The organism is Haloarchaeobius marinus (assembly GCF_051207415.1).
In the GTDB taxonomy this organism is placed as follows: domain Archaea; phylum Halobacteriota; class Halobacteria; order Halobacteriales; family Natrialbaceae; genus Haloarchaeobius.
In genome coordinates this window covers 52,741-271,652 of sequence record NZ_JBPKGD010000001.1, presented here as the reverse complement: position 1 = coordinate 271,652, position 218,912 = coordinate 52,741, and the positions used below count along the sequence as shown (strand labels likewise).

At 68.1% G+C, this 218,912-nt stretch carries 228 protein-coding genes, 4 tRNA genes and 1 other RNA gene (2 of these 233 only partly in view); 110 read left to right on the top strand and 123 right to left on the bottom strand.

Annotation, left to right across the window (positions count from 1 at the left end):
- Positions 1–395 carry the 3' end of a M20 family metallopeptidase gene (locus ACSC1W_RS01475; protein ID WP_435344771.1) on the top strand. The gene continues 706 nt to the left of window position 1, outside the view, so 395 of the gene's 1,101 nt are visible here — the last part of the coding sequence; its start codon lies beyond the left edge, outside the window; the stop codon is at positions 393–395.
- Positions 396–442: 47 nt separating this feature from the next.
- Here ACSC1W_RS01475 and ACSC1W_RS01470 read toward each other — a convergent pair whose 3' ends face one another.
- Positions 443–1,699 carry a PKD domain-containing protein gene (locus ACSC1W_RS01470; RefSeq protein WP_435344769.1) on the bottom strand — a complete coding sequence of 419 codons (1,257 nt, stop codon included), beginning with the start codon at positions 1,697–1,699 and terminating at the stop codon, positions 443–445.
- A 300-nt stretch (positions 1,700–1,999) separates the two neighbouring features.
- On the opposite strand from ACSC1W_RS01470, the gene ACSC1W_RS01465 reads away from it, so the two are divergent.
- Genes ACSC1W_RS01465 through ACSC1W_RS01455 form a run of 3 tightly spaced genes read left to right on the top strand, consistent with a single transcriptional unit; the run spans position 2,000 to position 4,386 of the window.
- On the top strand, positions 2,000–2,968 hold the full coding sequence (locus ACSC1W_RS01465) for an ABC transporter ATP-binding protein (RefSeq protein ID WP_435344768.1): 969 nt from the start codon (positions 2,000–2,002) through the stop codon (positions 2,966–2,968).
- Complete coding sequence (locus ACSC1W_RS01460) at positions 2,961–3,749, top strand: ABC transporter permease subunit (protein ID WP_435344767.1); 789 nt, start codon at positions 2,961–2,963, stop codon at positions 3,747–3,749. The genes ACSC1W_RS01465 and ACSC1W_RS01460 overlap by 8 nt, the downstream gene beginning before the upstream one ends.
- A 37-nt stretch (positions 3,750–3,786) precedes the next feature.
- The gene (locus ACSC1W_RS01455; RefSeq protein ID WP_435344766.1) at positions 3,787–4,386 is read left to right on the top strand and encodes a TetR/AcrR family transcriptional regulator; all 600 of its coding nucleotides are present in this window, start codon (positions 3,787–3,789) and stop codon (positions 4,384–4,386) included.
- A 75-nt stretch (positions 4,387–4,461) separates the two neighbouring features.
- Here the strand turns inward: ACSC1W_RS01455 and ACSC1W_RS01450 are convergent, their stop codons facing one another.
- Positions 4,462–5,616 (bottom strand): outer membrane protein assembly factor BamB family protein, encoded by a 1,155-nt coding sequence (locus tag ACSC1W_RS01450; RefSeq protein ID WP_435344764.1) that lies wholly within the window; start codon positions 5,614–5,616, stop codon positions 4,462–4,464.
- Between the two features lie 60 nt (positions 5,617–5,676).
- The gene (gene purB / locus ACSC1W_RS01445) at positions 5,677–7,056 is read right to left on the bottom strand and encodes an adenylosuccinate lyase (RefSeq protein WP_435344763.1); all 1,380 of its coding nucleotides are present in this window, start codon (positions 7,054–7,056) and stop codon (positions 5,677–5,679) included.
- A gap of 164 nt (positions 7,057–7,220) precedes the next feature.
- On the opposite strand from purB, the gene purH reads away from it, so the two are divergent.
- Positions 7,221–8,849 carry a bifunctional phosphoribosylaminoimidazolecarboxamide formyltransferase/IMP cyclohydrolase gene (gene purH / locus ACSC1W_RS01440; protein WP_435344761.1) on the top strand — a complete coding sequence of 543 codons (1,629 nt, stop codon included), beginning with the start codon at positions 7,221–7,223 and terminating at the stop codon, positions 8,847–8,849.
- 191 nt (positions 8,850–9,040) lie between these two features.
- Entirely contained in the window at positions 9,041–9,634 is a 594-nt protein-coding gene (locus tag ACSC1W_RS01435; RefSeq protein WP_435344759.1) for a hypothetical protein, read from the top strand.
- Here ACSC1W_RS01435 and ACSC1W_RS01430 read toward each other — a convergent pair.
- From ACSC1W_RS01430 to ACSC1W_RS01400, 7 genes are all read right to left on the bottom strand, one after another.
- Positions 9,631–10,344: an adenosylcobinamide amidohydrolase gene (locus tag ACSC1W_RS01430; protein WP_435344758.1), complete on the bottom strand. Its 714-nt coding sequence runs from the start codon at positions 10,342–10,344 to the stop codon at positions 9,631–9,633. The genes ACSC1W_RS01435 and ACSC1W_RS01430 overlap by 4 nt on opposite strands.
- Positions 10,322–11,353, bottom strand: coding sequence for an aminotransferase class I/II-fold pyridoxal phosphate-dependent enzyme (locus ACSC1W_RS01425; RefSeq protein WP_435344756.1), 1,032 nt, complete (start codon positions 11,351–11,353; stop codon positions 10,322–10,324). The genes ACSC1W_RS01430 and ACSC1W_RS01425 overlap by 23 nt, the downstream gene beginning before the upstream one ends.
- Entirely contained in the window at positions 11,343–11,915 is a 573-nt protein-coding gene (locus ACSC1W_RS01420) for an NTP transferase domain-containing protein (RefSeq protein ID WP_435345990.1), read from the bottom strand. The genes ACSC1W_RS01425 and ACSC1W_RS01420 overlap by 11 nt, the downstream gene beginning before the upstream one ends.
- 26 nt (positions 11,916–11,941) lie before the next feature.
- A complete protein-coding gene (cobS, locus tag ACSC1W_RS01415) occupies positions 11,942–12,700 on the bottom strand; it encodes an adenosylcobinamide-GDP ribazoletransferase (protein ID WP_435344754.1) in 759 nt (252 codons plus the stop codon).
- Positions 12,691–13,593: an adenosylcobinamide-phosphate synthase CbiB gene (cbiB, locus tag ACSC1W_RS01410; RefSeq protein WP_435345989.1), complete on the bottom strand. Its 903-nt coding sequence runs from the start codon at positions 13,591–13,593 to the stop codon at positions 12,691–12,693. The genes cobS and cbiB overlap by 10 nt, the downstream gene beginning before the upstream one ends.
- Positions 13,594–13,624: 31 nt before the next feature.
- Positions 13,625–14,254: an HAD family hydrolase gene (locus ACSC1W_RS01405; RefSeq protein ID WP_435344752.1), complete on the bottom strand. Its 630-nt coding sequence runs from the start codon at positions 14,252–14,254 to the stop codon at positions 13,625–13,627.
- Positions 14,255–14,323: 69 nt separating this feature from the next.
- Entirely contained in the window at positions 14,324–14,761 is a 438-nt protein-coding gene (locus ACSC1W_RS01400) for a Rieske (2Fe-2S) protein (protein WP_435344750.1), read from the bottom strand.
- Between the two features lie 239 nt (positions 14,762–15,000).
- On the opposite strand from ACSC1W_RS01400, the gene ACSC1W_RS01395 reads away from it, so the two are divergent.
- On the top strand, positions 15,001–15,162 hold the full coding sequence (locus ACSC1W_RS01395; RefSeq protein WP_435344748.1) for a hypothetical protein: 162 nt from the start codon (positions 15,001–15,003) through the stop codon (positions 15,160–15,162).
- A gap of 75 nt (positions 15,163–15,237) precedes the next feature.
- On the opposite strand, the gene ACSC1W_RS01390 is transcribed toward ACSC1W_RS01395, so the two are convergent.
- The 3 genes from ACSC1W_RS01390 to ACSC1W_RS01380 form a co-directional block, all read right to left on the bottom strand.
- Positions 15,238–15,594, bottom strand: coding sequence for a VOC family protein (locus ACSC1W_RS01390; RefSeq protein ID WP_435344747.1), 357 nt, complete (start codon positions 15,592–15,594; stop codon positions 15,238–15,240).
- 370 nt (positions 15,595–15,964) lie between these two features.
- Positions 15,965–16,390 carry a hypothetical protein gene (locus ACSC1W_RS01385; RefSeq protein ID WP_435344745.1) on the bottom strand — a complete coding sequence of 142 codons (426 nt, stop codon included), beginning with the start codon at positions 16,388–16,390 and terminating at the stop codon, positions 15,965–15,967.
- A 416-nt stretch (positions 16,391–16,806) separates the two neighbouring features.
- On the bottom strand, positions 16,807–17,235 hold the full coding sequence (locus tag ACSC1W_RS01380; RefSeq protein WP_435344743.1) for an ester cyclase: 429 nt from the start codon (positions 17,233–17,235) through the stop codon (positions 16,807–16,809).
- Between the two features lie 321 nt (positions 17,236–17,556).
- Between ACSC1W_RS01380 and ACSC1W_RS01375 the strand changes: the two genes are divergently transcribed.
- Together ACSC1W_RS01375 and ACSC1W_RS01370 are read left to right on the top strand one after the other, a co-directional pair.
- Positions 17,557–17,748, top strand: coding sequence for a DUF1059 domain-containing protein (locus ACSC1W_RS01375; protein WP_435344741.1), 192 nt, complete (start codon positions 17,557–17,559; stop codon positions 17,746–17,748).
- Between the two features lie 303 nt (positions 17,749–18,051).
- Positions 18,052–18,492 carry a hypothetical protein gene (locus ACSC1W_RS01370; protein WP_435344740.1) on the top strand — a complete coding sequence of 147 codons (441 nt, stop codon included), beginning with the start codon at positions 18,052–18,054 and terminating at the stop codon, positions 18,490–18,492.
- Positions 18,493–18,871: 379 nt separating this feature from the next.
- Here ACSC1W_RS01370 and ACSC1W_RS01365 read toward each other — a convergent pair.
- Positions 18,872–18,945, bottom strand: a tRNA-Tyr gene (locus ACSC1W_RS01365).
- A 162-nt stretch (positions 18,946–19,107) separates the two neighbouring features.
- Between ACSC1W_RS01365 and ACSC1W_RS01360 the strand changes: the two genes are divergently transcribed.
- From ACSC1W_RS01360 to ftsZ, 3 genes are all read left to right on the top strand, one after another.
- A complete protein-coding gene (locus tag ACSC1W_RS01360) occupies positions 19,108–19,689 on the top strand; it encodes a double zinc ribbon domain-containing protein (protein WP_435344738.1) in 582 nt (193 codons plus the stop codon).
- Positions 19,690–19,910: 221 nt separating this feature from the next.
- On the top strand, positions 19,911–20,084 hold the full coding sequence (gene cdrS, locus ACSC1W_RS01355; protein ID WP_435344736.1) for a transcriptional regulator CdrS: 174 nt from the start codon (positions 19,911–19,913) through the stop codon (positions 20,082–20,084).
- A 2-nt stretch (positions 20,085–20,086) separates the two neighbouring features.
- Positions 20,087–21,280 (top strand): cell division protein FtsZ, encoded by a 1,194-nt coding sequence (gene ftsZ / locus ACSC1W_RS01350; protein ID WP_435344734.1) that lies wholly within the window; start codon positions 20,087–20,089, stop codon positions 21,278–21,280.
- Positions 21,281–21,331: 51 nt separating this feature from the next.
- On the opposite strand, the gene ACSC1W_RS01345 is transcribed toward ftsZ, so the two are convergent.
- From ACSC1W_RS01345 to ACSC1W_RS01335, 3 genes are all read right to left on the bottom strand, one after another.
- Positions 21,332–21,883 carry a hypothetical protein gene (locus tag ACSC1W_RS01345; protein WP_435344732.1) on the bottom strand — a complete coding sequence of 184 codons (552 nt, stop codon included), beginning with the start codon at positions 21,881–21,883 and terminating at the stop codon, positions 21,332–21,334.
- 74 nt (positions 21,884–21,957) lie between these two features.
- Positions 21,958–22,947, bottom strand: coding sequence for a tRNA 2-thiolation protein NcsA (gene ncsA / locus ACSC1W_RS01340; RefSeq protein WP_435344730.1), 990 nt, complete (start codon positions 22,945–22,947; stop codon positions 21,958–21,960).
- 53 nt (positions 22,948–23,000) lie between these two features.
- On the bottom strand, positions 23,001–23,696 hold the full coding sequence (locus ACSC1W_RS01335; protein WP_435344728.1) for an alpha/beta fold hydrolase: 696 nt from the start codon (positions 23,694–23,696) through the stop codon (positions 23,001–23,003).
- A 242-nt stretch (positions 23,697–23,938) separates the two neighbouring features.
- Between ACSC1W_RS01335 and ACSC1W_RS01330 the strand changes: the two genes are divergently transcribed.
- The 3 genes from ACSC1W_RS01330 to ACSC1W_RS01320 all read left to right on the top strand — a co-directional run bounded on the left by ACSC1W_RS01330 (position 23,939) and on the right by ACSC1W_RS01320 (position 25,719).
- Complete coding sequence (locus ACSC1W_RS01330) at positions 23,939–24,373, top strand: lamin tail domain-containing protein (protein ID WP_435344726.1); 435 nt, start codon at positions 23,939–23,941, stop codon at positions 24,371–24,373.
- Positions 24,374–24,509: 136 nt separating this feature from the next.
- The gene (locus ACSC1W_RS01325) at positions 24,510–24,977 is read left to right on the top strand and encodes a DUF4442 domain-containing protein (protein WP_435344725.1); all 468 of its coding nucleotides are present in this window, start codon (positions 24,510–24,512) and stop codon (positions 24,975–24,977) included.
- 88 nt (positions 24,978–25,065) lie between these two features.
- Positions 25,066–25,719, top strand: coding sequence for a DUF7095 family protein (locus tag ACSC1W_RS01320; protein WP_435344723.1), 654 nt, complete (start codon positions 25,066–25,068; stop codon positions 25,717–25,719).
- Positions 25,720–25,849: 130 nt separating this feature from the next.
- Here the strand turns inward: ACSC1W_RS01320 and ACSC1W_RS01315 are convergent, their stop codons facing one another.
- The 6 genes from ACSC1W_RS01315 to ACSC1W_RS01290 form a co-directional block, all read right to left on the bottom strand.
- Positions 25,850–26,950, bottom strand: a complete 1,101-nt coding sequence (locus ACSC1W_RS01315; RefSeq protein WP_435344722.1) for an aminopeptidase — start codon at positions 26,948–26,950, stop codon at positions 25,850–25,852.
- Between the two features lie 178 nt (positions 26,951–27,128).
- Positions 27,129–28,001 carry a DUF7351 domain-containing protein gene (locus ACSC1W_RS01310; RefSeq protein ID WP_435344720.1) on the bottom strand — a complete coding sequence of 291 codons (873 nt, stop codon included), beginning with the start codon at positions 27,999–28,001 and terminating at the stop codon, positions 27,129–27,131.
- A 46-nt stretch (positions 28,002–28,047) separates the two neighbouring features.
- A complete protein-coding gene (locus tag ACSC1W_RS01305) occupies positions 28,048–28,839 on the bottom strand; it encodes a class I SAM-dependent methyltransferase (protein WP_435344718.1) in 792 nt (263 codons plus the stop codon).
- Positions 28,840–29,002: 163 nt separating this feature from the next.
- Positions 29,003–29,833: a deoxyribonuclease IV gene (locus ACSC1W_RS01300; RefSeq protein ID WP_435344716.1), complete on the bottom strand. Its 831-nt coding sequence runs from the start codon at positions 29,831–29,833 to the stop codon at positions 29,003–29,005.
- Between the two features lie 92 nt (positions 29,834–29,925).
- Complete coding sequence (locus tag ACSC1W_RS01295) at positions 29,926–30,111, bottom strand: hypothetical protein (protein ID WP_435344714.1); 186 nt, start codon at positions 30,109–30,111, stop codon at positions 29,926–29,928.
- Between the two features lie 43 nt (positions 30,112–30,154).
- Positions 30,155–30,961 carry a lipoate--protein ligase family protein gene (locus tag ACSC1W_RS01290; RefSeq protein WP_435344712.1) on the bottom strand — a complete coding sequence of 269 codons (807 nt, stop codon included), beginning with the start codon at positions 30,959–30,961 and terminating at the stop codon, positions 30,155–30,157.
- An 80-nt stretch (positions 30,962–31,041) separates the two neighbouring features.
- On the opposite strand from ACSC1W_RS01290, the gene ACSC1W_RS01285 reads away from it, so the two are divergent.
- The 4 genes from ACSC1W_RS01285 (at position 31,042) to ACSC1W_RS01270 (ending at position 35,218) form a co-directional block, all read left to right on the top strand.
- Positions 31,042–31,473: a methylated-DNA--[protein]-cysteine S-methyltransferase gene (locus ACSC1W_RS01285; RefSeq protein ID WP_435344711.1), complete on the top strand. Its 432-nt coding sequence runs from the start codon at positions 31,042–31,044 to the stop codon at positions 31,471–31,473.
- Between the two features lie 127 nt (positions 31,474–31,600).
- A complete protein-coding gene (locus ACSC1W_RS01280) occupies positions 31,601–32,509 on the top strand; it encodes a serine/threonine-protein kinase RIO2 (protein WP_435344709.1) in 909 nt (302 codons plus the stop codon).
- 156 nt (positions 32,510–32,665) lie between these two features.
- A complete protein-coding gene (locus ACSC1W_RS01275) occupies positions 32,666–33,901 on the top strand; it encodes a trans-sulfuration enzyme family protein (protein WP_435344707.1) in 1,236 nt (411 codons plus the stop codon).
- Between the two features lie 60 nt (positions 33,902–33,961).
- Positions 33,962–35,218 (top strand): MFS transporter, encoded by a 1,257-nt coding sequence (locus tag ACSC1W_RS01270; protein WP_435344706.1) that lies wholly within the window; start codon positions 33,962–33,964, stop codon positions 35,216–35,218.
- A 9-nt stretch (positions 35,219–35,227) separates the two neighbouring features.
- On the opposite strand, the gene ACSC1W_RS01265 is transcribed toward ACSC1W_RS01270, so the two are convergent.
- Complete coding sequence (locus tag ACSC1W_RS01265) at positions 35,228–35,806, bottom strand: DJ-1/PfpI family protein (protein WP_435344704.1); 579 nt, start codon at positions 35,804–35,806, stop codon at positions 35,228–35,230.
- Positions 35,807–35,857: 51 nt separating this feature from the next.
- Between ACSC1W_RS01265 and ACSC1W_RS01260 the strand changes: the two genes are divergently transcribed.
- Positions 35,858–36,874, top strand: a complete 1,017-nt coding sequence (locus ACSC1W_RS01260; RefSeq protein WP_435344702.1) for a deoxyhypusine synthase — start codon at positions 35,858–35,860, stop codon at positions 36,872–36,874.
- 1 nt (position 36,875) lies between these two features.
- On the opposite strand, the gene pdhA is transcribed toward ACSC1W_RS01260, so the two are convergent.
- A complete protein-coding gene (gene pdhA, locus ACSC1W_RS01255; RefSeq protein WP_435344700.1) occupies positions 36,876–37,982 on the bottom strand; it encodes a pyruvate dehydrogenase (acetyl-transferring) E1 component subunit alpha in 1,107 nt (368 codons plus the stop codon).
- A gap of 156 nt (positions 37,983–38,138) precedes the next feature.
- Here pdhA and ACSC1W_RS01250 point away from each other — a divergent pair, with 156 nt between their 5' ends.
- From ACSC1W_RS01250 to ACSC1W_RS01240, 3 genes are all read left to right on the top strand, one after another.
- The gene (locus ACSC1W_RS01250) at positions 38,139–39,062 is read left to right on the top strand and encodes an alpha/beta hydrolase (RefSeq protein ID WP_435344698.1); all 924 of its coding nucleotides are present in this window, start codon (positions 38,139–38,141) and stop codon (positions 39,060–39,062) included.
- A 67-nt stretch (positions 39,063–39,129) separates the two neighbouring features.
- On the top strand, positions 39,130–39,468 hold the full coding sequence (locus tag ACSC1W_RS01245; protein WP_435344696.1) for a thioredoxin family protein: 339 nt from the start codon (positions 39,130–39,132) through the stop codon (positions 39,466–39,468).
- 134 nt (positions 39,469–39,602) lie between these two features.
- Complete coding sequence (locus ACSC1W_RS01240; RefSeq protein ID WP_435344694.1) at positions 39,603–40,256, top strand: lactate utilization protein; 654 nt, start codon at positions 39,603–39,605, stop codon at positions 40,254–40,256.
- 7 nt (positions 40,257–40,263) lie between these two features.
- Here ACSC1W_RS01240 and ACSC1W_RS01235 read toward each other — a convergent pair whose 3' ends face one another.
- The 6 genes from ACSC1W_RS01235 to ACSC1W_RS01210 all read right to left on the bottom strand — a co-directional run bounded on the left by ACSC1W_RS01235 (position 40,264) and on the right by ACSC1W_RS01210 (position 46,702).
- On the bottom strand, positions 40,264–41,034 hold the full coding sequence (locus tag ACSC1W_RS01235) for an HAD-IIA family hydrolase (RefSeq protein WP_435344693.1): 771 nt from the start codon (positions 41,032–41,034) through the stop codon (positions 40,264–40,266).
- A gap of 66 nt (positions 41,035–41,100) precedes the next feature.
- Positions 41,101–42,015 (bottom strand): ABC transporter substrate-binding protein, encoded by a 915-nt coding sequence (locus ACSC1W_RS01230; protein WP_435344691.1) that lies wholly within the window; start codon positions 42,013–42,015, stop codon positions 41,101–41,103.
- Between the two features lie 51 nt (positions 42,016–42,066).
- Complete coding sequence (locus tag ACSC1W_RS01225) at positions 42,067–42,414, bottom strand: hypothetical protein (RefSeq protein ID WP_435344690.1); 348 nt, start codon at positions 42,412–42,414, stop codon at positions 42,067–42,069.
- 57 nt (positions 42,415–42,471) lie between these two features.
- Positions 42,472–43,848: an NAD-dependent succinate-semialdehyde dehydrogenase gene (locus ACSC1W_RS01220; protein ID WP_435344689.1), complete on the bottom strand. Its 1,377-nt coding sequence runs from the start codon at positions 43,846–43,848 to the stop codon at positions 42,472–42,474.
- A 91-nt stretch (positions 43,849–43,939) separates the two neighbouring features.
- Positions 43,940–45,499 carry a carboxypeptidase M32 gene (locus ACSC1W_RS01215; protein WP_435344687.1) on the bottom strand — a complete coding sequence of 520 codons (1,560 nt, stop codon included), beginning with the start codon at positions 45,497–45,499 and terminating at the stop codon, positions 43,940–43,942.
- A gap of 66 nt (positions 45,500–45,565) precedes the next feature.
- Positions 45,566–46,702, bottom strand: a complete 1,137-nt coding sequence (locus tag ACSC1W_RS01210) for a M20 family metallopeptidase (protein WP_435344685.1) — start codon at positions 46,700–46,702, stop codon at positions 45,566–45,568.
- 165 nt (positions 46,703–46,867) lie between these two features.
- Here ACSC1W_RS01210 and ACSC1W_RS01205 point away from each other — a divergent pair, with 165 nt between their 5' ends.
- The gene (locus tag ACSC1W_RS01205; protein WP_435344684.1) at positions 46,868–48,730 is read left to right on the top strand and encodes a PINc/VapC family ATPase; all 1,863 of its coding nucleotides are present in this window, start codon (positions 46,868–46,870) and stop codon (positions 48,728–48,730) included.
- A 12-nt stretch (positions 48,731–48,742) separates the two neighbouring features.
- Here ACSC1W_RS01205 and ACSC1W_RS01200 read toward each other — a convergent pair whose 3' ends face one another.
- The 3 genes from ACSC1W_RS01200 to ACSC1W_RS01190 all read right to left on the bottom strand — a co-directional run bounded on the left by ACSC1W_RS01200 (position 48,743) and on the right by ACSC1W_RS01190 (position 50,225).
- Positions 48,743–49,270, bottom strand: a complete 528-nt coding sequence (locus ACSC1W_RS01200) for a hypothetical protein (protein WP_435344682.1) — start codon at positions 49,268–49,270, stop codon at positions 48,743–48,745.
- A gap of 56 nt (positions 49,271–49,326) precedes the next feature.
- Positions 49,327–49,731 (bottom strand): hypothetical protein, encoded by a 405-nt coding sequence (locus ACSC1W_RS01195; protein ID WP_435344680.1) that lies wholly within the window; start codon positions 49,729–49,731, stop codon positions 49,327–49,329.
- 221 nt (positions 49,732–49,952) lie between these two features.
- A complete protein-coding gene (locus ACSC1W_RS01190; protein ID WP_435344679.1) occupies positions 49,953–50,225 on the bottom strand; it encodes a winged helix-turn-helix transcriptional regulator in 273 nt (90 codons plus the stop codon).
- Between the two features lie 137 nt (positions 50,226–50,362).
- Between ACSC1W_RS01190 and ACSC1W_RS01185 the strand changes: the two genes are divergently transcribed.
- The 3 genes from ACSC1W_RS01185 to ACSC1W_RS01175 are packed head-to-tail and all read left to right on the top strand — an operon-like array spanning position 50,363 to position 53,878.
- On the top strand, positions 50,363–50,701 hold the full coding sequence (locus tag ACSC1W_RS01185; protein WP_435344677.1) for an EMC6-like membrane protein: 339 nt from the start codon (positions 50,363–50,365) through the stop codon (positions 50,699–50,701).
- A 3-nt stretch (positions 50,702–50,704) separates the two neighbouring features.
- Entirely contained in the window at positions 50,705–52,519 is a 1,815-nt protein-coding gene (locus tag ACSC1W_RS01180) for a ribosome biogenesis/translation initiation ATPase RLI (RefSeq protein WP_435344675.1), read from the top strand.
- A 54-nt stretch (positions 52,520–52,573) separates the two neighbouring features.
- Positions 52,574–53,878, top strand: coding sequence for a hypothetical protein (locus ACSC1W_RS01175; RefSeq protein WP_435344673.1), 1,305 nt, complete (start codon positions 52,574–52,576; stop codon positions 53,876–53,878).
- Between the two features lie 40 nt (positions 53,879–53,918).
- Here the strand turns inward: ACSC1W_RS01175 and ACSC1W_RS01170 are convergent, their stop codons facing one another.
- A complete protein-coding gene (locus tag ACSC1W_RS01170; protein ID WP_435344671.1) occupies positions 53,919–54,440 on the bottom strand; it encodes an archaemetzincin family Zn-dependent metalloprotease in 522 nt (173 codons plus the stop codon).
- A gap of 39 nt (positions 54,441–54,479) precedes the next feature.
- On the opposite strand from ACSC1W_RS01170, the gene ACSC1W_RS01165 reads away from it, so the two are divergent.
- The 4 genes from ACSC1W_RS01165 to npdG all read left to right on the top strand — a co-directional run bounded on the left by ACSC1W_RS01165 (position 54,480) and on the right by npdG (position 56,980).
- Positions 54,480–54,884 carry a UPF0146 family protein gene (locus tag ACSC1W_RS01165; protein ID WP_435344669.1) on the top strand — a complete coding sequence of 135 codons (405 nt, stop codon included), beginning with the start codon at positions 54,480–54,482 and terminating at the stop codon, positions 54,882–54,884.
- Between the two features lie 59 nt (positions 54,885–54,943).
- The gene (locus ACSC1W_RS01160) at positions 54,944–55,816 is read left to right on the top strand and encodes a TIGR01548 family HAD-type hydrolase (RefSeq protein ID WP_435344667.1); all 873 of its coding nucleotides are present in this window, start codon (positions 54,944–54,946) and stop codon (positions 55,814–55,816) included.
- Positions 55,817–55,883: 67 nt separating this feature from the next.
- The gene (locus ACSC1W_RS01155) at positions 55,884–56,252 is read left to right on the top strand and encodes a DUF7534 family protein (protein ID WP_435344665.1); all 369 of its coding nucleotides are present in this window, start codon (positions 55,884–55,886) and stop codon (positions 56,250–56,252) included.
- 59 nt (positions 56,253–56,311) lie between these two features.
- Positions 56,312–56,980: an NADPH-dependent F420 reductase gene (gene npdG / locus ACSC1W_RS01150; protein WP_435344663.1), complete on the top strand. Its 669-nt coding sequence runs from the start codon at positions 56,312–56,314 to the stop codon at positions 56,978–56,980.
- 79 nt (positions 56,981–57,059) lie between these two features.
- Here npdG and ACSC1W_RS01145 read toward each other — a convergent pair whose 3' ends face one another.
- Complete coding sequence (locus ACSC1W_RS01145; protein ID WP_435344661.1) at positions 57,060–57,329, bottom strand: thioredoxin family protein; 270 nt, start codon at positions 57,327–57,329, stop codon at positions 57,060–57,062.
- Positions 57,330–57,520: 191 nt separating this feature from the next.
- Here ACSC1W_RS01145 and ACSC1W_RS01140 point away from each other — a divergent pair, with 191 nt between their 5' ends.
- The 5 genes from ACSC1W_RS01140 (at position 57,521) to ACSC1W_RS01120 (ending at position 60,213) form a co-directional block, all read left to right on the top strand.
- The gene (locus ACSC1W_RS01140; protein WP_435344659.1) at positions 57,521–57,682 is read left to right on the top strand and encodes a preprotein translocase subunit Sec61beta; all 162 of its coding nucleotides are present in this window, start codon (positions 57,521–57,523) and stop codon (positions 57,680–57,682) included.
- A 66-nt stretch (positions 57,683–57,748) separates the two neighbouring features.
- Positions 57,749–58,366: a pyridoxal 5'-phosphate synthase glutaminase subunit PdxT gene (gene pdxT, locus ACSC1W_RS01135; protein ID WP_435344657.1), complete on the top strand. Its 618-nt coding sequence runs from the start codon at positions 57,749–57,751 to the stop codon at positions 58,364–58,366.
- Positions 58,367–58,404: 38 nt separating this feature from the next.
- Positions 58,405–58,860, top strand: coding sequence for a bifunctional nuclease family protein (locus tag ACSC1W_RS01130; RefSeq protein WP_435344655.1), 456 nt, complete (start codon positions 58,405–58,407; stop codon positions 58,858–58,860).
- Complete coding sequence (gene hisE / locus ACSC1W_RS01125) at positions 58,857–59,153, top strand: phosphoribosyl-ATP diphosphatase (protein WP_435344653.1); 297 nt, start codon at positions 58,857–58,859, stop codon at positions 59,151–59,153. Before ACSC1W_RS01130 ends, hisE begins: the two co-directional genes overlap by 4 nt.
- A gap of 91 nt (positions 59,154–59,244) precedes the next feature.
- Positions 59,245–60,213, top strand: a complete 969-nt coding sequence (locus ACSC1W_RS01120; protein WP_435344651.1) for an NOG1 family protein — start codon at positions 59,245–59,247, stop codon at positions 60,211–60,213.
- On the opposite strand, the gene ACSC1W_RS01115 is transcribed toward ACSC1W_RS01120, so the two are convergent.
- Both ACSC1W_RS01115 and ACSC1W_RS01110 read right to left on the bottom strand, forming a co-directional pair.
- Positions 60,185–61,591, bottom strand: a complete 1,407-nt coding sequence (locus ACSC1W_RS01115) for a TIGR00341 family protein (protein WP_435344649.1) — start codon at positions 61,589–61,591, stop codon at positions 60,185–60,187. The genes ACSC1W_RS01120 and ACSC1W_RS01115 overlap by 29 nt on opposite strands.
- A 132-nt stretch (positions 61,592–61,723) precedes the next feature.
- Complete coding sequence (locus ACSC1W_RS01110; RefSeq protein WP_435344647.1) at positions 61,724–61,954, bottom strand: hypothetical protein; 231 nt, start codon at positions 61,952–61,954, stop codon at positions 61,724–61,726.
- 63 nt (positions 61,955–62,017) lie between these two features.
- Between ACSC1W_RS01110 and engB the strand changes: the two genes are divergently transcribed.
- Together engB and ACSC1W_RS01100 are read left to right on the top strand one after the other, a co-directional pair.
- A complete protein-coding gene (engB, locus tag ACSC1W_RS01105) occupies positions 62,018–62,635 on the top strand; it encodes a GTP-binding protein EngB (protein WP_435344646.1) in 618 nt (205 codons plus the stop codon).
- 50 nt (positions 62,636–62,685) lie between these two features.
- Positions 62,686–63,132: an NUDIX domain-containing protein gene (locus ACSC1W_RS01100; protein ID WP_435344644.1), complete on the top strand. Its 447-nt coding sequence runs from the start codon at positions 62,686–62,688 to the stop codon at positions 63,130–63,132.
- A 138-nt stretch (positions 63,133–63,270) separates the two neighbouring features.
- Here ACSC1W_RS01100 and ACSC1W_RS01095 read toward each other — a convergent pair whose 3' ends face one another.
- From ACSC1W_RS01095 to ACSC1W_RS01080, 4 genes are all read right to left on the bottom strand, one after another.
- A complete protein-coding gene (locus ACSC1W_RS01095) occupies positions 63,271–64,818 on the bottom strand; it encodes an FHA domain-containing protein (protein WP_435344642.1) in 1,548 nt (515 codons plus the stop codon).
- Between the two features lie 6 nt (positions 64,819–64,824).
- A complete protein-coding gene (locus ACSC1W_RS01090) occupies positions 64,825–66,066 on the bottom strand; it encodes a protein kinase domain-containing protein (protein WP_435344640.1) in 1,242 nt (413 codons plus the stop codon).
- An 89-nt stretch (positions 66,067–66,155) separates the two neighbouring features.
- Positions 66,156–67,235 (bottom strand): vWA domain-containing protein, encoded by a 1,080-nt coding sequence (locus tag ACSC1W_RS01085; RefSeq protein WP_435344638.1) that lies wholly within the window; start codon positions 67,233–67,235, stop codon positions 66,156–66,158.
- Between the two features lie 277 nt (positions 67,236–67,512).
- The gene (locus tag ACSC1W_RS01080) at positions 67,513–68,298 is read right to left on the bottom strand and encodes a double zinc ribbon and FHA domain-containing protein (RefSeq protein WP_435344636.1); all 786 of its coding nucleotides are present in this window, start codon (positions 68,296–68,298) and stop codon (positions 67,513–67,515) included.
- Between the two features lie 269 nt (positions 68,299–68,567).
- Here ACSC1W_RS01080 and ACSC1W_RS01075 point away from each other — a divergent pair, with 269 nt between their 5' ends.
- Entirely contained in the window at positions 68,568–69,695 is a 1,128-nt protein-coding gene (locus ACSC1W_RS01075) for a zinc ribbon domain-containing protein (RefSeq protein WP_435344635.1), read from the top strand.
- Positions 69,696–70,125: 430 nt separating this feature from the next.
- Here ACSC1W_RS01075 and ACSC1W_RS01070 read toward each other — a convergent pair whose 3' ends face one another.
- Entirely contained in the window at positions 70,126–72,924 is a 2,799-nt protein-coding gene (locus ACSC1W_RS01070; protein ID WP_435344633.1) for a DUF1508 domain-containing protein, read from the bottom strand.
- 614 nt (positions 72,925–73,538) lie between these two features.
- Positions 73,539–74,087 carry a heme NO-binding domain-containing protein gene (locus ACSC1W_RS01065; protein WP_435344632.1) on the bottom strand — a complete coding sequence of 183 codons (549 nt, stop codon included), beginning with the start codon at positions 74,085–74,087 and terminating at the stop codon, positions 73,539–73,541.
- A 554-nt stretch (positions 74,088–74,641) separates the two neighbouring features.
- On the opposite strand from ACSC1W_RS01065, the gene ACSC1W_RS01060 reads away from it, so the two are divergent.
- Positions 74,642–75,022, top strand: a complete 381-nt coding sequence (locus tag ACSC1W_RS01060) for a group I truncated hemoglobin (RefSeq protein ID WP_435344631.1) — start codon at positions 74,642–74,644, stop codon at positions 75,020–75,022.
- A 513-nt stretch (positions 75,023–75,535) separates the two neighbouring features.
- On the opposite strand, the gene ACSC1W_RS01055 is transcribed toward ACSC1W_RS01060, so the two are convergent.
- A complete protein-coding gene (locus ACSC1W_RS01055) occupies positions 75,536–76,798 on the bottom strand; it encodes an eIF2B alpha/beta/delta subunit family protein (protein ID WP_435344629.1) in 1,263 nt (420 codons plus the stop codon).
- A gap of 90 nt (positions 76,799–76,888) precedes the next feature.
- Here ACSC1W_RS01055 and ACSC1W_RS01050 point away from each other — a divergent pair, with 90 nt between their 5' ends.
- From ACSC1W_RS01050 to ACSC1W_RS01040, 3 genes are all read left to right on the top strand, one after another.
- Complete coding sequence (locus ACSC1W_RS01050; protein ID WP_435344627.1) at positions 76,889–77,377, top strand: metallophosphoesterase family protein; 489 nt, start codon at positions 76,889–76,891, stop codon at positions 77,375–77,377.
- 67 nt (positions 77,378–77,444) lie between these two features.
- On the top strand, positions 77,445–78,206 hold the full coding sequence (locus tag ACSC1W_RS01045) for a coenzyme F420-0:L-glutamate ligase (protein ID WP_435344625.1): 762 nt from the start codon (positions 77,445–77,447) through the stop codon (positions 78,204–78,206).
- Positions 78,199–79,170, top strand: a complete 972-nt coding sequence (locus ACSC1W_RS01040) for a 5,10-methylenetetrahydromethanopterin reductase (RefSeq protein ID WP_435344623.1) — start codon at positions 78,199–78,201, stop codon at positions 79,168–79,170. The genes ACSC1W_RS01045 and ACSC1W_RS01040 overlap by 8 nt, the downstream gene beginning before the upstream one ends.
- On the opposite strand, the gene ACSC1W_RS01035 is transcribed toward ACSC1W_RS01040, so the two are convergent.
- The gene (locus tag ACSC1W_RS01035; protein WP_435344622.1) at positions 79,130–79,381 is read right to left on the bottom strand and encodes a DUF8024 family protein; all 252 of its coding nucleotides are present in this window, start codon (positions 79,379–79,381) and stop codon (positions 79,130–79,132) included. The two genes, ACSC1W_RS01040 and ACSC1W_RS01035, sit on opposite strands and share 41 nt — an antisense overlap.
- A 72-nt stretch (positions 79,382–79,453) precedes the next feature.
- Between ACSC1W_RS01035 and ACSC1W_RS01030 the strand changes: the two genes are divergently transcribed.
- From ACSC1W_RS01030 to yciH, 5 genes are all read left to right on the top strand, one after another.
- Positions 79,454–79,732, top strand: coding sequence for a DUF7573 domain-containing protein (locus ACSC1W_RS01030; RefSeq protein ID WP_435344620.1), 279 nt, complete (start codon positions 79,454–79,456; stop codon positions 79,730–79,732).
- 212 nt (positions 79,733–79,944) lie between these two features.
- Complete coding sequence (locus ACSC1W_RS01025; RefSeq protein ID WP_435344619.1) at positions 79,945–80,937, top strand: AAA family ATPase; 993 nt, start codon at positions 79,945–79,947, stop codon at positions 80,935–80,937.
- Positions 80,937–81,941, top strand: coding sequence for a DUF58 domain-containing protein (locus ACSC1W_RS01020; RefSeq protein WP_435344617.1), 1,005 nt, complete (start codon positions 80,937–80,939; stop codon positions 81,939–81,941). Before ACSC1W_RS01025 ends, ACSC1W_RS01020 begins: the two co-directional genes overlap by 1 nt.
- A gap of 31 nt (positions 81,942–81,972) precedes the next feature.
- A complete protein-coding gene (locus ACSC1W_RS01015; RefSeq protein WP_435344615.1) occupies positions 81,973–84,255 on the top strand; it encodes a transglutaminase TgpA family protein in 2,283 nt (760 codons plus the stop codon).
- A 74-nt stretch (positions 84,256–84,329) separates the two neighbouring features.
- Positions 84,330–84,623, top strand: coding sequence for a stress response translation initiation inhibitor YciH (gene yciH / locus ACSC1W_RS01010; RefSeq protein WP_089733931.1), 294 nt, complete (start codon positions 84,330–84,332; stop codon positions 84,621–84,623).
- Between the two features lie 71 nt (positions 84,624–84,694).
- On the opposite strand, the gene ACSC1W_RS01005 is transcribed toward yciH, so the two are convergent.
- The 8 genes from ACSC1W_RS01005 to ACSC1W_RS00970 form a co-directional block, all read right to left on the bottom strand.
- Complete coding sequence (locus ACSC1W_RS01005; RefSeq protein ID WP_435344613.1) at positions 84,695–85,072, bottom strand: rhodanese-like domain-containing protein; 378 nt, start codon at positions 85,070–85,072, stop codon at positions 84,695–84,697.
- Between the two features lie 168 nt (positions 85,073–85,240).
- A complete protein-coding gene (locus tag ACSC1W_RS01000) occupies positions 85,241–85,783 on the bottom strand; it encodes an NUDIX hydrolase (RefSeq protein WP_435344611.1) in 543 nt (180 codons plus the stop codon).
- Positions 85,776–86,156 (bottom strand): hypothetical protein, encoded by a 381-nt coding sequence (locus ACSC1W_RS00995; protein WP_435344609.1) that lies wholly within the window; start codon positions 86,154–86,156, stop codon positions 85,776–85,778. The genes ACSC1W_RS01000 and ACSC1W_RS00995 overlap by 8 nt, the downstream gene beginning before the upstream one ends.
- A 36-nt stretch (positions 86,157–86,192) precedes the next feature.
- Positions 86,193–86,606, bottom strand: coding sequence for a DUF5809 family protein (locus ACSC1W_RS00990; protein ID WP_435344607.1), 414 nt, complete (start codon positions 86,604–86,606; stop codon positions 86,193–86,195).
- A gap of 24 nt (positions 86,607–86,630) precedes the next feature.
- On the bottom strand, positions 86,631–87,053 hold the full coding sequence (locus tag ACSC1W_RS00985) for a DUF5810 domain-containing protein (RefSeq protein ID WP_435344606.1): 423 nt from the start codon (positions 87,051–87,053) through the stop codon (positions 86,631–86,633).
- Positions 87,054–87,094: 41 nt separating this feature from the next.
- The gene (gene rimI / locus ACSC1W_RS00980) at positions 87,095–87,565 is read right to left on the bottom strand and encodes a ribosomal protein S18-alanine N-acetyltransferase (RefSeq protein WP_435344604.1); all 471 of its coding nucleotides are present in this window, start codon (positions 87,563–87,565) and stop codon (positions 87,095–87,097) included.
- Positions 87,562–88,053 carry an HPP family protein gene (locus tag ACSC1W_RS00975; RefSeq protein ID WP_435344602.1) on the bottom strand — a complete coding sequence of 164 codons (492 nt, stop codon included), beginning with the start codon at positions 88,051–88,053 and terminating at the stop codon, positions 87,562–87,564. Before ACSC1W_RS00975 ends, rimI begins: the two co-directional genes overlap by 4 nt.
- Before the next feature lie 65 nt (positions 88,054–88,118).
- Positions 88,119–90,092, bottom strand: a complete 1,974-nt coding sequence (locus ACSC1W_RS00970) for an aconitate hydratase (RefSeq protein ID WP_435344600.1) — start codon at positions 90,090–90,092, stop codon at positions 88,119–88,121.
- 268 nt (positions 90,093–90,360) lie between these two features.
- On the opposite strand from ACSC1W_RS00970, the gene ACSC1W_RS00965 reads away from it, so the two are divergent.
- A complete protein-coding gene (locus tag ACSC1W_RS00965; RefSeq protein WP_435344598.1) occupies positions 90,361–90,840 on the top strand; it encodes a deoxyuridine 5'-triphosphate nucleotidohydrolase in 480 nt (159 codons plus the stop codon).
- On the opposite strand, the gene ACSC1W_RS00960 is transcribed toward ACSC1W_RS00965, so the two are convergent.
- The 7 genes from ACSC1W_RS00960 to ACSC1W_RS00930 all read right to left on the bottom strand — a co-directional run bounded on the left by ACSC1W_RS00960 (position 90,835) and on the right by ACSC1W_RS00930 (position 101,703).
- Entirely contained in the window at positions 90,835–91,656 is an 822-nt protein-coding gene (locus ACSC1W_RS00960; protein WP_435344596.1) for a LolA-like protein, read from the bottom strand. The genes ACSC1W_RS00965 and ACSC1W_RS00960 overlap by 6 nt on opposite strands.
- Positions 91,657–91,770: 114 nt before the next feature.
- On the bottom strand, positions 91,771–92,427 hold the full coding sequence (locus ACSC1W_RS00955) for a helix-turn-helix domain-containing protein (protein ID WP_435344594.1): 657 nt from the start codon (positions 92,425–92,427) through the stop codon (positions 91,771–91,773).
- A 455-nt stretch (positions 92,428–92,882) separates the two neighbouring features.
- Positions 92,883–92,955, bottom strand: a tRNA-Arg gene (locus tag ACSC1W_RS00950).
- 45 nt (positions 92,956–93,000) lie between these two features.
- The gene (locus ACSC1W_RS00945) at positions 93,001–94,404 is read right to left on the bottom strand and encodes an MATE family efflux transporter (protein ID WP_435345988.1); all 1,404 of its coding nucleotides are present in this window, start codon (positions 94,402–94,404) and stop codon (positions 93,001–93,003) included.
- A gap of 117 nt (positions 94,405–94,521) precedes the next feature.
- Positions 94,522–96,987: an efflux RND transporter permease subunit gene (locus ACSC1W_RS00940; RefSeq protein ID WP_435344593.1), complete on the bottom strand. Its 2,466-nt coding sequence runs from the start codon at positions 96,985–96,987 to the stop codon at positions 94,522–94,524.
- 2 nt (positions 96,988–96,989) lie between these two features.
- Positions 96,990–100,874, bottom strand: coding sequence for a COG1361 S-layer family protein (locus ACSC1W_RS00935; RefSeq protein WP_435344591.1), 3,885 nt, complete (start codon positions 100,872–100,874; stop codon positions 96,990–96,992).
- Positions 100,875–101,121: 247 nt separating this feature from the next.
- Positions 101,122–101,703, bottom strand: a complete 582-nt coding sequence (locus tag ACSC1W_RS00930; RefSeq protein ID WP_435344589.1) for a 2Fe-2S iron-sulfur cluster-binding protein — start codon at positions 101,701–101,703, stop codon at positions 101,122–101,124.
- Between the two features lie 276 nt (positions 101,704–101,979).
- Here ACSC1W_RS00930 and ACSC1W_RS00925 point away from each other — a divergent pair, with 276 nt between their 5' ends.
- Both ACSC1W_RS00925 and ACSC1W_RS00920 read left to right on the top strand, forming a co-directional pair.
- Entirely contained in the window at positions 101,980–103,311 is a 1,332-nt protein-coding gene (locus tag ACSC1W_RS00925) for an APC family permease (protein WP_435344587.1), read from the top strand.
- Positions 103,312–103,399: 88 nt separating this feature from the next.
- Positions 103,400–104,524, top strand: a complete 1,125-nt coding sequence (locus ACSC1W_RS00920) for a 3-hydroxyacyl-CoA dehydrogenase (RefSeq protein ID WP_435344586.1) — start codon at positions 103,400–103,402, stop codon at positions 104,522–104,524.
- Positions 104,525–104,530: 6 nt separating this feature from the next.
- On the opposite strand, the gene ACSC1W_RS00915 is transcribed toward ACSC1W_RS00920, so the two are convergent.
- The 4 genes from ACSC1W_RS00915 to ACSC1W_RS00900 all read right to left on the bottom strand — a co-directional run bounded on the left by ACSC1W_RS00915 (position 104,531) and on the right by ACSC1W_RS00900 (position 107,824).
- Positions 104,531–106,183: a thiamine pyrophosphate-binding protein gene (locus ACSC1W_RS00915; protein ID WP_435344584.1), complete on the bottom strand. Its 1,653-nt coding sequence runs from the start codon at positions 106,181–106,183 to the stop codon at positions 104,531–104,533.
- Positions 106,184–106,293: 110 nt separating this feature from the next.
- Positions 106,294–106,518, bottom strand: coding sequence for a hypothetical protein (locus ACSC1W_RS00910; RefSeq protein ID WP_435344582.1), 225 nt, complete (start codon positions 106,516–106,518; stop codon positions 106,294–106,296).
- Positions 106,519–106,584: 66 nt separating this feature from the next.
- Positions 106,585–107,487: a phosphogluconate dehydrogenase (NAD(+)-dependent, decarboxylating) gene (gnd, locus tag ACSC1W_RS00905; protein WP_435344580.1), complete on the bottom strand. Its 903-nt coding sequence runs from the start codon at positions 107,485–107,487 to the stop codon at positions 106,585–106,587.
- Between the two features lie 154 nt (positions 107,488–107,641).
- A complete protein-coding gene (locus ACSC1W_RS00900; RefSeq protein WP_435344579.1) occupies positions 107,642–107,824 on the bottom strand; it encodes a hypothetical protein in 183 nt (60 codons plus the stop codon).
- 179 nt (positions 107,825–108,003) lie between these two features.
- Here ACSC1W_RS00900 and ACSC1W_RS00895 point away from each other — a divergent pair, with 179 nt between their 5' ends.
- From ACSC1W_RS00895 to ACSC1W_RS00885, 3 genes are all read left to right on the top strand, one after another.
- On the top strand, positions 108,004–108,444 hold the full coding sequence (locus tag ACSC1W_RS00895; protein WP_435344577.1) for a PaaI family thioesterase: 441 nt from the start codon (positions 108,004–108,006) through the stop codon (positions 108,442–108,444).
- A 51-nt stretch (positions 108,445–108,495) separates the two neighbouring features.
- Positions 108,496–108,849 carry a DUF6199 family natural product biosynthesis protein gene (locus ACSC1W_RS00890; RefSeq protein WP_435344575.1) on the top strand — a complete coding sequence of 118 codons (354 nt, stop codon included), beginning with the start codon at positions 108,496–108,498 and terminating at the stop codon, positions 108,847–108,849.
- A gap of 723 nt (positions 108,850–109,572) precedes the next feature.
- Positions 109,573–109,764: a DUF7535 family protein gene (locus tag ACSC1W_RS00885; protein WP_435344573.1), complete on the top strand. Its 192-nt coding sequence runs from the start codon at positions 109,573–109,575 to the stop codon at positions 109,762–109,764.
- Positions 109,765–109,766: 2 nt separating this feature from the next.
- Here ACSC1W_RS00885 and kynU read toward each other — a convergent pair whose 3' ends face one another.
- On the bottom strand, positions 109,767–111,065 hold the full coding sequence (gene kynU / locus ACSC1W_RS00880; RefSeq protein ID WP_435344571.1) for a kynureninase: 1,299 nt from the start codon (positions 111,063–111,065) through the stop codon (positions 109,767–109,769).
- A 516-nt stretch (positions 111,066–111,581) separates the two neighbouring features.
- On the opposite strand from kynU, the gene mutL reads away from it, so the two are divergent.
- From mutL to ACSC1W_RS00855, 5 genes are all read left to right on the top strand, one after another.
- Positions 111,582–113,789 carry a DNA mismatch repair endonuclease MutL gene (gene mutL / locus ACSC1W_RS00875; RefSeq protein ID WP_435344569.1) on the top strand — a complete coding sequence of 736 codons (2,208 nt, stop codon included), beginning with the start codon at positions 111,582–111,584 and terminating at the stop codon, positions 113,787–113,789.
- A gap of 56 nt (positions 113,790–113,845) precedes the next feature.
- Entirely contained in the window at positions 113,846–114,865 is a 1,020-nt protein-coding gene (gene rtcA, locus ACSC1W_RS00870; RefSeq protein ID WP_435344567.1) for an RNA 3'-terminal phosphate cyclase, read from the top strand.
- A 183-nt stretch (positions 114,866–115,048) separates the two neighbouring features.
- Positions 115,049–116,005 carry a bifunctional 2-dehydro-3-deoxygluconokinase/2-dehydro-3-deoxygalactonokinase gene (kdgK1, locus tag ACSC1W_RS00865; protein ID WP_435344565.1) on the top strand — a complete coding sequence of 319 codons (957 nt, stop codon included), beginning with the start codon at positions 115,049–115,051 and terminating at the stop codon, positions 116,003–116,005.
- 179 nt (positions 116,006–116,184) lie between these two features.
- Positions 116,185–116,637 carry an Hsp20/alpha crystallin family protein gene (locus tag ACSC1W_RS00860; RefSeq protein ID WP_435344563.1) on the top strand — a complete coding sequence of 151 codons (453 nt, stop codon included), beginning with the start codon at positions 116,185–116,187 and terminating at the stop codon, positions 116,635–116,637.
- Between the two features lie 108 nt (positions 116,638–116,745).
- Positions 116,746–116,982 (top strand): DUF8132 family protein, encoded by a 237-nt coding sequence (locus tag ACSC1W_RS00855; RefSeq protein WP_435344561.1) that lies wholly within the window; start codon positions 116,746–116,748, stop codon positions 116,980–116,982.
- On the opposite strand, the gene ACSC1W_RS00850 is transcribed toward ACSC1W_RS00855, so the two are convergent.
- Positions 116,979–118,724: a MutS-related protein gene (locus tag ACSC1W_RS00850; protein ID WP_435344559.1), complete on the bottom strand. Its 1,746-nt coding sequence runs from the start codon at positions 118,722–118,724 to the stop codon at positions 116,979–116,981. The genes ACSC1W_RS00855 and ACSC1W_RS00850 overlap by 4 nt on opposite strands.
- Before the next feature lie 121 nt (positions 118,725–118,845).
- Here ACSC1W_RS00850 and ACSC1W_RS00845 point away from each other — a divergent pair, with 121 nt between their 5' ends.
- Positions 118,846–119,742, top strand: coding sequence for a ribonucleotide-diphosphate reductase subunit beta (locus ACSC1W_RS00845; RefSeq protein ID WP_435344557.1), 897 nt, complete (start codon positions 118,846–118,848; stop codon positions 119,740–119,742).
- A gap of 4 nt (positions 119,743–119,746) precedes the next feature.
- Here ACSC1W_RS00845 and ACSC1W_RS00840 read toward each other — a convergent pair whose 3' ends face one another.
- The gene (locus ACSC1W_RS00840; RefSeq protein WP_435344555.1) at positions 119,747–119,989 is read right to left on the bottom strand and encodes a glutathione S-transferase N-terminal domain-containing protein; all 243 of its coding nucleotides are present in this window, start codon (positions 119,987–119,989) and stop codon (positions 119,747–119,749) included.
- 126 nt (positions 119,990–120,115) lie between these two features.
- Between ACSC1W_RS00840 and ACSC1W_RS00835 the strand changes: the two genes are divergently transcribed.
- Positions 120,116–121,771 (top strand): alpha-amylase family protein, encoded by a 1,656-nt coding sequence (locus tag ACSC1W_RS00835; protein WP_435344553.1) that lies wholly within the window; start codon positions 120,116–120,118, stop codon positions 121,769–121,771.
- A 57-nt stretch (positions 121,772–121,828) separates the two neighbouring features.
- The gene (locus tag ACSC1W_RS00830) at positions 121,829–122,383 is read left to right on the top strand and encodes a metal-dependent hydrolase (protein WP_435344551.1); all 555 of its coding nucleotides are present in this window, start codon (positions 121,829–121,831) and stop codon (positions 122,381–122,383) included.
- Position 122,384: 1 nt separating this feature from the next.
- Here the strand turns inward: ACSC1W_RS00830 and ACSC1W_RS00825 are convergent, their stop codons facing one another.
- Positions 122,385–124,085: a hypothetical protein gene (locus ACSC1W_RS00825; protein ID WP_435344549.1), complete on the bottom strand. Its 1,701-nt coding sequence runs from the start codon at positions 124,083–124,085 to the stop codon at positions 122,385–122,387.
- Between the two features lie 114 nt (positions 124,086–124,199).
- Positions 124,200–125,402 carry a hypothetical protein gene (locus ACSC1W_RS00820; protein WP_435344548.1) on the bottom strand — a complete coding sequence of 401 codons (1,203 nt, stop codon included), beginning with the start codon at positions 125,400–125,402 and terminating at the stop codon, positions 124,200–124,202.
- A gap of 162 nt (positions 125,403–125,564) precedes the next feature.
- Between ACSC1W_RS00820 and ACSC1W_RS00815 the strand changes: the two genes are divergently transcribed.
- The 5 genes from ACSC1W_RS00815 (at position 125,565) to chrA (ending at position 131,788) form a co-directional block, all read left to right on the top strand.
- Positions 125,565–126,392 carry a hypothetical protein gene (locus ACSC1W_RS00815; RefSeq protein ID WP_435344546.1) on the top strand — a complete coding sequence of 276 codons (828 nt, stop codon included), beginning with the start codon at positions 125,565–125,567 and terminating at the stop codon, positions 126,390–126,392.
- A gap of 80 nt (positions 126,393–126,472) precedes the next feature.
- Positions 126,473–126,934 (top strand): CopD family protein, encoded by a 462-nt coding sequence (locus ACSC1W_RS00810; RefSeq protein WP_435344544.1) that lies wholly within the window; start codon positions 126,473–126,475, stop codon positions 126,932–126,934.
- Between the two features lie 98 nt (positions 126,935–127,032).
- Complete coding sequence (locus tag ACSC1W_RS00805) at positions 127,033–127,623, top strand: AsnC family transcriptional regulator (RefSeq protein ID WP_435344542.1); 591 nt, start codon at positions 127,033–127,035, stop codon at positions 127,621–127,623.
- Positions 127,624–127,746: 123 nt separating this feature from the next.
- Positions 127,747–130,329 carry a heavy metal translocating P-type ATPase gene (locus tag ACSC1W_RS00800; protein ID WP_435344540.1) on the top strand — a complete coding sequence of 861 codons (2,583 nt, stop codon included), beginning with the start codon at positions 127,747–127,749 and terminating at the stop codon, positions 130,327–130,329.
- A gap of 109 nt (positions 130,330–130,438) precedes the next feature.
- On the top strand, positions 130,439–131,788 hold the full coding sequence (gene chrA / locus ACSC1W_RS00795) for a chromate efflux transporter (protein WP_435344538.1): 1,350 nt from the start codon (positions 130,439–130,441) through the stop codon (positions 131,786–131,788).
- 12 nt (positions 131,789–131,800) lie between these two features.
- On the opposite strand, the gene ACSC1W_RS00790 is transcribed toward chrA, so the two are convergent.
- The 3 genes from ACSC1W_RS00790 to mutS all read right to left on the bottom strand — a co-directional run bounded on the left by ACSC1W_RS00790 (position 131,801) and on the right by mutS (position 136,622).
- A complete protein-coding gene (locus ACSC1W_RS00790) occupies positions 131,801–132,688 on the bottom strand; it encodes a winged helix-turn-helix domain-containing protein (protein WP_435344537.1) in 888 nt (295 codons plus the stop codon).
- A 56-nt stretch (positions 132,689–132,744) separates the two neighbouring features.
- The gene (locus ACSC1W_RS00785) at positions 132,745–133,815 is read right to left on the bottom strand and encodes a guanosine monophosphate reductase (protein WP_435344535.1); all 1,071 of its coding nucleotides are present in this window, start codon (positions 133,813–133,815) and stop codon (positions 132,745–132,747) included.
- 116 nt (positions 133,816–133,931) lie between these two features.
- The gene (gene mutS / locus ACSC1W_RS00780) at positions 133,932–136,622 is read right to left on the bottom strand and encodes a DNA mismatch repair protein MutS (protein WP_435344533.1); all 2,691 of its coding nucleotides are present in this window, start codon (positions 136,620–136,622) and stop codon (positions 133,932–133,934) included.
- A gap of 146 nt (positions 136,623–136,768) precedes the next feature.
- Here mutS and ACSC1W_RS00775 point away from each other — a divergent pair, with 146 nt between their 5' ends.
- Positions 136,769–137,524: a DUF5806 family protein gene (locus tag ACSC1W_RS00775; RefSeq protein WP_435344532.1), complete on the top strand. Its 756-nt coding sequence runs from the start codon at positions 136,769–136,771 to the stop codon at positions 137,522–137,524.
- A gap of 4 nt (positions 137,525–137,528) precedes the next feature.
- Here ACSC1W_RS00775 and ACSC1W_RS00770 read toward each other — a convergent pair whose 3' ends face one another.
- On the bottom strand, positions 137,529–138,041 hold the full coding sequence (locus ACSC1W_RS00770) for a DUF7529 family protein (protein WP_435344530.1): 513 nt from the start codon (positions 138,039–138,041) through the stop codon (positions 137,529–137,531).
- Between the two features lie 106 nt (positions 138,042–138,147).
- Here ACSC1W_RS00770 and ACSC1W_RS00765 point away from each other — a divergent pair, with 106 nt between their 5' ends.
- The 5 genes from ACSC1W_RS00765 (at position 138,148) to ACSC1W_RS00745 (ending at position 144,760) form a co-directional block, all read left to right on the top strand.
- Positions 138,148–140,607, top strand: coding sequence for a dipeptide ABC transporter ATP-binding protein (locus ACSC1W_RS00765; RefSeq protein WP_435344528.1), 2,460 nt, complete (start codon positions 138,148–138,150; stop codon positions 140,605–140,607).
- A 106-nt stretch (positions 140,608–140,713) separates the two neighbouring features.
- Positions 140,714–142,372, top strand: coding sequence for an ABC transporter substrate-binding protein (locus tag ACSC1W_RS00760; RefSeq protein WP_435344526.1), 1,659 nt, complete (start codon positions 140,714–140,716; stop codon positions 142,370–142,372).
- Positions 142,373–142,443: 71 nt separating this feature from the next.
- Complete coding sequence (locus tag ACSC1W_RS00755; protein WP_435344524.1) at positions 142,444–143,487, top strand: ABC transporter permease; 1,044 nt, start codon at positions 142,444–142,446, stop codon at positions 143,485–143,487.
- 2 nt (positions 143,488–143,489) lie between these two features.
- On the top strand, positions 143,490–144,425 hold the full coding sequence (locus tag ACSC1W_RS00750) for an ABC transporter permease (protein WP_435344522.1): 936 nt from the start codon (positions 143,490–143,492) through the stop codon (positions 144,423–144,425).
- Positions 144,425–144,760, top strand: a complete 336-nt coding sequence (locus ACSC1W_RS00745; protein WP_435344520.1) for a DUF7268 family protein — start codon at positions 144,425–144,427, stop codon at positions 144,758–144,760. Before ACSC1W_RS00750 ends, ACSC1W_RS00745 begins: the two co-directional genes overlap by 1 nt.
- Before the next feature lie 9 nt (positions 144,761–144,769).
- Here ACSC1W_RS00745 and ACSC1W_RS00740 read toward each other — a convergent pair whose 3' ends face one another.
- Entirely contained in the window at positions 144,770–146,053 is a 1,284-nt protein-coding gene (locus tag ACSC1W_RS00740) for a dihydroorotase (RefSeq protein ID WP_435344518.1), read from the bottom strand.
- 24 nt (positions 146,054–146,077) lie between these two features.
- Positions 146,078–146,761, bottom strand: coding sequence for a lipoate--protein ligase family protein (locus ACSC1W_RS00735; protein ID WP_435344516.1), 684 nt, complete (start codon positions 146,759–146,761; stop codon positions 146,078–146,080).
- Between the two features lie 54 nt (positions 146,762–146,815).
- On the opposite strand from ACSC1W_RS00735, the gene ACSC1W_RS00730 reads away from it, so the two are divergent.
- Complete coding sequence (locus ACSC1W_RS00730) at positions 146,816–147,685, top strand: DUF8155 domain-containing protein (protein ID WP_435344514.1); 870 nt, start codon at positions 146,816–146,818, stop codon at positions 147,683–147,685.
- A gap of 163 nt (positions 147,686–147,848) precedes the next feature.
- Here ACSC1W_RS00730 and ACSC1W_RS00725 read toward each other — a convergent pair whose 3' ends face one another.
- Complete coding sequence (locus ACSC1W_RS00725) at positions 147,849–148,430, bottom strand: cysteine hydrolase family protein (RefSeq protein WP_435344512.1); 582 nt, start codon at positions 148,428–148,430, stop codon at positions 147,849–147,851.
- Between the two features lie 84 nt (positions 148,431–148,514).
- Here ACSC1W_RS00725 and ACSC1W_RS00720 point away from each other — a divergent pair, with 84 nt between their 5' ends.
- The 3 genes from ACSC1W_RS00720 to ACSC1W_RS00710 are packed head-to-tail and all read left to right on the top strand — an operon-like array spanning position 148,515 to position 152,718.
- Positions 148,515–150,074 carry an Hvo_1808 family surface protein gene (locus ACSC1W_RS00720; protein WP_435344510.1) on the top strand — a complete coding sequence of 520 codons (1,560 nt, stop codon included), beginning with the start codon at positions 148,515–148,517 and terminating at the stop codon, positions 150,072–150,074.
- A 43-nt stretch (positions 150,075–150,117) separates the two neighbouring features.
- A complete protein-coding gene (locus ACSC1W_RS00715; protein ID WP_435344509.1) occupies positions 150,118–151,539 on the top strand; it encodes an Hvo_1808 family surface protein in 1,422 nt (473 codons plus the stop codon).
- Between the two features lie 30 nt (positions 151,540–151,569).
- Positions 151,570–152,718 (top strand): nicotinate phosphoribosyltransferase, encoded by a 1,149-nt coding sequence (locus tag ACSC1W_RS00710; RefSeq protein ID WP_435344507.1) that lies wholly within the window; start codon positions 151,570–151,572, stop codon positions 152,716–152,718.
- 68 nt (positions 152,719–152,786) lie between these two features.
- On the opposite strand, the gene ACSC1W_RS00705 is transcribed toward ACSC1W_RS00710, so the two are convergent.
- Positions 152,787–153,395, bottom strand: a complete 609-nt coding sequence (locus tag ACSC1W_RS00705) for a TIGR00296 family protein (protein WP_435344505.1) — start codon at positions 153,393–153,395, stop codon at positions 152,787–152,789.
- 252 nt (positions 153,396–153,647) lie between these two features.
- Between ACSC1W_RS00705 and rnpB the strand changes: the two genes are divergently transcribed.
- Positions 153,648–154,053, top strand: an RNA gene (gene rnpB / locus ACSC1W_RS00700) — RNase P RNA component.
- A gap of 28 nt (positions 154,054–154,081) precedes the next feature.
- Here rnpB and ACSC1W_RS00695 read toward each other — a convergent pair.
- The 3 genes from ACSC1W_RS00695 to ACSC1W_RS00685 all read right to left on the bottom strand — a co-directional run bounded on the left by ACSC1W_RS00695 (position 154,082) and on the right by ACSC1W_RS00685 (position 155,513).
- Positions 154,082–155,182 carry an aminopeptidase gene (locus ACSC1W_RS00695; protein WP_435344503.1) on the bottom strand — a complete coding sequence of 367 codons (1,101 nt, stop codon included), beginning with the start codon at positions 155,180–155,182 and terminating at the stop codon, positions 154,082–154,084.
- Positions 155,183–155,228: 46 nt separating this feature from the next.
- Positions 155,229–155,363 (bottom strand): hypothetical protein, encoded by a 135-nt coding sequence (locus ACSC1W_RS00690; RefSeq protein WP_435344502.1) that lies wholly within the window; start codon positions 155,361–155,363, stop codon positions 155,229–155,231.
- 76 nt (positions 155,364–155,439) lie between these two features.
- Positions 155,440–155,513 (bottom strand) — tRNA-Val (locus tag ACSC1W_RS00685).
- Positions 155,514–155,581: 68 nt separating this feature from the next.
- Between ACSC1W_RS00685 and ACSC1W_RS00680 the strand changes: the two genes are divergently transcribed.
- Both ACSC1W_RS00680 and ACSC1W_RS00675 read left to right on the top strand, forming a co-directional pair.
- Positions 155,582–156,088 carry a DUF192 domain-containing protein gene (locus ACSC1W_RS00680; protein ID WP_435344500.1) on the top strand — a complete coding sequence of 169 codons (507 nt, stop codon included), beginning with the start codon at positions 155,582–155,584 and terminating at the stop codon, positions 156,086–156,088.
- A gap of 56 nt (positions 156,089–156,144) precedes the next feature.
- Positions 156,145–156,417, top strand: a complete 273-nt coding sequence (locus ACSC1W_RS00675) for a DUF7538 family protein (RefSeq protein ID WP_435344498.1) — start codon at positions 156,145–156,147, stop codon at positions 156,415–156,417.
- A gap of 78 nt (positions 156,418–156,495) precedes the next feature.
- On the opposite strand, the gene ACSC1W_RS00670 is transcribed toward ACSC1W_RS00675, so the two are convergent.
- Positions 156,496–156,750: a hypothetical protein gene (locus tag ACSC1W_RS00670; protein WP_435344497.1), complete on the bottom strand. Its 255-nt coding sequence runs from the start codon at positions 156,748–156,750 to the stop codon at positions 156,496–156,498.
- Between the two features lie 307 nt (positions 156,751–157,057).
- Between ACSC1W_RS00670 and ACSC1W_RS00665 the strand changes: the two genes are divergently transcribed.
- From ACSC1W_RS00665 to ACSC1W_RS00655, 3 genes are all read left to right on the top strand, one after another.
- On the top strand, positions 157,058–158,992 hold the full coding sequence (locus tag ACSC1W_RS00665; RefSeq protein WP_435344495.1) for an ABC transporter ATP-binding protein: 1,935 nt from the start codon (positions 157,058–157,060) through the stop codon (positions 158,990–158,992).
- Positions 158,993–159,153: 161 nt separating this feature from the next.
- Positions 159,154–159,330, top strand: a complete 177-nt coding sequence (locus ACSC1W_RS00660; RefSeq protein WP_435344493.1) for a DUF7501 family protein — start codon at positions 159,154–159,156, stop codon at positions 159,328–159,330.
- Between the two features lie 184 nt (positions 159,331–159,514).
- Positions 159,515–160,231: a creatininase family protein gene (locus ACSC1W_RS00655; RefSeq protein WP_435344491.1), complete on the top strand. Its 717-nt coding sequence runs from the start codon at positions 159,515–159,517 to the stop codon at positions 160,229–160,231.
- Between the two features lie 42 nt (positions 160,232–160,273).
- On the opposite strand, the gene ACSC1W_RS00650 is transcribed toward ACSC1W_RS00655, so the two are convergent.
- The 7 genes from ACSC1W_RS00650 to ubaA form a co-directional block, all read right to left on the bottom strand.
- Positions 160,274–160,687 (bottom strand): DUF5790 family protein, encoded by a 414-nt coding sequence (locus ACSC1W_RS00650; RefSeq protein ID WP_435344489.1) that lies wholly within the window; start codon positions 160,685–160,687, stop codon positions 160,274–160,276.
- Between the two features lie 117 nt (positions 160,688–160,804).
- Positions 160,805–161,236, bottom strand: a complete 432-nt coding sequence (locus ACSC1W_RS00645) for a MaoC/PaaZ C-terminal domain-containing protein (protein ID WP_435344487.1) — start codon at positions 161,234–161,236, stop codon at positions 160,805–160,807.
- Positions 161,233–161,577 carry a dihydroneopterin aldolase family protein gene (locus tag ACSC1W_RS00640; RefSeq protein WP_435344485.1) on the bottom strand — a complete coding sequence of 115 codons (345 nt, stop codon included), beginning with the start codon at positions 161,575–161,577 and terminating at the stop codon, positions 161,233–161,235. The genes ACSC1W_RS00645 and ACSC1W_RS00640 overlap by 4 nt, the downstream gene beginning before the upstream one ends.
- Positions 161,578–161,653: 76 nt before the next feature.
- Positions 161,654–162,304, bottom strand: coding sequence for an alpha/beta hydrolase (locus tag ACSC1W_RS00635; RefSeq protein WP_435344484.1), 651 nt, complete (start codon positions 162,302–162,304; stop codon positions 161,654–161,656).
- Positions 162,301–163,296 (bottom strand): ring-cleaving dioxygenase, encoded by a 996-nt coding sequence (locus tag ACSC1W_RS00630; RefSeq protein ID WP_435344482.1) that lies wholly within the window; start codon positions 163,294–163,296, stop codon positions 162,301–162,303. Before ACSC1W_RS00630 ends, ACSC1W_RS00635 begins: the two co-directional genes overlap by 4 nt.
- Positions 163,297–163,388: 92 nt before the next feature.
- Positions 163,389–163,904 carry a GNAT family N-acetyltransferase gene (locus ACSC1W_RS00625; protein WP_435344480.1) on the bottom strand — a complete coding sequence of 172 codons (516 nt, stop codon included), beginning with the start codon at positions 163,902–163,904 and terminating at the stop codon, positions 163,389–163,391.
- 63 nt (positions 163,905–163,967) lie between these two features.
- Positions 163,968–164,780, bottom strand: a complete 813-nt coding sequence (gene ubaA / locus ACSC1W_RS00620; RefSeq protein WP_435344478.1) for an SAMP-activating enzyme E1 — start codon at positions 164,778–164,780, stop codon at positions 163,968–163,970.
- 147 nt (positions 164,781–164,927) lie between these two features.
- Between ubaA and ACSC1W_RS00615 the strand changes: the two genes are divergently transcribed.
- The 4 genes from ACSC1W_RS00615 to ACSC1W_RS00600 all read left to right on the top strand — a co-directional run bounded on the left by ACSC1W_RS00615 (position 164,928) and on the right by ACSC1W_RS00600 (position 168,471).
- On the top strand, positions 164,928–165,113 hold the full coding sequence (locus ACSC1W_RS00615; RefSeq protein ID WP_435344476.1) for an HVO_0416 family zinc finger protein: 186 nt from the start codon (positions 164,928–164,930) through the stop codon (positions 165,111–165,113).
- Positions 165,114–165,243: 130 nt separating this feature from the next.
- On the top strand, positions 165,244–165,402 hold the full coding sequence (locus ACSC1W_RS00610; protein ID WP_435344474.1) for a DUF7563 family protein: 159 nt from the start codon (positions 165,244–165,246) through the stop codon (positions 165,400–165,402).
- Positions 165,403–165,522: 120 nt separating this feature from the next.
- Complete coding sequence (locus ACSC1W_RS00605; protein ID WP_435344472.1) at positions 165,523–167,364, top strand: UvrD-helicase domain-containing protein; 1,842 nt, start codon at positions 165,523–165,525, stop codon at positions 167,362–167,364.
- A 3-nt stretch (positions 167,365–167,367) separates the two neighbouring features.
- Positions 167,368–168,471 (top strand): M24 family metallopeptidase, encoded by a 1,104-nt coding sequence (locus tag ACSC1W_RS00600; RefSeq protein ID WP_435344470.1) that lies wholly within the window; start codon positions 167,368–167,370, stop codon positions 168,469–168,471.
- On the opposite strand, the gene ACSC1W_RS00595 is transcribed toward ACSC1W_RS00600, so the two are convergent.
- Complete coding sequence (locus ACSC1W_RS00595) at positions 168,445–168,705, bottom strand: DUF7533 family protein (protein WP_435344469.1); 261 nt, start codon at positions 168,703–168,705, stop codon at positions 168,445–168,447. The two genes, ACSC1W_RS00600 and ACSC1W_RS00595, sit on opposite strands and share 27 nt — an antisense overlap.
- A gap of 113 nt (positions 168,706–168,818) precedes the next feature.
- Here ACSC1W_RS00595 and ACSC1W_RS00590 point away from each other — a divergent pair, with 113 nt between their 5' ends.
- On the top strand, positions 168,819–169,415 hold the full coding sequence (locus ACSC1W_RS00590; protein ID WP_435344467.1) for a riboflavin synthase: 597 nt from the start codon (positions 168,819–168,821) through the stop codon (positions 169,413–169,415).
- Here ACSC1W_RS00590 and ACSC1W_RS00585 read toward each other — a convergent pair.
- Positions 169,412–170,446, bottom strand: coding sequence for a PrsW family intramembrane metalloprotease (locus ACSC1W_RS00585; protein WP_435344465.1), 1,035 nt, complete (start codon positions 170,444–170,446; stop codon positions 169,412–169,414). The two genes, ACSC1W_RS00590 and ACSC1W_RS00585, sit on opposite strands and share 4 nt — an antisense overlap.
- Before the next feature lie 424 nt (positions 170,447–170,870).
- On the opposite strand from ACSC1W_RS00585, the gene ACSC1W_RS00580 reads away from it, so the two are divergent.
- The gene (locus ACSC1W_RS00580; protein WP_435344463.1) at positions 170,871–171,245 is read left to right on the top strand and encodes a DUF7532 family protein; all 375 of its coding nucleotides are present in this window, start codon (positions 170,871–170,873) and stop codon (positions 171,243–171,245) included.
- On the top strand, positions 171,242–172,669 hold the full coding sequence (locus tag ACSC1W_RS00575) for a DUF402 domain-containing protein (protein WP_435344462.1): 1,428 nt from the start codon (positions 171,242–171,244) through the stop codon (positions 172,667–172,669). Before ACSC1W_RS00580 ends, ACSC1W_RS00575 begins: the two co-directional genes overlap by 4 nt.
- Positions 172,670–172,674: 5 nt before the next feature.
- Here the strand turns inward: ACSC1W_RS00575 and ACSC1W_RS00570 are convergent, their stop codons facing one another.
- On the bottom strand, positions 172,675–172,971 hold the full coding sequence (locus tag ACSC1W_RS00570; RefSeq protein ID WP_435344460.1) for a DUF6432 family protein: 297 nt from the start codon (positions 172,969–172,971) through the stop codon (positions 172,675–172,677).
- A 134-nt stretch (positions 172,972–173,105) separates the two neighbouring features.
- Here ACSC1W_RS00570 and ACSC1W_RS00565 point away from each other — a divergent pair, with 134 nt between their 5' ends.
- From ACSC1W_RS00565 to ygfZ, 3 genes are all read left to right on the top strand, one after another.
- Positions 173,106–174,029, top strand: a complete 924-nt coding sequence (locus tag ACSC1W_RS00565; RefSeq protein ID WP_435344458.1) for a DUF7093 family protein — start codon at positions 173,106–173,108, stop codon at positions 174,027–174,029.
- A gap of 37 nt (positions 174,030–174,066) precedes the next feature.
- Positions 174,067–174,456, top strand: coding sequence for a DUF5611 family protein (locus ACSC1W_RS00560; protein ID WP_435344457.1), 390 nt, complete (start codon positions 174,067–174,069; stop codon positions 174,454–174,456).
- 121 nt (positions 174,457–174,577) lie between these two features.
- The gene (ygfZ, locus tag ACSC1W_RS00555) at positions 174,578–175,678 is read left to right on the top strand and encodes a CAF17-like 4Fe-4S cluster assembly/insertion protein YgfZ (RefSeq protein ID WP_435344455.1); all 1,101 of its coding nucleotides are present in this window, start codon (positions 174,578–174,580) and stop codon (positions 175,676–175,678) included.
- Here ygfZ and ACSC1W_RS00550 read toward each other — a convergent pair.
- The 6 genes from ACSC1W_RS00550 to uvrA form a co-directional block, all read right to left on the bottom strand.
- Positions 175,660–176,568 carry a metallophosphoesterase gene (locus ACSC1W_RS00550; RefSeq protein WP_435344453.1) on the bottom strand — a complete coding sequence of 303 codons (909 nt, stop codon included), beginning with the start codon at positions 176,566–176,568 and terminating at the stop codon, positions 175,660–175,662. The two genes, ygfZ and ACSC1W_RS00550, sit on opposite strands and share 19 nt — an antisense overlap.
- A gap of 40 nt (positions 176,569–176,608) precedes the next feature.
- Positions 176,609–177,691 carry a geranylgeranyl reductase family protein gene (locus tag ACSC1W_RS00545; protein WP_435344452.1) on the bottom strand — a complete coding sequence of 361 codons (1,083 nt, stop codon included), beginning with the start codon at positions 177,689–177,691 and terminating at the stop codon, positions 176,609–176,611.
- A gap of 42 nt (positions 177,692–177,733) precedes the next feature.
- On the bottom strand, positions 177,734–178,678 hold the full coding sequence (locus tag ACSC1W_RS00540; RefSeq protein ID WP_435344450.1) for a WD40/YVTN/BNR-like repeat-containing protein: 945 nt from the start codon (positions 178,676–178,678) through the stop codon (positions 177,734–177,736).
- A gap of 44 nt (positions 178,679–178,722) precedes the next feature.
- Positions 178,723–180,141 (bottom strand): sulfatase, encoded by a 1,419-nt coding sequence (locus ACSC1W_RS00535; protein WP_435344448.1) that lies wholly within the window; start codon positions 180,139–180,141, stop codon positions 178,723–178,725.
- A 248-nt stretch (positions 180,142–180,389) separates the two neighbouring features.
- Positions 180,390–180,800 (bottom strand): GNAT family N-acetyltransferase, encoded by a 411-nt coding sequence (locus tag ACSC1W_RS00530; RefSeq protein ID WP_435344446.1) that lies wholly within the window; start codon positions 180,798–180,800, stop codon positions 180,390–180,392.
- A 41-nt stretch (positions 180,801–180,841) separates the two neighbouring features.
- Positions 180,842–183,838, bottom strand: coding sequence for an excinuclease ABC subunit UvrA (uvrA, locus tag ACSC1W_RS00525; RefSeq protein ID WP_435344444.1), 2,997 nt, complete (start codon positions 183,836–183,838; stop codon positions 180,842–180,844).
- A gap of 125 nt (positions 183,839–183,963) precedes the next feature.
- On the opposite strand from uvrA, the gene ACSC1W_RS00520 reads away from it, so the two are divergent.
- Positions 183,964–184,545 carry an LURP-one-related/scramblase family protein gene (locus tag ACSC1W_RS00520; RefSeq protein ID WP_435344442.1) on the top strand — a complete coding sequence of 194 codons (582 nt, stop codon included), beginning with the start codon at positions 183,964–183,966 and terminating at the stop codon, positions 184,543–184,545.
- 79 nt (positions 184,546–184,624) lie between these two features.
- Here ACSC1W_RS00520 and ACSC1W_RS00515 read toward each other — a convergent pair whose 3' ends face one another.
- Complete coding sequence (locus ACSC1W_RS00515) at positions 184,625–185,374, bottom strand: SDR family NAD(P)-dependent oxidoreductase (protein WP_435344440.1); 750 nt, start codon at positions 185,372–185,374, stop codon at positions 184,625–184,627.
- Between the two features lie 117 nt (positions 185,375–185,491).
- Between ACSC1W_RS00515 and ACSC1W_RS00510 the strand changes: the two genes are divergently transcribed.
- The 3 genes from ACSC1W_RS00510 to ACSC1W_RS00500 all read left to right on the top strand — a co-directional run bounded on the left by ACSC1W_RS00510 (position 185,492) and on the right by ACSC1W_RS00500 (position 188,596).
- Positions 185,492–186,469: an ROK family protein gene (locus ACSC1W_RS00510; RefSeq protein ID WP_435344438.1), complete on the top strand. Its 978-nt coding sequence runs from the start codon at positions 185,492–185,494 to the stop codon at positions 186,467–186,469.
- Between the two features lie 107 nt (positions 186,470–186,576).
- Positions 186,577–188,127, top strand: a complete 1,551-nt coding sequence (locus tag ACSC1W_RS00505) for an LVIVD repeat-containing protein (RefSeq protein WP_435344436.1) — start codon at positions 186,577–186,579, stop codon at positions 188,125–188,127.
- A gap of 100 nt (positions 188,128–188,227) precedes the next feature.
- Positions 188,228–188,596, top strand: coding sequence for a NifU family protein (locus ACSC1W_RS00500; RefSeq protein WP_435344435.1), 369 nt, complete (start codon positions 188,228–188,230; stop codon positions 188,594–188,596).
- A gap of 256 nt (positions 188,597–188,852) precedes the next feature.
- Here ACSC1W_RS00500 and ACSC1W_RS00495 read toward each other — a convergent pair whose 3' ends face one another.
- Positions 188,853–189,212 carry a cell division protein SepF gene (locus tag ACSC1W_RS00495; protein WP_435344433.1) on the bottom strand — a complete coding sequence of 120 codons (360 nt, stop codon included), beginning with the start codon at positions 189,210–189,212 and terminating at the stop codon, positions 188,853–188,855.
- A gap of 231 nt (positions 189,213–189,443) precedes the next feature.
- Here ACSC1W_RS00495 and ACSC1W_RS00490 point away from each other — a divergent pair, with 231 nt between their 5' ends.
- Positions 189,444–191,228 (top strand): S8 family serine peptidase, encoded by a 1,785-nt coding sequence (locus ACSC1W_RS00490; protein ID WP_435344431.1) that lies wholly within the window; start codon positions 189,444–189,446, stop codon positions 191,226–191,228.
- A gap of 89 nt (positions 191,229–191,317) precedes the next feature.
- Here the strand turns inward: ACSC1W_RS00490 and ACSC1W_RS00485 are convergent, their stop codons facing one another.
- Positions 191,318–191,797: an RNA-binding protein gene (locus ACSC1W_RS00485; RefSeq protein WP_435344429.1), complete on the bottom strand. Its 480-nt coding sequence runs from the start codon at positions 191,795–191,797 to the stop codon at positions 191,318–191,320.
- Positions 191,798–191,905: 108 nt separating this feature from the next.
- Here ACSC1W_RS00485 and ACSC1W_RS00480 point away from each other — a divergent pair, with 108 nt between their 5' ends.
- From ACSC1W_RS00480 to ACSC1W_RS00470, 3 genes are all read left to right on the top strand, one after another.
- Positions 191,906–192,196, top strand: a complete 291-nt coding sequence (locus ACSC1W_RS00480) for a DUF7562 family protein (protein ID WP_435344428.1) — start codon at positions 191,906–191,908, stop codon at positions 192,194–192,196.
- A gap of 94 nt (positions 192,197–192,290) precedes the next feature.
- Positions 192,291–193,583, top strand: a complete 1,293-nt coding sequence (locus ACSC1W_RS00475; RefSeq protein ID WP_435344426.1) for an RNB domain-containing ribonuclease — start codon at positions 192,291–192,293, stop codon at positions 193,581–193,583.
- A 79-nt stretch (positions 193,584–193,662) separates the two neighbouring features.
- On the top strand, positions 193,663–193,836 hold the full coding sequence (locus ACSC1W_RS00470) for a hypothetical protein (protein WP_435344424.1): 174 nt from the start codon (positions 193,663–193,665) through the stop codon (positions 193,834–193,836).
- Between the two features lie 13 nt (positions 193,837–193,849).
- Here the strand turns inward: ACSC1W_RS00470 and ACSC1W_RS00465 are convergent, their stop codons facing one another.
- On the bottom strand, positions 193,850–194,278 hold the full coding sequence (locus tag ACSC1W_RS00465; protein ID WP_435344423.1) for a DUF8147 domain-containing protein: 429 nt from the start codon (positions 194,276–194,278) through the stop codon (positions 193,850–193,852).
- A gap of 114 nt (positions 194,279–194,392) precedes the next feature.
- Between ACSC1W_RS00465 and ACSC1W_RS00460 the strand changes: the two genes are divergently transcribed.
- On the top strand, positions 194,393–194,626 hold the full coding sequence (locus ACSC1W_RS00460) for a DUF2061 domain-containing protein (protein ID WP_435344421.1): 234 nt from the start codon (positions 194,393–194,395) through the stop codon (positions 194,624–194,626).
- 163 nt (positions 194,627–194,789) lie between these two features.
- Here the strand turns inward: ACSC1W_RS00460 and ACSC1W_RS00455 are convergent.
- From ACSC1W_RS00455 to ACSC1W_RS00430, 6 genes are all read right to left on the bottom strand, one after another.
- Positions 194,790–194,861: transfer RNA gene (locus tag ACSC1W_RS00455), tRNA-Ala, on the bottom strand.
- Positions 194,862–194,894: 33 nt separating this feature from the next.
- Positions 194,895–195,518: a rhomboid family intramembrane serine protease gene (locus ACSC1W_RS00450; protein WP_435344419.1), complete on the bottom strand. Its 624-nt coding sequence runs from the start codon at positions 195,516–195,518 to the stop codon at positions 194,895–194,897.
- 92 nt (positions 195,519–195,610) lie between these two features.
- On the bottom strand, positions 195,611–195,919 hold the full coding sequence (gene rpsJ, locus ACSC1W_RS00445; protein ID WP_261649817.1) for a 30S ribosomal protein S10: 309 nt from the start codon (positions 195,917–195,919) through the stop codon (positions 195,611–195,613).
- A gap of 4 nt (positions 195,920–195,923) precedes the next feature.
- Positions 195,924–197,189 carry a translation elongation factor EF-1 subunit alpha gene (gene tuf, locus ACSC1W_RS00440; RefSeq protein ID WP_435344417.1) on the bottom strand — a complete coding sequence of 422 codons (1,266 nt, stop codon included), beginning with the start codon at positions 197,187–197,189 and terminating at the stop codon, positions 195,924–195,926.
- Positions 197,190–197,414: 225 nt separating this feature from the next.
- Positions 197,415–198,362, bottom strand: coding sequence for a homoserine dehydrogenase (locus ACSC1W_RS00435; protein WP_435344415.1), 948 nt, complete (start codon positions 198,360–198,362; stop codon positions 197,415–197,417).
- A complete protein-coding gene (locus ACSC1W_RS00430) occupies positions 198,359–198,889 on the bottom strand; it encodes an amino acid-binding protein (protein ID WP_435344413.1) in 531 nt (176 codons plus the stop codon). The genes ACSC1W_RS00435 and ACSC1W_RS00430 overlap by 4 nt, the downstream gene beginning before the upstream one ends.
- A gap of 152 nt (positions 198,890–199,041) precedes the next feature.
- Between ACSC1W_RS00430 and ACSC1W_RS00425 the strand changes: the two genes are divergently transcribed.
- Positions 199,042–199,260 carry a hypothetical protein gene (locus ACSC1W_RS00425; protein ID WP_435344411.1) on the top strand — a complete coding sequence of 73 codons (219 nt, stop codon included), beginning with the start codon at positions 199,042–199,044 and terminating at the stop codon, positions 199,258–199,260.
- Between the two features lie 103 nt (positions 199,261–199,363).
- Here ACSC1W_RS00425 and ACSC1W_RS00420 read toward each other — a convergent pair whose 3' ends face one another.
- Positions 199,364–201,550 carry an elongation factor EF-2 gene (locus ACSC1W_RS00420; protein ID WP_435344409.1) on the bottom strand — a complete coding sequence of 729 codons (2,187 nt, stop codon included), beginning with the start codon at positions 201,548–201,550 and terminating at the stop codon, positions 199,364–199,366.
- A gap of 258 nt (positions 201,551–201,808) precedes the next feature.
- Here ACSC1W_RS00420 and ACSC1W_RS00415 point away from each other — a divergent pair, with 258 nt between their 5' ends.
- Both ACSC1W_RS00415 and fer read left to right on the top strand, forming a co-directional pair.
- Positions 201,809–202,561: a DUF5781 family protein gene (locus ACSC1W_RS00415; RefSeq protein ID WP_435344407.1), complete on the top strand. Its 753-nt coding sequence runs from the start codon at positions 201,809–201,811 to the stop codon at positions 202,559–202,561.
- An 81-nt stretch (positions 202,562–202,642) separates the two neighbouring features.
- Positions 202,643–203,281 (top strand): ferredoxin Fer, encoded by a 639-nt coding sequence (gene fer / locus ACSC1W_RS00410; RefSeq protein WP_435344406.1) that lies wholly within the window; start codon positions 202,643–202,645, stop codon positions 203,279–203,281.
- Between the two features lie 12 nt (positions 203,282–203,293).
- Here fer and ACSC1W_RS00405 read toward each other — a convergent pair whose 3' ends face one another.
- The 9 genes from ACSC1W_RS00405 to ACSC1W_RS00365 form a co-directional block, all read right to left on the bottom strand.
- Positions 203,294–204,025, bottom strand: a complete 732-nt coding sequence (locus tag ACSC1W_RS00405; protein WP_435345987.1) for an energy-coupling factor transporter transmembrane component T family protein — start codon at positions 204,023–204,025, stop codon at positions 203,294–203,296.
- 2 nt (positions 204,026–204,027) lie between these two features.
- A complete protein-coding gene (locus tag ACSC1W_RS00400; RefSeq protein ID WP_435344404.1) occupies positions 204,028–204,732 on the bottom strand; it encodes an energy-coupling factor ABC transporter ATP-binding protein in 705 nt (234 codons plus the stop codon).
- The gene (locus ACSC1W_RS00395) at positions 204,729–205,313 is read right to left on the bottom strand and encodes a biotin transporter BioY (protein ID WP_435344402.1); all 585 of its coding nucleotides are present in this window, start codon (positions 205,311–205,313) and stop codon (positions 204,729–204,731) included. The genes ACSC1W_RS00400 and ACSC1W_RS00395 overlap by 4 nt, the downstream gene beginning before the upstream one ends.
- Before the next feature lie 73 nt (positions 205,314–205,386).
- The gene (locus tag ACSC1W_RS00390; RefSeq protein WP_435344400.1) at positions 205,387–206,703 is read right to left on the bottom strand and encodes a PQQ-dependent sugar dehydrogenase; all 1,317 of its coding nucleotides are present in this window, start codon (positions 206,701–206,703) and stop codon (positions 205,387–205,389) included.
- Between the two features lie 85 nt (positions 206,704–206,788).
- Positions 206,789–207,403, bottom strand: coding sequence for a 30S ribosomal protein S7 (locus ACSC1W_RS00385; RefSeq protein ID WP_435344398.1), 615 nt, complete (start codon positions 207,401–207,403; stop codon positions 206,789–206,791).
- A 2-nt stretch (positions 207,404–207,405) separates the two neighbouring features.
- Positions 207,406–207,834: a 30S ribosomal protein S12 gene (locus ACSC1W_RS00380; protein WP_089733776.1), complete on the bottom strand. Its 429-nt coding sequence runs from the start codon at positions 207,832–207,834 to the stop codon at positions 207,406–207,408.
- 246 nt (positions 207,835–208,080) lie between these two features.
- Positions 208,081–208,395, bottom strand: a complete 315-nt coding sequence (locus ACSC1W_RS00375) for a DUF8106 domain-containing protein (RefSeq protein WP_435344395.1) — start codon at positions 208,393–208,395, stop codon at positions 208,081–208,083.
- Positions 208,396–208,564: 169 nt separating this feature from the next.
- Positions 208,565–209,425 (bottom strand): aldo/keto reductase, encoded by an 861-nt coding sequence (locus tag ACSC1W_RS00370; RefSeq protein WP_435344394.1) that lies wholly within the window; start codon positions 209,423–209,425, stop codon positions 208,565–208,567.
- Between the two features lie 101 nt (positions 209,426–209,526).
- The gene (locus ACSC1W_RS00365) at positions 209,527–211,605 is read right to left on the bottom strand and encodes a beta-propeller domain-containing protein (RefSeq protein ID WP_435344392.1); all 2,079 of its coding nucleotides are present in this window, start codon (positions 211,603–211,605) and stop codon (positions 209,527–209,529) included.
- 105 nt (positions 211,606–211,710) lie between these two features.
- Here ACSC1W_RS00365 and ACSC1W_RS00360 point away from each other — a divergent pair, with 105 nt between their 5' ends.
- Positions 211,711–212,079 carry a universal stress protein gene (locus ACSC1W_RS00360; protein WP_435344390.1) on the top strand — a complete coding sequence of 123 codons (369 nt, stop codon included), beginning with the start codon at positions 211,711–211,713 and terminating at the stop codon, positions 212,077–212,079.
- Positions 212,076–212,627 (top strand): GNAT family N-acetyltransferase, encoded by a 552-nt coding sequence (locus ACSC1W_RS00355; protein WP_435344388.1) that lies wholly within the window; start codon positions 212,076–212,078, stop codon positions 212,625–212,627. The genes ACSC1W_RS00360 and ACSC1W_RS00355 overlap by 4 nt, the downstream gene beginning before the upstream one ends.
- Here ACSC1W_RS00355 and ACSC1W_RS00350 read toward each other — a convergent pair.
- A complete protein-coding gene (locus tag ACSC1W_RS00350; protein ID WP_435344386.1) occupies positions 212,613–213,065 on the bottom strand; it encodes a universal stress protein in 453 nt (150 codons plus the stop codon). The two genes, ACSC1W_RS00355 and ACSC1W_RS00350, sit on opposite strands and share 15 nt — an antisense overlap.
- Positions 213,066–213,329: 264 nt before the next feature.
- Between ACSC1W_RS00350 and ACSC1W_RS00345 the strand changes: the two genes are divergently transcribed.
- Complete coding sequence (locus tag ACSC1W_RS00345) at positions 213,330–213,920, top strand: 50S ribosomal protein L15e (RefSeq protein ID WP_435345985.1); 591 nt, start codon at positions 213,330–213,332, stop codon at positions 213,918–213,920.
- A gap of 102 nt (positions 213,921–214,022) precedes the next feature.
- Complete coding sequence (locus ACSC1W_RS00340) at positions 214,023–214,889, top strand: EamA family transporter (RefSeq protein WP_435344384.1); 867 nt, start codon at positions 214,023–214,025, stop codon at positions 214,887–214,889.
- Here ACSC1W_RS00340 and ACSC1W_RS00335 read toward each other — a convergent pair.
- The 3 genes from ACSC1W_RS00335 to psmA all read right to left on the bottom strand — a co-directional run bounded on the left by ACSC1W_RS00335 (position 214,876) and on the right by psmA (position 216,884).
- A complete protein-coding gene (locus ACSC1W_RS00335; RefSeq protein WP_435344382.1) occupies positions 214,876–215,346 on the bottom strand; it encodes a luciferase domain-containing protein in 471 nt (156 codons plus the stop codon). The genes ACSC1W_RS00340 and ACSC1W_RS00335 overlap by 14 nt on opposite strands.
- Before the next feature lie 102 nt (positions 215,347–215,448).
- Positions 215,449–216,138 carry an archaeal proteasome endopeptidase complex subunit beta gene (gene psmB / locus ACSC1W_RS00330; protein WP_435344380.1) on the bottom strand — a complete coding sequence of 230 codons (690 nt, stop codon included), beginning with the start codon at positions 216,136–216,138 and terminating at the stop codon, positions 215,449–215,451.
- Positions 216,135–216,884 carry an archaeal proteasome endopeptidase complex subunit alpha gene (gene psmA / locus ACSC1W_RS00325; RefSeq protein WP_435344378.1) on the bottom strand — a complete coding sequence of 250 codons (750 nt, stop codon included), beginning with the start codon at positions 216,882–216,884 and terminating at the stop codon, positions 216,135–216,137. Before psmA ends, psmB begins: the two co-directional genes overlap by 4 nt.
- Positions 216,885–217,324: 440 nt before the next feature.
- On the opposite strand from psmA, the gene ACSC1W_RS00320 reads away from it, so the two are divergent.
- Positions 217,325–218,332 carry an AIR synthase-related protein gene (locus ACSC1W_RS00320; RefSeq protein ID WP_435344376.1) on the top strand — a complete coding sequence of 336 codons (1,008 nt, stop codon included), beginning with the start codon at positions 217,325–217,327 and terminating at the stop codon, positions 218,330–218,332.
- A gap of 4 nt (positions 218,333–218,336) precedes the next feature.
- Here the strand turns inward: ACSC1W_RS00320 and ACSC1W_RS00315 are convergent, their stop codons facing one another.
- On the bottom strand, positions 218,337–218,912 hold the 3' portion of the coding sequence (locus ACSC1W_RS00315) for a mechanosensitive ion channel family protein (RefSeq protein WP_435344374.1). The gene runs 312 nt beyond the window's last position; only the last 576 of its 888 coding nucleotides appear in the window; the start codon falls outside the window, past its right edge — the gene reads right to left on this strand; its stop codon occupies positions 218,337–218,339.

Genomic DNA, 218,912 nt, shown 5'->3' with positions numbered 1-218,912 from the left:
TCGTCGTCGACCGGCGGTCGGTGCCGCCGGAGACGGCCGAAAGCTTCCACGCCGCGCTGACCGACCAGCTACGGACCTACGTCGCCGACGAGGTGGGCGTCGCGTTCGAGTTCACCGAGCGCGAGACGCCGTTCCTCGAGGCGTGGGCGACGGACGAGGACGCCGCCGTGGTCCGGGCGATGCTGGAGGCCGGTGCGGGTGCGGTCCGTCCCTTCACCGCAGCGACGGAGGCGTCGTACTTCGCCGACGACGCCCCGACGGTCATGTTCGGTCCGGGCGTCCTCGCCGACGACGAGGGTGCCGTCGCACACGCGCCGCGGGAGTACGTCGACCTCGCACAGGTCCGGCGTGCGGCGGACGTGGTGACCTCTGCACTGGCGTCGCTCCTCGGCTGAGTGCGCGAAAGAAGTCGGAACCGTCCGTCCGCGGGGACCGCAGGTGGTTACTGCTCGATAGACCGGAGGGCGAACAACGCCGCCGCGACGAGGGCGACGAGCGCGGCGCCGACGCCGAAGCCGGGCGTCGGGCCACCGTCGGTGGGCGTTCCGGTCCCGTCACCGGGGCCGGTCGTCTCGTCCGTCATCGGCTGGTCGTCCGTGCCGTCGTCGGTCACCGGCCCGGCCGTCGTTCCGTCGGTCGTTCCGTTACCCGGGTTGGAGGGGTTGTCGCCCGGTTGCGACTGGTTCATCACGCTGATTATCTCGCTGAAGGACGCCTCGTCACCGCTGTCGCTGATGGCCGTGACTGTCACCCCCTTGAGACCGGTACTCTCGAACTCGTGGGTTATCGACCCCTCGGAGGTCGTATCGTCGACCTGGCCGTCACCGTTCCAGTCCCACTCGTAGGAGGTGATGGACCCGTTCGGGGCCGTCGCGTTCACCTGGAAGCGCACGCTCGTGCCCTCCTGGAGGCGCTCGTGCTCCATCGTCATGAGCATCGAGGTGCCGTCGTCGGGACAGCCACCGGGGAGGATCTGGATGGGTTCGCTCATGTCGAGTTGCTGCATCCCACCGGCACCGGACCGGACGTACCAGCCCTTGGTGCGGTTCTCTCCGCGGGCGTACCCCCAGGAGTTCCACTTGTCGGCCGCCTCGTTGAACCCTGCCTCGATGGTGATGGCGGACTGCTCGTCCGGCATCTCTGCGCTGGTCGAGTCGTTCGTCGTGGTCCCGTCGGTCGTCGTGTCCGTCGACGTGTCGGTCACGCCGGTGCCGACGTCGATACCGCGGAACGCACCTCCGTCACCGCGTCCGTCGGACCACTTCCAGTCGATGCTGGCCACGGTGCCGTTCTCGAAGTAGTCGAAGTTGTCGTCGCGGGCCGCGTACGCCTCGTCCTCGACGACCCACTCCCCGCTCTCGGGGAGGCCGGAGATGTCGTAGGTGACGGTGCCACCGTGTGGCTCGCCGAGCTTGTCCTGCAGGAAGACGATGCTCGTTCCCTCCGCACCGTCGTAGAACAGGATGACCGAGCCCTGGTTCACCTGCAGGTCGCGGGTGCCGTAGGACCCCCACAGCTCACCCGACGGGGTGGTGTTCGGGGTCCGGTAGTCGTAGAACTCGGAGACGTTCGTCGTTCCGTCACCGTACGGGGTCACCTCCCAGCACTGGTCGCCCTGGGCGACGCCGATGGTGGACCCTGGAGGGGCACTGCTGGTCGCGGCACCGGCCGTCCCGGCGGTCGCGACAGAGAGTATCATCAGACACACTAGTCCAAGCGACACGAACCGACGTGTCGCCGTGAGGCTTCTCGGGAACATCTGAATCTGGTTACTGTGACCGGTGGGTTTGTTATCACCACGTTACTGCAGTAGGACGTTCGTAAACGGGGGGTGTGACGGGGCGTGCGCTCGGTCCTTGGGCGGTCGAAGATGGCTCGAAAACGCCGGGAGAGACGCCGAACGGTTCGAAGTAAGCCGTACCGTGAGTCGCATCGTCCGCGATTACTCGTGAATCGATGATGGAAACGTTCATGAGTTCACGGTTCGTCGGTCGGGACGATGAGCACCGCCATCGAGGTCGACGGACTGACGAAGAATTACGGTGAAGTCCTCGCCAACGACGACGTGACGTTCGCCGTCGACGAGGGCGAGGTGTTCGGCTACCTGGGGCCGAACGGGGCCGGGAAGACGACCACCATCCGGACGCTGATGGGGTTCCAGTCGCCGACGGCCGGGACCGCCACGCTCCTCGACGCGGACGTCCGCGACGAGGACGCGCTGGTCGAGGCGAAGCGACGGATCGGCTACCTCCCCGCGAACCCCGGGTTCGACGAGCAGGTGACCGGGGACGAGGTCCTCGACCTCCACGCCGCCGTCAAGGGCCAGTCCCGCCGGGCGGAGCTACTGGACCTGTTCGACGTCCCCGTCGAGCGCACGATACGGGGCTACTCGACCGGTCAGAAGCAAAAGCTCGGACTCGTCCAGGCGTTCATGCACGACCCGGACCTCGTCGTGATGGACGAACCCACGTCGGGGCTGGACCCCCTCGTCCAGCAGCGGTTCAACGACTTCGTCAGGAACGAGAAAGAGCGCGGCACGACCGTCTTCCTCTCCTCGCACGTCCTGAGCGAGGTCCGACAGATCTGCGACCGGGTCGGCATCATCCGGGACGGCGAGATAGTCACCGTCGAGCGCGTCTCGGACCTCCTCGGGCGGTCCGGCAAGTCCGTCCTCGTCCGCGTCGCCGACGAGGTCGAGGCGTCCGCGGTGACGCTCGACGGCGTCCACGACCTCTCCGTGCGAGCCGTCGAGGGAAGGTCGAGCGAGTCCCTCGTCGGCGCCGGCGGTGGCGGTGGCGGTACCAGAGACGGCGCCACCGCGAGTGCGACGGAACTCGCGTTCACCTACACCGGCGACGTGAACGACCTCGTCGCGTTCGTCTCGGGACTCGACCTGCTCGAACTCGAATTGGAGGAGGCACCCCTCGAAGACGTGTTCATGCGGTTCTACGGTGACGACGATGTTTGAGATAGCACGCTACGACGGTCGGAAACGGGTCAGGGGAGCGCTCGCCATGTCGGTCGGCATCTCCCTGTTGACTGCACTGTACGTCGTGATGTTCCCCTCCATCACGGAGTCCGCGAACCTCGACGAACTGATCGCGAGTTACCCGCCAGCGCTGCGGGAGGCCTTCGGCATCCGGACGATGAACACCATCGAGGGCTTCCTCGCGACCGAACTCTACGCGTTCGCGTGGGTCATCCTGCTCGGCCTGTACTTCGCGTACGCGGCAGCGAGCCTCGTCGCGGCCGAGGTCGAGACCGGCCACATGGACATGACCCTCTCGATGCCGGTCTCCCGGCGCACGGTGCTGCTGGAGAAGTTCGCGTCGCTCGGGGTCCCCCTGGTCGTCGCGAACGTCGTCCTGCCCGTCGTCGTCTTCGTGACGACGTTCCTCGTCGGCGAGGACGTCTCGATGGCCAACGTCGTCGCGGCCCACCTGCTGTCGATACCGTACCTGCTGACGTGTGCCGGCGTCGGCGTGGTCGCCTCCGTCGTGTTCGACCGTGCCTCGGTCGCCCAGCGCGTCGCCGTCGGCGTCCTCTTCGGCCTGTTCCTCGTGGACTCGGTGGTCGCGACGACCGACTTCTCCGCGCTGGGCCTGCTCGCACCGATGCACTACTACGAACCGAGCGCGATCCTCGTCGACGGCATCTACGACGTCGAGGCCGCCGGCATCCTGCTCGCCGCGAGCGCCGTCCTCGTCGGGGGCAGCATGGAGTACTTCCGACGGAAGGACATCTCGTGAGCGCACCACTCCAGTCGACGGCCGGAGGGCCGGGTCGATGAGCGGTGGATTCAGCGACGAGGAGCGCGAGCGAATCCGCGAGCGACTGGTCGCCGAGGGCCGCGACCTGTTCGCACGCTACGGCATGCAGAAGACGACCATCGCCGACCTCACGGACCCGGTCGGCATCGCCGACGGCACGTTCTACCGCTTCTTCGACTCGAAGGAGGCCCTCTACGTCGAGATACTCGAACGCGAGGGCGAGGCGATGCTCCCCGACCTCCTCGAACCCTTCGAGGAGCACGACGACCCGGAGACGACCATCGTCGCCTTCCTCACCCGGTTGATGGACGAGATAGAGACGAACCCGCTGGTGCGGCGACTGCTGGTCGACCCGTCGGAGTTGCAGCGCCTCCGGGACCACCACACCGAGGAGGAACTCCGGGCGGACCGCGAGGAGTCGCTCGCGTACTTCCTGCCCTACGTCGAGGCGTGGTACGAGGCCGGCGAGGTCGACGGACCGAACCCGAAGGTCGTCGCCAGCGCCATCCGGGCGGTCTCGTTCCTCACGCTCCACCGGGAGGACATCGGGGAGGACCTCTACCCCGAGACCCGGGACCTCGTCGTCCGGGCGGTGGCGAGGGGGCTGACCACGTAACGGTCCTACCAGCGTTCACAGAGGTCGAAGAACGTCGACGAGTTCGATAGCGACTCGGTCTTGTTTTTCGAGAGGTCACCGCGAGACTGCCGCGACCGCAGCGGACCCGTCGGAGTCGACGACGCCGACGAACCGACCGGACAGTCCGACCAGGGGCGCAGTGTTCACCCGCGATCCGATCGACCGGTTCCAGCGTCGTGCCCCACTCTCGGCGTCGAGACCGTTCAACGTACCCTCGACAGTGCCGACGAGTACCTCCTGTCCGTCGACCGCTGGCGGGGTCGCCCCGACCGGCAACTGCGTTCGCCAGCGTTCGGTTCCGTCGGCGACATCGTACGCCAGCACGCCTCCGGCCGCATCCCACGAGTCTACTTTCGGGGTCTGGTTGTCGACGGTCACGTACGCAGTCCCGTCGGTGACCGTGACGCCGGATGCCCAGCCCGGGAGGACGTGTCGCCAGCGTCGGTCGCCAGTCGTGGGGTCGACCCCCACGACCGCGCCGCTCGCCGCGACGACTGTGTCTCCGCCCCCTGCGAGTGTCGGTCGTCCTGGTCCGTGTGCGTCCCAGTCGTCGTCGACCGTCCACTGGACAGACCCGTCCGTCGAAAGTCCGACGAGTGGTTCGTCGGAGGCGGACGCAACGACGCCCGACCCTGCCGCGACAGCGTCGGACACCAGGTAGTTACCGCTGGTGTTCGCCCCGTCGTCGGGTGTCGCCGTCCACAGGACGTCTCCGTTCGTCGCGTCGACCGTTCCAATCGCCCGGGGTCGTTCAGCGGCGTTCACGCTCCCGACGACGGTCCTGTCGTCCACGGCCGCGAACGGGTTGAACTCGAACTCGTCGTCACGCGTCCAGACCTCGGTCCCATCGGAGCGGTATGCCCCTCGCCGGAATTTGGCGACTACCGCGGTATCGTCTGCGAGTACGGGACCCTGCAGCATGTGGTCGAAATGCAACCCGGCAGTCCACCACCGTTCGCCGGTGTGGGCGTCGAACGCAGCGAGGGAGTAGTCGTCTGTTGCCAGTATGCGGCCGTCGAGGAGGGTCAGCGGGGAGTTCACCCAGCGACCCGACCCGAACGGGGTCCGCCAGTCGAGAGACGGTGCGTCGAGGAGACGTCTGACGCTGGCACAGCCAGCAGTTGCGACACTCCCACCCAGTGTGGCCCCGGCCACCGTGAGGAAGCGTCGCCTGCCTGTGAGCGTCTGCGGAGTGCGATCGGAGGGCACGGGAAGGTGGTCCCGCGCAGACAGGAAAAGTCTTGTCCAGACCGTCCCAGCGCCGACCGTTTACTCCAGTTCGTCCACCAGGTCGCTCCCCACGCCGACGTAGCCCTCGGGCGTGAGCGCCTTCAGTTCCTCGCGCACCTCGTCGTCGACGTCGAGGTCGTCGAACAGGTCGTGGAAGTCGTCGACGGTGACGCGCTTGCCCCGGGTCAGTGCCTTCACGCGCTCGTAGGCCCCGGTGTCGCCCTCGCGCCGGAGGATGGTCTGGATGGCCTCGCCGAGTATCTCCGGCGTCTCGCGCAGGTCCTCGCGCATGACCTGCTCGTTCGGGACGACCTTCGCCAGGCCGGCGGCGGTCTTGCCGTAGCCGACGAGGCAGTGGGCGAACGCCGCACCGATGTTGCGCTTGACGGTCGAGTCCGAGAGGTCGCGCTGGAGTCGTGAGGTGGTCACGTAGTCGGCGAGGAACGTCAGGTCGGAGTTGGCCTTCGAGAGGTTGCCCTCGCTGTTCTCGAAGTCGATGGGGTTGACCTTGTGGGGCATCGTCGACGACCCCGTCTCGCCCTCGGTGGCCTCCTGACCGAGGTAGCGCATGGAGACGTAGAGCCAGACGTCGCGGTCCAGGTCGACGACGACGTTGTTCGCGCCCCGGAACGCGTCGAACAGCGCCGCGAGGTCGTCGCAGGGGTTGACCTGCGTCGTCACCGGGTCGTGGCCGAGGCCGAGACCGGTGACGAACTCGCGGCTGAACGCCCGCCAGTCCACGTCGGGGTAGGCCGCGACGTGGGCCGCGAGCGTGCCGGAGGCACCGCCGAGTTTCCCCGAGAGGTCGTCGGTGGCGGCGCGGACCCGGGCCGTCGTCCGGCCGAGGCGGGCGGCGTACACCGCCAGTTCCTTGCCGAACGTCGTCGGCGTCGCCGGTTGGCCGTGGGTGTGTGCCAGCATCGGCAGGTCGCGGTACTCGCGGGCCATCCCGGTCAGCGTCTCCCGGAGGGCGTCGAGTTCCGGCAGGAGGACCTCCCGGACCGCGTCGCGGACGAGCAGGCGGTGTGCGAGGTTGTTCACGTCCTCGCTGGTCAGTCCGAAGTGGATCCACTGGGCCGCGTCGAGTCCCTCGGGCAGGTGCAGGCGGACGAAGTACTCGACGGCCTTCACGTCGTGGTTCGTCGCGGGGAGGTCCTCGTACCCCTCCGTCTCGATGGTCTTGACGAGGTCGGCGTCGTCGGCCGACCAGTCCTCGTACAGCGACCGGAGCGCGGCGCGCTGGTCCTCGTCGACCGAGAGCGGCGTCGCGTCGAGGTCGGCGAGTGCGAGCAGGTACTCGACCTCCACGTGGACGCGGGCACGCATGAGCGCGGACTCGCTGGCGTACGGCGCGAGCGGGCGGGTGCGACCGGCGTAGCGCCCGTCCAGCGGCGAGACGGCGTCGAGGGGATTGGGCATGGGCGAGAGTGCCGGGGCGGCGCGCAAAAGCCTGTCGGAAACATCCGCGTTCGTGCACAGGTGAACCTTCAGATTGGCCCGCAGGCGCCAATTATTGCAAGAACGTGGATAGAACGTGGCTCTCGACCGCAACTACTTTTGCCGACGCCCGACCCACTGAACACATGACACGCATCGCTGGTCTCGCCGGGAACCGCGGTCGGAACCTCCTGCACGTCGACGACCTCCGCCCGGGTGGAGCGGAACTCGCCGTCGTGCTCACGAACAACCCCGACGCACCCGTCCTCGACGCGGCCCAGGCGCGCGACGTTCCGACGGAGGTCGTCCCGCTGGCCGACGACGAGTCCCGCAGCGACCACGAGGAGCGCGTGGTCGACGCCCTCGACGCCTACGACGTGGACCTCGTCTGCCTCGACGGCTACATGCGAATCCTCTCGGAGACGTTCCTCGACGCGATGCCGACGACGCTGAACGTCCACCCGAGTCTCCTGCCGTCGTTCCCCGGCATGGACGCCTGGGGCGACGCGCTCGATGCGGGCGTCAGGACCACCGGGTGCACCGTCCACGTCGTCACCGACGCCACCGACGACGAGGGCACCGTCGTCGAGTCCGAGGTCGACGGCGGCCCCATCGTCACGCAGGAACCCGTCCCCGTCTACGAGGGCGACGACAGCGACTCGCTCAAGGACCGCGTCCTCTACGAGGGCGAGTTCAAGGCCTACCCCCGCGCTGTCAGGTGGTTCGCCGAGGGGCGCGCGACCGTCGACGAGGACGCCCACGCGGTCACCGTCGAGGGCGACGAGGGCGGCGACTTCCCCGCACGCCGTGTCGCCACCGCCGACCGTCACGCCGACCTGCGCTACGGCGAGAACCCCCACCAGGACGCCGCGCTCTACGCCGACTACACCTGCGAGGAACCCAGCGTCGTCCACGCCGACCAGGTCAACGAGGGTGCGAAGGCCCTCTCGTACAACAACTACAACGACGCCGACGGCGCGCTCGACCTCATCAAGGAGTTCGACGACCCGGCCGCCGCCGTCATCAAGCACACCAACCCGGCCGGCTGTGCGACCGCCGACACGCTCGCCGGGGCCTACGAGGACGCCCTCGCCACCGACCCGATGTCGGCCTTCGGCGGCATCGTCGCCCTGAACCGCGAGTGCGACGCCGAGACCGCCGAACTCGTCACCGACTCGTTCAAGGAGGTCGTCGTCGCCCCCGGCTATACCGACGACGCCCTCGACGTCCTCTCCGAGAAGACGAACCTCCGCGTGCTCGACCTCGGCTGCGACCCCGCCGACCTCCGGACCGTCACCGAGACCCTGACCACGAAGGACCTCGTCGGCGGTACGCTCGTCCAGGAGCGCGACAGACAGGACGTGACCGTCGACGACCTTGAGGTCGTCACCGAACGCGAACCGACCGACGAGGAACTCGAGACGATGGTGTTTGCCTGGAAGACGCTGAAGCACGTCAAGTCCAACGGAATCCTCTTCGCGAAGGGTACCGAGACGGTCGGTCTCGGCGTCGGCCAGGTCTCCCGCGTCGACGCCGTCACCCTCGCCGGCATGAAGGTCGAGAAGGACGCCGAGGGCAAGACCGCCGAGGGCGCCGTGATGGCCTCCGACGCGTTCTTCCCGTTCCCGGACGGCATCGAGGAGGCCGCGAAGGTCGGCATCGAGGCCGTCGTCCAGCCCGGCGGCTCGAAGAACGATCAGTCGGTCATCGACGCCGCGAACGAACACGGCATGGCGATGGTCTTCACCGGGAGCCGGTCGTTCCGCCACGACTGAGCCCCCCAGCCCTTCCGCCACGACTGAGGCCCTCGGCCGTTGCGTCGACGGCCAGGCCCGGTCTTCGAGTTCTTCCGGCTCTGGGGGCACCCGGCGGCGATGCGTGCCCGACGAGGAATCGCCATCGGTGAGCGTCGTCCCCGGACCCGTCACCGTCCAGTTGAAGTGAGACGACGCCGTATCGTACAGCCATGGGACGATTCGGCGATACCAGGGTCAAGGCGCTGTTCGCCGGCCTGGTGCTGACGCTGTTCACCCTCGTCGGAACGACCGTCTGGGGTGCCCTCCAGGTCCTCGCCGCACTGCTCGACCCCGGCGCGCAGCCACTGCTGGTCGCGCTGGTCACCGCGGCCGCGCCGTGGCTGGTCGCCTCCGTGTTGCTCACGCTGCTCGCCGGTGGGCTGTTGTTGTGGCTCGGCATCGTACTGGCGAGTCGCATCAGCCTCCCGAAACTGGAGAGCCACCGCCTCTCACGCATGGCCGCGGTCGTCGAGCACTACGTCCCGGCGGCGCGCACCGCCGACCTCTCCGGGTGGCTCGCGCCGACGGAACCGACGGCGGAAGAGAAACTGGAAGCCGTCAAGCAGGCCTACGTCGACGGCGACCTCTCGGGCCGCGAGTTCGAGCGCGAACTCGAACGACTCTACGAGGCCGAAGCGGCCCTCGACCGCGAGGACGTCTCCTCGCGCCTCGACGAGTTGCTGGACGACGAATCGGTCGACGTCGCCGTCACCCGCGAGACGTACGACGAGGCCGACTGGGCGAGCGACGGCGAGTCCGCCTAGAGTCGGAACACGTCGGCCCGGGCGTCGGTGCTGACGCCGTACGGAGCGTCTGCGACGCCCGTCGGCGGCCCCGAGTCGGCGTATCGCGCGTCGAGCGACGCGGTCACCGCCTCGCGGACGCAGGCGCGTGCCGCCGCGCCGACGCGCGTCGCGCTGCCGGAGAACTCGGCCGGGTCGCCGGTCGGGTCGCTGGCGACGACGACGGCGTCGCTGGTCGTCCCCGGGGCGCCGACCGACTCGAGCAACGTCGCGGCCTTCGCCTCGGCGGCGACTGCGACGAGGTTCGCCAGCGCACCGTCGGACAGTGCCCGGGTCGTGGCGACCACGACGTTGACCGTCCCCACGTCCTCCACGAGGTCGCCGGTCGGGAGCGACCCGCCCGACGGTTCCATCGGCAGTTCGGCCGGGTTGGAGACGCCGGCGGTGGCGACGGCCGTCACCGGCCCGAGGCGCGCCCCCCGGGCGTGCCGGGCGTCGACGCCGGTGAGCAGGACCGGTGCGTCGGGGAGCGAGTTCTCGCCACCGAAGCCTGCCGCCGCGACCCGCTCTGCGACGTCGGCACCGACGTCGTCGGGGTGCCAGCCGTCGGGGACGGTCACGCTGTAGGCCGCATCGGCGCGGGACCGGCCGCCCCGCCAGCCGGTCGAGAGCCACTCCGTGCCGGGGTTGCGGAGTCGGACGACGCCGTCACCGACGGTCGCGTCGAGCATCGAACACCTCCAGTGCGCGGTCGGTCGCCGGCGCGTCCTCGACGGCCACCCTGACGTGCGAGTCCAGCCCCCGGAACGTCCGGGCGTCGCGCAGCACGACGCCCTGCTCGCGTGCGTCGTCGAGCAGGGCGTCCACGTCGCGGTCGCCGCAGTCGACGAGGACGTAGGGCGCGTCGGAGGGGAGCGCCTCGACGGCCGGGTCCGCTCCGGCCAGGCCGTCGCACAGGCGGCGGCGCTCACGGACGACCGTCTCGCGGGTGTCCTCGACGAAGTCGGTCTGGCGGAGGCAGTGCGCACCGACGGCCGCCGCCGGGGCACCGAGGGTCCACGCCCGCCGTGCGGTCGCGAGGTCGTCGCGCCGGTCGCCGGTCGCGACCGCGTAACCCGCCCGCAGACCCGGGAGTCCGTAGAGCTTCGTGAGCGAGCGCGCCGCGACGACGGCCTCGTGTCCGGCCAGCGACGACTGGTCGGTGTACCCGAGGAACGCCTCGTCGGCGAGCAGTCCGGTGCCCGCGTCGGCACAGCGGTCGGCGAGACCGACGAGCGCCTCCCGGTCCGGCAACGTCCCGGTCGGGTTGTTCGGCGTGCAGACGACCACGACGGCGACCCCCGTCGGGTCGACGTCGACGACGTCCGCCTCGGGAACGAACACCGGTTCGCCGCCCTGGAGGCGGACCTCGCGGGCGTACTCGCCGAAACTCGGGTACGGGACCACCACCCGGTCGCCGGGGTCGACCGCCGTCGCCAGCGCGAGTCGGATCGCCGCGAGGCCGCCGGGCGTCGGCACGACGCATTCGGGGTCGCAATCGACGACCGACGCCGCCGCGTCGCGGAACTCCGGGTAGTCGTCGTCGGGGTAGCGCCGGGCCTCGGCGAGGGCGGCCTCGTAGACCGCCGCGGTCCCCGGCGGCGACCGTGGGTTGGTGTTCGCGCTCAGGTCGAGCACGTCCCGGTCGGTCGTCCCGCCGTGGGGTACCCGGTCGGCCTCCCCGACTGACTCACGGTCCATCGCGGACCACCTCGGGTGCGAGTGCGTCGGCGACGGCGACGTCGCCCGGCCTGTTCACGTTCACCGCCAGTCTGGCGTCGTAGCTCAGGTACCGGTCACGCTCTTGCTCCCGTCCGACCACGTTCAGTCCCGTCGGTGCGAGGCCGCCGGTCGCCGCGTCGACGCTCAGGCCGAGGCGCTCCTTCAGCGCCGCCGGGACGCAGACGGCGACGCTCGCGCCGTCACCGGCCTCGGCCGCCCGGTCGAGCGCCCGGTCGACCACCACGGCCGAGAGCAGGGGCAGGTCGGCGGCCACCGTCAGCACGGGCGTCCCGACCGCGTCGACGGCGGTCCCGAGGTCCTCGACGTAGCCCTCGCCGGGCGTGTCGACCTGGGTCACGTCAGACCGGCCCGCGAGGTGCTCGCGGGTGTCGGGCGCGTTCGGGGAGACGGCGGCGTGGACGTGCTCGACCCGACTGGCCGCCAGCGCGTCGCAGACCCGGTCGACCATGAGGACGCCGGCGACCGGGACCAGCGGTTTCTCCACGTCGGCGTCGAGGCGGGTCCCCTCGCCACCGCACATCACCACGGCGTCCATCCGTCGCCCGTTCACCACGCCGTCCACGCGATCACCCCCGCGTGTACCGCGACGACCCGTGCGAGTTCGTTCGTCGCGCCGAAGACGTCCCCGGTGACGCCACCGAGTCGGCGGCGTGCCCAGACGACGGCGACCGCGGCGACGAGGAGACTCGCGACGAGCGAGGCCGCACCGGCCGGCGTCGGCCAGCCTATGACCGCCGCCGGAAACGCGAGTACGGCCGCCAGCAGGGCGGTCCCGGCGTCGGCGCCGTCGGCCAGCGAACGGCCGAGCCCGTCGTGTGGCGGGTCGGCGACGCCCGCGAGCACCGCGAGTCCGGCCTTGGCCCCGACCTCGCTGGCGACGACGACCGCCACAGCGGGACCGAGGGGGAGGCCGGCGAGCGCGAGCGCACCGAGCGCGAGACCCGCGACGACGAGCGAGACGGCGGAGAGCGCGCCCACGCCGGTCGTCGTGTCCTTCAGCACCTCGCGTCTGCGGTCGGCGTCGCCGTGGACGACCGCCGCGTCGCCGCAGTCGGCGACGCCGTCGAGGTGTGCGATGCCCGTGACGGCGTACAGGCCGACGAGGTACGCGAACGCGACCGCCGGGGCGGGGACGGGGAGCGCCGCCCCGACGAGGAACGGGAGCGCGACGAGGCCGCCGACGAGGTAGCCCACGGGCACCGCCGCCACGGGGGCGTCGCGGTAGGCCGTCCAGGCGCGTTCGTCGTGGCCGACGGGGAGTCTGGTGAGGAAGCCGACCGCGCCGGCGAGCGCGCTCAGAACCACGCGACCACCCCCGCGAGCACGACGGCGACGACGCCCGCCGCGGCCACGTACTGCACGCCTCGACGGGCCGTCCGGACGTCGGGGAACGGCGCGCCGGCGTTGAGGACGTACACGCCGGGTTTCTCCAGTCGGACGTCGAGTGCGGCCGCGACGGTCCCCATCGGCCACCCCGAGTTCGGCGACGGTACCTCGTCCAGCCAGTAGCGGGCCCGAAGCACGGCCGCCGGTCGGCGGGCGGTCTGGGCGAGCAACGCGGCCGAGAGCCGGGCCGGAATCCACATCACGAGGTCGTCCAGTCGTGCGCTCGCGCGTCCGACGGGTTTCGAGCGATACCCCAGCATCGAGTCCAGCGTGTTCACCGCCTTGACCCAGGTCGCACCCGCCGCCGCCAGCGAGAGCGAGACCGGTGCCAGGACGGCGAACGCGAGCAGGGGCGCGACGAGGCCGTCGGCGAGGTTCTCGGCGGCGCTCTCGACGGCGGCGCTCCTGAGCTCCCCGGGCGAGAGCGCGCTCGCGTCCCGGCCGGCGAGGGCGGGCAGCGACTCCCGGGCCGCCTCGACGTCGCGCTCCGAGCGCCCGACGACGCCCAGCGCCTCGGACACGAGCATCCGGAGACTCGTCGTGACGTAGAGGACGAGTCCGGCGGCGACGGCCCCGGCCCAGGGACCGACCTGCGTCGCCGTCCAGACGACGCCGCCGGTGACGACCGCGGCCAGCACCGGGAGGCAGAGGGCAGCGAGGACGCCGACGAGGTCGGGCCGTCGCCACTCCCGGTCGAGGGGCCCGACGAGGCGACCGAACCACGCCACCGGGTGTACCGCGGTCGGCAGTTCGGCCAGTGCCACGTCGAGCGCGAAACCGAGGCCCACCGCCACGCTCGCGGTCAGGGGCACCTGGCCCACCTCCCCTGCCACGTACACCCCCTCAGTCGCACGTCGACCACCCCAGTTCCGTGGGGAGTTCGACGAGGGGGACGTCCCCGACGTCGACGAACCGACCGCCGACAGCGGTCACGCCGCCGTCGGCGTCTGCGTCGTCGCCGACGTGGACCAGGTCGGCCGGGTCGACGCCGAGTTTCGCCGCCGTCGTCTCGAAGACCTCCGGGTGGGGCTTGCGCCAGCCACACCCGACGCTGGTCACGACGGCGTCGAAGTCGTCACGGGAGAGGTCGGCGCGGACGAGCGTCCGACCGACGAGTTCGGGGACCGAACAGTTCGAACAGAGTGCGACCGGGCCCTCCCGGCGGGCCGCCGAAACCGCCTCGACCGCACCGGGACGGGTCCGCACCTCGGGGTCGAACGCCGCGACGACGGCACGACGGGCCGCGTTGCCCGGGGCCGAGACGCCACGACTGGCGAGTGCCGCCGAGACGTGCGCCGGCAGGGGGACCTCCGCACCCTCGGGTGCGTCGACGTGGCCCGTCCGGTAGGCGTCGGCCCAGTCGTCCGGGACCGCCACGTCGCGGGCGCGCAGCTCGCGACCGACCGCAGCCGCCGGGTCGTGCGGGCGGTCGGCGTCGACGAGCGTCCCGAAGAGGTCGAACGAGACTGCCACTATCGTAGGACTAGCCCAAGTCTACTTGAACGCCCCGGTCCCGGCGGTTCGAGTGCGCCGTCACCGCGGTCAGAACCCGATGTGCGAGGTGGAACTCGGGACCCCGCCGTCGTCGTCGTCCTCGTCGTCGGGGGCGTCGTCGACGCCGCCCTCGTGGCTGAACTCGTAGTCGCCGTCCTCGAGAACCACGACCCCGTCGTCGGTCGTCACCGAGACGTCCACGAGGGTCGTCTCGGCGGCGTCGCCGTTGTCGCAGTAGCCCGAGCAGGTGTCGAACATCGACCCGTGCTTCGGACAGACGACCTGGCCGTTCCGGACCGCCGCGCCGAACCCCCGGTCGAGCCTCTGTGCCTCGTGCGTGCACCGGTTCACCCACGCCTCGACGCCGTCGTCGCAGGGCAACAGGAGTACCTCCTCCGGTTCGCCGTACCGGTCCGTCGCCGTGAACAGCCACGAGCGCTCGTCGTGGACCGTCTCGACCGTCGTGAGTTCCGTCCGCGTGGTCATGGCTGGGCATACGACCGGCGCGGGATAACTCCTGTCCTCGCGAGCGCAGGTCGTGACCCCTGGTCGGAAGCCGCCGTCCCGTCGGTCCGAAAGCCGAGGTTACCACCTCCCGTCGGGCCATTCGACCACGCCGGGTGTGCGTCGCGTTCGTCGCGGGAGCAGTCGAAACCCCGTTCTAGCAGGCCGATAGTACGCAGTTCCTGTGCATAACAAAGCGACGCCTGTCCGTCCTGTAGCCCATGCCCAAGAACCGTCACAATCGCTGTAACCTCTGCGGGAAGGACTTCGAGACCGGCGCGGAACTGGAGGAGCACGTCGAGCGACGCCACCCCAAGGAGGACTTCCACTGGTGGGTCGTCGTCGAGGACCCGGCGAAGGACCTGCAGTTCAGCGGGCGGTGAGGAAGCCGTCGACGCCCTCGGCGGGCAGTCGACGGGGCCGCGGCCGAGCAGGGGTGGGTCCCCCGGGCGACGTCGCTACCCGGAATCGATGCTGAAGACCTCGATCTCGTTCCCCTCGGTGTCGAGGAAGTGGAACGTCCGGTACTCGCCGAATTCGAGGACGTCCTCGTGGACCATCTCCGGTGCGAGCTCCTCGACCCGGCGATAGGCGGCCTCGACGTCGTCCACCTCGAAGTTCGGGACGCAGTTGTTCCCGAATTCGACGTCGTACCCGTCGTATCCGGCATTGTACAGCCCGAAGTCGCCGGTATCGAAGGCGAACGTGGAGAACCGTTCCGTCTCCTGTTTCGGTTCCACGTCGAACAGCTCCCGGTAGAAGTCGAGCGCTCGCTCCATGTCCTCGACGCCGACGTAGACCGAACTCAGCTCCATCCTGCGACCACCTCACACCGTCGGTGTACCTTCGATGTCATCCGGTCCCCTGTTCAGCGGGACCGTCCATAAAAGACCTCTCCGTACCGGAACTGGTCTGCGGGTACCGGTCGACTGGTGGAAACCAGTCGACCTCGAGGGACGTGCCGTTCACGATGCCATCAGGTACACGAACTCGCCGTCGATGCGGTGAGTCGCCACCCCGGTCTCGGAGTCGTTCAGGGCGGAGACCGACTCGCCGTTCGCGAGTTGCCAGTGTCCCCCCGGAAAGTCGTCAGAAATAGTGCGCCGACTGGAGTGGGCGTGTCCAGCACGCGAATCCCCCCGTCGGTCGGATGCCTAACTGTGCCTTACCGCGTCCGGGTGCCGGTCAGTGGTGGCCGCCCTCGTCCTCGCACCACTCGGGGTGCGTGAACTGTCGACGCGGGTTCACCGGGTGGAAGACGCCCTCTGGGTTGGGTGTGTGGACCCACGCGTGCAGCGCGTAGAGCGGGCCGCCGAAGGGTTGCCAGTCGTCGTCCTCGGTCTCGGTGAAGAGGTCGGTCGAGTCGTCGAGCGTGAGGTACTCGACCGCGCCGAGGACGAGGCCGTCGTCGGTCTCGCCGTAGGCGATGACCGGCGGTTCCGTGCGGTCGAGCGAGGAGAGGTACTGGGCGAGTGCCTCCGGTCCCGTTCGGAACGCCCCGACGAGGTCTTCGTGCGGGTAGTGATAACCCATGCCACAGACCGGTTCGGCTTCGGGGATGTAGCCGTCTGCAATGGCGTTCTCGGGGTCGCTATACCTGGCGGTGGCCATTCGGACATCGGCGAGTTCCCGTTCCAGACCACCGTTGCCCTGGGCAGATGTGCTACCAGTGAGGGCGAGCCCGCCCACCATACCGGTGCCGACCGCTTTCAGTACTGTTCGTCGCGTCCGTGTCTCGTTTTGTTTCATCTGTTTGACGTCGTAGCTAGCAAGTATCCTGTGCGTCCCGCTACTGCGTTGGTTCCCCCCTGGTATCGTCCTCACCCCGTGTTACGAAACTAACAGACTCGGGAGTCGGCAATAAGTGTTCGCTGTATGAAATTACAAAAAGCGGGCTGACATGTTCTAGGCCGGTAGACGTCCACTCGCGATTCTGGGCCGGGTCGAGAGCGGTTGGTTCGCACGACTTCGAGACGGAGAGCGAGTACGACGGGAGCGACCGGAAACGCATCACCCGCCCGTCCTACCTATCCCGTCGGCGGTTCGATTACGCCGAGTTGCTGCAATAGACCGAGTGTGTCCGGTTGGACCCACCGCTCGGCGATCTTCCCGTCCCGGAGACGGGTGAAGACCATGTTCTGGATTTCGAACGATTGCCCCGTTGGCTCGATGTCCATGAACGTGCCCTCGTGAGTCCCGCGAAGCGTGACGCGCATGGCGACGGTATCGCCTTCGGCGACGATATCCTCGACGGTGGCCTCGAAGTCGGGGAACGCAGCGAGGAATTCCTGCATCCATTCTCTGTCCGCTTCCGGCCCGTGGGTTTCTTGCCCGAACGGACCGTGTTCGACGAAATCTTCGGTTTCCAACTCGTCGATGAGGTCGAGGTTTCGCTTCGTGGCGACTTCCTCGGGGTACTGACGCACTATCCGCTTGTTTTCTTCAAGGCTTGTCATAGGAATTGTTTCCTCCTTCGCGCCCGCCGCAACCGCTCCTCTGTTTCCTCCCCGCCACCTCGGTGAGCGCTGTCGATATATACACCACGGGCCACGTTAACTGTTGTCGTGGGTGGGCGGCCTGGAGTTTCGGTCCAACCGACCGACGGGTAATCGGAACGCGCGCTGTTTCGTTGCACGCTCCGACTCATCTACTGCGGGTTTGTCAGAACTTGGCTGTTGCATACAGAGAGTAAGTTCGCCGTATCCGCTACCTCCTGCCCCAACGGGTTTATAACTAAAGCTCCAGCGAACGGTTCATCTACCGAGGTGTACATGTAGATGGCAATCCAGACCAGCTGTGACACAGCCGTTTCGGGGTGTGTATTCATGATGCGGACCGAAGAGGACGACAAAGACCGACTCCTCCGAATCACACAGGAACACGTCAAAGAGCAACACGGGAAGGACTTCTCGCTCGACGAGATCGAGGAACAGCACATGAAGAGGGTCGAAGTGGCGGCCGACGATTGAACGGTCACGAGCAGCACACGCTATCGTGGCGCATTTTTCGAACTGGAGGTGACCATAGGGAAGGCGTATCGAGGGGACACCTTCAAAGGGGACTACCTCTAACAGAGGCACCCACCCTCCCGTGTCCTTCCGGCGGCCACCTGTCGATTCAATCCTCCTCATCTGATGCTACGACAATCGGGCGAATATCACGGCGTAGGTACTGTGAGGAGGGGCCCGTCTCGTGACTCAGACGCCGGTTCGAGATTGCCAGAAAGTATTCACTACGAGCCACAGTACCAGCGTGTGAATGGTGGAGTCATTGTGAACCGACGCGAGCTTCTCTCGGGTATGGGGATCGCGCTGACGACGTCGTTCGCTGGGTGTCTCTCAACAATCGGCACTGACGACTCCTCACAGGGAACGTCAACAATCGGTAGCGATGACTCCTCACAGGGAACGGTAGACCTACCACCGGTCCGATTCTGGCTCGAAGAAGTCTCACTGACGGAATCTGAGCAAGAATCCATCGATTCGCTTGTGTTCAGTGACCTCTCCACGGAAGCCCAAGAAATCGTCCGAACAGCGATTTCGGAGGAAGAGTACACAGTGCAACAAGGGTCCAAACCGCCGGCTCTCGAGACCATTCGAGACCGCATCGAACAGCGAACCGGCAATGGGGAAACCTTGGAAGTGTTTCTTCGCCGTGAAGATACGTACTATCGTGTCGGGTACGTCGATGGAGACCACATCATCGCGCAATAAGACCACTAGCCTATGACAAGCGGGCGGCCTTCACGGGGAGTTTCCAAGATCGCGTATCTGGCCGATGTTGGGTCTTGCACCCACGTTGGTCGCATTTGTCTGGGCTCTCAGTAGACCGATTTTCGGGTCGGGGTGGCCTCTCTCTATGGCACCGGATTCTACGCGCTGTATAAAAACACGCCGCCCAAGACTTGTGGGTCCGACTGACAGCAGTACGCGCTTTCAGGCCGAAAGACTCCAGGTTCCCCGATACATTCGGCTATACGCGAACGCACGACGACGGTCACCCGAGTCAGGTGACCTGTTCGACCCAAACACGCCGAGATGGAATCGCACGATGGCGCGGCACCGCTCGGCTCTGAATCGTTCGGTGAGAAAGTCCGCCCTCCCCGATTTGAACGGGGGACAAGTCGATCTACAGTCGACTGCTCTACCAGTCTGAGCTAAGGGCGGGCGCACTCTGACGTAGACGCTGAATCCGACATAAGGGTTGTCATTCGTGGGGGGTGCGCCACCTCGTACCAATCGAGGTTGCGACGGGCGACGGTGCGAGGGGCGTCGGACACACCAGTTAGATTGAAATAGCTGGCTGCCTGTATATTAGCCGAACCGGCCATGAGCAAGATCACCGTGCGTGCGGACGAGGACCTGGTCGAACGCCTCGACGCCCGCGAGGAGTCGAAGAGCCAGCTCGTCCGCGAGGCGCTGCGCGCGTACCTCGACGAGGAGCCACCGGTCGCGAGTAGCGTCACGGTCGGGCGGGACGCGGACGTCGACGACGCGGGAGACGCGCCGACCGCCGGGGCCGTCGAGGAGGACGTGGCCGACGGGACGCTGGATGCGGTCCTCGAGGACCGGGTGATGGACCTCGTCGACCGGCGCGTCGAGAGCTACCTGCAAACGCGCCAGCAGGACGTCAACGTCAACGTCAACGTCGAAGGTGGGACCACAGAGCCCACGGACTCGTCGGACGAACCGGTGGCGACGTCGCCCGTGTCGGACGACGGTGTCACCGCGCGGACGTGCAACCAGTGCGGTGACGCCCTGGACGGCGACCACGTATACTGCCCGAACTGCGGCGAGAAGGCCTCTCGACGGGTCTTCTGCGACTGTGGCGACGAGATTCGCTCCGACTGGGCGTTCTGTCCGGGGTGTGGTCGTCGAACGCCGGCTGCCGACGTACTCGACTCCACGTAGAACGCCCCGAGATGGTGTAAAACGCACGTATACGCCGCGACGGGTCGATCGGGCGGTACTTTTATTACGTATGACATAGTCCATACAGTCGCGTAAGACGATTGTCTTACACACCCAAGTTCGAGAGAATACGGGGCTCTCGGCTACGAAAACGGTGTGTACGACATTTCGCGTGCTACCGGTTCGCACGCAACGCGTCTTACCAAAGGGGAATCTGAACCATGGAGCGTGTGACACTGCGAATACCGAAGCAGCAGATAGAAGAAGTCGAACAGATGGTCGAGACGGGCGAGTTTCCGAACCGGAGCGAAGCGATCCGGTCGGCCGTCCGAGAGATGCTCAACGAGCAAGGAGACCGACAGAACGAAACCCAGCGTAGCTGGGCCAAGGTCTAACGATGCAGGACATCGTTCAAGAAGCCCTCGAACACGAAGAACGAGAGCAGAAACAGCAGGCGGCGTCGACGGGCGAGGAGTTCGGCGACCCGCGGATCGTCATCGTCGGCTGTGGCGGCGCCGGTAACAACACGGTCAACCGCCTGTACAACATCGGCGTCGAAGGCGCCGACACCGTCGCCATCAACACGGACAAGCAGCACCTCAAGATGATCGAGGCCGACACGAAGATACTCGTCGGCAAGTCCCTGACCAACGGTCTCGGCGCGGGCGGCGACCCCTCGATGGGCGAGCGCGCGACCGAGATGGCCCAGGGAACGGTCAAGGAGGTCCTCGGCGACGCCGACCTCGTGTTCGTGACAGCCGGCATGGGCGGCGGTACCGGGACCGGTGCCGCCCCGGTCGTCTCCAGCATCGCCAAGGAGCAGGGCGCTATCGTCGTCGGCATGGTGTCGACGCCGTTCAACGTAGAGCGTGCACGGACGGTCAAGGCCGAGGAGGGACTGGAGAAGCTCCGCGAAGAAGCGGACTCCATCATCGTCCTCGACAACAACCGCCTGCTCGACTACGTGCCCAACCTGCCGATCGGCAAGGCGTTCTCCGTGATGGACCAGATCATCGCCGAGACCGTCAAGGGCATCTCCGAGACCATCACGCAACCGAGTCTCATCAATCTCGACTACGCCGACATGACCTCGATCATGAACCAGGGTGGGGTCGCGGTCATGCTCGTCGGCGAGACACAGGACAAGAACAAGACCCGCGAGGTGGTGAACGACGCCATGAACCACCCCCTGCTGGACGTGGACTACCGTGGTGCATCCGGTGGACTCGTCCACATCACGGGTGGCCCCGACCTCACGCTGAAAGAGGCCGAGGGCATCGCGAACAACATCACCGAGCGACTGGAAGCGAGCGCGAACGTCATCTGGGGCGCACGCATCCAGGAGAGCTACAAGGGCAAGGTCCGCGTCATGGCCATCATGACCGGCGTCCAGAGCGCACAGGTGCTCGGGCCGTCGACCCAGAAGCAGGCGGACAAGTCCCGGAAGGCCCTCGACGGCGGCAGCACCGACTTCGACGCGGAACCTGTGAGTGGGACGCCCGCCGGTGGTAGTCAGAGTTCCGGAAGCACCTGGGGCGACGGCGGCCAGGAGGCGACGGAGCAGAACAACGGTCTCGACGTCATCCGCTGACGTCGAGCGGCAGGTCGTCCATCGACTTCTCGGCCGAACGTCAGTCACCGGTCAGCCGTCAGCTCCGGACTCGGTGACCGACGTAAACGTGGCCTCCGTCCTGAACGCGTCGGTAGCGACGGCGAACGGGTCGACAGGGTCACGGTCCGACGAATCGTCGACGACCACCCAGCCACCGCGGTCGCGCCACTCGTCGCCAGCGTCGCGGACCAGCGTCTCGCCGAGGTAACTGCCGAACGAACGGACGACGCGGTCGAACGACCGGGCGTCGGCGTCCCCGTTCGGGTCCGGTTCGACGCCCGCGAACTGGTCGCCGAAGCGTTCGGCGACGTCGTCGAGTCTCGAGAGCGAGTCGACCGTGAAGTCGAGGTCGTACTCGGCCCAGAGGTCGGCACACTCCTCCGCCTCGTACGCGAACCGCTCCGGTGGGTCGGTCGGCGGGTCGTCCCGGTCTGTCCGTCCGTCGGCCGACCCGTCGGACCCGGGCGACGTCCCGTACATGCGCTCGGGGTCGGACCCGGGCGTCGCCCGCTCGGCCGGGTCCGACGGCGCGTCGTCGGACGCAGACCGGAGCAGCGCCCGGAGGCTGTCGAACAGTCCCATGGACGCCGTTCCGGGCCGTGGCAGAAATCCGTTTCGGGCCTGTCGGCCGTGTATTACACTCGCGACGGGGAGAGTCAGGCCGCAGAGAGTGCGTCGAGGAGGCTGCACTTCCGGCAGACCTCGCGTGTGGTCGTCGACCCGCACTCGACGCACTCGTTCAGGTCGACCGTCTCGCCGGAGTCGTCGCGGCGCTCCTCCGCGACGATGCTCGCCAGTTCCTCGTAGCCGGCCATGATGGAGTGGCGGGTCCCCGGGTGGTTCTCCTCCAGGTCGTACAGCAGTTGCTGTATCTCCCCGCGGTAGGCCTCGCTGGCGTGCGGGCACTCGGTGATGTGGGCGGGCAGGTCCTGGAGGTGGCAGTAGAGCGCCACCTCCTTCTCGGGGACGTCTCGCAAGGGCTTGGCCCGGGGGACGAAGTGGTCCTGGTCGGTGCGGGCCGACGGGTCGTCCTCGGCGAACCCGCCGAGGGAGGCGTCGAAGTGCTTGGCCATCTGCCCGACGTCGCCCTCGAGGAAGTTCATCATCGCGGTCTGGGCCTCGTCGTCGAGGTTGTGACCCGTCAGGAGTTTGTCCGCGCCGAACTCCTCGGCGTAGCCGTCGAGGAGGTCACGGCGGAACACGCCGCAGTACGCACAGGCGGCCATGTTCTCCGGGTCGTCCTCGACGACGTCGTCCATCCGGACGCCGAACTCGTCCTCGTAGCTGACGAGTTCGTGGCGCATCGAGAGGTCAGCGGCCAGTTCGACGCAGGCGTCGACGCTCTCGTCTCGGTAGCCCTCGATGCCCTCGTGGATGGTGAGTGCGACGAGTTCGATGCGGGGGTCCTCGGCGAACGTCTGGTCGAGGATAGACGTGAGCACGACGCTGTCCTTCCCGCCGGAGAGACCGACGACCCACGTCTCGGGGTCCTCGGGCGTCGCGTCGCGTGGCACCAGTCCGTCCTCGCGGATGCGACGGCGCACCCGCTTCTCGACGGACGCACAGAAGTGTGCCTCACAGAGGTGCGACCCGGAGTAGGCGGCGTGCATGACCGCCTCGCGGTCGCACTTGGTGCACTCGGTCATGGATGACGGCTAGGCCCCGGCGGGGAAACCGGTTTCGTCTTCGACGCTCGGGGTCAGACCGCGTCGACGTCGCCGTCGACCGCCGCGAGCAGGTCGTCGAGGCAGTCCTCGCGCCCGTGCGAGGAGAACAGTTCGTGCCCGCCGTCGTACAGTCTCACCTGCTCGGCGGCGACGGCATCGCCGATGGCGCGGACGCTGACCACCCGGTCGCGCAGGGTGGCGAACACGACGGCGTCGTCGTCGACCGGCGGGCGTTCGCGATGCCCCCTGCTCGCCTCGCGGAGGAACCGCGGCGAGACGCGAGACGGGACGTCCGACAGCTGCCGGTCGGTCGCGAGTGCGCCGATAGCCGACCGGTCGTCGACGCTCGACGGGACGACCTTCGCCCGGACGCCGAGTCGGGCGAGCAACGAGACGACCACCGCAGGCGTGTCGGGCGGGAAGTCCCACCAGGGACTCAGGTACGTCGTCGTCTCGGCTCCGTCGAGGTACGCCGCGATGAGGCCGCCAGTGCTGTGGCCGACGACGCGGTACTCGTCGAGGTCCGCGACGTACGTCCGGACCGGGTCGACGTAGTCCCGGTAGAAGTCACCGGGGAAGTCGGGAATCTGGAGCGCGTGGACGCGGTAGCCGGCGGCGACGAACCGGTCGACCTGCCACGCAACGTTCTCGTGGTCCACCCGGTTCCCCCATCCGAGGACGAAGACGAGGTCGCGCTCCCCGTCGTCGTTCGTGACGCGATAGCGCATACCGTTCTCCACGGCGGGCGACGACATAAACGCCGGAGAACCGCGAGTGCATCGTCCGGGGTTTCCGACCCGCGATACCGGACAACAGGACGTGTGACGACACAGTGCGGTACACTCACCGACCATGGACTGACGGTGGTGGCCGGGGAGCGCGACGGGGCGACGCGTCGGCACGGGGCGACGCGTCGGCACGGGACGCCACGTCGGACACGTATTAGTACCGTGCCCGGCAACGCCAGGGTATGCCTTCGGTCTCCCGGCGTGCCGTCCTGACCGCGGCCGTCGCCGGACTCGCCGGTTGCACCGGCACGTTCGACACCGTCGAACCGCCCGGTACGCACCCGCCCGACGCCGTCCTCCGCCTGGAGGTCGTCCGTCCCGGCCGACGCGGGGAGCGCGTCTACGTCCACAACGACGGCGAGGTCGAAGTCGAGATGCGGGGGTACGTCCTCGAGTACGACGACGGGTTCGTCCACGAGTTCGACCGCCTCACGCTCTCGCCGGGTGGCTGGGTCGCCGTCGAGTCCACGAGCGTCGTCGAGGCGGTCCAGCGGTCCGAACCGAAGAAGTACCTCAGGGGCGCGAACCGCGACGAGCGACTCTGTCCTGGCGGCCGCGTCACGCTGGTCGGCCCCGGGGGGACGCTGGTCGACAGCACGACCTGCGGACAGGGATGACGGCGAGCAGCGGAACTGGCTGCTCGTCAGAACCGCGCTGACGCGACGGCGTCCGCGTTCGCACCGCCGGGACAACCCGGGACGACGCGTCTCCCGTTCCACAGAACTGAGGTAGCCCACCGACGTCCATCCAGCAATGACCGAGTCGTGGCGGACGAAGGTGCAACGCTGGGGATTCAACCTGTGGCCGTCGTACCGCGGAACCGGTGGCCGGGTCCGGTACATCGCCGCGGACTGGCAGGAGGTCCGGGTCGAGATCCCCCGGAACCTCCGGACGCGCAACTACATGGGCACGACGTTCGGCGGGAGCATCTACGGGGCCTGCGACCCCATCTACGCGATGATGCTCATCCAGGCGCTCCCCGACGAGTACGTCGTCTGGGACAAGGCCGCCTCGATTCGCTTCAGACGCCCGGGCACGGAGGACCTCTACGCCCAGTTCCGACTCCCCGACAGGGAACTCCACTCCATCCAGCGCACACTCGAGACGCGGGACGCCGTGGACCGGGAGTACGAGGTCGACGTCGTCGCCGCCGACGGCACCGTCCACGCCACCGTCGAGAAGACGGTCCACGTCTCGACGGACCAGGCGAAACGCGCCTGAGTCGGTCACGTCGCTCGGTTCCTGCACGCGACGGCGACGCGACGGCGGACCGCGGACGTTTTTCCCGTTCGCCTCCAACCCGCCGGTGATGAGTCTCTCACGCGACGACGCACTCGACCGCGTCGAGTCGATACTCGCGACGGTCGAGACCGAGACGATGCCCGTCCCCGTCCGGGAGGTCTGGGTGTACGGCGACGTCGCCCTCGGACTGGACCCGGTCGACCGACTCGACGTCTACCTCACCAAGGACATCCTGCTCGGTGGCGACGCCGACCGGGCCGAGGAGTTCGAAGCCGAGTACGGCGTCGAGGGCGTCGGCCAGACCGTCCGGACTGAGTGGGCCGACGCACACCCCGAGCACCTCCGCGCCAACTCGAACGGCCACGCCGCGCCCGAGAAGTGCCTCGCGGCGCACCTCGTCGGCGACGACGACGTTCCCATCCACCTCGAGGTCTGCAACGCTAGCTTCGACGACAACGTCACCCAGCGCCTCGTCGGCGCGAAGCGCCGCGAGGACTGGTCGACCCTGCTCGACCCTCGCGGGGTGTGCCTCTGGGTCGACGGCCAGCGCAGCGACGAGGCGATGCGGAAGCTACGGGAGTCGGAACTCGCCCTCCCGACCCTCTCGCGGGCGCTCGAGATGCTCGGACTGGAGGAGGGCCAGGCCGAAGACGCGGCGGCTGAACTGCACGAGTGGCGGGAACAGCAAGAGGGAGCGACGGTCCGTGGCGACGTCGTGTGACCGACTCGCGCGCCGGGGTGGAGGTCCAGGGTCGGACGTTGCCTGATGGACGCGTCGACCCCGTCTCTACGGCACGGCTCACTTCGTTCGCCGTTCCGATTGGAGGTTCCTCGCTTCGCTCGGAACCTCCCTACCTCTCGAACCCGTCTTCGAACCAGAAGGTGCCGTCTCGCTGGACGACCTCGCCGTCGATGGTGATGCTGGAGTCCTCGCTCATGTCGACGATCATGTCCATGTGGATGGCGGACTCGTTGCGCTCGACGTCACTGTCCTCGGGGACGTTCTCCTCGTAGGCGCGGCCCAGCGCCATGTGGACGGTATCGCCCATCTTCTCGTCGAACAGCATGTTGTACGTGAACCGGTCGATGTCCCGGTTCATCCCGATGCCCAGTTCGCCGACGCGGTTCGCGCCCTCGTCGGTCTCGAGCACCGCCGCCAGGACCTCCTCGTTCTTCGCCGCGCCGAAGTCGACGACCTCGCCGTCCTCGAACTGCAGGTACACGTCCTGTACCTCGCGACCGTGCGCCATCAGCGGCATGTCGAACAGCACCTCGCCCTCGACGCTGTCGGGGACGGGCGCGGTGAACACCTCGCCGCCGGGCAGGTTGTTCTCGGCGTAGTCGTTCTTGCCGACGGTCCCCTCGATGCTCATCACGACGTCGGTCGTGTCCCCGGAGACGATGTGGACCTCGCTGCCCTCGTCGAGCCTGTCCGCCATCGGCTGCTGGAACTCGCGCTGTTCCTCCCAATCCTTGTTGATGGCGTTCCAGACGAACTCCTCGTACGCTTCGGTGCTCATCTCGGCGTCCTGGGCGTTCCCCGACGCGGGGTACTGTGTCCCGACCCAGCGTTTCGCCATCATCTTCGACTGGATGGGCTGGAACAGCGTCGCCATCGCCGTGTTCTTCTCCGGCGGGACGTCGCCCTGCTCGTGGGTGTTCTTCGCCGCGCGGATGCCGATGGCGGCGTCGACGTTCTCGACCATCGAAGCGAGCGTATCCGGTACGTCGTCGTAGTTCTCGGGGTCCATCGCGTGCATGAACGCCCGGTGTGCTCGCGAGGGGCGGCCCCAGACGACCGGGAACGCCCCACGCTTCCCGATCTCCTCGTGAAGCGCGACGACGAGGTCTTCGGCGAGGGTGCCGCCCGAGAGGAGGACCTCGTCGCCCTCCTGGAGGTCGATGGAGTGGTCGACGATGATACGTGCGTGTTCGCGGACTCGCTCGTCCATACAGCCACCGTGACCTGCGCGGAGGATAACGGTTTTCAGAACGACTTTTCTGCATAGAATCTGATAATTTATCCGCGAGGTGGCCCGACTATTCGAACCCGGGTTCGAACCTGAACGTGCCGTTGCGCTGGACCAGTTCGCCGGGTCGGTGTCGTACCTCGGTCGGACGGCCGACCAGTCACTCGGTCGCCTGTCCGTCGCGCCGCCGCGTCTCCAGCACGTTGCCCTCGCTGTCGAGCGTCGCCCCGAACGTCTCGCCGTCGACGGTCGTCTCGAGTCGGTACCGTGGCGGGTCGTCCGACACCTGCTCGGCCGGTTCCTGTAGCACGTCGAGCAACCACAGGTGGGTCTCGCGCACGTCGACGCCGTGGTCGCGGTAGAAGGTGACGAGGTCGGGTTCGTGGAGGAGACAGACGCCCAGCGACGACTGCATCGTCGTTCCACAGCGCTCGCACGCCGAGAGCAGCGCGTGAAACTCCGCGTCGTTGTACTCGACGAACGACACCTCGTTCTCGACGGGGCCGTAACAGTCCGGACAGACGCCACGAGCGTTGAGCAGGAGTCTGCTGTGTGTCAGGTCCAGCGTGAACTCGAGCAGTTCCTCGACGGTCCGACCGGCCACCGCCGCCGGTGGCGCCGGCGTCTGGTAGAGTCGGTGGTCTGCTTCGCACCGGACAGTCATCTTCCCCGCGTCGTACCCCGCCGACACCTGCCCCTCGCAGATGGGACACTCCTGGTCGAGCGAGACGGGGGACAGCGAGACGTCCTCGTCCAGCACGCCCGCCAGGATGGCCGCCGCGACCTGTTTGCCCGCGTAGTTCAGTTCGTAGCCGGCGTCGGACTTCTCGACGAAGCGGTCCCGTAGCTTCTGGAGGTGGTAGTTGAACCGCCCCGAGTCGTCGACGTCGACCCGGTCACGGAGGTCGGAGAAGGAGAGCGCCGGTTCCCCGGGGTCCTCGCGACGGGCCGTCACGAGCGCCTCGACGATGGCCACCCTCGTCGGGTCGCTCAGGGCGTCGAACGCGTCGGAGTGTTCGAACGAATCGTCCACGGGGACCCGTGGCGTGCGGAGGCGAAAAAGCCTGTCGACCCCCCGGTCACACCGACCCGACCGTCACGAAGAACGGGACCGTCTCGACGCGACGGTAGTCCGCCGCCTGCATCTGTTCGACCACCGACCGGCCCATCTCGCGCCAGTCCGCCCGAAGTTCGTCGTACTCCCCGGTCGAGAGCGACCGACGGATCTCTGTCGCGTCGCTCGCCAGTCCCGCACCGCTGGCCTTCCGGGTCGCCGCCTCCAGTTCGGGTTGCTCGTACGGCGGTTCGACGACGCGCGTGTGGTCGTATCGTCGCGTCTCCACGTCTCGCAGGCCGACGGACGCGAACACCTCGCTCGCGTCCGCACCGAGGGCGACGTCGGTCCCGACGCCGTCGACGTACGCCTCGCGTGCACGACGGGCCAGTCTCGCCTCGGCGTCGACCGTCGACCGGACCGTCACCGCAGCGTTGTCCGGTTCGACCGCCGCCACCGCGTCGCGTGCGACCCGGGCGAACTCCCGGACGGCGGCCGCGGGGTCGGGCAGGTTGATGAGCAAGGCCTGGCAGACCACGAGGTCGAAGCTGTCGTCGGGGAACGGCAGTCGCGTCGCGTCACCGGCGACGACCGGCGCGACCTCGCGGGCGTGAGCGAGCAGGGACCGGTCGGCGTCGACGCCGACCACGGTCCCGTCGGTCTCCTCGGCGAGCACCCCCGTCAACTCGCCGGTACCACAGCCCACGTCGAGGACGCTGTCCCGGTCGGCCAGCGAGAGCGGTGCCAGCGCCTCCCGGGAGTCGGCCCACATCCCCTCGCGTGTCGTCTCGAGGTACTCTGCGTCGAAGCGTCGCACGCCCGTCCTTCGGGGTCCCGGCAAAAAAGCCGGTCGGTCGGCGACGTGGGGGAAAAGGCGTCGCAGCGCTCCCCGTTCGCAATCCGAGGTTCTTCGCTACCCCTCACGGCTCACCTCCGTTCCCCGTTCGGATAACGGAGATTCTCGCTTCGCTCGAATCTCCCTACTCCCGCAGGTCCTTCACACGCTGGATGTTCCAGGCGAAGCTCTTGCCGTCCTCCGTCGGCGTCTCCAGTACGAGCGGGACCTCCCGGACGGCCTCGTGGTTGACGAACGCCCGCATGCCGTCCTCGCCGATGTAGCCCTCGCCGACGTGTGCGTGTTCGTCCTTGTTCGTCCCGCACTCGTGCTTCGAGTCGTTGAGGTGGACGCACGACAGTTTCTCGAAGCCGACGACGTCGTCGAACTCGGCCAGCGTCTCCGCGACGGCCTCGGGCGAGGAGAGGTCGTACCCCGCGGCGAACATGTGTGCCGTGTCGAGACAGACCTCGAGGTCCTGCGCCGACCGGTCGAGCACCTCGGCGAGGTGGTCGAAGTCGCCGCCGAGTTTCGTCCCCGACCCGGCGTCGGACTCGACGAGGACGGTGACGCCGTCGGGCACGTCGAGTTCGTCCAGCGCGCTGGCGGCGTTGTCGAGTCCGCCGTCGACGCCGGCCCCGGTGTGTGCGCCGAGGTGGACGTTGACGTACGGGACGTCGAGTTTGGCCGCGGCGTCGACCTCCTTCTGCATGGAGTCGATGGACTTCTCGCGCAGGCCGTCCTTCGGCGTGCAGAGGTTGACGAGGTACGACGAGTGGATGACCCACGGACCGACGTCGTTGTCGGTCGACTTCGCGCGGAACTGCTCCGCCTCGTCGTCGTCGATGTTCGGGTCTTGCCACACCTGCGGCGAGTGCGTGAATATCTGCCCGCAGTTACCGCCGTCGTCGAGCTGGCTATCGACCGCGTTGTAGACGCCCCCTGCAATCGACTCGTGCGCACCGACTCTGAGCATGTCCGAGCGCAAGGAGTCAGACAGGAAATGTGTATCGAAGCGTCGTAGTCAGGACCGCAGAGAAGCCGACCGGAGTGGGTGTGAACCGGTCGTCAGTCGACGTCGGGTTCGGCGACTGCGTCGTCCAACCCGTCCTCTCTGGCCTCGTCGTAGTACGCCTCGTCCTCGTCCGTCGCCGCGTCGTGGCTGACCGTCTCCTCCTGCTCGTCGACGACCTCGGTCTCGCCGGTGACCTTCTCGAACAGGGATGCAACGTCGCTGTCAGGTTTGATGGACATACACACGGTCTATTCCGACCAGACGAATGAGAGCTACCCCTAATCAGCTAGGAACGGTCCGGTCCTTGGTCCAGGCGTCGGACCGGTACTTGCTGTCTGCAAGGTCCGCGGCGGCCGCGAGTTCGTCGACCGACCACCCGCCCTCGTCGGCGTCGGCCCAGTCGGCGAGCGCGGACTCGACGGCGCCGACGGCCTCGTCGCGGTCGATGCCCGCCTCGTCGCGGACGCTCGTCACGCGTCCCTCGAACGCGTCGGTGTCGGGTTTCCCGTCGAAGACCCCGCAGTGACGGTCGCTCGCCAGCGAGTACGACAGCGACCCGTGCTGGATGACCGCCTCGCGCTGGCGGTACTGGGCGTTGCCGGATATCTTCCGCCCGGACGCGAGCACGTCGTGGGCCGGGTGGACGTCCCGGAGGTAACAGGCCGGTTCGTGGATGGCGGGGTGCTCGTCGTCGGCGAAGTCAGCGTCGACGCCCATCCGGTCGAACGCGTCGAGGACCGGCGTACAGAGCAGGTCGTAACACTCCATCAGGTCGCCCGGGAGTTCGTCGGCGGGCGCGACGATGGAGTAGGAGATGTCCGCGTACTCGTCGTGGTAGATGCCGCCGCCGCCGGTCGGTCGCCGGGTCACGTCGATGCCCTCGCGCTCGCAGTACTCCCAGTCGACGCTCCCGGGCGACTGCCGGTAGCCCAGCGAGAGGCAACTCGGCTCCCACCGGTAGACCCGGAGGGTCCTGACGCCGTCCTCGGTGGCCGACTTCGCGGCGATCTCGTCGAGCGCCATGTTCGTCGGGCCGTCCCGCGACTCCTCGCGGATCAAGCGCCACTCGCGCGTCTCGACCTCGGTCATGTACCGAGGTTGGCGCCCCCGGACCATGGGGGTTGCGGACCGTCGACAGCGTTAGGGTCCCGTCGGTCCCATGCCGAGACATGCACGTGTCGGTCCTCGGCGGGTCGTTCGACCTCGACGACAGCCTGCTGGACGCCTCCCCGGAAGCGATTCGAGAACAGGTCCGCGAGTACGAGCGCGGCGACCGGACGGCGTTCGACGTGGCGGTCACGTTCCCGGACACCTTCACCGGACGGGTTATGCGTGCGATGGCCGAGATTCCGCCGGGCGAGACCCGGACCTACGGCGAGCTGGCGGCGGACCTCGACACCAGCGCCGTCGCCGTCGGGCAGGCATGCGGCCGGAACCCGGTCCCGCTCGTCGTCCCCTGTCACCGGGTCGTCGGGACGAACTGGCTCGGCGGGTTCTCGGGCGAGACGGCGGGCGACCGGGTCGACCTGAAGCGTCGCCTGCTCGAACACGAGTCGGCGCTCCCGGGCGACCGACAGGCGACGCTGGCGGACGAGTTCTGAACGCACGTCGTCCCCGGGGACGCTCCAGGGCCCCGCCCCGACCGTTCCGTGACGCGGGACGGTCTCCACCCCGGGAACAGACCCCGGACACATCGGGCTTTTACGCTGTGACCGGTTACGGGTCGCCATGGTGCAGAACGTCGCCCCGCTGATGGCGGACCTCGAACCCGAGGACTTCCACCTCCTCTCGGGCGTCGAGCAGGGGATGCGCTTTTCGGAGTGGGTCCAGCTCTCCAAGATTCCGAAGTTCTCGCGACTCACCGCGGAGGAGGTCGACTACCGACTGGACCGGTGTCTCGACCGGGGGTTGCTCGAACGGAAGACCATCCAGTACGAGGGGTACAAACTCCAGTTCGAGGGGTACGACGCGCTCGCGCTCCACACCTTCGCGGAGCGCGATACCATCCAGGGCGTCGGGTCCTCGCTGGGGGTCGGCAAGGAGTCCGACGTGTACGAGGTGCAGTCCTACCAGCCGATGGCGCTGAAGTACCACCGGGAGGGGTACACCAACTTCCGCGAGGTGATGAAAGAACGCGACTACACCTCCGACCGGGACCACGTCTCCTGGCTGTACACCGCCCGCAAGGCGGCAGAACGCGAGTACGAACGCCTCGAAGAACTCTACCCGCAGGTGTCGGTCCCCCGACCTGTCGACCACAACCGCCACGCCATCGTGATGGAGAAGATGACCGGCGTCGAACTCTCGCGTGCGAAACTGGAGGACGCACAGGTCGTCGGCGTCCTCGACCTCGTCCTCTCCGAGATGGCCGAGGCGTACCGGCAGGGGTACGTCCACGCCGACATGAGCGAGTACAACGTGTTCGTCGACAGCGACGGGGTCACGGTCTTCGACTGGCCCCAGGCCGTCCCGAGCGACCACGAGAACGCCGACGAGTTCCTCGAACGCGACGTCGGGAACGTCGTCGGCTACTTCGGCCGCAAGTACCCGAGCACGGTCCCCGAGGTGGACGCCGCGGCGGTCGTGGACGCCATCGCGTCGGGCGACTTCGAGTCTGTCCGGCGCTGCACCGCCTGAGCCACTCCGTCTCCGCAGTCAGCGCCGTCCAGGCGACCCGTCGTTCGCACGCAGATGTCGGCGAACCGACGGGGATACGCTCGAATAATAAACCAAATCGTGAAAATTACTAACGTTTGAAAAGTTATTAGCCGATTTGGTGCATTCCTGTAGACGATGGACGACAAGGAACTCGAGAAGCGATTCGAGACGCTGGCAGTTTCTCGCGGCGAAGAACCCACGCCCGGAGCGAAGCAGGTCGGCGACGTCGTCTCGCCGATACACCTGGCGTCGACGTTCGCCCTCGAGGGACTCGACACCGAGATGCGCCTCGAGGACGTCGACCCGAGCGCGGGCGAGTTCGTCTACTCCCGGCTCTCGAACCCGACGCGCCACGCCGTCGAGGAGCGCCTGGCCGCACTCGAGGGCGGCGAGCACGCGATGGCCTTCTCCTCCGGGACGGCGGCGATCTTCACGACCGTCCTCGGCACGGTCGAACCGGGCGACCACGTCGTCGCCTTCGACGACCTCTACGCGGGGACCCGGCGGATGTTCGAGGGCGTCTTCGAGTCGCGCCTCGGCGTCGACGTGACGTTCGTCGACGCGACCGACACCGGGAACGTCGCGGCGGCGATGACCGACGGGACGCGACTCGTCTGGATGGAGACGCCGACGAACCCGCGGATGAACCTCTGTGACGTCGCCGCCATCGCGGACCTGGCCGACGAGTACGGCGCGACGTTCGGCGTCGACAACACGTTCATGAGCCCGTTCTTCCAGCAACCCCTGGAACTCGGCGCCGACGTGGTGGCGCACTCCACGACGAAGTACCTCAACGGCCACTCGGACTCCGTCGGCGGCGCCGTCGTCACGAACGACGACGACCTCGCCGAGGAGGTCGGCTTCCTCCAGCAGGTCGGCGTCGGCGACATGCTCGCACCGTTCGACAGTTACCTCCTCCTGCGCGGGATGAAGACGCTCCCGATGCGGATGCGCCAGCACGAGGCCAACGCCGGCGCCATCGCGACGTACCTCGAGGACCACGACCTCGTCGAGTCGGTGTACTACCCCGGCCTGGAGAGCCACCCCCAGCACGACCTCGCCAGCGAGCAGATGTCGGGCTACGGCGGCGTCCTCAGCTTCGAACTCGCGGGCGACATGGCCGACGCGAAGGCGTTCCTCGAGGAACTCGAGGAGTTCAGCCTCGCCGTCTCGCTCGGCGGGGTCGAGTCGCTCATCGAACTCCCGGCGGGCATGACCCACGAACCGCTCCCGCGCGAGGAGCGCGAGGCTCTCGGTATCACCGACACGCTCGTCCGCGTCTCCGTCGGCGTCGAGAGCCTCGAGGACCTGCTCGACGACCTCGACCGCGGCTTCGCCGTCCTCGATGACCGACTCGCGGTGACGAACTGACCGGGACGGCCCCCGCGTCGAATCGCAACACCTTCGGACCAGACCCCCGGAGTGGGTCGCGTGTCCGACGACGAGACGCAGTTCTACGCACTCTACCTCACTCGCTTCGGGAGCGGCTTCGGCTTCACGACGCTGCTGACGCTGCTGCCGACCTACATCGACCTCTGGAACCCCTCGGGACTGGTGGTCGGCCTGTTCACCACGTCGTTCACCCTCGCCCAGACGGCCGCCGTGGTCCCGCTGGCGTGGGGTGGCGACCGGTACGACAAGCGGACGATGCTCGTGCTCAGCCTCGGCATCGGTATCGTCGCCTACGCCGGGTTCGCCGCCATCTCCGTCTTCGAGGGTGCGAGCCTGGAGTTCGTCGTCGCCCGGGGCGTCCAGGGCGTCGCCCTCACCGGGTCCGGCCTGATGACGCTCTCGCTGGTCGGGGAGCGGTCGGCCCACGACGAATGGGCGAGTCGCATCGGGACGGCGAACGCCTGGCGGTTCGCGGCCGCAATCGTCGGGGCGCTCTCGGCCGGGTACCTCTACGACCGGTTCGGGTTCACCACTATCTACGCCGTCATCGTCGTGTTGCTCGCCACGGTGTCGGTCTGGCTGTGGGTCACACTCGACCCCGACGAGACGTGCATCGAGGGCTTTCCCTTCTCGGACCTGGCGGTGAACGGGCGCATCCTCACCCTGACCAGCTTTCGCGCCCAGTACGCCGTCGCCGTGACGCTCGTCCGGACGTGGATACTCATCTACGCCGGCGTCGCGGCGGCGAGGGGCGGACTGGACTACGGCGAACTCGCGGTCGGGTTCGTCCTCGTCTCCGAGAAGACGACCAACATGCTCCTCCAGCCGTACACCGGCCGGCTCTCGGACCGGTTCGGGCGGTCCTTCTTCGTCTTCTTCGGCGGGTCGATGTACGCCGCCGTCGCGGTGCTGGTGCCGTTCTCCCCGTACCTCGGGGCGTGGCTCGGACTCCCGGCCAGCTATCCCGTCTTCGGGACGCTGTCGGCGGCGTTCCCCGTCCTCGTCGGCCTGAACCTGCTGCTGGGCGTCGCCGACTCGTTCCGCGAACCGGCGAGCATGGCCCTGTTCGCCGACGAGGGCAGCGACGGTGCGGGCGTCGCCTCCAGTTTCGGCGTGCGGGAACTCGTCTGGCGGCCCGGGAGCGTGCTCGCACCACTGCTCGGCGGGTACCTCATGGCCGGCCCCGGGATGCACTGGGTGTTCTTCGTCGGCGGTGCCTCGGCGATGACGGGCGTCCTCGCGTTCCTCGTCTCGCTCCGGCGGATGCAGGGGCCGGGCGCGCTGACGGAGTGGTAGCCGGGCGACTCAGACCCGGGGGACGTACTCCATCTCCGTGGCGACGGCGTCGCCCACGTCGTCGCCGCACTCCTGCCGGACGATGTACAGTGCGAGGTCCAGTCCCGCGGTGACGCCACCACAGGTGACGACGTCGCCCTCGTCGACGATACGCGACTCCTGCACGTCGGCGAACACGGAGAGGTCGTCCATGGCGGTGTGGTGCGTCGTCGCCGGGCGGTTCGTCAGGAGGCCGGCGGCCGCGAGCAACATCGCGCCGGTGCAGACGCTCGCGATGCGCGTCTCCGGCGCGAGCGTCCGCAACACGTCCGGTATCGTCCCGTCGTCGAACTCGCGGCGCACACCCGGTGACTCTCGGTCGTTCCAGCCCCCGCCCGGGACGAGGACGAGGTCCGGGTCCACGTCCTCGAGTGCGCCATCCGGTTCAAGCCGGAGGCCGTGACTGGCCGTCACGGTCACCGGTTCGGTGACCGTCACCAGTTCGGCACCGAGGTCGCCCCCGAGTTCCCCCGCCGTCTGGAACACCTCGTACGGCCCGATGGCGTCCAGTTCGTCGAACCCGTCGTACACCACGATAGCGACGTCCATAGGCCGAGTACAAGTGTAAGGCTCTTATCTGTCGGGGACGATTCCTGCCACATGACCGACGACACGAAGGACAACGTGATTCCGGGGTCCGACGAGGAACTCGACACGCCGGACGTCCGGGGCTACGACTTCACCGGGGAGTTCGACCTCGGCGACATGCTCGCCAGTTACGAGACGACCGGCTTCCAGGCGACACACCTCGCCGAGGCCATCGACATCGTGAAACGGATGCGCGACGAGGGCGCGACCATCTACTGCACGTACACGTCGAACATCGTCTCCTCGGGCCTGCGGGAGACGCTCGCGTACCTCTGCCGGGAGGACCTCGTCGACGTGATGATCACCACCTCCGGGTCCATCACCGAGGACGTCATCAAGACCGAGAAGCCGTTCAAGATGGGCCAGTGGGACGTCGACGAGGCGAAGATGCGAGAACGGGGCATCAACCGCCTGGGCAACATCTTCGTGCCGTCGGACCGGTACGTCTGGCTAGAGGAGTACCTCAACGACTTCTTCGAGGACTTCTTCGCCGAGGAGAAACTGCGGACGCCCGTCGAGTTCTCCCGCGAACTCGGCGCGACGCTCGACGACGAGCACTCCATCCTGAAGAACGCCGCCGACAACGACATCCCCATCTTCTGTCCTGCGCTGACCGACGCCGAGGTCGGCAACTTCCTCTACTACTACAGGCAGGGCTACGACAGCGAGGTCGGCATCGAGATACTCCAGGACTACGACGACCTCATCGAGGAGGGACTGCTCGCGGACGAGACGGGACTCGTCGTCCTCGGCGGCGGCATCCCCAAGCACCACGCCATCATGACCAACCTGTTCCGCGGCGGCGCCGACTACGCCGTGTACGTCTCGACCGGCGTCGAGGGCGACGGGTCGCTGTCGGGCGCGCCGCCGGACGAGGCCGTCTCCTGGGGGAAGATAAAGGAGGAGGCCACGAACCACGTCGAGGTGAAGGCCGAGGCGACCCTCGTCGTCCCGTTGCTCGTCGCGTCCGCGTTCAAGGAGTACGAACCGGAGACGGACGCGGTCGAGGCGACCGCCGCGGACGACTGAGTCAGTCCTCCAGCAGTTCGTCGTCGCCGAACGCCGACCGGAGGTGCCGGAGGTACTCGCGCTGTCGGTCCAGTTTCCCCGGGCGGTCCGCGTACGTGTACTCGAAGATGTTGTCCGGGTCGGGTTCGAACGACTCTGCCGTCTCGATCGCTGCGTCGATTCGGTCGTCGACGTCGGCCTCGACGACTTCGACGTCCGCCTCGTCGATACGACCGGTCTCGAGCAGGAACGACTCCAGTCGCGGCACCGGGTCGTACCGCTTCCACTCCTCGGTGCGTCGCTCGTCCCGGTAGACGCCGGGGTCGTCGGAGGTCGAGTGCGCGCCGAGGCGGTACTGGACGGCCTCGACGAGCGTCGGGGCCGGGGCGTCGCCCGGGGACCGGGCCCGTTCGACCGCGTCGCGCGTGACCTGGTAGACCGCAAGCGGGTCCATCCCGTCGACGCGGACACCCTCGAACCCGTAGGCGTTCGCCTTCTGTGCGATGGTCGCACTCGCGGTCTGGCGCTCGCGCGGGACCGAGATGGCCCACTGGTTGTTGTTGCAGAAGAAGACGACGGGCGCGTCGAAGACGCCGGCGAAGTTCAGCCCCTCGTGGAAGTCGCCCTCCGAGGTCGCGCCGTCGCCGAAGTGGACGAGCGAGACGCGCCGGTCGCCGTCGAGCGACGACGCCCAGCCGTGCCCGACGGCGTGGGGCACCTGCGTGGCGATGGGGTTCGCGACGGGGAAGACGTTCCAGCCCCCCAGGGCGGCGTTGCCGGCCTCGGAGCCCATCCAGTACTCCAGGCTCGCCGCCATCGGGACGCCGCGGGCGAGGATGGCACCCGTCTCGCGATAGCTGGGGAACAGCCAGTCGGCGTCGTCGAGCGCGTGGACGCTCGCGACCTGCGCCCCCTCCTGCCCGTAGATGGGTGGGTACGTCCCCATCCGACCCTGGCGCTGGAGCGAGACGGCCTTCCGGTCGAACGCACGCGCCAGTTTCAGGTCCTCGTAGAGGTCGAACAGGCCGTCGTCCGACAACGGGACCGACGCCCCCTCGACGAGCGACCCGTCGACGTCGAGCACGCGATGGACGTCGTCGCCGTCGTCCGGTGTGACGAGATGAGACATACGGAGCTGTCTGGAACGAAGGCAGTTGATGCGATAAAACTGCCGCCACGCACCCGCAGTCACCGGCCGGGGAGTCGCGGACGTCACCGCGAGACGGCGCTCCCGAGCAGGGCATCGACACCTACCCTTAACCCGCCACTGTCCGAAGCACCGGTGGTGAACGCGCTCGACCCGGAACTCCGGCAGGCGGTGGCGGACTTCCCGGACCACCCTCGCTGGCACGAACTCGGCGTCGCCGAGGCCCGACGGCTGGAGGACGACCGCTTCTCCAGCGACGCGGTGCCGGGCGTCGAGACGGTCGACCGGCGCGTCCCCCGCGACGGCGACTCCCACGTGCCGGTCCGGACGTACCGGCCGCCGGCCCTCGACCGGCCCGCACCCGCGCTGGTGTTCGCACACGGGGGCGGGTTCGTCCTCGGGACGCTCGACTCGGCCGACGACCTGGCGCGTCGACTCGCGGCCAGGACCGGGAGCGTCGTGGTCTCCGTCGACTACCGGCTCGCCCCGGAGCACCCGTGTCCGGCCGCCGTCGCAGACGTGGCCGCCGTCGTCGAGTGGGTGCTGGAGGGGACGGCCGACCTCGGCGTCGACCCGGGGCGCGTCGGCGTGGCTGGGTCGAGCGCCGGTGCGAACCTCGCCGCGATGGCACGCCGGCGGGTCGACGCCCCCGGTCGAACGCTCGCTCCACAGGTGCTCCTGTACCCGATGCTCGACCCGGACCTCGGCCTGCCGGCCCACGAGGAGCACGCCGGCGCTCCGTTGTTGACCCGTGCCGACCTCGAGTGGTTCTGGCGGCGATACCGCGACGGCGGGTCGATACCGGCCGACGACGGGCGACTCTCCCCCCTGACGGCGGGGGTGGACGGGGACGCCCCGCCGACCGTCGTCGTGACGGCCGGCGTCGACCCCCTCCGTGACGACGGGACGACGTACGCACGGGCGCTCTCGGACGCCGGGGTACCCGTCGAGCGTCTCCACTACCCGGCGGCCTGTCACGGCTTCCTGTCGATGGCCGGCGACTCGACGCTCGCGACTGCGGCGTGGGCCGACCTCGCGGCCGCAGTGCTGGCGTATCGTTGACCCGGCCGGGTCGGCCGCCGCCGCCCGACGGAAAGGATATACGGTCGTCGGGCACCCACCCGTGGACATGGCTGCACAGAGCGACGCGAAACCGGTCCGACTGGCCGACGGCGCGGAACTCGACGACCTCCTCGCCGAGGAACCCCTCGTCCTCCTCGAACTGTACACGTCCGGGTGCAGCGCCTGCGCGGCGATGGAACCGGTGCTCGGGACCGTCGCCAGGGTGACCGACGCCACGGTGGCGATGGTCAACCCGGGCGACGACATCTCGCTGGTCGACCGCTTCGACGTCCGGAGCGTCCCGACCCTCGTGCTGTTCCGCGACGGCGAGCAGGTCGCGACCCTCGCGGAGGGCTTCGTCGGCGTCGAACGGGTCGTCGAGTTCGTCGAGGACCACGGTGTGTGACCCGGTGTCGTGACGTCGCCGTAACCTGCTGACGTCGACGTCCGAGAGCAGTTATACCTGGCCGGCCACAAGTACCGGGTGCGAGGCGGCGGCGGTTCGCGCCGCCGCGATTCCACCATCCGACAGCGACAGCCATGTCAGAGAAAGCAGAGTACCTCACGACGGTATCGGCGGACGAATCGTACGACCGACTCCCCGACGAGGAGACGGTACGGGAGACGGTCGAGAACCTCGAATCCCGCGGGTTCGACGTGGTCGTGGTCGACACGGCCGAGGAGGCCCTCGACGCGGTCGTCTCGGAGATTCCCGACGACGTCTCGGTGATGAACGGCCACTCCACGACGCTGGAGGAGATCGGCTTCGTCGAGTACCTGGACGACGGCGACCACGACTGGGAGAACCTCGCCGGGCAGGTCTGGGAGATAGACGACGACGACGAGCGACAGCAGTTCCGCCGCGAGGCCCAGACCGCGGACTACTTCCTCGGGAGCGTCAACGCCATCGCCGAGACGGGCGAACTCGTGGCGGCCGACGCCTCGGGGAGTCGGGTCGGCGCGTACCCCTTCGCCGCCGGCAACCTCGTGCTCGTCTCCGGCGTGAACAAGATAGTCGCGGACCTCGACGCCGCGTTCGAGCGCCTCGACGAGTTCGCGTACCCCCTCGAAGACGCCCGTGCGCAGGACGCCTACGGCGTCGGTTCCGCGGTCGCCAAGCAGTTCGTCTACCGCCGCGAGAACGAGGCGGGGCGGACGACGCTCGTGCTCGTCCGGGACAACCTCGGCTACTGACCCCGGCTCACAGTATCGACGCCACGTCGCCCAGCGACTGGAGGACGTGGTCCGGGTCGATGCCAGACCCACCGATCTCTTCGCGACTCGTCGCACCCGAGAGCACCAGCGCCGACTCCATGCCGGCGCGTTCGGCCATCAGGATGTCCGTTCTGAGGTTGTCGCCGACGACGAGACACTCCCCCGGGTCGACGCCCAGGCGCGTGGTCACCGCATCGGCCATGTGCTCCGAGGGCTTGCCGACGACGAGGGGGTCGCGCCCGGTCATCCCCGTTATCGCGCCGATGGTCGACCCGGCACCGGGTTTCAGTCCGTCCTCGGTCGGAATCGTCCGGTCGGTGTTCGTGGCGACGAACAGCGTCCCGGGTTCGAACGCCCGGAGCGTCTCCGTCAGGAGGTCGTAGTCGATGTCCAGCGCCTTGCCGGCGGCGACCACGTCGGCCGGTCCCGACTCGACGACGGCCAGCCCCGCCCGTCGCACCTCGCCGCGGAGCACGTCCGACCCGACGACGAACACCGTCGCGTTCGGGTGGTGTTCGGCGAGGTACGTCGCCGTGGCGGAGGCGGAGGTCGAGAGACCGCCCACGTCGCCCGGGATGCCGAGCGACTCCAGAGTCCGGGGGAACGTCTCCCGGTCGACGCCGGTGCTGTTGGTGACGAAGTGAATCCGGAGGCCGGCGTCCTCGAGTGCTGCGATGCCCTCGTCCGCGCCGGGTATCAGCTGGTGACCGCGCCAGACGGTGCCGTCGAGGTCGAGGATGGCCGCGCGTCGTGTCATCGGTCGGTGGTTCGTGACGGACGACGGTAACTCTGGTTCCCGCCGGATGGACGGCGTGGCCGACCGTCACCGGACGGCCGCCAGTTCCGAGAGGTTCGTCGCCACGTCCGGCGGCGGCGTCTCGAACTCGTCGTGGAGGACGCCGGCCAGGTGCTCCAGCGAGTCCACGACGCGTGGACCCGGGCGGTTGAGGTAGTGGTTGCCGTCGACGGCCCACACCTCGTCGTCCTGCACGGCTGTCAACGCCGCCCAGCCGGGTCGGTCGGTCAGGTCCGACAGGTTCGCCCGGGTCTGGGCGAGGTCGAAGCCACAGGGTGCCACGACGAGCGCGTCGGGGTCGTAGGCACGGACGTCGTCCCACTCGCGGGGACGGGAGGGGTCGCCCGGCGCGGCCATGCCGTACTCGCAGTTGGCGTGGTGGACGAGTTCGGGCACCCAGTGACCGGCGACCATCACGGGGTCGGTCCAGTCGAGCACGGCGACGCGCCGGTGCTCGCACGCCCGGGCACGGTCGGCGACGGCGTCGACGCGGGTCTGCAGCGACTCGACGAGGCGTTCGGCCTCGTCGTCGCGGTCGAGGAGGGAACCCAGGGTCAGCACGTCGTCGAGGACGTCCGAGACGCTGTGGGGGTCCGTCGTGACGACGTCGGGGTTCGCGTCGATGCGGTCGACGGCCGCCTCGACCAGCGCCTCGTCGACGGCGCAGACGTCACACACGCCCTGCGTGACGACGAGGTCCGGGTCGAGGTCGTCGAGCAGGTCCACGTCGACGCCGTAGACGCTCCCGTGCTCCGTCTGGGCGGTCTGGACCTGCCGGTCTATCTCGGCGGTCGCCGCCGTCGCGTCGACGTGGCTGTACTCGACCGACGGGACGTCCAGGGCTGCGGCGGGGTGGTCGCACTCGTGGGAGACGCCCACGGGTTCGACGCCGAGCGCGAAGACGATCTCCGTCGCCGACGGGAGCAGCGTGACGACGTTCATACCATCTGTAGGGAGCGGCACCGAAATAAATCGACTGTCCTCGGCAGGTCCCTACACGAACGCGAAGACGAAGACCACGAGTCCGCCGAAAACCATCAACAGTGCACCACGGCGGCGCTGGGCGACGTCCTCGCTCGCGACCTCGACCGCGTCGAGGTCGTCGACGCCCTCCACCCGCGCCGCCAGCCAGACGGTGTACGCCTCGGCGAAGGTCGCGTAGACCGTCCCGACGGCGACGAGGAACGCGCCGATGACCGCGATGCGGGTGTCCCCGGCGTCGAGTCCGAGCGCCGGGACCGACGCGCCGGTGACGACGACCGCGACGATGGCCGCCGCGAAGACGAGGCCCGTCGCTGCGAGCGCCCAGTTCGCACGAGTGATGTCGCGTTGTCTGCTCATGGCCGTCACGTGACACCAGTCGGGTTTATCGGTGCCGAATCGCCGCGACCGGTTCGGTCACTCGGCGTCGGCGCTCTGGACCCACACCGTCTTGCGGTTGGTGAACTCGCGGATGCCGTCGCGTGCGAGTTCGCGGCCGTAGCCCGAGATGCCGACGCCGCCGAAGGGCAGGCGTGGGTCCGACTTCGTCATCTCGTTGACGAACGTCGCACCGGCCTCGATATGGTGGGCGACGCGCTCGCCCCGGTCGAGGTCCGCCGTCCACACCGACGCGCCCAGTCCGTACGGCGAGTCGTTCGCCACCTCGACGGCCTCGTCCTCGCTGTCGACGCGGAAGACGGCCGCGACGGGACCGAACGTCTCCTCGCAGGCCGCCGGCGCGTCGGCCGGCAGGTCGGTCAACACCGTCGGCGGGTAGAAGTAGCCCTCGCGGTCCATCGGTTCGCCGCCGACGAGACACTCGGCCCCGGCCTCGACGCTCTCCGTGACCTGCTCGTGGAGGTCCTGCAGCAGGTCCTCGCGGGCCTGTGGGCCGAGGTCCGTCGACTCGTCCATCGGGTCGCCGACGGTCCACGACTCCATCTCGTCGACGAACGCCGACAGGAACTCGTCGTACACGTCGTCGTGGACGACGAAGCGCTTGGCCGCGATGCAGGACTGCCCGCTGTTCTGCAGGCGGGCCGACGCCGCCGTCTCTGCCGCCGCCTCGACGTCGGCGTCGTCGAGCACGACGAACGGGTCAGAGCCACCGAGTTCCAGCACCGTCTTCTTCAGTTCCTCGCCCGCCGTCGACGCCACCTGCTTGCCCGCGAACTCGCTCCCGGTCAGGGTCACCGCCCGGACCCGGTCGTCGCGGATGACGTCGTTGGCCTTCGAGCCGCCGACGAGCAGCGTCTGGAACGCCCCGTCGGGGAAGCCGGCCTCCTCGAACACCTCCTCGATGGCCAGCGCGGACTTCGGGACGTTCGAGGCGTGTTTCAGCAGGCCGACGTTCCCCGCGACCAGGTTCGGCGCGGCGAACCGGAACACCTGCCAGAACGGGAAGTTCCACGGCATCACCGCCAGCACCGGCCCGATGGGTTCGTGGTGGACGTACGTCGTCGCGTGCTCTGCACCGCCGACGACCTCGTCCTGCAAGTACTCCGGCGCCTTCTCTGCGTAGTGCTCGCACACCCAGGCACACTTGCGAACCTCGCCTCTCGCCTGCGAGATGGGTTTCCCCATCTCGACGGTCATCAGTTCCGCGTACCGGTCGACGTTCTCCCGCAGGACGTCCGCCGCGTCGCGCATGAGCTGCCGACGGTCGTTCATCGGCACCTCGCGCCATGACTCGTAGGTGTCCGCCGCCTGGGCGAGCAGTTCGTCCACCTCGTCGTCGGTGTGCTCTTCGACCGTCTCGACGTGTTCCCCCGTCGCCGGGTTGATTCGGTCCATGTCTCTGGGTTTGCGTAGCTGGCACTACTAACTTTGTCCCCGACGACGAGGGGTCGCCCGCCCGGGCAGAAAAGCGAGGTCGGAGTCTGACCTACAGGTCGTAGAGGTCGCCGTACTTCTCGGTCACGTAGTCGACGAAGTGGTCGGCGGTGAACGACTCGCCGGTCGCCTCGCGGACGAGGTCGTCCGTCGTGTACAGACAGCCGTGCTGGTGGACGTTCTCGGTGAGCCACTCGTGCAGGTCGTCGAACTCGCCCTCGCGGATGCGGTCGTCGAGGTCGCCGAGGTCGTCCTCGGCGGCGTCGTAGAGCTGTGCGGCGAGGACGGACCCAAGCGAGTACGTCGGGAAGTAGCCGAAGCTCCCGTGGCTCCAGTGGATGTCCTGCAGACAGCCCTCGGCGTCGGTGTCTGGACGGATGCCGAGGTACTCCTCGTACTTGTCGTTCCAGACCTCGGGGACGTCCTCGACGTCGAGGTCACCGGCGATGAGTTCGCGCTCGACCTCGAAGCGGACGACGATGTGCATGTGGTAGGTGAGTTCGTCCGCCTCGACGCGGATGAGGTTGTCCTCCTTGACGGTGTTGGCGGCCTCGTAGACGTCCCGCGGGGTCGCGTCGTCGAGTTGCGGGAAGCGCTCCTGCATGACGGGGAGGAACCGTTCCCAGAAGGGGAGCGACCGGCCGACGTGGTTCTCCCAGAGGCGGCTCTGGCTCTCGTGGACGGTCAGGTCGCGGGACTCGCCCAGCGGCGTGGCGTAGTGCTCGTCCGGGAGGCCCAGCGTGTACGTCGCGTGGCCGAACTCGTGGATGGTCGAGGTGAGCGCGCCCAGCGGGTCGGCGGGGTTGAACCGGGTGGTCACGCGTGCGTCGAACTGCGTGCCGGTCGAGAAGGGATGCGGCGCAGTGTCGAGGCGGCCGCGGTCCCAGTCGTACCCGAGCGTGTCGAGCACGTCGCGGGCGAGTTCCTCCTGCGTGTCGGGGTCGAACTCGCCACCGGAAGACGTGACGTCTTCCGAGCCTCCGCTCGCTTCGCTCGCGGAGACCTCGAAGGGCGTCGCGAGGTCGACGTCGGACTCGCGCACCGCCTCGACGAGGGGGACGAGTTCCTCGCGGAGCCGTTCCAGCGTCTCCTCGGCGGTGTCCAGCCCGAGGTACGGTTCGTAGTCCTCGAACAGCACCTCGTAGGGGTCGGCGTCGGGGTCGATGTGCTCGGCGTACTGGCGCTTGAGGTCGACCAGTTTCTCCAGGGTCGGTGCGAAGGTGGAGAAGTCGTCCTCCTCTCGTGCCTCCTTCCACGTCGGATGCGCCTCGGCGGCGGTCTGGGAGATCTCCTCGACCAGTTCCGTCGGCACGCGAGTCGCGCGCTCGTGCTTGCGTCGGACCTCGCGGACGACGGCCTGCTGGCCCGCGTCGAGGTCGGCGTCCTCGAGGTCGTCGAGGTACTGGGCCATCTCGTCGCTGGTGAGCAGTTCGTGGCTGAGGGCCGAGAGCGCCGAGAGTTGCTGTGACCGGGCGGGCGTCCCCTCCTCGGGCATCATCACTTCCTGGTCCCAGTTGAGCAGACCCTGCGCGCTCCCCACGTTCGAGATGCGCTTGACGGTCGCGAGAAACTCCTGGTAGGTGTCCGATTGCGAGGCGGCTTCCGTTGCCATGCGAGAGTGTTTCGAATCGGAACACATGAACTTCCCCATTCCGTGTCGACGGTCCACACGGTGGGGTCACCCGTGGTTCGACTGCGGCCACGTCTCGGCCAGCCCACGGTACGTCTCGTAACACGTCGAGAGCACGTCGAGACGAACGCTCTCGTCGGCCGTGTGTGCCTCGCCCTGCTCGGCCGGACCGCAGACGACGCAGGCGGTCCCGGCCGCCGCGAGCCAGCCAGCGTCGGTCGCGTGGGGCTTCACCACGAACTCGCCGGCCCCGTCCTGTGCCCCCCGGGCGGCTTCGAGGACGGCGTCGGCGAAGGCGTCGTCCGAACAGCGCATCGGCGGGAGGTCCTGGTCGACGTTCCAGGTGACCCCCTCGACGGCCTCGACAGCCCCGAGGTCTGCGCGTTCACCGGGAACCGTGCGCTCGTCGACCGTCACGTCACAGCGCTCGGGGATGACGTTCAGCGCCGTGCCGCCGGCGATCTCGGTGACGACGACGCTCCCCGAGAGTTCCTCGCCGGCGACGGTGACCGTCGGCCAGTCGACGCCCCGGAGCACGTCGACGGCGTCCGTGGCGCGGTAGATGGCGTTCTCGCCAGCATCGGGTTCGCTGGCGTGTGCAGCGCTCCCCCGGGCGGTGACGGTGCTCCCCCGGCGACCCTTGTGCGCGACCACCACGTCGAGGACGCCGGGTTCGGAGTAGCCCGTCGACCCCTCGGCGACGAGCGCCCAGTCCGGAGCGAAGCCGTCCGCGATGGCGGCGCGTGCGCCGACGCCCCCGACCTCCTCGCCGACGAAGGAGGCGAAGACGAGTTCGCAGGACGGGTCGGCCGGCAGTTCGGCGTCGCGGAACGCGAGCAGCATCGCCGCGTCTGCCCCCTTCATGTCGGCGGTTCCACGGCCGTAGAGGCGGCCGCCCCGTTCGGCGACGACGTACCCGCCGTCGTCGTCGACCTGCGACTCGTCCGGCGGCACCACGTCGTGGTGGCCGACGAGGGCTAGCGTCCGGTCGGCGTCCGCCGCACCGTCACCGCCCCGCCGGGCGACGACGTTGCCGCCACGGGACCCGTCGCCCGCGCCGTCCCTGGTCACGTCGGCGTCGGTGTGCTCACGGAGCCATCGTTCGAGGAAGTCCCCGGCGGCGGCCTCCCCGTCGTGGCTCGGAATCGAGACGAGGTCGCGGGTGAGCGAGGTGAGTTCGTCCATGGTCGGTTCACTCGCTCGCCGGGCAAGAAGGTTAGCAACGGACGAGTACCTGACCAGTACCCGGCGGTACCCGACGGAACCGTTGCCCGCCCGGCCTGCCGGAGTCCGGGACGGGACGCCCGTGGGTCCGTGCCCTTATGAACCGTGACGGCCGTAGATAGGAGTATGAACGTCGTACCGGACACGAGCGTGGTCATCGACGGCCGCGTGTCCGAGAAAGTCGACGACGGCGAGTACGAGGGGGCCACGATACAGGTCCCCGAAGCCGTCGTCGCAGAGCTGGAATCGCAGGCGAACGAGGGGCTCGATACGGGCTGGCAGGGGCTGGAGGAACTCCAGCGTCTCGCCGCCCTGGCCGACGAGGGCGTCATCGAACTGGAGTACGTCGGGGAGCGCCCCGACGCCGTCGAGCGTGGTCACGCCGCGGAAGGCGAGATAGACGCGCTCATCAGGGACCTCGCGGCCGACCTCGGTGCGACGTTCCTCACGAGCGACGTCGTCCAGGCCGAGGTCGCGAAAGCGAAGGGGCTCGACGTCGACGTGCTCTCGCCCGAGGCGCGGGAGATAGAGCGACTGCAGATACAGAACTACTTCGACGACCAGACGATGAGCGTCCACCTCCGGTCCGACGCGGTGCCGATGGCGAAGCGCGGCGCACTCGGCGACATGCACTACCAGAACATCGCCGACGAACCGCTCTCGGACGAGACGATGGAGGAGTACGCGGCCGAGGTCATCAACGCCGCCAAGGAGTCCTCCGACGGCTTCCTCGAACTCTCGCGGACCGGCATGGACATCGTCCAGTTCCGCGACTTCCGCATCGCGGTCGCTCGACCCCCGTTCGCCGACGGCATCGAGATAACGGCGGTGCGACCCATCGCCCAGACCGACATGGACGACTACGAGCACGCCGACGAACTCAGAGAGCGCCTGCTCGAACACCAGCGAGGCGTCCTCATCTCGGGTGCGCCCGGCGCCGGGAAGTCCACGTTCGCACAGGCCGTCGCCCGGTTCATCGCGCACAACGACTACTCCGTCAAGACGATGGAGAAACCGCGCGACCTCCACGTCGGCCCCGAGATAACGCAGTACACCGAACTCGACGGCGACATGGCGAACACGGCCGACGCCCTCCTGATGGTCCGGCCCGACTACACCATCTACGACGAGGTCCGCAAGACCAACGACTTCGAGGTGTTCGCCGACATGCGCCTCGCCGGCGTCGGCATGATCGGCGTCGTCCACGCGACGCGGGCCATCGACGCGCTCCAGCGCCTCGTCGGTCGCGTCGAACTCGGGATGATACCCCAGGTCGTCGACACCGTCGTCTACATCGAGGCCGGCCAGATAGCCAAGGTGTACGACGTCCGCACCGAGGTCAAGGTGCCCCACGGACTCACCGCCGAGGACCTCGCCCGCCCCGTCATCATCATCGAGGACTTCGAGACGGGCAAGCCGGAGTACGAGATTTACACGTTCAACCGGCAGGTCGTCACCGTCCCCCTCACCGACGACGGCGACGAGGACACCGGCGTCGGCCGCATCGCGAAGAAGGAGATCGAACGCGAGATACGCTCCATCGCCCGCGGGCACGTCTCGGTCGACCTCAAGGGGCAGAACACCGCCGTCGTCTACGTCGACGACGACGACATCTCCGCGGTCATCGGCAAGGGCGGCGGGCGCATCACCGACATCGAGAACCGCCTCGGCATCGACATCGACGTCCGCACCCACGACGAGAACCCGGACTACCGGACCGGTGGCTCGGGTGGTGGGGACGGCGGAGGCGGCGACACGGCCGAGGACGCCGGCCAGCTCGTCACGCCCGAGATAACGTCCCGGCACGTCATCGTCCCGGTCGACGGCCACACCGGCGAGACCGTCGAGGTCCGCGCCGGCGGCGACTACCTCTTCACCGCCACCGTTGGACGGGGCGGCGAGGTGCAGGTCTCCCGTGGGTCCGCCATCGCCGAGGAACTGGAGCGCGCCATCGACCGGAAGCAGACCATCACGGTTCACACGGCCTGAAGACGCCCGACGTCAGTCACACGCGACGACCTCCCAGCCGAACGTCGGTCGCGTGCCGTCGGCGTTGGGCGCACGCGCGGCGAAGGAGGTCGAGACGTAGTACCAGCCCGTGGAGACGGTACTCCCCGCGAACGTTCGAGTACCGTAGCCGTCTTCCGTGAAGTCGAGAGAGACCTCGGCCCGGACGACGAACCCCGAATCGAGTCGGTCGCCGACGGACGTGTGCGACCCGTCGAACCCGGAGACGTCGACGTCGGGGTCCGTCTGCAGGTCGTCTCGGCCGTACGCTTTCTCGTACTGCACCGCGAATCCTGTCGCGCTCGACTCGGTCAGCGACGACGGGAGCGTCGGGTACACCTCACCGGGCACCGTGACCGTACAGTCCTCGGACGGCGTCGGGACGCCCTGGGGGAGGGTCGAGACTGGTGATGTGTCCGTCGCACTCGCCGTCGTGTCCGACGCGGCCGGGTCTGACGACCCGCCACCGAGGCAGCCACCGGCGAGACAGACACCGAGCGAGAGGAGTGCACGTCGTTCCATACGTCTCCGGCTTCCGGCACCGGAATGAGCTTTCGGGTCGGGCCTGCCTGCCCGCCCTACTCCTCGTCGTCCGGCCGGACCACGTAGTCGTTCGCCCGCCAGAGGAACGTGAAGAACGCGCCGAAGTAGCCGACGCCAGCGCCACCCCAGCCGGCGATGCTCGGCGAGAACCCCTCCAGCGCCGTCGCCGTCGCCAGCGCGACGATGATGGCGGCGAGTTCGACGAACACGAGGTCGCCGAACTTCGCCGCAAGCGAGCGCTCTTCGAGGTACCTGTCCACGTCGAACGTCTCGCCGACGAGGGCGAAGACGGCGATGCCGACCGGCGTCGAGAAGGCGATGCCGAGGGCGGTCCGCTGGGCCTCCGACATCCCCGGAATCTCCGTCGCCTGGAACGTCCCGGCGACGACGCTCCCGACGACGAGGAACGCGAGCACCGCCGCGATTCGCTTGTAGTTCATGCGCCGACAAGCGGGCCGGGAGGGCAAAGGCGGTTCGACTCGGGTCGACTCCCCGGTCGAACGCGTCGCCGCCCGAGTCCCGTCGGTCATCCCTGGCCAGTGTCCGGCCGAGGGAAGACGCGCGTGGCCGTCGCTCCGGTGCTATCGGGTGAACGGAGCCGCCGCGGTCGAGGCTGTGTTCAGTCGCTAGCGACCACGGCAGCCCAGAACTGTCCGGCCGGTCACTCCGCGCAGCAGGGTTCGGCGTCGCCGCCGTCCGCCGCGACCGCTTCCTCTATCTCGTAGAGACTCTGTCGAGCGTCGGCAAAGTAGACGTCCTGGTTGACAAGGTCGATGTCCTGCAACCGTTCGAGCGCGTAGCGAACGGTGCGCGCGGAGAGCATCGACTCCTCGACGATCTGTTTCTGCGTGAGTGGCCCGTCGTATTCGAGTACCTTGTACACGAGCTTCGCGCTGGGCGGTAGCTCCTCGAGTTCCTCCCCGGATGTACTCATCGTTACGAATCGAAAACTGCCACGCCCATAAAGATTGACCCCAACGGCTGGGTGCTTGAAGTGCGTCGACCCGGGGAACCTGTCTCCGACGAGCGACAAGCGAACGCCTTTTTACCGGCGCTCACGGACCCACGAACATGGTTACCGATACAGCTGACTCCGACACCGGTAGTGCGGAGAGTCAGCACTTCGAGACGGTGACGCGGACTGCCCTGTCGGCAGGGGCCGGCGTCGCGGCGGCGTTCGTCTCGGCGATGCTCACCGCGGGGGCGGAGACGGCCGCAGCGGCGGCGTCAGACCAGACGGCACAGCTCGTCGTCGTCGTCGCTATCGCGATACAACCACTCCTGCAACGACTCCTCGGCGTCTACAAGGACGACTTCGGCGCGAAGGACTTCCTGTTCATCGCGTTCATGACCTTCTCCTTCTGGTTCGTGACGTGGGGCATCATGCTCACGGCACAGCACACAGGATAACCCATGGCCGAGGATAGCATCGCGGTGGTCGACCTGGAGCGCTGCCAGCCAGACCGCTGTAACTACGAGTGCAAGAACTTCTGCCCGCCGAACCGCACGGGCAAGGAGTGCATCACCCTCCGGGGCGAGGACGCCATGGAGGGAAAGCCCGACCAGGTGCGCATCTCCGAGGAGATCTGCCTGGGCGAGACCTGTGGCATCTGCGTCGAGAAGTGCCCGTTCGACGCCATCGAGATAATCAACCTGCCACAGGAACTCGAGGACGAACCGGCCCACCGCTACGGCGAGAACGCCTTCTCGCTGTACGGCCTGCCCGCGCCCCAGGAGGGCCGGGTGACCGGTATCCTCGGGCCGAACGGCATCGGGAAGACGACGGCGGTCCGCATCCTCGCGGGCGAGATGCGCGCCAACCTCGGCGAGTACGGCACCGAACCCGACTGGGAGACGATACTCGACCGCTACCGCGGCACGGAACTCCAGGAGTACCTGCGCGACCTCCGCGACGGCGACGTGACCGTCGCGCGAAAGCCCCAGTACGTCGACCAGATTCCCCGGCAGTTCGACGGGACGACCAGCGACCTGCTCGCTTCGACCGACGAACGGGGTGCGCTCGACGACGTCGTCGAGCGACTCGACATCGGACCGGTGCTCGACCAGCACATCGACAACCTCTCCGGCGGCGAACTCCAGCGCGTCGCCATCGCCGCGACGCTCGCGCGCGACGCCGACTTCTACTTCCTCGACGAGATAACGCCGTACCTCGACATCGGCCAGCGCGTCACCGCCGCACGACTCATCCGGGACCTGGCGTCCGACGGCGACCGGTCGATGCTCGTCGTCGAGCACGACCTGGCCATCCTCGACCTGCTCGCGGACAACCTCCACGTCGCCTACGGTGAACCCGGCGCGTACGGTGTCGTAACCACGCCGAAGTCGGTTCGCAACGGCATCAACGAGTACCTCGCGGGCTACCTCGACAACGAGAACATGCGCATCCGGCCGAACGCCATCGAGTTCGAGGAGCACGCGCCCCGGACCGTCGAGCGCGGCGAGGTGCTCGTCGAGTACCCCGACCTCGAACTCAGCTACGGCGAGGGCGAGTTCTCGCTGGCCGTCGACGGCGGCACCGTCCACGAGAACGAGGTGCTGGGCATCGTCGGGCCGAACGGCATCGGGAAGTCCACGTTCGCCAAACTGCTCAACGGGTCGCTCTCCCCGACCGCGGGCGAGCTGGACTTCGAACTCGACATCTCCTACAAGCCCCAGTACGTCGAGATAGACCAGCCGATGCGCGTCGACGTGTTCCTGCAGTCCATCACCGACCAGTTCGGCTCCTCGTACTGGAACACCGAGATCGCCCAGCCGCTCCAGCTCGAACGCATCATGGAGCAGAACCTGGAGGACCTCTCCGGCGGCGAGCGCCAGCGCGTCGCCATCGCGGCCTGTCTCTCCGAGTCGGCCGACCTCTACCTGCTGGACGAACCGTCGGCACACCTCGACGTCGAACAGCGCGTCCAGGCCACCCGGGCCATCCGGCGCTACGCCGAGGCCCAGGACGCGACGGTCATGGTCATCGACCACGACATCTACATGATAGACCTGCTCGCCGACCGGCTACTGGTCTTCGACGGCGAACCCGCCGAGCACGGGCACGCGGGCACGCCCCAGGGGATGCGGTCCGGTATGAACGAGTTCCTCGCCAACCTCGACGTGACCTTCCGCCGCGACGAGCGGACGAAGCGCCCGCGCGTGAACAAACCCGGGTCGCAACTCGACAAACAGCAGAAGGAGCAGGGCGAGTACTACTACGCGCCGTAGGACCGGTCGAGCCGAATCGAAGCCCTAAGGTGCGCCATCGCAGTAGGGAGGAGCGTGCAAGGTCTTCGTTCAGCAGCCGCCGCCCTCGGTACGACCGGCGGACGCGCCCGATTGTTCGCGCTTCTGGCGGTCCTCTGTCTCGCGGTCGCCGTCGCGGGGTACGTCGTGACGCCGACCGAACCGCGGGTCGCCGTCCAGACGGAGTCGCCCAGGTCGAACACGCTCGTCGGCGTGCAGGGTTACCAGGACGACGGTCGGGCCATCGAGGTGACGCCCGACGGGGAGGTCGTCTGGGAGTACGACGCCCCCGACGACGTGTTCGACGTCGAGGCGGTGAACGACTCGACGATTCAGGTCTCGACGGCGACGACGGTACCCGACGCCGAGTGTCCCGACCCGTACGCGACCGACGGCTACGACGGTTGCGTCCGGAACGCCCTCCAGCACGTCGACCAGGAGACGAACGAGGTGGTCTGGGAGTACGCCTGGTACGACGTCGAGAAACACGAACACGAACTCCACGACGCCGACCGGTACGTCGTCGACGGCCAGTCGCGCTACGTGCTGGTCGACATGGGCAACGACCGCGTGTTCGCGGTCGACAACGCCGGCGAGACGCTCTGGGAGTGGAACGCGACCGACGACTACGAGCGCCCCGACGGGATGGGCCCCGAAGGCGACTGGACCCACGTCAACGACGTGGACCGGATCGAACCCGGCGTCTTCCAGATCAGCCTGCGGAACTTCGACACCGTCGCCGAACTCCACGTCGAGGACGGCGACGTCCGCGTCGAACCCGTCGTCGGTCCGAACGCCTACCACGCCGACGAGGCGGGGCCGCTGTACGAACAGCACAACCCGGACCGACTCGGTGACGACTCGCTGCTCGTCGCCGACAGCGAACACGACCGCATCGTCGAGTTCGGACCGAACGGCTCGGTGACGTGGACCGCCGGCGGCAGCGACGTGTTCGACTGGCCCCGCGACGGCGACCGCCTCTCGAACGGACACACGCTCGTCACGGACTCGTACAACGACCGCGTCGTCGAGGTGGACGAGCAGGGGACCGTCGTCTGGGAGGTCCAGTTGCGCACGCTTCCCTACGAGGCCGACCGCATCGAACCGTCCGAGCCGAGCGCGTCCGACGGGAGCGACGCCGGCCCGTCGGCGGTCGAATCGGAGTTCTCGACCGCGGTCGACGACGCGACCGTCGTCGAACGCTGGACGAAGTTCGCCGTCTCCATCGCCAAGTACGTCCTGCCGAACCGCATCGCAGAACAACTGTTCCCGCTCGTCGGCGCGCTGGTGTTCCTCCTGCTGGCCGGCGTCGAACGGTATCGGGCCACGCGTTCGGCCTGACGGCGGCCGAGGCGGTCACTCGTATCCGGACGACGCCCGGTCAGAGGACGTGGCGCTGGCAGGTGCCACAGAGGTTCTCCTCCTTCACGTCGACCTCGCGGACCGTCGGGGAGAAGTTCATCACGCATCGCTTGTTGTCGCAGTGCTCCAGTCCGAGCGTGTGGCCGATCTCGTGGACGATCTCCTTGCGGATCCGGTCCTCGAAGATGGCGTCGGAACTCTTGTTCGAGAAGCCCCCGTCGCTCGAGGTCTGGAGGCGGTAGGTCGAGACCACGCTCCCGCTCCCGTCGAGGTAGGCGAGACCGAAGACGTAGTTTCGCCGCCGGTAGAACAGGTCCTTCGGCGTGACGGCGATGTTCTTCTCACCGGAGCCGATTCGTTCCGCGAGCTGGATGAACTCCTCGGCCGAGTACTGGTTTCGCTTCGGGTCGTACGCACCGCCCGGGACGGACTGTGGCTCGTGAACCGACACGTCACAGTTGTACACCGACCGAAGTCCCTCGGACGCCGCTCGCTTCACTGCGGCAGAGACGTCCCCCACGGGGACGATGTCGACGAGCATGAGAAACCGTTAGGTAGCCCCCTGCATAAATATCCCGCCGTGGCAGTCGAATCGACCCACGCACTGGTGGACCGCCTCGGCGAGTTCGACCGCCTCGTCGAGGTCGGAATCGGTCGTCGAACCGACGTCGCGGCCGGCCTCGCGCGCCGTGGCGTCGACGTGACGGCGACCGACGTCCACGAGTTCGTGGTTCCCGACGGGGTGGGCTTCGTCCGCGACGACGTGACCCGACCGGAGGCCGACGTCTACGCCGACGCGGACGCGCTGTACGCGCTGAACTGCCCGCCGGAACTCCAGCGGCCCGTCCACGAACTCGCCCGCCGGCACGACGCCGCGTTCTACTTCACGACGCTCGGGGGCGACCCGGCGACGGTCCCGGCGGCACCCGAGACCATCCCCGGCGAGACGCTGTTCGTGGCGACGACCCGTCCCGACGTGCGGTAGGCCGGAACTCGGCACCGTCCTCCGATAGGCCCATTACCCGCCGGGACGGAATGCGTTCCATGCAGGTGGACACGGTCGTCCTCGACGTCGACGGGGTGCTCGTGGACGTGGCGGACTCCTACAGGCGAGCCATCGTCGACTCCGTCGAACGCGTCTACGGCGAGACCATCGACCGTGAGGACGTGCAGGCGTTCAAGAACGCCGGCGGGTTCAACAACGACTGGGAGCTCACCTACGCCGCGGCGCTCTACGTGCTGGCGACGCGGGAGGGTCTCTCGCTGTCTATCTCGGCGTTCACCGACGCGATACGCGACCACGGCGGCGGGCTTGAGTCGGCCGAACTCGTCGTCGGAAGCCGGCTCGGGGCCGGCGCACTGGAGGCGGTCCGCGAGGCGTGGGACACCGAGCGACTCCGGGCGGTCTTCCAGCAACTCTACCTCGGGAGCGACCGCTACCGGGAACTCGAGGGGGCAGAGCCGGACCTCGACTGCGAGGGCTACATCGAGGACGAACCGGTGCTCGTCGACCCCGAGACGGTCACGGCGCTCACCGAGAACTGGAACGTCGGCGTCGTCACGGGCCGCCCGAACGCCGAGGCCGACATCGCGCTCGAACGGGTCGGACTCGACGTCCCCGACGAGCACCGGTTCACCATGGACCACTGGGAGGAGGGGAAACCGCACCCCCACGCGCTCGTGACGCTCGCGGAGCGCTTCGACGCCGACGCCGTCGCGTTCGTCGGCGACACCGTAGACGACGTCAAGACCGCACGCAACGCGGCCGAGGAGGACCCGAGCAGGACCTACCGCGGCATCGGCGTCCTCACCGGGGGTCTCACGGGCGTCTCGGGCAAGGAGAAGTTCGTCGCCTACGGCGCAGAGGCCATCCTCGACGACGTGAACCTGCTGCCGGCGCTGCTGGAGTCCGACTGAGCGGTGCGCTGGGCGACGACCACCTTTCGGGGAAAGGTTCACCCCGGTCCCGCCTGAACGTCGTCGCATGTCCGAGTCACCCTCCGTCCAGCAGTCCGTCTGGCCCCCGGTCGTCCTCGGCTTCGTCCTCGTCGCCTGGTTCGCGCCGCCGGACCCGATGACGCAACTGCGGTGGGCCGCGCCGGGACTGGTCGTCGCCGTACTTCTCGGCTCCTGGTTCGCCCACGACGGCTACCGCGTCCTCGACGCCACCGTCTCGGACTGCTGGACGTTCGTCGTCACGTTCCTCGGTGGACTCGTCCTGGGAGGGCTGCTGGTCCCGAACCCGGTGCTGTCGACGCTCCAGCAGGCCCTCCTCGTGACGGCCTCGGCCCTCGTCGCCGTGGCGGTCGTCTACTACGGCGTGTTCGACCGGGTCCACGGCCTGTTCGCCTGACGCCGGACCGGCCTGCCGACTCCGAACCATTATTCACCGTCCGGGACGACGGTGCCCGTATGCGAATCGCACTGCTCGGTGGCACGGGCGACATCGGCCAGGGGCTCGCGCTCCGCTGGGCGTACGACACGAATCACGAGGTACTCGTCGGCTCTCGCGACGCCGAGCGGGCGCGGACCGCGGCCGAGGAGTACGAGACCGAACTCGACAGCCGTGGCGTCGACTGCACGGTCAAGGGGTTCGCGAACGAGATGGCGGCCGACAGGGCCGACGTGGTCGTGCTCGCGGTGCCGCCGTACCACGTCGGCGACACTGTCGAGTCCGTCGCGGACAGACTCGACGACGAGACCATCCTCGTCTCGCCGGCGGTCGGCATGAAAGGCGACGAAGACGGGATGCACTACCACCCCCCCAGCGCGGGGAGCGTCACCGCCATCGCGGCCACGGCCGCCCCGGACGACGTGTCCGTCGTCGGCGCGTTCCACAACCTCTCTGCCGGTCGACTGGCCAACCTCGACGCCGAACTCGACCTCGACACGCTCGTCGTCGGCGACGACGACGACGCGAAGGACATCGTCACGCGACTCGCCGCCGACATCGAGGGGCTTCGACCGCTCGACGCCGGCCCGCTGGCGAACGCACCCGAGGTCGAGAGCGTGACGCCGCTGGTCATCAACGTCGCCCGCTACAACGACGGGATGCACGACGTCGGCGTCACGTTCCACTAGCCGGGTTCGGGTCTCGGACGAAGGGAACGTATCTGGCGTGCCCGGCGGACCACCCCGGGCCGCGCCACTCTCACCGCGCTTACGCGCCGGCCTTCTCGAGTGCGTCTTCGATGTCCTCGCGCTGGGTGACCCCGACGAAGCGTTCGACGACGCCGTCGTCGTTCTCGATGATGAGCGTCGGAAGCGAGCGGACCTGGTACTCGTTGGCGACGTCCTGTTCCTCGTCGACGTTCACCTTCTCTACCTCGAAGCGTCCATCCCAGTCCTCCTCGAGTTCGTCGAGGATGGGGTCCTGCGTCTTGCAGGGCCCACACCAGTCGGCGTAGAAGTCCTTGAGCGTGACAGCCATAATCGATGCGGAAGTTCCGACGCTGCGCGCATAAGGGTTTGGTTCGACGCGCCGGACACACGACCGCGGTTCGGGGAAGACAGGTGCGCCAGCGCCGCGTTTCGGCCGTCAGGCCGGGAACCCGGGCGTCGGGAGGTCGCCGTCGGGGACGGGTCGAAAGCTTTAGACGGTCTCGGTCAGGAGGACCACGTATGAGCAAGGGAGAGAACTCCGGCGGGCTGATGTCCAGTGCCGGACTCGTCCGCTACTTCGACGCCGAAGACCGCAACGCAATCCACATCGACCCCAAGACGGTCGTCGCGTTCGGGGTCTTCTTCGGCGCGCTCGTGATGGTCATGCGCGTCGCCCTCTGAGGCCGAGTCCGACCGCGAGCGAGCGTTTTAGCGAGACTTTTGAATCGTGGGTGGCTACACTCCGGTATGACACTGACTGCTGGCGTCGTCGCCGTCCAGGGCGACGTCTCCGAGCACGCCGACGCGATCCGTCGGGCCGCCAGCGCCCACGGCGAGGACGTCGTCGTCCGCGAGATACGCGATTCTGGCATCGTCCCCGAGTGCGACCTGCTCTTGCTCCCCGGTGGCGAGTCGACGACCATCTCGCGACTCCTCCACGAGGAGGGCATCGCAGCCGAGGTCGTCGCCCACGTCGAGGCCGGGAAACCGATGCTGGCGACCTGTGCCGGCCTCATCGTCGCCTCCCGCGACGCCAAGGACGACCGGGTCGAGACGCTCGGACTGGTCGACGTGAGCGTCGACCGCAACGCCTTCGGCCGCCAGAGAGACAGCTTCGAGGCACCGCTGGACGTCGAGGGACTTGACGAACCGTTCCCCGCCGTGTTCATCCGCGCACCGGCCATCGACGAGGTCGGTCCCGACGTCGAGGTGCTGGCCGAGTGGGACGGCCGCCCGGTCGCGGTGCGGGACGGGGCGGTCGTCGGCACGTCGTTCCACCCCGAACTGACGCCGGACGTTCGCATCCACCGGCTCGCGTTCTTCGCCGACCGGTCGGCCGAGGGTGCCGAACCGCTGACCCGGTGAGGCGCAGGCTTTTCTTTCTCGCACTCGTCCGTCCGGCCATGGACGCTACCATCGACGCCGTGCGCGTCGCCGGGACCCGCGACGGGCCGGTCCCGGTCGTCGTTCTGGCGGTCGAGAACGGCGACGACGACGACGTGTTGCCCATCTTCATCGGCTTCGACGAGGCCATCTCTATCGCGCGTGGACTGGACGCCGAGGACATCGGTCGACCGCTCACGCACGACCTCCTGCTCGACGTCGTCGAGGAACTGGGTGGACGGATCACCCGCGTCGTCGTCAGTTCGGTCGAGGACGGCACCTACATCGCCGACCTGCACGTCGCCACGCCGCGGGACGACGTCGTCGTCGACGCACGACCGTCGGACTCGCTGGCGCTCGCGGCGCGGACGAACGCACCCGTCGAGGTGGACGAGGCGGTCTACGAGGACGGCCGCCGGCCGGCCGATGAGTTCGCGGTGCTGGACGACATCCGCGAGGTGGCCGAGTTCGCATGACCGGGGCGACGGACGACGTCCTCGACGACCTGTTCGCGGTCATCGAGGACCGCAAGGAGACGCTCCCCGAGGACTCCTACACCGCCAGCCTGTTCACCCACGAGAAGGGTGAGAACGCGGTACTGGAGAAGCTCGGCGAGGAGGCGACCGAACTCATCCTGGCCGCGAAGGACGACGACCTCGACGAACTGGCCCACGAGAGCGCCGACATCGTCTACCACCTGCTGGTCCTGCTGGCGATGAAGGACATGGACGTCGCCGACCTGCGCGACGAACTGGCACGTCGCCGGTGAGACAGCCGAGACTGTACGAGTACACTCGCTCGTGCCTCTACAGCCGTCGAACAAGGAACGGCTTATACGTCCCGGAAAACTAGGAATAGCCATGATTTTCGAGAACCTTCCGACGACGCCACGGTCGGAGGAGCTCATCGACAAGGCGTTCTCGCGGGCGGCGCGGTCCGGCAGGGCCAAATCCGGCCACGAGGCGCAGACGTCGATGCTACAGACGGCGTCGAACATCCTCTCGGACAACCTGGAGAACGTAGTCACCGCGTGGCCCGACTTCGAGACGGTCGACCCGTTCTACTACGAACTCGCCGACGCCATCGTGGACGTCGACGAACTCCGCAAGGCACTCAGCGAGATCAGCTGGGCGTCCCGCAAGACCGCCGAGATTCGAGAGGAGTACGAGGGCCGGATGCGGCGCAACGACGTCGACACCGCCCGCAAACTCCGCAAGCAGGCGTTCGCCCGACTGGCCGACGTCGTCGAGGAGATAGAGGACGACCTCCTGCTCGTCGGCGAAGCCCGGGACGACCTGAAGAACCTGCCCGAGATACACGCCGACGAACCGGCCATCGTCGTCGCTGGCTACCCCAACGTCGGCAAGTCGTCGTTCGTCAACGCCGTCACCCGGGCGCGAGGCGAGACCGCCTCCTACCCGTTCACGACGAAGGGAATCGGTGTGGGCCACTTCGAGCGCGACCACGTCCGCTACCAGGTCGTCGACACGCCCGGCCTGCTCGACCGGCCGGCCGAGGACCGAAACGACATCGAACAGCAGGCCGTCTCGGCGCTGACCCACCTCGCGGACTGCGTCCTGTTCGTGGTCGACGCCAGCGGGGACTGTGGCTACCCGCTGTCGGCCCAGCTCGAACTCCGGGACGCCGTCGCCGAAGAGTTCTCGGACGTCCCCCTGCTCACCGTCTGCAACAAGGTCGACCGGTCCCGGGACGTGGCGGCGGACGAGTACATGAGCGTCACCGAGGACGAGAACGTCGACGGCGTCCTGGACGCCGCCGTCGAGGCCATCGGCTACGAGGTCAGACTCCCGTTCGAGGAGTCGAACTGACCGTCGCCGTCGGTCCGGCGACCGACGCGAACCGGTCCAACCCGCCGCGTCTCACCTCCCGTCCGGCCGTCGCGTTCGTCGTGGTCTCGTCGCCGGCCGTCTCGTAGTCGACGAACCGCACCTCGACGACCGTCCCCCGCTCGCCGTCGATACGTTCGCGGAGTCGCTCTGAGAGACCGGGGTACTGCTGGTCCGACGGTTTCGCCACCGTGACGACGACGCGTTCGGGGTCGGGGTCGGAGATGCGTTGGAAGAGGTCCTGCGTGTGGACGAACTCCACGCCGACGAGCGACGCCCCCGGGTACTCCGTGAGGGTGTCTTCGATCTCTGCCGTCATCTGGTCCTCGATGACCGCGGTGGTGTAGGTCATGTAGGTGACCCCGCCGAGGAAGACGGAGAGGACGAGGATGGCCGTCACGAGGATACTGGCCCGCTTGATGGTCGCCGACCGGGCCTCGCCACTGCGGAACCAGTTGTCGGGGCGATAGCCGGCGTACCACAGCGTCGCCGTCGCCGCGAGGTTGATAGAGAGGACGTTGACGAGGACGAGGACGGTCGACCCCAGGACCATGAACGGTTGCCAGTAGGCGATACCGATGCCGATGACGGCCATCGGTGGAACCAGCGCGACGGCGATCATGACGCCGACCAGCGATTCCGAGACGCCCGTCCGGAGCGACGTCGCACCCGCGATACCAGCCCCCAGTGCGACCACGAGCGAGAGGACGTCCGGCCGCAGTCGCTCCTGGACCTGCCCGATGGTGGTCACGTCCATCGGCGGGATGAGGTGTGCCCCCTTGAGAGTGGCCGTGAACACGGCGGCGGCGAGGATGCCGACGCCGATGCCGAGGAGTTGCAGGCGGGCCCCACGTCTGAACAGGTCGCCCTCGTCGAGGACGGTGCCGACGCTGGTCGACATCGCCGGACCGATGAGCGGGGCGATGACCATCGACCCGACGACGACGGCGGCCGAGTCGAGCAACACGCCGGCCGTCGCGATGACGACGCTGATGACGGTCAACAGCAGGTAGGCAGACAGGTCCGGGGCCATCTCCTCGGCCCTCGTCTGCAGCTCCTCGCGGGAGATGCGCTCGGCGACCGTCTCGTCCTCGTACTCCTCCCTGAGATGTTCGAACTTGCGCGAGACGACCGTCTCGGCGTCCAGGATGACGGTGTAGGACTCACGTTCGATGCCGGCCTCTCGGAGTCGCTCCAGCACCGGTTCGACGGCCTCCGTCGGGAGTGGAAACGAGACGATGGCGGTGTACTCCTTGTGGCTCACCTCGTCGGTGAGCGCGTACTCGACGTCCAGGTCGTCGAGCGCGTCGAGGACGGTCTGTCGCTTCCCCGCCGGAATCATGACCTCTACGAGTCGCACGTCTCTTTCGAGGCGGAACGCGCAAAAAAAGACACGGGGTCGAACCCTCGACGCCGGACCGGTTACACCAACCAGGGAATCCACCGCCTCCAGCCCCGCCAGAGCACCCGCATCGACGGGAACGCCTGTCCGTCACGCCGGAACCGGGACGCGCTGTAGGCCGTCACCGGGACGCCGACGACCGCCCCGACCACGGTCAGTGCGAGTAAGGCCCGGACCGACAACGGGACGACGTAACACGGTGAGAACGCCGATGACGCCGAACGCGACGACGAACACGAGCGCGTCGAGGACGCCGAACGCGAGTGCGAACATCGAGTCGACGACCGACGACGTGGCCGAATCGTGTTCCGCGTCCGACATCACTCTGTCGGGCGACGCGACCGACCAGACACCCTTTTCCCCGTCGCCCGGCTACGGCCGTCCATGTTCGACACCCGTCCGAACCGCGAGAGCGAGGTCGTCTTCGTCGGGCGGTCCAACGTCGGCAAGTCGACGCTCATGCGCGAGATCACCGGGCACACCTTCGAGACCGGCGGCAAGCCCGGTGTGACCCGCGAACCCAACCACTTCGACTGGGCCGCCGCCGACTTCGTCGTCACGGACCTGCCCGGTTTCGGCTTCATGTCCGGCGTCCCGACGGAGCGACGCGAAGCCATCAAGGACGGCATCGTGGCGTACCTGGAGACCCACGCCGACTCCTTCCTCGCGGCCGTCCTCGTCGTGGACGGCAAGAGCGCCGTCGACATCATCGACCGTCACTCCGACGAGGACGAGATTCCCTACGACGTGGAGATGTTCCACTTCCTGCAGGACCTCGGCGTCCCGACGGTCGTCGCCGTCAACAAGATGGACAAGGTCGACGACCGGGACCAGCGCCTGGACGAACTCTGTGACCGGCTCGGCCTCTACCCGCCGTGGCAACAGTGGCAGGACACCATCGCCCCGATAACGGCGAAGAAGGGCCAGATAGACGCGCTGAACGAGTCGATGCGGAACGTCCTGCACGACCAGCACCGGGACGACCTCTTCCAGTTCTTCTGAGTCGCGACGGCCGACGGCACTAAATACCGACAGCGGGCATCGGGTATACGATGACCGACCGGACGAGATACACCGTCAACGCGGAGGCGGCGATCTACCGCGACGGCGAGTACCTGCTCGTCGAACGAGCGCCCGAGGAGGACCACGCTGCCGGCCTGCTCGGCCTCGTCGGCGGAACCGTCGACGGGGCCGGCCACGACACCGGTGCGCTGGAGGGGACCGTCCACCGCGAGGTCCGCGAGGAGGTCGACGTGTCCGTCACCGACCTCCACTACGTCCAGAGCAACGCGTTCGTCGCCGACGACGGTACGGAGTGTCTGAACGTCGTGTTCCTCGCCCGCCACGACGGGGGCGAACCGACCGTCGCCGACCCCGAGGAGGTCGCCGCGACGCACTGGCTCAGGCCCGAGGCCGTCGAGACGCACCCGAAGGCGCCCGAGTGGACCGCCGCGTTCACCGCCCTCGCCGAAGAACGGCGACAGTCGCTCGGCTGGTGAACGCTCCGGGGCGTCTCGGAGGCGTGGCTCGGGACGAAGTTCTCGTACACGTCGAGGTATCCGGGAGCGCCCAGTGCAGACGGTACCGACTACGACGCCAGGAGGTTCTTCACGACCACCGGAAGAATACGTCCTCCGCTACAGGTCCAGTGCGTCTGCAGCAGCGTCTGCCGAGGAGAAGAAGTCTATCGTGATCGCCCGCTGGTCCTGTGGGTGGTGGAGGGTGATCTCCGAGCCATCGCCGAGCCTGCAGGAATCGTCCGGGAGTCCCTCCGGGTCCGCCTCGGGGTCGAATCCGCGTTCCTGGCTCTTCTCGATTCCGTCCGGCGAGAGGAAGTACTGCCATTCGTCACCGTCTTTGACGAAGGTGCCGGACGCGCTGATGTCGCGGATGAGCCAGCCACTGTCGTCGTGTTCGAACCGGGCGTGGTGGGATTCGATGTTCGCGTCCTCGGAGACGACGATGCCGACGTCGGGGTTGTCCGACCCCTCGACCTCCCCACGGCCGATGGTGAAGTCGGGCGCGACCTCGTAGACGTTCTCCGAACCTCCGATAGCGATGGTCGCGGTCGGTTCGCCGTCGCCCGACGCCGACCCGGAGCCGCCATCCTGGTCCTCCTCTTTCTCGATGACCGTCTCCTTGTCGGCGAGTTGTGACGAACCCTTCGACCGGGTACTGGTCGACACCGATTCGACGGCGTTGCCACGGTCGGTGAGCGAGTTCGGGGTCGGTTCCGCCCGCCGGTCCCGGAGCAGCGATATCGAGAGGTTGTCCTTGCCACCACGGTCGTTGGCTAGGTCGATGAGAGTCTCGACGCCGTCTCGCAACGCGTCCGCTTCGAGCACGGCGTCCCGTATCTCGTCGTCGGTGACGAGGACGTCCAGTAACTCCTTGCGGGCTTCGTCCTTGTCGCTCGCCTGTCGATACTTCCGCCTGAGTGGACCGATGTCGGGGTATGCGTCGACCAGACCGTCGCTCGTGAAGAGCACGATGTCGTCTTCGTAGAGGTCGACCCACCCGAAGTCGACGTCGACCGTCGGGTTCCCGTAGGCCGACCCGCCGAGCGCGTTCGTGATCGCCGTCGTGTCTTCGTGCACACGGGCGAACACGTCGTCCTCGATCTCGCCGCGGTCCAGCAACTCGTTCGTCACGGCGTGGTCCCGGGTGAGCTGGTCTATCTGGTCGTGTTTCGTGTTGATGACGTAGACGCGACTGTCACCGGCCCAGCCGTAGTGGAGTCGGCCGTCGAGGTAGACGCCGGCGACGGCGGTCGTCGCCGGTCGGCCGTCGATCTCGTCGGCGTACTCCTGGATGCGCTGGTGGGCGGCGTCGATCGCCTCCTGTATCCTGGCACGTATCCAGTCGTCCGAAACGCCCCCGTCCGGGTCGGACGCTATCGAGGGTGCCTGACCCTCACCGCCCTCGATGCCGAACCGTTCGGGCCTGTTGGCTCCAGAACCGAGTATCGCGTCCACGAGACGATTCCGAATCGTACTCGCAGCCAGGTAGGACGCGACGTCGCCGCTCGCTTCGCCACCGACGCCATCGCAGAGCGCGAATACGCCCATGGGATGTGTCGACTGGCGGTGATGGTTCTCGAAGAGAGCCATCGCGATGCTGTCCTCGTTGATTCCGTTCTTGCGCCTCTTGCGCGCGCCTACGTCTATCGTGCTCGCATGTTCCATGGTCGCTCAGTTGGCCTCGTTTCTGAACTGGAAGTAGAATCGCTCGGGATACTCTGGGCTGACCAGCGCGATGGTGTCGCCGTCCTCGAGTAGCATTCCAGTTTCGGGTTCGCCGGGTATCGTCTCGCCTTCTCGCTCCTGGCGTCGTCGTCCGGCGGGTGAGAGCAAGAGGTGCCATTCTCGCTCTTCGCGTTTGCTGATGTACGTGCCGTTCAGGCTGGTGTCGGTCACCGTCCAGTTGCCCTGCGTGTCGATGTCGAATCGACAGTGGGCCGCCGAGAGTGCCCGGTGGCGACTGTCGTCGAGGACGATCGACGGCCGTGGGCCGTCCGGGACGTGCCTGCCGATGGTATCCCCGGGACTGATCGTCCACGTCTCGTCGCGGCCGAGCCACTCGAGCGCCGCCTGAACCGGCATCGTCGGGTCGCGCTCTTCCAGTGCCGTCTCGAGCACAGACGCGTTCGGGTAGCGACTCGTGCGCTCGTGCTGCGTCGCCGTCTCGATTATCTCGTTGAGGTACGGTTCCGTATCGACGCCGAAGTCGCTCGGCGAGACGCCGTCGTCGTCGGGGACCCATCCGACCATCAGGAAGCACAACAGTTTGCCGACCGAGTACACGTCGCTCCAGGGTCCCTGTCGCTGGGTCGCACCACTGTTCAGTTCCGGTGGGTTGAACGCGCCGGGAACCGTCGAGTCCCGCCGCGACCCGGACGAGCCGTCCGCCGGATGCGAGGTCGTGAACGTCTGGTCCTCCTTCTCCGAGACGTACCCCCTGGCGGTCGTGAAGTCGATTATCTTGGGGGTCCTGTCCCGCCCGACCATGATGTTGTCGGGTTTGAGGTCTCGGTAGATGATGTCGTGGTCGTGGAGGAACGAGAGCGCGTCACAGATACCGATGCCGATACGGCGCACCTCCTCGGGGTCGGTGATGGGGTCCTCGTTCCTGACCACCTCGCCGATCTCCTCGGCCTCGATCAGTTCGAGGACGAGGAAGTCCATCCCGAACTCGCTCACTTTCCGGTGGAAGCTCATTATGTTCGGGTGGCCACCGGCTTTCTGGATGTCCTCGAGGACGTCGAACTCCCGTCTGAAGTACTTGTCCACGAGGTCGTCGTCGGCCCGGCCGTCGTAGTTGGGGTACTTCAGCGCGACGTCCATATTGCGCTCCGTGTCCCGGGCGCTCCAGACGACGCCGAACCCCCCGCGGCCGACCTCCTCCTTGAGTCTGTAGCGACCAGCGACGAGCACACCCTCTGTCGGTCCTGACGTAGTGTGTGTGATAGTAGTCCCTCCGGGTTACCCCTGGCGTAGTCGGTCGAGAGTACTGTTCACGTTCCTCATTCGAACTGGTTCCCTTCGTAGACGACGGTCGTCTGCTCCTGGACCTCTCGAACCTGCTCCTCGTCGCCGCTTTCGATCCGAGTCACGTCGTCCCGGAGCGTGTCGATGATCTGGGTCTCGCCGGTGATGACCTCGGTCTCGTCGATCAGGGATTCGACGTCCTCCAGGTCGTCCTCGGAGTCCGCCTGGGCGATGCTGGAGCGGATGGCGGTGTCCCTGTGGGCGAGGAAGACGTTCTCGTCCTGCTGGGCGAGTTTGTCCGGGTCGTCGGTGTACTCGACGGACACCTCCGTCGACGCCGACCGTGAGCCGGCCTCGAGACCGACGGTCGCCAGCGCGTGCTCGCTTCCGACGTCCCGTCCGGGGGCGTCCATCTTCAGCACCACCGTCTGCTGCTGGTCCTCCTGGAGGTCCGGCAACCCGATGATGATGTCGCCGTCTTCGTACTCCGGGGTGACCTCCTGGACCTGCGGGCTCCGGCGGTAGACCTCCGCGATCTCGGTGCCGGGGGCGGGGTCGATGACCAGCTGTGGGCTGTTCGCGACGACCGACGAGGCCGCCTGGACCACGTCGCCGAAGAACGAACGGATGTCGGTCGGGCGATTGACGTGGGTCCACTGCCCCTGGGTATCCTCGCCGAGCAGTCGGATGACCTCCTTGTCGTAGTAGGTTCCGATACCGGCGGAGTAGATGGAGATGCCCTCTTCGGCGACGCTCCTGGCCAGTTCGTTGAACTCCGACACGTCCCGCTCGGTGTCGCGACCGTCGGATAGCAGCAGGATACGTTTGGTGACCTCTTCGTCCTCTCCACCGAGTCCCTTCAGCGTGTCCCGTGCCTCCTCGACACCGGAGTAGAGGTCGGTGCCGCCACGGGCCTCGAGTTCCTCCAGCAACCGTTCTGCCATTTCGCGGTCGACGTCGCCCCATCTCTTGGCGTCCATTATCACGTCGATCTCGTTGTCGAAGGAGACGATGCTCAGGTAATCGTCCTCGCCAAGGAGACCGAATACCAGAAAGATGGAGTCGCGGACCTGGTCGAGTTTCCCCTGGAAGTCCATCGAGCCGCTCGTGTCCACACAGATTGAGATGTGCCGATCGGCGACCTGCTCCTGGGGGCCCGGGTCGACGCTGAGCTCACACGAAATCCCACCACCCCGCTCGGGGAGGTATGGCCGGTTGATCGTTGCTTCGATATTAGTCGTCATGACGGTGACGGACGTAAGGTCACAAGAGAATGGGATAACTTTTTTGGGTACCTGCCAAAAATTCAAGAAAATTACGTTTCAAAGTGTCGACTCGACCAGCCGACTGCAGTGGATGGCCCGTTCGCCGACGACGATTGCGTAATCCAGATTACAGCTCTACGTCGACCGTCGCTCTGTCGGCCAGTTCGAGCGTGTCGCCGTCTTCGAGTTCCGTCCGCCCACCGTCCAGGTCGTCGCCGTTGTGGCTGGTGCCGTTCGTGCTGAGGTCGGTCACGAAGACGCCGTCGTCGCCGATTTCGAACTCGAGGTGTTCACCCGAGATGTAGGACGCCTCGTCTCGTCCGCCGCTGGCCGACACCAGGTCGTCCAGCCAGGCCTCGTCCTGCCGGCCGAAGGTCTCGCCGTCGCCGAGCGAGTAGGACTCGCCGTCGATTACCAGCGTGACCGAATCCGGCGTGTCGTCTGCGTCCGCTTCGTCGTCCGACCCGGCGTCGGCATCGTCGCCCGCCCGAATCGCGTCGAGGTCCGTGCCGCAATTGGCGCAGAACGCCTCGTCCCCGACGCTGTTCGAGCAGTTGGGACACTCCGTGAGTTCGTCCTCGTCGCTCGATTCGGGTTCGTCCTCGGCTCCGAGTTCCGCCCCGCAGTTCGCACAGAACGCCGCGTCCGGATCGACCGTGGACCCGCAGGACGAGCACTCCTCGTCGGTCGACTCGTCCGCTTCCCCCGGGTCTTCGGACGGTTCCGCGTCGCTCTCCACCGACTGTTCGTCGGCGTCACTCTCTGATTCACCACTCTCGGATGCGCCGTCGTCGACGGCGGACATCTCGAAATCCGGGTGGGGAGTATCACAATCGGGACAGAAGCCACCGGTCGGCCCTGGGTCGAACGTGTTCTCACACGAAACGCACTCGAGTTCATCCTGGACTGCCATGAGGTTCAGGCTTGTTTCTCGGTCATCATAGAAAAACTTGGTGGCATCAATGCTCTAACTGACTTATCTGCAACCCATCATTATATGATGAGTACGTGTGTTTGCACGAAACGAATCGTGGTTCGCTAGGTCGAACCGTCCGGCGTCCCGCCGAACTGGTCGAACGGTTCGATAGCTCCACACCAATCATGACAATCGTCAAATACGTACCGTCCCGATTTTTTAAGTACCCACCTGTCCATCAGGATACCACTGCACACTGAAACCCTATGGATTACTCTGACAGGCGGTTCCGACACGTCCTGCTTCCCGTGGCCGAACTGGTCGCGCTCCCCGCGTCCATCGTCGCCACGGCTGTCGTACTATTCGCCGGAGCGGTCGCGCTACATCTGGTCCGGTTCGTCGGCGCGCTCGTCCTGGTGGGGAGTGGCGTCTCCCACTTCCTGTTCGGCGTCTCGTTCCCCGTCGTCACCGTCTGGAACGACTTCGTGGAGTGGGCGGTCGTACTCGCCACCCTCGTCGCGCTCCTGTCGTTGGGCGCGCTCGTCGTCGTCCTGTACTGGCGTGCGTTCGAATCGTGGGGGACCTTCCGGCCAGAGGTCGCGGTGCTGGTACCCGTACTCGGTCTCGTACCAGCCGTCTACGGCCTGCTGACGACGGGGACGGTCTCGCTCCCGTGGTGGCCCTTCGCGCTCACGGCGCTCTGGGTCCACGCACTCGCCTACCGGACGCTCGCCGTCGAAGGTTTGCTCTCCGTGGACAGGCGGGTCAGCATGGCCGTCGGCAGCGTGGTCGCGATTCCTGCCATCGGAGCCGAGGCACTCTTCATCGGCGACACGGTCGCCCCGCTGGGGGTCCTCTCGGTCCCCGGCCACACCGGCACTCACGAAGTCGTACAGGAGACCGTCACCGCGGTATCGACGGCCGGAATCGCGCTCGACCGCCCGCTCCTCGTCGTCGCACCGCTGACAGTCACGCTGGTGTTCGGCCTTCGACGGGCGTACTACGCGCGAGAGACGGTGCGTCGTCGCGTACGGGTCGTTTCTGCCAGGGCACGAGGGCTCCTGCGCCGCCCCTCGTTCGGCGGACTCCCGTCGCTGCCGTTCAGGTCGAAGAGTTCGAGCGATTCGTCCGAGCCGTGGATTCCGACGAGTCCCTCGCCCGGCGCGGGGCCGAAACGGAGGCCCGACCGGAGAGGCGCCTCGATGGACGACTCTGGCGACGGTGACTCATCGCGCGCACGCGATGAGGATACCGACGAACCCTTCAGTAATACCCAGATATTCACCGGCAGCTTCGACGGCGACGACGCCGGCGATACGTGTCCGAACTGTGGCGGCACCATCGACACGTCGGACCGCGTCGGGTTCTGCCCGCACTGCGGGGCCGAGCGCTGACGGCCTCCAGGTGCCGTCCGTTCGGGACGTGACGAGCGACCGTTCTCAGGGAATCCAGGCTGGCAGGCGTGGGACCCCCTTCATCGGGCACCAGTCGCCAGTCGCCACGTGAACTTACCTGCGTGGCCGTCGTCCGAACGCACTGCGCACTGCTCCGTCTTCGACGACCGCTGGCCGGCGAGACGTTCCACCGGCGTCCGTCGCTGATACACGAAGCCGTCTCGATTCTCCGGACCCAGATGCCCCGTGAGCCGTCGGGAGGGGCCCCGGCGAGAACTGGGTCGTGACTGACGTGCGTCCCGGTCCAGCACCCAGCGGGTGCGTTCCACTCGACGGCGAGCACGTGACCCGCCCGGTGCATACCTCCGGGTAGTCACGAAGAGAGCGCCGAAATCGGCCACGCAACGCAGAAAAGAGAACTGCCGTTCCGTTACTCGGCGACCTGGACCACGGCGTCGCTACCGAACTCCTTGACGAGCCCAGTCGCCTCGCGGGCGTCCTGGTGGCTCGAATACGTGGCCAGGCTCTGTACGAGCGTCCTGCCGTTCTCGTCGATGAGCCGCCATCGCCAGCCGTCGTCGTCCTTGTGGAGTTCGAAGGCTGCCGAATCGATCTCCAGGATGGACGCGTCCGCCGTCTCGTCGGTCAGGGTGTCGATGGCGTCCTCGACCTCGGTACGGGTGTCGTACTGCTCCGTGCCACCCGCGATGATCTCCTCGTCGGCGTTGAGGAACCGCCAGCTCCACGAGCCCTCGGACTGGGTAATCTCGAAGACGGCATCTTCGTCGTCGAGCACGTCCGCGTTCGGGAGGTGCCGGCGTGCGGTCTCGACGGCCGACTGGGCGGCCTCCTTCGTCTCGGCCACCTCCTCGCCGTCCGCGAGCGTCTTCCGGTCGACGTCGACGAGCGTCCAGTGCCAGCCGTCGGACTCCTCGGTCAGGACGTAGCTCGGGCTATGGAACTCGAAGACAGGTGCATCGGTCGCGTGCTCGCCGAGTGCCTGGATGGTCGCCTCGGCAGTTGCGCGCTCGGCGGTCCTGGCGCTCTCGGCCACCACACCGCCCTCGGCGTCGATGAGTTCCCACCGCCACTCGTTGCCGGCCGACGGGACGAGTCGCACGGCGAGCGAGTCGACCTCGTGGACCGGCGACGTGCCGGCGGCGTCCCGGATACGGGACTCGATGGCCGTCTCGGCCTCGTTGCGCGTCGCGAACTCCCGGGTCCCTTCGGCAGCGACGGACCCGTCGGGGTTGACGAGCCGCCACCGCCAGCCGTCGCCCTCGGTGAAGACCTCGAAGACCGGAACGGGCATCTCCCGGGACTCCGTTCCCTTGCAGTGTTCGAGCAGTTCGTCCATCGCTGCTTTCGCCTCGTCGCGGGAGGACTTCATGCTGGGACCCTCACCGATGGTCTCGCCGCCTTCGTTGACGAGCCGCCAGTTCCAGCGGTCCTGGTCGTCGTGGAACAGCTCGAACGCCGACGTCTCGATCTCCAGGAGGTCGGCGTCGGGAGCGTTCTCCTTGAGCGTCAGCATCGACTCCGCCGCAGCGTCCCTGGTGCCGTGTTCCTCCCCGCTGTCGGCCATCACGTTGCCGTCCTCGTCGATGAGCCGCCAGCGCCACTCGCCGTTGGTCTCGTAGAGCTGGAAGGCGGAGTTCTCGAAGTCGATGAGTTCGGCCGCGAGCGCCTGTTCCTTGGTCGTTTCGACCGCCTTGGCTGCTTCGTCGCGGGAAGCGAACGACCCCGTGCTCTCTGCGATCGGCTCACGGTCGCCCGAGACGAGTCGCCAGCGCCAGCGACCGTCGACGCGGTAGTACTCGAAGGCGCCCGACTCGAGGTGGACGAGGGGCGCGTTCGGCGCGGCGGTCTTGACGTTCTGGGCGCTGTCGGATGCATCGGCGGCCGACTCGACGTCGTCCTTGCTGCGAGCGAGGGCGGTCCCGTCCTCGTCGACCAGTTCCCAGCGCCACATGTCGTCGTCCGTGGGCGACACCTCGTAGGCGGGTTCGCTCGAGTCGACGATGGGCGCGCCGGCGACACCCTCGAGGATGTCGTACGCCGACGACTCGGCCGAGCGCCGGGAGTCGTAGTCGGACGAACCGGTGGCGACGACGTCGAGTTCCGTGTCGAGCAGCCGCCACTGCCAGTCGCCGGATTCGTCGAAGAGTTCGACGCCGAACCGTTCGACGGTCAGAACCTCGGCATCTCCGGCGCGGACGCGTACGGAGTCGACGTTCTCCACTGCAGACGGGCGGTCCCCGTAGGCGTTGGGGCCGCTCGCGAGGACGTTCCGGTCCTCGTCGATGAGCCGCCAGTACCAGTCACCTTTGTCCTCGTAACAGTCGTAGGCCGCGCCCTCGATGGTGACGATCGGCGCGTCCGGACCGAACTCCTTGAGGATGCTGACCGACTCGGCCGCCTCGTCACGCGTCGGGAACCCGTCGTTGCTGTTGGCGACGACGCTGCCGTTCTCCCGCATGAGGATCCAGCTCCACCAGCCGTCCACGGATTCGGTGAGCCGGAACGCGGCGTGGTTGATCTCCATGAGACCAGCCTGGGCGATGCGCTCCTGGACGTGTTCGACTCGTTCCTCGGTTTCGAGCCGGGAGGTGTAACTATCCACGTCGGTGGCGAGTGCGTCCTGTTCGATGAGCCGCCAGGTCCAGTCTTCCTCCCCACGGTAGACGGCGACCGACGCGCCGTGGTTCTCTTTGCCCACCATCACGTCTGGATACTCCTGGCTCCGGGTGCGGTCGAGGCCGAAGTAGAAACTTTGCTCGCCTGTGATCACTGGAACGAGCGCTGCGACGAGCGTGACTATCGCGACCCCGGCCGTGTACACGGTGATGACGGTCGAACTGTAGTCCGGCTCGGTGACGACCCAGTAAGACGGGTAGACCTCCGTGAACGCGGCGACGCCGGCCAGCGAGACGAGCGCGCCCAGTATGCCCGTGAACATCGCGATTCGCTTGACCGGCAGCATGAGCACGATGCCGAGCAGGCCGACCGGGAGGCCGATGCCGGCGAGCGTCGCCGATATCTCTCGGACCAGGAGTACATTCTCGGCCGCTGGGTCGGTCGGTCCGACCTGGTAGATGGCTACCCCGATGAAAGAGACGGTGCAGCCGATCACGAACAACCAGTAGCCGTACACGTCCTTCCTCGATTCCGGTTCGCTGACGTACCGCGCGTACAGCGAGAGCAGTCGTCTGTTTTCTGTGTTAATCATAGCAGCGATGGGAAGTGATTTCGTCAAAGCACATGTTAGTATTAAGTCTACGGGTAAATGAGTGGGAATAGTAAATTACGGTATCTCGACACCGTCTGTATACCACCCCGTTAGCGTTCGGACGCCAACGGAATCGACGTGGTCACCAACCGTCGTGACAGTTCACCAACATAGCACGTGACGGTGTTCCCGACCCCGTCAGTAGAGGAACGCAGTCGCCGGGTCAGTGCCGTACTTGTCGAACGACGGTGCGCCGAAACGGCCTCGTACCGCCCGGTGAGAGGTGTACGGGGTCGCGACTACGGACGGTCGGAAGGACGGTGGCTCAGTCGTTGAACTCTCATCACGAGGGGCGAGTGGGAGCAAGACAGTTTCTGCTATTCTCCGTAGTAGTCCCTCGAATCCACAGAACGAGCTATCGTAGCCGGGATTCGCGAATCCAAATTTGACTGAAAGCTACTGCTTCAGTTCCACGGGGGTCCATCTGGAACTGGGGCTCGTCCTGGTTTCACGCCCCGCTCGACGCACTTCGACCGTTCGGCGAGTCCATCTGTAACTAGCTGTCGCAGTTCCCGGGTTCGGACGCTGAAGTCTCCGACAATTCGCCCGGGGACTCAGCTCACGGCGGATTCGAGCGTAGTACGTCGGACGACGAGGTCACAATGTGGGTCGCCGACGTGCTGGCACGTACCGTGTGCGATGTCGTAGGACTCGCCGTAGTGCTCGCCGACGCCATCGATGATGCCCTCCGCCAGCTTACACAGTTCGCGGTCAGACCCGTATCTGATGACGACGGTTCGACCGTCGATGCGTTTTGCCTGGAGCGCGGGCGGCGTGAACTCAGACAGGTCCTTCGCGCGGAGTGCCTCGTGGATATACGTCTCGACGTTCGCAAGAAGATCGAGCCCCGACCACTCACGATCGACGTGTACGCCGTACGTCTGCACGAGCGGTTCTACGATGTACCGCCCGAAGGCGTACAGTAAATCCGCCTCGTCTTCTCCGGAGAGTTCCGACGCCGCCCCCACGAGTGCGATCGCTTCCTCGTCATCGTACTCCGACACCGGAACGTAGATCTTTCCGTCGAGGCCCGCTTCTTCCTGGATGGCCCGCCACGTCGCCGCATCGTACTCCCCGACGACGAAATCCTTCAGGGACTTCATCACAATTCCATGCATTTAGAACGGTGTCCTCTTTGTCTTCGATGGGAAGACCTCACTGAAATAAATTCCTAAACCGAATATCATCTTGACGTGCATGTTCGGCACGTCGTACAGTACAGGGTGGGCCTCCTCGAAGCCATGATTCGTGCCCTCGGCGGACCTCACAACCGGTGACAGTGTGTTCTGTCGCTCACGGCATCGGCCTCCGAGCAGGTCTCGGTTGGCACTGCTTCGGCGAATGGCAGCAGGCCGGACGCATCGGTGCCGTCTCACCGGGCCAGTGTGTCACTGTTTGTGGGCGCTCACTCCACGGAACGCGGAACCTGGCGCATCGATTCGGACAGGTACGTGATTGACCTTCCGAATCGAGCGGCTACTTGGGCAGCGACCAGTGGTCGGTCGCGGTCGACGCGAGACGCGAACGGCGGTGGCTGCGAGTGGGGCGGGCCGCAACCGACCATCTACCGTCATCGACCACCCCTCCACCTTCAATCTATATACTTCTGATATGTCTGGACGGAGTTTATATACACCAGGCTACAAGACGGGGACGCATGTCCGACGACGTTGACGATGGAGCCGAGACATTGTACGATCGACTGGGTGGCGAGGAGGCGGTCGCAGCCGTGGTGGACGACTTCTACGACCGGGTCCTGGCCGACGAGTGGGTGAATCACCACTTCGAGGGGACCGACATGGAGGACCTCCACTCCCACCAGCGGCAGTTCGTCGCCGCGGCGGCCGGCGGGCCCGTCGACTACGACGGCCGCGATATGGCAGCGGCCCACGACGGACTGGACATCACCGACGAGGAGTTCGACGTCGTCGCCGACCACCTCGCGACGGCGCTCGCAACGAACGGGGTCGCAGAGGCGGACCGCGAGACGCTCATGGACGAAGTGGCGGCGCTCCGACCTGCAATCGTCTCCGACTGAAGCCGAGGCGGACTTCCCAGGTAGATCCGTAGCCACCGGGGAGCTTGAACCGCCTCACTGACACCGAATTCAACAGAACCATCTGTTCCACGATGTTCCGGTTGTCGACTCACCTATCACCGGATTCGAAGTCGGTCAGGGACCCGTCAAACCGGTTCGAAGAGCCAGAATCCGAGATGAAACGAAGTGCCCTATGGCAAGGATGGTGGCTCAGTGTTAATTTTTCATCACAAGGGGCTGAGTGGGGGTAACCGTCATCATAGCCACCACCTGTTCGTCGTCCTTCGAGGCGTATAAACGCTCTTTTCTCCACTGCGTCCAGGTTCGGAGGCTCCGTCTCCAGTGAGTGCCTGCTGGCCAGACTCGGTCGGTTCGTGTGTCTTCAGACGACCCCACGCGAGGGTTCAAGTACGAACCCGCGACCAGACCCGGCATCACCTGACGAGCAGTGGCGCGACAGTCGAGGCGGGTGTGCGACGCGCTGTCGTGCCGGACGACCGAACGCGTCGCCTGTCAGCAATCCCACTCCGAGAGCGCCGCCAGTTCGTCCGCCACCTCACGGACCTCCCGGGGGTCGAGTTCACCGCGTTCGGTGACGACGGCGTCGACGAGGTGTCCAGGCGTCTCGTCGAACACCGGGTTCAGCACCGACAGCGGTGCGTCTCCCTCGTAGACCGCCGACCGGCGCCCGGTCTCCATGTTGATCGACTCCTCGGTGTGGACCTTGTCCGTCGAGGCGACGACGTAGTACGGGACCTCCTCGTGTGCGGCGGCGACGGCCGCCGTGCGGGTCCCGACCTTGTTGACGACGGTGCCGTCGGGGAGAACGGTGTCGGCACCGACGAGCACCGCGTCGACCTCGCCGACGACCAGTGCGTACGCGACCGCGGCGTCGGGGACGAGCGTCACGGGGAGGTCACCGACCAGCGATTCGGCGACGTCGACGCCTTCGCCACCCGGCTCGGACGTCGTGACGTACACCTCCTCGGGTTCGGCCTCCGTCAGCGCACGGAGGACCGTCTCGGACCGCGACAGCGTCAGCACCGTCCGGTCGCTGACGAGTGCACCGGCCCGCACCGCGGCGTCGGTGTCGGTCGTCGCGGCCCGGTGGATGCCGTCGCTGGCGTGCCGTTCGACGCTCTCGGCCGTGGGTGACGCGCTCGCGAGGACGCGGTTCACCCGGTTCCGCAGGACGGCCATGCTCGGCCGTGCGTTGCGGAGGCGGCGGCCGAGGTCGGTCAGTTCGTCCCACGCCTCGTCGTCGGGGGCGTCCTCGGCGACGAGCAGGGCCGCCCGGTCGCGGAGCACCTCCAGTGCGCGAATGGAGAGGTACGACGCGCCGTGTTCGCCGTCGGCGGTGACGCTCCGGACCGACGGCGCGACACGCTCGTAGGTCACCCACAGGTCCGGAACGGTTGGCAGGTCGAGTATCTCGGTCGGTGAGCACCACTCGTAGTCGTCGTGTTCCTCGCTGAGGGCCACCTCCCGCGTCTCGACGTCGAACAGGAACGGATGGACGACCCACGTCCGCCCCAGGTCGTCGTCCGGCGTCCGAACGGGGCCGCCACTCCGGACGAGCGAGAGGTCGGCGTCGTCGATGCCGGTCTCCTCCTCGATCTCGATCCGAGCCTGCCGTTCCTCGTCGGCGTCCTCTACGAACCCGGAGACGCCGCCCCAGCGCCCGCCGTAGGTTCCGACCGCGTCGCTCCGGTGGAGCAACAGCACCTCGCCGTCGTTCCGGAGGAACGCGGTCACGACGTGGGTCTCCTCGCTCATGCCGGGAGCAACGACAGCCAGCGGTGTGAGTGTTATCATCGGTTTCGGAGGTATCGTGGCTTTTTGCCGCTCCGGTGTCGACGTAGAGGTATGCCACGAATCGCCATCCTCAGCGACACACACGTCCCCTCCAGGGCCACGGCCATCCCCGACTGGGTGCTCGACGTGGTCGCGGACGCGGACCACGTCGTCCACGCCGGTGACTTCGACTCGCCGGAGGCCTACGAGACGGTCCAGTCCCACGCCACTGACCTCACCGCGGTCGTCGGGAACGTCGACCCGCAGTCCATCGACCTGCCGGCGGTCGCCACGCTCGACGTCGGTGGCGTCCGCTTCGTCGTCACGCACGGAACGGGACCGAAGACGGGGTACCGCGAGCGCGTTCTCGGAGCGGGGCGCGACCACGATGGGGACGTGGTCGTCTCCGGCCACACGCACGAGGTGGTCGACCAGGACCACGACGGCCTGCGGTTGCTGAACCCGGGGAGCGCGACCGGCGCACGGCCGGCGACGCAGACGACGATGTACGAGGCGACCGTCGAGGACGGCACCGTCGACGTGACCCTGCGAACGACGTAGCGACCGACTGGCGGGGCGATTTTCCACCACCGGCGCGCTTTTATCCGGCGCACCGGAACGGCAGAGCATGGAGCTACTGCCGGTCCCCGAGGTCCCCGAGATACGCGAGGGAGACGACCTCGCACGGGTCGTCACCGAACGGTTCGACCTCCGCCCGGACGACGTGGTGGTCGTCGCCTCGACCGTCGTCTCGAAGACCGAAGGCCGGTTCGCGGACCTCGCCGACTTCCCGGCGGGCCCGCGGGCCCGCGAGATCGCGTCGCGACTGGCGTCGATCTCCGGCGAGGAGAAGGATCCCAGGTTCGCCCAGGCCGTCCTCGAGGAGTCGACGGAACTGCTGCTGGAGGCACCGTTCCTGCTCACCGAGACGAAGTTCGGACACGTCGGCGTCAACGCCGGCATCGACCGGTCGAACGTCCCCGACAGCGACGTTCTGCTGCTGCCCGAACGGCCCAGCGAGAGCGCCGCCCGGATACGGGACGGGTTACCCCACGGGAATCCGGTGGTCGTCACCGACACGTCGGGTCGCCCGTTCCGGCACGGGCAGACCGCCGTCGCCATCGGCTGGGACGGGATGTACGCCAACCGCGACTGGCGGGGAGAACGCGACCGCGACGGCCGCGAACTCGGCGTGACCGTCCAGTGCGTCGTCGACGAACTCGCCGCCGCGGCGAACCTCGTCGCCGGCGAGGGTGCCGGCGGGACGCCGGTCGTCGTCGTGCGCGACTGGTCGTTCGGCGACCACGACGGACACGACTCCGTGTTCCGGGGCGTCGACTCGGACCTCGTCCGTCAGGCGCTCAGGGGGTGGACCTTCGACGATGCGTAGGTTCGGCGTCGAACTCACGCCCGAACATCCGGTGACCGAACTCGTCGAGACGGCCCGGGCAGCCGAGGACGCCGGGTTCGACACCGCCTTCGTCTCGTCGCACCACTTCAACCGGGACCCGTTCGTCGTCTGTGACCGCATCGCCCGAGAGACCGACCTCGACGTGGGCCCCGGCGTGGTGAACCCCTACGAGACACACCCCGTGTCGCTCGCGTCTCGCGTCGGCACGCTCGACGAGACGACCGACGGTCGGGCCGTGTTCGGCGTCGGTGCCGGCGACCGGTCGGCGCTGTCGAACCTCGGCTACGAGCACGACCGACCGCTCCGGCGAGTGCTGGAGACGTTCCAGGTGGCTCGACGACTCTGGGCCGGCGAGCGCGTCGACCACGAGGGGACGTTCACCGCACGGAGCGCGGAGTTGAACTTCCCCGTCGGCGAGGTGCCGGTGTACGTCGGGGCACAGGGACCCCACATGATTCGGATGGCCGCGAAACACGCCGACGGCGTCCTCTTGAACGCCTCACACCCGCGCGACTTCGAGTGGGCTGCCGGTCGCGTCCGGGAGGGACTCGACGAGCGTCCGGCCGAGCGTGGCGAGTTCGACGTCGCGGCCTTCGCGAGCGTGAGCGTCGCCGAGGACGCTGACGCCGCCCGCGCGGCCGCACGGCCACCGGTGGCGTTCATCGCGGCGGGGGCTGCCGACCCCGTGCTTGCCCGTCACGACGTCGACCCCGACGCGGCGGCGGCCGTCGGGGCAGCCCTCGGCGAGGGCGACTTCGACTCGGCGTTCGACGGCGTGACGGACGCGATGCTCGACGCGTTCTGCATCGCCGGAACGCCGTCGGAGGTCGCCGAGAGGGTAGAGACGGTGCTCTCCTACGCGGATAGCTTCGTCGCAGGAACGCCGCTCGGACCGGACCCGGTCAGTGCGCCCGGCCTTCTCGCGGCGGCTCTTGGGAGATGAGACGGCCGATACCACTCAAGACGGCACCGATGGTGAGGGCACCGAAGGCGCCGAGTGCGGCGGCGGTCAGGAGTCCACCGACGACGAGCAGGAGTATCGAAAGCGGGTCCCCGTTGCTGACGACCTGACCGAACGCTTCGACCACGTCGGTGACGTTCGAGACGGGGTCGGTCGCTTGCAAGACGATAGACGGTATCTCGACACTGGTCATATCCGAAGGTTCGAGTGCTGCTACTTGGGTCTGTCCGTTGCTCTCAAGAGGGTCCCCACCGTCCACACGAGCATGGCACGGGACGCTTCGTTGACGGAGTTCACCGGTGGCAGTTCGCCGGCCGAGACCGGGGGCGACGGTTCACCGGACGAAACCGAATCGGCCGACGACGAGACGGCCGACGACGAGACCGTCCCGGAGGAGGCGGAGTCGAAGGAAGGGGCGTCGACGGTGGTGTCCACGTCGCGTCTCGTCGTCGACGGCGCGTCGTGTACCGCCTGCGGGTCGACCGTCCAGCGGACCTGGCGGGACGGGTCGGACCTCGTCTGCATCGACTGCAAGGACTGGTGACGAGACCTGTCGTGGGTCCCACGGCAACGTTACAAGCCTAGACACGGTACAGAGACGCACGGACGAACGAACCTCGGTGGCGGCGGCCGGTTTACAGAGACTCAAATAGCTGTTATGGGCAACACAAAAACTATCCCACTACCTCGCACAGTTCGGTACAGTAGTCCTCCGGTCGAATACGACCCGACGGATCCCGGTCGCCAGCACTCATCATGACGGACGCCAACACTCCAGACGCTTCGCACCAGTCGAGTCGACCCGAAACTACCCCATCAGCGATACCGGTCGACGACGCCGCCCAGGTATGTCGAGACGTCATCGCGAACGTCGAGGACGTCATCGTCGGCCACCCGGACGAGATCGAACACGTCGTCACGACCGTCCTCGCACGGGGCCACGTCCTGCTCGAGGACGTTCCCGGCGTCGGGAAGACGATGCTCGCCAGGGCCATCGCCGCTTCCATCGACTGTTCGTTCAAACGAGTCCAGTTCACGCCGGACCTGCTCCCCTCCGACATCACCGGCGTGAACGTGTTCAACCAGAAGACCCGCGAGTTCGACTTCCAGGAGGGGCCAGTGTTCGCGAACATGGTCCTCGGCGACGAGATAAACCGCGCGCCGCCGAAGACGCAGTCGGCACTGCTGGAAGCGATGGAGGAGGAACAGGTCACCGTCGACGGGACGACCCGTCAGCTCCCCCAGCCCTTCACGGTCATCGCGACCCAGAACTCGGTCGAACCGAACCGCACCTACGAACTCCCGCTCGCGGAGGTCGACCGCTTCATGAAGAAACTGCACCTGGGATACCCCTCGCAGTCCGAGGAGTCCGAGATGCTGTCCCGGGTCGTCGGTGACCACCCGATAGAGTCCCTCCAGTCGGTGACCGACGTCGAGACCATCCGGCAGGCCCGCCGGACCGTCTCGGAGGTGACCGTCAAACGACCCGTCCGCGACTACGCGACACGGCTCGCGGAGTACACCCGCGACCACGCGAAACTGGGGGTCTCCCCCCGTGGGACGATAGCGCTCTTGCGCGCCTCCCAGGCCCGGGCCGTCCTGAACGGCCGGGGGTACGTCGTCCCCGACGACGTCCAGACGGAGGCCGCCCGCGTGATGAGCCACCGCATCCGACTCTCGGCGAGCGGGCCGCGTGACCAGGGCATCCAGGTCGTAGAGGAGGCACTGGAGACGGTCCCGGTCGAATAATGCTGACGAAACGTGGGCTCGGTACGGTCGCCGTCGTCGTCGTCCTCGTCGCGATGGCCGTCCAGTTCGGGGCGCGCCAGCTCGGCGCGATAGTCCTCCCGCTGTTCATCGCGCTGCTCGGTGCCGTCATCCAGATGGTGCTCACCGGCCGCCCCGACGTGGAGCGCGTCCTCCCCGATGCGGGCCACATCGGCGAACGCAAGCGCGTCGGCCTCACGTTCGACGTCGCCTCGCCCGTCGCGGCGTCGGTACACGACGAACTCCCGCCCGCCGTCGACGGCGAGGGGAACGAGTTCGAGACGACCATCGGACGGACCGAACACGACTACGGCGTCGAGTACCGTGTCCGTGGCGAACACGAACTCGGCCCACTCACGGTCACGGTGACCGACGTCCTCGGTCTTGCCGAACGAAGTTACACCTACAGTATGCCCGACACCGTCCTCGTCTACCCCCGCGTGTACACCCTGACCGGGTCGACCCGGCACGAACTGAACCTCCTCCCCGAAGGCGCGTTCGACACCAACCGCGAAGAGTTCGACCGGCTCCGGGAGTACGACCGGAGCGACTCCCTGCGAGACGTCCACTGGAAGTCCAGCGCCAAGCGCCCGGCGGACGACCTCGTCGTCAAGGAGTTCCTCGCGGAGAACGACCTCGGCGACGTCCGCATCGCCGCCGAGGCGGCCGAGGGCTGGGACGACGAGATGGCCGAGGCCGCCGCGAGCATCGCGCTCTACCTGCTCGACAACGGCATCGCGGTCGGTCTCGCATCGCCGAACGGCGAACTCGACGTCGCTGCAGGGGCGGACCAGCGCGAACGGTTGCTCAGACAGCTCGCGACGGTAGGTCCCGGGCAGGTGCCGGACCACTACCGCGAGAATGCGGACGTAGTCATCACCGCCAGCGACGAGGCCCGGGTGAGCGTCCGGTTGCCGGGACACGAGGTTCCGTTCGAGACCTTCGTCGGCGACGACGTCCCGCCGGGCGGCGAGGTGGCGGCATGACGGCCCACCGAAACCGCCGGGAGGTGGGTCGATGAGCACCGGCACGCCCACCGCCTACCGGGCGACGAACGAGGCAGAGACACGGGGGACCGTCGAGTGGTTCCGCCTGTTCGCCCTGGCCGGACTGGCGATGCTGACCGCCACCTGGGTCACCGTCCTGTACAAACTGACGCTGACGCTCGGCGGGTCGACGACGCTCCTGGTGCTCGTCACGGGCTCCATCGCGCTCGCGGCCGTCCTCTCCAGGCTCATCTCGACCCGGACCGCCGCCCTCCTCACGGCGGGGTTACTGGTCGTCTCCTACGGGACGTACATCCTCTCGACGCCGAACGGACTGCAGCTACTCGTCCAGGCGTGGGACAAGATACTCGCCGACTCCATCGCCCTGTTGACCGGGTTGACCATCCTCCGGTTGAAGGAGGCCCACCTCTGGGTGCTCGGGTTCGCTCCCGCCCCGGCGTTCTTCTCGTGGTACCTAGCGTTCCGTCGCCGGTACATCTGGGCGGCGGTCGTCGGTGGACTGGCGTTCCTCGTCCTCGTCCTGACCGGCGACGCCACGACCGTTCTCGGGAGTCAGGGCTGGCTCCAGCGCGGGATGCTCTTCGGCGCGACGCTCGGGGGCATCGCGATGGTCGGCTTCGGCGAACTCGAACACCGCGACGGGTCGATCATGCAGGCCGACGTGCTCGTGGTCCTGTTCACGCTGATGCTCATCGCGTCGGCCATCCAGTTGCCGTTCACGGGGTCGGCGCTCCGGCTCGTCGAGGGGAGTCCGTCGACCGTCGAGGGGAGCCTGACGAACTCGCCCGGCGAGACGACCATCCAGGGCTCCATCGAACTCTCCCCCGAGGTTCGATTCACCGTGACGGCCGACGACCCGCAGTACTGGCGCGTCGGCATCTACGACCGCTTCACGGGCGGGTCGTGGACGCGGACGGGGGGTGCCGTCGCCTACTCGGGGCGACTCGATTCGCCACCCGGCGAGACGGAACGCGTCTCACAGCTCGTCCGGATGCACTCGCGGATGCGGGTGATGCCCGCCGCGAACCAGCCCGTCCGCGTCGAGGGACAGGTGCAGGAGTACACCGAGGTCAACGGCCACGGCGGCCTCCAGCCGACGGTGTCGTTCCAGCCGAACGACACCTATCGGGTCATCAGTGAGGTGCCGACGGCCGACGAGGACGACCTCCGGGCCGCCGGCACGGACTATCCGACGCGGGTCGAGGAGATCTACCTCGCCGACGACAAGCAACCCGACTTCTCGGACGAGTTCGAGTCGCGAACGCAGTCCATCGTCGACGAGGCGGGGGCAGAGGACCCCTACGAGACGGCCGTCGCCATCGAGGAGTACCTCGAATCGAACAAGGGCTACTCGCTCGACGTGACCAGGCCGAACGGCAACGTCGCCGAGTCGTTCCTGTTCGAGATGGAGGAGGGGTACTGCGTCTACTTCGCGTCGACCATGACGATGATGCTCCGTTCCCAGGGCATCCCGGCGCGCTACGTCGTCGGCTACACGCCCGGCCAGCAGGTCGACGAGAACCAGTGGGTCGTCCGCGGGCTCGACTCGCACGCCTGGGTCGAGGTGTACTTCCCTGACGTCGGCTGGGTCCGCTTCGACCCGACGCCGGGCGGACCACGGACCGAAGCCGAGATACAGAGCATCGAAGATGCCCGCAACAGTGGGGACAGCGGACAGGTCGACGTCGACGGGAGCGCGGACGCGCCCCTGACGACCACGACGCAGATTCCGACCAATCGACGGACGTCCGACCCCGTAGACCCCATCCGGACGTTCCGCAACCCGAACATCGGTCTCACCACCGGGAACCGCGGAACGTACAACGGGACCGCTCCCGGGGTGACCGCCGGCGGACCGGGCACCGGCGGAACCGGCGGTACCGGATTCACGCCGGAACAACAGCGGTACGTCGCCTTCGGCTTCGTCGCCATGGTCGGTCTGGTCGCCAGCGCCCACCGTGCCGGTGCGACACGGGCGGTCCACCGGGCCGCGAAGATGCGCTGGCAAGGGACCCAGCGCGACCCGGAGACGGACGTCGTACGGGCCGTCGAGCGCCTCGAACTCCTGCTCGAACGGCGCTATCGCGAGCGGGAACCGAGCGAGTCACCACAGAAGTACGTCGGGCGGTTGTCGGTGTCCGGCGTCGACAGGCGCGCCGACCGGGTGGTCGCCCTCCACGAGAAGGCGGTGTACGGACCCGGCGTGAGCAGGGCCGAGGCCGACGAAGCGGTCGACCTCGTCGACGCCATCGTGCGCGCGAACACACCGCTACTCCGTCGGCTCGGTTCCTGAGCCCGTCGCGGTTTGATTTGTTGCGCGCACACCCGATAGTGTTTAATATGGCGATTTCGTATGTCCGACTTGTAATGTCGGAAGTCTGCTCGACGTGTGGATTGCCCGAGGAACTCTGCGTCTGCGAGGACGTTGCCAAGGGAGATACCGAGATAACAATCCGCATTGACGAGCGAAGATACGGTAAGGAAGTAACGGTAATCGAAGGCTTCGACGCGAAAGACGTCGACCTCGATAGCCTCTCGTCGGACCTCAAGTCGAAGTTCGCCTGTGGGGGGACCGTCGAAGACAACCACATCGAACTGCAGGGTAATCACTCGGGCCGCATCGAGGACTTCCTCCGCGAGCGCGGGTTCAACGTCGCCTGAGCGACGGCTGGACCGACGCCTTCTCTACGGACCGGTCACCGAGCGACAGCCACTCGACTCCACCGCAGAAGCTAGAAGGGTGCGTCAGAGCCAGACCCCGCACCCGCGGTCGGGCCCTCGTCGGGGTCGCCGGTCGAGTCGGCACGGTCCAGTTCCCACTCCCACTCCGTGAGGCCGCCGGCCATGCTCTCGACGGTGCCGTCGAACCCCTCGTAGGACGCGATGAGTCGGGCCGCCTGCACGCTCGCCTTGCCGTGGGGACAGACCGTCACGACGTGGTCGTGGCCGGCGACCCGCTCCACCTCGACCGCCAGGCGCTGGAACGGGAGGTTCGTCGACCCCGGGATGTGTCCGCTGTCGAACGCCTTCGGCGGCCGGATGTCGACGACGAGCAGGTCGCCGTCGTCGAGTCGCTCCTTGACCGTCGCGGGTCGGATCTCGCCGTCCATCGTTCCCTAGCAACGCCTCGGCGAACGTAAGGGTGCTGGACCGCGCCGGGGCGAGGGTTCAAGTACGAGGCGGCGGCCAGCGTCGGCGATGACGTGACGACCGCCCCGCGTCGAACTCGGCGGGTGTGTGGCGCACCGGCGCGGGCGACACAGCGCCGCCTGTCCGCCCTACGCACGAAGCAAGCCGTCTTCCGACGCGAGCAATAGCCCCTCGATGGTCGCGTCGTTCGTCGGTTGCGCCCGGGCCGTCTCGACGGCGTCCTCCACGGGCACCGCCGTCACGGTGAGGAACTCGTTGGTGTCGAGTTCGCGCTCGCAGGGTTCCAGGCCCTCCGCGAAGACGATGCCTCGCCGGTGCCGGAGGACGCCGGTCGAACACCAGTACTCCTGCAGGAGAGAGACGCCCGCCGGGTCGAAGCCCGTCTCCTCGCGGAGTTCTCGTGCGCCGGCCGTCGTGAACGATTCGCCGTCCTCGACGACACCGGCTGGAAGTTCCAGTTGCGTCTCGCGGATGGTCGGCCGGTACTGCTCGACGAACAGCACCTCGTCGTCGGTGCGTGCGACGATCACGGCGGCGGGCGGGAGTTCCGCCCAGTAGTAGCGCTTCTCGCTACCGTCGGGTTGCCGGACCAGGTCGTACCCGCCCGTGTACCACCCGGTCTCGTACTCGGCGACCGATTCGAGCACCTCCCAGTCGGCTCGGTCACTCATCGGGTGCCTGTGTGAGTTCCAGTCGGTAAACCGTACCGTTTCGACTGACGTACGCCACGTCGTCACCGTCGACTGCGTCGGGTGTGCGCGTCTCGAACGCCCCGAACTCGTCGAACGGCGAGTGGGTGAACGCACCCTTGAACCCGACCGGCCCCTCGTAGTAACTCGACGACCGACCGTCCTCCAGCGCCTCGAACGTGTACGGATACCGACGCTCGGAGAAGTTCGTCACGTCGACCGCCGCGTGGTCGGTGTCGACCTCTGTCGCGGTCACGTAGTACGGGTCACCGCTCGCCAGCAGCGACGGCAACGCGCCGAGCGCGAGTAACGCGACGACGATGCCGACCAGAACCAGCAGATAGCGCTGTCGCATGGTCGCGCTTGGGACCGACCGAGTAAGGGGGTTTCGTCACAGGTGTTCGCGGTAGATGCGACCGAAGGCCTGCCGTCGAAGGGTGCCGACGGCCGCGTCCTCCTCGTTCTGGAACGTCGCCGCGACGGCCTCGCCGGCGAAGGGCGCCTCGTGCCAGACGACGTTGTCCACGTTCTCGCTCCCGGTCTCGTACACGTCGCCGTCGAAACCGGCCCGCCACTCGTCGTACTCCTCGCGCGTCCCGACGTCGACCGCCAGTTTCGCGGCGAAGAGGACGTCTCTCGCCGTCTCGACGACGTCGGCGTCGACGCGGCCGCGGTACTCCTCGCGGTCGAACCCCATCGACTTCGCGACCTCCTTCACGACCAGTTGTGCGGTCGGTCCGGCCGACTCGTACGCCTCGTTCGCCGTCGCCTGCGTCTCCGGACGAAGGTGTCCGACGGTGTGCATGGCTGTATCCCGGGGCGCCGACCGTTACTCGTTTTCGGTGTCGGACGCCGCCTCACCGTCCTCGCTCTCGCCACTGCGTTCGGCTTCCTCGTGCATCTGCCGGGTGAGTTCGCGAGCCTCCTCCAGAACGTCCTCGTGACCGGTGGCGGTGCTGGCCCCACGGCCGCGGTGGCTCGCCTGCTCGGCGACGGCGTCCTCGAACCGCTGCTGGTCGTGGTCGTGACCGCCGGCCGTATCATCGAAGACCTGCTCGAACTCGGTCTCGGGGACGGCCGCTGCGACGGTGGGGCCGAGTTCTGCCGGGTTGGAGGACTCCCACCCGGGTGCGTACTCGTTCAACCACGCCTCGTGCTCGTCGCCGTGGAGCATCGCGGTGAACGCGAGGTGGTTCGCCAGGTGCTCGGCGTCGGCGTGGGGGACGGAACAGACCGGACACGCGTATCCCATGGTCGAGACCAGGCGCTCGCCCGGAAAGGCCCTTGCGCTTCTCAGAGGTCCCGGACCATGACGAGTGCGTCCTCGCCGTCGTCGTAGTACCGTGGGACGCGACGGAGTGCCTCGAAACCGAAGTCCCGGTACAGCGAGAGCGCCGGCTCGTTGCTCTCTCTGACCTCGAGTTTGACCGACGTCGCGTTCATCGACGTGAGGGTCGCGATGGCGCGCGCGAGCAGTCGGCTTCCGATGCCCCGGCCGCGACACTTCTCGTGGACGGCGAGGTCCTTGACGTGGCCGAGCGGGCGGCCGTGGTTCGGGATGCAGTCGGCGACGACGTACCCGGTCACCTTCCCGTCCTCCGTCGCGACCAGAAAGCCCGGTTCGCCGAGGAACCGCTGGAAGGCGTCGAACGGCCACGGCTGCTGGAAGACGGCCTTCTCGATGCGAAAGACCGCGAGCAGGTCGGCCTGCTCGGCCTGCCGAATCGTCAGGTCGTCGGCCGCGTCTGGGGCCACGGTCGTCACGTCCAGTGAGTTGGGCTGGCGTGACTATCAATCACGTGGGTGCCAGCACGGAACGTCCCGTAGAGCAGGCCGACGCTGGCGACGAGGACGGCGACGTTCCAGACCGACGCGAGCAGTCCCAGCGAGACGATGAGGGTGGTCGCACAGGCCGGCGGATGGACGGTCCGGGTCGTCGTCATCCCGACGGCGGTGCCCGCGACGGCGAGGACGCCAGCGAGCGCGATGCGTCCCTGCCCCACGGCGAACGGCGCTGCAGCGGTCTGGACGACGAGTCCGGGCGCGACTGCCCAGTACGCGAGCAGGCCGGCGACGGCCCCGACGACGTGGCCACCGACCACCCGTCGCGGCCCGGGGTCGTCCCCGCTGGCGAGGACGAACGCCGTCGGGCCGAGGCTGGGAAAGACGAACGCCGCGCCCGACGCCCAGGCGAGGACCGCGGGGACGGCGAGCAGGACCCCCGCGAACGAGTGCTTCCAGTGTGCAACCATCAGGGACGTGCTTTCCGCTCGCACGTGTTGAGCGCGTCGAAAAGAAACGAGGTCGGTCGTCGGATTCAGTCGTCGGCGGGGGCTGCGCCGGACCCACCCTCTGCGTGCTCCTTCGTCCACGGGAGCTTGCCACCGACCGAGAGCATGTCGCGCTCGCGTTCGGAGGCGTCGAGGGTGGCGGTGAACTCCCAGTCGCCGTTCACGCTGACCGTGAACTCCTCCTGACCGGAGTCGACGCCCTCCCGGATGTCGTCGACGACTTCGAGGTCGTCGCCCTGTTCGAGCTTCTCGTAGGTGTCCTCGTCGATGTTGAACGGGACGATACCGAAGTTGAACAGGTTGGCCTTGTGGATGCGTGCGAAGCTCTGTGCGAAGACGGCGTCGATGCCGAGGTACATCGGACACATCGCGGCGTGCTCACGCGAGGAGCCCTGGCCGTAGTTCTCGCCGGCGACGAGGACGCCACCGTCGGCGTCGAGCGCGCGCTCGGGGAAGGTGTCGTCGACGCGGCTGAGGGTGAACTCGCTGAGTTTGGGGACGTTCGACCGGTACATCAGGATGTCCTGCGTCGCGGGGATGATGTGGTCGGTCGTGATGTTGTCCTCCATCTTCAGGAGCGCCTCGCCCTCGAGTTCCTCGTCGAGGGGGTCCTTCAGCGGGACGTCGCCGATGTTCGGGCCCTTGACGAGTTCGTCGTCGACCGCCTCGTCGGGCGCGATGAGGTCGGCCTTGGAACCGTCGTACTCGTCGGGGAGTTCGAAGCCGGGTGCCTCGAGGTCGCCGAGTTCGTCGGCGAGGTCCCGGGGGTCGATTATCTCGCCCTTGATGGCGGCTGCGGCCGCGACCTCGGGCGAGCAGAGGTACACCGAGTCGTCCTCGATACCCGACCGACCCTCGAAGTTCCGGTTGAACGTCCGCAGGGAGACGGAGTCGCTGGCGGGGACGTGGCCGATGCCGATGCAGGCACCACACGTCGCCTCGGAGAAGTTGACGCCGGCGGCCATCATCTCGGCGACCCACCCGTCGCGAGCGAGCATCTCGGAGGCCTGCTTGCTACCGGGTGCGACGATCATCTCCGTCTTCTTGTTGGTCTCGCGGCCTTCGAGCATCTTCGCGGCCGGGAGGATGTCCTCGTAGCCGCCGTTCGTACAGGAACCGACGATGACCTGGTCGACGGACTCGCCCGCGACCTCGCGGACGGGGACGACGTTGTCGGGCATCGACGGCGTGGCGATGAGCGGTTCGAGGTCGGAGAGGTCGACGACGATCTCGTCGTCGTACTCGGCGTCCTCGTCGGGGGCGACCTGCTCGTAGTCCTCGCCGCGGCCGAGGCGCTGGAGGTAGTCCTCGGTCTTCTCGTCGGTCGGGAAGATGGAGGAGGTCGCACCGAGTTCGGTACCCATGTTGGTGATGGTCGTCCGCTCTGGGACCGAGAGCGTCTCCACGCCCGGACCGGTGTACTCCAGCACCTTGCCGACGCCCCCTTTCACGGTGAGGCGTCGAAGCAGTTCGAGGATGACGTCCTTCGCTGTCGCCCACTCGGGGAGTTCGCCCTCCAGTCGGACGTTGACGACCTCGGGCATCTCGATGTAGTACGGTGCGCCGCCCATGGCGACGGTGACGTCGATGCCACCGGCTCCGATGGCGAGTTCACCGAGGCCACCCGGCGTCGGCGTGTGCGAGTCCGACCCGAGCATCGTCTTGCCCGGTGCGGCGAAGTTCTCCTTGTGTACGTTGTGACAGATACCGTTGCCGGGGCGAGAGAAGTACGCGCCGTAGGTGCCCGCTGCAGACCGCAGGAAGCGGTGGTCGTCCGTGTTCTTGAAGTCGAACTGGTACGTCTGGTGGTCACAGTACTGTGCGGCGATCTCCGTCTGGACCTCGTCCAGGTCCATCGCCTCGAACTGCAGCCACACCATCGTCCCCGTCGTGTCCTGGGTCAGGACCTGGTCGATCTCGATTCCGATCTCCTCACCTGTCTCGAGTTCACCTTCGACGAGGTGGTCCTCGAGAATCTTCTCGGTAAGAGTCTGTCCCATAGCGTCCGGAAATCAGCTACCCGCGACCATAAATCCCGCGTGTTTGTGGATAGAAGACCGTGCAGAATTCGCCGTCTCTCCTGTCGATTCGTGCAATGTTTGCCGGGCGAGTGACCGGTCGTCCCCCACGTGGTGGTCCGTCGGTCGGCGTCGGCACCGGTGACGGCCGTCACTGGCAACAGTCATCCGGCTCCTGGAGCGCCGGTGACGTGGCGCCCGCCCGACTCGAACTCGCAAGCTACATTCCATTCCGACTGGAGTGTCGCGTATGTTCCGTTCCGGCGCGTTCGTCGCAGAACAGCTGTCGCCCCTTCGCGACGACCAGGTACAGCCCAACGGCGTCGACCTGACGCTCGACGCCGTCTTCGAGCAACGCGAACCCGGTCGCATCGGCCGTGACGGGAAAAAGGTCGGCGACCGGAGCGAGGTCGAGGCGGAGCAGTACGCCGACGACGCGCCGCCGACGTACTACCTCGAACCCGGCGGCTACGTCGTCCGGTACGGGGAACGCATCCACGTCCCAGAGGGGCACGTCGGCTTCGTCTACCCGCGGTCGTCGCTCATGCGGAACTCCTGCATGCTGAACACCGCCGTCTGGGACGCCGGCTACGAGGGCCGCGGCGAGGGACTACTGCAGGTCAACCACGACGTGGAACTCGAAGCAGGGGCACGAATCGCCCAGTTCGTCCTGTCCGAGGCGGAGCACGTGGGCGAGTACGACGGGAGTTACCAGAACGAGAACCTATAGCGCGGGGTAGACGGACGCGTCCGTCGTGTCAGTCGTGTTCGCCGTCGTCATCCCGTAGCAGGGGCCGGGGTCGTCCGCGGTTCCGACGGCCGACGCCGGGAGTTCGATGGGCTCGGTCGTATTGTAGTCCGAGAACGTCATCGTGACCGAGAGGTTGGCCTGCCGACCGCTGACGTAGTACGTCGCGTTCATCGTCGACCGCAGGAGGCGCTCGTCCTCCCTGTCGACGTACTGCCGGTAGGTGACGTCCTGGAACTCGACGTCCGTCTCACTCCCGGCGAGCAGGGACTGGATGGCCTCCTGGCTCGGCCTGACCTCGATGACGTACACGTCCTCCCCGTCGAGCGTGTCGTTGTAGAGACGCGCGTCGGACTGGTTGAGCAACTCCTGCTGGACGCTCATGTTCGCGCCGGTCCGCCAGGGACTCCTGTCGACGGTCGACTGGTCCCAGTCCCCGCCGAGGTTCAGGCACTGCTGGTCGCCGAAGACGTACGTCGTCGACCCGAGCTTGCTCTGCGAGGAGTTGGTCCGGACCGTGGTGACGCTCTCGGTGACCATCCGCTGGGCCGTCACGTTCACCGTCCCGTTCGATTCGGTCACCTGTTCGTTCTCACCGAACGAGACGGTTGTGACCATCGAGAAGTTGTAGGACTCGACGGACTCCATCTCGTTGACGACGTCGTTCCGTATCTCCGCTCCCTGCTGCGCGCCGGCACCGGCGCCGCCGTCGGTGCTACCAGTGAACGTCGCACAACCGGCGAGGCTCACGAGGAGGGCGAGCGAGAGCGAGACGAGGACGTGGTTCCTTCTGGACATTGCGTGTCGGGCGTTCGGCCGAGGGTTGCAGCCACGTTGCTACAACCTTTTTGGTCCGCGGTCGCCGGTCGCGCCCCCGATGGACGTCGACCGGGACCCGGCCCACGTCGCCGCCTACTCCTCCAGGTCGAGGTCCTTCGAGAGCGTCTCCCGTACCAGCGTCTCCATCCCCCGCCGGAGTCGCTCGGAGGCCGCCTGTCCGGAGACCCCGACCTCCTCACCCAGTCCGCGCAGCGTCGTCTGGCGGGGGATGTCGAAGTAGCCCACCTCGACCGCACGAGACAGGATCTCCCGCTGCGCGCCGGTGAGGCCCGCGTCGGCGGACGACCGGTCGACGTCGCCGCTGTGGATGGATTCGACCGTCGTCGACAGGCCGGCGTCCTCGCAGGCCCGGCGGAACGCGCCGAAGGCGTCGCGGTCCGGAAACAGCATCTTCAGCGTCCACCCGACCCCGTCGCTGGTCGCCTCCAGCATCACCCCGTCGAGTTCCACGGACCGTTCGTACACCTCGGTGATCGGCGTCCCCGGGGAACAGACCACCCGGTACAGCTTGCGACTCCGGTCGTCGACGAGGACCGTCGCGTCGGCGACCGTCGGGTCGGCCTCCAGTCCCGTCTCGAAGGCATCGAACGCACTGCCGCGAGCCCAGAAGACGAGTCGGAGGGAGACCGATGGCGTGGAGTCTATCTGCTCTATCGTAACCTGCATCTCCGGTGCTGAAGAGGCTGCGTGACCGAGGAGGGTAGAATCGATATGGTACCGAACGAACATGTGAGTGGCTAGTTCTGGTACCCCACTGACATCAATCTTACCGGCCGAGACACCCTACTGCTCTTCGCTGGATATGACGTAGGTGTGACCACTACTACTCGCTCCACCGGTGACGTATATAGCGATAGTGCATGTATATACAGGCCACGGGCGTGCGTCGTCCGTTTCCCACGCGGGCGGACTAATGGCAACAATTCGGACAGTAACTCGTCCTCCCCACCGTTCGAACGAGAACAGCACCCGTTCGATTGAAACGACCGGTATTGTCAATGCTGTGAACGACTAGCATGCAGTTCGTGCCCGGGCCGATAGACGGGACGTCAACCCGGTGGGAGTCCTGCAAGCGCACCGTCACTGCTCACGTCGTTCGCAGGAAAACGGACCCGACGGGACTCACGCGAGCGAAGCGAGCGTGAGGTCGTCGGGGGAGCGAGTTCGCGCGGAGCGCGAACGAGCGGACCCGACGGGATTTGAACCCGCGACATCTTGGTCCGGAACCAAGCACTCTGTCCACTGAGCTACGGGCCCTCGGCTACCGATAGCCGACCCGACGACATAACGGTTGTGAACCGCTCATTCGTCGCCGCCGGTCGGCGTCGCCGTCGGGACGTCGTCTATGTAGGCGTCCTTCCAGGTGCCCCGGGTGAACCAGAGGGTCGCGAGGACGGCACCGACGACGTTCCCGGAGGCCATACCGATCCAGAACCCAGTCGAACCGAGGCCGGCCCCGGCGATGCCGAGGAGTGGGACGGTGTCGAAGGCGAGGTAGCCGACGGTGGCGACGCGACCGACCCAGAGGGTGACCAGCGAGAAGGCCAGGGCCGTCTTGGTGTTGCCCGCGCCCCGGTAGGCACCGAGGACGACCTGGAGGATGCCGATGAAGGCGAACTCGACGGTCCGGATGCGGATGTACTCGGCGCTGTTGGCGATGGTGGCGGCGGCGTCCTCGATGTTCTCGTCGACGAAGGCGTTGACGAGGAGGTCCGGGACGAGGAACACGACGACGGCGACGACGAGCAGGATGCTGGCGCTGACCGCCGCCGCGAGGTAGACCGCACGCTCGGCCCGGTCGGAGTTGCCGGCGCCGAGGTTCTGGCCGACCATCGTGTTCGTGGCTCTCCCCAGTCCCATCGCGGGGAGGAAGATGAGCGAGGCGATGCGGTTGCCGAGGCCGTAGGCGGCGACGACGGGCGGGGCGAACTGGACGATCATGGCCGTCAGCGTCACCATGGCGAACGCGCTCGCGGACTGTTCGAGTGCCGTGGGGACGCCGAGTTCGACGATGTCGCGCACGACCGAGCGGTCCGGCCTGAGGTGTTCGAGTCGGACGTCGGGACCGGCGTCGGTCCCGAAGAGGACGTAGACACCGAGTACGGACCCCAGCCCTCGCGAGACGACGGTGGCGACGGCCGCACCCGTGATGCCGGTGATGGCCTCGGGGACGGGCCCGATGCCGAAGATGAGGATGGGGTCGAGGACGACGTTGAGGGCGACGCTGACGAGCATGACCCGCATCGGCGTCTTCGTGTCCCCGTACCCGCGCATGAGCGCCGAGAAGACGAAGAAGCCGAACATGAAGACGATGCCGAGGAAGAACACCTCCATGTAGTCGGCGGCGAGGGGGATGACCGCCTCCCTGGTCTCGTCCTGACTCGGGAGGGCCGCGAGCATGTCCTCGGTCAGGAGGTAGCCGACGATGCCGAGTCCGACGGCGAGGATGGAGACGAACGAGAGGGTCTGTCCGGCGACGCGCCCGGCAGACCTGTCGCTGTCGGCCCCCGTGTACTGCGCGACGAGGATGCTCCCGGCGGCGGTGAACCCGCCCGCGAGCGAGATGAGCAGGAAGATGAGGGGGAACGCGAGGCTGATGGCGGCCAGCGCGTCGGTGTCGAACTGACCGAGCCAGAACGTGTCTGCGATGTTGTACGTGACCTGGAGGAGCTGGAGGGCGACGATGGGCCAGGCGAGGCGGAACATCGGTCGCACCAGTCCGCCCTCCGTGATGCTGTCGGACGGCCGGGGACTCACTGAACTTCGAAACGAAACACGGTACATTGAATCTGTTGAAACGGCCCGGCCAGCGGCGGTCGGCCATCAGTCCGCGTACAGGTCGACGCCCTCGAACCGGGCCCAGATGACGAGCGCAGAGGGCGTGACGACGACGCCCGTCAGGTAGGAGTAGAAGACGCTGAGTGCAGTGAGCAGGCCGAACTGTCCGAGGACGGGCGTGATGGCGAGGACGAGGACGCCGGTCCCGGCCGTCGTCGTGAGCATGCTCCCCGTGAGTGCGCCACCGGTCCCGCGGACGGTCTCGGAGATGGCCGGCACGACGGCGCCGGACTTCTCGAACTCGTCGACGAACCGGTGGACGATGTGGGCGGAGTAGTCGATGCCGAGGCCCAGCGTGATGGAGAGGATGGTCGCGGTGAGCGCGTTGAACGGGACGCCGAACAGGCGCATCGACCCCGCGATGAGCGCGAGCGTCACCGCGATGGGGACGAGGTTGACGACGCCCAGCGACGGCCGACCGGCGAGCAGGTAGTAGACGAGGACGAGGAACACCGCCGTCAGCGCGAAGGCGATGACGAGGCTCCGGATGGCCGACGCGAGGATGGTCTCGGCGATGTCCTGGAAGACGACGATTGAACCCGTTGCCGTCGCCTCGAACCGGTACCTGTCGGCCTGCTCGCGCGCGTCGTCGGTTATCTCGGACTGTGATGCGTCGGCCTCGACGGTGTAGACGACGCGGGTGCTCCGGAAGTCCGGCGTGATGTACCGGAGCGTCTGGTCACGGACTGGCGAGTCGAGCATGACCTCGTATATCCGTTCGAGGTTCCGCTCGGGGATGCCGTCGTCGTCGGGGTCGTTCCGGGCGACGAGGCGGCGGAACGACTCGGACTGCCCGCTGAACTGGCGGATCACCCCGAGCAGACTCTCCGAGCGCGCCTCGCGGTTCTCCGTGACGAACGACTCCGGCGGGTCGCGGTTCGCGCGCTGGATCATCTCCAGGGCGTCGTTCTGGCGCATCGGCCCCTCGACGTAGAGCACGATGGTGTCGTCCTCGGCGGCGGCGAAGTTGCGTTCGAGGAAGTTCGTCGTCGCCGTCACGGTGTACTCGCCGGGGGCGAACGGTTCGGGGAGTGCTTCGAGGAAGTCGGGGATGTCCTCTGGCGGGAGGAAGTCCTCGTCGGAGAACGAGGTGTCGACGCCGGTGCCGTAGTACCCGGCGGCCGCGGTGAGCGCGACGACGAGGACGAGGAAGACGACGGGTCCCCTGCGGGCGATGACGACGCCGACGGTGAGCACGGACCCCAGCGCGGACCCCTCGCTCCCGAGGGGACGCTGGCTGAACTGCGGAATCGGTGTCTTCGCGACGAACCGGTCCGCGAGCACCTTCGCCGCCGGGAGGAAGACGCCGAAGATGAGGAACGTGAAGACGATGCCGATGGCGGCGACGATGCCGAAGTCGCGGATGGGCGCGAGGCCGCTGGTCGCGTTCGACGCGAACCCGATGACGGTCGTCGTGGTGACGATGCCGAACGCGACGAGCAACTGCCGGGCCGCCACCCGCATCGACGTCTCGACGCCCGTGTCGGTCACCCGTTCCTCGCGGTAGCGGTTGATGGTGTGCAGGCCGAAGTCGATGCCGACGGCGAGCAGCAGCGGCGGCACCGCGATGAGCAACTGTGTGAACGCGATGTTCGCCAGGCCGAGGAAGCCGATGGTCCAGACGAGCGCCATGCCGAGCGACACCAGTCCGAGCAGGAGGTCCACGAGGTCTCGGTACGCGACGACGAGGAAGACGAGGATGAGCACGAGCGCCGCCGGGATGACGATGAGCAACGAGTCGCCGATGATGTTCGAGAACTCCTCGGAGAGGATACCCGACCCGAACACGACGACGTCGCCACCCGCGGATTCGACGACCCGCTCTGTCCGTAACTGGATGTCGGTCAGCGGACTGGTCCCGCCGGCACCCGCCGTCTCGCTGAGTCCGGCCGGGATGCGGTGCCGGACGACCGAGATCGACGCCGACGCGCTGGCGGATTCGCGGTTGAAGTCCTCGCTCAACGCGGCGGAGAACCCGGGCGACTGGCGCGTGGCGCGCCGGACCGCCCGGTCTATCTCGCCCTCCGTGGCGTCCTCGACGGCCCGAATCTCCGCGTCCAGGGTCGTCGCGTTCGGGTCGAGCGTCCGGGCGACGGTGCGGGCGGGACTGGTCGTCGAGGCGACCCGGAGCGACGGTCGGTCCTCAAGGCGTTCGAGGATGCGGAGCATCCGGACGAGTTCACGCCGGGAGAGGACGTTCTGGGACCGGTGGATGAGTTGCGTCGTCCCCTCGTCCGGTTCGAACGTCGGTTCGAAGTCGCGGTTCACCCGGTCGAACGCCTGCTGGGCGGGACTGTCCTCGGTGAACTGGCTGGTGCCCGCCTCGGTCGAGATGTTCCCGAGGCCGACCGCGAACACGACCGTCAGGAGCAGGAAGGCGACGACGATGGCGACCGGCCGTTCGACGACGAGGTCGGCGACGCGATTCGTGGCGTCGTCGACGCGCGACACCGCTACTCGCCCCCGTCCCCTGTCCCGGTCCCGTCGGCGTCGCCGGTCGTCGCCTCCTCGTCTCCATCCGTCTCCTCCTCGCCGACCCACGGCAGGGTGTCAGACCAGGAGTCGGCCTCGTCCGACCGCTGCCAGAGGTAGACGCCGGCGACGAGCACGGCGAGCAGGATCACCGGCGGGAAGACCCACCACGGGAGCCACGGGAACCCGTCGCCAGCCGGTTCCTGGACGGTTATCGGGACGCTGAACGTCTTCGAGAGCTCCGTCGCCCCGTCGGGACGGTCGTACTGGAAGTCGATGGACAGGGGATAGTCCTTGTCGACGGCGTCGCTGGCCGCCGAGACCCGGAAGCGTAACTCTACGGTCTCGTTGGGTGCCAGCGAGGAGACGAACGCCTGGTCGTCGGGGACCGACAGCGGTTCGTTCGCGAACACCTTCGCGTTCACGTTCCGGACCGTCTCGTCGCGGTTGTTCGTGACTGACAGCGTGATAGTGCGGGTGCTGCCGCTGGTCACGGTGACGTTGCCCGGTCGGACGATGAACGCGTCGCGCTGGGGCGCGACGGGCGCCGCCGCGACGAGCGTCCTGCTCCGGCGGTCCTCGTCGTCCTGGTTCTGGTAGACGACCCTGAACGTGAGCCGGCGGTCCGTCTCCTCCGCGTCGGCCACGACCTCGGCTGGAATCCGGAAGGACGCGTTCTCCCCGGGTTCGAGCGTTCCGAGGGGAATCTCCGCCTCCTGGATGATGACGGACTCGCTCTGTGTCGTCACCTCGATGGCGGCCTCGTAGGCGGTCCCCGGACCGACGTTCGTGACCGTCCCCGAGACGGCACCCTCCTCGCCGACCCGGAGCGTACTGTCGAAGTCTGCCAGCGCGAAGTCCTGCTCGGACAGCGGTTGGACGCCGAAGGTCTGGGCCTCCGAGCGCCGGGAGTCGCCGTCCTCGTCCTCGTAGTCGACCGCGACCGAGAGGGGGTACTGCTGGACCTCCGTCACGTTCGTGCTCGAGACCGTGAACTCGACGGTCCGCTCGGCGTCGGTGGGCCACGACCCGACGAACCGACTCCCGTTCGGGGCGCGGCCGACGAGCAACTCGCCGCTCTGCGTCCGCAGCGTCACCACCGCGTCGGTGGCGTTGGCGGCGTCGGTGTTCTCGAGCGTGACGGAGAGCGTCCCGTCCTCGCCGACCTGCACCGACGAGTCCACGTCTACGATCTGGAACGCCGCCACCCGTTCGTCGACGTCCAGTTGCGTCGAGAGCGTCTCGCTCTGGCGCGGTTCGTCGTCGCCGGTCTGGTACGCGACGACGAACGAGAACTGCCGGGGGATAGCCTTCGCGTCCCGTGCGATGCTGACGGGGAGTTCGATGGTTGCGGACTCGCCGGATTCGAGGTCGCCGACGGGGTACTGCGACACCTGTGCGATGACGTCCGGGTCCTCGCTCGTCAGGCGGACGACGGCGTCCTGGACGTCACGGGGGCCCTCGTTGGTCACCGTCGCCGTGACGGTCCCGTCGTCGCCGACCTGCAGGTCGGCGCTGACGTCCGAGAGGGAGAACGTCTGCTCGTCGTCGGGCGTGAGTCCGAACCTGAACGGGGCGCTCTGCTGGCGGTTGTTGTTCTCGTCGTCGTAGGCGACCCTCGCGATGAATGCGTACTCCTGGGTCTCGGTGACGTTCGTCGACGCGACCGTGAACGTCACCTCCTCGGTCTCGCCGGGTTCCCACTCGCCAACGAACCGGGCGCCCCGACTCTGGTTTCCATCGAGCCGGCCGTCGGCAGGGCGACCGACGAGCACCTCGCCGCTCTCGGACTGGAGCGTAACGACCGCATCTTCGATGGTCTCGTCGAGCGTGTTCTCGAGTTCGAGGGTTATCGTCCCGTCCTCCCCGACCTGGAAGTCCGAGTCGACGTCTTGCAACTCGAAGTCGTCCCGGAACTCGTCGACGTCGTACGTGCCCAGGAGGGGCGTGCTCCGTCGAGGGTCGTCGTCGCGGTTGCGGTACTCGACGACGAACTGGAGTTGCCGGTCGCCGGCCCGGGCCTGCCGGGCGACGCGGACGGGGAGTTCGAAGTCCTCCGTCTCGCCGGGGTCGAGGTCGCCGAGGGCGTACTCCGACCGCTGTGGATCGATTCCCTCCGGCGGGTCGACGATTCTGAGGACGGCCTGTTCGGCGGTCTGTGGTCCGCGGTTGGTCACCTCGCCCTCGATGGTCCCCTCGGCGCCGACGCGGAGGGTGCCGTCGGTGTCGCTGAGGCGGAAGCGTTGCTCGCTCCGGGGCCGGATACCGATTCGGAGGTCGTCCGCCACCTGCTCGGTCCCCGACTCGTCCTCGTACTGGACGGTCAGGTCGACGGGGTACGGTTCGGTGATGGAGTCGTTCGTCGCCCTGACGGAGAACTCGACGGTGCGTTCCTCGTCGGCGTCCCAGTCGCCGACGAACCGGGTCGCGTTCTGGGACTGCCCGAACAGGAAGTCGCGGTTCAGCGACGACGCAGTGACGACGGCGTCGGTCAGGTCCTCCTCGCCCGTGTTCTCCAGGGTCACCCGGACGGTCCCGCGTTCGCCGACCTGGACGCTGGTCTCCACGTCGGTCACCTCGAACACCTCGGCCTCGTCGTCCACCTCCACCGTCGCCGTCAGTTCCCTGCTCGTCAGTCGGTTCCCCTCGTCGTCCCGGTAGACGACGACGAACGCGACCTGGTACGTCCCGGGTTCGGCGTCGGGCGCGACGGTGACGGGGAACTCGAAGCCCTCCGTCTCGCCGGCGGCGAGCGTGCCGAGGACGGCCTCCTGCTGTCGGGGCTGGATCGGGCCCTCGGCCCTCGCGAGCCGGATGACGGCCTCCTCGGCGTCGTCGGGGCCGCGGTTGGTCACGTCACCCTCGATGGTCCCGTCGGCCCCGACGCGCAGGTCGCCGTCGACGCCGCGAACCACGAACCGCTGCTCGCTCCGGGGACTGACGCCGATCCGGAGGTCGTCGGCGACCCGTCGCTGGCCGTCCTCGGTCCGGTAGTCGACGGCCAGGTCGACGGGGTACGGTTCGGTGACGGACTGGTTCGAGGTCGTCACCGAGAACTCGACGGTGCGCTCCTCGCCGGCGTCCCAGTCGCCGACGTATCGGGTCGCGTTCCGGGACTGCCCGAACAGGAAGTCGCGGTTCAGCGACGATGCGGAGACGACCGCGTCGGTCAGGTCCTCCTCGCCCGTGTTCTCCAGGGTCACCCGGAGCTTCCCGGTCGACCCGACCTGGACGGTCGTCTCCACGTCGGTCACCTCGAACACCTCGGCCGCGTCGTCCACCTCCACCGTCGCCGTCCGGCGCTCGCTCTCGACCCGGTCGCCGGATCCGTTCCGGTACTCGACGACGAAGGTGATCTGGTACTCGCCGGGGGTCGCGTTGCGGGCGACGCGGACGGGGAACTCGAAGCGCTCCGTCTCGTTCTCGTCGAGGTTCCCGACGGCTGGCGTCCGTTCGAGTGGCTGGAGTCCGGCGCCCGCGTCGACGATGCGGACGACGACCTCGTCGGCGTCGGCGGGGGCGTGGTTGGTCACCGCACCCGAGATGATTCCGTTGCCCCCGACGCGCAGGTCGCTGGTCACGTCCGATATCTCGAAGGAGACGGTCCCGGACGGCGTTCCGTCGTCGGGCCGCTGGGTCCCGGACCGACTGGTTGCCGGTTGCGTGGTGGCCGTCGGTCGGGAACAGGACTCGCTGGTCCTCCCCGACCGCGTGTCGTCGTCGCAGGTGGTCGCCATCGGCTGACTCGACCCGTCGTCCCCGGACGGAGACCCGTCGCCGGTCACGTCCAGCGCCCCGACGTAGAGACCGGTGGCTGGTGCCGCGACGACTAGCAGACACACCAGGACCGCGACCCGGCGACTCATCCGGGGGTGCCCACCTCGTCTCCCCCAGTAGCGCGACCGCTAGTACGGGGTCCACGCATAGACGTGCAGACTCCACGCAGACGCGGTCCTTTGTATTGGAGCGAATACACGTCGGCAGAGACGAGTTACCTGCCCCCGGACCACGGGACGGAACCGGGTAGGACCGCGTTTCATGGCCGGTAACGGACCGATACCTGCGGCTACGGGGAGCGTCGGACGAGAGCGCGAGAAGGGAAGACTTCGCCGACTACGGCGTCTCGCTCGTCTCGAGTGAGAACTCCGCCTTCGGGTACGCGACGCAGGTCAGCACGTAGCCGTCCTCGAGTTCGGGGTCGTCGAGCATCTGCTGGTTGTCGTGGACGACGAAGTCGCGAGAGTCGCCGTCCGGGATGTGCCCCCCACAGGAGACGCACTGGCCTTCGCGGCAGGCGTACGGCAGGTCCCAGCCCTCGTCCTCGCCGGCATCGAGCAGGGTCTCGTTGTTCGCGACCTCGATGGTCTCGCCCTCCTTCACGTACTCGACGTCGAAGTACTCGACCTCGTCCTCGGGGATGTCGGCCGGGCTACTCGACTCCTCTTCGCCCTCTTCTGACTCCTCGAGTTCGGCGCCTGCTTCGCCGCCACCGATGGCCCCGACGGCACCGCCGCCACCGATAGAACGATTCATCGGTTCCGGGAAGTCGGTCTCGGCGACCGTCTCGGCACGTCGTTCGAGTACCTCCTGCGAGATGTCTTCGCTGGGCGTCCACGCCGTTCCACGAAGGAAGTGCAGGGCGACGGCGGTCGCCGTCAGAGAGAGCCCGATGACCAGTCCCAGTTCGTTCACCATATGCGAGACGGTTCGAAGTACTGGTTTAATTCAGTTGTGATTGCTGGCGCGAGCGGTCGCCGCGTCGTCCGCTTTCACTGCCGGCCGGTGCGGTCGACGGACCTCTCGGCGGGTTCGACGAGTTCGTCGCCGACCGCCGGACCGGGACGCCGGACGACGACGTCCGGGACGGGGCGAGAGTATTTGTGATGGCTCTCTGTTAGACAGGGACATGCAACCGGTCGCTGGTCGACGTCGGCCCGACGGCCCGGACGGGTGGAGAGGCGAGGGCGGATCATGACCGGCGGGGACGCTCGCGTCGGACTCCTGCAGGCCGTCGCCATCGAGGTGGGCCTCATCGTCGGCGCGGGGTTGTTCTCGCTGACCGGGGTCGCAACGACGCTGGCGGGGACGGCCGTCCCCCTGTCCTACGTGTTCACGTTCACGGTCGTCGCGATGAGCCTCGTCCCGACGGCCGCACTGGCGGCGGCCCGGCCGGTCACCGGTGGGAACTACTGGTACCCGAGTCGCCTCTGGTCGCCCCCGGTCGCCTTCCTCACGGCGTGGGGGCTCTCAATCAGCATGTTCGGCGGCGGCCTCCCGGTGTACGCACTCAGTTTCGGCCGGTACGTCGACTCGCTGGTGGCGGTGGACCCCGTCGTCGTCGGCGTCGTCGTGCTGACGGCCTTCTACCTCGTGAACCTCGCCGGCATCGACGTGGCCGCCGTCGTCCAGTCGTTCCTGTTCCTCACGCTGGTCGCGAGCCTCGTCGCCTTCGTCGTGGTCGGTGCGCCCGCGGTGGACCCGGAGAACTTCGACCCCTTCCTCTCGACGGGCGTGACGGGCATGTTGACCGGTGCGGGTGTGCTCTACTTCGTCTGTCTGGGTGCGAACTTCATCGTGGACCTCGGCGAGGACGTCCAGTCCGCGACGGTCACCATCCCGCGGTCGCTCGCGGTGAGCATCCCACTGGTGTTCGTGCTCTACGTGGGGACGGCACTCGTCGCGGTCGGCACGGTCGGGGCGGGGTCGATGGACGGCGCGACGCTGAGCGTCCCGGCCCAGGCCGCACTGCCGCCGGCGCTGGCGACGTTCTTCGTCGTCGGGGGCGCACTGTTCGCCATCGCGACGAGCGTCAACGCCGTGTTCATCATCGCACCGAAGTACATGGTCGTCCTCGCCGAAGACGGCTTCTTCCCGGCCGCCGTCGCCAGGACGAACGACCGGTTCGGCACGCCACACTGGGGGCTGACGGTGGTCTTCGCGCTCTCGCTCGCGTCGTTGCTCAGTCCACTGCCCGTCGGGAAACTCGGGTCGCTGCTCGGGTTCGGCGGCATCGTCCTCATCGTCCCGATGATGGTGGCGGCGGTCCGGTTCGTCCGGGAGCACCCCGACCGGTACGCGGCGACACCGGTTCCGGTCCCCGGTCGGGTGACCGTCGCGCTGGCCGTCGCCGCGGTCTGTGCGAACGCCGTCCTCCTGACCCTGCTCGCCGGCCAGAACCCTGTCCTGTTCGGCGCGTGGGCGACCCTGACCGTCGTCGGTGGCGGCAGCTACCTGCTCGCGCGACGGCGGTACCTCGACCGGCGGGGCGTCGCCCTCCTCGAGGGGTTCGACGGGGAGTTTTAACCCTCCGACTCGTCGGGCGGTACATGTCGAACGAGCGCACTGGCCGCGACGCCGTGCCCGGAGTCGGCCCCTGTGGGGTGACCGCTCCGTGACCGCCGACCTGCGAACGGGCGTCGTCGGCGCGGGCGTGATGGGCCGCGACGTGGCCGCACTGCTGGCGAACGGCGGGTACGAGGTCGTCCTCGTGGACGTCGACGAGGACGCGCTGGCCGCGGCCGAACGCTACCACGAGACCGAGGTCGAACCGGCGCTCGACGCCGCCGGACTGGCCGACGGCGACCCGGGCGACGGCCACCTCGACGACCGCCTCAACTACGAGACGGACCTCGACGCCCTCGCCGACTGCGGGTTCGTCGTCGAGGCCATCAGCGAGACCCTCGACGCGAAACGCGGCCTCGTCCGCGACCTCGAGACGGTGCTCGCACCCGACGCCGTGGTCGGGACCAACACCTCCTCGCTGACCGCGAGCGACGTGGCGGCGGCCGCCGACCGTCCCGAGCGCGTCGTCCTCTTTCACTTCGCCAACCCGGCGATTCCGCGAGACGTCGTGGAGGTCAACGGCGAGGCGGCCAGCGACGATGCACTCGACCGCGCCGAGTCGGTCGCACGGGGGATCGGCAAGGAGCCGTTCCGCCTGGGGACGGAACGACGGGCGAACGGCCTCAGTCGGCTCTCGGCGGCCATCAAGTGCGCCGGGACGTGGGAACTGCTGGCGGCCGACGCGGCGGCCATCGAGGTCGGGGCCCGCCAGATGGGCTTTCCCCGCGGCCCGCTGGCGTTCGTCGACCTCATCGGGGTCGACATCCACCTCGCGACGGTCGACAACCTCGCCCCGGCGTACGACGGCCGGTTCGACCCCCCGCCGTCGGTCCGCGAGCGCATGGAGCGCATGGTCGCCGAGGGACGGGCGGGCGCGAAGGACGGCGAGGGCTTCTTCGTCTGGGAGGACGGCGAGGCGGTCCTCCCGTCGGTCGACGACCCACACGACGTCCAGCCCGTCGTCGCCGCCCTGGTGAACGAGGCCCACCGGATGGTCGCCGACGGCGTCGCCGACCGCGAGACGCTGAACGAGATACTGAAACGCGGCAGCGGCGGGGTCGTCGGCCCGTTCGACGTCGAGTCGATGGTCGGTGCCGACGTGCTCCGGGACGTGCTCGAAGCCCGGTACGAGGAGACCGGCGCGGGCGTGTACGAACCGGCCGAGTCGCTCTGAGCCGGGTCAGTCCGCGATGACCGGCGGGACGGCACCGGGGTCGACCCGAACGTCGAGCAACGTCGGGCGGTCGCGGGCGAGCGCGTCGTCGAGTTCGCCCGCGAGGTCCGCCGGGTCGGTGACCACCGTCCCCGCACAGCCGAACCCCCGGGCGACGGCGGCGTAGTCGGTGCCGGCCTCGAAGTCGGTCGAGACGTCGACGCCCCAGTTCGCCAGCTGACTCGCCTTCGAGGAGGCCAGCGACTGGTTGTTCCAGACGACGACCACGACCGGCAGGTCCTCGCGCACGGCCGTCTCGAGGTCCGAGATGTGGTAGCCGATGCCGCCGTCGCCCGACACCGCGACGACCGGCCGGTCCGGGTCGGCGGCCTGTGCGCCGAGCGCCTGCGGGAGACAGCAGTTGATGCCGTCGCTGCCACGTGCCTGGACGTAGCCGATTCCCGGCTCCCTGACCTCGTAGAACGCCCCGGTGAAGAAGCCGGGGAACGATGTCGCAGAGACGAGCAGGCCGTCGTCGGGGACGGCCTCCTGCAACTCCGCGACGATGCGCGCCGGGTCGATGGGCGTCCGGTCGCTCTCGAGGCGACCGGCGTACTCCTCGCGCCACGCGTCACGGTCGGCGGCGACCCCCTCGATTCGCTCGCGTCGGTCGCCGAAGTCGACCGGGAGGAGTTCCTGCCGCAGGGCCTCGACGGTCGCCCGGACGTCGGCCTGCACGGCCACCTCGACGTCGTAGTTACGACCTAGCCAGTGTGGGTCGAGGTCGACGTGGGCCACCGTCGCGTCGTCGGGGAGCAGGGTCCAGCCGACGGTCGACAGTTCGCCGAACCGGCAGCCGAGGCCGACGACCGCGTCGGCATCCGCGACGAGGTCGTTCGCCACCTCGCAGAACCCCCACCGCCCGACGACGCCGGCAGCGTACGGTTCGTCCTCGGCGACGACGCCCTTCCCGTTCATCGACGTGACGACCGGCGTGTTCGTCTCGTCGGCGAGCACGCTAACCGCCTCGGCCGCCCCCGCCCGGAGCGCCCCCTCGCCAGCGACGACGACCGGTCGCTCCGCGTCGGTCAGGACGCTCGCGAGGTCGGCCACGTCGTCCGCCGCCGGCGCGGGCCGGCCGGTCCCGAAGTCCAGTGAGAGCGGGTCCCCCGGTCCGGCGCCGGCCTCGCCCGCCAGCACGTCCTCGGGCAGGTTCACGTGGGTCGGTCCCGGGACGCCGGTGACGGCCTCGCGGGCGGCCTGCCTGACCGCCTCGACGACCCGGTCGGGCGACTCGGGGTCGTAGCTCGCCGAGACGAACGGGTCGAGGATGGCCTCGTTGTCGGCGTCCTGGATGGCCTCCCGGCCCCGGAACGCACGGTCGTTGTCGCCGGTGAGCGCGAGGACCGGACTCGACGCCCCCTCGGCCTCGGTCAACCCGACGCCGGCGTAGGCCGCGCCCGGCCCGCCGACGCCGTCACAGACGCCGAGTCGCCCGGTCACCCGGGCGTACGCGTCGGCCATCATCGCCGCGCTGGCCTCGCTCCGGGGGTGGACGTGCCGCACGTTCGACTCCGCGAGCGCCGCGTAGTACGGTTCCAGTTGCTCGCAGGGGAAACCGAAGACGACCGAGACGCCGCTGGCTTCGAGCGTTTCGACCGCGTCCTCGGCCGCGGTCACGGGAGACCACCACAGTCGGGAGGTGATGACATAGTACACGCCCCGGAGCGGTCGGTGAAAAGTGTACCTCCCGCAGGAGGGGCCGGCCGGTCGTCGGGGCGTGCGGCGTCTCAGCCACTGGTGAGGGCGACGACCACCGTGAGCAGACTCCCGAACGCGACCCACGCCCCGATGCCCCGCCAGACCAGCACCTTCCAGTCGGGGACGCTATCCGGGTCGAGTCGGCCCGGCGACCGGAACTGGAGCATCCGTCGGGTGCGGACGGCCATGAGCGACCCCGTGACGACGCCGAACAGGCCGGCGAACACGGTGACGACTGCGACGAACTGGACCATGGGAGACAGTTCCTGCACCGACCGAAAAAGCGTTCGGACGCGATGTGGAAGTGGGGCCGAACGCCGTCACTCCTCCCGTGCGACCTCGTGCCGCCCGAAGCCGTATCGAAGCCGGTTCGCCAGTCGACGAGAGAACCGGCCAGACTCGGGGGCGCGGGACCCGAACCGTTCGGCCAGCGACTGGTAGATGAGCGGGACGGGGATCTCCTGTTCCAGGGCCTCCTGGACCGTCCAGGTGCCGGTCGACCCGCCGGCGACGTGGTCTGCCACGTCGCCCAGGTCGGTGCCCTCCTCGCGGAAGGCCTCCTCGCAGAGTTCGAGCAGCCAGGACCGGATGACCGCCCCGTTGTTCCAGGTGCGGGCGACGGCCTCCAGGTCGAGGTCGTACCGCCCGTCGGCGAGCAGTTCGAAGCCCTCGCCGTAGGCCTGCATCAGCGCGTACTCGACGCCGTTGTGGACCATCTTCACGTAGTGACCCGACCCGGCCGGACCCATCCGGTCGTGACCGTCGGGGCCGGTCGCGACGGCGTCGAAGACGGGCGTCATCTCGTCGTAGGCCCACTGGGGACCGCCGACCATCAGGGAGAAGCCGAGTTCGGCACCGGCCGGGCCGCCGGAGGTGCCACAGTCGAGGTAGGCGGCGTCGGTGGACTCGGCGCGTCGGATGGAGTCCTCGAAGTGGGAGTTGCCGCCGTCGACCACGACGTCGTCGTCGTCGAGGCGTGGTTCGAGGTCCGCCAGCGCGGCGTCGACCGCCTCGCCGGCGGGCACCATCAGCCAGATTCGCCTGTCGTCGTCGAGGCGGGACACGAGGTCGGCGACGGACTCGGCCGGCGTCGCACCGGCGTCGGCCGCCGCCGCCACCGCGTCGTCGTCGAGGTCGAACGCGACCACGTCGTGACCGGCGTCGAGTGTTCGGTCGACCACGATGCGGCCCATCCTGCCGAGACCGATTACGCCCAGTTGCATGACTCGGACTGTGACAGGCGAGAAGGTAGGGGTTGTGATTCGTCGCAAGCGGCCCGCCGGGGGCCTGCTCACCCGGTGTGGGTCGGCGGCGGGGGGAGGAGGAGTCGTGTCCCGACCGCCCGTGTCACCGGCCGCCTCGCTGGCGTCGCTCGCATCAGACCGCCTCCTCCACGGAGACGGCCACGTCGGACTGTATCCACGCCGTCGACAGTCGCTCGTCGAACAGGAGGACGTCGCCGCCCTCGTCGCCGAGGTAGATGGCGACGTACTGCCCGAGGTCGACCGCGTCGACCCCGAGCGCGCTGTGCCGTCGGTCGGAACCGGGAGTGACTGACATCGCGATTCATCGAGGATCGCTCCTCGTCGCAGTGTTCGTCACAGTCCTTGATAAATGTTACCACATACCAAAGTCGTCGGCGGATACATGCCACTGTCCCGGCGGGCGACCGCGACCACCGGCCACCCGTTGTCGGCAGTTGGCAAAGCGGTATGTCCGGGGGTCCCGAATCCGCCTGCATGACCGTGGAAGCCATCTTCGACGCGATGCCGTACGCCGAACACCTCGGCATCGAGGTGACCGAGGCCGAGGACGGCTACGCCCGTGGCCGACTCGAACTCTCCGAGGAGCACTCCTCCGTCCCGGGGAAGGTCATCGCACACGGCGGCGTCGTCCACTCCTTCGCGGACCACGTCGCCGGTGCGGCCGTCATCTCGCTGAACTTCACGCCGACGCCGACCATCGACATCCGCATCGACCACCTCGCGCCCGCGACCGACGACCTGATCGCCGAGGCGGAGGTCGTCGACGACGGCGCCACCGTGGCCCGGGTCGACGTCGAGGTGACCGACGTCACCGGGACCAGCGTCGCCACCGCCCGCGGCGTCTACAAGACCGCCGGGGGTGACGACGGGTCGGCGTGGGTCGACGACAGCGACGAGTTCCACCAGGTCGACTGACTCCCGGCCGCTTTGGTCGGGGTTTTTCTCGGTGGAGGTACAAGTACGGGTATGCTCGGTTCCGCGAAACTTCGGAAGGTGATAGCTGCCGCGACTGCCACGCAGGGCCTGCTCAGCCTGCTCTTCCCGCGACGGATGGCGAAACTCGGTTCCAGGGTGATGCTCGGTGCGAGTTACGAGAACACCGGCGAACTCGAACCGCGCGAGTGGTACGTCGACTCGACGCGCGCCTCCGGCCTCGGGATGCTCGTCGGCGGTCTGTTCGGCTACATCCTCGCCGACCGCGCCGCGGACAGGGCCGAGCGAACGCGGGCGGAGGAGGAGGAAGAGGAAGAAGAAGAGGCGGAACTGGACCTGTCCGACGAGGACGACGACGGCCCGGTCGTCGTCGACATCGACGACTGAGACGACTCGCCGGTCGGGTTCCCGGCGGTGTGACCCGAATTCGTGCGGTAGCGTCGACCGGTTTTTAAAGTAGTGCTGTATCTGGTAGGCCGGGATGGACCGCCGCACGTTGCTGGGACTCGTGCCCGCTCTCACGCTATCTGGCTGTGTGACGAGTGGCCAGGACGGTGCGAGCGACCGGATTCACCGGATAGCGACGGTCGACGCCGGTTCGGATTCCGACGACCTTCGGTTCGAGGGGACGATACGTTCTGCGGGGAGTTCCGAAGAACCGCAGAGCTCCGAGTCACCCTCGAGAACCGGGGCGACCCCGTCGCCGGTACGTTCGGTTCCACGCCGCCCTTTTCAACCCACTGCGCGACTGACGGAGACGGAACCATCGCCACGCTGCTGCCCGACGACCGGTCTGTCGTCGTCGCCGCGGAGCGCACCGTCGAGGAGATGATTCCCGACGAACCGACCGGGGACTGCTGGCGACTCCGCGATTCGCCGATGTTCGAACAGTCGAGTGGGTACCGCGAACTGGACACCGGCGAGTAACTCGTCACCGAGTTCACGGTCTGGTCGCCGGCCGACGAACCGTGCCTTCCAGCAGGCGAGTACAGGGCGACGGATACACCGGGGGCGGAGGCCGGTGGCGACCTCACGGACCTGACGCTCTCGTTCACCGTCGAGTAGCTGCCCGTGCAATTTTTGCCGCATGGCCGCCAACCTTCGAGTGGCATGCCAGAGAGTGTCAGTGATGCCTCGGGGCTCACGACGATGCCAGAGATGGGCCTCATAGGCTACCTCGTGGCGGCGGGTTGTGCCATCGTGTTGCTCCCGCTCGTCCCCATCGCCGTGGTGGTGTGGGTGGTGCTGAAGGTCGTCGGTGGAGGGGAGGGGCCAGCGACCGACTCCCGCGGCCCCGGATAGGGCTACGTCACACCGTCCGTCTCGCGCTCGTACTCCTCGAACAGCGACCGCGCCGCGATGGTCGCCAGGTTGTCGACCACCGCCCAGACGTCGGCGAAGGTGACGTAGTACGGCGACGGTGCGACGCGAATCACGTCCGGCGGGCGGTAGTCCACGACGACCCCGCGGTCGCGCAACGCCTCGCTGATCCGGTCGGCCTCTGGGTGTTCGATGGCGACGTGGCCGCCACGGCGGTCCGGGTCCTGGGGCGTCCCGACCGCGTAGCCGTGCTCGGCGAGGCGGGCGTCGGTCAGTCGGATCAGGTACTCGGTGAGCGCGACGGACTTCTCGCGCAGGCGGTCGATGCCGGCGTCCTCGACGACGTCGAGTGCGCCCGACAGCGGTGCGGCCGAGAGTATCGGCGGCGTGCCGACCTGCCACGCACCGGCGTCGGGGGCCGGGTCGAACGTCGTCCGCATCTCGAACTGGGTCGCCTTGTCGTTGCCCCACCACCCGGCGAGGGACGGCGTCGTCCCGAAGTGCTCCTCGTTCACGTACAGGCCCGCGATGGCTCCGGGGCCGGCGTTGAGGTACTTGTAGGAGCACCAGACCGCGAAGTCGACGCCGTGCTGGTCGAACTGGTGGGGGACGACGCCGACGCTGTGGGCGGCGTCGACGCCGAACAGCGCGCCGTGCTCGCGGGCGAGTTCGCCGATGGCGGCGACGTCGAGCAACTGCCCGGACCGGTAGAGGACCGTCGGGAGGAAGACGACGTCGACGTCGGCCCCGTCGAGGGCGGCGGCGACGTCGTCCGTGGTGACGGTCCGACCGTCGCTGCTCTCGGCCACCACGAGGTGCTCGTCGGGGTCCAGGCCGCGCTGGCGCAACTGCGCCCGGATGGCGTAGTGGTCCGTCGGGAAGTCCAGGTCGTCGACGAGGACCGTCTCGGCACCGTAGGCGTCGAGCATCGTGCCGACGAGCGTGTGGACGTTGACCGTCGTAGAGTTGGCGACGACCACTTCGGATTCGTCGGCACCGACCAGGGGTGCGAGTCGGTCCCCGAGTCGTTCGCCGTAGTGGAACCAGTCCGGGTCGGCGTCGGTCCAGCCCCGGATGGCCAGGTCGCGCCACTGGTCGACGACCGTCTCCAGGGCGGCCTCGGCGTCCGCCGAGAGCAGTCCCAACGAGTTCCCGTCCACGTATCGCTCGCCGTCGGGCACGTAGAACCGGTCCCGGAGGTCGGCGAGGGGGTCGGCGTCGTCGAGTTCGGCGGCGTAGGCCCGGTCCGTCGGCGGGTCGTCGGCCACGTCGGGCGTCGGCATCTCTCTACGTCGTCGGGTGCGGGATGTGAACCGTTTTCGGTCTTCTCTATCGTGTCTGCTGGCGGTTGAGTGCGTACGGGATAGAGGCCAGTTCCGGTGTGCTGGTCCGGCGTGTGGAGTGCTGTTCGAACCGACGACCGGGTTTCCAGGAGAACCGACGGTCAGATTACTCGCGCCGACGACAGACACCGCACCACGCCCTCCCCAACCGATTCGCTCACCCTCGCTACGCTCGGTTTCGCTCGTCCCTCGCACGATGTCTGCGAGACGGTGCTCACGTCCGTTCGCACCGTCTCGCCAGCGTGCGCCAACCGCAGATTTCCATTCCGTCGAGGGGTGACCTGTCCACCGGCGGTCGCACGCGTTCCATGAACCACGGACGGGCGAAGCGCGTTGGGAGTACGACGATGCCCGGGAGTCGAGCGCCAGGGGCGTTCGAGCAAACCGGCGGCGAACCGCCCCACCGAAACACCGCGGACCACAGCACGTATTGTGGTCGCCGACGATTCGCCGGACATGCCCGACACGGACATCCGTCGACTCGACCGGGCGACGGTCGAGCGAATCGCCGCCGGCGAGGTCGTCGAGCGCCCGGCGTCGGTCGTGAAGGAACTCGTCGAGAACAGCCTCGACGCGGACGCGTCGCGCGTCTCCGTCGCCGTCGAGGAGGGTGGCGTCGACGGCGTCGTCGTCTCGGACGACGGCGTGGGGATGACCGAGGCGGACGTCCGCGCCGCCGTCCGGGAACACACGACGAGCAAGATATCGGACATCGACGACCTGGAGGGCGGCGTCGGCACGCTGGGCTTCCGGGGCGAGGCGTTGCACACCATCGGTGCAGTGTCGCGGACGACCATCCGGACGAAACCGCGCGACGACGGTTCCGGGGACACGCCGGCCGAGGGCACCGAACTCGTCTACGAGGGCGGCGAGGTCGAGGCGGTCCGGCCGGCCGGTTGTCCGGCAGGGACGGCCATCGAGGTGGAGCAACTCTTCTTCAACACCCCGGCGCGGAAGAAGTACCTGAAGACGCGGGCGACGGAGTTCAGCCACGTGAACCGCGTCGTCACGAGGTACGCGCTGGCGAACCCCGACGTGGCGGTGTCGCTGGAGCACGACGGCCGGGAGGTGTTCGCGACGACCGGCCAGGGCGACCTGCGCTCGACGGTCCTGAACGTCTACGGTTCGGAGGTCGCCCGCGCGATGGAACCGGTCGGAAGCGAGGGACCGGACGACGGTCCCCTCGACGGCGTCTCGGGCCTGGTATCGCACCCGGAGACGACGCGGAGCACCCGCGAGTACGTCTCGACGTTCGTCAACGGCCGGTACGTCACCTCGTCGGTGGTCCGGGACGCGGTGCTGTCGGCCTACGGCGGGCAACTCGCGTCGGACCGCTACCCGTTCGTCGTCCTCGACCTCGCGGTCGACCCGGGCGACGTCGACGTGAACGTTCACCCCCGGAAGATGGAGGTGCGGTTCTCCGACGAGGCGGGCGTCCGCCGGCAGGTCCACGCCGCCGTCGAGGACGCGCTGCTCGACGCCGGCCTGCTCCGGTCGTCGGCCCCCCGCGGCAAGTCGAAGGCGGCCGAGGCCGACGTTCGACCGGAGGCGGACGCCGGGACGCCGGAGTCGCCCGGCGACGAGGGGTCGGAGTCGACGCCCGGCGGCGACGGTGCCGTGGGCGCTGACGCCGACAACTCGACGTCCGATGCCGGGACGTCCGGGGCAGAGACGTCGGGGTCAGGAACTGACGGGACGACCGACGACCCGGACGGGGACGCCGCATCGCCGGACACCCGGGGGGAGTCGTCGTCGGAGGCCGCGACGTCCGGGGGCGCGACATCGAGTGCGACGTCCGGCCGGTCGGGGGCGTCGTCGACCGCCGGCACGGGGCGACCGACGCGGGACCGGCCCACCGACCTCGGCGACTTCGGCCCCGGCGGCGACGCGGCGGCCTCCGGCGGGTGGCCCGACCCGCCCACGACCGACCGGCGGTCGTCGCACCGGTCTGCTCCCGACCCCGACCCCGGCGACGGCGACGGCGACGGCGACAAGTTCGGCGGCGAGCAGACGCAGACGACGCTCGCCGGCGAGGACGCCACCGAACCCGCCGAGTACGACTCGCTTCCGCGCCTCGACGTGCTCGGCCAGTACCGCGACACCTACCTCGTCGCCGCCGCCCCCGACGGACTCGTCCTCGTGGACCAGCACGCCGCCGACGAGCGCGTCAACTACGAGCGTCTCCGGGCGGCGTTCGACGACGGGACGACGGCGCAGGTGCTCGCCGACCCGGTCGCCCTCGAACTGACCGCGGGCGAGGCCGAGGCGTTCCCGGCCTACCGGGAGGCGCTGGCCGAACTGGGCTTCCGGGCCGAGCGAACCGGCGACCGGGAGGTGACGGTGACGGCGGTCCCGGCGGTGTTCCGGAAGACCGTCGACCCGGCGGCCCTGCGCGACGTGCTCGCCGGGTTCGTCGCCGAGGGAACCGACGGCGGGGAGACGGTCGACGAACTGGCCGACGCCTTCGTCGCCGACCTCGCGTGTTACCCCTCCATCACCGGGAACACGTCGCTGACCGAGGGGTCGGTCGTCGACCTGCTGTCGGCGCTGGACGACTGCGAGAACCCGTGGGCCTGCCCGCACGGCCGACCGACCCTCGTCTCGGTCCCCGACGACGAGATCGAGGCGCGGTTCGAGCGCGACTACCCCGGCCACGGCGGGTAGGCGGGGCGGCCACGACAACCTATACGGCCCGTGCGACCGACTGTCTCTACAACCGGATGCACGACGGACGAACCATCGACGGGAAGGGCGGCGGCGGCCAGATACTCCGGTCGGCCCTGTCGCTCTCGACCGTCACGGGCGACCCGGTCCGCGTCGAGAACGTCCGCGGGAACCGGCCGAACCCCGGGCTGAAGCACCAGCACCTCGCCGGCGTCCGGGCCCTCGCGACGGTCTGTGACGCCGACGTCGAGGGGGACGAACTCGACAGCGAGACGGTCGCGTTCGACCCCGGGGACGTGTCCCCCGGCGAGTACACCGTCGACGTCGGGACTGCCGGCGCCACGTCGCTCGTCTTCGAGGTGCTCCTCCCGCTCTCGGTGGTCCTCGACGCCCCGCTGTCGGTGACGGTGACCGGTGGGACCGACGTGGCGTGGTCGCCGACGCTCGACTACTACCGGGCGGTCCGACTCCCACTCGCCCGACGCGCCGGCGTCCACGCGGCGGTCGAGGTGACCCGTCGTGGGTTCTACCCACGGGGCGGCGGCGAGACGACGATACACGTCACCCCCGGGGCACCCCGGTCGCTGTCGCTCACGGAGCGCGGCGACCTCCGTGGCGTGCGCGTCTTCTCGGTCGAGTCGACCGACCTGTCGAACGCCGAGGTGGCGCGGCGGCAGGCCACGGCCGCGGCTCCCGACCTCGGCGTCCCCGTCCTCGAACGGGTCGTCCGGACCGCCGACGCACCGTCGGCCGGGTCGGCCGTCCTCGTCCGCCTGGACTACGAGGGGAGCGTCGCCGGGTTCAGCGCGCTCGGGGAACGGGGGACGCCGGCCGAGGCGGTCGGGGAGTCGGCGGCCGAGGCCGCCGCCGACTTCCACGCGAACGCGACCGCGACGGTGGACGAGCACACCGGCGACCAGCTCGTAATGCTCGTCGCCCTCTGTGGCGGGCGGGTCCGGCTTCCGGCCGTCACCGACCACGTGACGACGAACGTCGGGGTCGCCCGGGCGTTCGGCTACGACGTGACCGTCGACGAGGCCGCCGTCCCGGGTCCCGGCGCGATGCTCTCGGGGTGATGGTCCGGCGACAGGTCCGGGTTCCTACCCGGTGGAGGCGGTGCCGTCGGGGTCACGCTCGCGGTCCGTCTCGGCACGCTCGGACCAAACACTGCCGACGTGGGAGACACTTATACCAGTCCCGTTCGTTCGACCGACCATGAGTGGTGCGAGTCCGACGGCTGAGACGCCGAGGCGGTACCGATGAGCGACGACCTCGTCACGTTCGGCGAATCGATGCTTCGGCTATCACCGCCCGGGAACGAACGGGTCGAGACGGCCGGCGAGTTCGAGGCCCACGCGGCCGGCGCGGAGTCGAACACGGCCATCGCGGCCGAACGGCTCGGTGCCGTGTCGGCGTGGCTGTCGAAGCTGCCCGACACGCCGCCGGGACGGCGGGTGGCGAACGGCATCCGGAAACACGACATCGACACCGACATCGTCTGGGCCGAGGACGGGCGACCCGGGACCTACTACCTCGAACACGCGGGCAAGCCCCGCGGGACGAACGTCGTGTACGACCGGGCCGATTCTGTGTTCTCGACGGCCGAGGCGGGGGATTTCAACCTCGACCGCATCCGGAACGCCAGCGCCTTCTACACGACGGGCATCACGCCGGCGCTCTCGGAGACGATGCGTGACACGACGGTCAACCTGCTCAGCGTCGCCCGCAAGGCGGGCACGATGGTCGCCTTCGACGTGAACTACCGGCGCAAGCTCTGGTCGCCGGAGGAGGCACGAAGCACCATCACGCGCCTGTTCCCCGCCATCGACGTACTCGTCATCGCCGCCAAGGACGCCGAGACGATGCTGGACTACGACGGCGACCCGACCCAGCTCGCACACCACCTCGCCTCCGAGTACGAGTTCCGGACGGTCGTCGTCACGCGGGGCGAACGCGGGGCGGTCGCCATCCACGACAACGTCATCCACGAGCAGGACGCCTACGCGACGGACACGCACGATCCCATCGGCTCCGGGGACGCCTTCACCGGTGCGTTCCTCGCGCGACGGCTCTCGGGCGACGACGTGCCACGGGCGCTCCAGTACGCGACGGCGACGGCCGCACTCAAGCGGACCATCCCCGGCGACGTCGCCACGGTGACCAGGGAGGAGGTCGAGGCGGTCATCGCCGACCGGGGCGACGGCATCTCCCGCTGACCCGGCGCGTTCGGTACCTCGTGGACCGGGCCTTCCACCCGAAATCCTGACGGGGCGTCCGGGCGGCCGAACAACTAGCGGACCAGTCACGAGTTCTCCGAAAATCCAGTGAAAGACAGATAGAAGCGTGCTAACTGTCGTCCATGCGTGTTTATCTCCTAGAACGTCGTACCTGTAGTATGGCATTCAGACCATACGACGACATGAACGAACTGTTCGAGCAGATGGACGCGATGTTCGACCAGATGCGACAGAACTGGATGGGGGCGACACCCCGACTCGAATCCGGGTTCGAGACCAGCGTCGACCGGCGCGACGAGAGCGCGACCAGCCTCACCGAGCAGGACGGCGCGTTCGTCTTCGTGATGGACCTCCCGGGCTTCGAGACGGAGGACATCGACCTCTCGTACCGCGACGGCTACCTGCACGTCGACGCGGCCACCGAGGTCGACACCGAATCCGAGTTCGTCTCGATGCACCAGTCCCGCCACACCAGCGAGCGCGTCTACGTCCCCGGCGACATCGTCGTCGAGGACATCGACGCCCGCTACCGCAACGGCGTCCTCGAGGTCCACCTTCCCATCGACGAACGCCACGACGACACCGGTCGACACATCCCCATCGAGGACTGAACGACCGGTGGACTTCTATCACGATTTCTGACCAGATGCGTTTATTCACCGATGAATTACCGGGTAGTAATCGATTATCTTTGATCTGTTAGCCGATAATCAGGTAGTATGCACCGATACGTGAGTACAGCGTTCCTGCTGGTCGGACTCGCGACGTCGGTCGGGTCCGGCTGGTACATCGCGAAGGGACCGTTCTTCGGCTACGCGACCCCGCCGCTCCCGAACGTCCTGGCCGCCGCCGGTGTGTTCATGGTCGGCATCATCGCGTTCGTCTGGGGGACGAGCGGCCGCATCGACGCGGGCGACACGGGAGAGCGCCCGGCTCCGAGCGACCGGAAGGTCTAGCCGTCGTCCCACTCCGCATCGACCAGCGTCTTCTGGACCATCTCCTCGCCGACAGCCGCGGCCAGCGTCTCGAAGCCGGCGCGCTCGACCCGGTCGTCGGCGTCGGCGACGAGTCGAGAGACGATGAACTCCGGCGTCGACCGGCCGAGCTGGTCGAACCGGGGCTGGTAGTCCACCTGTAACTCCAGGTCCGCGGTCAACCCCTCGGCGAAGATACCGTCGACCCGGGCTTCCTCGGGCAGTGGCTCCAGGTCGTCGGCGAGGTGGGTGACGAACGCGCCGACGGCGTCCCGGTCGACCGTCAGGGTCACGAGGCCGTGGAGGAGGTCGGCGGCACTGCCCGGTTCGGTGATGGCCTCGAACTCGTCGACGAGCATCAGCGTCCGGCCCTCGCCGGTCAGGGGCGGGACGACCGACTTCAGCGTCGATTCGAGGACGCCGGCGTTGAACGAGGCGTGGCGGCGGTGGAACACCACGTCGTCGAACACGGAGAGTTCGGCGCGTTCGGCCGGGACTGGCAGGCCCATGTGCGCGAGTACGACCACCTGCGACACCGTCTCGAGGAGCGTCGTCTTCCCCCCCGAGTTCGCGCCGGTCACCACCGCGACGCGCTCGTCGCCCGGTGGCGGCGACAGGTCGTGGTCGCCGAGGGCGTACCGGATGGGCTGGACGTCCTCGTCCCTGGCGAGCAGGTCGAGGTTGCGTGCCCCCTCGACGGCCACCGTCGCCTCGCCCTCGACGAACGTCGGGCGGGTGCAGTCGAACGCCTCGGCGAACCGCGCCAGCGACAACTGGAGCGCGATGTCGTCGACGGCCGCGACCGCCCGGTCGACGTCCTCGCGGGCGTCGCTGATCGCGTGCTGGAGGTCGACGCGCACCTCGCGCGCTCGCTCGTCGACGGCCGTCGCGAGGTCGGCGGTCAGGCCGCGGAGCGCCTCGCCGACGAAGTCCGTCACGTCGCGGGCGTCCTCCGGGACGGCCTCGCGGATGCGCTCTGCGTCGACGTCGGTCTCGGACCGGACGTGGTCGACGAAGGTCGTGCGCAACGTTTCGGGCGACCGCGCTTCCGAGTCGCGGATGGCCTCGATGACGTCGACGGCGTTAGCGTCCATCGTCTCGACGGCGGCCCGCGCGTCGCGGAGGCGGTCGAGTCGCTCGTCGGCACCCGGTGCGACCCGCCCGTCCTGTAGCGCCCCGAGCGCATCGGCCGCGTCGGCCAGTCCCTCGCGGTCGAGACTGGCCAGCGGTGCGAACGGGCCGTCGGTCACGCCCACGTCGAGCAGTTCGAGTGCCGCCTCGACGGCCGGCCGTTCGCCCCCGCCGGCCGCGTCGTACCGGTCGAACGCGGCCAGGATGGCCTCGCGGTCCGCCGGGTCGATGCTCGCCCACGATTCCCGGGCGATCGTCACCTCGTCGAGGCGCGCCTCCATCGCCTCCCTGCTCGCGAGTGGCGTCAGCACGCGGATGCTGTCCGCCGCGTCACGCGTCACGGCGTGCCGGCGGGCGAGGTCGATGCACTCCTTGTACACCGACCGCGTATCGCCCGTCGACAGTATCCCCATCCCCTCGCCGCCGCCCGCCCGTCGCAGGATGCGGGTCGCCCGTCCCCGCGAGAGGCCCGCGTCGGCCAGCGTCCGAACGTCGGCGGCCTCGATGGCCGAGACGGCGCGCTCGACGCCGAGGTCCTCGACCAGGGCCTCGTGCGTCTTCGGCCCGACTCCCCAGTAATCTTCGAGTCGCATATCCGCCGGCACGGCCCCCTCCGACAAGAGTGTGTCCGAACCGTCGTGGGCGGTCGCGACGTGGCGTCGGCCGCAGGTGCCGCCCGGTACGATTTTTCCCACCCCGGACCAATTGCCGGGTATGACGGACGCCTTCGACGGCGCGGACCGAATCGACACCGACACACGGTCGTATCGCTACTACCGCAACGCTGTCGAGCGCCACTGGGACCCCGGCGCGGTCGACCTGACCGTCGACCGGGAGCGCATCGCCGACCTCGACGAGGCGACCTTCGAGCAGCTCCGTGGCACGCTCGCGCTGTTCGGCGCCGGCGAGGAGGCCGTCACCGAGGACCTCGCACCCCTCGCGGTCGCCCTCTCGGACCTGAACGACCAGCTGTTCGTGACGACGCAGCTCTACGAGGAGGCCAAGCACGCCGACTTCTTCCACCGGTACTGGACGACCGTCGTCCACCCCGAGGAGGAGCGACGGGGGATGCCCCGGTCGAACCCCAGGGACCCCCACTGGTACTCCGACGCCTACGTCGAACTGTTCGAACGCACCGAGGCGGCCATGGACCGACTGCTGACCGAGGACGGCCCCGAGGCCAGGGCCGAGGCGTACTGTCACTACCACCTGACCGTCGAGGGCATCCTCGCCCAGACCGGCTACTACGGCATCCAGACGACGTTCGACGGAAGCGTCGAGGGCGTCCCCGAACTCCCCGGACTGGTCGAGGGCTTCGGCAACATCCGCGCCGACGAGGGGCGTCACGTCGGCTTCGGCATGGCGAAACTCGAAGCCCTCGTCGAATCCGGGCAGGTCGACGGGACGGACCTCTACGACCTGACGACCGAACTCGCACTGCTGACCCAGCAGGTGGTCTCCACCGCCGCCGGCGAGGACCGTCCCGGCGTCTCGCCGGCGGGCCTCGCCGACTACGCCGCACAGAAACACGCCGAACGGATGGAACAGGTGACCGACGAGTCGGTGGAGATCCCCGACGTGGAGGAACTCGTCGACGTCGACGCCGACTGAGGAGTCAGTCGTCGTACGTCGTCTGCAGGTACTCGACGATGTTCTCGGACTCGTTCATCGTCACGCCGCGTTCGTCGTCGACCAGCACCGGGACGACGCGCTGGCCCGAGACGCGTCTGACCTCGTCCCGCTCCGAGTGCAGCGCGTCCACCCAGTTGCTCTCGAAGTCGAGGTCCATGTCGTGGAGTTCGTCGGCGACCAGTTCGCACCACGGACAGCCGTCGAGTCGGTAGAGCGTCAGGCCCATGGGTGGGGGTACGCGGGCGAGGCACTTGTCGGCACCGCTGGGCGGGACGACGCGATAAACGGGTGCTTACCGGCGCGAACGGACTCACTGTTTATCCGGCGGGATTCCCGAACGGTCACAGTAACCGTGGAACAGGACCCCTGGCAGGAGAACGCGGTCATCTACGCCCTCGACGTGGAGACGTTCGCCGACTCCGACGGCGACGGCGTCGGCGACTTCCCCGGCCTCGTGGACAGACTCGACTACCTGAACCGTCTCGGCGTGTCCGTGCTGTGGCTGTTGCCGTTCTACCCGACGCCGAACCGCGACAACGGCTACGACGTGACCGACTACTACGGCGTCGACCCGCGCCTCGGGACCCTGGGCGACTTCGTCGACTTCGTCGAGGAGGCGGACGACCGCGGAATCCGCGTGCTGGCCGACCTGGTGGTGAACCACACGTCCGACCAGCACCCGTGGTTCCAGGAGTCCCGGACCGACCCCGAATCGCCGTACCGCGACTACTACGTCTGGGCCGAGGAACCGCCGCCGCCGGACTCCAGCAGGGGGACGGTCTTCCCGGGCGAGGTGGAGGACAGTCGCGTCTGGACGTACGACTCGGCGGCCGGCGCGTACTACTACCACCGGTTCTACCCGTTCCAGCCCGACCTGAACCTCTCGAACCCGGACGTCAGGGACGAGATTCGACAGATAATGAACTTCTGGCTCAAACTGGGCGTCGACGGGTTCCGGGTGGACGCCGCGACGCTCATGATACAGTCCAAGCGACCGGGCGCGGAGTCGGTCGAGAACTCCCACGAACTCCTGCGAACGCTCAAACGACAGGCGCTGACCCAGCAACAGGACGCAGTGTTCCTGGCCGAGGCGGACGACGACCCCAGCGAACTGCGGACCTACGCCGGACGCGACGAGATGGACCTGCTGTTGAACTTCGTGCTGAACGCACACCTCGTGGCCGCGCTGGCGACCGAGGAGGCGGCGCACCTGGCGGACGGCCTCGAACGCCTGCCGGACCTCGAGGCCGGTAACTGGGCGAACTTCCTGCGCAACTACGACGAACTGAACCTCGGCCGCCTCCCGTCGGACCTGAAGGAGGAGGTGTTCGAGCAGTTCGCGCCCGAGCCGACGATGCGCATCTACGGCCGGGGCATCCGCCGTCGACTCGCCCCGATGCTCGACGGCGACGCCGACCGCATCAAACTCGCGTTCAGCCTCCTGTTCTCCATGCCGGGGACCCCGCTCCTGCTCTACGGCGACGAGATCGGCATGGGGGAGCAACCGAAACTCCCCGGCCGGCAGGCGGTCCGGACGCCGATGCAGTGGTCGGACGAACCCAACGCCGGGTTCTCGTCCACGACCGAGGCGGCGCTCGTCGCACCGCTCGTCTCGGACGAGCAGTTCGCGCCCGAGCAGGTGAACGTCGCGTCGCAACTGGCCGACCCCAACTCCCTGCTCAACTGGATGCAACGGCTCGTCTCGACGCGCCGCGAGCACCACGAGATCGGACACGGCTCCTGCCACGTCGTCGCGGTCGACGACCCGGGCGTGTTCGTCCACCGGTTCGACCTGGAGGACCGCGGTCTCCTCTGCGTACACAACCTGGCCGACGAGCCCAGTACCGTCGAAATCGACGCCGGTCTGGCACCCTCGGACGCGATGCACGAGATACTGGGCCAGGCTGAGTTCGACCGCGACGAGGACGGCACCGTCTCGGTCGTCCTCGACGGGTACGGTCTCGGCTGGTTCCACGTCCACGAGAGCGGCCTGGACGACACGAGCTAACGCCTCACGTGGATTCGGGTAAGGCTCTTTGTCGCCGAGGCCCGACCATTCTGCAAGATGATGGCGACCACACACGCGTTCGTCGGCCTCGCGATAGCGGCCGCCGTGAGCCTCGTCGCCCCGGAGTACGGGACGGTGGCCGCGGCGGCAGCGATGGCCGGCGGCGTCTTCCCGGACCTCGACCTCGCGGCGATCCACCGGAAGACGCTGCACTTCCCCGTGTACTACAGCCTCCTCGCGGTCCCGGCGGTCGCGGCCGCAGTCCTCTCCCCGTCGATGCCGACCGTCGGCGTCGCCCTCTTCCTCGTGTCTGCAGCGGTCCACTCGCTGAGCGACGCGCTGGGCGGCGGACTCGAACTCAGGCCGTGGGAGGCGACGAGCGACCAGGCGGTCTACCTCCACCCGAAGCGGCGCTGGGTCCGTCCCAGACGGTACGTCCGGTACGACGGCGCGCCGGAGGACTTCGTCGTCGGTGCGGCCTTCGCCGCACCGGGGCTGCTCGTCTTCGACGGGTGGGTCCAGCAGGCAGCCATCGGGGGACTGCTCGTCTCGCTGGGGTACACGGTCGTCAGGAAGCGACTGCCCGAACTGACTCCCGAGCGGTTCCAGTGAGTCACTCCAGGGTGAACCGCTCGAACCGACGGACCGCGTAGCGGTACGACGCGACGGGCGAGCAGACGCCGAGTGCGAGCACTGCGAGGGCCACCGGACGGAGCGTCGCGGCCGCCACCCCGAGTTCCCACGGCGTGGCGAACGCGAAGACGACGTTGAACAGTCCGGCCAACAGTTCCCGGGCCGCGGGGACGAACGCGAGGACTGCGCTCCCCGCGATGACCGCGAGACCGGACGAGAACGCCGCGAGCGCGCTCTTGCTCGGGACGACGGCCGTCCGGTTGCCCGCGACCTTGACGCTCCCGAACCGGGGGAACAGCATGCCGACGCCGACCGCCAGCAACGGGGCGACCACGCTGGCGACGACGGCGACGGCGACGGCCAGCACGGCCAGTTCGACCGGGAGCGGACTCAGCGCTGCGACCGGCCCGACGACCAGCAGCGAGAGCGGTACCCCGACGAGCGCTCCGGCGAGGACGTGGCCGACGACGTACTGGCGGCCGGTGACGGGTGCGGTCAGCGTCACCGGGAGCGCCGGGCCGTCGTCGCCGAGGGGGTTCAGCGCGAACGCGAGGGCGGCCCCCCACGCGACGTAGAGTCCGAGGACCCACGGGAGGTGGGCCGGTATCGACCCCGTCTCGACGACCGTGCGGACGTCGGAGAGGAGCAGGAATACGGGGTAGACGGCGTACAGGAGCTTTATCGGGGCGCGTCGGGTCCGGGTCCACGCGACGCGGACGACGCTCCGGGTCGGCCGGTCGAAGACCCCGGCCCAGCCACCGGCGGAACCGAGCAGGGCGTCGAGTCGACCGCCCTCGGCCGACGCCGACGCCGACGACGGTTCGTGTTCGGTCTCCAGCGCCGGGTCCGAGAACCAGTGGAAGTTCACGAGTCGGACCGAGACGGGGGAGAGGACCGCGACCATCGCGACGCTCGTCGCCAGCGCCGCCCCGGCACGGAGGGGCGACGCGTCGACGTTCGGGACACCGAGCAAGAGCAGGTCCGCGTACCACGACAGCGGTGACGACTGCATCGGTTCGAACAGCACGCCCGAGAGGATGGCGAAGCCGTCGCCGAAGACGAACGCGACGTACCCGAGGCCCGCGAGGAGCAGGATGACGCTCCGGTTCCGGGCGATGGGTTCGAACCGGGTGGCGAGGTGGCGACCGAGCACCCCGAGGCAGAAGCCCAGCCACAGCGCCGGCACCAGCACGCCGACGACGACGACGGGCACTGCGAGCACGACCAGCGGTGCACGGGCGCCGTAGGCGAACCCGCCGACGGCGACGAGGATGGGCAGGACGAGCCATGTGACGTAGTTCGCCAGTTCGGCGAGGAGCAGTCCCGGGACGACGTCGCGGACCCGGGCCGCGAGCAGGAGCGTCTCCGGTTCGTCGACGCCACCGCGACTGGCGACGGTCCGTATCGTCGCCATCGCGACCAGTCCGACGACGAGGACGCCGAGGACGCCACGCACGCCGCCGATGAGGCCGCCGGTGATTGGCGTCGACCCGAACTCGCCGGCGCGCAGTTGCCGCCCGGCGATGGAGAAGAAGTAGCCCATGACCGCCGACATGAACGTGAACCCGAGGATGGCCACGGCGATGGCGACGGCCTGCATCGTGCTGTTGCGGACTGCCCGGGTCGTCCGCACGAACTCCGTCCGCGCGATGCGCCAGACCTGTCGGCGGTCGGCTAGCACGAGGACCACCCCCGCCGGGCGGACGCTACGAGCGATGGAGGGGCTATCGTCATGGTCCTACCTCGACGCGAACAGGTAAAAATTGACGTCCTCCCGCGTCTTCACACGTCGGATTCAGACGAAGTGCGCGAGCACGACGAGTGCCCCCCAGAGGCCGGCCCCGACGAACAGCGACTGCCTGAGTTCGAACTCCTCGAACCGGGTCGCCCCGGCGGCCACGAGGCCGACGGCGACGGCGAGGCCGATGCGGTGCAGGATTATCTCGATGGGGAGGACGCTGATGCCGATGAAGCCGTAGTCGACGACGACGCCGGACCCGAACCCGAGGGTGCCGAACAGGAACCCGTCGATGGGGTCGAGTCCCCGGGCCGAGAGGTACGCCACGGCCGGCGTCCCGAGCACCAGCACCGGGTAGAGCACCGCGACGGTGGTGTCGGGCGACACCGGGAGCGCGTTCTCGGCGGTGATGCCCGCCAGTCGAACCCCGAGCAGGACCGCCGCCGGGCCGAAGAAGCAGGCGGTGCGAAGACGAGTCCGACGGGTCCACAACTCGTCGACGAGCGCCCGTGCGGCCGACGTCGCCGAGGCGGTGGTGGTCGCACCGAGGAGCGGCAACACGACGAGGTAGACCACCGTCGTCCAGCCGTCGTGGTCGTGCGAGTCGCCGTTGTCGTGGTAGACCCGTCGCACGTCGTCGGTGCCGTACGCCTGTATGAACTTCTGTTCGATGTCGATACGGGCCTCCTCCAGACTGTCGACGGTGTGGGTCAGGGTGAACCAGTCCCAGTGTTCGGCGTGGGCCTGGACGGCGGTCCAGTTCTCGCTCCCCGTCTCTATCTCGTAGGCCCGGATGTGGTACTGGCCGCCGAAGTAGTCGCCGTGGTGCAACTGGTACGACTGGTCGGTCCAGCCGTCCCCGTCGTCGGACCGGTAGTAGACGTAGCGGTCCGCGCCGACGGCGTCGGACCAGACGACGAGCGAATCGTTGACGAAGTCGGTCTCCGGCCCGTCGCCCTCGGTGAACGCGACCGTGGTCTCGTTCCAGCCGTCGTCGTCCGCCTTGAGGCGTGCCTGGACGCGCTCTGCGTCACCCTGGACGAAGATGTTGAGGGCGCTCGCCCGGGCCCCGAACGCCGTGCGACTGCTGACGTACGGCCAGACGACCGTCTCGGAGTCGCCGAGGCTGACGAGCGGCCGGTCGTCGTCGCCGGCGTCGGGACCCGGTGGGGTCTTGACCGTCGGTGAGACGAACGTGGTGCCGAGGAGCAGGATCGTGATGGCGAACGCCAGCACCGTGAGACGGTTTCGGGTCCACATGAGTCGCGGTATCGTACTGAGATTGGGTCCAGCGACTGTTAACTCTTGGCGCACTCGTCCGGGCGAGGACGACCGCTCACGCGACACCGAGCGTGGATGCGGGAGACGGCGCGGGAGAACATTCGGTGGAATTTATACGTATCCGGAGCGAGACGATTGACGATGGAACAGCACGACGACAGCGGTGACGAGACCGTCGAGATAGCGGTCCCAGCGGCGCTCGTGGACCGTATCGAGCGCATCTTCACCGACCGTCGCGGCCACGAGCCGAGGTCGACCCAGGAGAGTCTCAGCGTCCTGTGCGACCTCGCCGCCGCCCACGTGGCGTCCTCCGCCGACGGAACGGCCACCGGGGACCTCGCCACCTCCAGCGACGGGGGACAGGTGGCAGTCGGAACGGCCGACGACGGCGTCGATGGCGACCTGGACGAGCGCATCGACGACGCGTTCCCCGCCCAGTGGGACGCCGACCCGACCGTCCGCCGACATCTCACCTCTGTCGCCGACCGGTACCTCCGCAACCCGAACGGCTTCTCCGGCCTCGACGAACGCGAGGCCGACGCGATCGCGTCCGTCGCCCGGCAGGACGGTCTCTCGCCGGACGACCTCCGGGAGGAACTCGTCTCCACCCTCTACGGCAGTGCCGGCCTGCCCGACGACCTGGCGTCCGAGTTCTTCGGCGAGGCACTCGCGTCCCTCGCCGGCGACGAGCACGACGAAGTGACCCGCCGCGCAGAAAACGACGACGCGACCGACGACGAGCACGACGGCACCACGCTCCTTCGCAGCGACCTGTCGTCCGATTCGGGGCACGGGGACGTCGACGACGACTCCTTCGACGTGGACAGACTCATCGGCCAGGTCTCGACCCCGACGGCCGAGTGCGACCGCTGTGGCACCACCCGTCCCCTCGACGACCTCGAGACCATCGTCGGGTCGGGGGCGGAGACGCTGGAACTCCTCTGTAGCGACTGTCGAACGCGGAAGTAGCCCCGCGACGCTACCGACGGACCGGCCGTCGAGGGAAGTCGACAACGCTTTTGGCACCCCCTGCGGTGACAACGACTGCTATGAGCGTCATCGACGTCGCCGTCCGTGCCCTGCACAGCGTCACCGCCGCCACCTGGGCGGGGAGCGTCCTGTTCGTCACCTTCGCACTGCTCCCGTCGGCGGTCGACGGGTCACTCGACGCCGCACCGATGCGGTCGGTCGTCTCCCGCTTCCGGTGGCTCTCCCGCGGGTCCTCGGCCGTCCTCTTCGTCACCGGCGGCCACCTCGCCGGCACGCTGTACACGGTCGAACGCCTGACGGGCGAGACGAGCGGCCACCTCGTCCTCGGGATGCTCGTGCTGTGGTTCGTACTCACCGGCCTCGTCGAGGTCTCGTGTGGGAAGCTCCAGCGGGACTTCGAGGAGAAGAAGGTCCGTACGCCGGCCCAGGCCGCCAGACCGTTCCTGCAGGCGTCCAGTCTCGTCGCCGTCCTCCTGCTGGTCGACGCCGTCCTCATCGTCTACGGCGGCGGCCTGTTCTGACGCTGGTCTTTCGATTCAGCGCCTGCAATCGATTTCTGCCTTCGACTCCAAAGCAGATTCCCGCAACTCTCTTTGCCCACCGGGGCTTCTGACCGACCATGCGTGACCTCGACGAGACAGACGTCGAAATCCTCGGACTGCTCGCCGACGACGCCCGTCGTTCGTTCGCCTCCATCGGGGACGCCGTCGGCCTCTCCGGCCCGGCCGTCTCCGACCGCGTGACCCGCCTCCAGGAGGTCGGCGTCGTCCGCCGGTTCACCGTCGACGTCGACCGGTCGCAACTCAGGGAGGGGACGCCCGTCCTCGTCACCCTCGCGCTCGAACCCGGCGCCGCCGACGGCGTGGTGTCCGCACTCCGGGGCGCCGACGCCGTCGAACACGTGTTCACCACCGCCGACGGCGACGTCACCTTCCACGCCCGCATCCCGGACACCGCCGTCTACCGGTGGCTGGACACCGTCGTCGACCCGACCGTCGTCAGGGACGCCGACGTCGACCTCGTCGCGGACGTGGAGTGGTCGCCGAGCGTCGGCGGCACCGAGTTCGCCCTGGAGTGCGCCGAGTGCGGGAACACCGTCACGAGCGAGGGCGTCTCGGCACGCATCGGCGACGAAGTCTACCAGTTCTGCTGCGAGTCGTGCGAGGCGCGGTTCAGGGACCGGTACGCGGAACTCGACGAGGCGGCCTGAGTTCGGGCCGGTCGACGCGTCGGCGACCCGACCCGGAACTTTCGGTTCCAAACTCGGGACCGCTGGCTAGCCCCGGTCTGACAAGGGAAACTCCGTTGAATAGGAGACCCGTAGTACCGGGTGATGAGTGAACGAACGGTCACCTTCGACGTAAGTGGGATGACCTGTACGAACTGTTCGAAGACCGTACAGGACGCCGTCCTCGGAGTCGACGGTGTGAGCGACGCGTCGGTCAACGCCGCCACGGACGAGGCACGGGTCACATACGACCCGGACCGGACGTCGCTGGCGGCCGTATTCGAGGCCGTCGAGGAGTCTGGATACGAACCGGTCGCCGCGTCCCGGACCGTCGGGGTCACGGACATGACGTGTGCGAACTGCTCCGAGACGGTCGGCGAGGCCCTGCGGGACGTGCCGGGCGTCGTCGAGGCGGACGTGAACTTCGCCACCGACGAGGCCCGGGTCGAGTACCTCCCAGGCGAGGTCGACCTGACCGACCTGTACGATGCTATCGAGTCCGTCGGCTACACGCCGGTCCGTCCCGAGGAGGGCGCCGACGCCGGCGCGGAGCAAGACGCCCGCGACGTCGCCAGACAGGACGAGATACGGACGCAGAAGCGCCTGACGCTGTTCGGTGCGGTGCTCTCGCTGCCGTTGCTGTTCATGATGGCTGACCACCTGCTGTCGCTGGGCCTGCTCCCCGAGACGGTTCCGGAGACCGGCCTGCGCTTCGGCTGGGTCGCGTTCGCGCTGGCCACGCCGGTGCAGTACGCCCTCGGCCGGCCCTTCTACGAGAACTCCTACAAGGCACTGGTGCGGAACCGGACCGCGAACATGGACGTCCTCATCGCGCTCGGGTCGTCCACGGCGTACCTCTACAGCCTCGGCGTCCTCGTCTTCGGCGTCGAGGGGGCGGGGCTGTACTTCGACACGGCCGCGCTCATCCTGGTGTTCATCACGCTCGGGAACTACCTGGAGGCACGTTCGAAGGGACAGGCCAGCGAGGCCCTGCGCTCGCTGCTGGAGATGGAGGCCGACACCGCGACGCTCGTCGGCGACGACGGGACCGAACGCGAGGTTCCCCTCGACGAGGTGGCGGTCGGCGACCGGATGAAGGTCAGGCCCGGCGAGCAGATACCGACCGACGGCGTCGTCGTCGACGGCGACAGCGCGGTCGACGAGTCGATGGTCACCGGCGAGTCCGTGCCGGTCTCGAAGGAACCCGGCGACGAGGTGGTCGGGTCGACCATCAACGAGAACGGCGTGCTCGTCGTCGAGGCGACCCGGGTCGGGAGCGACACGGCCATCCAGCAGATAGTCGAGACGGTCAAGGAGGCCCAGTCGCGCCAGCCCGACATCCAGCGCGTCGCGGACCGCATCTCCGCGTACTTCGTCCCGGCGGTCATCGCGAACGCCCTGCTCTGGGGGACCGTCTGGTACCTCGCCCCCGAGGCGATGGCCGGCTTCGTCGACTCCCTGCCGCTGTGGGGGGTCGTCCTCGGCGGGCCTGGAGGGGTCGGCGTCTTCGAGTTCGCGGTCGTCGTCTTCGCCTCCGCGGTCCTCATCGCCTGTCCCTGCGCGCTCGGACTGGCGACTCCGGCGGCGACGATGGTCGGCACGACCATCGGGGCACAGAACGGCGTCCTGTTCAAGGGCGGCGACGTGCTCGAACGCGTCCGCGACGTCGAGGCCGTCGTCTTCGACAAGACGGGGACCCTCACGACCGGCGAGATGCGCCTGACCGACGTGGTCGCACTCGAGGACGCACGACCCGACGGTGGCGAGGCACGCGCCGACGGCGGTCTCGCCGAGGTCCGGGTGGACGAGTCGTTCGTCCTCCGGATGGCCGCCTCGGCCGAACGAGACAGCGAACACCCCCTCGCGCAAGCGATCGTCGAGGGTGCCGAGGAGCGCGACCTCGACCTCGCCGACGCCGAGTCGTTCGAGAACGTGCCCGGCAAGGGCGTCCGTGCGACCGTCGAGGGACGGACGATCCTCGTCGGTAACCGGGCCCTGCTCGAAGGGGCAGACGTCGACCCGTCCCCCGCCGAGGATGCGATGGACCGTCTCGAGGACGAGGGGAAGACGGCGATGCTCGTCGCCGTCGCCGACGCAGTGGTCGGCGTCGTCGCGGACGCGGACACCGTCAAGGAGTCCTCGCGCGAGGCCGTCGCGGCGCTGCGCGAGCGCGACGTCGCGGTCCACATGATCACCGGCGACAACGAGCGCACCGCCCGCGCCGTCGCGAAAGACGTCGGCATCGACCCCGAGAACGTCCGTGCGGGCGTCCTGCCCGAGGACAAGGCCGACGCGGTCGACGCCATCCAGCAGGACGGCACGAAGGCGATGATGGTCGGCGACGGCGTCAACGACGCCCCCGCGCTGGCCACCGCGTTCGTCGGCGTCGCCATCGGGTCCGGGACCGACGTGGCCATCGAGGCTGGCGACGTGACGCTGATGCGCTCCGACCCGCTGGACGTGGTCAAGGCCATCCGCATCAGCGAGGGGACGCTCGCCAAGGTGCGCCAGAACCTGTTCTGGGCGCTCGGCTACAACACGGCGATGATTCCCCTCGCGTCGTTCGGCCTGCTCCAGCCGGTGCTCGCCGCCGGCGCGATGGCGCTGTCGTCGGTGTCGGTGCTGACGAACAGCCTGCTGTTCCGGCGGTACACCCCGGACCACGACTACAGCCTGCTCCGCCGGTGAGCACCCGGGCCGGCGACCGACGCACCCCAGCAAGCGACCGGCCCCCGGGTCCCGGCGTTCGACGTGCTAGCAGGTCGATTTTTGTGTCAGCCCCGAGAGCGTCACGTCGATGACCGATTCCGCGAGAGGCGATGCGTCCCGGTCGTACGCCGGCGAGTCGACGGCCGAGCACCTCCGCGAGATAGCCCTGTACTTCCTCTACATCGGCGTCGTCGGGTTCGGTGGCCCGCTTGTCCACATCGCGATGATGGAGGACGACCTCGTGGGCGACGAGGGGTGGACCGACCAGGGGACGTTCATGGAGGGGCTGGCCATCTGCAACACGCTCCCCGGACCGGCGTCGACCCAGCTCGGCATCTTCATGGGCTGGGTCCGCGGCGGGACCCTCGGCGCACTCGTCGCCGGGGGTGCGTTCATGCTCCCGACGTTCGTCCTCGTCGTGTGCTTCTCGTGGCTCTACTTCGCGTACCAGACCGTCCCGTCGGTCGAGGCGTTCTTCTACGGCATCAACCCGGTCGTCATCGGACTCGTCACTGGCGCGGCGTGGTCGATGGGCCACTCCGCGCTGGCCGAGGGCCGAACCGACGCCGAGTTCGACGTCGGCCAGGAGACGTGGACCGTCGACTACCTCCTCGCCGTCCTGCTCGTCGCGACGCTGGTCGTCACCGTCGTCGTGAACCCGAATCCGGTCGTCTCGTTCGTCGCGGCCGGACTCGTCGCCGTCGCGGTCTACCGGTCGACGTGGGTGCGCCGGAACGCTCGCCGGGTCGGGCTGTGGGGTCTCGTCGGCGCGGCCGCGGCGGGGGTGTACCTCCTCCGCGACCGCGTCCTCGACCTGCTGGGACCGCGGGTCCGGGGCGCGCTGGAGGCCTCACCAGTGTGGGGACTGCTCACGACCCTCTGGGCGAACGAGTGGGTGCAGCTCTTCCTGTTCATGCTCTACACCGGGTCGTTCATCTACGGCGGCGGCCTCGTGCTGATACCGTTCATCGAGAAGTTCGTCGTCAACGAGTTCGGCTGGATGACCGCCCGCGAGTTCGTCGACGGCGTCGCCATCGGCCAGCTATCGCCGGGGCCGGTCGTGATGACGACGGCCTTCGTCGGGTACAAACTCCTGCTCGACGCGTCCGGCGGCGCGGTCGCCGTCGCCGTCGTGGGTGCGCTCGTGGCGACCGTCGGCGCGTTCGGCCCCTCGTTCGTGTTCATCCTCGGGTTCTTCCCGTACTTCGCCCGGGTCAGGGACGACGAGGTGGTCCAGTCGGCGCTCCTGGGCGTGAACGCCGCCGTGGTCGGGGCGATACTGGGCGCGACCGTGACGCTCGCACGGGAGTCCATCGTCGACCCGCTGACGGCCGTCCTGGCCGTCGGCACGTTCTGGCTGTTCCACCGGGACGTCGACGCGGTCTACCTCATCTTCGGCGGCGGTGCCGTCGGAATCGGGGCGTTCTACCTGCTGTAGGTGCGTCGCCGGTCAGGAGTCCGTCCGGCGCTCGTCGACGACCGTCAGGTCGCGGTCGACGGTCAGCGTCAGCGTCTCGTCGGCTATCGTCACCGACACCTCGGCGCGGAGGGGGTCCCTGCCGACCACGCTCGTCGCGTCGGCGCTGACCCAGTCGAGTTCCCAGAGCGGCGTCTCCCGGACGTCGACGCCGTGGTCGTAGTGGAAGGCGGCCGTGGCCGGGTGCGAGAGCAACGAGAGGCCCACGTCGGTGAACCAGCCGGTGCCACAGCGCTGGCACTCGTATCGCGAGAACGCCTCGAACGGGCCGTCGGAGAGCCACTCCGGCACGTCGTCCGCCTCCCCGTCGAGCAGCCACTTGTCGAGGGGGCCGTCGCAGACGTAACAGAAGCCGAGGTCTGCGGTGTGGTGGACGCGTTTCGTCCACCGGTGGGCCACGTCGACAGCCTCCGTCGCCGTGTGGCCGTCGAGCGCACCCGGTGGGACGTCTACCTGGGCGAAGTCGAGGTCGCAGTCGATACAGGTGATGCGGACCTCGGTGTCGTGGAACCGGGCCTCCAGGCGCGCCTCGCACTCGGGACAGGTGGCGTCCATCCGGACCGGGTCCGCCTCGATGCCCTTCGTGTACCCGCCGGAGAGGACCGCGCCGGCGACGCGAGCCCCCTCGCGCGTCAGCGCGTAGCCGTCCCCGTCCTCGCCGGTGACGAACTGGTCGGTGAGTTTGCCGAGGTGGTAGTTGAACTGCCCGGTGTCACGCATCCCGACCGCCTCTCGCAGGTCGCTGAACGCGAGCGGTTCGTCGGCGTCGAGCAGTGCCTGAAGCACCCGGACCCGGGTCTCGTGGGCGACCAGTTCGAACGCCGCTTCTGGCGGGAGTCGGTCGACGACGACGTCGTCCATGTGCGCCGGTTCCGGCACTCCAGCAAAGAAGGTTGCGTCCGTGACGTCCGGCGACGTCAGTCGTCGTCGGCCTCGCCGCCGTACACCGCCGCCGTCAGTTTCGCCTCGACGGAGTGGATACCCTCTCGCTCGCGGGCGCTCGCGGTGACGCGAACGAACTCGGCGTTGTCGCGGGCCGTGGCGAGGTCGAGTCCGCCGCAGTACGAGAGGCCGGACCTGATTCCGGCGAGGAACTCGTCGAGGTGCGGCCGGAGCGGCCCGACGGCGGGCGTGAGCACCTCCTCGCCCTCCCCCGCGTCGACGGGCACGTCCTTGTCGGTCCGGTCGTCGTTGGCCGCCTCGCTCGCCATCCCGCGGCTGACCTTGTAGCGCTCGCCGTCGATCCTGACCATGCGGCCGGGGGCCTCGTCGGTGCCGGCGAAGAAGCCCCCGAGCATCACCGCGTCCGCGCCGGACATGAGCGCCTTGACCGCGTCGCCGGAGGTTCGGATGCCGCCGTCGGCGATGGTCGCCACGCCGCGTGGACGGGCGGCGTCGGCGCAGTCGTCGACCGCCGTCAACTGGGGCACCCCGGCCCCGGCGACCGCCCGGGTCGTGCAGTGCGACCCGGGACCGACGCCCACCTTGACGCAGTCGGCACCCGCGACGGCGAGGTCGCGCACCGCCTCTGGGGTCGCGACGTTCCCGACGACGAGCGGGACGTCGGGGAACGCGTCGGCGAGGCGCCCGGTCGCGTCGAGGGCCCGTTCGAGGTGGCCGTGGGCCACGTCGACGACGACGGCCGCCGCGCCGGCGTCGATACCGGCGGCCGCGCGTTCCCTGACCGCCTCGTCGATGCCGACGGCGACGGCGGCGCGTTCGCCCGCGTCGGTCACGGCCCGTATCTCGGCAGCCTGTTCGTCGACGGTCGCGAACCGGTGGACGACGCCGAGTCCGCCGGCCGCGGAGAGTTCGGTCGCGAGGTCGGCCTCCGTCACCGTGTCCATCGCCGCGCCGAGCACCGGGACGTCGAGTTCGAGGTCGGGTGCGAGCGCGGTCGAGAGGTCGACGTCGTCCCTGGAGTCGACCGACGACCCCTGTGGTACGAGCAAGACGTCGCCGTAGGACAGGCCGGTTCTCACGTCCATTCGTCCGGCACAGGTAACGGGCGTCGGCCCCAAAAGTAGTCTGTCGGAAAGCCGGGGTACACACCCCATACTACCCGGTGTCGACGACCGTGGTGCTCACCAGCGGCCCGACTCGCTCACTCCTCGTCCAGTTCCGCCTGCCAGGCCTGGACCCGCGCCAGCAACTCGACCGGCGACGTCTCGTTCACGTCGACCGACCGGAGTTCGTCGAGGACGGACTCGACGGCCGGGTCGAGTGCGGGTTCGTCCGACCCCTGCGTCCCGGCCGACTGCCCGCCGTCGGCCGACGCGTCGGTCGGCCGCATCGTCCCGCTGTCGACGTCGAAGACGACCTGCTGGGTGCCGCCGTCGCCGTCGCCACTCCCCTTCGCCTCGATGGCCTTCTCCTGTCGCAGGCGGTCGAGGACGTCCCGGGCGCGGTCGACGACGGGAGCGGGGACGCCCGCGAGGTCTGCGACGTGCACGCCGTAGGACCGGTCGGTCGGGCCCTCGCGGACGGTCCGGAGGAACGTGACGTCGCCGCCGCGCCCGGACGAACCCCCGCCCGAAGACGGCGAGTCCGGGTCGCCGTCGACCGCGACGTGGACGTTCCGGACGCGTTCGAGGTGTTCGGCGAGCCCCGTCAGTTCGTGGTAGTGGGTCGCGAACAGCGTCTTCGCCCGAATCTCGTTGTGCAGGTACTCGACGGCGGCCCAGGCGATCGAGATGCCGTCGTACGTCGCGGTCCCGCGACCCACCTCGTCAAGGACGACCAGCGAGTCCTCGGTCGCCGAGTGGAGGATGTTCGAGAGTTCCTGCATCTCGACCATGAACGTCGACCGGCCCTGGGCGAGTTCGTCCAGCGCACCGACCCGCGTGTAGATGCCGTCGACGAGACCGACCGTGGCCTCGCGGGCGGGGACGAAGCTCCCGACCTGTGCGAGCAGGACGACGAGCGCGGTCTGGCGCATGTACGTCGACTTCCCGCTCATGTTCGGGCCGGTGACGACGGTGAACGTGCGCTCGTCGTCCATGCGGCAGTCGTTCGGGACGAACTCGACGGTCTGTTCGACGACCGGGTGCCGGCCGGCACGCACGTCGAGGACGCGGTCGTCGGTGAGCGTCGGGCGCGTCCAGTCGTTCGAGACGGCGTGGGTGGCGAGTCCCGCCAGCACGTCGACCTCGGCGACGGTTCGCCCGACGTCCTGCAGCAGTTCGGCGCGGGCCGCGACCCGGTCCCGCAAGCCCTCGAACAGGCGCGCTTCGAGGTCGGCGCGTCGTTCCTCCAGGCGGAACAGTTCGCGCTCCTTCTCCGCGAGTTCGTCCGTGCGGAACCGCTTCGAGTTCTTCAGCGTCTTCACGTGCCGGAAGTGGTCCGGGACGCCGTCGGCGGCGGACTTGCCGACCTGGACGTAGTAGCCGTCGGTCTTGTTCCGGTCGACGGTGACGTGGCTCAGGCCGTACTCGCGTTTCACCCGGTCGGCGAGGTCGTCGAAGTACGACTGGACCGCCTCGTGTCGCTCGCGCACCTCGTCGAGTTCCTCGTCGTAGCCGCGCTGGAACAGGCCACCCTGCGTCGTCGTCTTCGGCGGGTCCTCGGCGAGCGCGTCGGCGAGTTCGGCCCGCAGGTCGGCCGCGGCGTCGCGGTCCGGCCGCGACAGCACGTCGACGAGGGGCGAGTCCGCGAGCTGGGGCGACGCGTCGACGGCCGTGGCGAGGTCGGGCAGGACGGCGAGCGTGTCCCGCACCCGGAGCAGGTCGGTCGCGTCGGCGGTCCCGCCGACGGCCTTCGAGGCGAGGCGTTCGAGGTCGTACGCGTCGGCCAGTACCTCCCGGACCTCCTCCCGGCCGAGTGCGCCCGAGGCGAACGCGCCGACGGCCGCCTGCCGCCGGTCGAGGAGGTCGCGGTCCCGCCGGGGGCGCTGGAGCCACTCCTTCAGCAACCGACCACCCGGGCTGGTGACGGTGTGGTCGACCGTGGCGAACAGGCTGCCCGACCGGTCGCCGTGCATCGTCTCGGTCAGTTCGAGGTTCCGCTGGGTCGTCGCGTCGAGTTCGACGTGGTCGTCGCCGTGGTACGGCTGGACCCGCGTCATCGACGCCAGCACGCCCGTCCCGGTCTCCTCGACGTACGAGAGCACGGCGCCCGCCGCCCGGACGCCGAGGTCACCGACCCCCAGACTCTCGAACGTCTCGTCGCCGAAGTGGTCGCGGGCGACGCTGCCCGCCCGGCCGGGGGCGAACGTCTCGGCGTCCGGGAGCGACAGTCGTGCGTCGGTGCGCTCTCTGACCCGGTCGCAGAACGTGCCGTCGTCCCGGACCCCGGGGTCGGGCAGGACCTCGGCCGGTCCGAAGCGGTACAGTTCCGTCAGCGCGGCGTCGTCGCCGGCGACGCTCGTCACGTGGAACCGGCCGGTCGTCACGTCCGCGAACGCCAGGCCGTAGTCGTCGCCGTCCCTGACCACGGCGGCGAGGTACTGCGCGTCGGCACCGCCGACCGACAGCAGCGTCCCCGGCGTCACGACGCGCTCTATCTCCCGGTAGATGCTCCCGTCGGTCTCGTGCTGTTCGGCGACGGCGACCCGGTACCCGCGTTCGACCAGCGCCTTCAGGTACGGCGTCAGGTCGTCGACGGGCACGCCCGCCATCGGGTACGACGAACCGTGACTCGACTTCTGGCTCACCTTCAGGTCCAGTTCCTCGGCGACGAGTTCCGCGTCGTCCGCGAAGAACTCGTAGAAGTCGCCACACTGCATCGCGAGCACGTCTGCGTCGGACTCCTCCTTGAGGGCGAGGAACTCCCCCACGATACCCGTCGCCTCGGTCATACTCGCTTCTGGGCGGCAGTCCGGGTAAAAGCCTGCGGGTTGGGTCTCGGGGCGAGGGCACGGTACCGGGGCACCGTCGCCGGCGACCGGGTTAGGCACTCCCGTACCAAGGAACTTTTTTGAACGAGAGACGGGTACGAATGCCCATGACCGAGGAGCAGTCCGGCGACGGACTCGATGGGGAAGACGTTGTCGAGGGGGACAACGTGACCGAAGGAAGTGACGCCGTCGAGAACGGCGGGACGGTCACCCGCTCCGACGACGGGGGCGGCGAGCAGGCGCCGGATGCCCCGGACGAGCGAGTCTCCGACGACGGAGGCGGCGAGCAGGCGCCGGACGCGCCGGACGAGCGAGTCTCCGACGACGAGCAGGTCACGGACCCGACCCCGGGCGTCCCGGACGAGGAGACGCTGGACGTCCCGGCGGACGTCGCGAGGTACGACCGGTTCCAGAAGATGGACGGCGCCCAGTACGACCGGGTGAACGAGTTCCTCCGCGACCGGACGTACATCACGGCCCGGGAGTGGGCCATCGGCCGCCTGTGCTCCGACTTCCGCACCGAGACGGGCGTCGAGATGACCAAGATCGGCGAGAACCTGCCCGAACTCGTCCCGTTCATGACCGACACGTACACGCCGCAGGCGGTCAACCAGGCCCGGTCGGCGTTCGAGGAGAAGGTACGCAAGGCGGGCGCGACGTTCCTCTACGGCGCGATGTGTGACTTCTTCACGGCCGAGGAACTGGACGACGTGATGTACGAGTCGACGGAGGTCGCGAAGTTCCTGCTCGAAGTGGAGGGCGTCGATCTCTCGGTCGACGAGGAACTCGACGCCGAGGAGCGAATCTCGTCGGTGATGCGGGAGGTTCGCGAGGCGAGTGCCGAGTTGCGGAACGACGACTGAGGCCTCAGTCCGACTCCGGCAGGAACAGGTCGGGGTCGGTCTGTGCGAACGTCAGGATGCGACGCCGGTCGAGCGGTCGGACGTGAATCCTGAGTTCGCCCTCCCGCCGGACCATCTCGACGAACGACTCCGAACTCCCGACGCTGTAGTACGCCGGGACGAGGACGACCGCCTCGGCCGTCTCGTTCTCCAGCGCGGCGACGAAGAAGACGACGCCGTTCTGCTCTGCACGGAAGACGTCGACCTCGTCGAACTCGCCGGGACCGTCGACGAGGTCGGCGACGGTGTCGAACTCGTCGTCGGGAACCAGGACGTCCAGTCCCGTCCGGGCGTCGTCCCGCCCGACGTCCTCGTCGGCGATGGCGGCGACGTCGCCGGGGTGGCACTCCACCGCAGTCCAGCCGTCCTCGCGGTACTCCTCGGCGGTCGCTTCCATGTCTGCCACGACCTGCCCCCAGACGGGCGTCACGCGGTTGGCGACCGTCTCGACCGCCTCGGCGTCCTCGAACTCGTCCATACTCTCGGCCGAGGTAGCCACCGACAAAAAGCCTTCCACTCCCCGGACGGCCGGTGGCCACGCCGCATGCGAAGAATTATTGTTCGTCAACGCCGCCAATCCAATAGTGACCGATCTCCTGTCTATTTCCGGCCTCAGAACGCAGTTCGACACCGCCCGCGGGACGGTGAAGGCAGTCGACGGCATCGACCTCACCGTCGGGCGCGGCGAGACCGTCGGACTCGTCGGCGAGAGTGGGTCTGGCAAGAGCGTGACCGCGCTCTCGGCGATGCAACTCGTCGAGGAACCGGGCGACGTGGCGGACGGACGGATACTGTTCAGGGACGACGACCTCGCAGAGCGTCTCGAAGAGAAGTACGAGGAACGGGCGAGCGAGTTCGTCACCGACGGCGTCGTGGACCTGGCGAGCGCCCCCGAGACGGTGATGCGCGACATCCGTGGCGGGGAGATGAGCATGATATTCCAGGACCCGATGACCTCGCTCAACCCCGCGATGACCGTCGGCGAGCAGGTCGCCGAGAGCCTGAAACTCCACCGCTACGGCGGGCAACGGAAGGACACGTGGCTGAACGCGGTCCGCGAAGCGTTCCCGGGACAGGACCTCCCGGACGAGGTGGTCGACGACGTCATCGAGATACTCGACGCCGTCGGGATACCCGAACCCGAGGCCCGCATCGACGAGTACCCTCACGAGTTCTCCGGCGGGATGCGCCAGCGCGTCCTCATCGCCATCGCACTCGCGTGTCGGCCGCAGTTGCTCGTCGCCGACGAACCGACGACGGCGCTGGACGTGACCATCCAGGCGCAGATTCTCGACCTCATCAACGACCTGCAGGACGACCTCGGCATGTCCGTGCTCTTCATCACCCACGACCTCGGCGTCGTCGCCGAGACCTGCGACCGCGTCGCCGTCATGTACGCCGGCGAGATAGTCGAGGAGGGACCGGTCGAGGAGATATTCCACGACCCGTCACACCCCTACACGTACGCACTGCTGCAGTCGATTCCACGGGAGGACACCGACCGTCTCGACCCCATCGAGGGGAACGTCCCCGACCTCATCGACATGCCCGATGGCTGCCACTTCGCGCCGCGGTGCCCGTGGGCCAAGGAGGAGTGTACGAGCGGGGAGATTCCGTACCTCCAGCACGGACCGGAGACGACCGACCACCGGGCCAAGTGCATCCTCGAGGACTTCGACAGGAGCGAGTACGGGGCCGAGGAACCCGCGATGTCGGCCGAGTCGAAGACGTTCACCGGCGACCCGTTGCTCCACGTCGAGGACCTGCGCAAGTACTTCTCGCAGGCCGACGACCTGCTCGACAAGTGGCTGGCGACCGAGCCACAGACCGTCAAGGCGGTCGACGGCGTCTCGCTCGACATCTACGAGGGCGAGACGCTGGGGCTGGTCGGCGAGTCCGGGTGTGGCAAGTCGACCACCGGCCGGACCATCCTCCAGTTGCTGGAACCGACGAGCGGGACCGTGGTCTACGCCGGCGACGACCTGATCGGCGGCGGAAGCGGCGACCTCCGGGAGAAGCGCCGGGACCTCCAGATGATATTCCAGGACCCGCTGTCGTCGCTGGACCCCCGGATGACCGTCGGCCAGACGATCGTCGAACCGCTGAAGATACACGGTCTGCCCGAGGACACCGGCGACAGGTCGGCACGCGAGGCCCGCCGGGACCGCGCCGTCGAACTCATGGAGGCCGTGGGTCTCGACCCGGCGCAGTTCGACCGGTACCCACACGAGATGTCGGGCGGGCAGCGCCAGCGCGTCGGCATCGCCCGTGCGCTCGCTGTCGACCCCGACTTCATCGTCGCCGACGAACCGGTGTCGGCGCTGGACGTCTCCGTGCAGGCCCAGATACTGAACCTGCTCGAGGACCTGCAGGAGGAGTTCGGGCTGACCTACCTGTTCATCGCCCACGACCTGAGCGTCGTCCGGCACATCTGCGACCGCGTCGCGGTCATGTACCTCGGGAAGGTCGTCGAGAGCGCGCCGACCGTGGAACTGTTCGACGACCCACGGCACCCCTACACGCAGGCGCTCCTGTCGTCGATTCCCAGACCTGACCCGCTCGCAGACACCGACGACCGCGTCATCCTGAAGGGCGACGTGCCGAGTCCCATCGACCCGCCCTCCGGGTGTAACTTCCGGACGCGGTGTCCACAGGTCATCCAACCGGACGGCCTGAACGTCGACCAGGAGCTCTACCGCGAGGTGATGAACTACCGCGAACGCGTCGAGGACCGGGACATCCCCGTCGACGTCGTCCGTGAGGCCACCGCGGAACGGGAGGAGCGGGCGACTGCGGCGGCGACCGACGGTGGCGCGAACACGGAGGCGGTGGTCGACGAGATACTCGACCGCGAGTTCGACACGCGACCGACCGGCGAGGTCGGCGACGTCGTCGCCCGGGCGACGGAGCGACTCGTCGACGACGACTGGGAGGACGCTGCCGACCTGCTCCGCGAGCACTTCGAGAGCCCCTGCGAGCGCGAGGAACCCACCCGTGGCGACGGACCCCATCCGGCAGCCTGTCACCTGGTCGACGACCGGTAACCTCTCGGCGAAGAGTGTACTCGAATCGTAGTTCACTACATTAGTTTTGTGAACTGTTGTCACCCTATCGGTATGTTTATAAAGCCAGTGGTAGCAATCGTTGCCTATGGCACGTGATATCGACCGGCGGAACTTCTTGAAAGCGGCAGGTGGAGCGACCGTCGCGACGACGATGACGGCAGGATGTCTAGGCTCACTAACAGGTGGCGACGGAGGTGGGACACTGGTCTACGCGCGTGGTGACCACCCCGAGAACTACGACCCACAGCAGACGACGAGCGGTGAGGTGGCGAAGGTAACCAACCAGATATTCGACCAGCTCATCCAGTTCGAGGCCGGGAGCGGTGGCCAGCTCATCGACGGCCTGGCGACGGAGTACGGGCTCGAGGGGACGACGGCGACCCTGACGCTCCGTGAGGGCGTCACGTTCCACAACGGCGAGGAGTTCACCGCCGCCGACGCGAAGGCGACCATCCAGCGGTTCACCGACTCGGAGTACGAGTACTACCTCGGCGACGCCCGCTCGGGCTACGGGCCGTTCACCTTCGGCAACTGGGTCGAGAGCATCGACGCCAGTTCCGACTACGAACTCACGATCAACCTCGTCCAGCAGTACGCGCCGTTCCTGCGCAACCTGGCGATGTTCGCCGCGGCCATCCTCTCGAAGGCCCAGATAGAGTCCCTCGACGACCAGACCGCCCTCGGGACGAACCCGCAGGGGACCGGTCCGTTCACGTTCGAGGAACTCGACAACGCGAACTCCCGCGTCAGCCTCGGCGCGTACGGCGACTACTGGGGCGAGGGCCCGAACGTCGACGGCGTCGTGTTCAAGACCATCGGCCAGAACTCGACCCGCGTCCAGGACGTCATCAACGGCGACTCCCACATCACCGACAACCTCGACTCCCAGTCCTCACAGCAGGCCCAGGACTCGGACACGGCCGAACTGGTCTCGAAGAACGGCATCAACGTCGGCTACATGGCGTTCAACATGGAGCGCGTCGAGGCGTTCCGCAACAAGCAGGTCCGGAAGGCCATCAGCCTCGCCATCAACACGGAGGCCATCGTCAACGACATCTACCAGGGCTTCGCCAGCCAGGCCGACCAGCCGCTCCCGCCGGACGTGATGGGGCACAACGACGACCTCGAACCGTACCCGCACGACAAGGAGCAAGCACAGACGCTCCTCGAGGAGGCCGGCGTCTCGAACCTCGAGTTCGAACTGGCGCACTTCTCGAACCCGCGTGGGTACAACCCGAGCCCCGTCCAGACGGCGAACCAGGTCAAGTCCGACCTCGAGGAGATCGGCATGACCGTGAACCTGAACCAGTTCTCGACGTTCAGTTCCTACCTCGACTACACCGACCAGGGGAACCACGACGCGTGTTTCCTCGGCTGGTACACCGACAACGCCGACCCGGACAACTTCATGTACGTCCTGCTCGACCCGAAGGTCTCGCTGGACGCCGTCCCGCAGGGCCAGGACTGGGTCAGCTTCGACACCGAGAACTACAGCACCCTCAACGTGTCCGCGTGGGCGAACACCGAGTACATGCAGAAGGTCCGTGACGCCCAGTCGACCTACGACGAGTCGACCCGCCAGACCCTCTACGAGGAGGCGAGCGCCATCGCGAACGACGAAGCCCCCTGGGTGTTCATCGACTACGCCCAGACGCTCCGTGCGGTGAACGAGGCGGTCGTCCCCGACTCCTACACCGTCAGTTCCGTCGGCGGTCCGTTCCTCGAACAGGTCCAGCTCGGCTGAGGGTTCGGCGACCCGCGGCCGGATACCAAGCGTTTTTACCCGGGATATCTAACGTCCCACCGTCTTACAACATGGTTTCGAAGCGGTTCGTCCTGAAACGGCTGTTGTTGCTCGTTCCGGTGCTGTTCGGAGTGGCGTCGCTGGTGTTCGCCATCCTCCACCTCGCGCCGGGCGACCCGGCCCGCATCATCGTCGGGCAGCGTGCCTCACAGTCCCAGGTGGAGGCGGTCCGTGAGAGCCTCGGGCTGACCGACCCGCTGTACGTCCAGTACGGTCGGTTCCTCGTCGACGCCGCGCAGTTCAAGTTCGGCGACTCCTACCAGGTCTCGCAGGGGAACCCGGTCCGGCAGGTGCTCGCGACGCGGCTGCCCGTCACCATCGAACTCGCGCTCTACGGACAGGCCATCGGCATCATGCTCGGCATCCCGCTGGGCGTCCTCTCGGCCGTGAAGCAGGACAGCCTCACGGACCACCTCACCCGCATCGGGGCCCTCACCGGCATCTCGGTGCCCATCTACTGGTCCGGACCGCTGCTCATCCTGTTCTTCTCGGCGTGGCTCGGCCTCTTCCCCGCCGGGAGCCGTATCTCCTCGACCATCTTCCTCGACGACCACTGGACGCTGTTCGGGATGGAACTCCCGCTGACCGGGATGGTCACGGTCGACACGCTGTTGCTCGGCCGCCTCGACGCCTGGATATCGGCGGTCCACCACATGTTCCTGCCGGCGGTGACCATCGGCGTCTACTCGATGGCGCTCATCTCCCGGATGATGCGGTCGTCGATGCTCGAGGTCGTCAGACAGGACTACATGCGGACCGCCCGCGCGAAGGGGCAGGGTGCGAAGATAACCGTCCTGAAACACGGCTTCAGGAACGCGTTCATCCCCGTCGTCACGGTCATCGGCATCCAGTTCGGGAGCCTCCTCGGCGGCGCGGTGCTGACCGAGACCGTGTTCGGCATCGGCGGCGTCGGGACGACGCTCGTCGAGGCCATCAGCGACACCGACTACCCCGTCGTCCAGGGGACCGTGTTGACGTTCGCGCTGCTGTTCACGCTCGTGAACCTCGGCGTCGACATCACGTACAGCTACCTCGACCCGCGGATCGAACAATAACAATGAGCACTGAGACACAGACCAGCGACTTCGAGGACAGGGGGGTCGTCGACCGACTGCGCAACTCGCCGTTCCTCTCCGAGTTGCTGTCGAATCGACTCGCACTCATCGGACTCACCATCATCTTCGGGATGTTGCTCCTGGCCATCTTCGCACGGTTCGCGTACGACATCGACGTACTCCGGAGTTCGCAACTGGGTGGCACCATCCCCGACCGCGCACCGCCGGTCTGGACGGGGGCGGCCGAATCCGCCGGCCTGTTCGGGACCGACGCATCGGCACGCGACATCTACTCGCGGACGCTGTACGGCGCGTGGATCGCACTGAAGTTCGGCACCATCACCGTCGCCATCTCGACGGTGGCGGGCGTCGGACTCGGCATCATCGCCGCCTACTACGGCGGCGCGACTGACAACGTCATCATGCGCACGATGGACGTGCTGCTCGCGTTCCCGTCCCTGCTCCTCGCGCTGGCGCTCGTCGCCATCTTCGGTGCCGGCCTCTGGAAGGCCGTCCTCGCGCTGATACTGGTGTACACGCCGCGGTTCGCCCGCGTCGTCCGCGGGGCGGCGCTGAAGGTGCTCGAAGACGAGTACATCGACGCCACGGTCGCACTCGGGGCGGCAGACCCACGTGTGCTCGTCAGACACATCTTCCCGAACACGCTCGCACCCATCACCGTCCAGTCGACGCTGAACTTCGGGCTGGCCATCATCGACATCGCCGCCCTGTCGTTCCTCGGCTTCGGGGCACAGGCCGGTGCGCCGTCGTGGGGCCTGATGCTCTCCAACGGCGTCGAGAACGGGTTGCTCACCGGGAAGTGGTGGATGTCGTTCTTCCCGGGGCTGTTCCTGGCCGTCACCGTCCTCGGGTTCAACCTGCTCGGCGACGGGATGCGCGACGCACTCGACCCGCGGATGCGTGACACTGTCGACTGATGAACGTCGTCCGCCGGGTCCGACTCGTCGCCGACGCGCTCGTCGCGGGCGTCGTCGTGAGCGTCCTCGCGGTTCTCGCGTTACTCGCGACAGGTGAGCCACCGGTACGTGCCGTAGAGACCGTCTTCGCCGTCGGTGCGCTCGCCCTCGGCATCGGCCTGCTCGGATGGTCGGGGTCGGTGATGGCGGGTCGAGGGGTCGAGAACATGCAGGACCACATGGATCTGGACTCGGACTGGACGGAGACCAGGTCCCGGCGCGCGATGGCGCGCATCAGTGGGTTCGGGGGCGGACTGCTGGTCGGGAGTGCGCTCCTCGAAGTGTTCGCGTTCTGACCGGCCGACCTACGACCGGACGTTCTCACCGACTGCCTCACCGAAGCCCTCGACCGCGTCCCAGACGACCGTCCCGCGAACCGTCGTCAACTCCGGGAAGACGCCGGTCCGGCCCTCGAACGGCGTCCACCCGCACTTGGAGTGGAGGTCCTCGCCGCGAATCTCGCGGGGAGCGTCGACGTCGTACAGCGCGAGGTCCGCGTCGTAACCCTCGGCGACCTGCCCCTTCGAGGGCAGGTCGAAGACGTCGGCCGGGGTGGTCGCGACCAGGTCGCGGACGCGTTCGGCGTCGAGTCGGCCGGCCGCGACCTCGGCGAGCAGGAGCGGGACCATCGTCTCCACGCCGGGGACGCCCGACGGGGCGTCCCGGATGCTCGCCTCCTTCTCGGCGCGGGTGTGGGGTGCGTGGTCCGTCGCGACGATGTCGACGGTCCCGTCGGCGACGCGCTCGAAGACGGCTTCTCGACGCTCCTCGGAGCGAAGCGGCGGATTCATCCGTCCGAACGTGCCGAGGTCCGGGAGGTCCGCCCGCGAGAGGAACAGGTGGTGTGGCGTGACCTCGCAGGTGGCCCCGGCCTCGGCCGCGGCGTCGATGCCCTCCGGCGTCGACGTGTGGGCGATGTGGACCGCCGCGTCAGACTCGACGGCGACGTCGCAGGCGCGCTCGACGGCGGCGGCCTCGGCCTCGGCAGTCCGGTAGGCTGACCAGGCGTCGGCGTCTGCGTCGCGGCCGATACCGTCGCCGGCGGCCGCGAGCGCGTCCTCGTCGAACAGGTCGGCGTCCTCGGCGTGGACCGTCACGGTCACGTCGTTCGCACCCGCCCGTGCGACCGCGTCGGCGAACAGGTCGGCCTCGATTCCCATGTCGCCGGTCGAGTCCGCGAGGAAGACCTCGCCGAGGGCGAACAGGGGACGGTCGAACAGCGAGTCGGGGTCCCACGACCCGGTGACGCCGCCGTTGATGCCCCAGTCGACCAGCGAGTCCGTGGCGAGACGGGCCTTCTCGTCGAAGGCCGCCCCGGTCACGGTCGGCGGGTCGGTGTTCGGCTGGTCGACGACGGTGGTCACGCCGCCGGCGGCGGCGCTCTTCGAACCGGTCGCCCACGTCTCCTTGTGCGAGAAGCCGGGCTGTCTGAAGTGGACGTGTGCGTCGATAGCACCGGGGAGGAGCAGTTTGCCCGTCGCGTCGAGGTCGTACTCGCCGCCGAGGTCGCCGACGGCGTCGATGGTGTCGCCGTCGACGCGCACGTCGGCGGTGGTCCCGTCCGCGAGCGTGGCGTTGCCGATGAGCATACGTTCACTCCCGTCGGCGCGGCCCTAAGTCTCCCGAAGCGGTTCGACCGTCGCGTCCGGGCCGGCGAGTTCGGTCTCCAGCGTCTCGCGGACGACGTCGGGGTCGGCGGTGCCGGCGGCGCGTTCGACGCTTCCGACGGCGTCGGGGTCGAAGGGGGCGTCGAGGGCGGCGTACACCTCGTCGAGCACCGCCGCGAGTTCAGCGTGGTTCCGGACGATGCAGACGCCGGAGGTGACGGCCGCGTCCGACCTGACGCGCTGTGCGATGCCGACGAGTTTCCCGTCGCGCTGGAGCGAGTGCTGGCCGGGGCAGAAGGCGTCGGCCGGTTCGCCACGCTCTGCCGGGACGCCGAGTCGACGCAGCGCCCGCTGTACGTCGACGGTGAGCGCCTCGTACCGGTCGTCGAGGCCGGTCCGGGCGTCCTCGACCGGCACGAGGCGGGCGAACGCGAGCGTCGTCTCGCCGTCGTAGGCGACGGCGCGGCCACCGACGCTCCGCTGGACGGGGTCGAATCCCGCGTCCCGGGCGGCGGCGGCGGCCGCCTCGTAGCCCGGTTCGTTCGCGTCGCGACGGCCGAACGCGACGATCCGGTGCGGTGCCCACACTCGAACGGCCGGTTCGCCCGTCTCGCCGACCTCGTCCAGCAACCGGGCCGTCGCCTCGCTGTCGGCGACGGGCGTCCCGGCGCGTCCACGTACGACTCGCATGTCCTCGGCTTCGGGGCGACGCGTCTAAACCCGTCCGGTCCGAAGCGACGCCCGATGGTGGTCACGCTCGGCCCGGCGGTCCTGTCGCAGTACGACCGGCTCTCGCTCTACAACTCGCCGTACCCGGCCCACGACCGGGGGCACGCGGTCGACTGCTACCCCGGGGACGACTGCGCGTCGAGTCCCGTCGCTGGCGAGGTGCTCGATACCGTGACCGTGCGCGGTCCGCCACGCCCCTACGCCGACGAGGACGACCACCTCGTGCTCGTCGCGGTCGACGTGGACGCGACGCCCGGCCTCTCCGCCGACGAGGACGACCTCGTCGCCCGCGTCATGCACGTCGACCCGGTCGTCGGGCCTGGCGACGAGGTGGCCGTCGGCGACGACCTCGGCGACCTCGTCTTCCCCGGGTTCTTCGGACCGTGGGTCGACCCGCACCTCCACGTCGGCTTCCGGCGACCCGACCAGCACCTCCGGCGCGCCTCGGGGTCGCTCCCGGTGGTCGCCGACGTGACCGTCGACCCCGTCCCGTGGGACGGCACCGGTGACGTGGTCGCCGTCGGTGAGACGTGGGCGCTGCTCGACGCGCCCGCCCACCCCCGCCCGGGAACCGGCTTCGTCGGCATCGCCGCGACGGCCGCCGACGGGTCGACGGCGGTACTCGACGGCGGCCTCCGTCACTACGACCACGGCGGCCTGTTCGGCGGCGCCGACGGCCCGGTCGCCTTCCTCGGGGAACGCGTCGGCGTCGCCGCCGACCGCACCGTCGCCTGGGACGACGTGACCGTCCGCGCGAACGGCGACCCGGTCCACGGGCTCTCGCTCTTTCTGGCCCGAGACGACGGGTTCGGCGCGAAACTGGTCTGTCCGGACGCCACCTTCGAGGTCGGCGAGTCCGTCGCCGTGACGGTCGAGCCAACGTAGCCGTCGCTCCGTGGGTTTATTGCAGAGGACGCGGCCAACGCCGGGGTGACCTGAGACAGCACCGACCGACGGTCCGCGGGTGTGCGACGCCCCGTCGGTCGTCCCCTCGAAGCGTCGCCTGCTCGCTATTCGGTCTCGGCGACGACGACGACGACGACGTCCGTCACTCGCTCCCGACGAACGACACCTCGTCGGCCGTCGTCACCTCGCCGAACAGCCAGTCGGCGTGCTCCAGCGCGTACGTCCTGTGCTCGTCCTCGATGGCGCCGATGCAGTCCTTCACGAGCACCGGCCGGTAATCACGCAGTCCGGCGCTCCCCCCGGTGTGGAGCACGCAGACGTTCGCCAGCGTCCCGCACATGACGAGGTCGTCGATACCACGGGCGCTCAGCCAGCCGTCCAGTTCCGTCTGGTAGAACGCGTCGTAGGTGTGCTTCTCGACCACGTAGTCCTCCTCCCGGACGTCGAGTTCCTCGACCAGTTCGGCCCCCCACGACCCTTCGAGAACGTGTTCGCCCCACTGTTCGAACTCGTCGTAGTAGTGGGCGCCGTCGAACTGTTCCGGCGGGTGGACGTCCCGGGTGAAGACCACGCGGACGCCCGCCTCGTGCGCCCGGTCGACCAGCGACGCGACCGGGTCGACGGCCGCCTCGCTACCGGGTGCGTAGAGGTTCCCGTCCGGTTTGCAGAAGCCGTTCTGCATGTCCACGACGACGAGCGCCGTGTCGTCGGTGTCGAAGTTCATGTTCGACAGTTCGAACGGCGCGGCCAAATCGGTTGTGCCACCGCGAACCTGTCGTTTATTTCGCCGTGGACCGTTTACCGAGGCATGCGACCACTCCCGACCCTCCTCGTCGCCCTGCTCGTCGTCCTCGCTGGCTGTGGCGCGGTCACCGGGCCGTCGAACACGACGGCACCGGCGACGGAGACGACAGCAGCGACCGACGGGTCACAGACGGCCACGGCGACAGGCCCGGGAGAGGGCGACGCCTCGGTGGCACCGGCCGACCCGGACGAGGACGTCCTCGGCTGGGAGGACGGCTACTGGTACAACGAGAGCATCGACGTCGACCGGAGCGACGGCCTGAACGACTCCGAACTCGACGCCGTCGTCGCCCGCGGCATGGCTCGCGTCGAAGAGATCCGCCGACTGGAGTTCGAGAAGCGCGTTCCGGTCGAGATACTCACCCGCCAGGAGTACGTCGAGCAGGTCGAGTCGAGCAACACGACGGCGGCGAACCGCCTCCACCAGAACGTGAAGTGGGAGGCGATGTTCATGGTCAACGAGTCGACCGACGCCATCGCCGTCCAGAACCGCAACTTCGCGGGCGGGGTCGGCGGGTTCTACTCTCCGACCGAGGAGCGCATCGTCATCGTCTCCGACTCGGAGACCCCCGAGATGAACGAGATAACGCTCTCCCAGGAGCTGTTCCACGCCCTGCAGGACCAGCGGTTCAACGTCTCCGACTACAACCAGTCGACGCAGGAACTGCACAACGCCCGGGACGGCATCATCGAGGGCGACGGCAACTACGTCGACCAGCTGTACCAGGACCGCTGCGACGCCGACTGGGACTGCCTGCTGCCCCAGCAGCAGGGCGGGGGCGCCCAGCCGGACATCCACATCGGTCTGTACCAGGTCTCGTTCCAGCCGTACAGCGACGGCGTGGTGTTCGTCCAGCAACTCCACCAGCGGGGCGGCTGGGAGGCCGTGAACGCGGTGTACGAGAACCCCCCGGCGAGCACGGAACAGACCATCCACCCGGACCTGTACGAGCAGGACCAGCCCACCGACGTCACCATCGAGGACACCAGTTCCGGCGAGTGGGAGGTGCTCGACCTGGAGGGGCCGGTCGACCACGCCTCCTTCGGCGAGGCCGGACTCTTCGTGATGATGTGGTACCCGTCCTTCGTCGAGACGCAGGAGAGCCAGTCGCTACAGGAGGTCGTCGTCCCGTACCGCGAGCATCTGAACTACGACGGCCAGCGACTCAACCAGACCGACCCGTTCAACTACGACCACCCGGTGACCGCCGGCTGGGACGGTGACAGGCTCCTGCCCTACGTCACTGCCGACTCGGCGTCGACCAACGAGACCGGTTACGTCTGGAAGTTCGAGTGGGACACCGAAGACGACGCGGCCGAGTTCGTCGCCGGATACGAGGAACTCCTCGCACACCACGGGGCAGAACCGGTCGACGGACGACCCGACACGTTCCGCATCGCCGACGACGAGGAGTTCGGTGACGCGTACTACGTCGTCCAGCAGGGGACGACCGTCGTCGTGGTCAACGCGCCCACGGTCGAGGACCTGAACGGCGTCCGGGCCGGCGCAGGGACGTCGAACGCCAGCGTCTCCGCCAGCCCGGCCGTCACGGGCGGGGCCTGAACCCGGGCCAAACTCCTTTGCCGCGGCCGCCGAACGGAGACCCATGAGAGGTTTCGCCGCCGTCGGTTGCCTCCTCGGACTGGTCCTCCTCGCCGGCTGTATCGGTCTCGGGTTCGCCGACGACCGGCTGGCCGAACCAGAATCGAACCGTCCCGACCCGGACGGGAACGAGGACGTCATCGGCTGGGAGGACGGCTACTGGTGGAACGACTCCGTCCCCGTCGAGTCCAGCGACGGACTCACCCAGGCCGAGATCGACGCGGTCACCGCACGGGCGATGGCCCGCATCGAGCGCATCCGCGGCTACGAGTTCACCGACGACGTCTCGGTCGAGGTCATCTCCCGGGAGACGTACCGCGAACGTCGCGGCGACGGCCGTCCCTCCCAGGCGTGGCGCGAGCAGTTCTGGGAGTCGCTGTTCATCGTCGGCGAGGACACCACCGTCGACGACGCGTTCGGGGAACTGTACGGGTCCTCGGTGCTCGGCTACTACTCCGGCGGGGACATCGTCGTCGTGAGCGACACCCCCGACGACCTCAGGCTCTCGCGGGGGACGCTCGTCCACGAACTCGAACACGCGCTCCAGGACCAGCGACTGGGCATCGGGTCGAGTGCACGGACGAAGGACGGACGACTGGCCGCGGTCGGCGTCGTCGAGGGGGACGCGAACTACGTCGAGACGCTGTACGAGCGCCGGTGTTCCGACGGCCGGTTCGACTGCATCTCCGTCCCCGAGGCCACCGGTGACAGCGGCGGGGGCGACGTGAACCTCGGTCTCTCCGTGGCGACGTACGTCCCGTACGCCGAGGGCGAGGCGTTCGTCGCCCGACTCCACGAACGCGGCGGCTGGGACGCCGTCGACGCCGCGTTCGCCGACCGCCCGGTCAGCACCGAACAGCTCGTGCATCCGGAGGCCTACCCCGACGAGCGCCCGGCGTCGGTGTCCCTCCCCGACCGCTCGTCCGGCGAGTGGCAGCGGCTGTCCGACGACGGCGAGCCGATACTCGAGACGGCCGGCGAGACGTACATCTACTCGATGCTGTGGTACGCAGAGGTGGTGCCGCGAGACCACCTCACCGCTACCGAGAGCGACGTCAGTCGATACACGTACGACCACCCCGACTCGGCTGGCTGGGGCGGCGACCGGATGGCGTTCTACACCGACGGCTCCGACTACGGCTACGTCTGGAAGACGACGTGGGACACGACCGCCGACGCTCGCGAGTTCGTGCGGGCCTACGAGGGCGTGCTCGAAGCCAACGGTGCGGACTCCCGTGGCGACGGCGTCTACGTCGTCCCCGACGGGGAGTTCCAGGACGCCTTCCACGTCGTCAGGACCGGCGAGACCGTACTCGTCGTGAACGCTCCGACAGTCGGCGACCTGGACGGCGTCCACGCACCGGCGGCCACCGGGTCGACCAACACCGCCACCGACCGGACGAGGAGGCAAGTCACAACCGTGTAGGTTTTTCGGGCGGCACGTCAAGCGAACGCTATGGACGACCCGTTCGATACGGTCCCAGGGGAGGCGATACGCGACGGTCGGGCGACCGACGCCTACTTCGAACGACTCGAAGCAGCGCTCGACTACGCCGGGACGAACCCGACCGTGGTCGCGGAGGTGACCGCCGACCAGTTCCCGACCGGCGAGTTCGAACTCCTGGCCGGCGTAGCAGACGCCGCACGACTCCTCTCGGGACGGCAACTCGACGTGGACTCGATCCGGGAGGGCCGACTGTTCGACGGCGGCCCAGTGATGCGAATCGAGGGGCCGTACCTGGAGTTCGCCCGGTTCGAGACGTCGCTGCTCGGGTTCCTCTCGCAGGCCACCGGCTTCGCGACGGCCGCGCTGGAGGCCAGACTGGCAGCACCCGACTCGCAGGTACTCTCCTTCGGTGCCCGGCACGTCCACCCGTCGCTGGCGGCCGTCGTCGAGCGGAGCGCGCTGGTCGCCGGCTTCGACGGGTTCTCCCACGTCGCCGCCGGCGAGATACTCGGTCGGCAGGCCAGCGGGACGATGCCCCACGCCCTCGTCATCTGCATGGGCCGGGGCGAACAGGAACGTGCCTGGCGCGCGTTCCACGAGAGCACACCGGAAGACGTCCCCCGGATCGCCCTGTGTGACACCTACACCGACGAGGTCGACGAGGTGTTGCGTGCCGTCGAGGAACTCGGCGACGACCTGGACGGCGTCCGACTCGACACGACCGGGTCGCGACGCGGGGACTTCAGACACATCGTCCGCGAGGTGCGCTGGGAACTCGACGCTCGCGGGTACGACGACGTCGGCGTGTTCCTGAGCGGCGGGTTGACCGCCGGGGCGCTCCGCGAACTGCGCGACGTCGCCGACGGCTTCGGCGTCGGGAGCCACGTCACGAACGCCGACCCCGTCGACTTCGCGCTCGACATCGTGACCGTCGACGGCGAACCGGCGGCGAAGCGAGGAAAGCTCTCCGGGGCGAAACAGGTGTACCGGACGGACGACGGCGGCCACGCCGTCGCCCTCGCGGACGCGCCGGGACCGGCGGACGCCGAACCGTTGCTGGAGCCACTGCTCCGGGACGGTGAACTCGTCAGGGAGTTCGACGTGGACGAGGCGGCGCGACGGGCGCTCGCCGACGCCGAGCGCGTCGGCCTGGAGTGAGAATCAGCGTTCCGGCCCTGTCCCACACGCGTCGTTCGGTGTCGGCGACTGCCCGCGCTCCGCGCAGCCTACCTGGTCAGTTCTTCGATGCTGCCTTCCGGTTCGCGCTCGCGGAATATCTGTCCCTCGAACAGGGTCACCATCACGTCCTCCTGCTGCCAGGCCGTCGGGGGGAGCCCGGCCTTCCGGCAGACGCGGCCGAGGTACTCCTCTTTGGTCCAGCCGTGTTCGACCGGGACGGTCGGGTAGAGCCACCCGCGTTCGGAGCCGGTGTCGATGGCGACGCCGTGTTCGCCCAGTTCCATGTCGTCGAGGGGATTGTCCGTGAGGACGACGTTGCAGACACAGCAGACCGACACTGTGAGACTGGATAGCTCGGTCGGCGTGACCTCCGAGCCACAGGAGTCCGCGCTCGCTGCCTCTATCGCGGCGTCGACGATGACGTGCCCTAGCTGGTCGTTCGAGTCGTACCCACCGGCGCATCCGCGAAGGCTCCCACGCCCACGTGTGGATTCGAGCCGTACGAACGCCCCAGTGCGGTTGTAGAAGGCGTCGATCATGCTCCCCGGCTGCTCCCGACGACCGTTCAAGACGAAGCCCTCGACCGCTTCTCTGGCGAGTTCGACGGCCCGTGCCCCGTCGTCGTAGGTCAGACTGACGCTCTGTGCCTTCGACATACATTCACCATGGACCGACATGCTCTTGAACGCTTTCGTTTCGATTCGTCACTCCCTAACATGGAGTAACGAGTCGTTAACGGGCACCATACCTGCCGATTTCGTCCTCTCCGGGCCGTCTGACTGACCCGTCGGCGTCACGTCCACCCCGTCGACGATACGGTCGTAGTACCAGTATAATCCTCTCGGGCGCGTGAGATGACGGTCGACCCGACCGAGACACTTAAACGGCGGACGGCGGTAGATTCACACGGTAGAGAGAGCCTGGCTTCCGCGACGTGTCCTTCGGACACGGTTCGTGAGGAAAGTCCCCCCACCGTCCGAACAGGTGGCCGGGCGCAAGCCCGGAGCGGGAAACCGCTGGCTCTGGAACAGAAACGAGACCCCTCGCTCCGAGCGATGAGGCGCGAGCGGCGACGCGAGTCACCGCCCGGCGCGAACGGCGCGAGCCGTGAGCGCGCGAACCGACCCGCAAGGGAAGGGAGTTGACCCGCCGAGCGCGCGTGGCCGTCCGCGGCCACGCCCCGGACGAGCGAGAACGGATGGAACGGCGAAACCCCACCGGTGCAAGTCCGCGCCGTAAGGTAGTTCGGACACGTGGCGACGGACGCTCAGCCGAATGCCGGGACGAACAGAAGGGGGCTTACTCCTCTCTGCCGATTCGAGTTCGCGAGCGACGGCGCTCTTCAGTCGTCGTCGAACCCTTCCTCCCACCTGAACGTCCCGTTTCGCTGCACCACGTCGCCGTCGACGGAGAGGAACGAGTCCTCGCTCACGTCGGTTATCATGTCGACGTGGACCGCCGAATCGTTGCCCGGTTCGCCCTCGGGCAGGTTCGCGTCGTAGGCGCGGCCGACGGCCATGTGGACGGTGTCGCCCATCTTCTCGTCGAAGAGGATGTTGTCCGTGAACCGGTCGATCCCCCGGTTCATCCCGATGCCGAGTTCGCCCAGTCGGCGGGCACCCTCGTCGGTGTCGAGGATGGCGGTCAGGACGTCCTCGTTCTGGGCGGCGCTGTGTTCGACGACCTCGTCGTCCTCGAAGACGAGGCGCACGTCGCTGACGCGCTTGCCCCGGAACGTCATCGGCACGTCGAACAGCACCTCGCCCTCGACGTCGTACGGGGCGGTGAACACCTCGCCGCTGGGGAGGTTGTGGCTGTCGTAGGCGACGGAGGCGGCTGAGTTGACCGCCGTGCGTCCCTCGATGGACATCGTGATGTCCGTCCCCTCCTTGACGAGGCGGACCTCGCTCCCCTCGTCGAGAATCTCCTTCATCCTGGCCATCTCCTCGGCGAGGGACTCCCAGTCGCGCAGGACGGCGTCGTAGACGAAGTTCTGGTACTCCTCGTAGGCCATCCCGGCCTGCTGGGCGAGCGAGCGCGTCGGGTGGAGCGTCGACACCCAGTCGGTGTCCATCCACGCCTCGCGGACCTTCTGGGTGGCCTTCGAGGACGCCTGCCTGGTCTCGGCGGGGACGTCGGCCATCGCGCTGGTGTTCCGTCCACCACCCAGGCGGAGCGCCACGTCGGCGTTCTCGACGTGTGCGAGCGTGTGGGCCGGGTCCTCGTCGAAGTCTCGGTCGTGGTTCCTGAGGTAGGCACGGGTGACCTCGCTCGACCCGTACTGCACCGACATGTTCGCACCGACTGCGCCGAGTTCCTCGGCGACTGCGACGGCCAGGTCGTGTGCGCCCTCGTCCACGGTCACGATGACGTTGTCGCCCGGTTCGACGCGGGCGCTCCAGTTCACGAGCACCTCGGCGTGTTCCCGGATGCGTTCGTCCATGGCGCGATACTCCGACGGTCGGACACAAAACTGGACCGGAGTCGAACTACTTCGCCGCCACCCGGTACCGTCCGCCGACCTCGTTCGTGTTGAGTTCGTCCGCCCGTCGCTTCGCCGTCTTCCGGTCCTCGAACGGCCCTTCGAACTCGTGACCGTCCACCACCACGTAGTACTCTGGCATCGTTGACGGGTGTATCGGGGCAGGGGTTATCTTTGTGACGACTCTGCACGTCGTCGTCCAGTCCGTCGAACAGAAGTGGGGTGGGCCAGAGTCGAACTGGCGACCTCCTCCTTGTAAGGGAGGTGTCATGACCTACTAGACCACCACCCCGCGTTCCGTCGTAGCGAACCCGGCGGAATAACACTTCCTTTTTTTCTGTGCGATTCCCAACACGGGGTGTGGACCGAGAACGCGCCCTCCGAGTCGCTCTGCTGGTCGTCGCCCTCGGCCTCGTCGTCGGCCTGTTCTGGTACGTCGGCGTCGTCGAACTGCCCGGCGAGAACAGACACGACGGCGGGGTCGTCACCGTCACCGACGAGGACGGGACCGAGAAGGCGGTCGTCGCGGTCGAGGTCGCAGACACGCGACAGGAGCGGATCACCGGCCTCAGCGACCACGAGTCGCTGGCCCCCGGGAACGGGATGTGGTTCGTCTACGACGATGAACAGGAACGGACGTACGTGATGCGCCAGATGGACTTCCCGCTTGACATCATCTTCGTCGGTGAGGACGGCCGTATCACGAGCATCCACCACAAGCGTGCGCCCGAACCCGGCGAGGACGGCGAGGAGATCACGGCGACCGGAACCGGGATGTACGTCCTGGAGGTACCCCGTGGCTACGCGAACGAGACCGGGATGGAGGTCGGCGACCACGTCGACGTGACCTACAACGCCTCCTCGTGACCAGCGACGGCGAGTCGACCGCAACGCCTACCACGCCGCCCGGTGGACGTTCGGGCATGAGTGACGACGCCACTGCAGCGCTCGCATCGCGCGAGGGCTGGCGCGACGAGGGGTTCGCCGCCCGAGTCCACTACGAGGGTGCCGGCGACCGGTACAGCATCGAGTACTACGCCCCGAGCGACTGCGTCCTCTACTGGAAGGTCAAAGGCGACGGCGAGACGGCGGTTCCAGTCGGACGGAACACCGTCCCGGACCCGTTGCGGGCGCGCATCCGCGAGGACCTGTCCGAGTCGGGCGTCGACCCCGACGTCGAGCGTCGCAGTCTGTAGTAAACACCGTCTCCCGTCTGGGGACTCCTCCGGAATTACGGGGGACCTCGGATGGAGAACTATCTCCTCCAGGAACCACTACTCGGTCGGTAACGGTTCGTCACAGGTTTTACACCGCGTTCGAGAACCGGAGTTCCGGGCACCACACGCCGAACAGTTGACCTTCGATTCCGGCGGTTCGGTGTCCCCTCCGGACGTCACTGCACGGACCACGAGGATGTCGAAATGGAGGTCCAGGACGATCGCCACGATCATGAGCAGGACGATGCCCATCGAAACGAAGAGGTCCGCCAGTGGGAACGAATCGACACCGAGTGCGACCGGCAGTACCATGCGCAGGGACACACGTCGAATCGACCAAAGTGTTTCGATGGATACAGGAATGGGGCTGCCGCCGGGAACTCCGATTCCCGAGCGTACCGACCCCCGGGTACCGAGTACGCGCTCCGTATTTCGAACGCCGTCTGTAAGCGGCGACCACCGGTTTGTCGCTTGCTACCGAACCACAGAGAGGTGTTTATATATGGGTGTGTTCAGTCGAACGCATGCACCACGGCAGGTTCCGCTCGCGGCAGTCCCTTCCGCCAACTGTTTCGAAACGTAACAAGCCTTTTCAGTTCGAGACACGACTCGACTCACAATGAGCATCGCGACAGAAGACGACGACCCGTTCGAGGAACAGCGCGAGAAGGCGGACAACGCCATGAAGCGCCTGTTCCTCCAGTACGGGTCCCGGAACACGCTGGCGTTCGTCGTCGGGCTCTTCTCCAGCGTCGTCGCCCGGTTGCTCGACCTCATCCCGACGGTGATGCTGACGCTTGCCATCGACGCCATCTTCTACAACGAGCAGGAGTTCACCATCCTGTTCGTCCCCGACGCGTGGCTTCCACAGACGGAGGCCGGACAGCTCTGGTTCTCCGCCGGACTCATCGCGTTCGGCTTCTTCGGCGGGGCGGCGTTTCACTGGACGCGGAACTGGGGGTGGAACTCCTTCGCCCAGCACATCCAGCACGACATCCGGACCGACACGTACGACAAGATGCAACGGCTCAACATGGACTTCTTCGCCGACAAGCAGACCGGCGAGATGATGTCCATCCTGTCGAACGACGTCAACAGGCTCGAGCGGTTCCTCAACGAGGGGATGAACTCCGCCTTCCGACTCTCCGTGATGGTGGTCGGCATCGCCGGCATCCTCTTCTACTGGAACTGGCAACTCGCGCTCGTCACCGTCGGCGTGGTGCCCCTCATCGCCCTGTTCACGTACAAGTTCGTCGAGACCATCCAGCCGAAGTACGCCGACGTGCGGTCGTCGGTCGGGAAGTTGAACTCGCGACTGGAGAACAACCTCGGTGGCGTCCAGGTCATCAAGACGTCGAACACCGAGGACTACGAGTCCGACCGCGTCGACGACGTCTCCCACGACTACTTCGACGCCAACTGGGACGCCATCGACACGCGAATCAAGTTCTTCCCCGGCCTGCGCGTCCTCGCAGGGGTCGGCTACATGATCACCTTCCTCATCGGTGGCCTGTGGGTGTTCGCCAGCGCGAACGGGAACCCCGCCCCGGGGCCGTTCACCGGCACCCTCACCATCGGCGAGTTCACCGGGTTCATCCTGCTGTCCCAGCAGTTCATCTGGCCGATGGCCCAGTTCGGGATGATCATCAACATGTACCAGCGGGCCCGCGCCTCCGCCGAGCGCATCTTCGGCCTGATGGACGAACCGTCGCGCATCGAGGAGGACCCCGACGCGGACGACCTGGTGGTCGACGACGGCGACGTGGTCTACGACGACGTGACGTTCGGGTACGACGACGAGACCATCATCGAGGACGTCTCGTTCGAGGTCGACGGCGGGGAGACGCTCGCCCTCGTCGGGCCGACGGGAGCCGGGAAGTCGACCGTCCTGAAACTCCTGCTCAGGATGTACGACGTGGAGGACGGCTCCATCGTCATCGACGGACAGGACCTCCGGGACGTGACCATCCAGAGCCTCCGCAAGCACATCGGCTACGTCTCGCAGGACACCTTCCTGTTCTACGGGACGGTCGAGGAGAACATCACCTACGGGACGTTCGACGCCGACCGCGAGGCGGTCGTCGAGGCCGCGAAGATGGCGGAGGCCCACGAGTTCATCCAGAACCTCCCGGACGGCTACGACACGGAGGTCGGCGAACGCGGCGTCAAACTCTCCGGTGGGCAGCGCCAGCGCCTCTCCATCGCCCGGGCCATCCTCAAGGACCCCGAGATACTGGTGCTGGACGAGGCGACGTCCGACGTGGACACCGAGACGGAGATGCTCATCCAGCGCTCCATCGACGACCTGGCGGCTGACCGGACGACGTTCGCCATCGCCCACCGCCTGTCGACCATCAAGGACGCCGACCAGATACTCGTCCTCGAGGGCGGCAGGGTCAAAGAGCGCGGGTCCCACGACGAACTGCTCGCGAACGAGGACCTGTACGCCCACCTGTGGGGCGTCCAGGCCGGCGAGATAGACGAACTCCCACAGGAGTTCATCGAGCGCGCACAGGAGCGACAGGCCCGGACCGAGGTCGGCGACGACGACTGACCGGTCCTGGTGCCTGCCCGTCGGGCCGATCTCTCGCGGCCGAACCGGCCACGGTGGTGTCGCACGGTAGCACTTCTCGTACTAGAGCTATTTGAACACATTCTAGGAGACCTATTACATGATAGGGAGCATTGATATGTGAAGTCGCCGAAGCTGTGTGTATGTCCACCGGCACGCCCACCGCGAACTGGACCGACTCGAACACCTGCCCCTTCTGTGGGAACCCCCTCGCCGACCCCGGGGCCGGTTTCGTCGACCACCTGAAGACCAGCCCCGAGTGCAAGTCGGGCTTCGACGCCTGGCGGTTCCACCTCACCGACGACTTCGGCGGCGCGTGAACCGACGACGACCGACGAACTGTCGAGTGGCCACTTCTTCCGACCCGACGCGAACGGCCGAGTGAGAACGCTCCACGCACGTCACGAGTGACGGGGGCCGACGCGTCAACGACGGACCGTCTGCGGGTCGACGACGCACCCACGAGACGGCGGATACAAGACCCGCCCGGCCGTCCGAACCGACATGCATCTCACGGAGGCGACGTGGACCGACGTCCGGGACTCCGACGCCGATGCGGCGCTCCTCCCGGTCGGCAGCACCGAACAGCACGGGCCACACGCACCGCTCGGCACCGACGCGATGAGCGCCGAGGAAATCGCAGCGCGGACGGCCGAGGCGGCCGACGAGGAACTCGTCGTCGCCCCGGTCGTCCCCGTCGGCATCGCCGAGGAGCACCGACACTTCGACGGGACGCTCTGGGTCTCCGAGGACACCTTCCGGGCGTACGTCCGCGAGACCGTCGAGAGCCTGGCATATCACGGCTTCGACCGGGTCGTCGTCGTCAACGGCCACGGCGGCAACGCCGCCGCAGTGCGTGAGGTCTGTTCGCGCGTGACCCGGGACGGCACCGCCTACACCGTCCCGTTCACGTGGTTCGACACGGTCGACGGGGACCTGCTCGACGGACTGGGACACGGGGGACCGGTCGAGACCAGCGTCGTCGCCGCCATCGACGCCGGACTGCTCCACGAGGAGCGCTTCGACGAGGCCGCCGCCGGCGCCGGCGACGGCTTCGGGGACTGGGTCGCCGGCGTGAACGTCGCCTACGACTTCCGGGACTTCGCCGACGCGGGGAACGTCGGCGACCCGAGCGACGCCAGCGCCGAGCGCGGGGAAGCGGTGCTGGACGACGCCGTAGAGAAGTTGCTGACCCTGCTAGACGCGATATCCGGTCGGTAGACCGTCACTCCTGGTGCGACGGTGCGGCGCGTCGTCGGAGGTTCAGTCGTCGGCCTCGTCCTCGTCGGCCCGGGCCTCCTCCAGCGTGCTCTTGAGTCCCGGAATCGTCGACGTGAGGTCGCCGACCTGCTCGCCGGCCTCGGTGATGTCCGCGATGACCGATTCGAGGTCGGCGATCTCCGCCTCGAGGTCGTCGGCGTCGTCGAAGGCGTCTGCGCGCTGGCCCATGGTGAACCACTTCTTCGCGTCCCGCAGGTGCTCCTCGGCGTCGCCGACGTCCAGCGCGGACCGGAGGCCGTTGAGCACGCCGAGGACGTTGTCCGCGTCCGTCTCCCAGACGTCGTCGGGGTCCGGAAGTTCGTCCCAGGCGTCCGCGAGCGACTCCTCGACGTCCGCACGCATCTCGGTGGCCGCCTCGCCGAACAGCTCGTCGTCGTTCAGGGTGGACTGGCTCATGCCCCAGGATTCGGCGGGGAGGTGGTTAAATACCTGCCTGAAAGTGAAAGTGGAATCGGAGGACTCGGCCGGTGAATCACCGGAAGAGCGGACGGAAATCGAAACGAACCAGTACCGTCACTCCCGGCGTCGCACGAGGCCGACGCTGTCGAAGGTCAACACCGGGTCCCCGTCGCGGGTCACTCGGATGCGCTCCCGGACGACGCCGGTCCCCGGTCGCCCGGCCGATGGGCGCTTCTCGACGATCTCGAGGGAGACCGCCAGTTCCTCGTCGGGGAACACCGGTGCGTGCCACCGGTGGTCCTCGATGCTCATCCCCGCGACGCCGGCGACGTCGGTGCGGAACCCCTCGGTCACGACGCGGTTCGTCGCCGCCAGCGTGTGATAGCCGCTCGCGACCAGGCCGCCGAACGGTTCCTCGACCTCCGGGTCGACGTGCATCGGCAACGGGTCGAACTGCTCGCCGAACTCGCGTATCTCCTCGGCGCTCAGGCGGAACGTTCCCAGGTCGTGCGTCTCGCCGACGTCGAGGTCCTCGAAGTACCTCATTCCACCCTGTCCACCCGCATCATCGGGTAGTCGCCCTCCATGGTCATGCTCGCCTCGACGTGGGTCCCCTCGTACTCGACCACCATCTCGACCTCCATGAACCGGCCCGTCAGTTCCGCGTAGTCGGCGCTCTGGTCGGCGAGTGCGGACTCGAGTTCCGACTCGAGGATGTCCACCGACACGTCGACGCAGTGTGGCTGGTTCTCGATGGCCTCCGCCATCGCCCGTTCCAGACTCGTCGCGCTGTCCGGGGACACCGGCGTCCCGGCGAACTGGTGGTACAGCGTCCCGAACTTGATGCCCGCCTCGAAGCAGGCCGTCTCCGATTCGGTCGGGTCCATGTCCGTCGTCTCGCCCGGCGCGTGGAAGTCCGTTCCGGTCCCGGCGGTTCGTTCGACCGGCGACCCGACCGGCGTCTCACTCGTCCGCGGCGGCCGATTCGAGTATCTCCCTGGCGGCGTCGAGTTCCTCGGGGACGATGGTGTGGCCCATCCCCTCGAAGATGCGCTCGGTCACGTCGCCTCCGAGGTCTGCCAGCACGTCTCGCGTCTCGTGGACGCGCCCGACCGCGATGTGGGGGTCGTGGTCGCCACAGCCGAGGAACACGGGGGTCCCGTCGAGGTCGCCGTCGTAGTCCCGGGGCGTCCCGTCGGGGCCGATCAGGCCGCCACTGAACACGACCAGTCCGCCGTAGCGTGTGGCGTTGCGCGCGAGGAACTCGCTCCCGAGACAGGAACCCTGGGAGAAGCCGAGGACGACCACGCGCTCGCGCGCCACGCCGGCGTCGACGGCCCGTGAGACCGTATCCGCGACCAGCGAGAGCGCCGACGACAGGTGCGGTTCGTTGTCCGCGAGGTCGGCCGTGAACGCGTGGGGGTACCACGTGTTCCGTGTGGCCTGCGGGCCGAGCCAGGCGACGCCCGGCACGTCGAGTTCCGGTGCGAGGCTCAGGACGCTCCGGGGCGACGCACCGCGACCGTGGAGCGCGACGACGGCGGCCCGCGCGTCTTCGAGGGACGCACCGGCCGTCTCGATTCGCGCACCGGCGTGCGGGTCGGCGTCGCTCACTGGGTCTCACCGGGCGACGTCGCTGCTCCCGTCGTGCCGTCGTCGCCGGTCAGCGGCGGCAGGCGACCCTCGATGCGCTCCCGGTCGTCGGCCAGCCACGGGGGGAGCTGTAACGCAGACCCCAGGTCCTCGATGGACTCGTCGACGGTGAATCCCGGGCCGTCGGTGGCTATCTCGAACAGGATGCCACCCGGTTCACGGAAGTAGATGGACCGGAAGTACTGGCGGTCCTTCTGTGGCGTGACGTACTGGCCCGCGTCGGTCAGGGTCTCGCGCCACTGGAGCTGGGTCTCCTCGTCGGGCGTCCGGAACGCGACGTGGTGGACCGTCCCGGACCCCGGTCGACCGTCGGGCGCGTCCGGTCGGTCGACCACGTCGACCACGCCAGCGCGGTCCGGCACGGTGAACCGGGTCCGGTCGTCCGACGTCTCGCCACGCTCGTAGCCCATCTGCTGCAACACGCGCTGGGTCACGTCGACGTCCGTGGGAAGGAGCGTCACACCGGCGAAGCCCCGGACGGCGTACTCGGCTGGGACCGGCCCGTCCGTCCACGGCTGGACCGTCTGGCCCGCGTCGTCGCCCGGTTCCTCGCCGAAGACGAGTTCGAGCGGTTGGCCGTCCGGGTCGCGGAACGGGAGAACCGTCTCGCCGAAGCGCTCCTCGTCCACGGCGACAGCGGCGTCGCTGGCCTCCAGGCGCTCTCGCCAGTAGGACAGGGAATCCGACGGGGCCCGGAACGCGGTCGCGCTCACCATCCCCCGCCCGACGCGACCCTGGCGGGTCCCCTCGAACGGGAAGAACGTGATCGAGGTCCCCGGCGTCCCTCGTTCGTCGCCGTAGTAGAGGTGGTACGTGGCGACGTCGTCGAAGTTGACCGTCCGCTTGACGAGTCGCAGTCCGAGGACGTCGGTGTAGAACGCGACGTTCTCGTCCGGGTCGTCCGCCACCGCCGTCACGTGGTGCAGGCCGTGCACTCGGTCGGGTGCCGTCATATCCCGTACTACACCGTCAGCAGGCAAATAGCGTGTGGACGGTCGCGTCGGCAGGTTACCCGCGTGTCACCGGCGCGGTCGCGCGACGTGCCTCAGAGCCTCGTCCGCATCTCTACCACGTCGCCGGTGACGCCTTCGGCGAACTCGTGGACGTGCGTCGTCACGCGCTCGTACCCGCGACGCTCGTAGAACCCGACGGCGTTGCGCGACGACCAGAGGGCCGCCGTCGAGGCGCCCCGGTCCCGGAGCCGGTCGTGGAGGTCGCCGAGTATCGCCGTGCCGACGCCCTGGCAGGCCACCGACGGGGCGACGTACACGGCGGTCACCTCGGCGTCGACCGTCGAGTCGAGGTGCTCCCGGCACTCGTTCGTCGCCGTTCCGAAGCCGACGACGTCACCGCCGGCGTCGTCGTCGCTGTCTCCGCCTGCGTCCGTCTCGGCGACGACGAACTCGTCCGAGTCGAAGTCGTAGTCGTCGACGCTCCGACCCGACGCCCACGCCTCGACGACCTCGGCGTCGTAGCCGCCGGGACCGCGTTCGGCGATGGCGGCGCAGTGGAGTTCGAGGACGGCGGCGGCGTCGGTGGGGACGGCGTCGCGAACGTGCATACGCGTCGGTGTGTCCCCAGAGGGGCGTAGTTCGGTCGGTCCTGCAGTCGTGGCTGTCCCCGGTCACTCCACGGCGAAGGTGTCCGAGTAGGACACGTCGGCGACGGTCCGGACCGACGGGTCGTCGCCACAGACGGGACAGTCCGGGTTCCGGGCGACGGGTACCTCGTCGGTGGTCATGTCGGCCGCGTCGTAGACGAGCAACCGGTCGTCGAGCAGGTCGCCGACGCCGACGAAGTACTTGACCGCCTCGGTCGCCATGATGGACCCGACGACGCCCGGGAGGACGCCGAGAACGCCGGTCGTCGCGCAGTCGGGGACGGTCCCCGGTTCGGGGGCCTGCGGGAACACGCACCGGTAGCAGGGGCCGCCGGGGAGGTACGTCGTGGCCTGGCCCTCGAACCGGTAGATTGCCCCGTGGACGAACGGCGTCTCGTCGACGACGCAGGCGTCGTTGACGAGGTAGCGCGTGGCGAAGTTGTCCGACCCGTCGACGACGAGGTCGTAGTCTGCCACGAGGTCGGCGACGGTGTCGGCGTCGACCCTGCACTCGTGGCGCTCGACGGTCACGTCCGGGTTGTTCTCGGCGACGAACTCGGCTGCGCTGTCGACCTTCGGTCGGCCCACGTCGGCGTCCCGGTGGACGACCTGTCGCTGGAGGTTCGAGCGCTCGACCACGTCGTCGTCGGCGATGCCGATGCGGCCGACGCCGGCGGCGGCCAGGTAGGCGAGCACCGGCGACCCGAGGCCACCCGCGCCGACGCAGAGGACCGACCCGTCGAGCAGTCGCGCCTGTCCCTCGGGCCCGACCTCGTCCATGATGACGTGACGGGAGTACCGGTCCAGTTCCGTGGGCGAGAGCGAGAGGTCGGTCATACCTCCCGGTTCGGGCCGCGAGCGAAAAACGTTCACGCCCGCACCGCCCGGACCACGAGCGACGGCGGATACGACGAGACGGCGGCTACAGGTGCCAGATACTGTCGCACCACAACGGATTTAACTTGTCAAGGCGTACCATGGTGTATGGCGTCCGCACCTGAAACCGGTGACGACGTGTTCGACAAATTCCTCGCAGACCGCGGCCACGAGACAGAACCGGTAGGGTGGGATCGAAACTACAACAAGCTACAGTGTCCCGACTGCATGGCGCTCCACGACGAGGACGCGGACGACTGTACCGTCTGCGGGTGGGAACCGGCCTCGGCCTGAACCGGCCACCCGACACTTCTCGACCGAATCCGCCCGACGAGAGGCGTCATACGCGATAGACGCGGCAAGCGATACCGTTTGTCGATAACATTATTAGACATAATTCTACAACACAGTCGTAGAGATTCAAATGCCGGAATGTCAGAACTGCGGGTCCTTCGTCACGGAAGCCTACGCTCGAGTGTTCACACCGCGCGAAGTCGACGACCCGCGCGTCTGTCCGAACTGCAAGGACAAGATCCGTGACGGAAGTGACGTGCGTGAGGCCCGGTCCCCCCGCAACAACTAGGTAGCGTCTCCGACAACTCCGTTCGCTGACGGGTCGCGGGCGACCCGGGCGCAGCCCCCCGATTCCGGCACCGCGACGAACCCACCGCTCTTATACGTATCGGCCCCCAGTATGTGTCCAATGAGTGATGACGAGACGAAACTGACCCGTCTCTTCGGCGGACCGGGGAGCGGTAAGACGACCGCGCTCCTCGACCAGGTCGAAGAGTTGCTCGAGGACGAGGACGTAGACTATCGTGACATACTGGTCGTCTCCTACACCCGTGCGGCCGCCGCAGAGGTCCGCGAACGACTCGCGGAGCGCCTCGACGTCAACCCACGCTCGCTCCAGGGGAACGTCTGTACGATGCACGCGAAGGCGTACGAACTCCTGAACCTCTCCCGTGGCGACGTCGTCGGCGAGTCCGACAAGGAGGACTTCTGTGAGGAGTACGGCATCGAGTACGAGGACGAGTACGGTGGTGCCGGCCGCCGGACCGCCCGGTCGACGACCATCGGGAACAAGATCATCGCCACCTCGCAGTGGCTGCAGCGGACCCGACGGGACGTCGCCGACTGGTACGACGTGCCCTTCCAGTGGAACGTCGAGGAGGTTCGTCTCCCGCCGGAGATAGACCCCAACGCACAGGACGGGAACAAGTACACGCCGACGTGGCCGTCCGACGACGACCGCATCGACGTCCCCGAGGTCATCCGAGGCTGGCGGACGTACAAGGGCGAGAACGAACTCACCGGCTTCGCCGACATGCTCGAACGGGTCAAGCAGCGCTCGCTGCTCCCCAACGTCGACTACCTCGTCATCGACGAGTTCCAGGACATCACGACGCTCCAGCACGAGGTGTACGAGGAGTGGAAGCCCCACATGGACGGCGTCCTCATCGCCGGCGACGACGACCAGGTCGTCTACGCGTGGCAGGGTGCAGACCCCGACCTCCTCCTGTCGGCGGCCCCCGACGAGGACATCATCCTCCCGAACTCCTACCGACTGCCCTCGCGCATCCTGAACGTGGTCAACCGCGAGATTCGACACATCGACAAGCGCCAGGACAAGGACCTGAAACCACGCAAGGAGGGCGGCGTCGTCGAGGCCGTCTCGAACCCCTCGATGCTCGACCTGGTGCGGAACGTCCGCCGGACCATCCAGAGCGACGAGGGGACGGTGATGGTGCTGTTTCGGGCACGGTACCAGATGTTCCAGTTCATCGACGAGTTCATCACGGAGGGCATCCCGTTCAAGTCCCTGACGGACCAGCGGATGTGGACCGACAGGCTCGACGACTACGTCACCGCCGTCGAGCAACTCGACGAGGACGAGTCCATCAACGGCCTGCAGGCCCGCCGACTGGCGGACATGCTCCAGGACTCGGCGTTCGGGACGAACGAGCGCGACGAACTGTTCGACGCTATCGACGCCGAACAGGAGGCGGCCGACGTGGAGGACCTCACGAACCTCGACATCGACCCCGACCTCGTGAGCGACTACGTCCCGTTCATGCCCGGTCCGGCCTCCGCCTCCGACATGGTCCGGAAGGTCACCTCCTTCCAGCGCAAGTCGATGAAGGCGTACTTCGCCTCCAGCGACTACCGGGGCATGGACCGCGACCACGTCCGCGTCGGCACCATCCACTCCGCCAAGGGTCGCGAAGCCGACCACGTGTTCATGGGCACGGACCTGACCGAGAAGGTGGTCGAGCAGATGGTCGCCACCGTCGACGAGGACGACCTCTCCGACGACGTGGAGTTCACGAAGACCACCTCGCCCGTGCCGGTGCTGACCGACAACGAGCGCCGCGTCTTCTACGTCGGGATGTCCCGCGCCCGCGAGCGCCTCGTGCTCCTCGAGAACCTCGTCAGTGGCGCACCGACGCTGACCATCGACGTGCTGATGAACAACGAACTGACCGGCGCCGACGCGGACGAGATCGCGGAACTCGCGACCGAACCGGCCGAGGTCGCGGACTGAGCGATGCCACTCCCCGTCTCGTACGAACCAGTCCGTGACGAGCTACGCGAACGCGACGCCTGCGCGTTCGTCCACGTCGGCCGCGAGGACGACCCGACGCTCCGGCACCTCGGCCGCGTAGACGCCGTCGACGGCGAACTCGCCGTCGTCGTCACGCCCGATCAGTCGCTGCTGCTGGCGCCCGACGCCCCGGCGGCGGCGACGGAGACGTTCCCCGGCGACCGGGTGCTGCCCGCCGGCGGGTCCATCCCGACCGGCGAGCGCGTCGGCGTCGCCCTCGACGACCTCGGCCTGTCGGGGACCGTGCTGACGCCCCGGACCGTCCCCCACGACGCCGCCCTCTACCTCGAGAACGCCGGCTACGAGGTGGCATCGACGGCCGTCGTCGACGACGCCCGCGTCGTGAAGACCGACGCCGAGCAGTTGCGTCAGTCGACCGTACAGTCGGCCGCCTGCGCCGGGATGCGACGCGCCGCCGCCGTACTCGACGAGGCGCACGCCCACGAGGGTCGCCTCGACTGGGCGGACGCACCGCTGACCGCGCTCCGACTCCGGCGCGAGGTCGACGCCGCCATCGCCGGTGAGGGGATGCGTCCGACCTACACCGCCATCGGCGTCGGCGGCGACCCCGCCACGCCGCGGTCGGAGGCGGCGCTCGAACCCGGACAGACCGTCGTCGTCGACCTCGCACCGCGCGGTCCCGACGGCCTCCACGGCCGACTCGTCCGCACGTTCGTCGTCGACGGCGACGGCGGGTGGACCCGACGTGCCCAGCTCGCGGCCGAGGGAGCACTCGACGCGGCCGTCGCCGAACTCGAACCGGGCACCGGCGCGGCCGTCGGAACCGAACTCGACGCCGAGGTGCGTGCCTACGGCTTCGAACCGCACCCCGACTCGGGCGGGTACGGCGTCGGCCTGGAACGGCGCGAACCGCCGACGCTCGACGACGGTGCCCTGCCCGCCGGTGCGGTGCTGGCGCTCGACGTGACGGTCGCAGACGCGACAGAAGGTCGCGTTCGCCTGGCCGACCTCGTCGCCGTCACGGACGACGGCGGGCGGCCCCTGGGCGCGTTCCCGCGCTCACTCGCTCCCGGAGTCGTCCTCTAGCTCGTCGGGTTCCTTGACCGCGGCGTCGATGACCGCGTCGCCGACGAGACTGCCGACGTCGAACGGGTTGTCGACGTACTTCTCGATGAGCACCATCAGGACGCCGATTCCGACGAGTGCGGCACCCCAGGTTCGGGTGCCGCTGAGGAAGAGGTCCACGCCGGCGGCCATCGCCGGGAGCGCGAACACGAGCGTCACCATCAACCCGAACTGTCCGAAGAGGCTGCTACCCATCTCTACGGGTCGTAGGAGGCAGGCGGGCAAAAAAGGTCCGAACGAGTCCGTCGACGGGCGACCGCCACGCCCGAATCAGGAGCGTTTTGACTCGTCGCCCCCAACGTCGTCGCATGTTCACCGGAATCGTCGAGGAGACGGGGACGGTCGCCGACGTGACCGTCACCGACGACGGGCGTCGCCTCCGGATCGCCGGCGACGAGGTACTCGCCGACGTGGACCACGGGGCGAGCATCAGCGTCAGCGGCGTCTGCCTGACGGTCGAGGCCTACGACGAGACGAGTTTCGAAGTGTTCCTCGCGAGCGAGACGGTCGAGAAGACGTACCTCGGGGAGGTGGGCGTCGGCGACGTCGTGAACCTGGAGCGTGCGATGCCGGCCGACGGACGGTTCGACGGCCACGTCGTGCAGGGACACGTCGACACGACGGCGACCGTCCGGTCGGTCGAACCCGTCGGGGAGGACTGGCGGTTCGAGTTCGACCTGCCCGAGGGGTTCGGTCGGTACGTGGTCGAGAAGGGGTCGGTCACCCTCGACGGCATCAGCCTCACGGTGGCGGACCGCGACGAGGACGGCTTCGCGGTGGCCATCGTCCCGACGACGTACGACCTGACGAACCTCTCCGAGAAGGCCCCTGGCGACCCGGTCCACCTCGAGGTCGACGTGGTCGCGAAGTACGTCGAGAACATGCTGGACGACGCGGCAGTCTAGTACCGTGGCGGTTCGTCGAACTCGGCGAGTTCGGACCGCCGTTCGGCCTCCCGGTCTGCCGAGACGCCGACCGACCTGTACTCCCGCTTGTACCGCCGCAGTTTCCGGTAGAGGAACAGTCCGATGAGCGTGTCGTAGAGGACGATGTAGGCGATGCTCGACTCGAACCCGCCCAGTGGGGTGAAGACTTCGATGACGGCGGGTGCGGCGTTGACCGTGATGTTGTACGTCGCGTGGAACAGCGCCGCCAGCAACAGGCCCTTGACGACGATCGGTCCGTAGTGTTCGCGGTTGAACTTGGCCAGACCGAGGTAGAAACCGGCGATGGCGGAGTAGATGACGTGACCCGGCCCGGCCAGCGCACGGACCGCGGCGATGTTCGACCCGGCGTCGATTATCGGGACCTGCGAGGTGCTCTCGATGAACTGGGTGATGTAGAAGGCGTTCTCGATGGTCGCGAACCCGAGTCCGGCCACCGCGCCGTACACCGCGCCGTCGATGACGGCGTCGAACTCGGTCTGCCGGTAGGCGTACATCTTGACCGCGAGCCACTTCACGAACTCCTCACCGGGCCCGACGACGAAGAGGAAGAAGAGCAACGCACCGGGGAACGCGTCGGTTGGCAACCCGACGGCCCCGAACGCCGTGCTGGTCAGCGTGTTGACGATGCTGGCGAACGTCGAGAAGAGGATGGCGAGGAGGAACGTTCCGGCGAGCAACGCGAGCGGTTCCTGGGTCGTCACGTCGCTCCTGTAGACGTAGATGGCGAGCAACAGCGCGGGGACGATAGAGAGCAGGACGAACGTACCGACGACGGGGTTGGTGACAGTGGCCAGTCCACCGAAGACGAACAACCCGAGCGTGACGACCAGCGCGACCGTGACGACGGCCCACCGTGCGGCCGGCCGCAAGCCCTCGTAGACGGCGACCGCGATGCCGTCGAACTCGGTCCGTGGTTCCCAGGTCGCTATCTCGTACAGGTCCCGGTCACGGTCGGCGGCCCGTTCGATCGGGTCGCGGTGTGGACTCATCGTGCCACTGGTTCGACCAACGGCCCCGTAATGGTTCCCCCTACCGACCGGCGGGCGGACGGTGACGACGGAGGCCACTCGTCCTAGAATGACATTGATTCACAATACGTGTATTAGGGGAAGTTTATCAACACGAACGCCACTGTACGAAGTAATGACTCCAGAGAACAGCCGTCGAATGCTATACACCTCCCTACCGACGGAGGACGACCCCGGGTTTCGAAAACCAGTACCGACACTAACAGGCTTTACAGACGACGAACCCGACACTCCGACCGACCCGACGCACGACGCACCGTCCCCGGAACCGACCCGCACTTCTCGCCCCACTTCTACCCAGCGTCCATCCGCCTGGAGCGGGACGCTCGCCGACGACTGACGCCGTGAAGCCACCTTCAAGAGCCTCCCAGAAGTAGCGGCAAGTATGCACTTCGACCAGCGGACACAGGCGGCACTGCGCGAGGTCGGTCTGTCCCAGGACCAGCTCCGCGCCGCCTCCGAGGGCGTGGTCGAGCGGACGGCCGAGGAGGCCGACGCGCTCGTCGCGTTCTTCGAGACGAACGACGTGGTGTACTCCGACATGGACCAGGCACACTCGACGGCGACGTTCCCCGAACACACGGTCGAGTACTGCGACATCACCACCCACGCCGCCGAGATGCGCGGCTGGCTTCGCTTCGACACCTGGGGCGTCTACGTCGAGGACGGCCGCGTGCTGGACGACGGGACGGTCGAACTCACGCTCGGCCCGAGCGTCCACGACCGGGTCAGGTTCGCGCCGACCCGCGAGGCCCTATGACGGTCCGGGTCAGGGGCATCTACACGACGGCCCTCACCAGACTCCTCCTCGACGAGGGCTTCGAGGTGGCACAGGCCTCCCCACCCATCCGTCGCCGGTTCGAGGACGACGAGGTGGACCTCTCCGCCAGGCCGGCGGCCGTCGCCGTCGAGACGACGCGGGACAGGCAGGGCGTCGGCATCGTCGGCGACGGAGACGCCGTCCAGCGCGTCCGCGACGCGTGTACGAGCGTCGCCGTCGACGCGCTCTCGTGGACGGACCCCGCAGGGCGCGGGACGGTCGCCGACGGCGTCGTCACCGAGACGCTCGGTTCCGGCGCGGTCGTCGACTGCGGCCCGTTCGAGGGGTTCCTCCCGTACGACGCGACCGACGGGTACGTCGACGACGGCGACGTGCTCCGCGTGCAGGTGACCGACCCGACGCCGCCGTGGGAGGGCGACCGGCCGGAACTCACGACCGACCTCGTGGTCCACGGCGGACTGGTCGAACTCTCGCGCGGGCGAAGCGGCGTCTCGGCCGACGTGCGCGACGAACGCGCGACCGAACTGGTCCGGACGACCGACCTGCTCTCCGCGACGGTGCCCGACGGCTGGGGGGTGCGCTGGCAGCGTGCGGCCACCGACGCGGACGTGGGGGCGCTCGGCGACGCACTCGCCGCGGCCGTCGAACGTGCGGAGACGCTCGACGAGGCGGCCGGGGGCGCGGACGACGCCCGGGCCGACGAGGCGCCGGCCCCGGTCGCCGAGGGGGAGGCCACCGCCTGGGTCTGGTTCGGTCGCGAGAGTCGGTTCGCGCTCGACGAGGTCCGCCGGGACGTCGAGACGACGATGTACGGGCACCACCGCGTGAAGGCCGCCACCCGGTCGGCCAGCACCGCCGTCGACTTCGTCGAGGGCGTCTGCGAGGACCCGGGCGGCGACTCGTTCCCGTTCGCGGCCGTCAGCGAGGGGTTCGGCCCGCGCGAGGGCGACCGAATCTCGCTCGGGCACGGCAAACCCGAGGGGCGCCTCCTGGTCCTCGGCCGGGGGACCGTCACCGAACTCGACCCGGAGGCGGGGACGCTCACCGTCGAACGGTCGATGACCGGCGGCGGCACGTACGACGCCCTCGGCGTCCCTCGCGAGTCGGGCGACACGGCCGTCACGAAGTTGAAGGAGGGGCGCTGGTGGTACCCGACGGTCTACCGGGACGAGGACGGCGTCTCGAAGGGGACGTACGTCAACGTCTGCACGCCGGTCGAACTGTTCCCGGACGTGGCCCGGTACGTCGACCTGCACGTCGACGTGGTTCGCCACGCAGACGGGACGGTCGAACGCGTCGACGACGACGAACTCGACGAGGCCGTCGACGCCGGGTACGTGCCGGAGGCGCTCGCGAAGAAAGCGCGCGACGTCGCAACCGCGGTGGAACGCGCACTGGAGTGACGTGGTCAGAACGGCAGTCGTTTTCGAATCTCCTCGACGAGTGATGGGTCTTCCGTGAGGTCCTCGGGATCGGGAACCACCTCGTCGGCCGGTTTGATGACCGTCCGCGACCCGTCCTGTTCGACCGATATCAGGTCGTCCTCCTTGAGTCCGGCCAGCGACTGCTCCAGGTCGTCGATGTCCTCCTCCACGTGTGAGCGCAGTTCGAACACGGTCATCCCGTCGTTGTGACGGTCGACGAGGGCGTCGAGAACCGACACGTCGATGTCGTCCCGGTCCCGATACTCCCGCTTTGCCTTCATCACGTTCACCTTGGAGTGGATACGATTTGACGCTTACCCCTGTCGTGGCCGTGGCGGAGCGACGACGACCGCGCCTGCCAGCGCGTCAGACACGCCAGTACCCTTTTACGAACGGACGGGGTACCTCCGTCACAATGGGTCTCATCTGTTCGCTTCGCGGTCACGACTGGAGCGAGACGGAACTGGAGGACGACCGCGACGAGCGGGGCAGCGAGGTCGTGCTCACGGTCCGCGAGTACGAGGTCTGCTCGCGGTGTGACGCACGCAACCTCGTCAGCGAGAATACCGAGGTCACGACGACCGAAGACCAGACCGACGAGGCCACCACGCAGACTGCCGACGACGATTCCCCCGGCGAGGCCGACCCGGACGACAACATCTTCGAGACGGACGCGGACGACGAGACGCCAGCAGACCCCGAGGCCGACGACGACGACGACGGTGCGGTCATCGTCGACGCCGAGGGGGAGTCGGTCGACGAAGACGAGTCGACGACCGAGGGGGTCGAAGCGACGGACGACGCGGAGTTCGTCGAGGAATCGACGGCGACGGACGCCGGCGGTCCGACCGACCCACACGCCGACCCGGCCACCGACGACGGCATCATCCTGCCGAGCGAGGACGAGCAGACCGACGAGCGCGCCCACGGCGAGTGGCCCGCACACGAGACGGACGAACCAGCCCCGTCGGATGACGACCGGGAGTGGCCCGGACAGGAGGGCGACGCCGTCGGCACCCCCGACGACGATTCGGGGTCGGTCGACCCCAGCGAGGCCGCCCCGGCCGAGTTCGACACCGCCGCCGGCACGTCGGAGGGGTACGACGCGGAGTTCATCGACGAGAACGCGGCACCCTCGCCGCAGTCCGGTCGCGGGCCGACCGGCATCACCAGTGCGGGCGAGGTCTCGTCCCCGACGGAGGGGACGCCCGCCAGCGCCGACGCGGAACTCGTCTGCCCGGCGTGTGGCAACGCCGAGAGTCGGGCCCGTTCGTCGCTCCGGGCCGGGGACATCTGCCCTGAGTGCAGGCGGGGGTACCTCTCGGAGTCGACGCAGTGACGAAACTGGTAAACACCCGCCTGTCTATGTGCCAGTCATGAAGGAGTACAAGATGCGCCGCGGCGAGTACCTCGAGGAACGAATTCCGGACCTGAAGGGGACCGTCGAGGAGTACTTCGGACCGATATCCGGGACACAGGACTACAAGGGTAGTGACCTCTTCGTCATCGAGGACCCGTCGAACCCCGTGTTCGAACGGATCGTCGTCGGTGCGGTCGAATACTCCGGCAAGAAGGACAAACTCGCCGTCGAGTTCCACGAACGGGACCCGACCGAACTCGGACCCGACGAACTCGAAGCCGCCGGCGACGCCGTCTCGAAGAAGAACGATTTCCTCCTCGAAGCGACGGGCCGGGACGCCAAGTCCCGACGCAAGTCGATGAAGCGGTCCGTCGAGGACAGCGCCGACCACGACGTCGACGCCTGAGTTCCCGAGCTATCCCTTCTCGCCAGCGCGACTGCCCCGGTAGCGTAGCGTCCACCCGGCCGACGTACATCGCCCCGAACAGGAGCCTTTACCCGCAGACGGTCCCAACCTCCGCCGAGAGATGACGGTCATCGAGTCGGTCCACGCGGACCACGGAGCCACGTTCACAGAGCGCGGCGGGCGTCGCGTCGTCGACCACTACGGTCGGCCAGAGCGCGTCCACCACGCGGTCCGCAAGGTCGTCGGCGTGCTGGAACTCGCCTACGGCGTCGTCGTCGTCACGGGCGACGACCGCGTCGAGTTCGTCGACAACGCGGTGTCGAACCGCGTCCCCGACGAGGACGGCGAGGGCTGTTACGCGCTCTTGCTCGACCCGCAGGGCGGCATCGAGACGGACATGTACGTGTACAACGCCGGCGAGCGACTCCTGCTGTTCACGCCGCCACAGCGTGCCGCCCCCGTCGCCGAGGAGTGGGCGGAGAAGGTGTTCATCCAGGACGTCGAGGTCCGGGTCGCCACGGACGACTTCGCCACCTTCGGCGTCCACGGGCCGAAGTCGACCGAGAAGGTCGCGAGCGTCCTGAACGGCGCTGCCAGCCCCGACCGGCACCTGTCGTTCGTCCGGGGGGCCATCGGCGACGCCGGCGTGACGGTGGTCAGAACCGACGCCCCGGCCGGCGACGAGGGCTACGAGGTCGTCTGCACCGCCGACGCCGCCGGGGAGGTGTTCGACGCGCTGGTCAACCACGGCCTGAACGCCGCACCGTTCGGCTACCGGACGTGGGACGCGCTCACCCTCGAGGCCGGGACGCCGACCTTCGAGACCGAACTGGAGGGCTACATCCCGAACGTCGCCGGCGTCCGGAACGCGCTGGACTTCGAGAAGGGCTGTTACGTCGGCCAGGAGGTCGTCTCCCGCGTCGAGAACCGCGGTCGACCGTCGAAGCGACTGGTCGGTCTCGAACCCGAGGCCGTCCCCGAATCCGGTGCGGCCGTCTTCGACGGCGACGGCGTCGTCGGCGAGGTCACCCGCGCCGTCGAGAGTCCGAGTCTGGAGCGCCCCATCGCGTTCGCCTACGTCGACTGGGACGCCGCCGACGCCGGGGGTGACCTGTCGGTCCGGTACGAGGGCGACGACGTCGCCGCAGCACTCGCCGACCTGCCGTTCGTCGATGGGAGCGACCGGTCGGCGCGGGTGCCGACCTACGTGACGTCGTCGTAGTCCGCCTTCACCACCGTCCAGGTGACGCCACCGTCTGCATCGCGCGCCAGTGCCCAGAGCGACGTCGGCGTCTCGACGACCACGGCCTCGCCGCCCGGCGACCCGACGTTGTCGAGGACGACGTCGCCACAGACCACGTTCCCGTCGCGCGTCACCTCCTCGTGGCGGCTATGTCCGACCACCTGCGGCGGCGCGTCGCCGGGCAGGTGCTGGAAGTCCAGCCAGAGGATGCCCGCGGTCGGTCCGCGACCGCTGTACACGGTGTCGTCTCCGTACATGAAGACGCGGTCGAACTCGCGGAAGACCTGGCTGTGCACGGCCGCGTCCCGGTCGGTCCCGACGGCGTGTCGCAGTTGCGTCGCCGCGTCCCACAGGGCCTCGTTCGCGGCCGCCGCGTCGACGCCCGCGGCCGCACCCGCGTGGACGAACGTGTGCTCGTAGCCCTCGTACGCGACCGTCACCTCGCCCGCGAGTATCTCGTCGTAGAATCGCCGCCGTTCCTCGTCGCCCACACGGTCGCAGTACCAGCGGTCGCGCTCCGGGGCCGGCGGTTGCAGGAGGAACGTCTCGTGGTTGCCGAGGAGGTAGCGGACCCGCCCGGTTGGGGCCTCCTCGCGCAGTCGTCTCGCGAGGGCGACGCACTCCTCCGAGTCCGGGCCGCGGTCGATGAGGTCCCCGTTGAACACGAGCACGTAGTCGTTGCCCGCCCAGTGGAGGCGACCGTCCACGCCAGCCTCGACCACCGGCTCGAACTCCCCGTGGTCGCTGAGCGTCAGGAGCGCGCTCCGCGCCCGGTCGAGGTGGCCGTGGACGTCGCTCAGGCTCACGACAGTCGGCGACCCGGGGAGCGCGGCGACGGTGTCGTAGGGACTGTCGTGGCCGTCGGTCATTGCACGCGGCTAGCAGCGGGGACACAAAACCGCGGCGGTTTCAGCGGGAGAGCAGTTTCCTCACGTGTTCGGCCGAGAAGACCGAGGTCGGCCTGTCCATGTGGACGCCGATCTCGCCGGAGACCGCCGACAGGCCAAGGGTCTGGACCGGTTCCGGGAGCGAGTACGCCCGCCGGATGAGGTGCCCGAGTCGTATCTCGCGTGAGAGGTCGTCGCGCCACGCCTCCTCGTAGTCCGCGAGGGTCCGGGGGTCGCCGGGGTCGACCGTCCGGACGGCGTGGTCGGCCGCCGTCATACCGTAGAGGATGCCACCGCCGGTGAACGGCTTGGTCTGGGCGGCGGCGTCACCGAGCAGGAGGCCACGGCGCGTCGTCACCACGTCCGGCGGGCCGACCGGGATGAGCCCGGAGCAGCGCTTCGAGACGTCCGCCCCGTAGCCCGCGACGAGTTCGTCGAACAGTTCGTTGACCTGTGCACCCGGCGGGCACGCGAGTCCGTACTCGATACCGGCGTCGCCACGGGGGATGCGCCACGCGAAGAACCGTGGCGCGGTCAGGTGGACGTCGACGTAGTTCTGGTCGTCGGGTTCCTCGTCGAACCCGAGGACGCCGTGGAGCAACTCGCCGGGGTCCGGCAGGCCGAGGTCGCGGCGCACGCGGGAGGTCGGGCCGTCCGCGCCGACGACCATCCTGGCCTCGTGGGTCTCGACGCCGTCCGGACCGCGGGCCGTGACGGTGACACCGTCGCGTTCCTCGGTCACCTCGGTGACCGTGTGTCGCTCCCGGAGGTCGGCACCGGCCTCGCGCGCGAGTTCCGCGAGGTGGCGGTCGAGGCCGACCCGGTCGATGACGTTCGAGACGACCTCCCGCTTGTAGAACTCGTGAGCCTCGGAGTGGGGGCCGCCGACGTGAAAGCGCGCGCCGTACACCTCGTTCTGGCGGAGGTCGGTGGCGGCGTCCGGGCCAGTGAACTCCCAGATGTCGGTGCTCACGTGGCCCGAACACGCCAGCGGTTCGCCGACGCGGCCCTGCTCCAGGGCGAGCACGTCGTGCCCGGCCGCGCTCGCACGGCGGGCGAACCGGGAGCCGGCGGGGCCGGCCCCGACGACGACGAAGTCGTACATGTCCGTCGGATGGTCGGTCGGAGGTAAATACCTTCCTCGTCGTCACCGGACGGCCAGGCCGCGGACAGGGCCGGTCTCGTCCCAGGTGACGGCCCGGTTCCACGACCAGCCCTCGTCGTCGCTCCGGTAGAGGCCGTCGTCGGCCGCGGCGAAGAACGCGCCCGGTCCTGCCGGCGCGAGGACGGGGCGGCGGAAGCCCGACGGTTCCGGCAGGCCCTCCATCGCCACCTCCCAGGGGTCGTCACCGCGCTTCCGGTAGACGTAGCTCTCCGCCGTCCCGGCGCGGTGGGCCCGGGAGGCGCCCGAGGCCGCCGAGACGAGACGGAGGTCGGGGTCGGCCGGGTCGGCGGCGACGCTCCAGCAGTAGCGGTGGTCGAGTCCGGACTGGGGCTGGGTCCAGGTTCGCCCGTGGTCGGTGCTCTCGGCGTAGCCGTCGCCGGCCGCACTGTACACTCGCCCGGCGGCCTCGTGGTGCGTGGCGAGCTGGTGGTTGTCCCGGCGACTCCCCTCGGGCCGTTCGCTCCAGGACTCGCCGGCGTCGTCGGTCACGACCAGGGCGCCCGCCTCGATGCCGACGTAGAGACGGCCCTCGCGGTGCGGGTCCGGTTCGAGCCAGCGCACGTGGTGCGTGTCCGGTCGCGGCGGGAAGTACCACTCGTCGGCCGACGGGAGGTCGGTCAGGCCCGGCCGTTCCGTCCAGCTGTCGCCGCCGTCGGGCGAGTAGAAGACGCGACTCGGCTCGGTCCCGGCCCAGACGCCGTCGGGAGCGTGTGGGTCGAGCGCGACGGCGGTCACCGACGACGGGAGCGACTCCCCGATGCTGACCCATCGCTGGCCATCGGAGCGCCAGAGGCCGGCGTCGAACGTTCCGGCGAAGACGCTCCCGCGGTCGGCCGCCACGCACTCGAACCCGTGGCCATCGAACCTGTCGGTGACCGCCCCGTCGACGACGGTCAGGAGCGCGTCGTCCAGTGCGACGTACTGCATGGCTACGGGTACGTGCCCTCCCCTCAAAACTCTCGGTCCCCGACCTAGCGGTAGCCGAGTGCGCTGAGACGGTCCTCGATGTCGTCCGGAACCGACTCTCGCTCGTCATCACCGCCGGCGGCGACCGTCTCCAGCGCGTCGAAGCGACGCTCGGCGACGCGACAGAGCGACTGGACGCCGTCGGCGTCGCTGGCCGCTGGCCAGCAGTCGTCCTGCTCCTCGGGGTCGACACGCCGGTCGTACAGTTCGCGGGCGTCCGCACCGGGGTGTTCGATGTACGTCCAGTCCGCGTCACGGACGCTCACGACGGCATCGCCGTCGTCGAGGTTCCGGGGAATCGGCTGCTGCGTGACGGAGTCCCCACGGACGGTGACCGAGACGACCGGCGCCTGGTCCGGGTCCTCGCCGTCGACGACCGTCGGCCGGACGCTGTCGCCGGTGAAGCGCGCGGGCGTCGGGACGTCGTGGACGTCACAGACCGTCGGCGGGATGGCGTCGAGCGCGACGGGGCCGTCGACCCGCCGAGCAGGTGCGTCCGGGACGTCGACGATGAACGGAACGTCGACGAGTTCCCGGTAGAGTTTCGGATAGTGCGAGAGGTGTCCGTGCTCCATGAACTCCTCGCCGTGGTCGCCAGCGACGACGACGCACGTCTCCTCGCGGATGCCCTCGCGTTCCAGCGCATCGATAACTCGGCCGATGCTCTGGTCGACCTGGTGGGCCGCGGCCCGGTAGAGGGTCCGGAGGTCGGACAGCGTCTCGGGCCCCACCTCGCGTCCGAGACCGGTGTGTACGTGCGGGCTGATCATCCGGAGTGTGCCGAAGTCCTCGTCCGTGACTTCGCGGACGTTCGCCGGCGCAGGGACGTACGGCGTGTGGGTGTCCATGTAGTGAATCCAGCAGAAGAACGAACCGTCGGCGTCCTCGATGAACGAGACGGCGGCGTTCTCTACGTCCCGCATCCGGGAGGTGTTCTCGGCGGGATACGTCTCCTCGCCGCGTAGTTTCCGGACGGTTGACCGTGCTGGCTGGGTCGCGAACTGTGCCCAGGCCTGCCAGGTCGGGTGCGCCGAGAAGAACTTGCTCACCGGGTTCGACGCCTCGGCGTGGAAGGTCTCGAAGGCGTCGAATCCCCGGTCGTACCCCCAGTACGCGGTGAGGAACCCGTTCGAGGCGTTGAACCCGCCGGTCTCGACTCCGGAGCGCCGGAGCGTCTCGGCGAGCGTCGGGCCAGTCCCGACGCCGATTCGTGGGCCCTCTGCGAACACCGGCGTCCCACCGAGGATGCTGGGGAAGGAGAACGGCGTCCAGTTTCCCTGCGCGAATGCGTTCTCGAAGACGGTCGCCCGGTCGGCCAGCGATTGCAGGGTTGGCGTGTGCGACGACCCCGATTCGAGATCGACGGCGTCCGCTCGCAACGAGTCGACAGTTATCAGGACAGTGGCTCGTGCGTCCGTAGACATACGTTTCTGGCCGGGGAACCCGGCCACTCGGCCGTCAGTAGCGGGGGTGGGGAGAAATAGCTATCGGGAGCGAACTATATAGTCGACGGGAGACGGTTGCACGAACTACGTGGGGGCGAACAGGCGACACGGGTCGGCGGTCCTCCGACGACGTGTCGCACACCCGCTCCCCGTCGGAGGCGACGGTCAGGGCACGCCGGGTGTGGGTGCGTGCTGGTATATGAACCGTCGGTCGGAGGAGTCGACGGTCAGATGTCCCGCTCGATGACGTACCCCCATCGCTCGTAGTCGCGGTTCTCGTAGAACCGGTGTGTGGCCTCCTTCTCGCGCGGTGACGCGAGCGCGACCCGCTCGCAGTCCCGGTCCGCGGCCCAGTCCTCGACGAAGCGGACGAGTTCGGTGCCGTGGCCCTCGCCGCGGTGGTCCTCGTCCACGACGAGGTCGTAGAGCCACGCGTGGCGAACGTGGTGGAGGACGGTCGTGACCACGACACCGGCGACGGCGACGAGTTCGCCGTCGACGTACCCGCCGAACAGGGTGTAGTCGTCGTCGCCGGTCCACGCGAACACTGCGTCCGGTTCGCGGTCGGTCCACAGCTGTCGGAGGATGGGGACGCCAGCGCGTCGCTCGGCGTCGCTCGTCAGCTCGCGGATCTCCATACGTCGATTCTGGACCCGCCGCACGAAGAAACGCCCGCTCGTCAGTCGTCGTCGACCGGTGTCGCCATCTCTCGCGTCTCGGGTTCGACGCGCTGGCCGCGTGGTCCCTCGGCGTCCACGCCGGGGAGGAGGTCGCGCAGGTACCGGCCGGTGTGGGAGGCGTCGGTCTCGGCGACCGACTCGGGCGTGCCGGTGGCGACGACCTCGCCACCGTGTTCGCCGCCCTCGGGACCGAGGTCGACCACGTGGTCGGCGTTCTTCACGAGGTCGAGTTCGTGCTCGATGACGACGACGCTGTTGTCGTTGTCGACGAGGCGGTGCAGGACGTCGATGAGTTTCTTCTCGTCGGCGGAGTGCAAGCCCGTCGTCGGTTCGTCCAGCAGGTAGAGCGTGTTGCCGGTGTCGCGCTTGCCGAGTTCCTCGGCGAGTTTGATGCGCTGGGCCTCGCCGCCCGAGAGCGTGGTCGACGGCTGTCCGAGGGTCATGTAGTCGAGGCCGACGTCCTTGAGCAGTTTCAGCCGGCGGCGCAGGCGCGAGGAGGACTCGAAGAAGTCGTGGGCCTCCTCGACGCTCATGTCGAGTACGTCGGCGATGGTCTTGCCCTTGTAGGTCACGTCGAGCGTCGCGTCGTTGTACCGCGCGCCCTCGCACTCCTCACAGGGGACGTACACGTCCGAGAGGAAGTTCATCTCTATCTTTACGGTCCCCTGCCCGCCACACTCCTCGCACCGGCCGCCCTTGACGTTGAACGAGAACCGGCCCTTCTCGTAGCCGCGCTGTTTCGACAGCTTCGTCTCGGCGAACAGTTCGCGCACGTAGTCGAAGATGCCGGTGTAGGTGGCCGGGTTGGACCGCGGCGTGCGGCCGATCGGTGACTGGTCGATGAGGCGTACGGTCTCGACGTGTTCGATGCCCTCGATGTCGTCGTGCTCGCCGGGGTTGACGGACGTGTTGTCGTTCATCCGGCGGGCCAGCCCCTTGTAGAGCACGTCGTGCATCAGCGTCGACTTGCCCGACCCGGAGACGCCCGTGATGGCCGTGAAACAGCCGAGCGGGACGTCGACGTCGACGTCGTCGAGGTTGTGCTGTCGTGCCCCACGGACCGTGAGGAACTCGTCTGGACTACGTCGCGTCTCAGGGACGGGAATCTGCTTGCGTCCGGAGAGGAAGTCCCCCGTGACGCTGTCGTCGCAGGCGACGACCTCGTCGAAGTCGCCCTGCACCACGACTTCACCGCCGCGCTTGCCCGGGCCGGGACCCATGTCGATGACGTTGTCGGCGCGGCGCATCGTCTCCTCGTCGTGTTCGACGACGATGAGCGTGTTCCCGAGGTCGCGCAGGCCCTCCAGCGTGTCGAGCAGTTTGTCGTTGTCGCGCTGGTGCAGGCCGATGGATGGCTCGTCGAGGACGTACAGCACGCCGACCAGGCCGGACCCGACCTGCGTCGCCAGTCGGATGCGCTGGGACTCGCCGCCCGAGAGCGTCGACGCCTCGCGGTCGAGAGTGAGGTACTCCAGGCCGACCTCGGTCATGAACCCGAGTCGGGCGCGAATCTCCTTCAGTATCTCCTCGGCGATGGTCGTCTGGCGTTCGTCGAGTTCGGCCTCGAGTCCGTCGAAGTGCTCCAGGGCGTCGCCGATGCTCATCCGGTTCACCTCCGAGATGGCGGTGCCGGCGACGAACACCGAGCGCGAGGCCGGCTTGAGTCGAGTGCCGTCACAGGCCGGACACTCCGTGACCGACATGTACTCCTCGATGTGGTCGCGGGTGCCCTGCGAGTCGGTCTCGACGTACCGCCGTTCGAGGTTCGGGATGATGCCCTCGAAGCGTTTCTCCTTGCGTCGGATGCCGTTCTTCGTCTGGCGCTTGAACAGCACCTCGTCGTCGGTGCCGTAGAGGAACTGGCGCTGTACCTCCTCGTCGAGGTCCTCGAACGGCGTCTCCAGCGACACGTCGAAGTGGGCGGCGACGGCGTCGAGTCTCGTCCGGTAGTACGACCGGTTGTAGCTCCAGGGCTCGAAGACGTGCTTGAGCGGTTTCGACTCGTCGACGACGACGCGGCGCTCGCTGACCTCCTTCGTCTCGCCGATGCCCTCGCACTCCGGGCAGGCGCCGTGGGGCGAGTTGAACGAGAACGAGCGCGTCTCTATCTCGGTGAAGTCGATGCCGCAGTGCGTACACGCGAGGTCCTCCGAGAACTCGAGGACGAGGCGGTCGTCGGCCGTCGCGTCCTCGGCGTCGTCGTCCTCGCTCGCGTCCGCGAGGTCGCCCGTCGAGCGCGTCTCGCTCCCGCCGATGTCGACGCCCGCCGGCGGGTCGGGGAGGACGAGTTTCAACACGCCGTCGGCCTCGTCGAGTGCGGTCTCGACGGAGTCGGTGATGCGCGGCCGTGCCTCGGAACTGAGTTTCACCCGGTCGACGACGACGTCGATGGTGTGGTCGTAGTTCTCGTCGAGGTCCGGTCGCTCGGTCGTCAGGTCGTACTCCTCGCCGTCGACCTCGACGCGGGCGTAGCCCTCGCTGACGAGTTCGTCGAAGCGGTCCTCGAACGCGCCCTTCTGGTCGCGCACGATGGGCGCAGCGATCTTCGCCCGGGTGCCCTCGGGGAGTTCCAGCAGGCGCGAGACCATCGTCTCGGCCGACTGTTCGCCCACCTCGCGACCACACTCGGGGCAATGCGGCGTACCGACCCGTGCGTACAGCAGTCGGAGGTAGTCGTGGAGTTCGGTGACCGTGCCGACGGTCGAACGGGGGTTGTTCGCCGCGTTCTTCTGGTCGATGGAGATGGCCGGCGACAGTCCCTCGACCGTCTCTACCTGCGGTTTGTCCATCTGGCCCAGGAAGTTCCGTGCGTACGCCGAGAGCGACTCGATGTAGCGTCGCTGGCCCTCCGCGTACACCGTCTCGAACGCGAGCGAAGACTTGCCCGACCCGGACAGCCCCGTCACCACGTTGAACTGCTCGCGTGGGATACGCACGTCGAGGTCCTTCAGGTTGTGCTCCTCCGCACCCCTGACCTCGATGTAGTCCTTGCTCATCTGTACCCCCCTGGGGCCTGCGGTAGTGAAACGCTGTCGGTTGCGGGTGCGGGCGTCCCCGGGCGGAGTTCGATTCCGAGTCGACGTGCAATATTTTAAGTACCGGTACCAGAACAGTGTTCGGCATGAGCACTCCATCCGGCTACGACATCCAGGGAGTCGACCTCTCTGACGACCGGTACAGGGTCGTCCAGAGCCTCATCCGCAACAAGTACGAAGCGTCCGATTCCTCCGGGCGGACCGTCCTGAAGGGCAAGCAGAAGTTGTTCAAGATGAAAGAGGAGTTCCCGTTCACCGACGGCGACGGGAGCGAGGTGTTCACCGTCAAGGCCGGCGGCGTCTTCGACGTCGCCGGGAACTACATGCTGACCGACGCCCAGACCGGCGAGGACCTCGTCGTCCTCGACAACGACTTCTCCATCATGCAGGACACGTGGCGAGTCCGGGACGCCCAGACCGAGGAGGTACTCGCCCGAATCGACTCCCGCGGTGCCGCCGTGACCCTCGCGCGGAACTACATCCCCTTCGGGGAGTGGATTCCACACAAGTACGAGATCACCGACGCGGACGGCGACCACGTCGGCAACATAGACGGTCAGTTCTCGCTGCGGGACGAGTACGAGATCGTCATCGACGACGCGAGCGACGTGCCGAAGGAACCGATCGTCGCCGCCGCGATGGTGATCGACGCCATCCAGGGGAACTAGCGCCGCCGCCGAGCGACCAGCCTACCCGGTCGACGATTCGCGGGCAGAACCCGTCGTCCACGCGCCCACACCGGCGACGCTACACCCGTTCGGGCAACCACCCGCCGTCGACCTCGACGTTCTCGCCGCTGATGTACCCGGAGTCTGCGTCGAGGAAGAACAGCACGGCCTGTATCACGTCCTCGAACCCGGCCGGACGCCCCCGCGGGAGGTCGTCGGGGAACTCGTCCGAGTTCTCGACGACGTACGGCGACACCGCGTTGACCGTGACGCCGTCGTCCTGCGTGTCGGCGGCGAGCATCCGCGTGAACATCAACACGCCAGCCTTGGCCATGAAGTACGGTGCGTTCTTCGGGTTGATGAGGCCCCTCTCGCTGGAGGCGTAGCCGACGTTGACGATTCGGGCGTCGCCGGACTCCCGCATGGCCGGGAGTGCCCGGCGACAGCAGAGGTACGTCGCGTGGACGTTCGTCGCGAAGACCCGGTGCCACGTCTCGACGTCGATCTCTTCCCAGTGCCGTGGCGCGAACGCGCCGACGTTGTTCACGAGCACGTCGACCGTACCGAGTTCGGCCTCGACCGCGTCGAACACGTCGTCGACGTCGTCCGGGTCGGTCACGTCGCCCTGGACGGTCGTGACGGCCTCGTCGCCCGCTTCCGAGCGTGCGGCCGCGTCGGCCGCCGTCGCATCGGCCTCGTCCGCGCTGGTCCGGTAGTGGACGGCGACCGACGCGCCGCGGTCGGCCAGCGAGAGGAGTACCTCCCTGCCGATTCCCGTTGCGCTCCCGGTGACGAGTGCGACGCGTCCGTCGAGGTTGACGTCGAGCATGCCCCGACTTCGGTCCCCGTGGGCAAAAACGGTCAGTTCGACTCGTCGACACGAGCCGTACTCGGTGGCGAGTAAATCTAACCGCTTAAGTGTCCGCCAGACCGTTTCATTCGTAGCATGGCAACGTACGCGGGCGTCGACCTCGGCGCGACGAACGTCCGGGCGGTCGTCGGCGACGACGACGCCCGCATCCTGGGGTCGTACCGCACGAGCACGCCACAGGGACCGACTGGTATCGCCATCACCGAGGCAGTGCTGGACGCGCTCCGGCGCGCCTGCACGGACGCCGGCGTCGAACCGACGGCCGTTCGCGCCTGCGGTATCGGCTCCATCGGGCCGCTCGACCTCGCGGAAGGTGCCGTCGAGGACCCGGCGAACCTGCCGAACACGGTCGACCGCATCCCACTGACCGGCCCCATCGGCAAACTCATCGACAGCGAACGGGTGTACCTCCACAACGACACCGCCGCCGGTTGCATCGGCGAGCGCTTTCACGCCGAGCAGAACCCCGACGACATGGCCTACATCACCATCTCCTCGGGTATCGGGGCCGGCGTCTGCATCGACGGCTCCGTCATCTCGGGCTGGGACGGCAACGCGGGCGAGGTGGGTCACTACGTCGTCGACCCACAGGGTCGACTCACCTGTGGCTGCGGGAAGGACGGCCACTGGGAGGCGTACTGTTCGGGCAACAACGTCCCGAGGTACGCACGGTTGCTCGCCGAGGACGACCCCCACTTCGAGACGGTCCTCCCGCTCGACGACCCGGACTTCACGGCGAAGGACGTGTTCGACGCCGTCGGCGAGGACGACTTCGCGGACCACGTCGTCGACCAGCTCGCCCACTGGAACACCATCGGCGTCAGCAACGTCGTCCACTCGTTCGCCCCCATCGTCGTCTACATCGGCGGCGCCGTCGCGCTCAATAACGCCGACCTCGTGCTCGACCCCATCCGCGAGCGCATCGACGACATGGTGATGACGAACATCCCCGACATCCAGTTGACCACGCTCGGGGACGACGTCGTCGTCAAGGGCGCGCTGGCTAGCGCGCTGACACGTGGGACAGGTGATAGGTCGAAGGTACGCCGGTGAGGGAGATGCCGGACCGCGGCCCGCGCCGTTCGACGTGACACCTCGCATCCGACACGAATACGTGAGCATCGTGAAACTTTACTGTCGGACGGCCCAGAGGTGTGGGTATGGAACGTAGAGATGTCCTCCACGCGAGCGCCAGCGCACTCGCCGCCGGTGCGCTCGGCCAGAGCGTCACTGCCCGTGGGTCGGCGCCCTTCGAACCGGTCGGCGAGCTCGAGATCGGGCACGCCGCCGAAGTCGTCCTGAGCGACGACGGGTCGACGGCCTACGTCGCCGGCGATTCCGGCTTCCTCACCGTCGACGTGTCCGACCCCGCGAACCCCGCCGTCCTCTCCGAACAGCGTCCCCTGGAGACGTCGAGTGGAACGCAGGTCCAGCAGATCCTCGACGTCAAGGTCGACGGGACCAGCCTCCTCGTCCCGACGGCCGCACAGGGCGGTGGCCCGCGAGGCTTCTTCCTCTACGACGTGAGCGACCCCGCGAACCCCTCCCAGGTCGGCGAGTTCTTCGACACGCCCCACGGAAACCACAACTCGTTCATCCTCGACGACGTCGTCTACCTGACCGGGAACACCCGGGAGGCGACCTATCTGAACGTGATAGACGTCTCGAACGAGGAGTTCGAGCAGGTCGGCCAGTGGTCCCCCTCGCAGGACCTCGACTCACGCTGGAGCCAGGTCCCCGGCAAGGTCCTCCACGACGTGTGGGTCCAGGACGGTATCGCCTACTGTGCCTACTGGGACGCGGGAACGTTCCTCGTAGACGTGTCCGACCCCGCGAACCCCGAGTTCGTGTCCCGCATCGGTGACTACGCCTTCGAGGACCTCCTCGAGTGGGAAGGCACGCGTGCGGGAATCGACTACACGGAACCGCGGGGGAACGCCCACTACGTCGCCGTCGACGACGACGCGACCGTCCTCGGCGTCGGCGTCGAGTCGTGGGACGCCCAGCTCGACGACGGCCAGGGCGGCCCCGGCGGTATCTCGCTGTACGACATCACCGACCCGACCGACCCGACCCACCTCTCGGACATCAACCCGCCACAGCCAGAGAACGGCGACGCGACCCGGTCGGGGACCTGGACCACCTCGCACAACTTCCAGTTCCAGGGCGACCGGCTCTACACCTCCTGGTACCAGGGCGGCGTGAAGACCTTCGACGTCTCCGACCCGGCGAACCCCTCCCAACTGTCCTGGTGGCGCGACCCGGCCTACGGCTTCTGGACGGCCCGGACCACGGAGGCCGTCGATTTCTTCGCCGCGACCTCCTACCCGGTTCCCTCTTCCGAACGGACGGGACTCCTCCTGTTCTCCGACGAGCAAGCCGAGCAGTCGTCTCCATCCTCCGAGATCGTCGAGGCGGACCCCCTGTTCGACTCCGAGAACGAGTTCTACGTCGACCTGCCGGGAGACTTCGAGGGGGAGCCCACGACCGGCACCGCTTCGGGCGGGTCGACCGGCGACGGGGACGACACGACCAGCAGGCAGACTACGACGCCGGCGGAGACGAGTCCAAAGACGAGTCCCTCCGACGACCCGACCGGGACCATTACCGACGGTGCCAGCAGTGGTTCGACGCCCGGCTTCGGCGTCCTCGCCGCCGTCGCCGGTCTCGGTCTCGGTGCGTCCCGGTTCCTTCGGGAGCACGACGAGTAGGCCCGTCGGTCGACCCCGACAGTCTGTCACGGACGTTCCTGTCGAATCGTGCGACGGAGACCCAAAGCTTTCTCACCCTCCGAACCCCTACCGTCAGCTAATGAGTACCGACGCCCCCGAGACCGACGAACCACTCGCGGACCGCGTCGAGCAGTGGCTGGCCCGGGAGATGCCCATCATCCAGATGCACGGCGGGACCAGTTCCGTCCGGACGGCCGACCCCGAGACCGGCGAGGTCGTCGTCGAACTCGGCGGGGGGTGCAGTGGCTGTGGCGTCGCCGACATCACGACGGGCAACATCGAGGCCGAACTGTTGCGCTGGCCCGAGATAGAGGACGTGACGGTCCGGGTCCCCGAGAGCGGTGAGTCCCTCGGCGTCGAGCAGGCCGAGTCCATCATGGGAATCGACCGGACCGAGGGCGGGCGAGGCGACTGGGGGTCCTCGAACCCGGGCAAGGACCACCTCTGACCCGGGGGACGGTCGGGTCGCGGTTCCTGATTCCGAGGAGACGCATCGGTAGGCGACGTTGCGAACAGGCGGCGCGTGGTCGTCCGCGCGGGGCGCGCCGCACACCCGCCTCGACACCCGCGCGGTTTGTCCCGGTGTGACACCGGGTCTGGGCGCGGCTCCCTACTTGAACTGGGGGACGGTCCGGAAGCGAGTCGAGGAGGAGTCCGGGCGAGAACGGAACGTGTGTCGGGTCGTCAGAACGTGTATCGAGTCGTCAGTCGTGGCCGAGTTTCTCCCGACTGATCTTCACACCCGTCGGCGTGACGATTATCTGGTCGTCGCCCTTCTGGACGATGTCGCCGTCGACCTCCCTCGCGACCTGCCTGAGTTCGTCGACGATGTGTTCGACGGTACGGTCCTCGGTTCGCAGGCGGGTGATGTCGGCGATGACGAGGTCGCCGTCGTAGACGGCGTCCTTGATGTCGATGGCGTCCGCCTGCCCGGCCACCTCGGCGATGTGGACCTGCAGTGCCGCGTCGCCGGAGACGGTGTCGAAGTCGTCGAGGTCGAGTTCGAGATAGTCCTCGGTGCTGTGAGAGCCTCGGCCGCCGAGAATCTTTGCCATGAACCCCATACCCGTCACAGTCTGTCGGCACCCAATTAGTTCTTGCGTCAGACGCAGTGGCCGACGGGACGGCGACGGCGAGTGAGCCACGACCGTTCGAGGGCACCGTAGCGCGACCGTCGTCGGCGTGTGACGTGGCGACGGTTGGATACGAGATCGGGCCGTATAGTCCGGTCTATCGCTGAATAGTGGATAGATAGTGTTCAGTTATTTAAATCACACTCCCGAACGACAGTATGGATGACAGAGAATACCAATCACCTTTCTCGGCGTTCGATGCTGAGTGGCGTGAGCAGTGGACTCGTCGCGGCGACGGTCGTCGGCACCGCCTCGGCGGACGACGTCGGCGACTACGTCGTCGGCGTCAGTTCCGACCACGGACTGGCGACGGCCAGAGAACGGGCCACTTCGGTCAGACACGAGTTCGACTTCGGCCAGATCGGGAAGGCGGTCGCCGGGCGGTTCCCGGAGGCGGCTATCGACGGCCTCCGGAACAATCCGCACGTCCGATACGTCGAAGCCGACAGCGAGTACTACGCGCTCGCAGAGACCCTCCCGTGGGGCGTCGACCGCGTCGACGCGGACGTCCTGCACGGCAACGGGGACACGGGTAGCGGGGTCGACATCGCCATCCTCGACACCGGAATCGACAGCGACCACCCCGACCTGCAGGCGAACGTCCAGGGCGGGAAGTGCTTCGCCGCGGACTGCTGTGGTGAGGCGAGCGGCGGCGGCGGCCCGTTCGGTTGTAACACGAACGACAACACCTGCAACCACGCGTGGGACGACGACAACGACCACGGCACCCACTGCGCCGGCATCGCCAACGCCGTCGACAACACGGAGGGCGTCGTCGGCGTCTCGACGGAGGCGAACCTGTGGGCGGGCAAGGTGCTCGATGGCTGTGGCTCGGGGTCCCTGTCCTCGGTCGCAGCCGGAATCGAGTGGGCAGCAGACCAGGGCTTCGACGTCGCGTCCATGAGCCTGGGTGCGTCATCCGGCGACCAGACGCTCAAGGACGCCTGCACGTACGCGGCGAACAAGGGCGTCCTCCTCGTCGCCGCGGCGGGCAACGACGGCGAGTGTACGGACTGCGTCGGCTACCCCGCCGCCTACAGCGAGGTCGTCGCCGTCTCCTCGACGGACAGCGACGACTCGCTCTCGTCGTTCTCCTCGACCGGCCCGGAGGTCGAACTCGCCGCGCCGGGTGGTGAGATATATTCCACCGTTCCGGGCGGCTACGACACCTTCAGCGGCACGTCGATGGCGTGCCCGCACGTCTCCGGGGCCGGGGCGCAGGTGATGGCCCAGGGTGCGACGGCGAGCGAGGCCCGGACGGCGCTGCAGGACAGCGCGGAGGACATCGGCCTCGCCAGTAACGAGCAGGGCTACGGACTGCTGGACGCAGAGGCGGCGGTCGCCGCGGTCGACGGTGGCGGCGGCAGCGACGACACGACGGCACCGACCGCGCCGTCGAACCTCTCGTCGCCGGCCCACACTGACACGTCCGTCGACCTCGACTGGGACGCGTCCAGCGACGACGGCACGGGCGTCGACCACTACAACGTCTACGTCGACGGCACGAAGACCACGGAGTCGACGGACACGACCGCTACCGTGTCCGGTCTCTCGTCGAACACGGCCTACGACTTCTACGTCACCGCGGTCGACGGTGCCGGGAACGAATCCAGCGCCAGCAACACCATCACGGTGACGACGGACGAGAGCACCTCGTCCGCTCCGACCATCGACTCGTACACGGTGACTGAGGCGGGGTCGCCGAACCCGCACGCCGAGATCACGGCGGACTGGACGGTCTCTGACGCGGACGGCGACCTCTCGTCCGTGGAGGTGGTCGTCGAGGAGACCGGCGACAGTTCGACCACGGCGGTCAGCGGGTCGACCGCGTCCGGGTCCGACTCCTTCAAGATAAAGCAGGGCGGCGGCACCACGTACACCGTGACGCTGACGGTGACCGACGGCGCCGGGAACGCCACGAGTTCGTCCCAGACGGTCAGCGCCTGAGACGACGCGCTGCCGTCGCCTCGCCCGGTTCTGGACGAACGGACGAGCATCGCGTCGAGGACGAGCGACGGTCGATAGCGTCGCAGTACCTATCCGGTGAAGCCGTAGAGGTCGTCGCCGACGTGGTGTATGGACTCGACGACCTTCCCGGAGTCGCCGGTCATCTCGTCGCCGTCGACCATCGCCCGTCCGACAGCGAGTACCTTCCCGTGTGTCTCCTCAGCGATGGCGACGAGGTCGCCCGCCTCGATGGCCGGGTCGGCCTCGACGATGCCCGGGCGCATCACGTCCGCGCCGTCGGAGACGAACGATATCGCCCCGGAGTCGACCGTGACGACCCGACGACTCGGTTCGTTCGCGTTCGCACCACGGACCGTCAGGAACGGTTCCTCGTCGACGTAGAAGACGACAGGTTCCCCGTCGACGAGGACGACGTCGAAGGCGGCGTCTTCCAGTTCGACCAGTTCGTACGTGTCGCCGTCGAGCGTGACGCCGAGTGCGTCGGCGACCGCGGACTCGACCTCGCTCACGGCGTCGCTCCGGAGGTGATGACGGGACTTCACCTGCATACCTCACCCGTCCACCGGGAGGCGCTTAAACGGCCCGCTCTGGCCGACCCGGTGGACGACCGGGACGCCGCGACAAGTGCTATATGCCGTCCCGTCGTTGTACGAATCATGTGGGGTTCCCGCCGGGACCGAACGGGTGATTCGGTCACCTGCATCGCGTGCGGAGACGACGTCGACCGGACCGACGCCAGGGAGTACGACAAGTACGGCGACCGATGGGACCGCGAGGACAAGGAGTTCGAGTATCTCTGCAAACCCTGTCATCGTGCCGAGTGCCACCAGCCGCGAGACGGCCTCGAAGACCTGCTGGTCGACGCCGAGGCGGGCACGGTACCGCGCGAGGAGTTCTACGCTCGCTTCGCGGCCGCGACCGACGACCAGCACGAGCACGTCGAGTGAGCGCGCCCGTGACGGCGGTTCACGGGTTCGGCGACGGGTCGTCCCGTCGACCCACCCCGATACGTTTTCCCGTCCCCCCTACGTAGCCGGGGTTATGACCGACGACGCCAGCGCACAGGCCGCTGCCGGCACCGCGGACGGGCAGGGCCCGGTCGAGATAGACGAGGAACTCGCGCGCCATCTGGACAACAAGCGCGAGGAGCTGTTCGAGAAGTTCGAGATCGCCGACGCCTTCCCGCCGGACGTGCTCGAGGAGGCCGAAGAACGCACCGAGGGCGTCCAGCAGGAGATCCAGGACGAACTCGACGAGCGCGAGGACCTGCGTGACCTGACGACGTGGACGACCGACCCCGTGGACGCCCAGGACTTCGACGACGCCATCTCCGTCCGCGAGAACGAGGAGACGTACACGCTCTGGGTCCACATCGCCGACGTGACCCACTACGTCCATCCCGAGAGCGAGATGTGGCGCGAGGCCGTCGAACGGGGGAACACGGTGTACCTCCCCGCCTACACCATCCACATGCTCCCTCCGACGCTCGCAGAGACCGTCTGCTCGCTGGTCCCCGAGGAGGACCGACTCGCCCACACCGTCGAGATGGAACTCGACAAGGAGAACCTCGGTTACGAGTCCATCGACATCTACAAGTCCGTCATCCACTCGAACGAGCGCCTCACCTACACCCAGACCGAGGACCGCCTCGACGAACCCGACGCCGCCCTCCACGAGGAGATATCCCTCGTGTTCGACGTCGCCGACCGGATGCACGAACAGCGCAAGGAGGACGGCTCGCTGGTGCTCAACCCCCGGCGGGACCGCGCACACACCATCATCGAGGAGTGCATGCTCAAGGCGAACAAGGCCGTCACCCACGAACTCATGTGGAACCGCGGCGTCGAGGCGATGTACCGCGTCCACCCACAGCCCACGCCCGACGAGTGGGACAAGGCGCTGGTCGAGATACAGGACCTCGACGGCGTGAGCATCCCCGGCAGCTCCTGGGACGACCCCCGGAAGGCGGTCAACGCGACGCTCGAACAGGCCCCGGACCGTCAACTCGGGAAGATTCAGTGGGCCGTGATGAAGGTCATGCCCCGTGCGAAGTACATGTCCGACCCCTTCGGCGGCCACCACGCGCTCAACTTCGACATCTACGGGCACTTCACCTCGCCCATCCGGCGGCTCTCGGACCTCATCAACCACTGGATCGTCTACACGAACGACGTGCCCGAGGACCTCGCCGCGCTCTGTCAGCGCGCCTCCGACAAGCAGAAGGCCGCAGAGCAGTGCGAGCGCGAGTACAAGCAGTTCCTCCAGGAGGTCGGACTCGACCCCGACGCCGTGAACAACCGCGGCATCGAGGTCGTCGAGGACGACGAGGAGTGACGTCCCCGGAGACGCGAACGTTCAGTCTTCGTTGACAGGTCGGACTACGCACTTACCCGTCGAGCGCGTACTGGCTGGTATGTACCGCGTCGTACTTCCGGAGGGACAGATCGAGTGTGAGCGATACGAGCAGACCGAGAACGGCATCGAGTGCTACCTCGACGGGAAGTTCGCCGCGTTCGTCCCCTACGCGAACTGCTACGCGGTGGTCGACGAGGAGGTCGTCAAGCCCGACGATACGGCGGTGTGGTGAGTCGGCGGCGACCTCAGGCGGCCTGCTCCCGACCGGGCCGCCCGCGCCGACGCGTGGTCAGGTACGCCACGGCGGCGCCGACCAGCACGCTGGCTGGGAGGCCGACCACGAGCAGCGCGATACCGACCTCGCCCACGTCCAGTATCACCGCGACGATTCCGACCGGCACGACGAACACGCAGGCAGCGACGGCGACGACCGCCGCCCGGTAGGCCCCGACGACGTCGGGCGAGAGGTCGCCGACGCGCCGCCCCTCGCGGTAGCGCATGGCTGCCAGGGCCGCCAGCGTGGCCGTCACCCCGACCGTGATGCCGACCGGGAGCCCGACGAGCAGCGATGGCCAGACGTGGGGGTCGAGCGTCGCCGTCACCACGACCGTCCCCGCGACGAACGCGAACGTCCCTGCGAGCACCGCGACGAGCCCTTCGACGATGGTTTTCATACCCTGTAGAACGCTCTCTGGGCCGATATACTCGTGATACGGTTCCCGTGACGTGGGAACGACGGTCCGGACTCACCCCAACGGTAATGCGACCGCCGGCCCTACTCGCCGGGTATGACCGCGCTCTCGTCGCTGTTCTCCCGAACGCCGAACCAACTTCGGACGCGTGCCGTCGTCAAGACGCTGCTCTACCGGGTGCTGATGGTCCTGGTGACGGTCGTGGTCGCGTTCCTGGTGACTGACGACGTCGCCGCGTCGGTGAACATCGGCATCGTGGCGAACGTCGTGAAGACCGGGACGTACTACGGGTACGAACGACTGTGGGACCGAATCGCCTGGGGCGTGTGAGCCACAGATAGAGCCGGGGCTCTCCGGTTCCTGGCCCCAGTAGAATCCTTCACTACGAACCCTTGTCGCGAGAAGCACTTAAAGAACGGAACGGTGGGAGTCGGACGCGACAGACCCACCGTACGAACGCGTCGCTCGGGTATCAGTTCGTTGCGTAGAATCATGGACTTGCTGGGATTTGAACCCAGGGCCTCTTCCTTGCGAAGGAAGCGATCTGCCGCTGATCTACAAGCCCGCTGTGGCATCCCAACGTAGCCCGTGGTGCGTATTAGTAACTTTCCTTTCGGGTCCCGTGCGCGGGTCGTTGTGACACCGCCAGCAGGTTGACCCGGCCGGCGGCGACGCCGACGAGGAAGCCGGTGAAGTGTGCGACGAGGGCGACGCGGGGGGCACTCGTCGCGAGGGTCAGGACCAGTGCGACGACCAGGAAGACCGCGTATTCGACCCAGCCCGGGAGGTTCAGTCGGGCGAGGATGCCGTCCGTGAGGCGGTTCCCGCCGAGGACGTAGCCGTAGAGGGCGAAGACGGCCCCGCTCGCACCGAGGACGCCGGCCCCTGGCCCGCCGACGAACACCTGCGCGATGCCCGCGAGAGCGCCGCTCACGACGAAGAAGGCGTGGAATCGCGCACGGGTCGTCCGGCGTTCGAGGAGGAACCCGACGAGGACGAGCGCGACGGTGTTCGAGAGCAGGTGCGCGAGGCTGGCGTGGGCGTAGACGCTGGTGACGAACGCCCACGGCTGGCGGAGCGGCGACTGGAGCACGAACAGGAAGTCGTGGACGCCGACGAGCCCGACGAGACCGGTGAACAGGCTCACGACCACCTGGACGGCGAAGACGATGGCGAAGAGGACGATGGTGTCGAGTGTCGGACTACCCGAGCGTCGAGACATATATACAGGAGGGTGCCGCAGCTACTAAACTGGTCGGGCAGTGCGACGACCGACGGCGACTGCGCGAGAGAGAGAAGCCGTCGGCAGCGTCCTCAGTCCTCGAGGACGATTTCGATGCTGACGTCGTTCGGCACCTGAATCCGCATCAGCTGACGAAGCGCGCGTTCGTCAGCGTCGAGGTCGATCAGGCGCTTGTGGACGCGCATCTCCCAGTGCTCCCACGTCGCAGTCCCTTCACCGTCGGGGGACTTGCGCGTCGGAATCTCCAGCGTCTTCGTCGGGAGCGGGATGGGCCCCGAGAGGTTGACGCCGGTCTTGTTCGCGATCTCGCGAACGTCGTCGCAGATGTTGTCGAGGTCGTCGGGGCTGGTGCCCGCGAGTCGGACGCGTGCCTGCTGCATCTGTTTACTTCTCGTTGACGCTCATGACCTTCCCAGCCGCGATGGTCTGACCCATGTCGCGGACTGCGAACGAACCGAGTTCCGGAATCTCGCTGGACGGTTCGATGCTGAGCGGCTTCTGCGGTCGGACGGTGACGACCGCGGAGTCGCCGGACTGGATGAAGTCCGGATTCTCCTCGGCGACCTCGCCCGAGGCGGGGTCCATCTTCTTGTCGATGGACTCGATGGTACAGGCGACCTGTGCCGTGTGTGCGTGGAAGACCGGCGTGTAACCGGCCGTGATGACGGACGGGTGCTGCATGACGACGATCTGTGCCTGGAACGTCTCGGCGACCGACGGCGGGTCGTCGGCGGGGCCACAGACGTCACCGCGGCGGATGTCGTCCTTGCCGATGCCGCGGACGTTGAACCCGACGTTGTCGCCGGGGCCGGCCTCCGGCACTTCCTCGTGGTGCATCTCGATGGTCTTGACCTCGCCACCGACGTCGGAGGGCTGGAACGAGACGTTGTCGCCCGTGTTGAGCATACCCGTCTCGACACGTCCGACCGGCACCGTACCGATGCCGGAGATGGTGTAGACGTCCTGGATCGGGAGGCGCAGCGGCGCGTCCGTCGGCGGCTGCGGCTCCGGCAGGTTGTTGAGTGCCTCCAGGAGGATGTCTCCGTCGTACCAGTCGGTGTTGTCGGAGCGCTCGGCGATGTTGTCGCCCTCGAACGCCGAGATCGGGATGAAGGTCGCGTCGTCGGACTTGAACTGGACCTGCTTCAGGAGCTTGTTGACCTCGCTCTTGACCTCGTTGTAGGTGTCCTCGCTGTAGTCGACGACGTCCATCTTGTTGACGCCGATGATGAGCTCGCCGATACCCAGCGTGCGTGCCAGGAAGACGTGCTCCCGGGTCTGGGGCGCGACGCCGTCGTCAGCTGCGACGACGAGGACGGCGTTGTCGGCCTGGGACGCGCCGGTGATCATGTTCTTGACGAAGTCGCGGTGGCCCGGACAGTCGACGATGGTGAAGTAGAACTCGTCGGTGTCGAACTCCTGGTGGGCGATGTCGATGGTGACACCGCGCTCGCGCTCTTCGGCGAGGTTGTCCATGACGTAGGCGAACTCGAAGCCGCCCTTGCCCTTCTCCTCGGCTTCCTCTCGGTACTGCTCGATTACGTGCTCTGGGACGCTCCCCGTCTCGAAGAGGAGTCGTCCGACCAGTGTACTCTTCCCGTGGTCGACGTGGCCGATGATGGCCAGGTTCTGGTGCGGTTTGTCGCTCATTGTTATATCTCACGCGCAGAGGCGCTGTGTGGGAATCTTTCGGCAGAAACGGTTAAAACCATTTCGATACGTACTCCTGCCTACCCCGTCTCCGTCTTGCGGTTTGTGTCACGGCGACATACGACAACCACTCCCAGACCCCCGACGGGTCGCCACCGGTAGCCGGTATCTAGCGCTGGGAAGGCACCGTCTTCCGACCCGGTTGGCAGTGCCTGACCGGACGAGTCACTCCAGGCGGGCCACGTCCGCGAGGACGGCACTCGCGGTCTCGTCACCGCCTGCCCCGCGCCCGCGAAGTGCCAGCGTCCCGGCGTGTCTGGTCTCCAGCTGGACGATGTTCTCCGTCCCGCTCACCGCCAGCGGACTGTCGGTCGGGACGAGCCTGGGGCCGACGCGAATCCCGTCCGGCGTCGCCTCGCCGATGAGTCGGACCGTCCGTCCGTCCTCCTGTGCGAGCGACAGCGCGCTCGGCGGGATGTCGACGATGCCGTCGACCGTCGCGTCCGAGAGCGTGTACTCGGGCTCCCCGTCGCCCAGCACGTTGGCGAGGATGACGCACTTCAGCGCGGCGTCGGTCCCCTCCACGTCGAAGGCGGGGTCTGCCTCGGCGACGCCGAGGTCCTGTGCCTCGGCGAGGACGTGTTCGTAGTCGAGTCCCTCGGCGGCCATCCGCGAGAGGATGAAGTTCGCCGTGCCGTTGAGCACGCCCCGGACCGCCGTCACCTGCTCCGGTCCGTAGTCGGCGACGGTGCCGAGGACCGGGATGGCACCGCCGACGGTGGCCTCGAACAGCACCCGGCCCTCGCTGTCTGCCTCGAGTCGGCGGACGTCGGCGTATCGCTCCGCGACCGGCCCCTTGTTCGCGAGGACGACGTGCCGGTCGCGTTCGAGCGCGCTCTGCAGGTGCGAGAACCCGGGGTCGGCGTCGTCGAGCGTCGTCGGCGTCGCCTCGACGAGCACGTCGTAGGGGGCCGCGAGCGCGTCGTCCGGGGTGGCCGACCCGACGGTGCCCTCCGTGGCCTTCCGGTCGAGGACCGCCTCGACGTCGACGCCGTCGGGGTCGACCACCGCGCTCGACGAGTCGGCCACCGCCGTCACGGTGTGGCCGCGTTCGCCGGCGAGTCGCACGACGGACCGACCGACGGCCCCGGCCCCGAAGACGGCGAGTCTCACGCCTCCACCTCCACGAGGGGTTCGACGACCATCAGGTCCTTTCGCTCCGCGACGGCACGGACCGCCGACAGCGCGTCGTCGACGAGTTCCGGGTCGACCGCGAGGTGGAGGCGTGCACTCGACGGTTCGGCGGTCCCCTCGGGTGCGTCCAGCGAGAAGTCGGTCACCGACGCACCGGTACACTCCTCGACGGACGACAGCGTGTCCGAGAGGTCGGTGTCGACGAGGTGGCCCACCAGCAGGACCGTCACCTGCTCCGCGTACTGCTCGGCACCGGCCTGCGTGACGGTCACGCCGGCCTCGCGCAACCCGTCGACGACGTTCTCGAACCGGGCCGGCGAGCACTCCAGGTCCACCTCGACCGGGATGTTCCCCCGGGGGGTGAGGTTGCCGCGCTCGTGGAACACCGACAGCAGGTTCCCCCCGTTCTCCGCGATGGGTCGGAGTGCACGCAGGAGTTCCCCCGGTTCGTCGACGAGTTCCAGCCGCACTGTGTACGCCCGCCGCGTCTCGGAGAGGTCAGCCATCGCCATCACCTGACACCGGGCGTGGTCGCTTCATACCAGGTCTGACCCGCCAGGCGGACATAAGCCTTCAGCCCCGTGCAAGTCTCTCCACTGTCTCGGGATTCGACTCGTCGGTCCGGTGGCTTCTTGAGCCGTCACCCGAACCCTCGGGTATGTCCGTCACTCGCCAGCTGTTCGAAGTCCTCGTCGCCAGCGTGCTCGGCATCGTCGGCATCCTCGTGACCTCGGCCGTCGCCCCGTCGCTGACCCAGACCATGGGCGTGCTCCTCGCCTGCGCCTACTACTTCTCGCGGTACCCCTACGGCGCACGCGACGGCGACGAGATAAACGAGCGCATCGACGCGTTCTACGACCGCTACCTGCCGTTCTGAACGGTACGAGCATCGGGCAGGCCCGGGGTCACTCCCTCGAACCCGTAGCACCGACACAGAGACCCGCCGCTACCCGGCGAACGAGAACGAAGAGAGAGAGAGTCTACAGGTAGTCGGCGCCTTCGGGCAGTTCCAGCTTCATGCCCTTGCGCTCGCGGATCTCCATGATCTTCTCGCGCTGGAGCGAGTCGGACATGAACTCGAAGCCGGCGTTCTCGGTGTTCCACGACGCGCGACCCTCGGTCGCAGAGCGGATGTCCGAGGAGAAGCCGATCATCTCGTCGACGGGCGCGATGCCCTCGACGACCATGAGGTCGCCCTCCTGGTACATGTCGTCGACGCGGCCACGGCGACCCTGAATCTCGCCGGACGCGGCGCCCATGTGCTCGTTCGGCACGTCGATGCGGACGTCCTGCATCGGTTCCAGCAGTGCGACGCCGGAGTGGATGAGGGCGCGGTGGACGGCCTCCCGAACGGCGGGGATTACCTGTGCCGGACCGCGGTGGATGGTGTCCTCGTGGAGGCGGGCGTCCTTCAGGCGGAGCAGCGCGCCCTGGACGGGTTCGGCGGCCAGCGGGCCGTCCTCGAGGGCCTCCTCGAGCCCCTCGATGACGAGTTCCATCGTCTCGTTGAGGTGCTGGATACCCTTCGTGTCGTCGATGAGGATGTTGGTCCCGTAGATGTGCTCGACGTTCTGGGAGGTGTCCTTGTCCATGCCGGCCTCCTGCAGGGTCTCGCGACGCTCCTGCTCGGGCATGTCCATCGAGACCTCGCCGAGGCGGATCTTCTCGACGACGTCCTCGCTGAGCGGTTCGAGGGTGAGGTAGAACCGGTTGTGTCGGTTCGGCGAGATGCCCTCGACCTCCTCGGTCGCCTGGCGCGGTGCCTCGCGGTAGACGACGATGGGCTCACCGGTGTTGACCGGGATGCCCTGGTTGCGCTCCATGCGCTGGGTGATGACTTCGAGGTGGAGTTCGCCCTGACCGGAGATGAGGTGCTCGCCGGTGTCCTCGTTGATCTCGATCTGGATGGTCGGGTCCTCCTTGGAGAACTGGCGAAGCGCCTCGATGAGCTTCGGCAGGTCGTCCATGCTCTTCGCCTCGACGGACTTCGTGATGACCGGCTCGGAGATGTGCTCGATGGACTCGAACGGCGTCATCTCGACCGAGGAGACGGTCGACCCGGCGATGGCGTCGCGCAGACCGGTGACGGCCGCGATGTTCCCTGCCGGGACGTGCTCGACCTCCTCGCGCTCGCCGCCCATGAAGATGCCGACGGACTGGATGCGGTTCGTGCCCGCGGTGCCGGAGACGTAGAGGTCCTGGCCCTTCTCGACGGTGCCGGAGAAGACGCGCCCCGTGGCGATCTCGCCGGCGTGGGGGTCCATCGCGATGTCGGTGACCATCAGGACGACCTCGCCCTCGTCGTCGACCAGGCGCATCTGCTCTGCGATCTCGCTCTGGTCGTCGCCGCGCCAGATGCGCGGGATACGACGGGGCTGGGCGTCGAGCGGGTTCGGGAAGTGCTCGACGACCATGTCCAGCACGACGTTCGACAGCGGGGTCTTCTCGTGGAGTTCCTGGCGCTTGTCGGCGCGTTCGAGTTCGATGATGTCGCCGAAGTCGAGACCGGTGCGCTGCATGGAGTTGACGGAGACGCCCCACATGTAGAGGGCGGACCCGAACGCGACGGTGCCGTCCTCGACGGAGACGGTCCAGTCGTCGACGTCGTCCATGTCCTCGGTCATCCCGCGGATGAGTTCGTTGACGTCCGCGATGACCTTCTGGAGGCGCTCCTGCATCTCCTGGGGACCCTCCTGCAGTTCCGAGATGAGGCGGTCGACCTTGTTGATGAACAGCGCCGGCTTGACGCCCTCGCGCAGGGCCTGCCGGACGACCGTCTCGGTCTGGGGCATCGCGCCCTCGACCGCGTCCACGACGACGAGTGCGCCGTCGACCGCACGCATCGCGCGGGTGACGTCGCCACCGAAGTCGACGTGGCCGGGGGTGTCGATGAGGTTGATGAGGTGGTTCTCGTCGTCGTACTCGTGGGTCATCGAGACGTTCGCCGCGTCGATGGTGATCCCACGCTCCTGTTCGTCCTCCTCGGTGTCCATCATGAGCTTCTTCGCCTCACCTTCGTCGGCGATCATGCCCGTTCCCGCGAGGAGGTTGTCTGTGAGTGTTGTCTTGCCGTGGTCGACGTGTGCGGCGATGGCGATGTTCCGGATCTGCTCCGGTTCGTCCATCAGTCGCTCGCACTCGTTGACTATCTTCTTGCGTCTACCCATTGGTATCTCCTTCCGGCACAAGGTTCAAAAGGGTAGTGTTTTCGTCCGGACCCAGTTCACCCGTATTCCCCGGTGCTTGCACGCGATTCTCTGGGTTACGTTCGTCAACTATACCCACGGAAGAGCCACCGAGTCACGGTGGTCGGCGACTTCCCAGGTCGGTTCCTGCTGTCGGTTCTGGCCCGGCCGGCGCCCCTCCCGGCAACGACGTACGTAGCCGCAACGCTCTTGGCCGCGAGTTCCGTGGTATAGTTGAACATGGAGGTTCGCGTACAGGGGGCTGGCCCGACCAGCCCGTTTCTCAGCGCCAAGGACGTCTTCGAGACGGAGTACGACGTAACCCTCCCGGTCCGCGTCCACGTTCGAGAGAACCCGGACGAACGGACCTGGACCGCCCACTACGACGACCACCACGTCCTCAACATCTCGCGGCGTGCAGCCACGAGTGCGATGGCACGAGAACTCTCGCTCCACGAGTTCTCGCACATGGCACGCTACGAGGAGTCACACCCCTCGCACACCCAGTCGACGGACGAGGCGCTGTTCCTCGGCCTCGCAGGCAACAGCGTCGAGCGCCACAAGGTCGCCCAGTGCTACCAGATAGCGAACCACATGAAGGACATCTACGCCGACGACATCACCGTCCGCCTCGCCCCCTCGGACAAACTCGTCTCGTTCCTCGAGTCGGGGCTGGCCGCCGCCGTCGCCGACCAGCCACGACCGTTCCGGGGCGGACTGGTCCCCGCGAACCCGGGGTCCGACCCCGACATCACCGCGGTCAACGCCGCGTTCGCGCTGGCGCTGGTCGAGCGACACGGACTGGTCGGCCGCGGCCACCGACTGTACGACCTGGCCGCCGCCGCCGCCAGCGACGCACCCGAGGTGAGTCTGGAACGGTTCAAACAGCGGTTCGCCTCGCTCGCCGACGACCCCAGCGAGAGCGAGTACCGGAAGGCACTGGTCGACGTGACCCGCGAGTACGCGCTGGGGAGCCAGCAGGCCGCCGACTGAGACCCACCGCCGACGCCGGCCCAGGGTGCACGTCTTGCTGAGTGGGAGAGACTTATTATGCTGATGTCGTTAGCGATAGCCGTGCCCTCCCCGTTCGAGATACTGCGCATCGACCCGGACGCCGACGACGAGGAGATAAGTCGTGCCTATCGACGGCGGGTGAAAGAGGCCCACCCGGACCAGGGCGGGAGCGTGCGGGAGTTCCAGATGGTCCAGACGGCGTACGAGGACCTCCGCTCCGGCGACCGGTCCGACTGGGAGGACGCCGACACCGAACCCGCGCCGGAGCGGTCCACGGGCCCACCCGAAGCAGACACACGGACCCAGGTCGAGTATCTCAACTACGAGGTGCTCGACGACCACGGCTGGGACCTCGACGACGACGACCTGTTCGAGAAGGCCGCCAGGGCGAGACTCGACGAGGACGACCACGGCTGGTTCGACGTCGAGTCCGGCGAGACGCTCCTCGAGGCGGCCGAGGACCGCGGCTTCTCGTGGCCCTACTCCTGCCGTGGCGGTGCCTGTGCGAACTGTGCGGTCGCGGTCGTCGAGGGCGAACTCGAACTCTCGGTCGACCACGTCCTCCCGCCCGAACTGACCGAACAGGGCATCCTGCTCTCCTGCATCGGCACGCCGACCACGCCCGAGATGAAGGTCGTCTACAACGTCAAGCACCTGCCGGAACTCGAGGACCTCTGGCTCCCACCCCGGCCGAACTGAGTGTCGACGGTCTCAGTGCGGCAGGACGCCAGCGACCGACCACCACAGGCCCGCGAGCGCCAGCGCCGCCCCGGCCACCGTGACGAGGGCGTCCGCAGGGGCGAACGACGCCGGTGGCGGCGTCGGGTTCCACGAGAAACAACGGGCGCGGAGCGCGACCGAGAGGCGGTCGGCGCGCTCGAACGCCCGCGAGAGGCCGACGAGTCCGACCCGGCGCGTCCGGTCGACGACGGACCGGCGCTGGCCGCCGCGTGCGTGCATCGCCTCGCGGACCGCCAGCAGGTCCCGGCGCAACAGCGGCAGGAACCGGAGCGTGAGCGCCATCCCGGCCCCGAGCAGGCGACCCGCCTTCCCCGGGACGTACCGCTGGACCGCCGCCCGCGTCGCCCGGACCGGCGTGGTCCGGACGTACGCCGCGCTCACGAAGAGGACGAGGACGACCCGCGAGACGGCGAGCGCCGAGTCGACGGCCCGCGCCGGCACCAGCCACGGCGGGCCGACCGTCACCGCGGCGACGAGCGGGCTGAGCGCCAGGAACGCGAGGACGAGTCGCAACGACCAGACCACGGCCAGCGGAGAGACGCGCGCCCCGGCAAGCGACGCCGCGGCGACGACGACCATCGCGGCCAGCCACCGCGGCGTCGGGTTGGCGAACACGGCGACGGCGAAGCCGACCTGGAACGTCAGCTTAGACCGGGCGTCCAGTCCGTGAGCGAACGAGTCGCCCGGGGCGTACGAGAGCACGGTCACGAGGGCGGGACGTCGACCCCGAGGTCCGAGAGGTCGGGGCGGACCGCCCCCGGCGGACCGTCTGCGACGACGCGCCCCGACGACAGTGCGACGACGCGGTCGGCACGGTCGAGCAGGTCACGCAGGTCGTGGGTGACGACGACGACGCTGGTGCCCGCCTCGTGCAGGTCGTCGAGGTGGGCGAGCACGGACCGGCGAGCACGCCGGTCCAGGCCGGCGAACGGTTCGTCCAGCACGAGGTGACCGGGTTCCATCGCGAGCGCGCCCGCGACGGCGACCCGGGACTGCTCCCCTCCGGAGAGTTCGTCGACCCGGTCGTCCTCTCGGCCGGCCATGCCGACGGCGTCGAGCGCCGCGGTCACCCGGCGGTCTATCTCCTCGCGTGCGAGGCCGAGGTTCTCCGGACCGAAGGCCACGTCGGCACCGACGGTCGCCGCCACGAGCTGGTCGCGAGGGTGCTGGAAAACCATCCCGACGCTGGTCCTGGCGGCGACGGGGTTCGCCGAGACGGACTCGCCGTCGACCCTGACGGTCCCCGAGTCGGGGGCGAGCAGGCCGTTGAAGTGCCTGACGAGCGTCGTCTTCCCGCTGCCGTTCGGACCCACGAGCAGCACGAACTCGCCGTCGCCGACGGCCAGCGAGAGTCCGTCGACGGCGCGGTGGCCGTCGAACTCGTGGACCAGGTCGTCGACCGCTATCATCCGGTGAGCGCACCGAGGTCACCGGCGCGGACCAGCGCGACGACGGCGACCATCTCGACGAGGTCGCCGGGGAGGTACGGGAGCATGACGGTGAACGCCCTCTCCAGCGACCACCCGAGCACCGACGCCATCCACGGCGTGCCGACGACGTAGATGACGACGATGCCGAGACAGACGGCCCCGACCTGCGTGGCGGTCGACACCGACGACAGCGGGCGGGTCCCCAGCCCCCTGTGGACGACGGCCGCGATGAGCGTCGCGGCGAGCAGGTAGCCGAGCAGGAAGCCCCCGGTCGACCCGAGGAGGGTCCCCAGTCCAGCGTGTCCCTGTGCGAACACCGGCGCGCCGGCGACGCCCGTGAGCAGGTAGACGACCAGCGAGAACCCGGCCCACCGCACCCCGAGCACCAGTCCCGCGAGGAACACGGCGGTGGTCTGGAGCGTGACGGGTGGCAGCGCCCCCGGCATGGGAAGCGAAACCTGTGCGAGGGCGGCGGTCAGCGCAGCGAGAAGCGCCGCCAGCGCGAGGTTCTGGACGGTCTCGTCGCCGACGAGTTCGACCGACTCGTGAGATTCGGACATGTCTACCGAACCCTCGTCAACCGCCAATATAGTTCCGGTTTACGAGATTGCTGCCGCCCACGTCGGTCCCGACTCAGGCCTGCGTGACGCGGACGAGTACGTCGTGGCCCTCCGTCGGGAACGGCTCGCGAGCGCGGCCGTCACGGTTGGACGTGACGAAGTAGAGGTCGCCGTTCGGCCCCTGCTCGACGTGGCGGATGCGCCCGAACTCGTTCTCGAACAGGACGTGGACGGTGGCGACGTACCGGTCGTCCATCCAGTCGGCGTCGAATCGCCGGCCGTTCTCGGCGGGGGGGAGGTCCTCGCCGGACCGGGAGAGGGTGACGGCGACGAGTTGCTGGCTGCGGAGGCCGCCGACGAGCAGTCGGTTCTGCAGCCCCGGGACGCTGTCGCCGGTGTAGAAGACGCCCCCGGTCGGTGCCCACGTCTCGTTGCCGGTGTTGACGACGGGGCGACCGACGTCGCTGTTCCGGTACTCGTCGGGCGTTCGGGCCTCCGGCCACCCGCTGTTTCGACCGGCCGAGACGAGGTTCACCTCGTCCTTGCCAGCCGGCCCGTGCTCGGCCACGACCGGCGTCGTGTCGGGCAACCAGGTGATGCACTGCGGGTTGCGGTGGCCGTACGCGAAGACCCGCCGGTCGCCCGTCTCCGGGTTGCCCGGTGCCGGGTCGCCGGTCGTCGTCACGCGAAGGACCTTCCCGCCGAGGGACTCGCGGTCGGCCGCGAGTTCGCGCTCGTTCGCCTCGCCGGTCGTTATCCATAGGTAGCCGTCAGGCCCGAACGCGATGCGCCCGCCGTTGTGGACGTTCGTCCCGGGGATGTCGTCGACGATGGTCTCCTGGGTCCGGTTCGGCGCCTCGGCTGACGCGTCGAAAGAGGCCACCCGGTTGTACCGCCCGTCGCCGTCCCGGTACGTGTAGTAGGCGTACACCAGCGGTGGGTCTGGAAAGCCCGGATGGGCGGCGACCCCGAGCAACCCGCCCTCGCCGCCGTCGACCCACCAGGTCTGCTCGTCGCCCGGTTCGATGGCTCCCGCGTCGATGGCGTCGTCCGGCGACACCACGTCGACGACGTCGCCCGATTCGAACCGGCGAATCGTGCCGGTCCGTTCGGTCAGGAACAGTTCGTCCGTGCCGGTGAACGAGAGGTCCCACGGAATCTCCAGGTTCTCGACCAGCACCTCGGTCTCGTACTCGTACGCCAGCGGCGAGTCCGTCGGTGCCGTCCAGTCCGGGTCGTACTTCGCCCAGTCCGCGCGGTCCCGGTCGACCGACCGGTCGTAGGTCGCCGTGTTCGGCTCGGTCGCCAGGGACTGCGACAGGCACCCTGCGAGGCCGAGCGCGCCGCTCGCGGCGAGGAACTGACGTCGCGTTGGAGGGGTCGGAGACATGCCGACAGCTATCGACAGGACCGGTAAATACTTCGTGTAATCGAACCGTCGCTCGGGGCGCGAGCGAGAGAGAAGCGAGAGAGCGTTAGCGTGCCGCGGCCGCGACGCGTTCTTTCTCTTCCTTCTGGCTGATGGCGTACGTCTGGACGTCGTAGTTGGCCGCACCGATGAGCTGGTCGGCCAGCGCCTCGGCGGCGGGCGTCGGCGTCTTGAACGACGCGTTCTGGACGCCCGTCGCGAGGAACATCAGCGCCTGGTCGACGCGACGCTGCGGGGCGACGTCGACCGCCTTCGGGACGGAGATGCCACCGTACTTCAGGCGGACGGTCTCCTCCCGCGGTGCCGCGTTCTCGACGGCCGTCACGAGCACCTGCACCGGGTTCTCCTCGGTGCGGTCGTGGATAATCTCGAAGCCGTCGCGGACGATCTGGAGCGCCTTCTGCTTCTTGCCCGTGTTCTCCTCGGTCTGCATCAGGCGGTTGATGAGACGCTCGACGATGGATATCTCGGACTTCTTGAACTGCTTGGAGGAGTGACGACCCATCGTGTGTGCGACCGGCGTCACGGTGATGTAGCGCTCGGTCGAGGGGTCGGCGTACTCTATCTCGGTGATGTCCCACGTCGCAAAGAGCTGTGCGCGTGCGCCCTCCTCGTCGGTGCCGGCGGGCTTCTCCGGTTCGGGTGTGTCTTCTGCCGCCATGGTTATCGCACCGGCTTCTCCGCGTTCCCGCGGACCAGTTCGAGCATGGCGACGCCGTTGACCTTCTCGACCTTGTAGTTCACGCCGGAGAGGTCGCCCATCGCACGACCCTTCGCCCCACCGATACCGGCGATGGTGACCTCGTCGTGCTCGTCGATGAACGAGATGGCGCCGTCTCCGGGGCAGAACGCCGTGACCTGCTTGCCGTTCTTGATGAGCTGGACACGGACGCACTTTCGAATCGCGGAGTTGGGCTGTTTCGCCTCGATGCCGACCTTCTCCAGAACGATACCTCGACCCTGGGGCGCGCCCTCGAGCGGGTCGGACTTCTTGCGAAGCCCTCGCTCGCGTCGGGCGTACTCAGAGTCGGACCACCGGTGGTTCTGGCGGTCCTTCTTGAGCTTGCGCGCGGCGTACTTGCCGTTTGCCATAGTACACGTCGGTATCTTACGGAGCCACTTAAGCCTCCCCTTTTCGAGTCGGGAGTTACGGCTCCAGCGACGGCGAGAGGGGTCGAAGGAGGAATCTGAGGCCGTCTCTCCGATTCGAGTTACGCACTCTGCGAGCGTTTTACTCCGAACGCGGGCCGGAAACACGCTCGTTTGGTGTGTTAGCCGGCCGAGACGTTCGCCAGTTCGCCATGCCGGTGACGCCGGGTCGTGACCGACGGGTCGTCGTCAGTCGCCGGGGGCCCAGCGACTCGCGGCGCGGTTCACGACCTCGACGTAGTCGGCCCAGAGTTTGACTGGGGTCGAGACCAGTCTCGCCGTGGGGCGGCCGGAACCGGCCTCGTCGTCGCCGTCGGCGTAGGACCGACGGACGGTGACGGTGTGGCCGCACTCGGGACACTCGTAGGCGGTGCCCGCCGTGGCGTCGGCGAGCACCCAGTCGCCGTCCGTCGGGCTCTCGTGGTCGCAGACGCTACAGAACAGCGTGGCCTTCCGTCGGCCGTGGTCCGCGTCGGGCGGTCGGGTGGCACTGGAGGGGGTCATGCGCGGGGCTAAGTTCTCGAACGGGAAAAGCCTCGCCTGCGTATGCGTACCGCACACGTATGAGGGGTTCACAGGGATATCGAGACATCCCAACACCTCGTACGTCGGCGGCTGTCCAGCCGCCCATCGTGGGGTGTCCCTGGGGCGCGACGGCGGCGTCCGCGCCGGACTACGCCGAGCCGACGTCGTCCAGGCGCGCCAGTTCGTCGTCGGTCAGGTCGATGGCGGTGGCGGCGACGTTCTGCTCCAGGTGCTCGACGCTGGAGGTGCCCGGAATCGGCAGTGTGACGTCGGAGTGCGCGAGGAGCCACGCCAGCGCTATCTGTGGCCTGGTGGCGTCGTGGGACTCGGCCACGTCGTCGAGTTCCGCGGCGACGTCGTCGTCCAGGCCGCCGGCGCCGAGGGGGTACCACGGGACGAACCCGATGCCGTAGGTCTCGCAGGCCTGCAGGACGGCCTCGTGCTCGCGGTGGCCGACGTTGTAGCGGTTCTGGACGGTCGCTATGTCGGTCACGTCCATCGCCGTCTCCAGCTGGTCGACGGTGACGTTGCTCACGCCGAGGTGGTCGACGACGCCGTCGTCCTTCAGTTCTGCGAGCGCCTGGATGGACGTCTCGAAGTCCGTCGACGGGTCGGGGCGGTGGTACTGGTAGAGGTCGATGGAGTCGACACCCAGACGGTCGATGCTACAGAGGTGGGCGTTGCGCAGGTAGTCGGGGTCGCCGTGGGGGAGCCAGTCGCCGTCGCGGTTCCGGAGCAGGCCGCCCTTCGTGGCGACGACGAGGTCGTCGCGCGTGCAGTCGAGCGCCTCGCCGAGGAGTCGCTCGGAGACGCCCGGACCGTAGGAGTCGGCGGTGTCGACGAAGTCGACGCCGAGTTCGACGGCGCGACGCGCGACGCGTTTTGCCTCGGCCTCGTCGTCCGGCGGGCCGATGATGTCCTCGCCCGTGAGCCGCATCGCACCGAACCCGAGTCGCCTGATGGTGGTTTCGCCGCCCAGTTCGAACGTCCCGGACTGGTTCTCGACCATGCGTCAGTCTGCGGTCGCGGTCCCCAAGAGTGTCCGTGTCCCGGCCGTCCGTGTGGTCGTTCGCGGGCGCCACCCGGACGGGCCGGCTACCAGTGGGGCGGCTACCAGTGAGTCGACGGCGAGGTCACGTCGTCGGTCACCGTGGTCGTGGTCCCGTTCGTGCCGCCATCGTCGCCCGACGTCGTGGTCGTCGGTTCGGGTTCGCCAGTGGTCGAGGTGCCGGACCCATCGACCGGTTGCTGCCCGCCGTCGAACGACAGCACGTTGACCGGTCGCCACGTGGTCTCGTCGACCACGGTCAGGCCGTCGGACGAGAAGACGTAGAGGTAGTCGCCGACGTACGCGGCGCGCGTCGCGGGCGTGTTCGTCTCGACGAACGTCTCCTGGTTCAACGACGTGTCGAAGACGTAGCCGCCGCGCTCGGTCGGCAGGAAGAACACGCCGTGGCGCTGGTCGTAGAGGAACGCGTGGTGGGTCCGGGCGATGGCCGACCAGCGTGCGTCGACGACGGTCGACTCCGCGACGGTCGGCGACGACGGGTCGGACACGTCGAAGACCGTCGCTTTCACCTGCCCGTCCTCCCGTCCGATGCCGAGGATGCGGTCCTCCGAGAGCGGGTGGAGGTAGCGCGAGAACCCGGGGAGTTTCAGTTCGCCCCGGACCGTCGGGTCCGCCGGGTTCGAGAGGTCGACCACGTAGAACGGGTCGACCTGCCGGAACGTGACGACGTAGGCGGTGTCGCCCTGGTACCGGACCGAGTAGATGCGCTCGGTCTCGCCCAGGTCACGAACCGACCCCCGGACGTCGAGCGAGTCGTCGAGCGTGTAGAGGTCGTTCACCGAGGTGGCGCCCATCGGGTCGACCGTCGTGGCGATTCGCAGGGTCCCGTTGTGTTCGTCCAGTGCCCACTGGTTCAGCGGCCGTCCCGGGACCGACCCCGTCTCGGCGACGGTCAGCGAGTCGCCCTCGACGTCGACGCGGACGATTCCCGACCGCAGCAACGAGCGCTTGCGTTCGTCGACGTACTCCCTGTAGCCCTCGTACAGCAGGGTCCGGAGTTCCTCGCGCTCGTCGCCGTCCTGCCGTGCGAGCCAGTCCTCGACGACGGCGTTGAGTTCCATCTGGCGCGCGGCCGGCGAGAGGTCGTACCCCGCGAGTTCGTCGAGGCGCGCCCTCGCCTGCTCGTCGAGCAGGTCCGACGAGCGCAGGTAGCCACCGAACGTCTCCGCCCTGCTGGCCCGTTCGGTGTAGGTGAGGTAGATGGAGTCGTTGTCGACGTACGTCGCCGAGTGGGTGCGCGTCCCGAGGAAGGACACCCGGTCGTGGGTCTGGCCGGAGGCCGGGTCCATCGAGACGACCGTGTAGGTGACCGAGGCGTCCGTCTGGCCCGTGGGGTGGTACACGTCCGTACACGGCGTCCCCGGTCCGTCGGTGAACGGTTCGACCGGACAGGGGTCGTCGAGGTCGACGCCCTGCTGGAGCACGAGGTGGATGCGCCCGTCGCTCAGGCGGGCGGTCCGTATCTGTGCGTTCAGCCCCGTCGCCCAGACGCGTTCGGGGTTCTCGCGGCCGGAGACGTCGTAGCCGCTGATCCGGTCCTGACCGAGGACGACGAGCGTCTCGTTCACGAGCAGGAGTCGTCCCGAGTCGGATATCTCCGAGCGGACGACGGGCGAGGCCGGTTCGCTCGCGTCGATGACCCGGGTCTTGCCGCCGGTCTCGGTCCGGTACCGCCACCCGTCGGCGTAGTACAGCGTCCCCGGGGCCGTCTTCAGTCGGTCGGGTTCGTCGACCCCCGTCACCTGGACGTTCGTGTCCGAGACGCGCACGTCTCCCCCGCTCCCGCCGTCGCCCGAACCGGCCTGGGCACTCTCGGTGCTCACGGTCTGGCGCTCGGCGTCCGCGGTGGGTTCGACGGCGACGTCCGGTCCCCCGACGACGTACGACGTCGACTGCCGGTTCGCCGCCCTGACGTACTCCTCGAACGCGGCGGCCGACTCGAACTGCTCGACGGTCGCCGCCTCGTCGAATCCCGGTTGCCCGTCACTCGGTCCCGACTCCGTCCCGTTCTTCGGGGCCGGGTCCGCGGCCTCGTCGGCCACGATCGCGATGGCACCGGCACCGCCGACGACCACGGCGACGGCGGCCACCAGTGCGAGAAACTGCAGTGAACGTTGCATATGCTACAGCACGATATCGGACCTAAAGGCCGTATCCCATGCTGAAACGCCGGTTTCAGTTTGTGAGGGCAACCGTTTTGACCGTGGGGTCGGAGTGGATACAGTATGAAGGTCCTGCTGGGCATCGAGGGGAGCGACGAGTCGGTGAAGACGCTGGAGAAGACCGTCGAACGCGCCCGGGAGACCGGGGACGACCTGACCGTCGTCGTGGTCGAGAAGGAGGCCGCACAGCGCTCACAGACGGAGATGGCGGAGCTAGCCCGCCACCGACTCGCGGAGGCCGGCATCGAGGGCGAGGTCCGCGTCGTCACCGGCGACCCGGGGAGCGCGCTCGTCGACATAGCCGAGCGCGAGTCCTTCGACCAGCTCACCATCGGCGGCGGCACCGAGAGCCCGATGGGAAAGATTCGACTCGGTTCCATCACCGAGTTCGTCCTGCTCAACGCGAACGTCACGGTGCAACTCGTCAGATGACTCCAGAACGCGTCTACCCCGACGAACCCGCCGGCCCGTTCCCGAGCCCCCCGACCACGTTCGAGGACCGGGAGGCCCGACGTATCGATATCGACGTCACCGGACCCGAGGCCAGAGACGACGTGACCGCGATGTACGTCGACTTCGACCCCGCCGACCGCGCCCAGGGCATCCCGCCGACCGGCGAGGAGCGCATCCGCGAGTGGCTCACGACCATCTTCGACGAGGGACTCAACGTCGTCGCGACCCACGAGGGTACCGTCGTCGGCCACGCCACGCTCGTCCCCGACACGAGCAGCTTCGACACCGGAGAGCGAGCCTACGAACTCGCCATCTTCGTCCTCCAGGCGTACCAGCGCGCCGGCATCGGCCGACAGCTACTGACCAACCTGCTCGGCTACGGACAGCGAGAGGGCGTCGACCGGGTCTGGCTTACCGTCGAGCGCTGGAACCGCGCCGCCGTCGAACTCTACCGCGACGTCGGCTTCGAGACCTGTGGCTCGGAGAGCTTCGAACTGGAGATGTCCCTGCTGTTAGACGGAGAGTAACGGCTGGCTCGCGTACAGGAGCACGTATTCTGCCGCCTTCGCCAGCACGTCGCCGGCGTCCTCGGCCATCGACTCCCGTGGCACCACGATGAAGTCCGCACCGAGTTCTTCGGCAGTGTCGAGTACGACGCTCCCGGGATGCTGGGCCTTCCGCGACGTCGAGAAGCCGTAGGCGGTCGAGTTCGACAGCGGCACGCCGTGGTCGGTCGCGAGGGCCTCCACGTCGTCGATGAACGACTGGGTCTCGGCCGCCACGTCGTCCTCGTCGACCGCACCGTCCTCGATGCCCCGGACGACGTCCTGACCCACGACGTAGACGGCGTGGACCCTGGCGTCGTAGCTCTCCGCGATCGCGACCCCGTACTCGACCGCCGTCGCGGACTCGTCGCTCCCGTCGACCGGCACGAGTACGAGCTCTACGTCGAGGGCGTCGGTCATGTGCTGGAGTGCGAGGGCACGCACCAAAAACGTGCCCCCTCCGGCCCTGTGGTGCGCCGAGGGCGCGCCCGCCTCCGGTCGGGTGACGGGCGAGCAGGGAACGGTCGTCACGAACGCACTTTCGAAGCCCTTAACCCCGCGAACGGAAAAGTGACGAACAACTCGCTGGGGAACGGGCACCAGCGGGCACCTGCCCACACGCAGGTCATCGGAATGTGGTTCGCGCGACGCGAACTGAACCGGACGACGCCCGTGGTGATACACATGGCACGAAGCTTCTACTCCCACATCAAGGAAGCGTGGCGAGACCCGGACGACGGGAAACTCGCAGAGCTGCAGTGGCAGCGAAAACAGGAATGGCGGAAGCAGGGCGCCATCGAGCGCGTCGAGCACCCGACCCGCCTCGACAAGGCCCGCGAACTGGGCTACAAGGCCAAGCAGGGCATCGTCGTGGCTCGCGTCGCCGTCCGCAAGGGGAACGCCCGCAAACGGCGCCACAAGGCCGGTCGCCGGTCGAAGCGCCAGGGCGTCAACCGCATCGGTCGCCGGAAGAACATCCAGCGCATCGCCGAGGAGCGAGCGTCGCGCAAGTACCGCAACCTGCGCGTGCTCAACAGCTACTGGGTCGGCGAGGACGGCAGCCAGAAGTGGCACGAGGTCATCATGGTCGACCCCGAGCACCCGGCCATCGAGAACGACGACGACCTGAACTGGATCTGTGACGACCGGCACCGCGGCCGTGCGTTCCGCGGCCTGACCAGCGCCGGGTCGAAGAACCGCGGCCTGACGTTCAAGGGCAAGGGCACCGAGCACACCCGTCCCTCGAACACGTCCGGCAAGAGCCGCGGCAAGTAAGCCGGCTCACAGAACGTCTCTCCGGCCGATATCGCCACCGAGCGACGGCACCGGTCCTCGACATCGAACGGTTCTTGTCCGGGGGCGGCCGACCACGACCGGATGAACGGAATCGCGCTGGCGCTGTTCGCCGCCGTCCTCTTCGGGGTCTACATGTTCGTCGTGAAGCGGTACTTCGCGGCGTATCCCGCGTCCGTGTTCATGTTCGGGGTGTACGCGGCGGCCCTCGCGTGGTACCTGCCAGTCGCCGTGCTGACGACCACCGGCGTTCCGCTCCCGACGACGCCGACGACGCTCGGCGCGTCGGTGGCGGTGAGCGTGGGCGTCGTCGTCGCGTTGCTGGCGTTCTTCCGTGCGCTCTCGACCGGGGACGTGAGCTACGTCGCACCCATCAGCAAGGTCGTCCCCGTGTTCGTCCTGCCCATCGAGATAGCGCTGCTGGACGAGCAGCTCTCGGCGATGCAGGTGGTGGGCGTCGTCGTCGTGACCGTCGGTCTCTACCTCGTCAACTACGAACCGGGCGAGTTGCTGACGCCGCTGTCTCGAATCGGCAGCACGCGTCCGGCCCAGCTCGCCCTGGCGAGTGCGGCGACCTTCGGCGTCGTCGACGTGGGAAAGCGGGTGGTGTTGAACGACATGGGCGTCGACCCGTCGGCCTTCGTCGTCGTGATGCTCGCGACGACGTTCGTCGGCGTCTGTCCGCTGGCGCTCGCACGGGTCGACCGCGAGGCGATGGCGGCCGACTGGTGGAAGTTCGTCGCGGTCGGTGGCGTCGTCGCCGGCGGTCAGCACGTCATCTCGCTCGCGTTCACGACGCTCCCGGCGAGCGTCGCCTCGCCGGTCGTCAACGCACAGGCCGTCGTCGCCGTCGTCCTCGGCGGGCTGGTGCTGGAGGAACCCAACTTCGAGACGCGACTGGTCGCGGCGGGCGTCGCCATCGCAGGCGTCGCACTCGTCACGCTCGGCTAGCCCTGCCCGTTCGCAGGGGGACGGACCGCCGAAGCGATTCGAGTTCTGCAGCGACGGGCGCGGGAAGCGCGTCGAGTGCGGCGTCGACGTCCAGTTCTACGGCGATACGCCGTGCCAGATGGGTGTGCGGCGTGGCGACGAGCGTCGCCAGGTAGGAGACCCACAGCAACCAGACGGCGTGGTCGATGCCGTCGGCGTCGACGACCCGGTAGGAGGTCCACCCGGAGTCCGGGTAGAGCGAGTGTGCCCTGACGAGGCCGGCCGCGACGAGTCTGTCCCCGAGCGGCCGGTAGAACTCGACGTCGACGAGCCCCGAACGGTGGACGTGGCCGACCTCGGCGGTACCCAGGTAGAACGCGCGGCCACCGCTCCGGTGGTCGCGGTCGGTCACACCGGGCCAGGCGGTCACCTCGGTGGCGATGGCGTCGACGACCTGGAGAGTGAGACGGTCTTCCATGCTACTACAGAGGCGCTCACCGGATATCACCGTCTCGTCGGGCTGGACCGGCGGCTCTGGGGGACGGTGTGCCGCGAGAATCGCCGGCGAGTGACCGCCGAGCTAGAGTTCGTCTTCGTCCGGGAAGCCGTCGTACTCGGTGATGTCGACGCCGTCGGACGTGACCTCACACAGGACCAGTCCGTTGCCGGAACCGGTGTCGCGCTCGGCCGCGCTGCGGACGGCGCGGGCGGCGACGCGCTTTGCGTCCGCCATGCTGATGTCCTCGTGCCACTCGCCTTCGAGCAGGCCGTAGGCGACCATCATGCCGGAGCCGGTGACGGTGTAGTCGTCCTCCATGACGCCGCCGGCCGGGTCGATGGAGTAGACGTGGCTGCCCTCCTCGTCGACGCCACCCAGGATGGGGTTGATGGCGAAGAACGGGCCGCCCCGGGCGAAGTTACCGGCGAGCGTCGCCAGCGCGTCGATGGTCATGTCCTCGCCACGGCGGGTCTCGTAGAGGTTGACCTCGGCGCGGAGGGACTTGATGAACGACTGTGCGCCGCCGACGCTCCCGACGAGCGTCATCGCGGCGGTCGGGTGGATCTGTTCGACCTTCACGACCTGCTTGTTCGAGACGAACCGGCCACCGAGACTCGCCCGGCGGTCGGTCGCGATGACGACGCCGTCGTCGGTGGAGATGCCGACGGTGGTCGTTCCGGTCTTGTTGACGCTGTCTTCGTCGCGTTCCTGTTCTCGCCACTCGGCCGCGCCGAGTTCGGGTTCGTAGGGGTCGGTGTTGGTGAGCTTCATTCTTCTTCTTCACCCTCCGTCAGGAGGTCGAGTTCGCGCAGTCGGTTCGCTATCTCGTCCACTTCGAGGGACCGGTACTCACCCGTTTCGGTCTCTACCGTCGAGATGGCGAGACCTTCGGCGGGGAAGCCGTCTTCCTCGCCGACGGCGAGTGACTCGATGGCGAGGTCGACGGCGGCCTGCAGGGACATGTCCTCTTCGTAGTGGTCCTCGAGGTGGCGCTGGATCTCTTCGCGGTTCCCGCCGATGGCGATGGCCTTCCACTCGTAGGGAGTCCCGGAGGGGTCGGTCTCGAAGAGGCGGGGTTCGCCGTCCTCGACGCCGCCGACGAGCAGTGCGACGCCGAACGGGCGTGCGCCGCCCGTCTGGGTGTACTGCTGGATGTGGTCGGTGACGTGCTTCGTCAGCGTCTCGACGCCGATGGTCTCCCCGTACCGCAGCTGGTTGACCTGGGCCTGGCGGCGGGCCATGTCGATGAGTTGCCGCGCGTCGGCGACGTGGCCGGCACTGGCGATGCCGATGTGGTCGTCGATCTTGTGCAGTTTCTCGACGGAGTCGCGCTCCATCAGCGACGAGCGACTCCGGCGCTCGGCCGCGAGGACGACGCCCTCCGGCGTTCGAATCCCGATGCTCGCGCTGCCGCGCTTGACGGCCTCGCGAGCGTACTCGACCTGGTAGAGACGTCCGTCCGGCGAGAAGATAGTGATTCCCCGGTCGTACGCCTGCTGTTGGTTTTGGCCTTGCATTGTCTAGCTTAACCTGAGGTTAGTGACGTGTTTGTAAGTACTTTTTGTACTCCCCCGGAGACGGCGACGACTCGGGGCGCTGCTGCGTGTCCTGTCGATACAGTCCCAAGCCCCATAACGACACCGCACTCGGCCAGACACGTGGTCGACCGGAAGGCGCCGGCGAAACGGACAGTCGGACGGGTGTTCTCTGCCCGGTGTGGAACACTCGGTGCGTTCGCGCTCGAACCCGGCTTTCGCCCGCGACCGGAGCACGCGGGACAGCTGGTCCGCGACGTCCCAGTAGCCGTCGACGGCATCGTCGAACCGTTCCGCAGTACTCTACTCGAACGTCCTCGCCCGCCTGCGCAAACAGATTGCCCTGGGACGGGACCGGTCGTCGGCGCCACGACCAGGAACGGACCGGCACCACTAACTCCCGGCCGCGACCAGTCACGCACATGACCGAGCGCGGGAAGATCGACCGCACCTTCTTCGACGACGTCGTCTACCCGAACCTGGGTGCCGAGCGCGACGACGTCGCCCTCGGACCGCACCACGGCGTCGACTTCGGCGTCCTCGACGTGGGCGGCCGGGCCGTCGTCACGGCGACCGACCCCGTCTCCATCCTCCCCGACCTCGGCTGGGAGCGCGCCGCCCGGTTCGCGCTGGGCGTCGTCCTGGCCGACGTGGCCGTCTCCTCGATACCGCCCTCGCACCTCGCCATCTCGTTCTCGCTCCCGCCCGAGATGTCCGACGAGGCGTTCGCGACCGTCTGGACGACGATGGCCGACGACCTCGAAGACCTGGGGACGAGCGTCCTCGCCGGCCACACCGCACGGTACGCCGGATGCACGTTCCCCTGGGTCGGCGGCGCGACGGTCCTCGGCGTCGGTGACCACGCCGACGTGGTCCGGCCGGACGGCGCACGTCCCGGCGACCACCTGCTCGTCACGCACGGACCGGCCGTCGAGGCGACGGCGCTGTTCGCCGCGCTCTTCCCCGACGCCATCGACCTGCCCGACGACCTGCTGGCCCGACAGGCCGAGCGCCTCCCCGGCACCGAGCACGTCCGCGACGCGCTGGTCGCCGGCGCGGCCGGTCCCGTCACCGCGATGCACGACGCGACCGAGTGTGGCCTGCGGGGCGCACTGGTCGAACTCGCCAGGGGCGCCGGCGTCCGACTCGACGTGGACTCGACGGCGACGCCCGTCTCGGACGAGGCCGCCGCCATCTGCGACGCCCTCGACATGGACCCATGGGCGGCGACCACCAGCGGGAGTCTGCTCGTCACGGTGCGACCCGACGGCGTCGAGGCCGTGGTCGAGGCACTGGAACGGCGGGGGACGCCAGTCGCCGACGCAGGCCTCGTCCGGGAGGGCGAGGGCGTCTACGTCGACGGCGAACGCGTCCGCCACCCCGAGGAGGACCCGGCGTGGCGCGTCTGGGAGACGCTCTCGGGTGCGTAGCGGGTCACGCCGACTCGTCGACGGCGACGCGCCCCGAGAGGTCGCGTTTCGACGCCGGACTGATGGTGATGCCCGCGCCCTCCAGTCGCGTCTTCACCTGCCGGGCGTACGCCGACCTGACGAAGACCGCCTCTCCGGGGTCGGGTTCGGTCAGCCAGTAGTCGCTCCGGAGGACGACGGCGTCACCGCCGAACTCCTCTACGTGGACGGTCGGACTGGGACTCTCGGCGATGCCGTCGACCGCGTCCGCCGCCTCTCGGAGGTGAAAGAGCGCCTCGTCCACGTCGTCCTCGTAGGCGATACTCACCCGGTCGACGATGCGGGCCCGGCCGTGGCCGAACGGGCGCGTGACGGACTGACTCGTGAGGTGGGTGTTCGGGATGGTCACGAGAGCCCCGTCGGGCGTCTGGACGCGCGTCACGCGGAGCGTGATGGACCGGACGGTCCCCTCGCCGTCGTCCCACTCGATGTAGTCGCCGACGTTGAACTCGGGGTCGGCCACGAGGACCAGGCCGCTGACGAGCGACCCGACGACCGTCTGGGCCGCGACGCCGAGCGCGAGGGTCGCGGCGGCGACGAT

What these genes read in the sequence shown, in the direction of transcription:
- ACSC1W_RS01455 (WP_435344766.1), top strand. Translation starts at nt 3,787, where the DNA reads ATGAGCGGTGGATTCAGCGACGAGGAGCGCGAGCGAATCCGCGAGCGA.
- ACSC1W_RS01210 (WP_435344685.1), bottom strand. Translation starts at nt 46,702, where the DNA reads ATGGACGAACTCACCTCGCTCACCCGCGACCTCGTCTCGATTCCGAGC.
- ACSC1W_RS00750 (WP_435344522.1), top strand. Translation starts at nt 143,490, where the DNA reads ATGAGCACTGAGACACAGACCAGCGACTTCGAGGACAGGGGGGTCGTC.
- ACSC1W_RS01380 (WP_435344743.1), bottom strand. Translation starts at nt 17,235, where the DNA reads ATGACAAGCCTTGAAGAAAACAAGCGGATAGTGCGTCAGTACCCCGAG.
- ACSC1W_RS00665 (WP_435344495.1), top strand. Translation starts at nt 157,058, where the DNA reads ATGAGCATCGCGACAGAAGACGACGACCCGTTCGAGGAACAGCGCGAG.
- ACSC1W_RS01325 (WP_435344725.1), top strand. Translation starts at nt 24,510, where the DNA reads ATGACCGAGTCGTGGCGGACGAAGGTGCAACGCTGGGGATTCAACCTG.
- ACSC1W_RS01015 (WP_435344615.1), top strand. Translation starts at nt 81,973, where the DNA reads ATGAGCACCGGCACGCCCACCGCCTACCGGGCGACGAACGAGGCAGAG.
- ubaA (WP_435344478.1), bottom strand. Translation starts at nt 164,780, where the DNA reads ATGACCGACCTCTCGCTCTCGCCCACGGAACTGGACCGGTACTCCCGT.
- ygfZ (WP_435344455.1), top strand. Translation starts at nt 174,578, where the DNA reads ATGACGGTCATCGAGTCGGTCCACGCGGACCACGGAGCCACGTTCACA.
- ACSC1W_RS00420 (WP_435344409.1), bottom strand. Translation starts at nt 201,550, where the DNA reads ATGGGTAGACGCAAGAAGATAGTCAACGAGTGCGAGCGACTGATGGAC.
- ACSC1W_RS00910 (WP_435344582.1), bottom strand. Translation starts at nt 106,518, where the DNA reads ATGGTCCAGTTCGTCGCAGTCGTCACCGTGTTCGCCGGCCTGTTCGGC.
- ACSC1W_RS00585 (WP_435344465.1), bottom strand. Translation starts at nt 170,446, where the DNA reads ATGAGTCCACACCGCGACCCGATCGAACGGGCCGCCGACCGTGACCGG.
- ACSC1W_RS01130 (WP_435344655.1), top strand. Translation starts at nt 58,405, where the DNA reads ATGGACGCTACCATCGACGCCGTGCGCGTCGCCGGGACCCGCGACGGG.
- ACSC1W_RS01205 (WP_435344684.1), top strand. Translation starts at nt 46,868, where the DNA reads ATGAACGTCGTACCGGACACGAGCGTGGTCATCGACGGCCGCGTGTCC.
- ACSC1W_RS01360 (WP_435344738.1), top strand. Translation starts at nt 19,108, where the DNA reads ATGAGCAAGATCACCGTGCGTGCGGACGAGGACCTGGTCGAACGCCTC.
- ACSC1W_RS00790 (WP_435344537.1), bottom strand. Translation starts at nt 132,688, where the DNA reads ATGGACGACGTCGTCGTCGACCGACTCCCGCCAGAAGCGGCGTTCGAA.
- ACSC1W_RS00745 (WP_435344520.1), top strand. Translation starts at nt 144,425, where the DNA reads ATGAACGTCGTCCGCCGGGTCCGACTCGTCGCCGACGCGCTCGTCGCG.
- ACSC1W_RS01120 (WP_435344651.1), top strand. Translation starts at nt 59,245, where the DNA reads ATGATTTTCGAGAACCTTCCGACGACGCCACGGTCGGAGGAGCTCATC.
- ACSC1W_RS00530 (WP_435344446.1), bottom strand. Translation starts at nt 180,800, where the DNA reads ATGGAGATCCGCGAGCTGACGAGCGACGCCGAGCGACGCGCTGGCGTC.
- ACSC1W_RS00675 (WP_435344498.1), top strand. Translation starts at nt 156,145, where the DNA reads ATGAGTGACGACGCCACTGCAGCGCTCGCATCGCGCGAGGGCTGGCGC.
- mutL (WP_435344569.1), top strand. Translation starts at nt 111,582, where the DNA reads ATGCCCGACACGGACATCCGTCGACTCGACCGGGCGACGGTCGAGCGA.
- ACSC1W_RS00545 (WP_435344452.1), bottom strand. Translation starts at nt 177,691, where the DNA reads ATGTACGACTTCGTCGTCGTCGGGGCCGGCCCCGCCGGCTCCCGGTTC.
- ACSC1W_RS00560 (WP_435344457.1), top strand. Translation starts at nt 174,067, where the DNA reads ATGAAGGAGTACAAGATGCGCCGCGGCGAGTACCTCGAGGAACGAATT.
- ACSC1W_RS00495 (WP_435344433.1), bottom strand. Translation starts at nt 189,212, where the DNA reads ATGGGGTTCATGGCAAAGATTCTCGGCGGCCGAGGCTCTCACAGCACC.
- ACSC1W_RS01195 (WP_435344680.1), bottom strand. Translation starts at nt 49,731, where the DNA reads ATGAACTACAAGCGAATCGCGGCGGTGCTCGCGTTCCTCGTCGTCGGG.
- ACSC1W_RS00660 (WP_435344493.1), top strand. Translation starts at nt 159,154, where the DNA reads ATGTCCACCGGCACGCCCACCGCGAACTGGACCGACTCGAACACCTGC.
- ACSC1W_RS01245 (WP_435344696.1), top strand. Translation starts at nt 39,130, where the DNA reads ATGGCTGCACAGAGCGACGCGAAACCGGTCCGACTGGCCGACGGCGCG.
- ACSC1W_RS00365 (WP_435344392.1), bottom strand. Translation starts at nt 211,605, where the DNA reads ATGCAACGTTCACTGCAGTTTCTCGCACTGGTGGCCGCCGTCGCCGTG.
- ACSC1W_RS01185 (WP_435344677.1), top strand. Translation starts at nt 50,363, where the DNA reads ATGGTTACCGATACAGCTGACTCCGACACCGGTAGTGCGGAGAGTCAG.
- ACSC1W_RS01220 (WP_435344689.1), bottom strand. Translation starts at nt 43,848, where the DNA reads ATGGACCGAATCAACCCGGCGACGGGGGAACACGTCGAGACGGTCGAA.
- gnd (WP_435344580.1), bottom strand. Translation starts at nt 107,487, where the DNA reads ATGCAACTGGGCGTAATCGGTCTCGGCAGGATGGGCCGCATCGTGGTC.
- ACSC1W_RS00335 (WP_435344382.1), bottom strand. Translation starts at nt 215,346, where the DNA reads ATGGAAGACCGTCTCACTCTCCAGGTCGTCGACGCCATCGCCACCGAG.
- ACSC1W_RS00605 (WP_435344472.1), top strand. Translation starts at nt 165,523, where the DNA reads ATGAGTGATGACGAGACGAAACTGACCCGTCTCTTCGGCGGACCGGGG.
- ACSC1W_RS01040 (WP_435344623.1), top strand. Translation starts at nt 78,199, where the DNA reads ATGCGTAGGTTCGGCGTCGAACTCACGCCCGAACATCCGGTGACCGAA.
- ACSC1W_RS01225 (WP_435344690.1), bottom strand. Translation starts at nt 42,414, where the DNA reads ATGAGCAGACAACGCGACATCACTCGTGCGAACTGGGCGCTCGCAGCG.
- ACSC1W_RS01290 (WP_435344712.1), bottom strand. Translation starts at nt 30,961, where the DNA reads ATGACCGAGGTCGAGACGCGCGAGTGGCGCTTGATCCGCGAGGAGTCG.
- ACSC1W_RS01285 (WP_435344711.1), top strand. Translation starts at nt 31,042, where the DNA reads ATGCACGTGTCGGTCCTCGGCGGGTCGTTCGACCTCGACGACAGCCTG.
- ACSC1W_RS00955 (WP_435344594.1), bottom strand. Translation starts at nt 92,427, where the DNA reads ATGTTCGTTCGGTACCATATCGATTCTACCCTCCTCGGTCACGCAGCC.
- ACSC1W_RS01395 (WP_435344748.1), top strand. Translation starts at nt 15,001, where the DNA reads ATGCCCAAGAACCGTCACAATCGCTGTAACCTCTGCGGGAAGGACTTC.
- ACSC1W_RS00475 (WP_435344426.1), top strand. Translation starts at nt 192,291, where the DNA reads ATGACCGACGACGCCAGCGCACAGGCCGCTGCCGGCACCGCGGACGGG.
- ACSC1W_RS00590 (WP_435344467.1), top strand. Translation starts at nt 168,819, where the DNA reads ATGTTCACCGGAATCGTCGAGGAGACGGGGACGGTCGCCGACGTGACC.
- ACSC1W_RS00820 (WP_435344548.1), bottom strand. Translation starts at nt 125,402, where the DNA reads ATGTGGACCCGAAACCGTCTCACGGTGCTGGCGTTCGCCATCACGATC.
- ACSC1W_RS00390 (WP_435344400.1), bottom strand. Translation starts at nt 206,703, where the DNA reads ATGTCTCCGACCCCTCCAACGCGACGTCAGTTCCTCGCCGCGAGCGGC.
- pdhA (WP_435344700.1), bottom strand. Translation starts at nt 37,982, where the DNA reads ATGTCTCATCTCGTCACACCGGACGACGGCGACGACGTCCATCGCGTG.
- ACSC1W_RS01435 (WP_435344759.1), top strand. Translation starts at nt 9,041, where the DNA reads ATGGGACGATTCGGCGATACCAGGGTCAAGGCGCTGTTCGCCGGCCTG.
- ACSC1W_RS00785 (WP_435344535.1), bottom strand. Translation starts at nt 133,815, where the DNA reads ATGGACGTGAGAACCGGCCTGTCCTACGGCGACGTCTTGCTCGTACCA.
- ACSC1W_RS01110 (WP_435344647.1), bottom strand. Translation starts at nt 61,954, where the DNA reads ATGTCGGACGCGGAACACGATTCGGCCACGTCGTCGGTCGTCGACTCG.
- ACSC1W_RS00595 (WP_435344469.1), bottom strand. Translation starts at nt 168,705, where the DNA reads ATGGGTAGCAGCCTCTTCGGACAGTTCGGGTTGATGGTGACGCTCGTG.
- ACSC1W_RS00890 (WP_435344575.1), top strand. Translation starts at nt 108,496, where the DNA reads ATGCTCGGTTCCGCGAAACTTCGGAAGGTGATAGCTGCCGCGACTGCC.
- ACSC1W_RS00945 (WP_435345988.1), bottom strand. Translation starts at nt 94,404, where the DNA reads ATGTTCCGCCTCGCCTGGCCCATCGTCGCCCTCCAGCTCCTCCAGGTC.
- ACSC1W_RS01280 (WP_435344709.1), top strand. Translation starts at nt 31,601, where the DNA reads ATGGTGCAGAACGTCGCCCCGCTGATGGCGGACCTCGAACCCGAGGAC.
- ACSC1W_RS01430 (WP_435344758.1), bottom strand. Translation starts at nt 10,344, where the DNA reads ATGCTCGACGCGACCGTCGGTGACGGCGTCGTCCGACTCCGCAACCCC.
- ACSC1W_RS00565 (WP_435344458.1), top strand. Translation starts at nt 173,106, where the DNA reads ATGGGTCTCATCTGTTCGCTTCGCGGTCACGACTGGAGCGAGACGGAA.
- ACSC1W_RS01235 (WP_435344693.1), bottom strand. Translation starts at nt 41,034, where the DNA reads ATGACACGACGCGCGGCCATCCTCGACCTCGACGGCACCGTCTGGCGC.
- ACSC1W_RS00505 (WP_435344436.1), top strand. Translation starts at nt 186,577, where the DNA reads ATGGAACGTAGAGATGTCCTCCACGCGAGCGCCAGCGCACTCGCCGCC.
- ACSC1W_RS01345 (WP_435344732.1), bottom strand. Translation starts at nt 21,883, where the DNA reads ATGGGACTGTTCGACAGCCTCCGGGCGCTGCTCCGGTCTGCGTCCGAC.
- rtcA (WP_435344567.1), top strand. Translation starts at nt 113,846, where the DNA reads ATGCACGACGGACGAACCATCGACGGGAAGGGCGGCGGCGGCCAGATA.
- ACSC1W_RS00450 (WP_435344419.1), bottom strand. Translation starts at nt 195,518, where the DNA reads ATGTCTCGACGCTCGGGTAGTCCGACACTCGACACCATCGTCCTCTTC.
- ACSC1W_RS00690 (WP_435344502.1), bottom strand. Translation starts at nt 155,363, where the DNA reads ATGCCAGAGTACTACGTGGTGGTGGACGGTCACGAGTTCGAAGGGCCG.
- ACSC1W_RS01070 (WP_435344633.1), bottom strand. Translation starts at nt 72,924, where the DNA reads ATGATTAACACAGAAAACAGACGACTGCTCTCGCTGTACGCGCGGTAC.
- ACSC1W_RS00645 (WP_435344487.1), bottom strand. Translation starts at nt 161,236, where the DNA reads ATGAGGTACTTCGAGGACCTCGACGTCGGCGAGACGCACGACCTGGGA.
- ACSC1W_RS01025 (WP_435344619.1), top strand. Translation starts at nt 79,945, where the DNA reads ATGACGGACGCCAACACTCCAGACGCTTCGCACCAGTCGAGTCGACCC.
- ACSC1W_RS00840 (WP_435344555.1), bottom strand. Translation starts at nt 119,989, where the DNA reads ATGGGCCTGACGCTCTACCGACTCGACGGCTGTCCGTGGTGCGAACTG.
- ACSC1W_RS00960 (WP_435344596.1), bottom strand. Translation starts at nt 91,656, where the DNA reads ATGTCCAGAAGGAACCACGTCCTCGTCTCGCTCTCGCTCGCCCTCCTC.
- pdxT (WP_435344657.1), top strand. Translation starts at nt 57,749, where the DNA reads ATGACACTGACTGCTGGCGTCGTCGCCGTCCAGGGCGACGTCTCCGAG.
- ACSC1W_RS01065 (WP_435344632.1), bottom strand. Translation starts at nt 74,087, where the DNA reads ATGAAGTCCCTGAAGGATTTCGTCGTCGGGGAGTACGATGCGGCGACG.
- ACSC1W_RS00725 (WP_435344512.1), bottom strand. Translation starts at nt 148,430, where the DNA reads ATGAACTTCGACACCGACGACACGGCGCTCGTCGTCGTGGACATGCAG.
- ACSC1W_RS01035 (WP_435344622.1), bottom strand. Translation starts at nt 79,381, where the DNA reads ATGACCAGTGTCGAGATACCGTCTATCGTCTTGCAAGCGACCGACCCC.
- npdG (WP_435344663.1), top strand. Translation starts at nt 56,312, where the DNA reads ATGCGAATCGCACTGCTCGGTGGCACGGGCGACATCGGCCAGGGGCTC.
- ACSC1W_RS00755 (WP_435344524.1), top strand. Translation starts at nt 142,444, where the DNA reads ATGGTTTCGAAGCGGTTCGTCCTGAAACGGCTGTTGTTGCTCGTTCCG.
- ACSC1W_RS00985 (WP_435344606.1), bottom strand. Translation starts at nt 87,053, where the DNA reads ATGGGATACGCGTGTCCGGTCTGTTCCGTCCCCCACGCCGACGCCGAG.
- ACSC1W_RS01295 (WP_435344714.1), bottom strand. Translation starts at nt 30,111, where the DNA reads ATGTCCATCAAACCTGACAGCGACGTTGCATCCCTGTTCGAGAAGGTC.
- ACSC1W_RS00515 (WP_435344440.1), bottom strand. Translation starts at nt 185,374, where the DNA reads ATGCTCGACGTCAACCTCGACGGACGCGTCGCACTCGTCACCGGGAGC.
- ACSC1W_RS01465 (WP_435344768.1), top strand. Translation starts at nt 2,000, where the DNA reads ATGAGCACCGCCATCGAGGTCGACGGACTGACGAAGAATTACGGTGAA.
- hisE (WP_435344653.1), top strand. Translation starts at nt 58,857, where the DNA reads ATGACCGGGGCGACGGACGACGTCCTCGACGACCTGTTCGCGGTCATC.
- ACSC1W_RS00710 (WP_435344507.1), top strand. Translation starts at nt 151,570, where the DNA reads ATGGACGACCCGTTCGATACGGTCCCAGGGGAGGCGATACGCGACGGT.
- ACSC1W_RS01050 (WP_435344627.1), top strand. Translation starts at nt 76,889, where the DNA reads ATGCCACGAATCGCCATCCTCAGCGACACACACGTCCCCTCCAGGGCC.
- engB (WP_435344646.1), top strand. Translation starts at nt 62,018, where the DNA reads ATGTTCGACACCCGTCCGAACCGCGAGAGCGAGGTCGTCTTCGTCGGG.
- ACSC1W_RS00775 (WP_435344532.1), top strand. Translation starts at nt 136,769, where the DNA reads ATGACCGAGGAGCAGTCCGGCGACGGACTCGATGGGGAAGACGTTGTC.
- ACSC1W_RS00895 (WP_435344577.1), top strand. Translation starts at nt 108,004, where the DNA reads ATGACCGTGGAAGCCATCTTCGACGCGATGCCGTACGCCGAACACCTC.
- ACSC1W_RS00510 (WP_435344438.1), top strand. Translation starts at nt 185,492, where the DNA reads ATGGCAACGTACGCGGGCGTCGACCTCGGCGCGACGAACGTCCGGGCG.
- ACSC1W_RS01160 (WP_435344667.1), top strand. Translation starts at nt 54,944, where the DNA reads ATGCAGGTGGACACGGTCGTCCTCGACGTCGACGGGGTGCTCGTGGAC.
- ACSC1W_RS00970 (WP_435344600.1), bottom strand. Translation starts at nt 90,092, where the DNA reads ATGGGACAGACTCTTACCGAGAAGATTCTCGAGGACCACCTCGTCGAA.
- ACSC1W_RS00395 (WP_435344402.1), bottom strand. Translation starts at nt 205,313, where the DNA reads ATGTCCGAATCTCACGAGTCGGTCGAACTCGTCGGCGACGAGACCGTC.
- ACSC1W_RS01330 (WP_435344726.1), top strand. Translation starts at nt 23,939, where the DNA reads ATGCCTTCGGTCTCCCGGCGTGCCGTCCTGACCGCGGCCGTCGCCGGA.
- ACSC1W_RS00465 (WP_435344423.1), bottom strand. Translation starts at nt 194,278, where the DNA reads ATGAAAACCATCGTCGAAGGGCTCGTCGCGGTGCTCGCAGGGACGTTC.
- ACSC1W_RS00630 (WP_435344482.1), bottom strand. Translation starts at nt 163,296, where the DNA reads ATGACGGCACCCGACCGAGTGCACGGCCTGCACCACGTGACGGCGGTG.
- ACSC1W_RS01425 (WP_435344756.1), bottom strand. Translation starts at nt 11,353, where the DNA reads ATGGACCGTGAGTCAGTCGGGGAGGCCGACCGGGTACCCCACGGCGGG.
- psmB (WP_435344380.1), bottom strand. Translation starts at nt 216,138, where the DNA reads ATGAAGCTCACCAACACCGACCCCTACGAACCCGAACTCGGCGCGGCC.
- ACSC1W_RS00490 (WP_435344431.1), top strand. Translation starts at nt 189,444, where the DNA reads ATGACAGAGAATACCAATCACCTTTCTCGGCGTTCGATGCTGAGTGGC.
- ACSC1W_RS00930 (WP_435344589.1), bottom strand. Translation starts at nt 101,703, where the DNA reads ATGGTGAACGAACTGGGACTGGTCATCGGGCTCTCTCTGACGGCGACC.
- ACSC1W_RS00400 (WP_435344404.1), bottom strand. Translation starts at nt 204,732, where the DNA reads ATGATAGCGGTCGACGACCTGGTCCACGAGTTCGACGGCCACCGCGCC.
- ACSC1W_RS00650 (WP_435344489.1), bottom strand. Translation starts at nt 160,687, where the DNA reads ATGAGCCAGTCCACCCTGAACGACGACGAGCTGTTCGGCGAGGCGGCC.
- ACSC1W_RS00800 (WP_435344540.1), top strand. Translation starts at nt 127,747, where the DNA reads ATGAGTGAACGAACGGTCACCTTCGACGTAAGTGGGATGACCTGTACG.
- ACSC1W_RS00760 (WP_435344526.1), top strand. Translation starts at nt 140,714, where the DNA reads ATGGCACGTGATATCGACCGGCGGAACTTCTTGAAAGCGGCAGGTGGA.
- ACSC1W_RS00625 (WP_435344480.1), bottom strand. Translation starts at nt 163,904, where the DNA reads ATGCACGTTCGCGACGCCGTCCCCACCGACGCCGCCGCCGTCCTCGAA.
- purH (WP_435344761.1), top strand. Translation starts at nt 7,221, where the DNA reads ATGACACGCATCGCTGGTCTCGCCGGGAACCGCGGTCGGAACCTCCTG.
- ACSC1W_RS00965 (WP_435344598.1), top strand. Translation starts at nt 90,361, where the DNA reads ATGTTCCGTTCCGGCGCGTTCGTCGCAGAACAGCTGTCGCCCCTTCGC.
- ACSC1W_RS00735 (WP_435344516.1), bottom strand. Translation starts at nt 146,761, where the DNA reads ATGCGAGTCGTACGTGGACGCGCCGGGACGCCCGTCGCCGACAGCGAG.
- tuf (WP_435344417.1), bottom strand. Translation starts at nt 197,189, where the DNA reads ATGAGCGACAAACCGCACCAGAACCTGGCCATCATCGGCCACGTCGAC.
- ACSC1W_RS00485 (WP_435344429.1), bottom strand. Translation starts at nt 191,797, where the DNA reads ATGCAGGTGAAGTCCCGTCATCACCTCCGGAGCGACGCCGTGAGCGAG.
- uvrA (WP_435344444.1), bottom strand. Translation starts at nt 183,838, where the DNA reads ATGAGCAAGGACTACATCGAGGTCAGGGGTGCGGAGGAGCACAACCTG.
- ACSC1W_RS00815 (WP_435344546.1), top strand. Translation starts at nt 125,565, where the DNA reads ATGGAACAGCACGACGACAGCGGTGACGAGACCGTCGAGATAGCGGTC.
- ACSC1W_RS01265 (WP_435344704.1), bottom strand. Translation starts at nt 35,806, where the DNA reads ATGGACGTCGCTATCGTGGTGTACGACGGGTTCGACGAACTGGACGCC.
- ACSC1W_RS01400 (WP_435344750.1), bottom strand. Translation starts at nt 14,761, where the DNA reads ATGACCACGCGGACGGAACTCACGACGGTCGAGACGGTCCACGACGAG.
- ACSC1W_RS00500 (WP_435344435.1), top strand. Translation starts at nt 188,228, where the DNA reads ATGAGTACCGACGCCCCCGAGACCGACGAACCACTCGCGGACCGCGTC.
- ACSC1W_RS01240 (WP_435344694.1), top strand. Translation starts at nt 39,603, where the DNA reads ATGTCAGAGAAAGCAGAGTACCTCACGACGGTATCGGCGGACGAATCG.
- ACSC1W_RS00995 (WP_435344609.1), bottom strand. Translation starts at nt 86,156, where the DNA reads ATGCGACAGCGCTATCTGCTGGTTCTGGTCGGCATCGTCGTCGCGTTA.
- ACSC1W_RS01260 (WP_435344702.1), top strand. Translation starts at nt 35,858, where the DNA reads ATGACCGACGACACGAAGGACAACGTGATTCCGGGGTCCGACGAGGAA.
- ACSC1W_RS00415 (WP_435344407.1), top strand. Translation starts at nt 201,809, where the DNA reads ATGGAGGTTCGCGTACAGGGGGCTGGCCCGACCAGCCCGTTTCTCAGC.
- chrA (WP_435344538.1), top strand. Translation starts at nt 130,439, where the DNA reads ATGACCGATTCCGCGAGAGGCGATGCGTCCCGGTCGTACGCCGGCGAG.
- ACSC1W_RS00805 (WP_435344542.1), top strand. Translation starts at nt 127,033, where the DNA reads ATGCGTGACCTCGACGAGACAGACGTCGAAATCCTCGGACTGCTCGCC.
- ACSC1W_RS00345 (WP_435345985.1), top strand. Translation starts at nt 213,330, where the DNA reads ATGGCACGAAGCTTCTACTCCCACATCAAGGAAGCGTGGCGAGACCCG.
- ACSC1W_RS00810 (WP_435344544.1), top strand. Translation starts at nt 126,473, where the DNA reads ATGAGCGTCATCGACGTCGCCGTCCGTGCCCTGCACAGCGTCACCGCC.
- ACSC1W_RS01045 (WP_435344625.1), top strand. Translation starts at nt 77,445, where the DNA reads ATGGAGCTACTGCCGGTCCCCGAGGTCCCCGAGATACGCGAGGGAGAC.
- ACSC1W_RS01215 (WP_435344687.1), bottom strand. Translation starts at nt 45,499, where the DNA reads ATGGCAACGGAAGCCGCCTCGCAATCGGACACCTACCAGGAGTTTCTC.
- ACSC1W_RS00850 (WP_435344559.1), bottom strand. Translation starts at nt 118,724, where the DNA reads ATGCGACTCGAAGATTACTGGGGAGTCGGGCCGAAGACGCACGAGGCC.
- ACSC1W_RS00610 (WP_435344474.1), top strand. Translation starts at nt 165,244, where the DNA reads ATGCCGGAATGTCAGAACTGCGGGTCCTTCGTCACGGAAGCCTACGCT.
- ACSC1W_RS00550 (WP_435344453.1), bottom strand. Translation starts at nt 176,568, where the DNA reads ATGACCGACGGCCACGACAGTCCCTACGACACCGTCGCCGCGCTCCCC.
- ACSC1W_RS01190 (WP_435344679.1), bottom strand. Translation starts at nt 50,225, where the DNA reads ATGAGTACATCCGGGGAGGAACTCGAGGAGCTACCGCCCAGCGCGAAG.
- ACSC1W_RS00460 (WP_435344421.1), top strand. Translation starts at nt 194,393, where the DNA reads ATGACCGCGCTCTCGTCGCTGTTCTCCCGAACGCCGAACCAACTTCGG.
- ACSC1W_RS01385 (WP_435344745.1), bottom strand. Translation starts at nt 16,390, where the DNA reads ATGGCCACCGCCAGGTATAGCGACCCCGAGAACGCCATTGCAGACGGC.
- ACSC1W_RS01230 (WP_435344691.1), bottom strand. Translation starts at nt 42,015, where the DNA reads ATGAACGTCGTCACGCTGCTCCCGTCGGCGACGGAGATCGTCTTCGCG.
- ACSC1W_RS01140 (WP_435344659.1), top strand. Translation starts at nt 57,521, where the DNA reads ATGAGCAAGGGAGAGAACTCCGGCGGGCTGATGTCCAGTGCCGGACTC.
- ACSC1W_RS00385 (WP_435344398.1), bottom strand. Translation starts at nt 207,403, where the DNA reads ATGGCGGCAGAAGACACACCCGAACCGGAGAAGCCCGCCGGCACCGAC.
- ACSC1W_RS01460 (WP_435344767.1), top strand. Translation starts at nt 2,961, where the DNA reads ATGTTTGAGATAGCACGCTACGACGGTCGGAAACGGGTCAGGGGAGCG.
- ACSC1W_RS00670 (WP_435344497.1), bottom strand. Translation starts at nt 156,750, where the DNA reads ATGGTACTGCCGGTCGCACTCGGTGTCGATTCGTTCCCACTGGCGGAC.
- ACSC1W_RS00655 (WP_435344491.1), top strand. Translation starts at nt 159,515, where the DNA reads ATGCATCTCACGGAGGCGACGTGGACCGACGTCCGGGACTCCGACGCC.
- psmA (WP_435344378.1), bottom strand. Translation starts at nt 216,884, where the DNA reads ATGCAAGGCCAAAACCAACAGCAGGCGTACGACCGGGGAATCACTATC.
- ACSC1W_RS00855 (WP_435344561.1), top strand. Translation starts at nt 116,746, where the DNA reads ATGCACCGATACGTGAGTACAGCGTTCCTGCTGGTCGGACTCGCGACG.
- ACSC1W_RS01180 (WP_435344675.1), top strand. Translation starts at nt 50,705, where the DNA reads ATGGCCGAGGATAGCATCGCGGTGGTCGACCTGGAGCGCTGCCAGCCA.
- ACSC1W_RS01335 (WP_435344728.1), bottom strand. Translation starts at nt 23,696, where the DNA reads ATGCGCTATCGCGTCACGAACGACGACGGGGAGCGCGACCTCGTCTTC.
- ncsA (WP_435344730.1), bottom strand. Translation starts at nt 22,947, where the DNA reads ATGACCGAGTGCACCAAGTGCGACCGCGAGGCGGTCATGCACGCCGCC.
- ACSC1W_RS00740 (WP_435344518.1), bottom strand. Translation starts at nt 146,053, where the DNA reads ATGCTCATCGGCAACGCCACGCTCGCGGACGGGACCACCGCCGACGTG.
- rpsJ (WP_261649817.1), bottom strand. Translation starts at nt 195,919, where the DNA reads ATGCAGCAGGCACGCGTCCGACTCGCGGGCACCAGCCCCGACGACCTC.
- ACSC1W_RS00975 (WP_435344602.1), bottom strand. Translation starts at nt 88,053, where the DNA reads ATGGTTGCACACTGGAAGCACTCGTTCGCGGGGGTCCTGCTCGCCGTC.
- ACSC1W_RS01080 (WP_435344636.1), bottom strand. Translation starts at nt 68,298, where the DNA reads ATGGCAGTCCAGGATGAACTCGAGTGCGTTTCGTGTGAGAACACGTTC.
- ACSC1W_RS01075 (WP_435344635.1), top strand. Translation starts at nt 68,568, where the DNA reads ATGGATTACTCTGACAGGCGGTTCCGACACGTCCTGCTTCCCGTGGCC.
- ACSC1W_RS00380 (WP_089733776.1), bottom strand. Translation starts at nt 207,834, where the DNA reads ATGGCAAACGGCAAGTACGCCGCGCGCAAGCTCAAGAAGGACCGCCAG.
- ACSC1W_RS00430 (WP_435344413.1), bottom strand. Translation starts at nt 198,889, where the DNA reads ATGGCTGACCTCTCCGAGACGCGGCGGGCGTACACAGTGCGGCTGGAA.
- ACSC1W_RS01390 (WP_435344747.1), bottom strand. Translation starts at nt 15,594, where the DNA reads ATGGAGCTGAGTTCGGTCTACGTCGGCGTCGAGGACATGGAGCGAGCG.
- ACSC1W_RS01420 (WP_435345990.1), bottom strand. Translation starts at nt 11,915, where the DNA reads ATGTGCGGTGGCGAGGGGACCCGCCTCGACGCCGACGTGGAGAAACCG.
- ACSC1W_RS00705 (WP_435344505.1), bottom strand. Translation starts at nt 153,395, where the DNA reads ATGTCGAAGGCACAGAGCGTCAGTCTGACCTACGACGACGGGGCACGG.
- ACSC1W_RS00535 (WP_435344448.1), bottom strand. Translation starts at nt 180,141, where the DNA reads ATGTCTACGGACGCACGAGCCACTGTCCTGATAACTGTCGACTCGTTG.
- ACSC1W_RS00575 (WP_435344462.1), top strand. Translation starts at nt 171,242, where the DNA reads ATGACGGTCCGGGTCAGGGGCATCTACACGACGGCCCTCACCAGACTC.
- ACSC1W_RS01155 (WP_435344665.1), top strand. Translation starts at nt 55,884, where the DNA reads ATGTCCGAGTCACCCTCCGTCCAGCAGTCCGTCTGGCCCCCGGTCGTC.
- kdgK1 (WP_435344565.1), top strand. Translation starts at nt 115,049, where the DNA reads ATGAGCGACGACCTCGTCACGTTCGGCGAATCGATGCTTCGGCTATCA.
- mutS (WP_435344533.1), bottom strand. Translation starts at nt 136,622, where the DNA reads ATGACCGAGGCGACGGGTATCGTGGGGGAGTTCCTCGCCCTCAAGGAG.
- ACSC1W_RS01145 (WP_435344661.1), bottom strand. Translation starts at nt 57,329, where the DNA reads ATGGCTGTCACGCTCAAGGACTTCTACGCCGACTGGTGTGGGCCCTGC.
- cdrS (WP_435344736.1), top strand. Translation starts at nt 19,911, where the DNA reads ATGGAGCGTGTGACACTGCGAATACCGAAGCAGCAGATAGAAGAAGTC.
- ACSC1W_RS01320 (WP_435344723.1), top strand. Translation starts at nt 25,066, where the DNA reads ATGAGTCTCTCACGCGACGACGCACTCGACCGCGTCGAGTCGATACTC.
- ACSC1W_RS01275 (WP_435344707.1), top strand. Translation starts at nt 32,666, where the DNA reads ATGGACGACAAGGAACTCGAGAAGCGATTCGAGACGCTGGCAGTTTCT.
- ACSC1W_RS00845 (WP_435344557.1), top strand. Translation starts at nt 118,846, where the DNA reads ATGACGGACGCCTTCGACGGCGCGGACCGAATCGACACCGACACACGG.
- ACSC1W_RS01055 (WP_435344629.1), bottom strand. Translation starts at nt 76,798, where the DNA reads ATGAGCGAGGAGACCCACGTCGTGACCGCGTTCCTCCGGAACGACGGC.
- ACSC1W_RS01170 (WP_435344671.1), bottom strand. Translation starts at nt 54,440, where the DNA reads ATGCTCGTCGACATCGTCCCCGTGGGGGACGTCTCTGCCGCAGTGAAG.
- ACSC1W_RS01060 (WP_435344631.1), top strand. Translation starts at nt 74,642, where the DNA reads ATGTCCGACGACGTTGACGATGGAGCCGAGACATTGTACGATCGACTG.
- ACSC1W_RS00370 (WP_435344394.1), bottom strand. Translation starts at nt 209,425, where the DNA reads ATGGTCGAGAACCAGTCCGGGACGTTCGAACTGGGCGGCGAAACCACC.
- ACSC1W_RS00480 (WP_435344428.1), top strand. Translation starts at nt 191,906, where the DNA reads ATGTGGGGTTCCCGCCGGGACCGAACGGGTGATTCGGTCACCTGCATC.
- ACSC1W_RS01470 (WP_435344769.1), bottom strand. Translation starts at nt 1,699, where the DNA reads ATGATACTCTCTGTCGCGACCGCCGGGACGGCCGGTGCCGCGACCAGC.
- ACSC1W_RS00935 (WP_435344591.1), bottom strand. Translation starts at nt 100,874, where the DNA reads ATGAGTCGCCGGGTCGCGGTCCTGGTGTGTCTGCTAGTCGTCGCGGCA.
- ACSC1W_RS00470 (WP_435344424.1), top strand. Translation starts at nt 193,663, where the DNA reads ATGTACCGCGTCGTACTTCCGGAGGGACAGATCGAGTGTGAGCGATAC.
- ACSC1W_RS00580 (WP_435344463.1), top strand. Translation starts at nt 170,871, where the DNA reads ATGCACTTCGACCAGCGGACACAGGCGGCACTGCGCGAGGTCGGTCTG.
- ACSC1W_RS00350 (WP_435344386.1), bottom strand. Translation starts at nt 213,065, where the DNA reads ATGACCGACGCCCTCGACGTAGAGCTCGTACTCGTGCCGGTCGACGGG.
- ACSC1W_RS01375 (WP_435344741.1), top strand. Translation starts at nt 17,557, where the DNA reads ATGGCAATCCAGACCAGCTGTGACACAGCCGTTTCGGGGTGTGTATTC.
- ACSC1W_RS00925 (WP_435344587.1), top strand. Translation starts at nt 101,980, where the DNA reads ATGACCGGCGGGGACGCTCGCGTCGGACTCCTGCAGGCCGTCGCCATC.
- purB (WP_435344763.1), bottom strand. Translation starts at nt 7,056, where the DNA reads ATGCCCAATCCCCTCGACGCCGTCTCGCCGCTGGACGGGCGCTACGCC.
- ACSC1W_RS00570 (WP_435344460.1), bottom strand. Translation starts at nt 172,971, where the DNA reads ATGAAGGCAAAGCGGGAGTATCGGGACCGGGACGACATCGACGTGTCG.
- ACSC1W_RS00900 (WP_435344579.1), bottom strand. Translation starts at nt 107,824, where the DNA reads ATGTCAGTCACTCCCGGTTCCGACCGACGGCACAGCGCGCTCGGGGTC.
- ACSC1W_RS00990 (WP_435344607.1), bottom strand. Translation starts at nt 86,606, where the DNA reads ATGCACACCGTCGGACACCTTCGTCCGGAGACGCAGGCGACGGCGAAC.
- ACSC1W_RS00360 (WP_435344390.1), top strand. Translation starts at nt 211,711, where the DNA reads ATGAAGGTCCTGCTGGGCATCGAGGGGAGCGACGAGTCGGTGAAGACG.
- ACSC1W_RS01100 (WP_435344644.1), top strand. Translation starts at nt 62,686, where the DNA reads ATGACCGACCGGACGAGATACACCGTCAACGCGGAGGCGGCGATCTAC.
- ACSC1W_RS00425 (WP_435344411.1), top strand. Translation starts at nt 199,042, where the DNA reads ATGTCCGTCACTCGCCAGCTGTTCGAAGTCCTCGTCGCCAGCGTGCTC.
- ACSC1W_RS01020 (WP_435344617.1), top strand. Translation starts at nt 80,937, where the DNA reads ATGCTGACGAAACGTGGGCTCGGTACGGTCGCCGTCGTCGTCGTCCTC.
- ACSC1W_RS00540 (WP_435344450.1), bottom strand. Translation starts at nt 178,678, where the DNA reads ATGCAGTACGTCGCACTGGACGACGCGCTCCTGACCGTCGTCGACGGG.
- ACSC1W_RS01030 (WP_435344620.1), top strand. Translation starts at nt 79,454, where the DNA reads ATGGCACGGGACGCTTCGTTGACGGAGTTCACCGGTGGCAGTTCGCCG.
- ACSC1W_RS01315 (WP_435344722.1), bottom strand. Translation starts at nt 26,950, where the DNA reads ATGGACGAGCGAGTCCGCGAACACGCACGTATCATCGTCGACCACTCC.
- ACSC1W_RS00320 (WP_435344376.1), top strand. Translation starts at nt 217,325, where the DNA reads ATGACCGAGCGCGGGAAGATCGACCGCACCTTCTTCGACGACGTCGTC.
- ACSC1W_RS00770 (WP_435344530.1), bottom strand. Translation starts at nt 138,041, where the DNA reads ATGGACGAGTTCGAGGACGCCGAGGCGGTCGAGACGGTCGCCAACCGC.
- ACSC1W_RS00355 (WP_435344388.1), top strand. Translation starts at nt 212,076, where the DNA reads ATGACTCCAGAACGCGTCTACCCCGACGAACCCGCCGGCCCGTTCCCG.
- ACSC1W_RS01300 (WP_435344716.1), bottom strand. Translation starts at nt 29,833, where the DNA reads ATGCTCAGAGTCGGTGCGCACGAGTCGATTGCAGGGGGCGTCTACAAC.
- ACSC1W_RS00860 (WP_435344563.1), top strand. Translation starts at nt 116,185, where the DNA reads ATGGCATTCAGACCATACGACGACATGAACGAACTGTTCGAGCAGATG.
- ACSC1W_RS01200 (WP_435344682.1), bottom strand. Translation starts at nt 49,270, where the DNA reads ATGGAACGACGTGCACTCCTCTCGCTCGGTGTCTGTCTCGCCGGTGGC.
- ACSC1W_RS00615 (WP_435344476.1), top strand. Translation starts at nt 164,928, where the DNA reads ATGGCGTCCGCACCTGAAACCGGTGACGACGTGTTCGACAAATTCCTC.
- ACSC1W_RS00340 (WP_435344384.1), top strand. Translation starts at nt 214,023, where the DNA reads ATGAACGGAATCGCGCTGGCGCTGTTCGCCGCCGTCCTCTTCGGGGTC.
- ACSC1W_RS00720 (WP_435344510.1), top strand. Translation starts at nt 148,515, where the DNA reads ATGCGACCACTCCCGACCCTCCTCGTCGCCCTGCTCGTCGTCCTCGCT.
- ACSC1W_RS00520 (WP_435344442.1), top strand. Translation starts at nt 183,964, where the DNA reads ATGAGCACTCCATCCGGCTACGACATCCAGGGAGTCGACCTCTCTGAC.
- ACSC1W_RS00715 (WP_435344509.1), top strand. Translation starts at nt 150,118, where the DNA reads ATGAGAGGTTTCGCCGCCGTCGGTTGCCTCCTCGGACTGGTCCTCCTC.
- ACSC1W_RS01000 (WP_435344611.1), bottom strand. Translation starts at nt 85,783, where the DNA reads ATGAGTGACCGAGCCGACTGGGAGGTGCTCGAATCGGTCGCCGAGTAC.
- ACSC1W_RS00600 (WP_435344470.1), top strand. Translation starts at nt 167,368, where the DNA reads ATGCCACTCCCCGTCTCGTACGAACCAGTCCGTGACGAGCTACGCGAA.
- yciH (WP_089733931.1), top strand. Translation starts at nt 84,330, where the DNA reads ATGTCGGAAGTCTGCTCGACGTGTGGATTGCCCGAGGAACTCTGCGTC.
- ACSC1W_RS00830 (WP_435344551.1), top strand. Translation starts at nt 121,829, where the DNA reads ATGATGGCGACCACACACGCGTTCGTCGGCCTCGCGATAGCGGCCGCC.
- ACSC1W_RS00375 (WP_435344395.1), bottom strand. Translation starts at nt 208,395, where the DNA reads ATGACCCCCTCCAGTGCCACCCGACCGCCCGACGCGGACCACGGCCGA.
- ACSC1W_RS00730 (WP_435344514.1), top strand. Translation starts at nt 146,816, where the DNA reads ATGGTGGTCACGCTCGGCCCGGCGGTCCTGTCGCAGTACGACCGGCTC.
- ftsZ (WP_435344734.1), top strand. Translation starts at nt 20,087, where the DNA reads ATGCAGGACATCGTTCAAGAAGCCCTCGAACACGAAGAACGAGAGCAG.
- ACSC1W_RS00695 (WP_435344503.1), bottom strand. Translation starts at nt 155,182, where the DNA reads ATGGACGAACGCATCCGGGAACACGCCGAGGTGCTCGTGAACTGGAGC.
- ACSC1W_RS01005 (WP_435344613.1), bottom strand. Translation starts at nt 85,072, where the DNA reads ATGGACGGCGAGATCCGACCCGCGACGGTCAAGGAGCGACTCGACGAC.
- ACSC1W_RS00640 (WP_435344485.1), bottom strand. Translation starts at nt 161,577, where the DNA reads ATGGACCCGACCGAATCGGAGACGGCCTGCTTCGAGGCGGGCATCAAG.
- ACSC1W_RS01095 (WP_435344642.1), bottom strand. Translation starts at nt 64,818, where the DNA reads ATGGAACATGCGAGCACGATAGACGTAGGCGCGCGCAAGAGGCGCAAG.
- ACSC1W_RS00885 (WP_435344573.1), top strand. Translation starts at nt 109,573, where the DNA reads ATGCCAGAGAGTGTCAGTGATGCCTCGGGGCTCACGACGATGCCAGAG.
- kynU (WP_435344571.1), bottom strand. Translation starts at nt 111,065, where the DNA reads ATGCCGACGCCCGACGTGGCCGACGACCCGCCGACGGACCGGGCCTAC.